Below are 230,686 nucleotides of genomic sequence, written 5' to 3'. Positions count from 1 at the left end.
TTCACAGGTCAGCTTTGTGCTCCGGCGCGGCTAGCAGGATATGAATTCGCAATTGAGCAGTAAGACGCCTCCAGCATACCATGCCGAACCAGCTTCGCTGGCGACTCAATATGCCTCGAAGCCGCAAGGCCTATCGTGGACCAAAACGCCAAAATCCAGCGCTACTTGCTTGGATGCGCCGATTGCCGAGTGACATTTGCTCCGCGATCGGCGCTGCGGCCGTCCAGCTGAGGCGCGGCTTATCGAGGCCCGGCAAAGCCCTACAGCTCTCACTCTGACCATGTTTCGTCCTCACTTCGGCGCGTCTGCCACTCTTGGGCACGCCGTGCCAGCTTATCGTACTCGATCGCAACGTTAAGAAGCCTGTCTCTGGGTTTACCATAAGCGAGTCCTTCCGCCTTTTTTCGCGTTGCTTCCGCGCGGCTTCGCCAGTGGTCGGGCTGGTAGAGTTTACTTTTCGGATTCATGCCGTGAGCATGCAATTTGGACATCAAAGAAATGCGACACCGGCGCTCCGTATAATCACCTAAGGGCCGGCGGTCACCAAAGCGCCATTTGCCACCGTAAGAGGATACTCAGTCGATTTGATCCAAGAAGGGACTTGAATCGCACGCAGCGTCAGATTGTACGATCCTGGACAGATTGGGACCGCCTCCGACAATCCAGACGCTACCTGCAGGCAATGAGAATAGCGAATGTATCAAACATCTAAACTCAGCTGGCGAGAGTCGCTCGGGATCATACGCTTCTGCAGATACGTGCCTGTTCACACCTTATCCGAGGCTACCTCGGCCAGCAGCGGAAGAGATCGAGCCCTTCGATATTTCTACAGAAGGCGCTCTCATCCCAATCGCCGTCTCCACATTAATGTGGAGCGCAGGCCGACTACACTGAACATGACCTGGAGGAGCCTCATCAGGGCTCGTTACGCAGGATCAATTCCGTCATCAGCTATGGCTTGAGTACACCTGGCTTTTGCTCATCTCTCTGCCTCGATAAGCTCGGCTCCAGGCCGCAGGTCTTGTTCGATTCCGTATCGCGCCAGCCATGGCGGCAACTATCGGCCGTGAGGTGGGCTGTGCTCGAGCACCTCAAGACGTGCCACGCCGAATACTTCAGGACATCCAGGCATACCAGAGTCGGCGAAACGAAACTCGCAGGCATTGCACCTGGCGCTACACGTCGACTGGCCGACGGAGATGCCATTTTGCGCTTCGCTCAAGACATCGCAGACCTACCAACCTTAAGGAATGACATGACTCAAGACCAAGGGGCCGGTTCGGCTTCGCTCCTCAAATCCTGCCGCGCCATCGCTCTAGCTGCCGCAGTGACTGGTGTAATCCCGTGGCAGGTAAACGCGCGAGACCAAGCTCCGACTCCCGAGGAGAGACAGGCGTGTATGGAGGACGTGTTCCGCCTTTGCAGCAATCACATACCGAGCCACGTCGCTATCCTTGCTTGCCTCAGATCCAAGCACGCCAGCCTCAGCCAGCAATGCCGTTACGTGATCTCCTCACGAGATACGGGCAAGAACGGCGGCAGCTCGAAGTAGAGGATCGGGTGGCCTGTTCGCCAGCCTGGCGTTCCGAGATAGCCCGCCTAGCACGCAGGACGTTCACGCGACGTCGGCTGGAGGCAACGAGCCCGGCCACTCACGACGGTTTGGTCCCTTCATGCTTAATTGGATAGGCCAATGCAACAATTGCCCTTCGATACCGTACTGATCGCCAACAGGGGCGAGATAGCCGCCCGCATCGTCAAAACGTTACGTAAACTTGGACTCCGTTCTGCAATTGCGTACCACGAAATAGACGCGAGAACCCCCGCCGTTTCCATGGCCGACCTGGCGATTCAGATCAGCGGCAGCACGCCGATCGCAAGTTATCTCGATACTGGGCAGATCATCGCAGCCGCCGAGCAGGCGCGCGCCGGCGCGCTGCATCCCGGTTATGGGCTGCTTTCCGAAAATGCGGAGTTCGCCAGAGCCGTGACAAACGCCGGCGTTGCGTTCATCGGTCCTCTTCCTGACACTATCGAACTGATGGGGGACAAGATCCGCGCACGCAATTTCGTTCACTCCAACGGCTTTCCGGTCGCCCCCTGCGTCATCGAAGAAGATGATCCGGCGACGTTTGCCTCCAGAGCGCAGGCCATGGGAGCTCCTCTGCTCGTGAAGCCATCGGCTGGTGGCGGCGGTAAGGGCATGCGGATTGTACGCGACCTTAATACCTTGGAGGCAGCCATCGAGCAGGCGCGCAGTGAGGCGGGCCGTTACTTTGGAGATGCCCGCCTCTATGCCGAACGATATCTCGAATGCCCGCGACACATCGAAGTACAGGTACTCGGTGACTGCTTAGGGAACCTCGTGCATCTGTTCGAGCGCGAATGTTCCGTGCAGCGCCGGTTCCAGAAGATTATCGAGGAAGCGCCCTCGCCTGGGCTATCCCAAGAATTGCGGGCTCGAATTTGCGATACGGCGGTTCGCATCGCTCGTGCAGCGAACTACCGGAATGCAGGAACGGTCGAATTCATCTTCAGCGGAGATGATTTCTACTTCCTCGAAATGAATACACGACTTCAGGTCGAGCATCCGGTCACCGAGATGATTACTGGCCTCGATCTAGTGGCGGAACAGATCTATGCGGCAGCGGGCCGCGAACTTGCATTCTCCCAGTCCGATGTCGTTTCGAACGGCCATGCAATCGAGCTCCGGCTGTACGCGGAGGCTCCTGAACGCGGATACGTTCCGACCACCGGAAAAGTACTTCTTCTCGAGTATCCCAATGACGTACGGATCGACAGCGGCATCATGCAAGGCCAGCACATCACGCCGGCGTTTGATCCGATGCTCGCCAAGATCATCGTGCATTCACCAAGTCGCATGGAATCTGCTCTAAAAGCCCATCGTGCAGTTCGCGAATTGGTTTTACTGGGATGCGAGACCAATGCGAACTTGCTCGCCCGGATCGTTTCCGACGAGGCATTTCTCGGCGGTCACTTCCATGTCGGATACCTTGAACAAAACCCGCATCTCGCAGCGGGCAATTTTGCTGCCGGAATGTCTGCGTTCCTAGCATCCGCCGCTCTCCTGACGAGGCCGGTCCGCGACTCGGCAGATGCCGTGCCAGAGCTTCATTCAGCGCTCGGCAATTGGAGAAACTGAAGTGTATCACTCGTTCGAGGTTGACGGCGTAGATCATACATTGTGGCTTTCGGCCAGCCGGCATGGCTACCGCCTTCATTTGCGAGACGAGGTGATTGCCCCCGTCGCATTCACCCAGAGCAGCGACAGCAGCGGCATCCTGACCATTGCCGGGCAGAGCGAACCCGTCAGGTTCGTGATCGACGGGGAGATCATTCACCTCCATATCCGCGGCAGAACGCGTACTTTGCGCTACATCGATCCGCGACGGACCCACGCGGCTGGGAATAGCGGGACTTGTCCCCTCGTAGCCCGGGCGCCAATGCCCGGGACGGTTGTCGCGATCACAGTTTCGCCTGGTGACTCAGTCTCGGCGGGGACGGCGCTAATGATGATTGAAAGCATGAAACTGGAAACGATCATACGATCACCCCAGGACGGCATCGTCGAGCGGATTCACGTCAAGGAGAACGAGAGCTTCGAGCACGACGCCGTACTCGTAACGCTGTCTAAAGAGGGGTTCTGAAATGCAGCGGATTGGTTCTGCGGCGGATGTCGATTCGCAGGAGTTTCGTCGCAACGACCTCCACAACAGACAACTGGCTGCCGAATTGAAGGAGCGCCAACGCTTGGCCCGGTTCGACAGACCTGAGAAAGACTTCGAGCGGCTGCGTCGGCAGAATAAACTGTTTGTTCGCAACCGCCTCGAGGCCTTGCTGGATCCGGAAACTCCTTTCCTGGAGCTTTCCACGCTAGCCGCCAACAAGGCCTACAACGGAGAGGTTCCGGGCGCCGCGCAGGTGGTCGGCATCGGCATCGTTGCGGGGCGAGAAGTGATTATTCACGCTGACGATTCCAGCGTGAAGAGCGGCGCATGGTATCCACTCTCGGTTAAGAAGATCGTGCGGGCCTTGGACATAGCCATCGAAAACCGTCTGCCGGTGGTTCATCTATGCGACTGCGCCGGCGGTTTTCTGCCTTTGCAGGCGGAGTTCTTTGCTGATCGATACCATGCGGGTCGAATTCTGCGCAATCAGTCGATACTCTCGAAGATGGGAGTACCGCAGGTCGCCATCGTCATGGGCCACTGCACCGCGGCAGGGGCCTATGTCCCGGCCCTTAGCGAATACAACATTGTGGTCGAAGGCACGGGAGCAATTTTTCTTGGCGGCCCTCCGGTCGTGAAGGCTGCCACTGGCGAACAAGTCTCCGCCGAAGAGCTCGGCGGTGCCCTCATGCATACGAGCGTGTCGGGCACCAGTGACTATTCCGCAACTTCCGAGCTCCACGCAATCGCGATTGCGCGCAACGTTGTCGCGCGCTTCCACCAACCGGCGAAAACCTGCATCGATCGCGTAGCCCCCGAGCCGCCCGCCTATGATGCATCCGAACTCTACGGCATCATTCCAAAGGACGCGCGAGCGCCGTTCGACATGCGGGAGATCATCGCCCGCCTGGTCGATGGCAGTCGATTTGATGAGTACCAGCCGCGTTATGCGACATCACTCGTGTGCGGCTTTGCCCGGCTCTACGGATATCAAGTCGGGATCGTTGCCAATAACGGCGTTTTGTTCGGCGATAGTGCGCTAAAGGGTGCTCATTTCATCCAAATATGCGACAAGAACCGGACGCCCCTGCTCTTCCTGCAGAACGTCACTGGCTTTATGGTTGGTCGCGAATATGAGCGCCGTGGGATCACCAAAGACGGCGCCAAGCTGATCATGGCTGTGTCCGGCGCGTCAGTCCCGAAGTTTACGATCATTTGCAATAACTCTCATGGCGCAGGAACTTACGCCATGTCCGGACGCGCGTTTGATACTCGATTCGTGTTCAGCTGGCCGAACTCTCAGATTTCCGCGATGGGCGCCGAACAGGCCGCCGGCGTTCTCACCCACGTCAAGGCAAGACAATTGGCTCGCACCGGAGGGCGCCTCACTGAGCAGGAACTGGCAGGCATTCGCGAACCGGTTCTTGAAGAATATCGCGAACGATCAAGCGCCTATTATGCAACATCCGAACTCTGGGACGATGGCATTCTTGATCCTGTCGATACCAGGACTGCCCTTGCAATTGCATTGAGTGCTTCACTCAACGCACCGATCGACGCGCCGCAGTACGGCGTGTTCCGACTGTAAAGCAGGACCGAACACCGACGGCTCGGCCCTGACGCGAGCCGAACCGACAGCTCTCCATTGCTGTATGATGGCTTCCGGTTTCGCCTAATGCACTCTGATTTGCAGTCTGGCGGGATGGTTTGCAGAGGCAGAGGCAGATCAGCACCGCTCTGCCCAAAGCACGTGAGAAGCGACTTCAACCGACAGAACAGCGGTGCTGGCAAGCCGCACGATTTTCCAAGTTACGGCCGCTTCGGCTGAATCATCGTGATCAAGAAGCTGCCGCTAAGGTACATGCGCGGCAGTAGACCTCGCCATCTTTGCTGGCCAGCGACTGCACTGTCCTCATCGGCCGGCGATTTCTTGACGGCGTCCTGACATGGAGCGCTTGACCCTCACGTAGCGTCAGGTTGTAGCCTTTCCGGAATGACGGTGCCAAACCAACCGATACCTCAAACGTCGACGACGTTCGGCCGTGCGCCGATGGGCCGGACAGCTTCATCATGGCGGCCAGTGCCATGCTGTTCAACAAAGCCCTCCGTTGCAGCGAACCGCTTCGGATCCCGACAAAGAGCATGTAAAGTCGATGGAAGCGCTTAAATCAATTATCGGTAAAGTTGCCGCCGGCGCCACTCTGACGCGTGACGAAGCTGCGTCAGCATTCGACGGCCTGATGTCGGGTCATGCGACTCCGTCGCAGATCGGCGGCTTGTTAATGGGATTGCGAGTCAGGGGCGAAACGGTCGAAGAAGTCACCGGTGCGGTCTCCGCGGTACGCGAGCGAATGCCGCGGGTCGAGGTGGCATGCGATCCCATCGGTATCGCTAGTACGAGCGATACCGCCACGCACTCGGCCAACCTGATGACGTGCGCCTCTTTTATCGTGGCCGGAACCGACGTTCCTGTTGCCAGGCATGCCAACAGCGATAGATATTCAGGTGCAAGCACTGCAGACCTATTGGCGCATCTCGGTGTCAACGTTGACCTCAAGCCTGAGGCCGTTGCGCGCTGTGTGCAAGAAGCCGGAATCGGCTTCTCATTTGCGTCAGCTCATTATCCAGCGATGCAGCGCGTTGGCCAGATCCGGACCGCACTTGGGACCCACACCATCCTTAACCTCATCGCGCCACTGTCCAATCCGGCCAGGGTCAAGCGGCAGATCGTTGGGATATTCGCTCGCGAATGGGTTCAGCCTCTGGCTTACGTGCTGAAGAACCTCGGCTCCGAATCGGTGTGGGTGGTTCATGGCTCTAACGGGCTGGGCGAGGTTACCCTCACGGGGCCGACCTTTGTTGCCGCGCTTGAGGCCGGCACGGTGCGCACCTTCGAAGTAACACCGGAACAAGCCGGGCTTGTCCGCTGCGACAAGGAGACGCTCGAGAGCGGCGACACCAAGGCCAATGCCGTCGCCTTGCAAAGCGTGCTCGACGGCGTTCCAGGTCGATTTCGCGACGCTGCACTTTTGAATGCGGCGGCGGCATTGATCGTGGCCGGCCGCGTCGAGAGGCTGCAGGAGGGTGTCGCACTCGCACAACATGCGCTTGACCGTGGCGGCGCAGCCGCTCGATTGAAACGCTTGATTGCAGTCTCCAACGCCTAACAGCCGGGTTGGAAGATGGTTACAGAGTCCAGTTATGACAAGCGGCTATGCGAATGGGCGTCTATTCCTTCGAGATTTCGATGAGTATGTGCCGGCCTGCCTTGCGCCGATCAAAGCAATCCGCGTTAAGGACGTGTGCGAGAGCCATCCCTGTTCATCGGCGAGAGACTGCTCCAGCCCCTGTTGCCGAGGTAGAGACCCGCGGCACGCGCTGCGTTCCAAAGGAGATAGTCAGATGATGTCATCACAGAAGTTGGAAGCACTCGGATCCATCGCAATGATTGAACACATCATTCGAAAGTTTCGTGAATTGATCGATACGGATTGCTCGATCCCGCCCGAACTGCGGGGTTCTCTGCACGCGACGCTCGATGTGCATCTTCTAGATGCAAAAAAGCGCGTTCTCTTACGCGTACATTGAGCGCGCTAACCTGGGCGGCACTCTGGTCGGCAAGCGGAGGACATCAATGTCATGTTCGGTCTCATCATTGCCCTCTGGACACGCGGTTTTCCGAGACTGCGCACCCATCTGCGGCCGCGAGATGAATCCGAGCCTGCCCAAGCTAACGGAGCATCAGAAGTGGGGTATAACTTTAAAGGCAGATCATGACGCACCCCTCATCTCCTGTGGTTGGGAACATGCCGTCTATCCAGCCGGCAGATTTCCGTCAGGCTATGCGACATCTGGCAAGCGGTGTCGCCATCGTGACGACCGGAACGGCCGGCGGACGACGTGGACTGACGGTGAGTTCTGTGGCGTCCATCTGCATGGAACCGCCGTGCTTGCTCGTTGGCATCAACGCCAAATCTGAAGCGCATGACGCGATACTCGCTAGCGGCAGTTTTGCAATCAATCTTCTCCACAGTGACCAGGAGGACCTTGCCCTGCGCTTTGGCGGTCAGGAGGGAACGAAAGGTGTTGATCGCTTCGGCACGGCTTCCTGGACTCAGGGCGTGGTCGACGTTCCGCTATTGTCGAACGCACTTTGCGCGCTCGAATGCGTTTTGTATGACCACAAGATCATTGGCACACATAGGATCTTTATCGGACGAATTGTCGCAGCTCGCGCTGGCCATGGCAATCCATTGATCAACTTCCAGGGCGCGCTTCGAACCTTGCCCCTTGCCAAGTACTGCGCAGAATGCCGCTAGAATGGAATACGCGTTGACCGGACGACCGGTACTGGAGCGATCCTTATTCGAACATTCATCCGGGCAACTCGTGGACGATTTTGGTTCTTTAGGGGCTCACCTCGCGTTGAAAAGCGCGCGTACCTCGCGACTGATTAGACCATCCTACCGCACGCTGGACCGGCATAGCCCCGACGTAAACTACCAGCTTTGGTAGCTCAGTTCTCCTCGGCAGGCGCGTAGCATCAGTGTCGCGGCAGGATCACGGTTTAAAGGCACACTGCGTCACAATCTTCGTGCTCAATCCTGAAGCGAGCAAGTGGGTCGTACCATGACCTTGCGCGAGTGATGAAAGTCGAGATTCGAGGGGCATCACACAACTATGTCCAGTTACCCGTTTGAAACCTCCGCGATCCTCGATGGCATCCGTCGCTGGGTCGAGATCGAGTCCCCGACGGAACGGTCGGATCAGCTCAACAAGCTGGCTGACGTCGTCGCGGCCGGCTATCGCGACCTGCCGGCCACCATCGAGCGCATTGCGGGACGCGAGGGTTGCGGCGATCACCTGGTCACGCGCTCGTCCTGGGGACAGGGCGTGCCGGGCATTCTGGTGTTGAGCCATCTCGACACAGTTCATCCGATGGGATTCATAAGACGACTACCGTTCAAGATCAACGGTGACAGCGCGTTCGGCCCGGGTACCTACGACATGAAGGGCGGCGCCTATCTGGCCTATCATGCATTTCGGCAGATCTGCGCCGACGACGCGCGCCCGCCGCTCGGCATCACCCACCTCTACGTGTCGGATGAGGAGATCGGCAGTCCGACCTCGCGGGCGCTGATCGAGGCCGAGGGCCGCAAGGCAAAATATGTGCTGGTTACCGAACCAGCGCGCGACGGCGGCAAGATCGTCACCGGGCGGAAGGGTGTTGGCCGCTTCGATGTGTTTATCAAGGGCGCGCCGGCGCACGCCGGCGCACGCCCCGAGGACGGCCGTAGCGCGATCCGGGAGCTAGCCAATGTGATCCAGACGCTCGAGGCGATGAACGATCTTTCGCGCGGCATTACCGTCAACGTTGGCGTCGTTCGCGGCGGCACCAAGCCGAACGTAATCGCCGAACAGGCCTATGCGGAAGTCGACCTGCGCGTGCCGACTATGGCTCATGCAGACGAGTTGGTGCCGAGAATTCTCCGAATGACCTCGCGCACCGATGGCGTTCGCCTGAAAGTATCGGGCGGCTTGAACCGTCCTCCCTATGAGAAGAGTAAGGCCGGCGCTACGCTCTACGAACACGCCAGGCAACTTGCCGCTGAGATCGGTTTCGAGCTGCTCGACGCGTTCAGCGGCGGCGGCTCCGACGCCAATTTCACCGCGCTGCATACCGCAACCCTCGATGGCCTCGGCGTAGACGGCAAGGGCGCACACACGCATTATGAGCAACTCTATATTTCATCTATCGAACCTCGCGCGCGGCTGCTGTATCGCCTCTATCAGACATTGCGATAATCCACGCATCAGTAGGCGAGCGAACTTAAGCGGCGGCTGCCGCGCAATCGGCTCTTGGTAGCGAGCACTCGATCGCTGGACGTGCGAGCCTTTTCGACAAGGGCCCTGCCAGCCGCAGGACCATTCTCATGGGAGCGCGACTTTCTGACGCAGATCGTGCGCTGGAAGCTCTCCACCCGTCGCGGAGATCCGTCCCGACATACCCTTTGGCATGTTCACGCGAGGTTGTCAGAAAGGGCTTGAACCGGACGTAACGTTAAGTTGTACGATCTTGCGGTCGGCACGCATCTTCATCCGCCGCCGGGACTGGAAGGATTGACGAATGTCTGAGCTGGTCAGAACAACCCCGCACTGGTTGGTCATGATCTTCATTTCTGACGGCCTTTCGGTCGAAACAGTGACGCAGCGCGTCTTGACCGCAGCCTTACGGCTCGCGGCTAGTTGCAAATGGTTGGGCATTGCAGAACCGCGACACTGTGGCTGCCGCAAGCCTGGCCTGCAGCGAGCAGGTGACGTCGGACGAGATCAATGCAGGGTTCGGTGCAGCACCAGTGCAGGGCGCGGCCTCTTCCCGATATTGAACCCGCCCCCCTCTTCTGGCGGGACACAGCCCCAGAAGCAGTCCGCCGAACCGGCTCTTCGCTACGCTCATGCCGGCCTGCCGGCGCATTCTCGTCGCGCAGATGCGCGACAGGCCGTGAGCCTCCAGAGGTTTTCAAAGGGCCCCAGCTGCAAGTGTCACTCGGCGTGACCGGAACGGCACCGAAGAGATTGCCTGGTATCCTGGAGCAGCAAGTTGAAAGAGCCTGACGGCGTCAACAAGGTCTTGTTGATCGACCATATTGAAGGCCAATGCCGGGCCATCATCGGCTTCAAGGATGGAGATACCAGAGCTGCCTATATGTGCGGCGAGCCTGTCTGTCAAAGACCGGGCAAGAAACAGTCGTCATGGTGCGCCTACCACTACGGGCAGATGCACACGACCGCCGCCGAGCCGAACAGAACGAGTAATCAGTCGCCAGCGATTCGCCAGGCAATATCCGTTGATCGCAACCGTGACAACAATCAATAGCTGCGTTGTCCTGCCGAAGAGTGTGATTGTCGCTTGTGCAACGGGCACCGAACCATGTGGTGGGCCTCGCGAGCGCGGTCCGAGGCCTGTCCGAACCGTTGCGCGGAGCTGGATCATATGGAGATTTAGTTGGACCTCTGCACACTAGTTGAACGGAATGCAGCGTATGCTCCTGATAAAGCCGCCATCCATTTCGAGGGGCAGACTCTGAGCTACGCGAGCCTCAATCGCCGGATAGGTCGGGCGGCTTGCGCCCTCAAGAGCCAGTTCGGGGTAGAGCGAGGAGACCGGATCGCGATCCTTAGCCTGAACCGACCAGACTATCTCGTGCTGCTGTATGCGTGCGCGCGGCTCGGCGCAATTCTCGTACCCTTAAATTGGCGCCTCGCGCCCGCCGAGCAGCTGTTCATTCTGTCCGACTCAGGAGCAAACGTGTTGCTGGTTGAGCAGTCCTTCGACGCAGTCTTACCTGTCGTCGCGAGGCAACTGCCTTCTGTTTCTGTTGTCGGGCTAGACTTCGCACCTATCGGCGGAAACAAACTGGACGATCTTCTGGACGCAGACTGTAGTGACGGACGCAATCCGGGTGCGGACCTGTCTTGCCCGCTTTTGATCGTCTACACTTCGGGCACGACAGGACGACCGAAAGGCGCCGTACTGCGTCAGGAAGCGCTGCTCTGGAACGGCGTCATGAGTCAGCACATGCATGACCTCACCTCGGCCGATCATGCCTTGACTGTCCTGCCACTGTTTCATGTCGGTGGACTAAACATCCAGACGACGCCCAGTTTGCATCACGGCGCGACGGTTACTATCCACAGCCGCTTCACACCGGAGACCACTCTCGACGCGTTCGAGCGCGATCGACCCACGCTGGCAGTTTTGGTGCCAGCCATGATGCGAGCGCTGACCGAGAATGCCCGATGGGATAGCACCGACCTCTCCGCGCTCAGGGCGATCTGTACCGGATCTACTATGGTGCCCCACGATCTTGTCGAGCTCTTTGTCGCGCGCGGGGTGCCGGTCCTGCAGGTTTACGGTTCGACGGAGACCTGCCCGATCGCTGTGTATACTAAGCTCGGCGGGGGTCTCGTGCCCGATGGATCGAGCGGCCTCGCAGGTCTGTGTTGCGAAGCTTCGATCATAGATGATGCTGGGCACACGCTGCCGGCCGGTGGCGCAGGCGAGATCGCAGTACGTGGGCCCAACGTCTTCTGCGGATACTGGGAGGATCAAGAGACAACCCGCAAGGCTCTGGACGATGGCTGGTATCGCACCGGCGACATTGGTAGTCGCGACGCCGACGGATATTTTTGGGTGCATGACCGCAAGAAGAACCTGATCATTTCCGGTGGAGAGAACATCTATCCGGCCGAAGTTGAACGTGTGCTTGTTGGTCATCCGGATGTTGCAGATTGCGCCGTCATCGGTCGACCGCATCCGCGTTGGGAAGAAGTACCGGTCGCCTATGTAATCAGGCGACCGGGCGCGCGGATCGAAGCAGAAGCGCTGATGGCGCATGTCCGGTCGCAGCTCGCCCGTTTCAAGGTACCGCACGAGATCATTTTCACGCCAGAGCTACCGAAAACTGCGTTGGGCAAGGTCCAGCATTTCATGCTGAAGAAGGCTGGCGCGGGATCAAGCTGCAAAGGGAATGGCAATTGAGTTCGGCGGATTGCACGCAAGCTGTACTTCTCAGCGACCCCGCAGGTGACATCGTGACGGCACAAAATGAGATTTTCCGCCTGGTCATCTACAGGCTGTGCTGCAGCGACTTCGCCATTGTTGACCGTCTCTCGCTCTGATCACATCCCAATGCGCAAAGGTCACTGATGCCGCGGATCATAATCATGAATGCCGGCACGGCGCAAATGTCGGGCTCCGATCTGGTAGCAGCTCAACTTTCGCTTGCCGGCAACTCGGTTTACCGTTCGGCGTGGTTTGCTCAGGAGGGCGATCTGATAGTGTCCCCCCTATCTATCCCGACGGATCTGCTCTCCTACGTTGGCGCGACGCTTAATTTCGACGCCTCCAGTCTTTCATTGCTTGTACCTGGAGGCGGCCGCGAAGCGCCGATCCTCAACGATTACGCACTGCTGTCCAACGGCATGGTTGAGCAAATCAACAGGCATATTCGTCAGAAATCATCCTGGAGCATGTATCCCTGCTACTCCAGCGAAGGCGTGGCGCGGCTGGCGTCCGTGCTGGGTATACAGCAGACTGGCGACGAATTCGCTCTGCAGCGTGGACCTGATCTATTGAACCGCAAGAGCCACTTCCGTCAACTGTCGACAAGTGTCGCACTTCCGTTGCCCAATGGTTCCATAACGACGAATTCGAACGAACTGTTCCGAGCGGTCAACTCGCTCCGGCACGAAACCGGCAGGGTCATTGTGAAGCTGGACAATGGGGCCGGCGGGGTCGGAAATGTCATTCTGAGCAGCAATGAAGACGGTCCGCTACCCGGGGCGAGAGAGACCCGACAGATTGCCTGGCCCTCGTTCGATCCGGACGCACTTTGGTCTGAGATGACAACTGCGTCATGCAAGACGCTGGTGGTCGAATCGTACCACTTGGCGCGAACTCCGTTCTATCTCGAGTATGAAATCGAGCGCGATGGCTCAATCACTTTCATCAACAGTGGGAATATTCGACTACGCCGGAGCACCGATCGATCTGAACGGGCTCTGATCTGGACAGGGCTTGAGCTTCCGAGCGATCTGGGGAATGAGCAATGGTTGACTGCGCAGGCGCATGCCTACCGATTCGTATCCCTTGTCCGCAATCTGGGATATCGCGGACCAATTAATATTGACGCCATTTTCGCGAACGACGGACGGCTGCTATTCAACGAAGCGAACGGCCGCTGGGGTGGCGGCTCGGTGTTGCACAGCATTGCCGTCCGGCTCCTGGGCTTCGACTACTCCGGCTCCTACGTTATTTCATCCGTGAGGAACGTTCGATCGAGTTCGCTCCGGGCTGCACATGAACGTTTCGCCAAGGAGGGTTTTCTCTTCGATGGCACACGCAAGCAGGGCGTGATCCCGCTTGCCGTTGACGAGGAGGCTGGCACAGTGGAGTGCCTCGTGATTGCGTACGACCGGGCCGCCGCCGGCGATCTGAAACAACGGCTCCTCACACTGGCTTGATTGGAATCACAGTAACCACATCTATCCTGCCACTCCATTCATTCGAACTTGCCCCTGCTTCCGGTAGCGTGCTGGAGAACGGTACCTGGGAGGTGATCCGAAATCCGCGTCCGTCTCGCCTGATGCGGATATCCGTTGCCGGCTGCGCTGTTCAACCGAGAGACTGATCCGGGCGAAAACCGGCGGTCCGATGGAGTCCGTCAGCGCAAGCCGCGACCAGTCCTGAGGCGATCCCGAAGTGCCGGTCGATCGGCGATGAGGCGATCGAGGTGCAGCGGCTCACGGTCCGGCCGCTCTCCTTGCGCTAATCGTCCGACCAGCGCTCGCGTCGCGTCCACCACGAAGACTCCGCATTCATAACCGTTCTGCTGCTGGGCCATCCGTGCCCCTTGAAAGCGGGAGCCGAGACGTGCTGCGAGCTGTTCTGCAACGGCACTGTTGCGAAGCCCGGCAGAGTCATAGTGATAGGACCAGCTCGAGGTGGATCCAGCTGTTGCCGGCCGTGCTACTTGCTCTGCCTCTCGCGCGCGCTCGGGGCTGGCTAAACCGGACCACGCCGGAAGGCCTTCCACGCCCCCCAAAGCTGATCCTGATCGTAAGCCGTCGGCAGAAGCAATTGGCCAGCTGACAGGTCCCTGCGGTGGTCCTTGCTGCGAAGCGTCGTCCACAACGTCCCCAAAGGCAGCTTGTGGCGCCGTCCCGTAGCCTTGTCCACTCTGTTCCTGTGAGACGGAAGCATCCGGCTGATTGGCTGGAGGCTGCGCCAACGCTTCGGCTTCTGAAACGCTGATCTGGCTCGACTGCCGCTCGAACGCGCCGTTTTGCGGAGCATTGTCGATCCTCTGCCTCTTCGCCGGTCTGGCGCCCGCCACCTCGTGCACATCATCACCAAGAACGTGCTCGGTGGAGAGGAAATCGCCCCAATGACCAGCCCGTCTGCGGCAATCGCATTCACGTAGTTCTCGCTCAAGGGGTCCAGGTGCTCACCGGGATCTGGAGCCTCGTGAGGGTGCGGACTCCGCGCGAGCGGCGAGAGGGTGCTGGCTGCAGGCGGTACCGCCGAGAGATGATCGTACTCTTCCGTGGCAACATCCACAGGCGGATTGGCGGCTCCTAGTGGTGCATTGTCCGGCGCAGCTTATCAGCTGTGCGCCTGAGTTCCATGGCGCGAACACCTGCGGCCGATTTGGCCAGATGTGCCAGTGCCGCACTGGTCTTTGCATGACCGCCGGATCTCTTGTAGGTCTCGACATCCTCGTCCAGCGACTCGTCGGATAGTCGGGCGGTGATGCTCTGCTTGCGGTTTTGGCGCAAGTAATTGCTGAAACCGATAAGGAAAGATGCATAGTTTCTGGCAGTCGGCCGGGATTCTGCGGCTTTGTAGTCTTTGATCAGGTCCGCATCTTCGGGATAAGGGCTGAGCTCAGCACGAGGCTTCCTCGGCGCAATCCCGGCAGCCGACTGAGAGGCCCGCAGATGAGCCAGTGACGCCGCGATCTGCCGCTCGCCTCCATTCGCCTTAAATGACGCGGCATCTTTATCAAGCGACTCCTCGCCAGTCCGGGCGGCAATCGCCGGTTTGTTATTTGCTAACAGCCACTGGCTCAATTTGCGAATATGACGGGCAATCGCCTGGGCGCTTGCCTGTTCGTACCTGGCTGCGACGAGTGCCTTCTCGAGCGCCGAAACAAGCTGCGCGTCTTCGGGATGGAAGAGGTTCGCGACCGTTTTGGCGCGACTTGCATTGGGCGCAATTCCGTCTGCCGACCGCGAGGCCCGCAGATGTCCCAGTGCCGTGAGAGCGCGCCGTTTGCCACTCTTGTCAAAAGCTGCTGCATCCTCATCCAGCGACTTATCGTAAAGCCTGGCAGCAATGGCCAGCTTTTCATTTGCAACAAGCCATCGGCTGAATCTTCGGAGAATCCGTACATTGGTTTGGGCGGTGATCTTCTCGAACTTCGCCTTGATGAGTGAGTTCTCAAGCCCGGAAATGAGCGGCGCATCCTCAGCATGCAGAGATGCAGGTTTTCTTGCACCGGTCCGCAAATGCTTTAGCGCGGCACGGATCGCCCTGAAGCCACCGGACTGCCTATAGAGATCCATATCTTTGATGAGCGACTCATCCTTATCCAGCCCGTTCTCGTCAAGGCGAGCGACAATGCTCTGCCTGTTGTATTCGCGCAGGTAGTGACTGAAATCGGTCACAACACTTGCGTAGGTCCTGGCAATCTTTGATGAGCCGGCGGCCGCCGCGTCTTCCTTGTACTGCTTGATGAGTGCTGCGTCGCCCAGATGTGCCTTTGGGTCAGGTTGGCCTGCGACCAGCGCAACTCCTCCCGCTGCCTGAGAGGTCCGCAGATGAGCCAGTGCCGTACGCACGTTCGTGGCACCGCCCGTTGCTATGAATTCCTCGATCTCTTCATCCAGCATCTCGTGGTCGAGCCGTTCAGCTATTCCCGACCTGTCGTTGGCAAAGAGCCAGCGGTCGAAGCCTAAAAGATAATCGACATTGCTCCTGGCCGTGCTCTCGGCGGCCCCGCCCCTGAGGAGCGCTTCCCTGAGGCCGAGAATAAGGGGAATATCCTCAGAATAAAGAAGATCGGCGCTGCGTCCGACCAGGCCTGCTCGCCGCGTCAGGTAAGCCGAGGGGCTCGGTTGATCCATGACGCTCGAGGGCGTATCCTGCTCGTGACCTTGCGCAGGCAGCATCTCTGGCCAGCTGACCGTTCGCTGCCACACGCTGTCGGGTGCAACGGCGTCTGCCGACCGCATCTCACCCGTTACGGCCAAGGCTTCCGAATCGGGACGACTACCGCCATCAAGCTCGACCGCGTCATCACCAGCCAGTGTCTTTCGCAAGTCGGCCAGTGCAGCTCGAACCTTGGGGTGATAACCAGGGGTGGCCTCATAGCGCACGAGGTCTTCATCCAGCGACATGTCGTGAAGCCGGGCAGCGATGGCGGGCTTGCCATTGTTACGCAGGTACTTACTGAATCGGCCTAGGGCAGTTCCATACTTGTATGCCGTCGCTGCTTCCTTCTTGCGCTCGTTAATGACAGTCGATTTGTACTCCTTGATGAGCTCGGCGTCCTGAGCAAAAGGGCTAGGCCGCGACGGGAGCAGCTCCACTCCGCCCGCCACCTGAAAGGTCCGCAGTTGGCCGAGCGCAGTGAGGATACCCCGCTCGCCACTCTCTTTGAAAGCCGCTGCATCGCTGTTCAGCGTACTGTCGTGAAGCCGCTCGGCAATTCCCTGCTTGCTGTGTTTGACGAGCCAGCGTCCAAATCTGAGAAGCGAATCGATGTGCCCCCTTGCCGTACGCATCTTGACTCTGCGCTTGATGAGTGCCTCTCCCAGTCCCTCTACGAGATGCACATCTTCAGAATAAAGGGGCTCACTGCTACGGCCTGCGAAAGCCCACACTGCCTGGCTCGGCTGCTGCACGGAGAGCACCAGCATCGCCCGCGAGCTTCCGCCATGCGATAGCGTTGAATATTCATGCTCATCGCTCTCCGTGAGGGGCAGCCCCTCGCGTCGCGATGCGCCGACCCGCTGGGCGGAGGTCTGCTCCGGCACGCCACTACCCGCATTGGCGATGTCTCTCAGCTGTTGTTCGAACGCCGCCGCGTCCGCCGAGGGGGAGATCGAGGAGTTGTCTTGCGCGCCCGCGCTACCCGACTGCTGACGCGCGCGACCAGGAGAGGGAAAGTTCATACGCTGTCACTTTCGACGGTGAAATATCCGAGCCTCGGCTACAGCATGGGACAATCGGGCAATCGAGCGAGTGCGATTAGAGCATCAGCTAAACGCATTTATTCGTCTGCCCTTTGCAATAAACTCTGGTTTCGCATACACCGTCCCAAAGGGTCCCAGCGTCCAACTGTTTTGCTAGGTCGGATAGCTGTCGAGAACCTGACGACCCCGTAACTTTCTACGAGCGGCGCGGCAACACCATCGCGCACGCGCCGGCCCCGCGTCCGAAAACAGTGACGAGGTCCTGCCGCAATGTTGTCCCCCGCTATTCTTACGAGGCAGGTTGCGCGATTCTGTCGATCGTGGCTTCCATGGCCCCAATCAGCATTTTGGCAGCCGCGGCGAAAGGCAGCCTGTCGCGCGGATGTTTGCGCCGATTCCCTTAAGCCAGCGCAATTTCGGTCGCCGAATTCCACCATCCGCCGCCACGCTCATTCCAGCAAGCGGATCAGGTGACGATGAGCGCCAACGAACGCATCTCCGCGCTGGCCCTCCAAGCAAATGGACCCAGCAAAAACGTGTTTACTGCTCGAAGCACCTGGTTTCCGCTTTGACCAACGTCTTGGCGAACCTCGCTCCGGTGGAATCTGGAACCGCCGACGCCCCCTTTTGTGCGCACGAACTCGCTGCAAGGATCCTGACCGGTCACCACGTCATTCCCTGCCGAATGGCTCTCGACGACCTTCAACAGATCTGAGTTGACAGCGCGTGTCGCAGCGATGGACCACCTTGCAGGACGGATTTTCTGCAAGATGGGTGCGACTGTCGATTTCATGGCCTGAAAGCTCTTCCGCCACTAAAACTTATTCGCAAGTATTCGAGCTATTTGCTTCATGGCCGCTAGTAGAGCTTTCGATGACGCGCCGGTTTGTGCCGCTGCGCTTCGAACAGAAGTAGACCAGCGACCGGCGCTCCCCGGCGGATACAGGCTTCACCTCATGGCGCAGCCTACATGTTGTGACAAGCACCGCACCAAACGGTGGTCGAAACACCTGCTGCTCGTACGCGCTCGGATATACGACGAATTCGCCACCCTCAAAATCTTGCGCGAGCTGCACAATTACGGAGTACTCAAAGTCCGGATCGCTCTCGGCATCCAGATGGATGCCAACAAACGAACCAGGAGGCATACGATGCAACTGACATCTGCGAATCACATATTCCGACGATGCTCCCAAGATCGTTTTTAATGCGAAGCCGCGGTCCTTCCTTTCAAGCAGATCGATGATTTGCCCCGGCGCCGCGCCGTCCACATTGCTGGGATTGCGGCCGGGCGGGTCCACCCTCACGCGTTTGACAAAGACGTTGTGCGAGTCGCCAGCATCTCCCAACCGCACCTCTTCTTCGGGAATCTCAACCTGCAGCTGATTGATCCTCGCCAGTTCATCTTGTGTAAATAACGTCTGGGGGCCGATCACGATCGTACCCTTCACCAGCAGCTCTATGCGGAATTTCGTCAGAGCCTCTTCTGAAAGTAGGCCCTTTTTGTCATTTGCTGAACGCGCCATTGGGTTCACTCCGGGGTTTGTTCTTCAATGCAGAGCCTCGGTCCTGTTTGCATCGAGCGGAATGCTTGTTCCCAATGCTCGCCATCGAACTCGTCTATTCTGATGCCGTCGATCGTTGTTTTATCCAGGCATCGAACATTGATGCTGAATCCGGAGGGGTTCGACCGCGGCCGATAGAATGGCTTGACGCCGCAAATCCGACAAAACGTATGCCGGGCGATGTTCTTGTTGAACTGGTAAGTGGTGAGGAACTCTTTGCCACATTCAACCGTGAGCCTATCGCCAGGTACCAGCAAGTGCACAAATCCAGACATCTGACAGATCGAGCAATTGCATCGAACTGCCGAGAGCCGCCGCGGCGCCCGGACGCGGAATTTGACAGAACCACAGTGACAATGGCCACGATGTTCGATTTCAGCTCGGTCATTTTGCTCAAGTGAGACAATGCGGAGCAGATCGTGGCACCACTGCAAGTTCAGTCGATAGGCTCGATCGAACTCGGCCAGAAAGATACCATTGCGATCAGCCGGGACAAGTTCGCCAATGAGGCGGCCTGTCATTTCTCCATGATACTGCTCGGCTGGATCGTTTCCACCGACGTGGCTGCGGAAGTACTCAAGATCGTCGGGCCTCGCATCAAAGGTTTTGACCGTGGTGGTCCACAGCGCCTGGATCATCTCCGCAGCGTGCAGCTCAAAGGCGACCATGTAGGCGCAACGCACCACGGGGTCTTTTGCTGATAATCCGTCATAGAGGGAATGCAGGTACCGGCTCGTCGTCGTGCTATAGTTGGGACGTATTGCTCTGCCGAGCAGTCGCGATGCATCCCTTCTGAACAGGTTTGAGTGAAACTTTTCGGTCAGCAGAATGTCGGGTAGCGCCGCCTTGCCACCCTGGAGAATTCGGCCATAGCCGCCCGTCTCATCCCAGCAAATGAAGTTAGCGACGACGCTGGTCAGCTCAATATCCCTAGGAATATCCCGATTATGATGCATTGCACCGAATATGAGATCCTTTTGCGATCCTGCCTGCAGGTAGGGAAACGCCTGCGACATCGCCAGGTATTCAGGCAGCAGGCTAGCAAACTGCTCTTCGGACAGCTCCTCAGCAAAGGGATGTGCGCCAAACAGAGCTCGCGCGCGCTCGGTCAAATGCGCGCAGAACATCTGCGCAGGCTGATCCGGCGAAAATCGAGAAGCTTGAGAAGACGTCATTTGGACGATAGCCTTGAGGGGAGAACAAGCCTTGAAGAAGCGAATTATCGTCGTGACTGGCCAGTCGAGAAAGAGCTCGTTGGCGCGATGGCGCTTATGATCGCCGTCGCCCTCCAGGCGAACTCTGCTCTTTGTGTCCTCGCGGCCACCCTTAGCCGGGCGTCTTGAGCCCAATCCTGTTCACACATGGAGCACGCCCACTGATTGAAGCGGCGATAACCCTGTCTGATTACGATCCAGATCAGTCCAATTCCACGCATGGTTGGCGCCTCCAGGCATCACGCGCAGAGACATGGTGAGTTATTGGCCCGCGCAAACGCATCGGGATTTTGCGTCACAGGAAGGGGCATCTGTTTGCGCGTTCGTGCCTCCCTTGACGTCTGTCGTAAGATGCATCGAATCCTCGCGGTTTCTGCACATTGGTATTTCTGACTGGCTACGCGCTTGGGACAGCGCTGCCGGAAGGAGGCGCACCTACCGCGCTCTTGAGAGCTTCGGCCGCGATCTGCACGAGATGACGGCAGTTCGGCCGCCACGAGCATCTGAGAAAACACCGCCGCTGGTTCTTACCCGTTCCGCCTGCACTCGTCCGCTCCCGTTGTCTTGCACGTTTTCAGCAATCGCCGTGCCAAACCTGGTCTCACGCCATAAGTTTCGGAATTGTTTGGGAAAACGTTCATACCGGCTCGTCAGGGCAGGTGTCTTGAGTCTGACACGGTTTGCATGGCTGTCGGAAATCGAGCAGCGAACAAGTGCCAGCCTCTACCCGCGAGGGGCATGCTCCTTGACCGCCGAGATCGCCCCGACAAGCCTCATGGCTGCCGTGAGCCGGCAAACGAAATACCTCATGTATTTGTCAATTTTGGTTTGAAATGAAGTTAGCTTGAGGCAATTGACGTTGAGATCTGCTGGTGCTCCGCAAACCGGCGGCGAAATATGTGCACCAATCTAATTATCGCCGAAAATACGCCGAAAAGATCAGGCGCCTTCCGCGCGGCCGGTAATGTCACCGATGACAAAGTCACGGCCTGATGCAATTGGGCTGGCGTGAGGTTTTCCGAACCGGCCATTTTTGACGGGAAGGAAACTCGCGTGTCACAAACACTTATTCAGCACGGGACGGTTAAATCGCGCGTCAATGCGATCCTGCGCGCAACCAGCGGCAATTTCCTCGAGCAATTCGACTTTTTCCTGTTTGGCTTTTACGCCAGCGCTATCGGACGAGCCTTCTTCCCATCCGAAAGTGAAACAGCCTCGCTGCTCAACACCTTCGGCGTGTTCTGGCTGGGTGCCTTAATGCGTCCAGTAGGCGCAATCGTCCTCGGCGCCTATATCGACCAGATCGGCCGTCGAAAAGGCCTGATCATCACGCTATCGATCATGGCGATCGGCACTGTCATCATCGCCTTCTGTCCTAGTTACGCGACCATTGGCATTGCTGCCCCGATTATCGTTTTGGCCGGACGGCTGCTCCAGGGTTTTTCCGCCGGCGTCGAGGTCGGCGGTGTTTCAGTCTACCTGGCGGAGATCGCAACCCCAGGCAATCGCGGCTTCTATACATCCTTTCAATCATCCAGCCAGCAGGTCGCGATCTTTGTCGCGGCGAGCGTGGGCTACCTGCTGAACGAGTCGATGCCGGCCGAAACCGTCGCCTCCTGGGGGTGGCGCATTCCGTTTTTTCTCGGCTGCCTTATCATCCCGCTTATCTTCCTTCTTCGTCGAACACTGGAGGAAACGCCGGAATTTCTGGCGATGAAGAAGCATCCGAAAGCCCGCGAGATCTTTGCCTCGGCGCTGGTCGGCTGGCGCATAGTCGTTCTCGGAATGATGATGGCGATCCTGAGCACAACGACCTTCTATTTCGTCACCGTTTACACGCCCACTTTCGGCAAGGCAGTCTTGAAGCTGTCCGCTCAGGACGCTCTCCTGGTGACGCTCCTGGTCGCCATGACCAATTTCATCTGGAATCCAATTGGCGGCGCCGTCTCCGACCGTATCGGCCGAAAGCCAGTTCTGCTCGCCATCGCCGGCCTTGCATTGATGACAGCGTATCCGGCTTTGCACTGGCTGGTAAGCGCTCCCACCTTCGGCAAGATGTTGGCGGTCGCGATGATGTTCTCGTTCTATTTTGGCACCTACAGCGGAACTATGTTGGGCGCGCTCGTTGAGATCGTGCCCGCGCATGTGCGCACAACTTGCTTTTCTCTGGCCTTTGCACTCGCGGCCGCCTTGTTTGGCACCTTCACACCATTGGCCTCGACCTGGCTCATTGAGCAAACCAACGACAAGGCTTCACCTGGGTATTGGCTGATGTTTTCAGCCGCGCTCGGCATCATCGCCGCACTGACGATCTATCGGGGTACCTCCAAACCGTCGAGAATCGCCGACCATTCACACCCTGAACCAAATGACAGCACTTTGAGCGTGCAGACGGCATCGCCCTAGCATGATGCTCCTGGATGCAGACGAGTTTCGTCGTCGCCACCGCCACGTCGAAGCTCGCCTTGTGTTATGGTCTGGCTGGCCTTCTATCCAGATCAAGCATCGCGGGCTGATGCCGCAAGATCGACTTCGAGTTTCGGCTGACGCTTGAAAATGGCTTCTATCAGCGCCTGCGCCGGTTGCTCTGCGGCCTCAACCAAGGCCGCCTTCTCAGCGCGTGCAGATGGCGCGAATACTCGCTTGACGACGGTCGGCGAGCCCTTGAGACCGCATTTGGAGATGTCCTCGACGCCGGCGTCGTGCGCGCTCCATCTCACGATCGGCGCCCGTGCGGCACGTAGAGCATCCGCCATCGCGCCACGCCGAATCTGGTTTGTCGCCTCCAGCATGGTGACGAGACAGGGAAGCCGAGTGTGCAGCACCTGGACGCCACCTTCGGAGCGTCGTTCCGCTTCGATTGTGTGCGCGGCGAGATCCAGGGATCTGACTTTGGCGACGTAGGTAAGCTGCAGCACGCCCAACCGTTTTGCGATGCCGGGCCCAACCTGCGCGGTATCGCCGTCGATGGTCTGCTTGCCCGTGAAGATGAGGTTTACCGGGCCATATTCCTTACCAATCTTCCGGATGGCTGTTGCCAGCGCATAAGTCGTGGCAAGGGTGTCGGAGCCCGCAAAGCATCGATCGGTGAGCAGTACGGCGCGATCGGCGCCATAGGTCAGCGTCTTCCTCAAAGAGTCTTCCGCCGACGGCGGGCCCATTGTAAGCACGGTTATTTCGCCGCCGAATCGATCGCGCAGTTCCAGCGCGGCCTCAAGCGCAAAGAGGTCATATGGGTTGATGATTGTCGGCACGCCCTGACGCATGATTGTATTGGTAACGGGGTGCACGCGGATCTGCGCAGAGTCAGGAACCTGTTTGATGCAGACGACATTGTGCACGGAGTTGCTCCAAAAGTTGCGACAGCTGCGAAGAGGACAGCAAGTCTCGTACCATCACGACACTCCTTGGACTTTGCTCGCTATTTCAAAGGCCTGGACCGAACCGATCGAGCGACCTGACCCGGCTTTGCGAGGGACGAATACCGACATGCGTCCAGGCCGCGACATCCCCGTGCCGCCGCCGGGCACGTCAGGTAAATGACGCCAAGATCCTTGCGGTCAAAACCGCTTGATCTCGATTCCGTATTTCCTCAACGCGTAACCAATCTGACGCGGCGTTAGCCCCAGCAGGCGCGCTGCTTTTGCCTGCACCCATCCAGATTTCTCCATGGCCGCAATGACTCGCTCGCGATCGGCGATCTTCGCGCCGCTTACGAGGACAGTGCCGGGAGGGGCAACCAGCGAGGCCAACTCGCTGCCGCCTGGCGGAGCCGGCGCGGTCGCTTCCGATGGCGGCGCGATCGACTTAGCCAGCACCGGCGTGCTCGGCACCGGTGGCATGATCATCTGCTCCGATGTACTTTTCCACAGCATCGCGGAAAGACATTGGCCGTGGCAACAAGCGAAATCATTTCTCACGATCGCTGGCCCAGCGGACAGCGTCGCCGTGCGCTGAATGCAGTTTTCGAGCTCTCGGACATTTCCGGGAAATCCGCAGTTCATGAGCACATCAATCGCGCTCGCCTCCAAGGTCAGCGTACGCCCGTTCTCGTTGTTGAAGTTCCTGAGAAACTCGCTGGCCAACAGCGGAATATCACTGCGCCGCTCGCGCAGCGGCGGCAAGAGCAAGGGAACGACGCTGATCCGATAGTAAAGGTCAGCACGAAACTCGCTCTTTGCCACGGCCTCTTCCAAATTCCTGTTAGTCGCTGCTATGACACGAACATCGACCTTGATGGTCTGGTTGCTGCCGACGCGCTCGAACTCTTGCTCTTGCAGAACTCGCAGCAACTTCGCCTGGAACGGCGCCGAAATCTCGCCGATCTCGTCAAGAAATAGTGTCCCTTTGTCAGCAAGCTCGAAGCGCCCCTTGCGCGAGCTGAACGCGCCGGTGAAGGCACCTTTTTCATGGCCAAACAATTCGGACTCCAAGACCGTCTCGGGCAGCGCCGCGCAATTCAGTTTGACGAAGGGCCGCTTGGCGCGAGATGACGACTCGTGAATAGCCTTGGCTACCAGCTCCTTTCCGGTCCCGGATTCACCGCGCAGTAGAACCGTGCTGTTCGATTTGGCTACGATCGCGATCTTCTCGAGAAGCCCACGGAGCGCCGGGCTGTCGCCAATGATGCCATGGGCGTGGACCTTCTTGCGATCCCGTGCAGGTTGCCTAAGCTCAAACAATTGCTTTTGTAGCCGGTCCTTCTCCACCATCAGCCGTTCGCGATCGCAAGCGAACAAGCGATGCAGCTTCACTGTCTGTCCCACCAGGTTAGCGATCATGGCGAGCAGCCGTGTATCGTGATCGAGCCGCAGACTCGACCTGTCGTCCCAGATACGGTCAATTGTCAGCGTACCGACGACCTTGGGATCGATGCGAATTGGAACTCCGATGAACGACACGGGCGCACTATCCGAGGCGCCCAGCACCTCCAGATCGGCAGCGCTGAATGCCGGCTCGGCTGCCACATTTTCGGCGACGAGAGGTCGGTCCGCCGCGACGATTTGGTCGATCGCCTTCCGGGGCAAGCGCATCCGGTAGCGTTCGTCGCTGCCTTCGCTCCAACCGGCACCCACGGTGATGTCTGGCGTCCCGTCATCGTCGAACAGTGAGACGATGCCGTGTCGCATCTGCACAAACGATTGCAGAAGTTCGAGGACGTTGGCCAATGTGACTTCAAGGCGGCAAGGAGCGTTCAGTATCTTCGATATTTCGAAAATGCCAGTCAGCGCGCTCTCGCGCAACGGCTCGACGGAAAGCTCACGTTCCGGCTCCACTAGTGAGGCGGGTCTTTCGCGTGCGGAAGCGATATGCAGCATGGGACGGTCTCCGATGTTTTGATCATTCTCCCTGGCGCCTTCTTCTGGTTTGCGAGCTTCGTTCTGCATGTCATTCTCGATCTAGCGCCAAGCGGTGACGAGATGACATAGAAGCGTAACAGCTTTTCGTGGCACGACGATAAACTTTCAGTGCGTTTTGTTTTGCGGAATGGGTGACCGACGCCAGCGTAGAACGCACGTTCCACTGCTGCAGCTCACGTCAGCTGCGTTGCCAGGCGAGGCCAATCACAGATGTTGCCCACCGTTGATCGGCAGCTCGGCACCCGTGACGTAGCTCGCAGCATCTGAGCACAGGAAGAAGATGACCTTGGCCACCTCGTCGGGCGTTCCCACTCTGCGCAGCGGGATGGTTGGCACAAGACGCGCTTCGGTGTCGGGCGACAACATGTCTGTCCCGATTTCGCCGGGAGCGATCGCATTCACACGAATGCCGTGCGGCGCATAATCATGCGCCATTTCGCGTGTGAGACTTGCAAGCGCCGCCTTCGATGTCGCATAGGCACTTCCAGCAAACGGATGCACCTTCGATCCGGCTATCGAAGTGACATTGACGATCGATCCTGACCCAGCTCTCAACTCGTCAAACAAGCCCTGCGCCAGCAGGATCGGAGCCACGAGATTGAGGTGGAAGACCCTCATCCATGTCTCGGTGGATGTCGTCAAGGACGTTAGCCGGTCCCCATTAGGTGTTTTGGGCGAAATCCCGGCATTATTCACCAGCGCATGCAACACTCCGCCGCTCAGGCGTTTCTTCACCTCGCTCACCGCGCGCGGCAGCATTCGATGGTCGCTTAGGTCGATCTGGACATGATCCTCGTTCCCTGATTCCCACGGGCAGCGCTCGCCGTCAAACGGTTGGCGCGCGCAAGAAATGATACGCCAGCCAGCTTCTGAAAATAGTTTGGCGGTAGCGTGACCAATTCCGCGCGACGCTCCCGTTAGCAGCATCGCCTTCCGTTCTCCTCGATGCACGCCAGCTCTATCGACATGAAAAGGACAAGTCGAGTGCATCGCCGATGGTGCGGCTGGGATCAGATCGTCATTTGGCAGATCGAGACCCACGCCCACCTCCTCTCCTGTTGCGTGCTCGCGCACTCCAAGCAGGAATTGGGCCACCATAACCGAGGCGACGCCGCTCCGGCTTTGCGACCTGGTGTCGCGCACGCAGAACGGTCTGGCGGTGGTTGCGAGGCGTAGCGTTGTCTTTGCGACAATAGTGGCGCGCTACCGACAAAATGTCAGGAGTCAGCTCTCGTTTGTGTCGCGCGCAAGACAGGTCACGAGGCGAACGCTCACTCCTGAACGCACAATCGAAGGCGCTAACCGCGGGCAGAGTTTGCGCAGCGCACCGATCGGTCAACGGAGTCCGGCCCGTCGCCGTAGCTCGAGCGATCCAAAGCTAACGTAATCATCATCGTACGTCCGATTTTCCTGCGTGGCTCTAACCTGCAGTTCACCGCCAATGATGGTCAGATTAGCCCCACCTCCGGGCTGTCTGTGGACAAGCATGCTCCCTGGCTGCGCCAGAACACCTTCAGAAGATCGCCCCAGCGAGGCACGGAAGACGAACTGACTGAGTGGATCTTTGCCCGGGACGTCCTTCGTCTGCATGGTCTGCGTTCCGTCGACGATCTCGCCCAGCTGAAGCCCATTTTTTCGCTGAAGGGGACATCGCGGCCCGCGAACAAAATTTGGGGCATCAGGGCCTAAAGGATCATGTCGGCTCCAGTGAACTGGACCCGCGGAGCATGACCAATTGAACCGGCTTGTTAAACTCACCGCTCCTGATCCCTCTCTTCACGCTGCCAGAGTCTCGCTCTGCTGCAGTTACTGTGGGCATGTGGTCAACGCATCAGCGTTGCCCTGCACCATGTCCGCAGCCTTCGCGGCCTGCATCCGTTCGCGCCAGACCGCCATCGCCGTGCGAAAGCCGTGCGCCTGATGAAGGCGACGACCGTTGTAGAAGGCGATCCAGCTCGCGACCTTTGCCTTGGCATCGTGGCAGCCGGCATAGCCCTTGAGATAGGTGTCCTCATGCCTCATGGTTGTGCGACCGCCACAACCGCTCGCGGAAGAACCTTATCTATCCAACGACCGCGGCCGTCCGTGGAGATCTTACCCCCTGCGTTCGCTAACGCGCCGGTGAAGGCCGGACTGGTGAATTGGCTGCTCTGATCGGTGGTGAGATCTCCGGAGTGTCATACTTCGCCAGCGCCTCGTCCAGAGCCGCTCCGAAAAACGAGACGTCCATCGTGTTCGACAACCGCCACGCCAGAACCGCACGGCTCGCCCAGTCGCTGATGGCGACGAGGTGAAGAAAGCCGCGGCCGATGGGCAGATACGTGATGTCGGCCGCCCATAGCTGGTTTGGCCGTCGATCGTCGTGTTGCGGAAAAAATAGGGATATGTCTTGTGGTCCGCACCGACCTCGTCGTGATCGGACTTGGTCCCAGTGCCGCGATGGCCATCTTCCGCATTAAGCGCTGCACCGCTTGCGATTGACCTGAAGCCCCTCACCCTTCAGCATCGCGGTCATTCGCCGCGAGCTCAGGAACTGCCAGGCGCTGAACAGCTCGTCGAGACGCCGCATGGGGGTAAGGTCGTTGTCGTTGGCCGGCCGTGGCGGCCGGCAGACCCCAGAGCGCGCGATACCAAGCAACATGCATTTCCGCCGAGTCGACAGCGCCATGTCGGCGCGATCGAGCATTTCTCGACGGTCCGGCGCGCTCACCTTCCGGTCCTTCCCGCTAACCAATCGCGCTCGACTGTCAGTTGTCCAATCTTGGCGTGCAGCTTCTCGATCCTGCGTTCGCGAACGTCCCCGCTCTCTCGCCCGACACCCGCGTCAAAGGCCTGGGCCGCCTGGTCCAGCAGTTGCTTCTTCCAGGTATAGATCTGGTTCGGTGAACCTCATAGCGCTGGGCCAGATCGGCCGCCGTCGCCTGCTCCCGCATCGCTTCCAGCGCGATCTTTGCCTTCAGTACCGCGTCGATCTTGCGTCTCGTCTTCCATCATGCTTGCGTCTATCAACGGAGCAGCCTCTTCCAACCAAGCATGCGGTCCCAACAATCGGGGTCCATTTCACCACCATGCCGCAACGAATTTCGGAAACGGTGAGCGAGGTGATGGACAAAGGGTTTTCGAGCTGCGCCGCCATCCAAGCCGGGGGCGATTCCGACAGGTGCCGCGTGAGGACATGGCTGATGATGTTGTTGGCGAGAGCAAAGCCCATCCCGGTCGCCATTGCTCCCTCCTTCGCGATGCTGTCACGTCCAGATCAACGGCGCCGGATGCCCAACTTCCAACCCTTCCTCGTTCCACTTACGCGCAAGCGCTGTGGCGAGGTCGTGCTCCGTCTCCAGGCCTTGAGGCTCGAACTGCACGGCGTCCGCTTTTGTTAGCGTAGGTCAGCAATTTTCGATTCCCCGCTTGCGCAGCGTAATAGCGCCGACTGTGTCGACTGTCCCCAGTAACGCCGGCGGCGAGAATATGGGTGACCCTTCTCCGACGCCAGGATCAACGAGATTGACGAGGCTCGCGCGAGGCGATGACGAAGATCGCACGCTTTTGAGCGCGGCGGAGCAACTCTTCACGGATTTCGAGTGCCGCGGGCGCCAATTAGCTGTTGGCGGGTGGCATCCTTTGATGGAACCTCGCCGCCAGGAGCTGCTTTGGCAACAATTCTGCGCGCGGAGAAAAAGCGACAGTACTTCTCGATGCAAAGAGCGGCCAACAGATCAATCAGGCGAACAACAACTTTCATAGCGTCACAAGCTCTTGGGACGCTTCTTCAATCAAGATTAGCCGGCCCGGATCGTTCAGGTCGAATTCTACCACGCGTGGCGCAAACAGGCGGGCATAGCGCGTGAATGCGCTCGTCGGGGGAAAACGAATTGCAGTGTCGCACCTCGCAAGAAGATACATTTCGATAAGAGCGGAAAAGCCGCCCGCGGCTCCGAGCGCGCCACTGTGCAATGGTCCGGCTTGAGGCGCCTGGAAACTCTTTGGAACCGTGAAGACATCAGGAAATATCGCCGAGATCTCTTCGAGGACGACCGCACTGTCCGTGCAAAGGAACACTCTCGCAGGTTTTGCGTGCGGCAACGCTTTGGCCATTTCGACGGCATTGCAGACCTGTCGCAGGGCCCGCTCCGGATCGGTCCAATACGGGGTATGCCCCATAATGTCCTCGCCGTTGCCATGTCGAACATGCACGCCGATCATGCTGTATGGCTCAAACTGCTCGCGGTAGATCGCATCAATCCTGGCCTGAATCTCAGATCGTGGTTTGATGGTCCGAAAAATTTCCCGTTCTGCTTCTTGATCGCAGCGCCACATCAGGCAGGCGTCACACACAACAGTGTTCGCATCACTGTCTTGCTCGCTTTGAAACAATTGATCGAGTTCGTCGCGCTCTTTGAAAATTTGCTCGTCCGGCCGATAGACGCAGTCGATCGATGGCTTATTCCACCAACTCGGGAAGAATGGTCCTGGAAACGAGCGCTGATTGATCTGGTCGTCGCAAATCACCCGTACGCCGGCAATGTCTTGCACTGGTTCAAAGAACACTGGAAAGGCATTGATGAAGGGTTGGTCGAGATAACAGGATCCTCGCCAATCGATGACCAGGTTTCGCCCGGTCCGCTGTGCAAAACGCCAAGCTGCCGCCAGCGACCACAGGCAGTCACCGAATCCCGTACGTCGTCGGGAAACTACGAACCTATCATTCCTCGAACCGCTCTGCATGGCCTCCTCCCGGGCTCCTGGTTGGACAAGTGACGCCATTGTAGACATCTCATGTATCATCTCGTCCGACGTCACGACCTGAAATCGCGGTGCCGGCGAGCTGCGTCTGTAGAACTTCATAGCAGCGCTATCCGTGATGGGCCGCGTTCTCGCAACACTTTCCGTCTTGTCTTGAGTGGTGTTGCGGCGACGCGCCGATTTCAGCCGGATGCCCGATGCCCCTCGTGCGTCGGATGGCCTGGCCTCCTCCATGCAGGCATCGGCATGGCCATGCTCACGAGTTCCGGCTATGTTTCCCTTTACACTGTGTTGCGGCCGCAAGCTGCGCGCGGCGGATGCAGACGGATGCCTCGCAGCTCCCACACGAGGCGCAATTCCTTCACGAGATCTTCACGCCTGGCCTGGCCCAGCATGGTTGCGTCGAGCAGCCCGCCGAGCGACGCCTCGCCCTCGACCCGCATCAAGATCTCGAAAAGCTCCTGTGAGATGCGCATACTATCGCGGGTGGAAGGTCCCGTGCGGATCTCGCAGACCGTCTCCTGCCGATCGACCGCTACGTGAGAGCGGACACGATGTAGCGATGCATAGGGTGGCAATGAAACGCCCAGTGCACTCCAATCCTGCAATGTTGCCGTCCGCTTCTTGACCAGGAACGGCCCGACCACAAGTCCGTCTAAATCGGTTGTCAAGAACGTAACGATTGCGTCTGACACCGAATCAACGATCGGCTCGGCATTGTTGTTAAACGACGTGTTTAGAAGGATCGGTATTCCAGTTCGCTTCTTGAACGCGTTGATTAAATCCCAATAAGCGGGGTTGGTCTCGCGCGACACCGTTTGCAGCCGAGCGGTCCCGTCAACGTGCGTAATCGCACCGAGCACGCTACGCTGGGCTTCACGCACGCGAACCACAAAGTTCATGAACGGCAGCTCCCTCGTGCCGCCTGGAAGCTCGAAAAACTCGCTCGCATCCTCAACCAGTACAGACGGCGCAAACGGACGATAACTCTCGCGCTTTTTGACCATCTCGTTAATTCGGTTCTTGTTATCGGTTGGCCGCGGGTCCGCAAGAATGCTGCGGTTACCAAGCGCACGTGGGCCGAACTCAGAGCGGCCCTGAACCCAGCCGATTACAGCGCCATTTGCCATCCAGTCTGCCGCACTGGATGCTATGTCATCACTTCGTTGAATGTCGAGGTGGCCTGACCATGCGTTGAGCTCACGCTCTATGGCTTGCTCGTTGCCGAGATCGGGCCCCCAATAGACGCCCGACAGTCGCTCACGCGGCGCCGGCCTGCCCAGCTCGTTTGACACGATCAATGCAGCGCCCAGCGCACAACCGGCATCGTGCGCCGCGGGTTGAACAAAGATGTCGTCAAATAGCCCGGAATAAAGCAGCTTACCGTTCAGCGTGCAATTATGGGCTACCCCTCCAGCCAGGCACAAGCGTGTCATGCCTGTCGCTTCACGATGGTGCCGCAGGATGTGAAACACAATCCGCTCCAGCGCCTCCTGCAGCGAAGCGCTGACATCTCGATGTTGTTGGGTGAATGGCATTCCTTTTCGCCGAACCTCGATGTGGCGGACCAGGGCCGGAGCGATCCGATCCAGGTGAACGCGATAGCCACCCTTGTCCAACAACTCGTAGAACTGCGCGAAGAGTTCGCGATAGGGAGCGGGATCACCATACGGGGCAAGCCCCATCACTTTGTACTCGTCGAACAATCCGTAGCCGAGATATCGGATCGTCTCGAGATAGAACAGCCCCAAGGAGTTACGTTCCGGGAAGCTTGCAAGTTGCGCAATTTCGATGCCAGACCCCACCGCCAATAAGCCGGAGAGAAAATCTCCACTACCGTCGATCGTAAAAATGAGACTTTTTTCGAACCCGGACATGGCAAACGCGCTCATGGCATGCGCTTCGTGGTGATTTACGAAGGAAAGCCGCGACGGATCGATGTCGGCGTCAAACTCCCGTGCCAGCAGCTGGCGCATCAACAGTTTGGCGTCCAACGGAACGGGCTTGGAAACAGAAAGACGCTCGAGCATTGTATTGCAGTAGGCTTCAGTCGCGTAGAACGCGATACGGTCGATCTCGCCGAGTTCAACTCCTGCGGTAGAAAGGCAGTATCGGATGGAGTTGCTCGGCAACTTGTTGGAGTGCTTGACGCGGTTGAGGCGCTCCTCTTCGACGGCAGCAATCACGCGGCCATCCTGCACAAGGACCGCAGCGCCATCGTGAAGAAATGTACTCGGCAGCTCCGGCGATCTTTCATAGATTCTGTCAAGACCACCACTTAGTCCCAGGCACAACATCCAACTCTCCATTTGATCATGGCGGGAACGACAACTGCGTTCCACCTATCCAATCTGTGCGGTCACGCTCCGTCGGGTGCGCGGGCCAGACAACACAATACAACTTTTGCAATTCCGTCTCGGCGCCTAGCGACAGGCGCTCAGAAAGTCACGGTGCCGCCGTCCGCACCGATCGACCGAACAGACGGCCGGAGACGTTGCTCGATCGCGGCCTCTCAAGTCCATTGCAGCGGCCGCTGCGACAGACCAGGTCATCCCGAGCTACCGCACGACGCATCGTGACTGTGAATTTCTCCATTCTCGCTGAACTCACGTCAACGCAGCAGACGGCGCCGAAATACTGCTATCGACGCAAAAAAGGGCACGACCGTGTAAACGCAAAGCGCAGCGACATGCAGGGCAGCACTGTCGACACCGCGTTCGAGCATCGCTGGGCGAATAAGGTCGACCGAATGTGCGAGAGGCAACAAGCCGACGAAATGCTGAAATGAGCCGGGCAGTTGGCTCGTCGGAAAGACCACGCCACACAAAAACACCATAGGACTGAGGACAAGCGTCTGGTAAAACACGAAGTAATCGTAACTTGGCGCAAGAGATATGACGACCATGGCCAGGCTGCCGAAGACAAGGCCAGTAAGGGCGATTGCTGGCATCGCATACAGAACGGATAGCCAGGATGCATAACCCAGCGTGACAGCGACGATCCCGATCGCTGTTCCGGCCAGAACGGACTTACTGGCCGCCCACACCAGTTCACCCAAAACGATATCGCCAAGCGTGAGCTCAGTGAAGAGGATTGCTTCCCAGGTACGCTTGGCGTCCATGCGTGCAAAGGCTGCATACATGGTTTCAAAGGTCGCGGACGTCATGGCACTGGTCGCGACCATGCCTGCCGCAAGGAACGCGATGTACGACGTCCCCTCAACGCGCCCCACGATCAGCCCAAGGCCAAAGCCGAGGCCAAACAGATTGGTCAAGGGATCTGCGAGGTTTCCGAGAATCGATGCAAGCGCAACTTTCTTCCATGCGAGGAAGTTCCGACGCCATACCGCGATCCAGTTGTACGCGTTAGTGGGCATCACCGCCGCATAACTTTCACCCATCAGTCACTTCTCCATCTCGCGCCCGGTCAGCCGCAAAAACACGTCTTCGAGATTTGGGGAGCGCTGCAGAACACGAAGTCCCGCTCGCCCCCGCAGTTCCACGCGGACCTGCTCCGGATATGGCGCATAACAGAAGAGCGTCTCTCCACTCACTTCTATGTGCCGCGCATGGGGCCTGATCAGCTCGCGGAGCTGATGTGGATCACCTCCATAGATTTCGACCACGTTGCAGCCGATATGCTCGTCGATTAGCACATCTGGCTTGCCTTCGGCGATCTTGCGTCCACCCTCGAGGACACACAGCCGATCGCACAGGCGTTCGGCCTCTTCCATAAAGTGAGTAGTCAAGAAAATCGTCTTGCCCCGCGCAAGTAGAACTCGCAGACGCTCCCAAATCAGGTGGCGGGCGTGCGGATCCAAACCAGTCGTCGGCTCGTCCATCACGAGCAGATGCGGGTCATTTATTAGCGCGCGTGCCAAGGTCAGTCGCCGCTTCATGCCACCCGACAGTTCTGAGACCCGTGCGTCTGCCTTGGTTTCGAGCCGCGCGAACTCGAGCAACGATGGTACGACGGCTTCGATCTTGCGGGCGCTCATGCCGAAATAGCGACCAAACACCAGCAGATTCTCGCGTACGGTAAACTCAAGCTCAAGGTTGTCGAACTGTGGTACGACACCGACCCGCATGCGCGCGACACGCGCGCGCGCCGGTACAGGTTCATTGAGTATCATTATCTTGCCTGCGTCCGGCGAGATCATGCCGAGGAGCATACGGGCGATCGTGCTCTTGCCGGCTCCATTTGGCCCGAGTAGACCAAAGCACTCTCCGCGGGCAACCGAGAACGACAGTTCATCGACGATAATTCTGCCGCCAAATGACTTTCTGACGCCGGCAAGGTCGATTGCTACCGTGGACATATTCATCTTAGGCCGACTGGAGCCGTTTAGCCGGCGGTTGCTTCCTTACGACCGGCTTGGTCCAGAGCTGGCCATCACACCACACATGCTCAACGCGCCCCCATTGACAGGCCGCCGCGGCGTCCGGAAAGAATCCGCGCCCGTTCAGGTTCGCGCTCGTGTTGCAGAGCAACGGAAGCCCCGTAAGGCGCTCGAATTCGATGAGAAGCTCAGCGACTTTGTGTGGAGAGCTGCGGGAGATTGTCTGCAGTCGCGCCGAACCGTCCAGATGAATGACAGCGGGGATCTTGTCGCACCATTCCGCCCTGGTCTGATGATCGAACAGCATGTAGGGGTCCGGCGCACCTGGGTTGAATATCTCTGGCGCGCGATCCTCCAAGCAGATCGGCGCCACCGGTCGGAAGTGCTCACGACACTTAATGTCGTTGAGATGATCCTTCATCGCCGGTGACGTCGGAGCCGCCAGAATACTTCTGCCGCCCAACGCTCGCGGACCCAGCTCGGCGCGCCCGGACAGGAACACTACCGGCTTGTTGTCGGCGAGAATGGCGGCAAGCTCACGCAGACTGCACGGCTCGGCCTCCCATTCCGGCAACCCCTCGGAGGCCTGCAGAGCCGGACCGCTGTAAACAGACCATTCCAACGGTCCAAACCCATTTCGCGCCGCCATCGCCGCGCAAGCAGCACCTATTGCCGAGCCACTGTCATTCGGGAAAGGCGGTACCCACACCTCATCGAACAGGCCCGTCGCGCGAAGCGCACTATTCCACTTGATGTTGAGACCGCACCCACCTGCCACACATAGATTTCGTGCGCCCGGGAGAGAGGAGTGCTGCAACAGAACCATCGCGATTTCCCGAACCAGAAGACGTTCCAGGAACATATGGAACGAGGCAAGGATGTCCTCCGCTCGTTTGCCCGTAAGGCGCAATGCGCTTGTCTCGAAAAACTCGTGCGTGGCCGCAAGTAATGCTTCCGGATTGTGGATGTCTGCGCGGTAGCGACGAGCCTGCTCCGTGTCCGCGGCGAAGCGCTTCTCGTAGAGCTCTTGAAACACTGCGACAACGCCTTCGTCGACAGAGCCGAGCGCGATGTACGCCATCAGCTTGCCGGCGATGCCCAAATCCCAGCTGGTGCGGTTCGGCTGCCTGTATGGCCCGAAGTGAAGGCCGGCGGCAGCATAGAGCTGACCAATCATGGGAAACAGGGATCCCACGAGCCGCGCGCCGCGAGGCTCGACATAGTAAAGCCGGGGAAAGATGGAGCCGTCCCATACCAGACAGAACGCGGGTTTTCCAGTACTGGCAAAGGGGCTGGTGCTATAGGCCGACGCAACGTGGCCCGTGACGTGCGGGTAACTTTTATAGGGAAAGACCTTGTCGCCGAGGATCAGGCCAAAGCCTTCGACGGAATCAAGAAGGCCCTCAGCATGACGCTCGACATATGGCCCCCCTTTCAGCGTGATCGGCACCGCCCCACTAAGGACCTGGAACCGCGACTCGATCTCTCCATCCCAGCCATCGATGACGAACTGATCAATGTCTCGCGGATCAAGACCATGCTCCGCTAACGCACGCACGACATCATCGAGGTTGTCGATGGATTGATAGCGCGGGTTGTTGCCGCGCTTTTCCTGCTCGGTGCAAAAGACGAGCCGCCCGTCCTCGACGAGAGCAATTGCGCCGTCATGTGTTAATTTGATGCCGCAGATGCGCATACGACCCCCTGATCTAATGACCGACAATTGAGTGTTTTAACGACTGCCCCGACTTCCGGAACAGGACGAGCAAGCAGTCTTCGTTGACCGACGTGGTTTGGCAGTGCAGACGCTCCACCTCCAACAGGCTCTCTTTGAAGAGAGAGATCACCGTCTCGGCACCAGCGGCATGACCCCAGTGTCGACAGGTGGCATCACGCGCGGACCCGAACACCAGAGCGCCGTCTGGGGCAAGCATGCTCACCAGGTTGCGGACCGCCGCGTGCATCTCGGAAACGTCATTGAGATAGTAGAGAACCTCGGCGACGATGATCAGATCGAACTTCTCTGTGGTCGAAAACTGCTGAATATTGCACGCAATCCAATTTATGTGTGACCGATGCCCGGTCCGCAGGCGCGCTCGTTCGATCGCCTGCGGCATGACATCGACCACCGTTAGGCGTTGGCAACGCGGTGCAAGCATTTCCGTGAATGCCCCGGCTGCGCATCCGACTTCGAGGGCATGCTCGACACCCCCATTGCATGACGACATCCGGAGCATTTGCGCGTACCGTTCCTGCTCGAACGCATTGCTGTCGAGATGCCATGGATCATCCACAGCGAGTTCGCGTTCCAGTAATTGATGGTTCTTGTACACAGTCATGCGCCGATCGACCTACTTATACGCGCTCGATCGTTTCCGACCGCAAATGCTCTCCGGCGCCGCCAAGCGCGATGGACGGTGAGGAACCGCCGGCTTCGGAATTGTGCCAGAAGCCACTCCTGTAGCCACAGGACCTGCTGCGCTGTTCGGCACCGGCATGACCGCCTGCTCATCTCCTTCAGTTGGCTCGTTGACGATCGTGCGCGACAGCCAATCGCTGTTGCTCAATGTACAAAGGGCATACGCTTTGAGTGGCAGTAGAAGAAAGATGTTTATCGGTGTGTGGAGCGAGAAGCCGAGAAATCGCAATTCCCCCGCCCGAAGTGCAGCTACACTGCACCGAACCATCGTCATCGCCGCAATTGTCAAGCCTGTCCACCAGGGTACAGATCCGCCGACTGCAAGCTCGGCAAGCGCAGCCAGTGCTGAAAGGGCGAGTAGCAGTGGGCCAAGATTCTGCCCGACAACGTCCAGTGTGAGGTAGCCATCGAGCTCCGGCAGCAGACGCAATGCGAGAAACGTATCGCGAAAGGTGCTGCGCGCCCAGCGCAGCTGCTGACGCAGGTATGGCCCGAGAGTGTCAGGGACAACTGTTGCCGCAATCGCGTCCGGAACATACTCGGTTCGAAATCCCGCCTTGAGCATGAGAATCGTCAGATGGCGATCTTCGCCGAAATCACTCGGCTTGCCGCGAAAGAATTGCGTTTCGTATTGATCAAGCAGCAGGGCAAGAGCAGAGCGACGATACATCGCACATGGACCGCAACAGCACATGACCGCACCGAACCGAGCTTGCGCCGCGCGCTCTTCGTTGCACGCCAACCAGTATTCCATGTCGATCAGACTGGTCAGCCATGTATCGTTGCGATTGCTCGCTACCAGCTGGCCCATCGCGGCACCAATGTCGGGGTCCCGCATCTTCGCCGCTAGCTTGGCGACCACGTCGGCGGCCAGTATCGTATCCGAATCGACGTTAAGCACCAAGTCACCGGACGAGCCGCGTATTGCGGCGATCTGCGCTTTCCGCTTGCCAACATTCCTGGCAAGCAAGATGATGCTGAAGCGCGCATCGTTGGCATAGATCTTATGTACAGGTCCCACAACGTCGCGATTTGCCGAGCCATCGTCGACCACATAGACCCGCAGCTCTCCTTCGTAGTCTTGCCTGGCGAGCGACTCCAAACACTGCGCGAGCGTGTCCGGTTTCTCGTTGAAGCAAGGCACGATAATATCCACACTTGGCAGAGCCAGCGCGGATTGTCCCACATCGTTCCGCAACGATGGGGCATTCCCCCGCCGCGCATACAGCGCCTGCGCGCTTTTGTAGATGGTCGAGAGCAGCGCGTAAGACGAAACCGCGACGGCGCTGGTTGTAGCGAGCAGGTCCATAGGGTGCCAGTTGTTGTTCAGTGAAGCTGAGGGAGCGGGCGGATCACGAAGCCGCGGCGTTGTAGTGCTGGAACTAGGTAAGAGAGCGCTCTAACCGTCTGGTCTCGCCGAGTTGCATCAGCGCACGGCCCGTCCTCATCAGGAGGATATCCGTCGTGCAGGAGAACAATTGAACCCGGTCGAACGGCTCCGAGTACCGAAGTTACAATTCTGTCCACCCCGGGCTGGGACCAATCTCTCGGATCGACCGACCAGTGCACAGCCTTAAGGCCAGCCTGCGCCGACGTAGCGAGCACCTCTTCGGTCCATTTACCGTAGGGGGCCCGCATGTGCCTGGGCGCAGCCTGCCGACATGCCGAACGAATCGCCTCGCTGGCCATTAGCACCTCACCGCGCACCTGAGCCGGCCCGCATCTGGACAGGTCCGGATGCGTCATCGTGTGGTTCGCCACCTCGTGGCCTTGCGCGATCATCCGCCGAATGAGCTCGGGCTGCTCGGCTGCGTAGGTACCGATCACAAAGAACGTTGCTGGCACCCGATGTTGCGTCAACACATCGAGAACCTCTGGCGTGCAGAACGGATTTGGCCCATCGTCAAAGGTCAAATAGACAGGGAAGCTTCCGCTTACATCAGCGTAGTCGCAAGGAACGGCAGACACGGGGACAAGTTCTTTCACAGCTCGGGCCCGTTCCGATCGATCATTGCGCCGGCGGGCCACTCGCTGATCGCGCTTTGAACCGGGAACACCACCACGATCACCTCTTCGATGCGGATCGGCGACAGATTGGGATAGACATCCGGATGCGTGGAGCGGACGCGAAGGCCCGACATGAGGGTCGCGAGGCCCTGTCTTTGCACCAGTCGGGTAAGATGCTTCTCAAGCGCGGGCCGGACCGTCCCGAAGCCGAACGGGACTCCAAGTTCGTGCAGCATAGGATACATCACCCGCATCGCGTGGCTGATTCCCAGTCCCTCGAGATCCGGCCGCACGGCATACAGCCCAAGTTCAGCCACGAGTAGATCGACAGCACCAATCTTGATGAAGCGGCGCAGTAGTCCGACGTGAGCAGCTACACCATGGGCGTCGCGACCAATCACGCGGACCTCAGGCCTGGCGCCGGCCCAACTTCTGTTGCCTTCAAACGGCTGCGCATTGAAAGCACCGGTCGGCCCGTAACTCTTGCGAAAAAATTCGGCGAGCTCGGCATGCTCGGTAAGCCGCAGGTCGTTTTCCCAGCGAACGCTCCAATGAACTTGAGTGCGCGCAGAAGGAGCTTCCGCGGTCCGAGATGCGACAATGTCCATGGCAGGCTTTCCTACGCGAGTCATTTCGAGAGCGGGCTCAGTCACGCGAACTCACTCACCGGACGCAGATCGATCGAGAAATGCGCCGTCGCGTTTTGTTGGATGCCAGTTCTCCTTTGCGCGCCCGCGCCGGAGCAGATCGCTTGGGGTGACGCCTCTGTGAGCGATCAGCTGATCGCTCCGTTGAGGCTTGTCATTCCGACCGAATGCTGTGCCGAAGGCGTACGGATGGGGCGATTTGATCGTGCAGATGTTATCTGCACCATGGAGCCCTTCTGCCTCGTCTATGGCGGCCATCGGCGCTTTGCCGCTAGTAACCGGACCATCGATGCGGACCACCTCGTTGAGGGAGCGTCCCAATGACACCAGATCAACTTGGTTCTCATGCATCTTTGACACGCCCCGAATGCGATTGACAGTCGAGCCAATGGACTGTCGCCAGATCTATTTGGCATTCGCGATCTGCGCCTGCCGCTGTATCGCGACACTAGGGCGATGCTGATCCGGCCCTCAAGTGTACGCGGGTAAACCGCCGATATGGAAAGGGTTGGAATACACATACGAAGGTTTACCGAGCGCTTCGCGTTGCGACGGATACGCGGGTTGCGCTGGTCACGACCGACGCCACTCGTACGCCTTCGCGTTGAATAGCCGCCCAAGAAGCCGACAGCAGCCGCTCGCGTTCAAGGTTGTCCAGAGCCCGCGCACGACCCACAGCCATCCTGGTGTTCCGACCATTTTCTAAACTGATGTTTGCTATCCAACATCCCGCAGTTTGGTAAAATCGATTGTTTCGATGGAATGCATCCACACGATGGATAGACTCAAAAGATGCGATTCAAAGGACTCGATCTAAACCTGCTCGTTGCGCTCGATGCTCTGATGACCGAGCGCAACCTCACCGCCGCGGCGCGTAAAATTAACCTGAGCCAGCCCGCTATGAGCGCGGCAATCGCGCGGCTGCGCACCTACTTCGGCGATGAACTTTTCACGATGCGCGGTCGAGAGCTCGTCCCGACACCGGGCGCTGAAGCGCTCGCGGGTCCCGTTCGAGAGGCCCTCTTGCACATTCAAATTTCGATTATTTCGCGAGATTCGTTCGACCCTGCTCAGTCCAGCCGTCGCTTCAGGGTCATTCTCTCCGATTTCATGACAATCGTTTTTTTTCGACGAATTATGGACCGTATCGCACAGGAAGCCCCGGCTGTGCGCTTTGAATTGCTGCCCTTTTCGGATGAGCCCGACGAGTTGCTCCGCCGGGGGCAGGTCGACTTTCTCATTCTGCCGGAGTTATTTATGTCGAGCGCTCATCCCAAGGCGACGCTGTTCGACGAGACTCTCGTATGCGTGGGATGCCGCACGAACAGGCAACTGTCACGCCAACTGACATTCGAAAAATACCTTTCGATGGGTCACGTTACGGCCAAATTCGGACGGGCGCTGAGGCCCAACCTGGAAGAATGGTTTTTGCTTGAACACGGCCTAAAGAGACGGATCGAGGTGGTAGTGCAAGGCTTTAGCCTTATCCCACCCATAATATTGGACACCCGCCGTATCGGAACGATGCCTTTGCGACTCGCTAGGCACTTCGAAAAGCGGATGCCCGTGCGGATTGTCGCACCACCCTTGCCTCTGCCCACATTCACCGAAGCATTGCAATGGCCTGCGTTCCACAACACCGACCCAGCGAGCGTTTGGATGAGGCGGATATTGTTGGAAGAGGCGTCCAACATCGCATCGGGGAATTTCGAGACATCTACTCGCAGGCGATGTTAGGTTCAGCATAAGGCGATTCCGGCCGCGTCTCGCGTATGGCGGCACGCCATTAATTCTTCGCCGACGCTTTACATTTCTCGACGCGCGATGTTGCAGACGCCGGACGTTAGATGACGAAGCGCCCCGATGGCTTGGCAGGTTGAGCGCCTAATAATGTTCCGGCTGAGATTGGGATACCTGCGGTACAGGTCAACGGACGTCCAGCGTTGCTGCGGTACATAATCCTTATTGGTGCGCAAATGTCCGACACGTTCAATTATTCGCTTGAATCCCACGCTGCGTGAGGTTGTAGGCTGCGCGCCTTGGCTCGCGCTGCGTTAAGCGGCGGTCGACCGGGCGCACAGCCGAACTCACGGCTTTGGCGGAGCAACTTGGACTGGTGCCAACAGTTAGCGACCGGGTCTTGTTACGAAGCGCGCCGAAGCGGCGAGCCTATTAGCTTCGGGCTTGTAACGGTTTCCGGCCTCTGATGTCCGTCAACGGCCGAACTGTCCTTTGTTGCGATCTCGCGATCGCAAGGTGGGACGAAACCGATTCGGACGAGCCGGTGAGACCGCCCCAGACGTAGCCGCGGCCGGTCGTTTATGCACCGCAAGCACGTTTGCGCCGGACAAGAAGATATGCGCTTCAAAGGACTGGATCTAAACCTTCTCGTCGCGCTCGATGCTCTAATGACCGAGCGCAGCCTGACTGCAGCGGCACGTAAGATCAGCCTTAGCCAGCCCGCTATGAGTGCAGCTGTCGCCCGACTGCGCGCCTATTTTCGCGACGAGTTGTTTGTGATGAGAGGACGAGAACTTGTCCTGACCCCACGCGCGGAGGGACTCGCCGCTCCGGTTCGTGAGGCGCTGATGCACATTCAGCACTCGATCATCGCCCGGGAGGCCTTCGACCCTGCCCGATCGAACCGGCGGTTCAGGATCTGCCTTTCAGATTTCATAACCGTCGTATTCTTCCGCCACGTCGTGGAGCGCGTCGCGCGAGAAGCACCCAATGTCAGGTTCGAGCTGGTGACGCTCACCGATGAGCACGATGAGCTACTTCGGCGCGGCGAGGTCGATTTTGTCATCCTGCCGGAATTGTTCATGTCAGGTACGCACCCCAGAGCGGCCTTGTTCGAGGAGAGCCTCGTTTGCGTGGGCTGTCACACAAATAGTCACCTACTGAGGCGGTTGACATTTGATCGGTATTTGTCGATGGGCCACGTTGCGGTCAAGCTCGGAGGCACACGCAAGACCTTCGTCGAGGATTCCTTGTTGCACGATCTCGGGCTTAATCGGCGCATCGATATTCTTGTGCAGAGCTTCAGCATGATCCCGCCCCTGCTAGCGGGCACAGACCGCATAGGGACCATACCCTTAAGGCTCGCAAAGCATTTTCAAAGAGCCGCGCCGCTTCGGATTGCCGCCCTTCCCCAGCCATTCCCCACCTTCACCGAGGCAGTCCAATGGACTGTCCTTAATAACAGCGACCCAGAAAGCATCTGGCTGCGAGAAATATTGCTGCAGGAAGCAGCTCGCATGGTAACTGCGCGTGAAGAGACATTCGGCATTAGCGCTTCGGAACGAGCGGATGATGCCGGCCCCTTCGCACGATCGGTTTCGCCGTTAACGTAAGGACGTTGGCAAAGGTGAGCGAACCCGGCACTCGGACCGTGTCCCAGCGCGTGCACTTTCGGATCGTCTCGCTCGAACTCGTTGTCTCTCGTCAAAGCTCCACATAGTTGGCGACCGTCACAAGCCCGAGGCCGTCCTTCTCGCACCGGCGACGGGCTCGACGTAAAGCAGTCGCTCGAGCATTAGCCCGGCTTTGAGAGACAGAGAGGTCGCTACGTGCTCGCGCCAAAGCTACGCTGGCGCATTGCAAGCCCGGCTTGCGGCCGCGCCGCTCTCGAGACAGCAGGATCGGCTCGGCGGCTAATCGCATCAACACGGCGAATCGGTCGTGGCGCTCGCAATGAGCGGACGGTTCGGACTCGTCGGAGACCCCACACTACGAACAGCGAGCGCAATGCCGATTGATTGTGCATATGAAAATTGGACTCGCTCCGTCCGAGCAAGGCATCGCACGTGCGTGTTGCTCTGTCGCATCACCCGAGAGCGCATCGCATCTTCGTCTCTATGCGCCGCCGGTCTGACTTCTTTTGGCCGCACCTCGGCCAAACGTCTTGACGAGGTGCGCTATGCCGACGCAATGACGAACAAGGAGCCCTACGTTGGAGCAATACAGTGGAGTATTCGATCCCGAAGAGCTTTCTGTCTTAGGAAGGCTTTTTGACAGGGCAGTCTCCGCGCTGCCGCCATCAATGCGAACTCCGGAAAATCGAACGGCGATCGCCAAACTCATCTTGGAGCGTACAGCGGCCGGCAATACCCAGCTGACATGCTTAACGAACCTGTTGATCACCATTTCCCCTCAGGGTTGATCCCGCGCCGTTCTAAGGATAGTCACCACACCTGCGCTGGAATGGAAGACGATCCAGCTAGAGCTTTGAAATGGCTTGAACCCAACGTGACGTCAGGTTGTAGGCTTTGAAATTGAACAACATGAGCAAAGCTACACCAAGACGGCGTCGATGGCGCATTGGCGAACTTGCGGAAGCGACCGGAGTGACGGTACGCACGCTGCATCATTATGAACACACCGGCCTGTTAGCCGCTTCAGAGCGTACGGACGGCGGCCATCGGATGTACGATCGCGAAAGCGTCCAGCGGGTTCATCAGATCCGGGCGCTACGTGAGCTCGGCTTCTCCCTTTACGAGATCCGTAAAGCTATGGAGGGAACGACTTCACTGACCGACCTATTGCGCAAGCATTTGGAGCGTATAGAGCTTCAAGTTGCTCGAGCAACGCTGTTGCGAGATCGATTGCGCAACATGACGACCGACAGTGACGCTCAGGTCAGCGTGGATGAGCTACCTGCCACCTTGGACGCCATGTCGCGGGTTGAGACACGTAGTCAAGCATCCCGATGCACATGCAAGTTGGCTGCAGAACGCGAGGAGCGATGGCGACGCATTCGGGACGACCTCCGCGATTGTATGGATAGAGGCGAACACCCTTGCGGCGAGCGCGCGAAAGCCGTCGCGATTGCCGCGCGCCTGCTGATCGGCGAAATCGCTGGAGCGGATTCTCGGGTTTCGACGATCCTTAAGGTCCTCGCACGCCTAAGCGCCCCACGCAGTTTGGCTGGTTGGGATCCCTGCCTCATGCAATATCTCGATCTTGCCCTCACCGGCCTGGAGGATCAGCCATACTGAGATCACAAGGCGGCTTCGGACGGCTTGACCAGTCCGCTTGGCCGGTTCGATCGTCATGGCGGTTCGGCGTGATCCGCCGGCTTTGATGCCCGGCGGCAGCTTTACCAATCACCGGTCAGATTTTCTGCGAGGGTCTTGGCGATCCGCCGCTTTCTCTGATGCATTGAGCGAAGCTCCCGTTCAAGAAAGGCTTGAATCGCACGTAACGTCAAATTGTAGGCTCCGCCATGGTCGTTGCCCGAGCTGACGCATGCTTCGCTTGGCGATCCTTCGACCGGCGGGCCCGTGCTGGCCGCAGACAGTTGGGGTTAGATCGAGGTGAGCACTAGGAGTTCTGCAGTGTTGAATAGGCGTTACACTCCAGCTGCAGGTGCAGCCTTCCTTTTCTGTGCCCTCGCCTCGACTGCGTGGGCTTCGGACGTTCATATTGCCGTGGCCGGCCCAATGAGCGGAAGCAGCGCGGCGTTCGGCGTGCAGATGCGCAACGGCGCTGCCGCGGCTGTCGAGGCATTGAACGCTTCGGGCCTGCTTCCCAACACCAAGGTGATACTGAGTGTCGCTGATGACGCCTGCGACCCGAAGCAAGCGGTCGCCGTTGCAAATAAGCTCGCAATGGCTCAGGTGCGTCTGGTTGTCGGCCATTTTTGCTCGTCTTCGTCCATCCCAGCCTCCGACGTCTATGCCGAAGCAGGTATCATCCAATTGTCACCTGGTTCGACAAATCCTCAGCTAACGGAACGCGGCATCCAGACCGTGTTTCGGATCTGCGGCCGCGACGACCAGCAGGGCACCGTTGCGGCTGAATACATTCACCGACAACACCATAGCGACAAGATCGCAGTGCTCGACGACAAGAGCACCGCCGGCAAAGGTATCGCCGATGCGGTTGAGGCACAGCTTCAGGGATTCGGCGAACACGTCATTCGGCAGAGCTATATAGCCGGTGAAAAGGATTATACGGCGCTGATCTCTAGATTGAAGAAGGACGGGGTACGCCTCGCCTATATCGGCGGTTATCACACCGAGATCGGGCTGATCATCCGTCAGGCATCAGAAGCAGAGGCCGGCCTTACCGTCATGGCCAACGACCCGTTGATGACCTCCGAATTCTGGGGCATCACCAGCAGCGCGGGAAACGGTACGCTATTTACCTTTATGCCCGACGTGGCAACGAATGCCAATGCGGCCGACGCCGTGGCCAAACTCAAGGCTTCCGAGCTGTCCTCTGAAGGCTACACACTTTACGCCTATGCCGCAGTTCAGGCGTGGGCAGAGGCGGTGAAGCGGGCCGGTTCCCTCAATGCTGCGCGGGTCGCAACCGAACTCCGTTCACGGCCGATCGAAACAGCCGTTGGTCCGGTCAGGTTTGATACCAAGGGAGACAATGCAGGCCCAGGCTTTGTGGTTTACCGCTGGCTCGACGGGCGCGTTGAAGCGCTGGACCAGAACTGATCGACGCGACCACAGCCCTTCTCCGCCAACCCAGCCACCGACACAGATGATGAAACGACGTCAGGATCTTGCTGCCGTTATACTCGCGAGCTCTCTTGTGCTCGCGGCTTTCGGAGCGCTTGTCGCCCTCGCTGCAGCGCTCGCAGAATTACCGGACGTCGACGTAGAGGAGGAGCTACGTCCGATGGTAGACAAATAGCATTTCGATTAAGGCCAGTTCTTGCGACGCTTCACTGCCAAACACCCGCAACAGTCTGATTGTGAATGCTGCGTCGTTCCGCTCATGCGACAGCAGCCATGACAACCAAACCGCCGCGGCAATCTCTCCGTCGACCGCGCATGCTGACAAATGCAACCGTACTTCGCAACTTCCGGCGACCTCACATTGCGCGAAACGCGATTGCGATCCAATCGCTGTTTCGCCAGCGCGTTCCTTGTCAATTCTGCCAGCGCCTCGACCGATCCCAGCGACTTACGTCAAACATAAGGTCTGTGTGAACGCGATCCCACAGCCGGCCAGTTTGACGCGACGCCGCTCGTTGCGAAGCGAATTGCCGATAACAACCTCACATTGATTCCGGCAGCCGGCAATGGCGCCTCGACAATCGGGCAGAGTTACAACGTTGAGAATGTTATCGACATGACTTCGATCAGCTCTCCTATCCGACTGCGCATCCTGGGACGTTGTTCTACTTTCGGGCACAGCCGCCGATCCATTTGGCAAGAAGGATGGAACGCTCCATCTGACATCGCGAAAACTCGGAATATCTACTGCGTGTTTTTGAGCCAAGCTTCGTAAGGGCGCCGACGACAGATGATGTCACATTGCATATTGCCTGCACTTCGAGTGCAAGTGCTGTGCAAAAGCGGAACGGACAGATGAAACGACCGAGATTCACAGAAGAGCAAATTATCGCGATACTGAACGAGCAAGGGGCTGGTGCGAAACCGGCTGATCTAGCTCACAGACACAATATCTCCGAAGCGACGATCTACGACTGGAAGGCCAAGTTCGGCGGCATGGACGTTTCGGCCGCCAAGCGGTTGAACGCCCTGGAAGAGGAGAACGCGAAGCTAAAGAAGCTTCTGGTCGAGCACATGCTTGGCGTGGATGCACTTCGCGAACTCCTATCAAAGTAGTCGCAACCAATATGCAGGTTCTCACGCCCACGCTGCATGGCGCAAGGCCAGAGCGGTAGCTCCCGCAGAATAGCCCGATCGGCCAAGTGATGCACGCCACGTCTTTGAGGCCGAAGGCACAAAGCAACCAGGACTCCCATTCCAGAATCGGAGATGATCGAGTGAAACACGGCCTTCCCTCAAGACTGACATGCGCAATCTTTGACCACTTGGACGACGACGGCCGCGACATTGCGCGACAGTATGAAGATCGTCTCAAGTTGGCGGAGGCGTGTGATTCTCTGGGCTTTTACGCTTATCACCTAGCGGAGCACCACTGCACCCCTCATGGCAGAGGGCCCTCGCCGAACCTGTTTCTAGCAAGTCTCGCGCAGCGCACCCGGAGGCTTCGCTTTGGTCCGCTTGTTTTGTTGCTCAACCTTTATCATCCATTGCGCGCGTTCGAAGAGATCTGCATGCTTGATCAATTGAGCGGCGGCAGGCTCGAGCTCGGTATCGGGCGCGGCGCCCAGCCGATCGAATGGGGCTATTTCGGCATCAGCGCAGGCGCGGCGCCAAGCCGCTATATGGAAGCCAGCGAAATCTTAAATGTTGCGCTGAAGAGCGATACGTTATCCTACCAAGGAAACCATTTTGAGCTGAACAATGTACCCTTAACTTTGAGGCCTCATCAGCGCCCTTATCCACCGACCTGGATCGCCAGCAATCGGACCGAATCGGCGGAATGGGCCGCGGCAAATGGTGCAAATCTGGCGTGTGTCGGCCCCGCCTCTGCTGTCCGAAGCATTACGGATGCTTTTCGTTGGCGTCGAGCGCGCTGCACAGCCGCGGACGATCGAGAGCCATTCCTAGGGTTGGCCCGTATGATCGTGATTGCGAGATCTGAGGGAGACGCTCATGCGGCTGCCGAAACCGCTTATGGACAATGGCTGGATAGCTTTAAGTTCCTTTACGAGTTGAACACCACTCCGACACCGCCGACCCTGCCGCTGTCGTTTGATGCAGCGCTGGAGAGCCAATTGTGCGTCGTCGGAACGCCAGCTTCCGCCCGACAGCAGCTTCTTAACCAGATGGAAGAGGCAGGTACCAACTACCTACTCTGCCAGCTTGCATTCGGGAACCTTCCGCTCGACATGTCACTATACACCGCGAGCGCGATCAGAGCCGAAATCATCGATAGCTTTGGCTGACAATGTCTATTCAACTTCGCTACTGCGGGATGCCCGGCCCCTACTTGGCATGCCGTACGTGCCATTGGCGTACGATCAAGGCGTTCTTTCTCGCTCGACGGCAGATCCCAAACCCATAAGGATATAGGCGCGACCTCAAGCATCACTTTGCCGGCCGGGTAGCCGATGTCGTCGGCGGCGACATGACAGGTTGAATAGCGTTGGCATGACAAACCGGCTCAGCCCGTATGCGGGCTTGTCCTATGCGTCGTCCAGAGCAGGTCAAGGATAGTCGCGTGCACTATCCGCGGACTGGATGCATCCCATCAAAACTTTAGATTTTACGGATTTCAGCCAAATGCACCATAGTCGCTCACCGGTTTCCGGAAAGCACCTTTGACGAAGCTCGTGTAACCATGGACCCCCTTTGCCTTCTGCCCAGTCGCAAGCCGGCTCAAGCCTTTCGCGCCAACATCACCAACGATATCCCTCGACCTTTGAAACCGCGCTACCAGCGGCCTAGCTTCAGCCGGATGGCTCGCCGAACCGTATGGCCCTCATTCGAAGTCGCCGACAGCAATTTCGTCATCCTAAAGGCGTCTCCGACGATTAGGTGCTTCTCACGCGCATTGGCCGGGTTGCATGCGTGCGTCGCATAGAAGCCAGGCAGGCGCACTGCCTCTTGTGCCAGCCTCGGCAAGGCTTGTCGGCCTGACCAAGTGGACAGCCCCGTTACGTCCGCGATGTTGCGATTCTCAAGTAATGCGACGTCAGCCATCTGACCTCCTTAAACACAAAAAGGACGTGCAGGTATCAGCGGCGCGTACTGACGTCGATTTCGGCGACGCGAAAGGCTATGCGACAACACTAGCCGCCCACTTGCGCTCTTTGATCGCGGGGCTCTCATGCCGCCCATTCGCTCCACGCTGCTTGGTGGGCTCCGCCTATGCCAACGGCGTTCCTGCGAGCTCCGCTAGCTTGGAGTGCGCCGGCTCGATAGCTCACTCAAGGACGAGCGTTCTACCACGCAGCGCACAGCGCTCTATAGCGACCATACCTCCTTCGGGTCTTTCTGCGAGACCAGCCTGTCCCTTTCTTTGGTTGCACATGCGCGAGTTGTGTTCTGCAGCGGCAATTCGGTCACGCACCGCATCGGCTGCCTCGCACACCGGAACGCACACAAAAACTACACGTCAATCTCGTTTAATTGGTCTGGAGCAACACTGTGGAACTTGACCCTTCGAATTCGCGCATGCAGGACCTTGAGGATCGCATCGACCTACAACTCGATATCGTGGCAACTCTCGTACGCGAAGGAAGCAACGAGCTCGAGGCAATCCAGCTGCTCAACGCACTCACGAACGAAATGATATCAGCGGAACTGGAGCTCGGCCAGCTCGGCGATACGAGCACCGGTGGCCATCCTGGCGGCGGGCGAGCAGCGCGAATAAGACGGGACCATGGCGTCTACAATCCAGAAGAGCTTCAAATCTTGGGGCGCCTTCTCGATCAGGCAGTGGCCGCCTTACCGCCTGCACTGCGCACTCCGGCCAACCAGATGCGGATTGCCAGATTGATTCTGGCACGTGCAGCGGGTTGAGAGCCGCTTTGCCTTCTGCGATTGACGGCCGCTCAGCGAGAGCTTCATCGCTGGGCTGACCGTGGCTGTGCTCTCCTACCCACGGATAAGGCCGCTTCGAGACCGCGGCTCACCGCTACGTGCATGAGCCGCTCCCACGTGCTGATCATTTCGCTTCGGGGGCGAGACATCCATCCGATTTCCACTGGACTGCACCTCAAACGCTTGGTCATGGCATCTTACACACTCGCCGTTTACTCCATTCGTGCGAGACACCGCACGGTTGACCGAGCCTTCCGATATTCGGATCTTGGCAGCATAAGCTGCCCCCTGATCGCGGCAGCCGTATTCTAAAGTTGCGGACCACCTGATATTTCGCTGCCAGAACGAGCTCCTGGCAGATCAACGCAATTGTCGCGATAGCTTGTCCTGTTTTTTTGGTGCGACCCATCCGGAGCAGAATCGTATCGCAAACGTGGTGCCATACGAAGAAACCGGCGGATGTGGCCAGGCTGTTGACGCATGTCGGGAACCACGCGAACGGATTGTCGAGAATGAGCCACACAGCTGGCCGCGACATAAAGGGCGCATACGACATCTCCCAGAACACTTCTTAGCCTTGAACGTTTAGAAGGTAGCGAACGACCTGCTCTGTAAGACGGCTCTAGTTCGACTGACTCTTGGGAGTGCGGGCCCGGTGAAGGGCGAACGCCGGGCAACAAGATGCGGGGCGCAAAGAGACAAATGTCAACGCAGGGTCTCTTCGGCCAATTCAGAATCGTTCGACTCGCGCCGGCACTTCGACATTCGGTCATCCGGACTTCAACAAGCGGCATTATAAAGTTCGCTGTAGCGCCGCAAGCAGCGCGACACACATTTTGGCTGTGGCTCCGACTTCTTGACGGACAGGACAGGCCGCAGCTCGTCGGTACGCTTCGGACAAATCTTTTACCTTGTGCCAGGAGTCGAGGAGGTTCGAGATGGATCAGGTCATATCCGACCAGGTGCAAGCGCCAGACGCTATCGTAAGTATAGCATTTGAAAAAGCGTGGCGCTTTGTCGAGAAGGACCCAGTTCTAGCGCACCATCTCAAGACGTTTCTTCACAGCCGCTTGAGAGCATTACTGGAGTGTTCGATCAGGACCGGCGAACGGAATACCCTGTATCTGGCGAACGAAGCGATACGTAATTTGCGAGCGGAACTGGCGTTGCAGAGCAAACAGTAGGTGGTTCGTTCCTCTAGCTAGCCGCCACCCTTGTTACCGGCAGGAACGGGACGGTTTCGTCAACTTCCGAAGGGGCAGGTCGTGGTCGAGCTGAGTTTTCCCTGCTCATCTTCTCTATACTGACGACTGCGTCAGAGAGCCCTGCTCGTGCAGCTCTCGTGGTCCCCATAGCAGTAGGATAGAAACGGGAGCACACCGGCAACGAAGGCGGGACCAGCACGCATTGTCCCGACGTGACACAATGCGCACCGTATGTGGCAGCTTGGCATGCGTCTCAGCAATTTCGATGCGGGCTTCATCCAGCGCGGTGACCAACATTCTGCAGCAGACGATCTTGGCGGTGCACCGGCTCGATTGGCTTTCCTGTCGCGGCAAAGAGCAGTTACAGCTCGCGAGATACCGCTCCGGACGTTCAGGATGTCCTTAGATCGATCAATGCCTCTGATGGGTCATTTCCGACGTTACCACAATCTTAAGTAGCCACACGAACTCCTGACCCAAGATAAACCCAAATCCCATCCCGATAAGGACGCCTTCATCTGTGCGGCTCATGACGAGACCCGCTGAACGACGCGCAGCTGGACGTATCGCCAGGAACCTGGTTGTGGCGGCGCTTCAGCAAATGCGCTCGCAGCATTGCGTCGCACAGTGCCATCACGATCGCATCGCCTTCAGGTAAAGGCGCCACGAGGCGCCCTATCAATGTCGCTGCATTTTCGTCGAGGCGTGGCAAGTTAGGCGCCTCACAACCTGACGCACCGTGCGTTTAGGCTCATTTCTTGCGGAGGAATGTTGTGCATCAGTTACAGCAATTCGCAATCATGTTGTTAAGACGCACGGCGCCGGGGGCATCAAAAGGAATGACACTGGAATGAAGAATTTGCTTATTCTGACCGCAGCCATCGCACTCAGCGCTGCAACTCCCACATTCGGCGCTGACCTCGCTGGGCAGCCTGTCAACATCAAGGCGCCCACGTTGCCGGTGGTAGCCCCGATCAACGACTGGAGCGGCTACTATATCGGTCTCAATGGCGGCTGGGGCTCGAGTCACAATTGCTGGAATTTCAACGGCATCACTTCCGAGGGCTGCCATAATTCGACCGGCGGCACCGTCGGCGGCCAGATCGGCTATCGCTGGCAGATCTTCAGAACGGTGTACGGCATCGAAGGTCAGGGCAACTGGGCCGACTTCAGCGGCTCCAATGTCAGCACCGCCTTCCCAGCGGACACCGTTGGCACCAAGACAGATGCATTTGGATTGCTCACCGGCCATATCGGCTACGCGTTCAATGCCGTGCTGCTTTACGCCAAGGGCGGTGCGGCGGTGACCAGCAACACCTATCACGTCAACTCAGCGGCTGCTGGCACCGCGCTTGGCAGGAATAACGATGTTCGCTGGGGTGGCGCGCTCGGCGCTGGCGCCGAAGTCGGCCTGACCCCGAACTGGTCGGCTAGCCTCGAGTATAATCACTTGTTCATGCAGGGCAGCAACGTAAGCTTCGCCACGTCCGTTGGCTTCGATCGCGTTCACCAGGACATCGACCTTGTCACGGCACGGATCAACTACAAATTCGGCCCAGCGTTTGCAAAATAGCGAATGCCACGCGCGCAAGCGTTAAATCGAGAGCCCCGACCAACGGTCGGGGTTCTTTCTCGAAATGCTGCCCTACCGCCTCGCAACCAGCCAGCGGAACGGGCTCGAGCTCGTCTAGGCTTAGATCACTGGCTGGCGGAGCAGACCGCAGGCACACCCGAGGACATCAAGCCAGTCGGCTTGACATGCGTCGTCGAACTCCAGAACCTCACGCAACGTGAGTTTCCCGTCGCCTGTCTCAACGAAGCACTGTTCGAACGACATGAGCCTTGCCAGGGCTTGGCCGTCAATGGCACTTCCTGGCAGTGAGGATGGAATCTCAAAGAATATTGAGGCGAATGGCTATCGCGGTCGCCTGGATCCGGCTGGTCGCACCCAGCTTTCGCATTGCATTCTTGATATGAAAATTGACCGTATTTTCGCTAATTTTTAGGATCTTCCCAATTTCCCAGGACGATTTCCCCTCTGCCACCCACCGCATGCAACTGATCTCCCGTTGCGACAATGCAATTTGTTTCCCGCAGCCGCCATTAGAGGGTCGAGCAATCTCGCCATAGGCGCTGTGAAAGAGCGAAGCCAAGGCATTGAGATGACCGATGCGATTCTGAGGATCAGCATCGTCGGACGGAGACGCAAAGGACACCACAGATACTTGGCCCAACGGGCCAAATAGAGGCACGCTCATGCCATGCTTCAGCCCGGCCTCCCTAGCCTCATCTAATACGCGTCTCTCGTCCGGTTGAAGCTGACAATGGTCAGCGAGTTGGTCCCACAGAAACGGACGCGAATGCATCGGCGTCCGCCGGACCACCGGATCGATGGTGTGGTACTTGCGTTTGAAGTATCGATCGCACCAGGCCGGCGGCCAATTCACAGCGACAGTCGGCGGTGGATACTCAGCCAACCGAAGCGGCTCGACGAAGTTGAGGGCTCCGTAAGCCACTTCACTGAATCCTTCCTCGGTGGCACGGTTTACAAGAAGATCGAACAACGCTCTCAGCGAATGCGTCTGGTTTGCGCATTCGGTGAAGCTAAAGAGATCCACGATGGGCGCTTCGGCACGCCGATCCGGCTCGCCGTCGCTGCGTTCGATTGCATTTGTTTCAGGCCGAGCCAAATTCCATTCCATGAGCTGAACTCTCAGGTTTGCGCTTCGTGAAGTCTGGAGCGCGCGCTGCGTCAGACGCCATTCCCGAATTTTTCGCCTTCCGCCAGCTTGTTCCGTCAAACGCCAGGATCCAGCTGCTATCCTCGTCGGACACCCGACGGCACGCCACAACCGAAGCGCCGTCAAATTCCGTCCGATCGGTCCTGCTCGCCGATGACGCGCTGGCCAAGCAGGCGATCACCGCATTGTCGTTCGTCTGATGGTCTGTGCCCTCGATGCTCCCTTAATAGTGCGGCCAAAGCAGCCATGAATGACAAGATCGGCTCTCCTCAGATTAAATGGTAAGGAGCGACTGTCCTGCCCGAAAGACGCCTGGCTTTGCCTCAAGGTTGAGCGCGATGATACCCTGAACGTTGACCTTCGCGATTCAAGCGAGATGGAGCACGTTGGCCAACTTGGCGGTGCCGGGCTCGACCTTCGCAGTTCGGACATCGGCCTTCTGCTTCCTGCTGACAGGAAGGTCATTTTTTCTTCCTCATCCTGCGAATTGCTGTCGCGGATTCTTCGCTCATCTTCCGTCCTTCGACGGCGTCGGGAATGCGGTCTGCGAGCAACGCGGAAGAGCCGCACCAGCAGGTGACCGCGTGATATAACGGTCCGGCGCCTGATCAGGCGCGTTGAAGAGGTCCAGCGCACCTGAATTGAAGGCACAGATGATCCGTGCGCCGGGAGCGCAATGGGAGATGCGCGCAGAAACGACACCTGCCGGCCGCAGAGGACACCTTGCATGCGCATCTCCATAAGGGAGAGGACCTGGGCGCGGATCAGCAAGTGTCGTACCAACTGGCGCCCTCACAAAAATCAATCCTCGATACCAGGGATTCAAGGCAAGAGCCCGGTTTCGGCGCACGAGCGCTTGAAGCAATGGCGACACTGGAGGAAACGCGACAGCGCCACTTGCGCTGGGCTCCCACGGCCTGGAAAGAGCGCTGCTCGGCGCGGCGGCTCCCAAGCGCCTTTCAAACAGCCGGGCGCTGGCGTACCACTTTCACACCTTGGTCAAGTACCAATGCTGGCAATCGAAGAAGCCGATCCACAAATGGCAATCGTGCGGGAACCTTAGCCGGTGCAACTGCGGCGCGCTGCCGCGCGGCATCCGAGTAAGCGCTCGCTTGGACTTCTTCCCTCGCGAAACGACAATTGGGACTGCGTGCAGTTAGTGCAAGGCAAGCGAAAAACTTTTCGCAGGGTTGGTGAAGTATGCTTTCTCTGTTCTTCGCGATTATCTCACTGCTCTATGCAATGGTTGGCCAAGCCGGTGGAACCGCGTTCCTTGCGCTTATGGCGTTTTCTAGCTTGCCCTCCACAGAGATGCGCCCGACGGCGCTTGGCCTCAACATAGTTGTCGCGAGTTATTCCACGTGGTTCTTAAACCGCAACAAATTCATCGACTGGATGGCGCTCCGGCCGCTTCTATTGTCATCGATGCCGGCGGCACTTGCCGGCAGCTTGCTGGTGCTCGGGGAGCACGTTTACAGGACGTTGACTGGTCTTGTCCTCCTTTTGGCAAGCGCTGTGATGGTTGTTCGGCGCGGCCGCGTTGCCCATCGTATTTTCGACACTCCGCTCTGGGGAAGCGTGGGCATTGGAGCGGTCGTCGGGTTTGTTTCGGGTCTGACCGGCGTGGGCGGTGGAGTATTCCTGGCGCCTGCGCTCATGACACTGAAGTGGGCGTCAGCCAGGCAAGTCACCCTGCTGTCGCCTCCGTTCATCCTGGCGAATTCCACAGTGGGCTTCGTCGGAGTTCTTTTCACCGGCCAGTTTCCGTGTTCGGATTCGGCCATTTACGCAATCGCCGCACTGGGAGGAGCCGTCGCAGGAACGGTTATCGGCCTGAAATGGCTGAGCCAGACAGCTATTAGGTTCATCCTCGTAGCGGTTTTGCTCATTGCCGGCGTGCAGTTGGTTCGCACCTAGATGCGGTTCGATCTGCCTTTGCTGCGGCTGTCGTTGCGGTCATCGTGCTCCACCAACGGGGGCCATGACAATAGCCGGAACGATTCCAAAACGAATGACCTGAGGCCGTGAAGCAGAACAGACGCGTATCGTCTGACTTGGACGTGCCGGGGAGTACAGAAGCTGACAATGCCCGCGCTTTGCGATTCCGGCACAGCCTGGGGCTTGGTTGGGAATTGGTGAACTCGCAGCGCTCACAATGGCGCGGCCGAATTAAAGCGCCCCGACGCACCTGCCGGGGTTTGAAGTGCGCCGGGACAGCCCCAACATCATCAGTACATCCGTGACGATGCTTGGCGCAATGAGACAAGCGGCGTGGCGGAATTGAGGCTCATCCATACTTATGAGGTGCAATGCAAAAAAGTTTTTCAGCCGGTTCGACGGCTATTGAAACTCACGTTACGTCACGTTGTACGATCTCGTGCCCTGAGTTTCATCGACCGAGACTCCTTATCTGACAATCCCAGCTTGAAGAGCATTCTGCTCGTTGCATCCGGAGACGCCGCGCTAAATACTATCCCTACCCTCGTTCGCCTATACCATTTTATCCTGCACAACCTAGGCAGCCCGGAACGCAAATCGGAACACGACATCGCTTCCGAAGCGTTTCCCACCCAAGTCGCTGAATGCAAATGGGCTCAAATCCCGTCTGCGCAGGTTTGAAAATGCGCGACTGACAACGATGCGGCAGATTGTAGCTTCAATAGAAGCGCCGACTATCGCTCCTCGACGAGCCCTTCTACCGTAAGAAAAACAACATCGACGCCGAGACCCGCCGGCGCTTTCTCGCCATTACGTGCAACGTGCGGCAAAGGGGCTATTGCGCGAGGGGGACGTGCCAGGCGCGAGCCGAACGGTAGCATGCCCACCTGTCAGTTCGCACAGGATGTATGAAATCGAAGCTGAAAGAAGCTCAACTGCGCGTCGCTTTTGATTATGACGCTTTGCGCTCCGATTGGGCCGAGCATTCCAGCAGCGGTGCATCGAGGCTCGGGATTTCCGGCATCGCCTTGCCGGCGATCGCCTGAAGGTCACCGACTATGCCAACGGTAGATTCGATGACAGAGAGGATCTGCGTCTCGCGCTTGGCCCATTATCGGCCCATGAACTGAACTTGCGCTCCTTGTCGAGATCTTCTCGCATGTCGTTGAATTTTTCAACGACAGCTTCTACCCGCTGGCGGAACCTGGTGCCGGTCAGATACCGGTACACCTGCTCCATTTTGGTTTGCTGGCCTTGCTGCACCAGGCGCGAGCTGCTCAAATCAATCAGCCCCTGACGGAGCGCGATCGCGACCGCAACAGCACAGCGGGGATGAGCAACCCATATTCCGTCGATCAGATCGAAACATTCGACGTGCTTCGGCAGCGCCTGTGAAATGATGAGGGCCACATCTGCGCCACACCGCCTTTGGTCGTCGCGCAGTTTCCCGAGCCAGCCGTCGCTCCATGCCTTCGTACGCTTGGATTCCCAAAGGATGAGGCCCGCAGGATGACCGATTGAACCGTTGACCTGCTGGACGACGTCCGCACCCAGCTCTCCCTTGCCGATCGGCTCGATTGTACCAGTGGGAAAACGGCTGCGAAGCAGCTCTTCGAGCTCGGGCTCAAGGACTTCGCCCTGGGATTGCTGCGAGCCCTGCTCAACCTTGCGCTTCAACTCTTCGATCGTCCGCGCCATGGATTCGATTGTTTGATCCTTCTCGAGCACTCGAAAGCGGGCGGCTTCGTCCGCTTCCTGCCTGGCTTTGGCCCGGATATCCGCGATTGAGGCCTGCACGCGCTTTTCGATGGTCAGATCGAGTTCACGTTTCTCTTCGTCAAGGGCACGTTGCCTGCGGATCAGTTCGGCCTGCGCCTGCTGTGCCTCAGCAAGTTTGGCATTGTTGGCTCCAGGCTTTGACGAAGCTCGGCCGCTTCGGCAGCTCTTGCCAGCAGCTCGGCCGCCGCGGCCTGCCGAGCCTTCTTCGCTTCCATGGCGACGAGTTCGGTGCGCTCGGCCGCCAGGCGCGCGGCGACCTGATCCTCGATCTGTTCGCGTTGTCTCGGCCGGTTGCTCCTGCTCATGGCGCGAGGCCTCGGCCTTGCGGGCGACCTCGGCATCCTTGTCCGCCAATTGTCGCTGAAAACGTCGGCGAGTTTCCTCGATCAGGGGAGCAGCAAGAGATTCGGTGAGGTGAATTTCATGATTGCAGTTCGGGCAATGGAGAATAGGCTGATGCGCTGCGCCCACCGCCGGTGCTTTCAGGTTCATGAGCCCTCCTGGCCGATTGGCCCTGTGCTGCCGGCCCAGCGTGGCACGGACTACCAATCGGATTTAGCGTGATTTCCTGGCTCGATCGAACGCCTGGGGCATCCACATCAGCTTTTTCACCGAAAACACCTTGAAAGGCTGAGGCCGACTGGTTCGCCGCCGGCAACGCCTTGGATCCTGTCTTTGTCGCAAAAGCCCCTGCGTTCGAGAATGCAGACGCAATGTGCGCTCCGATGAATGATTGTTCCTGCGCACAATGATTGGGCGGATCGAGCCCGGGCCGCCGAGCTCATGTGAGACATGTGTTCTCTTACCGGGTGCAAATGATGGCTAACGCCCGACTTTCTCACCGCTCCCAGTTCGCAGGCTGTCCTGGCAGCTACATCGAAGAAGGGTCTCGAGCTTCAAGATCAAGGGCAGTGCCTTTTTGACTTAACGCAAAGACAGAGCAGAGGATATCCGTCAGCCTCATAGCCTATCAGCGCGGAAAGGTAAGCGTTGCAGACCTCACTCCTAAACAAGTATTGCGATGCTCGCCTGCCCTGGTACACCATCTACCCAACGGTACCGGATTTCTCTGCTGCGGTCGGCGCCACGACCTGTGAGGCGTGGTTGCGGCGGCTGCCGCCTGACGAATCCGTATCGCTCTACCTTCACGTTCCGTTCTGTCGGTCGATCTGCTGGTATTGCGGCTTCCCAACAAGCCTCACTCACAGCGAGCGGCCGATTCGCAATTACCTGCTGACGGTACGTGAGGAAATTCGTCTGGTCACAGAGCAAACGCCTCACGGTCTTCCGGTGCGCGACCTGCATTTCGGCGGCGGCACGCCGACTACTATCCCACCGGCCGATTTCTTGGCTCTGATGGAGCTTTTGCGCCGCTGCTTCGCGTTCAGCAAATCGACCGCGCTCGCCGTCGAGATCGACCCCCGCGCGTTCACGGCCGAGATGGCGGAAACCTTGGGATTAGCGGGCGTCAGCCGCGCGAGCATCGGCGTGCAAAGCTTCGATCCCGTAGTTCAAAGGGCGGTCAACCGTCTCCAAAGCGAAGCGCAGGTCGCTTTTGCGGTCGAACGCCTTCGCCAACATGGAATAAGCCGTATCAATTTCGACCTGCTCTTCGGATTGCCGCATCAGACCGTGCAATCCTGCGTGAACTCAGCGCAGACGGCTTTGACCATGCGGCCCGACCGCCTTGCTGTGTTCGGCTATGCCCATGTTCCCTCTTACATGAAACGTCAGCGCCAGATCGACGAGACAGCGCTGCCCGACAATGTAGCGCGCGCCGAGCAAGCTGCAGCCATGGCAGATACGCTGGTCTCCGCCGGATATCGCCAAATCGGGCTCGACCATTTTGCCCTCCCGGACGACGAGCTCGCGCACACGCAGAAAACCGGCCGGCTGCGCCGCAACTCGCTGGGCTATTCGGCCGATACGTGTAACACAGTGATCGGCTTTGGTCCGTCAGCCATCGGCCGTCTGCGCGATGGTTACGTGCAGAACGAGACGGCAACCAGTTCCTATGGCCGACAGATTAGTGCTGGCCATCTGGCAACTTCGAAGGGCCACTGCCTCACCGCCGAAGATCGCCTTCGGGCCGCAATCATCGAGCGGCTGATGTGTGACTTGCAGGCCGACGTGCCGGCAATCTGCGCCGCCCACGGATTTGCTCCGATGCCCTTTCTCGGTTCAGCTGACCGTCTGGGAATGCTTGCCGAAGACGGGATACTGGACATCGAAGAGGGTTTCCTCCGAGTCAAACCAGAGCACCGTTTTGTCATTCGCGCTGTTGCTGCCGCGTTCGACGCTTACCTCGACCGCGCCCCCTATTAGCAGGCCACGGATATGCGCATCGCGAAGGAGCGCACGGCTTAATCAAAGCGGGAGGGTTGGTCCGATTGACTGCGCTATAGCTGGCGCGGAACAACAGGTATGGTGGCAAAAACGCGGCCTTTCGACGTCAAGGCGCGCTTGCCTTTGGTGCTGCGATCACCGGCGCCCCTCCAACGGAAACAGGTCCTTGTGGTGTGGACTGCCCGAGCCGTTTCTTGGCCCGGCTCGAAGCAGCCTGGGCGGACGGCGGGGCGGAAACGGAAGGCGTAGAAGTGACAGGCGCTGAATTCTGCAGGGAATCAAACCTCGAAGTCAGCGCGGTGATCTGATCTAAGATCTCTTTGAGCTCCTCCCGCTGAGCATCGATCCGGCGGTTCAGTTCTGCGATCTCGTCGCTAGCCTTCTGCTGTGCCCATTTTATCTCGGACAGGGAAGCCCTGTCATCCAGTGACGTGCTCATCGTTGAAGCGATTTGGTGGGCTTCCGGCGTCCCGACAAATTCTTCGGAGTCGGCCCAAAGCCAAGCGCCAGCCGCACTGGAGCTGACGAGGACAAGGAGAAGCACCAAAACTCGGAAAATGCCTCGCGACGGCCCTCGCAAGAGCGGTCGTAAATCCAAAGCAACCGCATCGTCAATCATCACCATCGCGCCTCGTCCAGCATTCCTCTTTCGACCGGTTTGCTTCGCCGATCCGAGGGCTTGCGGTGTTCGCGCGCTCCAGAGGTCCCGACTGTCGATATTGTCATATTCGCGGTCCTCCTCGACCGCTTGCCCATTTGCTTCCTGCGCGCCTTGAAGGACCTGCAGCTTCACTCAAGACGCGCCGCTTAAGCGACGGCTGAGCCTCAATTCCTCTTAGGGAGGGCAACCATTGCGCACGATCAACTACCAATCTCAGCAGGTTGATTGAGATCACGGGCACATGCCAAGCGGGACCAATGAAAGCCGCGCACGGGAAGGACCCATAATGCAAGACAGATTCGGCGGTGCCAGCGGCCCTTACCGAGCGAGCTGCTCGCCCGCCTCCACCAAAGCCGCTCGAAGGCTCTTTCGTCCATTCATCTGGGACCACCAGGATGGACGTCGTCGTGCGATCTGCGAGCGCAGACATTCCAGAGGCAGCTGGTCGCAGATCCAGTCGATTGTCTGGCGCATCACAAAACTCCATGAACCCGTGCCTCGTGCACCACGAGATTTGCTTCCTGGTGCTTACCCCTTCGTCAGTAAAGGGATCTTCCCGCAAGGTACCCGCCAACGCCGGCCTGCTCTGTCCCGGGGCGAGCAGCCTGGCTGTGTTCATAAAGTGAGGGCGGGGGTAAAGGCACTCGTCCTCAACCTCTTGCCGCACCGGCGCGCACTGCTCTCTTTCGGCGCTCCGGCCTGATGCGCAAGTTAATTGCAGAGCAGATCATCTGCTGCCTCTTCGGAAGTGAAAGTGTTGGGATGCCACTCTCGGCCAATCAGGCGACAGTTCTTTCCAATCATAACCGGCTGACACGGACCTGAAGTACGCTATGCGTGATTGGTTTCTTGCGGCGACGTCGCTTCGAACGTCTTCGGCCGCCTTGGCATCTGTTTTCACGTTTCGGCCAATCGGCAAGCGATGCAGACGTGCTGTCGCAGTTTCGCTGGCGGCTTGCCTGTTCGGCAACGCCGCGCGGGCACAAACCGGTGACGAGTTCGATCCCGGGAACGACGCTGTAGATCAAGCCAGCGAAAGGAGACAAGCTTCCGGTCCGGCGACAAAGTTGCGGACAGAGATGATGCGTCAAGCAATCCAGCCTCGGCGCCCATCGTCTGCGGCACGTGCCGATAAGTCTTTTGAAAAGCGCAGCGGTGTCGATAGATTTGCTCAGACGCGAGCGCAAAAGCCCATCGATCCCTTCGCCAGGTACGACAATCTGCGTGAAAAAGGGCTGTGGCTCGCCATTCCTGGTCCTGCAGATACGATTGATCAGGAGAACGGCGGCGTTCGGTCCGCGCTGGCAGATGTCGGCATTGGCTATATCGGTTGGACACACAACGCTTTTGTAGATAATCAGCTGCCGAATGCAGCGAGAAGCCCAATCGCAAACCAGCTTTACATGGGCCAGAACCCGACCTTCGCTTCGGCGAACTTCTTGATCGTCACTTACGATCTCAGCCGATTTGGCATTCCCGATGGCCAGATTGTCGTCGGAGCCGAACAGCAATACTGGACGTGGGATCGCCCGGGGCCTGACAGAGTGGGGCTCAACACACTCGCCTACTACCAGACTTTCCTCGATAGGAAACTCGAACTCAAACTTGGTTACCTGAGAAACCAGAATGAGTTTACCGGCACATTGTTCGGAGGGATGACCGGATCGAACATGTTCGCCTTGATCCAGGCAGGGGTGAGCACCAATGCTGCGCCCACGCCGGCGGTCAACCTGAAGTACAATTTTGACGATCGCTTCTACAACAAGATTTCACTCCAGCGCTCAATCAGTCCGGATGGTCCCTATACCGAGATCAAGGAGAACCCCGCCGGCTTGAACTGGAGTACGGCCAATGCGGGGACGCTTCTTGTCGACGAGATCGGCTACAGGAGCAAGGCCGCTCCTGGATCACCCGACACATGGCTGCGTGCCGGCACTGGTTTCAACACCAGCCGCTACAAAAATTTGGCGGACCCGGATCAACAGCGAGTGAGCGGCAACAATTTTCAGTACATCGCTGCGGACCGGCAATTTTGGCAAACTGATGCCACTGGGTCGCCGTCTCGCGGACTCTATGGCGGATTCTCTGTCATGGCAGCTCCGCCTGACCTCAACAGGATCAGCCAGTATTACGAGCTTCGTCTTTATACGAAAGGGCCGTTTGATAGTCGCCCCAAGGATCTGGTTGCGCTCGTCGCCGGCAACACGACCTGGAGCAAGTTTGCCGTGGATGCTGCCTTGGCTAAAGGCCAGCTTGCGCATCGCGATACACTAGCGATCACGGGCACATATACTGCCCATCTCGCCCCGGGCATCTATGCAAGCGCCGGACTGTCATACATCCACAACCCGACAAGCGTCACACATACTCTTCACACCGAGCACGCCCTCAATCTGCTGGTGTCTACGCTGGTTTTCTTCTGATTATGGCAAGCGCCGTTCTGCTGCCACCTTCGCGTGCCCCCGGAAAGCGGAACTCTGCGATCTGCTTGCAGGATCGGTCCTGCATCTGCGTTTGATGAGCCGGTTACACCGGATGTAAAGGGACACCAGCTGTAAGTGATTGCGCAAAATGGACGACGTTAGGTCTGTAGGGACGATCGAGGGGATTGCCGAGAAGAGGCTGATATCGAACGCCGTCATTTCCGGGATTGGCCAACGCCAATAACCTCCAGTACGGCACCTTAACTACGTCAGGTTCTCGAAAGCTTGCCCGACTAGGCAGACCTGTTCAGGTGATCCTGGAGGAGAGGTTAGCGTGGACCCGCAAGATTTCGACCCGTCTAACGTGCCAGCTTGGCCGCAGGTGCAGCACGACGTCTCGAAAGAGCTGCAGACGAGCCAAGCCGGACAAGAAGGCTTTGAGCAGCACTTGGCTGAGACAAGGCAGTCCGAACCTGCGTCCGTCGGCGCTGGAGGCTCCTATCCCCATCTATCTGCTGAAGACCGCGACCTTATCGACAGAGCGATTGCTCAATATAAGGCTCAGAAGGACCTACAACCGAACACGGTCAAGCTTTATACTCAGGCACTTTGTCGACTGGCGAATGATCTCCGCCGCCGTGGCCAAACGACTAACCTAAGGGACCACCAGTCCCTGGTTATTCACCTAGATACTTACTTTCCGAAAGACGCCCTCATGAAGACAGGCGTAGGCGTGCTTCGTGCATCTCATGATTCCGGTCATTCGGTTTCTCGCGGGCGACCGCGCCCGCTCCCCCCAGCGAACGACGCATCTAACGATGGCCAGCAATCCCCGGATGAAGCGATGGATCCACGTGCCCGGAGCAATCTCCTGGCAAGCGAGGAGGCCGCCATCAATCATGAACCTGACACAGCTCAATCGAGAGCAGCGAAAAGACGGAGGACGCTGAACGATCTGGAAGAAGTTCAAGTATATCGGAAACCGAGCGCAAGCACCACTTCCGGAGGAAGTGGCGGAGCAATGCCGGTCGCCTCAACGGGCGTCATAATCCGGGGTCAGTGGGACAGACGGCCTCTCTATCCCGAGGATGCTACCGATATCTTCAGGCTTGAGGAGGCGCTTATTGAGGGCGGGATGGCTGCCGTTACGGCGAAGCAGCATGCAGGTTCTCTTATTGGCTATAGCCGTTGGCTCTTCGCAAAAAACAAACCAAGCATTGTTGCTCGGCTAGACGGCAAATCGCTGAGCGATGGCAGTGACATGCGCGAGTTCAGCGGTGCCTCTAATAGCGACAGACTTGCTAGAGCATTAGAGCATCTGCGGACCTTTCGGTCGACGGGGGCCGTCGTGCCCATCGTGCGTCCAGGGCGTACTCGCGCTAAGCTCAATCCTTCCCCTCAGAACGTGCCGCTCATCAATCCCGAAGGCGCTTTACTGACAGAACCGACACGCATCGACATCGCCGCTGCGCAGCACCGCGCGTCGTACGAAGCTGATCGGCAAGAGGAGCATCAGGAGGGACACGACAATCAACCTGTCCCGTCGGCTCTCCTCGAAGGACAGGTCGCGGTCGAGCCGGAGCAGCTTCCTCAGGAGCAGCAGCTTCGGCGCTTGTGGGACGATCTTGATGACCAAGCTATCCCCTTGCCAGTTTCCCTACCTTCAGAGGAGCTTCAGCAACTGGAAATGGAATTGGGTAACGAGCTTCAGCGGCAATCGGAGGATCCCCCCGCCCCCTCGTTTTCCTTTGATCCAGTAGAGTTTATCATTGATCCAGACCAGTTCTCTCCAGCGGAGTTTCGGCGACTGCTCGAAGATGAAGACGCACAGGAGCTTACCGAGGGGCGAGATGATCAACCCGCCATCTCGGCTTTCATCCAGGAGCAAGTCGCATCCGATTCGGAGCGGCTCCCTCAGGCAGATCTTCGGCGAGTACTGGATCATCTCGATGATCAACCCAGCGACTCGCCAGTCTCCGTCCCTCCAGAGGAGCTGCGGCAACTGGAAAAGGACTTGCATGACGACCTTCACGGACCACGAGGCGATCACTTCGTCCCTTCGATGTCGATTGACCCGCCGGATGGTCAAGCCGTGCCGCGGGTTTTCGTCCAACAGTTCGTTGGGTTCGATCAAGCATCGACTCCTCCGGAGGAGCTTCGGCGACTGGAAAAGCAATTGTATGACGAGCTCCACGGACTAACAGACGATCATCCTGCCCTGCCGTTCTCGATCGATCCGGAAGAATTTGCTCTTGATCGAGAGCCGTTCTCTCCAGGGATGCTTCAGGGACTGCTCGGCGATCAATACGTACGGGAGCATACCGACGGGCGAGATGATCAACCCGCCGGGTCTGCTTTTACTCAGGAGCAAGTCGCATTGGATTCAGAGCAGCCGCGGGGGGGGAGCTTCGACTGGCCTTTGATCATCTCGATGATCAACCCACCCGCTCCAAAGGAGCTTCAGTAAATGGAAAAGGACTTGCATGACGACCTTCATGGACTACGAGGCGATCACTTCGCCCTTCGGTCTCGATTGATCCAGAAGGGTTTTTGGCGCAGTCCACTCCAGGGGAGCTTCGGCAACTGCATGATGATGAGTAAGTAGTGGAAAAGGCGAGATGGTCAGACCTCCCGTCCTCATTCGTCCAGGTGCACGTCTCATTGAATGCAAGGCGGAGCTCTCAGGCGAGGACCTGCGGCAAGTGCTGGAAGATCGGGATAACAAATCATCTCGGCCAGTCTGCGGCTAGCGCAACGAACTCGTCAGCGACACGATGCTCGCTAACCTGGAGCTAAGCGAGTCCCGCAAAGTGCTATAGTCGTTTATTCGATCGACCGGCAGCAACTGATAGGCGCTCGGATACGTAAAGAAGCAATCGGACATAATCGATGCGCAGGCTGCGGAATACGAAAGCGGACGACGAAAAATCCCCGCAGCCGCTCCGCCAAGCGATATCCCAAAGAAGCCGAGTCCTACAGGAACTGACGATGGTTTCCGGACCGAAGCACATGTCCTCGTTCGGCAATCGCTGGAAGACATTAATACCCTGACCGCTCCCAAGCCGACCAAGGATGTCACCGGAGCGCAGTTCTCCTACAACCGTGACAACGTGTCATTCAACACCGCTTGGTCGGCTCGCGGGGTTGTCGTCGTACCAATCTACGGCCACTACGGTCCTCTAAAGGAAGAAGATCGATACTCAGTTCGTCCGGCTTTCGCCTTAGCGCCCTATATCTCTTTCGACAAGGTATCGAATTCAAACGCTTCCCAAGTATCGTCCAACGTCAACAATCTTTCCTTCGGCTTGGTATCTGAGACTGTGCTCGCGAACGTCGGCAAGGAAAAACCGACGGATCATTATTTTCGGCTCAAAGGGGGCGTAAACACCGACTTTGAAGGGGCGCTGAAGTCGACTTACTTGCGAGGGGAATGGGAGCCAGTCAGCACAGCGAACTTCATCAACGCGCCTTATCCGCTATTTAACTTCAACGTGGCGCCGTTGTACAAATTGCGCGCCGACTATATGAGCCAGGCTGGCAAGATCACGCAGCCGGTTTTTACTGATCACAGCCAAGCCCTTCGCGTTGGCCCTCGAGTTGGACTTGAGATCCAGCCGGTCTCTGGGCTTGGCCTGTGGCCATCGTGGTTTGAGAATTTCAACCTGGTCGCCAGCTACAGCTTCCTTCAGGACGCTCTGTCGCCACGGAATTACTATCTTTTCGATTCCACGGTGACTTACAATATCGACAAGGATGGAAACTACGCTGTTTCTGGCAACTACCGGCGAGGTCGCCTCGACGAAACTGGCGCGAGAGTCGACCAAATCATGCTAGGTTTCGCCATCAAACTAAACGATCTCCCTTCCGTTACGGGCCAATAGCTGTTGCGCTCGAATTCACATGGAGTAGTGAATGATCGCCGAAGTACTCGACAGAGATTTCGTGCTGAAACAACTCGAGATCGTGCGAGATTTTCTCGGCGGTGGTGGCAGGCGTGGCGGTGACGTCGACACACCTCCAGTCCAAGTCTCAGACGACGACTTGAAAGCGGCAGCCGCTGAGATTGACCGATCATTGGCAGCTGAGGCGGCGGCTCCTTCCGGCCCTCGAGCCTCGGATATCCCACCTTCTGGTAGGCGTGGTGACGATCCATCGCCATTGGCCAATCGGGCATTTATCAGCAGCGATCCCGTTTTGAGCATCACGCAGAGCGCACTTGAGCGATACATTGCACACAAGAATGCCTCCACCGTCGACCAACCGGGTACAGGGCGTCGAGGCGATGGTGGCGACCAGACTGATCCTGTGACCGGGACCCGGATCAACCGGCGCATCTTCGATCAGTTCTCGGTTACGGACCCAGGCTGGGTTAGCTCATTGATCGCAATGGGCATCCAGAAGTTCAAAAATCCACGTGCATTCAATGCAACGTCGGCTCCAGCCCTTGAGATGAAGGATCGTTGTCGCCTGGTAATCGTTGGAGACTGGGGAAGCGGTCTTCCTCGCGCACAAGCCACAGCTGTCGCCATGCGCAAGTACGTTGACGAATGCCTGGCCAGCGACATCGATTGCCATGTCATACACCTTGGCGATGTGTATTACTCGGGCTGGGACTTCGAATATCAAGAGCGATTTCTTCCCTATTGGCCCGTCCACAAATCAGAGCAGACCCGGATTGGCTCGTGGAGCCTCAACGGCAACCACGACATGTACTCCGGAGGCTATGGCTACTACGATACCCTGCTTGCCGATCCCCGCTTTGCCAAACAAGCCAAATCGAGCTTCTTCAGGCTCTATAACAAGAACTGGCAGATCCTCGGCCTAGACACGGCTTACGATGACAACGGGCTGCGCGATCCTCAGGCTAAATGGGTTGAAGACACCGTCGGAGCAAACCAGCAGAAGACGATGCTGCTTTCGCATCACCAGTTCTTCAGCGCTTACGAGCCATCTGACACCGTTGGGGCCGTGCTGAGAACCAAATTGAAGCGAGTGCTGGATTCTGGCCGGATCGACGCGGCTCTCTGGGGACATGAGCACCGCTGCATCGCCTACTCTTCACACGGCAAAGTGAGATACCCTCGTTTGATCGGGCATGGCGGCGTTCCCGTCTACATGACGCACGCGGAGGCAGATCCCTACGTTGAGCCGGCGACCTTCGAGGACCGACGCTTCATCGGCAATTGGCCGGAAAAGTGGGCTTACATGGGGTTCGCGGTCTTGGACTTCGATGGGCCCGCACTGACCACAAGGTATATCGACGAAACAGGCTTTCAAACCAAGCAAGAGCAGTTCAGTTAAACATGATGCAACCCATGGCACAGGCGCCCGCCATCACCGAATTGCGTTTTTCGGAAGCGGTCGCGACTTTTAGTTCAGGGGCTTTCCAGTCGGCACTGGCGGTGTTCGAGCCATTTGAAGCCGCCGACGACTGGTTCGTGAAGGCGTACCCCTACCTGCACGAGCTGCGCCTACACTTAATGACGGAACTCCCACCGGACGAACGTGCAAAAGTCAAAGAGGCCGATAGTGCGGCCCTGCTTCGCTTCAATAGGCTTCAAAACGATCCACCAATACCGGTTATACCGGACGGCGGTGTGGTTCGAGGCGGTCGATACGACCCCGGGTTTGATCCCCACAGCGGCGAACTCGAGGTGGACTTCGACACTGATAGTGTGCCTCGCCCCGGAGGCATACCCGACGGTGGTGCAAGCAGGTGGAGGGGCGCCTGGTACCACCATTTTGATCAGGGTGGCGGACAGGACGGCGGAGGTATTGGCGGCCGTAGTCCGCGCACTGAAAGACGCGACGATGGGCCGACAGCGGTTGAAGAAGCCAGCCCAACAGCTCCACAACCGGTCATCACAGTCAAGAGAACGCCTCATGTTGGCGTCGACAAGGATCTTCCATTACAGCCCGGCACCGAATTCAACATCGACGTCTACCTTGATTCGTCCGCCCCCTTGGCCGGCGAAACTTCTCGCGCCGTCGAGGCCGCGGCGGGGTGGCGGGAAGATCTCCGTATTGCTCTTCCGCCGATCGAAGCGATCGTCGAGCCCATGGAATCCTGGACAGATGGGATCGCCTTCATTGGGGTCAACTTCTTTGTGGACGCCAGATCCGTCGGCCAAGTCACGCGAACGATTGAAGTTGCAGGACACACCATCCCGGAGTCGCCGCCCGCCAACGACACCCTTGTCGTTCCGATGAACGGCGCTCCCGTTGCCGATTTGACGGTGACAATCACGGCTGACCCGAGCCGAGATGGGCGATCGTTCTGGTGCTTCGTAAGCACTCCGCATCTGGAGAAGTATCGGGCGCCAATTACCGGACCCTGGAATCTTCAGAGCACTACTCAGCAACTCGTCAACGGCTTTATGGGGCGCTTCACGGCAGCCGGTACGCCGCGAGTGCAACTGATCGCCGAGCTGAAGGGCGTTGGCGCCATTCTGTTTGACTCCTCACCGGAAATCTTCCGCGAGGTGTTCTGGGCATTGATCGACGCGAAGGCGCCGCTGAGGACGATCGCGATCGTCAGCGCTGAGCCTTTCATTCCTTGGGAACTCATGATTCCCAACAGGGCGGTTCCGACTTTCTCAAGACGGCTCCCACTCGGAGTTGAGTTCGAGATCGGTCGATGGACGGACGAGAAGACGGTCGCCCCCGCCTGGTCCCTGCGCTTAACGGATTCCTCCATCATAGCGCCCGCCTATACGGGCACGATGATCCTCAAGAACTCCCTGAATGAAGCAAATATGGTCGTCGAGCAGTATCCCGGCGACATCATTCGCCCTGCTTCGTTCGAGAGCGTCGGAAAGGAGTTAGGGACTGTTTCCCGCTCCCTTATCCATTTTATCTGCCACGGCAAGGATACTGCCACGGGCATCCAGTGTATTCGGCTGGACAACAACGAAGAACTCAGCTCGTCCAACATCCTCGGCATTGACGGATTAGGGGAGCTCTTCGCTCAGACCCGCCCCGTCATCTTTCTGAACGCTTGTGAGATCGGACGCATCATACCTTCTCTGGTCGGATTGGGAGGCTTTGTCGCGTCCTTCATCAAGCTCGGCGCAACTGCGGTTATTGCACCGCTATGGAGCGTCGAAGACACGATCGCGCACGAGATCGCCACTTTATTTTACCAGGAAATCAAACAGAATCCGGGCCAGACCGTCGCCCAGATTTTTAGGAAAGTGCGCGCGAAGGGATACGATCCAGCTTCGGGGCGCGACACGTACGTGGCCTACTGCTTTTACGGCGACCCCAGCGCTAGAGTTGCAATTGCCGGCATGTAGTCGTCGAGAAGACACAGCATGAAACCATGGAGATTTAGTCTCGCTCGCAGGTCACGATGACGGTTCTGGATGAGTATCCATTCCCTGCCGGTGACATGCGCGCGCAGGAGTCAATGAGGTGATGATCTCACTGTATCCGAGCAATTTGGATAGCAACTTGCGTGCCGATTGACACCCTTGTTCCCGGAAGTCTCTTTCGATGGTGATGTTACCGAAGAGAAAGCGTTCCTAGGTGCCCAAACGATGGCAATCCAATCTGTTCAAGGGTTGCGGACAGCTCCAATCAACGCGATTTCCAAAGCCTCGATCTTCATCTTGAACTCGGCAAGTCGAACTACCAGCGTATTCAGTTCGCGGGAGGTGTACGCGAACTTTGGATACCCCTGAGCATCGAAGTCCTTGAGCGAATAGTACGGCGGCGCCAGAGCCCATCTCCCGTCGAAGCCTCCGAGCCGATCCTCGATGAATGAAGGGAGGAAAATGCTCGGAAACACCACGGAGTGCGCGACCTCGTTCCGTCGCTTGGCGAAGCCTTCGGCCGCGACGCAGATTGCCCGAAATTCGGCTTCTAGCTCCGCAAGATTCCTCGCCGAGAAGAAAGCAGTCGCTGCGGACCGCAGACGATCAAGCCGTTTCCTGAAGGTCACCCCGGTCCCGAATTCCCTGACCATTTCAGCATGTCGTGGACGGCCGAGGCAGACGGAGAACAGCAGGGCCAGCTGAAACTCGACATGCACCCATTGCCCAATTGCTCTACCGAACCATTCGTGAGTGGTGCTCGCGGAGTTATCGCCTCGGCGAGGCAGCGGAAATGGGTCCCACGGATTTGACATCGTTCGCCTTCAAAACCAGACCGCGTTCGCTCGCCAGGTATCGACTAGCTCGGCTTCCACAGGTGCCCACGCGAACCCTGCTTCAACAGCGGCTCGAGTCCGAGCTCCTTGATCACTTCGAGCGACTTTACCCAAGACTTTCCCGGCAGGTGCGGAACCAGCGCGTTGAGGACGCTGCAAATGGCCTTCTTGCCCGCCTCCTCCGTGATGAGATGCCGCTGAGAGGCCGGGACGAGTGCGCGCATGTCATCGAGCATCGTCATCGTCCGCACCTTAGCGAACAGACGCTCCTCGGCGGCCGAGCGATAGATCATCGTGCCCGACATGCCGAGGTAATGCGTCAGCCCCTTCACTACGGCTTCAGGGTCCATCCCATCGAAGTTCTCGAGGGCATGACCGATGTCGAACACGTCCCTGCCCTTGTCTCGCTGAAGCAGCGCACGCAGTTTGGTCGAGAGTATCTCGTCGATCAGAAACGTCCGGATATCTGCCTTGCCCGAAAACCATGCGCTCTCGATCGCGAACGGCTTGTCGGCGTGATCGAAGTAGGACGCGTGTTCGCGGGTGTTGATCTCAACCTTAAGACGGATGCTCCCGCCGTCGTTCGCGGCAACCTTGTAGATCATCTTGGGCGAATGCATCTTGGGCTGGTAGGAGCCACGACCCAGCCACCCGTCCAGCACGCTGCGCAGCGCGTCGATCGTCGGACCTATCGGCTCCGCCGTCGTCTGCACCAGATCGATATCCTCCGAGTAGCGGTAGGCGCCGCTGAAGAAGAGCTTGTTGAGGGCCGTGCCGCCGCGGAATGCCAGCCGCGGGCGAAGGAAGTCATCGGAAAAGATCGCGACGAGCGCTCGGCAGATAATCAGATCCTGCTCGACCTGCCGCTCCTCGGGCCAAGGCGTCTTGGCCGCCCATTCAAGGATGTGGGCCTTCGGAATCATAGTCGGTCTCCAGCGGCTTGTGGATTTTTAGCTTCCATCGTCTGTCGATCTGCACCTGCTCCGGATCGCTGCCGGGAGGATCAAAATCGCTCAGTCTGAAGTCCGACTTCATCGCGTGCAGAATACGCTCGGCCAGGTGCGGCTGTCCGACGTGATCGAGAATGTATCCAAGACGTTGCGCCACCGGACGCTCAACGTTTGCGAGCGCGGTGTCGATCTGCTTCTCGTTCATCTGCTCGGCGAGTTCGGCGATCACGGTCGCCGCCGCATCTAGCGTTCCGGCCGCGGCCGGATACCGACATAGATCGAAAGCCGTCAGGGTTGCTCCGGAGACGAGGTACGTCCCTGTATCCGTCGTCCTGATCTCGATCAGCCCGGCATCGGGCCATTCCTTCCGGAAGAACGACCGGATGACGGATCGACCGATCTCGATCTCGGGAAGGCGCTTGTCGCAGACGACCTGGAATTCCATCACCGCCTGATGCGCGGCGCCATGCAGCTCGGCGGCCTTAAGCAGCCCAACGTAGTAGCGGGCGCCCTCGAACTTCATCAGTGGATCGATGATCTGGTTGACCGGCGGTGCGCCGAACACCCGGGCCTGTGGCGGGACGATCACGAAGAAGCCCCGGCGGGGGTGCAGCAGGATGCCGGCGGATTGCGCCCGCCGTGCCGCCGCGAGCACCGCATCCGGAGCCACGCCGAGCGCGGTGACGACCTCGTCCCGGTCAAACGAAAGGCGCCCTTTCGCAAGCATCGATTCTATAAATGCCTTGAGCTTCATGTTTTGCGATCCATGTATGAAAATATACGTTTTTCATCGTTTTTCAACAACGGATCGCAAAATTAGTTCCAAACAGTACTGGGACTTCGCATTTTGCGTATGGAAACGGACGATTTTCGCCACTTTATGTAAACGGATTGCATACAATTAGCATTTCCAGCGCTGTCCCGCGAACGCAACAAGCACGGCCAACTACCAGATCGCGAGATTGGCGGGTCCCAAGGGATCCGGCGGTCCCTGAAACTTGATGGACGGTTGCCGGTCGCCTGGCGAGGTGAGAACCGCAATATGTCAGTGGATGCGTCCTGTTCCATCCTTGCAACCCGTTGGCTGTGCCCTATTTCCCCCGCACGCGCCCTTCTAGGCGGGCGAACCATTTCGGCGAGAGAATCTCGCCACTTGGCCCAGGAGGGCAAGGATGGCGTTGAAGGCTGTCTTCGTCGGCATCGACCGGCATCAGAGTCCGAAGGTGCCGGAGCTTGGCGGAGCGAAGCGCGATGCCACCGCCCTATGGGCGCTGTTTACGGATTCCGTACCCGGTCTCGCGGCACGCCTCCTTGTCGATGAACAGGCGACGCTTTCCGACGTGCGGGACGCGGTCGTCGGTACCTTAAGCGCCGCGACCCCCGACGACATCGTAGTGCTGAGTTTCGCTGGTCATGGCTCTCCCGACGGCAGCCTGATCTTGTATGACACCGAACCGTCCGATCTCCCCGGCACGGCGCTATCGATGACCGTGCTGGCCGAGGCCTTCCGAACCACGAAAGCCAAGATCGTCCTTTGCATCCTCGATTGCTGCTTCAGCGGTCATGCGCCCGCCCGAGTGCTGGAGACGGCCGCCAAGCCACGCAGCGCCTTCGCGCTGACAGGCATCTTCGGTGAGGGCCGGATCCTCCTCGCGGCCTGCGCGCCGACCGAAGCCGCGTGGGAGCAGCCCGGCACTGGTCACGGCCTTCTGACGTACGCGACTATCGAGGCGATGAGCGGCACCGCTGGAGCTCCCATCAGCTTCCCGGAGGTCGCCGGCGAGATCATCCGCTTGGCGCGCGTCGAGGCGACGCGGATCGGTGTGACGCAAACGCCCGTCTTCCTCGGCACAGTGCAGGGCGGACTGGTCTTCCCGGCTCTGACGCGCGGCGCGAACTATGCTGCGGCTTTCCCCGCCATTCCGGTGCGCCAGATCACAGGCTCCTTCTCTGAACTAGCCGACGCAGGCCTGCCGCAGGAGATCGTCGACCAGTGGAAAGTGACGTTCCCGGGCGGCCTGAACGCATTGCAGCTCAAGGCCGTGAACGAGTTCGGCGTGCTCAACGGCAATTCGCTCCTCGTCGTGGCGCCGACCAGCAGCGGCAAGACTCTCGTCGGCGAGCTCGCGGCCATCCGCGCGGTCGCCGCCGGCAAGAAGGCCGTCTTCCTGCTGCCCTACCGCGCGCTGGTGAACGAGAAGTTCGAGGACTTCAGCGCTCGCTTCTCGCCTGCCGGCCTGCGCGTCGTCCGTTGCAGTGGCGATGCCTCCGACGGCATCGGTCCCGTATTGAGCGGACGGTACGACCTTGGTTTTTTCACGTATGAGATGTTCCTCAATCTGGCACTCTCCTCGCCGCGTCTGCTCAATCAGCTCGGTCTGGTCGTGCTGGACGAAGGCCAGTTCATCACCGATCCAAGCCGTGGCATCACCGTCGAATTGATTTTCGCGCTTCTGCTGCGCGCCCGCCAGCGCGGCATCGATCCTCAGCTCGTTGTCCTGTCTGCCGTGATCGGTAACCTCAACAGTTTCGACCGATGGCTCGACCTGCCGTTGCTGACATCGCGCGACCGTCCCGTCCCGCTCATCGAGGGCGTGCTCGACCGGCGCGGCACCTTCCAGTTCGTCGACATCGACGGAACGACAAAGACGGAGACCCTGGTCCCGCCCAGCCACATCGTTCAGCGCCGCGACAAACCGAGCTCGCAGGACGTGATCGTGCCGCTCGCCAAGCAGCTGGTCGGGCAAGGCGAGAAGATCATCGTCTTCCGCAACACGCGCGGCCCCGCACAAGGCTGCGCGCGCTATCTGGCGAATGAGCTGGGACTAGGCCCCGCCACCGACGTTCTCGCCGTCCTACCGACACAGGACCTGACGGCGGCATCCCAGGTCTTGCGCCTTTGCCTCCAAGGGGGCACTGCCTTTCACAACACCAATCTGCTCCGCGCTGAACGCGAGGCCGTCGAGCGCGGATACCGCGCGCAGGGCGGATACCGCGCGGAGGGCGGACAGATCCACGCCCTCGCGGCCACCACCACGCTCGCCGCCGGCATCAACAGCCCGGCCTCGACGGTTATCCTCGCGGAGAACGAGTTCCTTGGGGAGGACGGCCGCCCCTTCACAATCGCCGAGTACAAGAATATGGCCGGCCGCGCCGGCCGGCTCGGCTTCAACGAGACCGGCAAGGCCATCATCCTGGCGGAGACACCGGTCGAACGGGCCCAGCTGTTCCAGAAGTACGTCCTCGGAAGGCCCGAGGACGTCACGTCCTCGTTCAAGCAGCGCGATCTGCCGACCTGGATCCTTCGCCTGCTCAGCCAGGTCCGCGGCGTGCGGGCCGAGGATATCCCAGGACTGCTCGCCAACACCTTCGGCGGTTATTCGGCGTCTCTGGCAAATCCCCACTGGATCCGCCAGACCGAAGGCGACATCGCCGCGCTTGTCGACCGCCTGCTGCAGGCCGGCCTCGCCGAACGCGACGGCGACCTCGTCCGCCTGACGCTGCTCGGTCGCGCCTGCGGATCGTCGTCCCTCGCGTTTGAATCGAGCCTGCGCCTAATCGAGCTGATGCGTCAGCTGGACATCTCGCGCACCGCCCCGGTCACGGTGCTGGGCATCGTCCAGGTGCTCGCCGAGATGGACGCGATCTACACGCCGGTGATGAAGAAGGGCCGCGCCGAGTCCGTCCGCGCCAGCCAGGTCGGACAACGCTACGGGGCCGACATGGCACACTTCCTGCAACGCTACTGCGATGGCGATTTCGAATTCGTTGCGCGGTGCAAGCGCGCAGCCATCCTTTACGACTGGATCGAGGGCGTTCCCGTCGACGAGATCGAGCGACGCTACACAACAAACCTCCGCCAAGGCGTCATCAATTACGGCGACATCGCCCGCATCGCGGACGGCGCGCGCTTCCATCTCCGATCGGCGCACCAGATCCTGTCCGCTCTGTTCCCCGCGCAGCCCGACTTCCTGCTCGCGCTCGACGGGCTCCTCCGCCGCCTCGAGTTCGGTCTTCCTGCCGAGGCATTGGAGCTGATCGGGTTGCCCATTGCCTTGTCTCGCGGTCAGTATCTCGCCCTGTTCTCTGCCGGAGCACGGACCGTCGACGCAGCGCTTTCCTTGAGCCCCGAGACGTTGGAGCGGTGCGTCGGGAAAGCGCCAGCGAAGGCACTCGGCGAGATCGCGCAGGAAAGAGCATCCGCCGCGTAGTCTAAAACCGGGCTGAGCAGGTGTTGCGTGTCTTCAATCGCGAGCCAGCTCCGAACAACAGGGTCGCGAGCCGATCGCACGACTCTGAATGGCTAAAACGGGCCACCGCGTTTACACCGCCCAGAATGAACAACCTCTAGTAAATTCTGGAGATGCGGAGCAATTCACCTGCCATGACATTGAAATAACTAGCGTATTTCTGCTTGACAAACTTAGCATTGATTGCCACGCTAAGCAAATGGGTGATTCTACAAAAAGGCTGGCCGATTTTCTAGCGTCCGCCCGGACTGTGACCGGCAAGACACTCCGTGCCGTGCAAACCGAGACAGGCATCTCGAACGCTTACTTAAGTCAGTTGGAAACTGGGAAGATCAAGATGCCGGCTCCCCAGAATCTACATAAGCTCGCAGTCGCGTACGAAGTGCCCTACGAGCTCCTGTTGGAGCTGGCCGGATTCCCCGTTCCGAATTCTTCTGACATCGATGCGCCAAGCAAAGCCGCCGCGCGTATCGGATCGATTCCGATAACCGAAGAGGAGCAAAACGCCTTGGTCGAGTACCTGCAGTTCATCCGGTCCAGAAAACGGAGAGGGTGATGCGCTGGTCGTACTCTGCAAGCCGCACTTTTCGAAAATGCCAGCGGCAGTGGTACTTCAAAAGCATTGTTGCGAATGGTCGTGCAAAAGATCCGCTCCGACGGCGCGCTCACCTCCTATCGAAGTTGCAGACCTTGAGCGCATGGCGTGGGCAGATTGTCGACGACATCATCTCGAAAGTAATCGTGCCCGGGGTTAATCGCGGGACGCCAGTGATGCTCAGCAGCGTGAAGGTTCTCGCAAGAGAGCTTTACGAGCGTCAACTGAACTTTGCGCTCGAACATCCCATAAACGATCCCAATCTCCGCGTCGGAGAGGAAGGAGACGATTTTTGCCTACTCTACACGATGGAGTACGGCCCCCGGCCGTCTGATGGAGAGCTCGATCATGCTTGGGACGAGATAGAGCAAGCTCTCGTAAATCTCTATGAGATGGACGCAATCCGAACAGCCTTGAAGACGTCGAGTTTTGTCGCCGCGCAGAGGCCACTAAACGTCCCGTTGATCGACGGAGTAACCGCCTCCGCCAGGCCAGACGTGATCGCTTTCCAACGCGGCGCGCCGCCTATCATCATCGACTGGAAAGTTCACGCCCTTGCCGAGAACGACGCGTGGCTGCAGCTAGCGACCTACGCGATCGTCCTCAGTCGGTGCAAGCACAAGGATTTTCCGGAGGACTTTGAGTGCCGGCCGGAGCACATCCGTCTATTGGAAGTACAACTTTTGACGGGCTTGGTGCGTGAGCACGCTTTGGACATCGACCTGATTGAGGAAGCGGAGGATTATGCTGTTGAGTCCGCGTACGAAATGCATTGCCTCGTCGATGAACGAAAAAGCGTCGATGTAGAGATTGAGGATTTCCTTCCCGCTAGCTCCGCCGAGACGTGTCAGGCCTGCCAATTCCGCTCTCTTTGCTGGGAGAAGGTGAATGCCCACTGAAACGAACAGCTTCAAGATCGAAGGCCTGGAAACCCTCAAAGCCGAATACCGGCTTTTCCAGGTCGGCGGCTTGCGGCGCGATAGCATGGACTACTACGGCAACCTTCAGAAAATCCGCCGACGATTGAGCTCGCTGATGAGGGCACCGGTCGCGATGTATGAACGCGATGACGTCACGTTTGCTCTTATCCCCAAAGGCTACGGCGAACCGCCCAGCGAGGTGCTCCTCGTTGGCGGAGTTGCCATGCTTCGCGACACAATGGAAGTGATCGAGCTTACCTTCTGCCCGTATGGCTCTGCGCTCGACGCTGTGCGCATGCGCTTCCTCCAGTTTGCGGTTGAAGCCCCCCTCCTTCGGGATCCTAGGCTCTGGCGGCCGGGATCGGGTCTGCCATTCTATTTCAGAAGGCCCACCAAATCTCTCGGCGAGCTCGATCTGTATGACGGGTTCACGGTGCGCATCGTGCCGCACACGGACGGCGGCTATGGGATCGTTGTCGATCTGCGCCGCAAGCTTATCGCTCGATCACCGTTATCGACCTCAATCACGCGCGATGCCGTCGCTCGATTAAAGGGACGGTCCTGCCTCTACAAGATGGGAGACACCTGGTTCTCAGTCAAATTGTCCGGGTTGTCCGATGCAAAGGTGGGAGCGAGATCGATCCCACTCTCCGGCAGGGCCGTGAGCCTGATCGAGTACCTCCACGCCAGCATGCCGACACCCGTTCCACCGGCAGTGGCCAACCTGTCACCTGAAGGAGCTGCGATCTACTTCCGTACAAGTGGTCCAGAGCAAAAATCCGCCCCGGCAGCGTTGTGCTATCTGATTGAGGACACCCATGCGGCCTCGGGAGCGCAACATCAATCGGAGACGACTGCTGAACCTGCGGACCGACGCACCCAAATCGATCGCATCGTCCGGACATTCCTCGCATCACTCCAAGTGTCCGGGGCCGAGTTGAAGGTGGCTGACAAGCCTGGCGCGGCTGATGCCGAGCTCTTCCCGCTGCCGACGCTTCTGTTCGGTAACAACCGACGGCTGAAGCTGGGCGAGCAAGGGGACGACCTTACCCTCGTGCGAGACTACAGCAAAAACCGCCTCAAACTCCTTGAGGATCCCAACGCCGGTTTCTTCGAGCAGTCCGTGCTCTCGCGACAATACTTCATTGTTCCCAAAAGCATTCATAACAGTTCGGGCACACAATTTCTCTCTGATCTCAAAACGCAATTGAAGTCGCTCTACTCCTGCGGCGGAGAGTACGAGCCGGAGGTTATTGTATACGACGACCTCAATGGTTCGCGTGACTTCGCGGGGCAGTCGCGCGCCATTAGAGCAGCAATGGAGGCCGCCGAGGTGCGGCCCGGCTTTGCATTGGTCATGGTCCATCGCGCCGATCGACGCCCGCGTTCCGCGGACAAGCTAGCGGCGTGGGTCGTAAAGGAACTTGGCCAGAAATTCGAGCTGACGGCCTCTGTGATTCATACCGATATGGTCCGGCGGGCTTATACGATGCAGCGGCGGAACAACGAACTGCGATATGTTGCAAAGGACACAGAACAACGGCGCTTGCGCGGCTATGTCCGCAATGTCGTCTTGAACAAGATCCTTCTTACAAATGCCAAGTGGCCATTCGTGCTTAGTTCGAAGCTGAACGCTGACATTGTCATAGGCATCGACGTCAAGAATAGCACATCGGCCTTCACGTTGATCGCCGGCGGGGGTCGCATCATACGTTTCTTGACCAAACCGTCCCGCCAGAAGGAGCGGCTGCTCAAAAACCAGGTAGCACAATACGTCGTCGACCTTGTAAGCAAAGAGAAAACGAATTTAGGAAGCACGCCGATCGAAATCGTGGTTCATCGTGACGGACGAGCCTGGGACTCCGAGGTCGAGGGTCTCAAGGAGGCGTGCCGGAAGCTCGCGCTGGACGGCGTAATTTCGGACGATTGGCGGCTCACGGTCCTTGAGATCGCAAAGTCGGCGCCCGCCGCCATGCGTCTCTTCGATGTGACGCCAGGCCGGGACGGCGGCGCTCCGATCGTAAGCAATCCTCCGGTAGGTAGTTTTGTACGGATCGGGGACGCTGAGGGTTTCGTGTGCACCACTGGAGAGCCGTTCGCTATCCCCGGTACTGCCAAGCCCCTTCATGTCAAGCGCCGGCACGGCTCGATGGCAATCGACCTGTGCCTTGCCGATGTCTTCGATCTAAGTTGCCTGACATGGGGACGACCTGAAGGCGCAATGAGACTTCCGATCTCGATTAAGCTCTGCGATCGCAGATTGTTCGAGGAGGCAGAAGATGTAAACGAAGACGAAGTCGACTTTGGTATCGATGATGATGTGGCGGATGCATCATGAGCGACCTCAGCCTGCTGAATGGCATTTATGCAAATGTCGATTTCTTTGCGTCGTTGATCGATACCGTCATCGAGCATATGAGAACCGACGGCACAGCGAAGCCGGGCTCAGAGCAGATGCGACTTGGGCAACTTCTCGTCGACGCGAGGGATCACGGACAGTCCTCGCATTCCTACGAAGCCCTTATGTTGGACAGCCTCCTGCGATCGCCTACTGGCGAGCCTCTCGTTAACTTCGAACGCCTTGGGCGCCGCTTGCTCTCTGGGCAGGTCGACGCATCCGACCAGAAACAGCTGGAAAAATTGGCGACAGAACTGGAAAATGAACGCTCCGAGGTCGCTAACCGCCTCCGAGGACGTGCATGATCGAAGAGTATCTTGTTGGCTCGATCCAACAATCTCTCGAGCGCATTCGACAGCTAAAGAACATCATTCAAAATCGCTACCCGCGCGAATATGACGGCCTCCGGCAGAATTGTCTCAACAGGCTTGACCGCGCATCCGACGAACTCAACGCTCTAAGAAGGGAACGGATAGTCGACAGCAGGCTCCAAACGCCGCGGCGGGTGCGCGCGTTCAAGCGCGTTGTAGAGCGCGTACATGATGTCGAGAGTATTGGTGTATTCGCTCTCAATCGCGCAGGCACCGACGACAATTTCCTTAACCGTTTGATCACCGGCATCTGTGATGAGATCAAGTATCCACTTCTAACACCGGTGATCAGCCAGACGTCGCAGGACTATTTTCACGTCTACTCCGATTTCAACCTCCTTTGTCTGCCTCTCATCGAAAGCCGGTTTCTGCTTCATTTGCCCGATATCTACCACGAATTATGCCACACCCCATTCATCGCAGCCTCGACCTAACGCAGTTGTCTGGATATGAAGCCGCATTCTCGGATGCCGCCTTTGCGATGGTCCGCCACTTCCAAGCAGACGCGGATGCAGCTGATCGACTCGGCAACCAAGATGGGCGTCTTTTTCAAATCCAACTCTGGCGCACCTGCTGGAGCAAGAGCTGGCTGGAAGAGATGTTCTGCGATCTGTTTGGCTTGACCGCATCGGATCCTGCCTATGCCTGGTCTCACTATCATCTTTGCGTAAAGCGGGGCAGTGACCCGTTCCAAACGCCGCTCACCATCGGCACTACCCATCCAGCCGACGATGCGCGAATGCGGGCTCTTGTACTAATGCTCCGCAAAACTGAGGCTCATCGGAAGGATGCCGCGATGATCGAGCGTGCTTGGCGGGAGTTTTGTCATGTGATGAACTATCGGCCCTCCGCCGAATATCGCCAATGCTACGCAGAAGGCCTGCTTGTCCAAATCGTCGACGCGGCTCATCGGGGAATTCGAGCTATCGAAGTCATCCCGGCCGCTGACAATCCTACAGCGCCAATTATTGGGCTGCTTAATCAAGCATGGACTACTTTTTGGAATGCCCCCATCGATTACCAACAATGGGAGACGGATCGCGTCAAGGGGCTTAGGGACTCGCTTAACACGAGGCCCTGAACTTCCTTTTACAATCGCTTTTTGTCATCCCGGCCGTTTGGCCACGCCCCGAAGCCACAGCCACCGTTATTTTCTGTAGCCTATCGTTCAGCGCGTGCATTTCCAAGCGCCGCGGAGACACTAGCGCGGATTGGTGAGAAAAATTGAATGCTGAAGAACACTTGGCGACAGCTGCGACATAACTGGCATCTGACACTGCGCGACGTCTATCGGCGCGCAAGACAAAATCCGTCGATGGCTACCGGTTGGTTGATCTCGACAGCATGTCTGGTCATTGGTCTTTCGCTGTTCGTCGGTACCGGTCCAGAGATCCAGACCTACCTCTACGCGTTGATCCGGAGCGACTCGCCTTCGATTTACGGCTCCGCATATCAAGAAGGTTTGGCGAGGTTTCCAAGTCTTCGACAGTGGCTGATGGCCGGTCTTCAACCGCAATTTCTGCTAATCTCCACCTTCATCGTCGCATTCTCGTTCAACCGAAAGGGCGCGCGGAGCACTTTTGTAGCGACTGCATTGTCTGCTTTCCTAGCATTAATTGTCACCGACCTGGCTTTCGCAGCCCACTACAGCACGCTGTCCTTCGATTACGCACTAGAGAATGTGATCGCTGATGCATTCGGCTCGCTAGTCATCGCATTCCTTTTTGCCATAGTCCTGATCGCGGCAAATACTTGCTTCGTTCAGCTGCGAGCACCGCTCTTCTTCCGAGGACTTGCAGCTGGTTTCGTGGCTGTGCTCCTTGGAATCGTCATGAGCGCCGCCGCCTACTACACCACCGAATTTTTCTATCGACCAATACCGGTGAGGTTGGATGCCGTTCTCGACGCACCAGTGAACGGCTCGATCGGATTGGACATCCCAGCACACAAAAAAGACAGTGCAAACTCGAAGGAGCAAACAGTCGACGGGCCATTCCAGCTCCTGCCGCGGGATATCGAAGATGGTTCTCTTCGTTGGAATAGCCCTGCAGACGACCATAAATTTGTCGTTGGGTGGAATAGACTCGCGGACTTAACTAGCTTCGACGCAACCATCGAGTTCTTTGCGGATTGCTTCTCGGAGGCCATAAACAAAGCGACTTCGGTAGAAGACCATCAAATTAAGATTCGCGATATACGCCAGCTAGATGTTTCGTTCGACCAGGGCGCCGTTGAGTTCGGTACACTCGACCGGGCAAAGACGTCTGGCAAGATGATTACTCGCATCGGAAAGATCTCCGTTTTCTCTATCGATTTGGATCCTGGCTCGAAGAAAGCCAAAACCACGCAATTTGTGTCGGAGGACTCATCAATAACGGTGAAAAGCGATGGCGGCGATCTCGGCTACTATCTTAGCGCTCCTTTGTTTAAGGCCGTTGGCGCCGACTCGGGCGCGTCCAGCCGCTCGATGTCCATCAAAGCCAACGGAAACACCTCGGTGATCGAGATCGCGAAACCCCGAGCGCAACGCAAAATCGGAGAACTCAAGTGTCGGTCGGTTGAGCTTTCCGAAGCCATGAGGCGCGATCGAGTCGCGGTCGGGGGCGCAGAGGCCGTTTTCGGCGCGATGATCAGCATCAAGGAGAGATCAACATTGGGCTACGGCCAGGAGAAAAGCTCCCTCCATATCGATGGAGGGAATGGATGGATCTCGTTCCTCCGAAATGCCGATCAGGCAAGGAGCAATGATCATTTGGGGCACGTTGAGTTTCTTGCATTCAAGGGCAATATTCCCGCCATCGATATTGACGGTTCGGCGACCACGGCTCGGTCGATCGACGAATATTTTGCTTTCGGCGATTTTGTCGGCAGTTTTGAAGAATCGTCCAAGGTGCGTTTTGCGGGCGGCGCCAAGGCACTTTGGAAAAATGGCCAGCGCGCGAACCCGACAAAGTGGGAGAAGCTGAGTTGGGAGCAGCGGACAGCCATGATGACGGTACTTTTCAGCTTGATCGCGTCGGTCATCGGCTATGTCACTCTACAGATACGCGGTGACATCGATACAAACTGGCGTAACCGGTTGTAGCCAGGGAATCGTATTGGGTCGCTAGCGAGAACGACTGATGCCCGCCAGTTCAGTCCCTTCCTGCAGAGGTCAACTTCGCCGGTGGTCGCCCCGGATCGGGGCGGTCGAGCCGGGATTCGAAGGCGCCGATGGCCTCGGACTAGGACCTTGTGAATAGCGACGGACTTATCGACGGGTTGTCCGGCAAAAACAACCGCCAGAGGGCCGACCGCGAAACCGACTCCTCGAGATCACTCTGCAGACTACGATGACCATGATTGCGAACGCCGGCCGATAGCCCTTGCGACAGGTGCGCAGCAGCTCGGCGATGGTAGCATCCAATCTGAGGCCCTTGCCTCCCAACAAGAACAGATCCGCGCAGCCAGAAGCGGGTCCATCCTTCTGGAAGCACTCCGACAGCCCGTCGTCATTCGCACTGGCGGGTCCGACAAGTCCTGCGGGGGGCGCCCGACCCGCCGGAACAAGGCTCGCTGCAAGGCCGCCTCGCTCTCGTAAATCGGCGGCAGCGGCCAGCTCAAACCCGCTTCACGCGCTCGCAGCAGGTAGGTGGCAACCGAACTCTTGCTGATCTGCAGCCGTTCCGAGATCTCCCGAACCGACAGGTCCTGCTCGTACGTCAGCCTCAGGATCGATCGTAGGTCCTTCACAGTGGTTCGTTTCGCTTGCTTCCGTCTCGGCATTGCCCCTCTCAAACTCAGCTTGAAAGAGAACATTGCCTGAACGGCGCTCCCGAAAACCAACCTCCCGCAACTGTCCGCGATTTAGCGGAATCCCTGTCCCGGAATTACTGAAATCGCTGTCCGCGAATTAGCGAAATTGCTGTCCGGAAATTGCCGAAACACGCAGTCAGCGTCGACAAGACACCAACTGGACACTCGATGCGGGGGGTCTCGGCGTCGATCAGCTCCTGCATCTCATGCGCCATTTAGCGCCTTCGTTGGAGCCGCAGATGCCGCGCAGATGTTGCAGGGTCCCGAGAATCTCGGCCAATCGCTGCAGCTCGCCATCGAAGGGTGCAACCACGCGCTGCGCCCGGGCGGGCGTCGCAAGGGATGTCGAGATTAAGATCGCAACGGCGAGAGAGGCTTTGATCATCAGGAGTTTCAGAAGCTGCTGATTCCGCTCGATGTCGCCCACGATTCCGGAATGATCTCGCCCACCGTTCCGATTTGATGTCGCCCGCCATTCCGGGATGATGTCGCCCGGGGTATCGCAAGGGCGAACCCGGGGTGACGAGGCCTCTTCTGGCTCCGATACGGTCCCGCCTTTCGGCTTTGCGAAGGGGGACCTGGATGCCGACGGAGAGGTTTGCGATGCGCCATGTGCGCGATGTGATCAGATTGAAGTCGGCCGGGATGCCGACCCGCGAGATTGCGCGGCGGGTGGGGACAGCCCCTTCGACGGTGCGGTTGACGATCCACCGGTTCGAGGCGGCGGGGCTGACCTGGCCATTGCCCGACGACATCACCGACGCTGCGCTGGAAGCCCGGCTGTTCGCCAGCGCGGGAGCCGGTCCCGGCACCCGGCGGGGCCATCGCCGGCAGGCCGAGCCGGACTGGACGGCGGTACACCGCGAACTCCGGCGCAAGCATGTGACGCTGTCGATCCTGTGGGACGAGTACATCGCGGGCGAACCCGGCGGGTATCGTTATTCGCGGTTCTGCGAGCTCTACCGCGCCTGGGAAGGCCGCCTGTCGGTGACGATGCGCCAGTCGCATATGGCCGGCGACAAGCTGTTCGTCGACTATGCCGGCGACGGCGTGCCGGTGGTAATCGACCGGTTCACCGGCGAGCGACGCGCCGCGCAGATCTTCGTCGCGGTGCTCGGCGCATCGAGCTTCACCTACGCGCAGGCGACCTGGACGCAGGGGCTCGCCGACTGGATCAGCGGCCACGTCGGCGCCTTCGAGGCGATCGGCGGCGTGCCGGCGCTGCTGGTGCCGGACAATACCAAGGTCGCAGTGATCAAGGCCTGCCTCTACGACCCGCAGATCAACGCAGCTACGCCGACATGGCGGCGCATTACGGCACCGCCATTCTGCCGGCCAGGCCGCGACGGCCACGGGACAAGGCGAAGGTCGAACAGGCGGTCCTCATGGTCGAGCGCTGGCTGCTCGGGCGGCTGCGCCACCGCACCTTCCACAGCCTCGCCGAGGTCAACGCGGCGATCACCGAGCTAATGACCCGGCTCGGCGCTCGGCAACAAGGCCTGCCGCGACAATCGCTCCGTGCTCTATCAGCGTGTCCCGCGGCTGTTCACCGATCTCGCTTTGGCGCGCGGCGACGGCCGCCACCCGCGGCTCCTGCGGGCGCTCGGCCGCATCGATCTGCTCATCCTCGACGACTGGGGCCTCGAGCCGCTCGACGCCGCAGCCCGCCACGACCTCCTCGAGATCCTCGAGGACCGCTACGGCCGCCGCTCCACCACTGTCACCAGCCAGTTCCCCGTCGATCAATGGCACGCGCTGATCGGCGATCCCACCTACGCCGATGCCGTCCTCGACCGCCTGGTCCCCAACGCCCACCGGATCGATCTCAACGGCGAGAGCCTGCGGCGAACCCGCAAACCCGATCGAAAGGCCTGAGCCAGTGGCGCTGTGGACATGCCCCTGCGCTTGGACAACGCAAAGAGCGTTGCCCACATGCCCACAGCAGACCAACAGCAGACGAAGAAGGGCCTCAAGCCGCGATTCAAGGTTGCCCCCGCGGCTTCACCGAAGCCAGAAACCAAACAGCCAGAATGCCTCGCGCCCCGGGCGACATCAAATCGGAATGGTGGGCGAGATCATCTCGGAATCCTGGGCGAGATCAAATCGGTACACCCGGGCGAGATCATCGGAATCCGCAGGAATCTCCTAGTATGGCCCCTCAATGCGACATCGCCAAGGCGGACGAAGCGCGATTCATCCGATGCCGATGTCGGTGATCCTGGCCGCAGGTGATGCTTTTTGTCGATTTCAACCAGCTTGTGGGCGATCGAAGAGAAGAACGCGACCGCCGGGCAGGTTTCGGCCGCAGGGCTCACCATGAATCAAGAAACGTGGCGCGGCGGCTGGTGCTGGAAAGGCGGCTGCCGGCACAGAATGGGCACCTGCACGACGGTTTGTCCATCGTAAGCTGCCGACGCGGTGCATGCTTGGACTCCACCACTTGATTGCCAAAATGTAACTCGCGGGAAGCACCTGAAGTCAAATGGACCTGCCGAACAGTTGGCTGCCTCGTCAAACCGAGCTTGTCGGCTGGGGCAGCGCCTGCGGAACTAATGATTTCACCGCTGCGCGCCTTGGTCTCTCAACAACTTTTCCACCGATGGAGCTCTCGTCCCATAGCGGCTTTCGGCCGTACGCCCTCCCTCGCCTCGCGCGCGGGATTTTCGTCGCTCGGCAAGACCGAAAGGCCCAGATCGACGGCAGCGCACTTTCCAAAGCGCAAAAGCACGTTGGCAGCGATGGGCGAGGCCTCACGATCGATCTTTACGTACCGCCGCAGAGCAATGATAGACATCTCTGTGGCGGTTGGGAGCCTCATAGTTCGAGGCCACGCTCTGCGAGCACACGGTCCATGACCTCGCGTTTGATCTCGCCAGCGATCTCGTTTCGGACCTGGGCTCCAAGCACCCGCTCGGCATCCGCGTCGCCCAGCAGACCATGCTCGGCCAATCGCTGACCGAGGCGGTTTTGAAACTCCTCGCCCATGGCTTCGTGCACCCGGTCTTGCATCGCGGTATGTTCGTCCGGAGCGATGCGCTCCAGCACGGTCTCCCAGGGTTGCCAGCGGCTTGCCATGTACTCGGTGAACTGGCTTGCTTCCAGCTCCCGGACCAGGTCCAACGCCTTCGTCGCATCATCCTCGCTTACGTCAGAGACCGCCAAGAAGTGCATGTCGGGGGCGACGTGACTGAGCTCCAGCGGCTCGCGCAGCCGATGTTGATAGGCCAGGTAGACTTCGACGTCGTCTACGTTCGGGTTGCCGCGAGCAAGCGAGTTGACCTTGTCGCGCGCGATCTCATCCAGCGCCTCCAGGCGAAACGCGAGACGGCCGCACTGGATCAGTTCGCCAAGCCGGTTGTCATATAGCCCCTTCTTGACGTCAGCGTTGAGGCGCGCCGTCTGCATACCGTTCCAGTGCAACGTAACACGATCCTCGCAGCTGGTGTTGGCCTCGGAAGCCTGTGCAAAATACTGCTCGCGCAATTCCGCATTGGCAGCCGCCTGCCGCAGATCATTAGCGACCGCCTGCCGAAACGCGTCAATGCTGTAGTTCACAGTGCCTCGTAGCCTCTCGAGGAACTGTGCATAGTCCTGGGCGCCTGGCTCATCCGCAAAGTGCTGCCATTCGGCCAGCGCGGCCGGGTCGTCTGCAAGCCAGTGTGCCGCAGCCTCATGCAGGGATTGCTGCGCAAGCTGCGGTGGTGGCGCTTCAGCCGCCGCCAGATGAGCGAGTACGTCGTCCGGCAGCGGGTTATCCCCAAACTCGGGGCTCTCCAGATGCGGGTAGTAAAGGCTATTCATCGGCACGAGAGCATCTAAAAGCCCTTCAGGCAGGCTGGTCAGCTGGTTACCGCTGACGTTGAGCGACTGGAGCGTGCTCGGAAGTGGGTCGGGAAGGCTGGCCAATTGATTGCTGCTGACATTGAGTTCAATGAGCCGCGACGGGAGCGACTCGGGCAGATCGGTCAACTGATTGCCGCCGACCGCAAGCGAGGTGAGCCCGCTCGGGAGAGCGTCCGGCAGGCTGGTTAGCCGGTTGTCGTTGGCGTTCAGGATTTCGAGCGCGGCCGGAAGGTTGGCCGGCAGACTGATCAATCTATTGTCGGCGACCTCCAGCATAGAGAGGGTCGCCGGAAGATCGTCCGGTAAACTGGTCAAGCGATTATGGCTGATGAAAAGACGCTGGAGACCGGGTGGGAACATGGCAGGCAGGCTGCTTAGCTCGTTATGCCTGGCGCGCAGTTCCAGCATTCTTGGCGGCAGGGCGGTAGGCAAAGCGGTCAGCGAGAGTGAGGATAAGTCCAGCGCGCGCGCGCCTGTGTTCTCCGTATTCCTGATTCGTGTGCGCCCCTGCCGCCGATTCTCGGCCTCGCCCTGCCCCACTTCGGCAACCCAGTTGTCGATGACCCGCGCGCGCGCGGAAGCCGGGGTCCGATAGCCCGTCAAGGTTTCGACCAAATTCGCCACGGTGCGGTTGAAGCCGCCGAGGTAGCTTTCCTGGTCCGCCTCTTCGGAAGGCGCCGAGGAAGAAGAACCTGCGTTCCACTGTGCCCGTCCCGCGTCCATCAATTTCTCCATCATCACAAACAACAATACCCCACCCCCTGCTTCTCGAACTTGCGAAGCAGGCGGTTGCACAGCGCGAATGTCACTCGATAACCGCTAGAAGTGCTCTACGGCCCGGTCGGAGTGGGTACGGGTTCACACGAGTCCAAGCGCGGCAAATGGATCGATGCTGCTGCGAATTTTGCTGCCATTTCGTTGACCAGATAAGTCCGGTAGGACCGTTCCCGGGGCAGCGATCTGCCGTTAACAGGCCTACCTGTCGATCAGCTGACAAGTGTCGCTGCAGAACCTCAGGGGCGCTCGTTTGCCACGGGTGAGCGAAATAATCCAGCTTGGAGTGAACCGGTCAAGCTTCGCAAAGACCGGCTCGACACTGACTGCCTTGGGGCATCTGAGAGGGGCGCCTTGAACTTGCCCCGTTCGGACCGCCTGCCGCCCGTCGTTTCCGGCTACGCGGCCGAAAATGCTCCGGTGGCCGCCGTTGAGCTAAAGCGCCCTCGCGGCTCTGGGGCTCTATACTGAAGCCGCTGCCGCCTTGGTATCCCCAGAAACGTGTAGGCTGGAGATGACTACCCTCGGCCGGGATCGAGTCACTGTTCCAAAATCGTCGCACCGACAGTCATTCCGGCTTCGATGCCATCGTTGCCACCTTCCGGTGATAGTCTGTCAGCTTATCGAAAGCTAAGTGTCTTAGGTCCTAGAGCAGGTCACCATGGGTTGAGTCTACTCAGCTTCGTAGGGAGGGTGAGATGGATCCTTTTGAGGCAGGACAGATTCAGCGCGGCGGAGGCATCCCTTCTGCATCTTCCGGACAAGAGGGCGGGCAAAACGGAGCGGCGGCGCAGTGGAACGCAGTCGTGACCGGCTACGCAGCAAACTCCGGGCACTCAGCCCATGCAGAGGAGGACGAAGAGGAGGTACTTGAGAATTGGGCTGCTGAACCGGAGGTAGGCCCGCTCGAGGATCGGGAGGAAGCGGTACGCCGAGTGAATGCTATCGGTGAGGCCCTTACACTGGATCTTGAATCGCTGTCCCTTACAAGCCTGCCTAGGCTTCCGAGCGCCATCGTTGTGCTTGATCTGCCGTTCAACCGGCTGACCACTCTGCCCGAAAGCCTCCCTGCTTCGCTCCGGCGTCTTGACGTCAGGGGCAATCAGCTGACCAGCCTGCCCGCACTTCCAAGCGAGCTCAGAGGCCTGGACGCGAGCTCCAACCGGCTGAGAAGCTTGCCTGAGGTTCTACCTGCTGCGCTGGAGTTTCTCGACCTCAGCCACAATCAGTTGCTAGATCTGCCCGAAGTCCTCCCTGCTTCTCTCCAGTCTCTCTACGCGAGCCACAATCAGTTGACGAATCTGCCAGCGGTCCTTCCTGCCGCGCTCCAGTTTCTCGACGTCAGCGAAAACCAACTCACGCGTTTGCCGGAGGCCCTCCCTGCTTCACTGGAATTTCTCGACGCCAGCCAAAACCAGTTGACGAGTTTGCCCGAGGACCTGCTGATGCGGTTTGGCGCTGATGGCAGGATCGTTCTGACTGAAAATCCGTTGCCCGAGCAGGTGTTAGCGAATCTGGATACAATACTTAACGCCGATGACTATGTTGGTCCGACCGTCTACCTTTCGCGCGATGACGAGAGTGAGTCGTCCGGGACGGACGATGGGCCGGCCGATGCTCTCATCGAAAAGGTCGCAGACTGGCTCCGCGGCAATCCACAGGAGGCTGATCGAGAGGTGCTGGCAGCTTGGCAGGGCCTTGCTGAAGAGCCGGGCGCCCGGGAATACACGCTCTTCCTTGGCAAACTGTTTGACTCCGTGAACTCTGGTAATGAAGAATTCCGCCAGTCGGTCGCCGATGATCTGCGGCAGGCGGCGAAAGACCCGCAATTGTGCAAGCGCTACTTCCAACTGGCCCTGGATGCCAACCAGAGCTGCGAGGATCGCCGAACTTTGACTTGGAACGGCATGCAGACCGCACGGCTCATCGCAGACGTCGAGAACGGCGCCTATAACAACAAGGCTCGGCTTCCCGATCTCATCGATCTAGGGCGGGTCATGTTTCGCCTGGACGCGCTGGAGAGAATTGCGCGCGAGAAGGTTCACTCGCTAGGCTCGGGCAACAACGTCGAAGACATCGACGCCATTGAGGTCTTTCTTGCTTATCAAAATAAGCTCCGCGAGCGACTGGGATTGCAACACGTCGCGCCGAACATGCGCTTCTTTGAAGTCTCCGGCGTCACCGACGCTGACGTTGATAGCGCAGAGGCATCCGTGCGGGAGAGGGAGGCGACGGAATTCGCCGACTATTTGGCGGTGGACTGGCAACCTTGGGACGACGTTGTGCGTCACATCGCCCCCAAAGACCATGCCACGGCGCACGACGAGCTCATTGCTGCAATGGGGCCGGAGTTCGCCAGGCGGCTGCAGCAACAGCTCACCGACAAAAGTTTGATCGGGGTCGAAGCTGACCTTGTCGAGGATGCCAAGCTAGCGTTGGGTGCCGCAGTTCGTAGGGAAATCGCCCGTGAGATCAAGGGCGCCCTCAGAGACAAGGTGCTCAATGATCACGGCCTCAAACTGTAAATCGGCTTTTGCTGCAGAAAGCTGCTAAGTCCTGTTGCAGTCTCCCTCTGGTGCGGCGGTGGGTCGCCGAGAGATTCGCGTGATGCGCAGCGAGTGCTGAGGAACGCCGATCTAAGCACCGGCGTTGCTCGATTCATCCATCGGTGTCCGCTTAAAGCGACGATGGCCGATCTCGCGATGATGCGGATGTCCTCGGCCGCTACCCCCGAGGGCCGCATGGATAGAGCGAATTGCCGAAATCATGGAGAAGATACGCGTCTTTGTATGGCTCCCGATCCAGGGTGGAAGAACGTCGGACTCCACCGTAGTTGCCTCGCGGTATCGACTGACCGAGCCGACCGCTACTGGCTAAGCTACGATGGCCCTGAACATCACCGGCCGAGCGAAGATAGCCGCGCAGCATCAGCTCACTTCGTTGTCCGCAGATGTGCGCAGGGAGAAGAACAAGCAAATCAGCCATTTCGAGCAATGACGACGGCGCTGACGTGACGGTCCGTAGCGCTTGCCGACACTGAGCCGCCAAAAGGAACGGATGATCTGCGAGCTGGCGCGGACGCATGTGGGCGCACCGCGAACCGATGAGATCGTCGCGCCGGCCCCTTTCTATCGGTTTGACCGCGGCACCAGTGGGTTGCTGTACAAGACTCTCCGCGACAATTAGGCTTTCCTCCCGTCATTCATCCGAGGATCACCGTCGAAGCCCTTCGCCCTGAACGCTGCTCTGTGTTCCATCGTGATGGTTCGTTGGCAGCCAATCTGTGGCGCCTCCGAAGAACACGCTTAGCGACCATCTCGCAGCTGCGGCATCTGTCAATTGATGGGAGTGAGGCTCGCGGCCTGAGGGGTTGGCCCCGACGCCGAAGGATCTGTATTCAGCATAATAGCTTGTCCTCAACGTATTGGTCTTACCGGGCGTCCATTCGCGCCATCCTTCCGCGATCACGGGGGCATCTATCTTCGCGGACAGGAAAACCACTGTGGCGTAGGGGCGCCAAGGGCGGCCAAGTGCGATATAGCCCGCAATAGGGTCGGCAGTTAGCCTGCAATGATCAAAAACATAGCCACTGTCCTCATCCGGCGCTGCCTTGCTCTGAGCGGTATAGATGACCGCTTGATTGGCGATGCCGTGCAACTCACATTGCCGGAACCAGGCCTTGGCGTTGCCGAATATAAAATCGACATGCCCCTCGATGTAGCACTTCGAGAAGTATTGTCGTGACATTCGGCCGTTCGGTCCCTTGCCGGCAAACAGGGTGTCCTGGGCGCCGAGCAGGCGAACGCGCGTAATGACGTCCCGGTCTCCGGTAACTGACAGCGCTACTGCTTGCGAGGGGGGATTGGCCGGATTGAGGGCGTAGTCATTCTGGATGGTCAGATTTTCGAGCCGGAAGTCATCGCCAGCGGCATCCAGTGTGGCCGAACGCGCGGTTCCTCCCGCATTGATCGCGCCGTCGCCATACACAATGACAGTATCCTCCGGTTTGTCGCCAGTCCCCACGATATGAATACCGGATTTTGAGGTCTTGACCTTCTCGCGATAGGTCCCCGGCGCGATCCGAATATCCCCGCCTTGCGCCGGCGACGCGTCGATGGCTTCCTGCAGGGAGTGATAGTCTGCATTTGCGGCATGCGACACCAATAATGCCTCGGCGTATGCTGCCGGGAGACAGAAATATCCAGCCAGAAGCGCGGCGGCCATCAGGAATATTTGCATTTGATCTTACCCTTGGTCGCGTTTGCGGCGCGGACGCACTCGATGCACCGACGCGGACAGCCCGCGGATCGTCGATACTTTCCTCGCCGAACCAGAACCTGCGGGCAACTCTCGCGATGTCCGCCCTTGCAAACCAGTCGCGTACCGGGCGCGGGCCATGAGGCTCGTCTTCCGCCAATATTGGCAATTCCCACCTATCGATGCGGGACTCTCTGCTCCGATGTCCGGCGCCGTCGGAGTGCTTACCGGTCGGCGTCTCGGAATGCCCTGGAACAAGCGTCGGATCCGCGCGACAGCGGTTGTGTTGTTCCCCCCGGCAGCGGCGGCGATACGTTAGAATGATCGGCGGTCACCTTTGCATGTTCGAGCTGCCAGGTCGCGGAACTGGCAAATCGGACATCCTCGAGTGTCACGTCAAGGGCATGCCGCTCGTCTACGCCCCGCATCATCAGCGCGCCATTGTCGCCACGCACATGGCGCAAAACAATCTGCCGATAGACCGGAATCCGCGAGCCCTGTGCACGCGGATCGTATTTCGCATCGAACGCCAGCGGCCACCGATTGCCCCTCAGGCAGATGTTTTCATAAGTCACGCGCTCGACCAGACCGCCTCGACTGACATCGCTCTTGATGCGCAGACCAGACGTCGTGCCGTCCAGCGTCAGATTACGTACCAGTATGTCGCTGGCCCCCGAATTCACCTCGCTGCCGATCGACATGCCGTGCCCCCAGCCGAAATAATTATCGATGATGGAGATATGGCTGCTTGAGCCATTATCGCCGGCCTTGATTGCGACGTTGTCGTCTCCCGTTCGGATGAAGCTGCGGGTGATCGTTACATCCTGGCTCGCGCCTGGGTCGATGCCGTCGGTATTGCGGGCTTCCGCCGGTGCATCAATCGTGAGGCCCCAAAACGTGGCACCTTCGACCCGGTTCATCGCGATATGAAAATTGGGCGCATTGCGCAAGGTGACACCCGTGAACGTGATGTCTTGCGCATGATCGATCTGGATCAAGCGCGGGGCGTTTTGGTTGCCGCCTTCGGCTTGGGCGCGGCGGGCCAGTTGCCACCAAGTTTCGGCACCGCCTACCATGGTTGCACCGCCCTGACCATCGATGATGCCGTCCCCGTAGATACCGCCGCCACGGGTTTTGGAAAAGCTGATGAATGGCCGGCAACCATCGCCCTTACCCGAGATACGACCACACTGTCCGCGGCCCTTGTCGTAAGCGGCTGGTTCGGCGATGGCGATGAGCTTGGCGCCTCGTCCGATCCATAACGTCACGCCCGATTTCATCTCGAGAGGACCTGACCGGAACTCGCCCCGCCCTAAATATACTGCGGTCCCCGACGGGCATTGGTCGATGGCATCTTGCAAGGTGACCGTATCTTGCTTGCCGGACGGCATGGGCCGGTCGCACACCGTCTGAGGTGCAATAGGCTCGGTAACGATGCGACGATCTTGTGCGTTGACGGCCGGACAGAGAATGATGCAGGCAATGATGGATAACAGGCTGCATGCTCGAAAAGGCTTTGTCATCGACCTCGTCTCTTCGCCGCGTGGATCTATGCGGCCTAATTGTCTCACGTGCGCGAACTGACCGGTCGCGGCTCGCCTCACTCGCCGCGCAAGATGACATTTATAAGACGCAGACGGTGCATAGGCTTTTACGAGCTCGCAGCAGCATTGCTGCAAGGGGCGAAGAATGGCCCTGCAACTGGGCACACGATTTCACCGAACACCGCATACCTGAGGAGAGGCTTGCGCGCGGGTCACACCTGCGGCTTAGGTCGGAAGACTTACAAAGTCAGCCTGCAATCCGCCGTCGATGTTTTCAGTCGCTGAAAGTGCAGCACCAGATGTGTCGAAATTGTGCGAGTCCGTGCCAACCTCACCTCGAAGCCTACCCGCGTTAGTTCGTATTCGTACAAGCTTTCGAGAAGCTGACGAAATCGTTGTCCGCATATGAATTTGGATGGGCCTCGAACCCTCTTTTTCTGGCATCCGCGAACTCAGGCGATCGCCATTATCACCCCCTGCTCGAGAACGCACCCGGAGGAACATAGTCATTCTCATCGACATCCAGGCGATGCCAAATGAGGCTGGTCGTCTTGCCCGATCACTGCCCGGGGCGTGGCGTGCCTTGATCTTACCGAGCGATCACGACCGATTGAGCACTGTGGCTTAGCTCTCTAACAAAAGAGATCGAGACCTCTGCGTGAGCGGCCCAATCCGGAAACATAGTGTCCGGTCGGACTCGCGGACGATACGCCCCCGTCAGCGTTACCAATCAAACGCGCGTCCGCTGGCCGCCGCAAGCAACAAAAAAAGCGGAGCCATAGAAGTATCGCATCTTGACGTTCATTTCGGTTGTCGGTTCGCAACACGATAGATATTGAAGGCTTTGCTTTACTACGCCTGAAGGACCTCCGGGTTCACGAGCGTCCGTCACGCTTACCGGTCCCAGGATTGACTCGTGAACGTGGCAGCCAGCGGGTCGACAGGATCATTGACGCTCTGAGATTTGCGCGGCCGTGCCTTACGCGCCGAGGTGTCTGCCGCAGATTTCTGCTGGCGTTCATCGATCGGCGCCGAGACTGATCGACACTCAAGCCTCCGCTCGAGCTCCGCCAATTCTGTCTTACATTCTGCTACAACCGATTGGGCTCGAAGCAACTTGACCCTGAGCTCGTCCCGTTGCCTGAATAATTGCTCGGGATTCCAATCGTCCTGCTTCAGCTCATTCATCATCCGCCGGCGCAAGCCCCTCTACCTGGCGTCGCTCAGCAGCAAGAGAAACGGCTCGGCATCTCGCCGCTGATCGATGCTCGCGCCTGAGGTGCCGATGAAAAGTCCGGCGATAGAGCGCCTTCGGGTGAAACGCCTTCAATCTGGTATCCACAGTCGTGCCGTGCTCCTTGGAAGGAGATTTGTGGCCACCGTCAAATCGCACCGCGATCTGAAGGTGACAAAACGTCGCCACGCAGGCGCGTGCTATGGAGCGCGATTGATGAGACCTCTGGAATCGGACGGATCCGGCAATCTTCATTTGAAGACCCACATGGATTACTGGAGAAACATCATGGCCGCATAAATCATCTTCTCACATCTTTCAAGCAATCGACATACCAATGGTGCTTGAGAACTTTGCATTGAAGAATGATGCGCCTCTCGCCGACACTGACTCGCTGCAAACGTCCTGTTGTCGTGCTTGAGACAGCCGGCGTATGAAGCGAGACAGCCGAAGTCGCAAGCACGACGATCATACGGCGACTGCTTTCCTTGGCAGCCAAACGCTCTCACCATTTTTGAGCGGAGCGTCATCGATTGAGAACATGCTATCAGCAATGACAGCGCCGATGACGCGACCGTGATTGCAGCGCGAATGTCGCGTCAGCAGGGCAATTGGCTGAAGCGCGGAATCCGGAACGGCGGCATTGAATGAGTAAGATAGGGGACGACACGCACCGATCATCCTGGCGTCGCCAGTTGGCCAAATGGTTGGCTCGTCATCACCTCAGTGACGAACTCGCCGCAACCGCGACACTCGCGACCCCGATCGCGCTCACGCAACTTGCGCAGATCGCGATGATGGCGACGGATCTGGCATGGATCGGCCACATCGGCACCGACGCCCTCGCGGCAGCCGCGCTTGCCGGCATGATCTTATCGGTTGGCATTACCTTCGCAGCTGGCGTGATCTCGGCAGTAGGGCCGCTCGCGGCGCAAGCGCGGGGCGCGGCAAACACAGCCCTGGTACGGAGCTCGCTGCGCATGGGGCTATGGATTGCACTCGTGCTATGGGCGCCGATCATGGTTTTGCCGGTGCAAGGCGAGCAAATTGTGCTTGCGCTTGGCCAGGAGCCAGCTATTGCGCGCTTAGCTCAGCAGTATCTGCTCGGGCTCGCCTGGGGCATCTTGCCGGCGCTGTGGTTTTTGGCGATCCGCAGTTTCATGGCAGCGGTCGATCGCCCGGCGCCGGCCTTGTGGATCACGCTCGCCGCCATTCCGACCAACGCACTGCTGGCCTATCTGTTGATCAGCGGAAAATTCGGCTTGCCGCGACTTGACTTGTTCGGGGCCGGCCTTGCGACCAGTCTGGTGAACAGTGGCACCTTTCTGGCCGGTATTTGGTTCGTTACATACTGCCGTCCTTTTCGCGACTACCAGGTGCTCCGATATCTTTGGCGGTTCGATTGGCCATTGATGCGGGAGCTCCTCGTGGTCGGCACTCCGATTTCGGTCGCTATTTTCATGGAATCGGGTCTCTTTTCTGCGACGGCCCTCCTGATGGGTGTGATCAGCACCACCGCGGTGGCCGCCCATCAGATCGCATTCCAGGTTGCAGCCGCCCTGTTCATGATCCCGTTTTGCATCGGAATGGCGGTGAGCGTGCGAATCGGACACGCACTCGGCCGCAACGATCTATCAGGTATCAGACAAGCTGGTTTTGCCGCCATGCTGCTTGGAGTCCTGATCGCGGCGATCGCTACGATTGCGGTGGTCGGCACGCGCTTTGAAATCGCCGAGCTGTTCGTCGACCAATCGGCCAGCAATGCGGACGCCACGATCAAGCTGACTGCAGCTCTCATCCTTGTCGGAGCGAGCTTCTTCATTACTGATGCACTTCAGAGCATTGCCGCTGGCGGCCTGCGCGGCTTAAGGGACACGCGTGTGCCGCTGCTCTTCGCAGGCATCGCTTACTGGCTGATCGGCCTTTCGGTCAGTTACGTGCTCGGCTTGAAAACTGGCCTCGGTGCCATCGGCATCTGGATCGGCTTGTCCATCGGAAAGGCCGTTTACGCGGCCCTCCTTGTGATGCGTTTGCGTCTTTTGGCGAACAGACCTCCCGTAGCAGCCATGAGCCAGACTTCGGCTCAAGCGGTGTGCCGGCCATGAGTCGAAGCTATAGCGCGATACCAGAAAATGCGCCTGAAGGACAGGCTCCGCAGTGGAGCGCGACGGGACGGTTCCTCATTCTCTTCGGACCACACGGGCAGCCAGCTCCTAGCCTAGCCTGTGGTCAAGTTGGCTTCAGTATCCGAACCTCCGGCAAACCTTGTTCCTGAACGTAGAAGAGCCCCCGCCGGCTACGGGGCCCCTCGAGGAGGAGAAGCTCCAGCCCTATGGCGCCGGCGGCTGAAGCCCGGCCGAGGAGACCCAATCGTCGATGTCTGCAATTTCAGCGGTGCGGGCCCGCTTCAGCAGACTATCTCGCTCCGCGTCCGCAGGCATGATCGCCGCCATTTCAGCAAGACCCCTTGCAAATACGGCCAGGCGATCCTGCAGTGATGTTGTTTGCCTCGCATGATTTCGCTTTTTCCTCATTGAGGCGCTTCCTTGTTTCGCGCGTCAGCGTCGTCGCTCTGCGAATCTTCGAACAGCATAGCTTCCGACGACATTTTGCCGCGACAACCTGGGTTTAGTTGCGAGATAGCTCTCGAGGGTTCGCGTGCAGCAAGCCATCGGACGCGACGTCGCTACCGTTTTTGTTGCACAAAACAGGCCACTCCAATTGGCTCTTTCTAAGTGGCGAGCTTACTCCATTTGCTTCTTGCACCACAACCGTAGGCGTCGGCTCAGGAATGAAAGCGATTTGATTACTATATTGCGCCTGCGAGCATAACCCTTTGCTCGACGGTCATTCCCTTTAGACGGGATGAAGCAGCTGTGCTGTGATTCTCAGCATGCACTCGCGGTCAACGAAAATCCATCCACGGCGAATGCGAAGCGCCGCTGGCCCCTGCGGCATTCAGGACTCCCGGGCTGCACGTCGCACAATCTACCGTGCTGGCGCGGGCGATCGCAGTACCGCACCCACGGAAACCAAATTCAAGGATCGGTGCGCCACTTTCGTAGTCGGGCGGAAGGCCCGCTGGCTTCTCGCACGCTTGCCGGCGTAGCTGTGCTGCCACCGTCTGCGGAGTGAGAAGAGCGTGGACAATCCTTTCTCATCCGATCCGGCAGCTTCGATGCAGGTGCAATGGTTCGGAAGATCGTGAGGCAGACGAGGAGCAGGAGGCCTTCGAGCAGCAGCTGGCAAGCGCCGACGAGCCTCACGAGGAGACCGGCACTGTACGCCGGACCAGTCAATTTCAACCAGCAAAACGGTTCAAGGTGACCGTCCTATGAGTATTTCGTCCAGATGGACTGGTCCGGCCTGAGCAGCAGTCTCGAGTCCGATGCTGCGAATTGGAATGGAAATATTTGAGCAACTGCGCGACAGCGCAGGATCCTCACCGAGTGAACGAAGAGTAGCTTTGCAACCGCTTCATGGCGGATGACCTGACGCTCGTCAGCTTATCGACAGCTGAGCTTCCTACCATCCGAACGTCTCGATTTAGCCGATAGTGCCGCCTAATCGGCTGAGTCCAAGCATGTCATGGAGTTCAATGAATACAGAACGGACCCAGCCTCGCGTTGGCATACCTTCCGAATCCGAAAGCACCGAGCCAACGTCTGGTGCCGCCGGGCAGTCTCCCTCATGCCTGACCCAGTGGGCGTCAGCCCTGACGCGGTGGGTCACGGGAGCGGCCGCCGCCGACCTCGTCTCGTCGCAGGACAACGCCCTGGCGAGCTGGGCAGCAGAAGAGGGGCAGGGCCAAAATGAGAATCGGCAAGAGGGGGTCAACCGGACGAGGGCATGGCGGGACGAGGGTAATGTCAGAGACGAGCTGGATTTGTCGTCGTTGTCCCTGACCAGCTTGCCAGCCTCACTCCCGCCCAGGCTCCGGACCGTCATCGTCATCGGTAACCAGTTGAGCAGCCTGCCGGCCCAGCTTCCGGGCGGACTCCGGGACCTCTACGCCTCTGACAACCGGCTGACTAGCCTGCCCCCCCTTCCGAGCAGGCTGCGGAACCTCCACCTCATGGCCAACGAGCTGACCAGCCTGCCGGCAGAGCTACCATCCAGGCTCCGCAGCTTGATGGTCGATGGCAACCAGCTGACCGATCTGCCCGCCCTTCCCGCCACTATCGAGGAGTTCTCCGCCAGCAATAACCAGCTGACCAGTCTGCCCGACCTTCCAGCCAGGCTCCGCCGCCTGGACGTCAGCGAAAATCAGCTGACGAGCCTGCCCGATCTTCCAGCCAGACTGCGCTACATGGACGCAAGCGACAACCAGCTGACAAGCCTGCCCGAGATTCCGGCTCGAGTTGGATACCTGGACGTCAGCGAAAATCAGCTGACCAATCTGCCCGAGACGCTCCCGATCAGCCTTGAAATGCTCGGCGCCAGCAATAACCGGCTGACCGGCCTGCCCGCGACGTTGCTGACGCAGCTCGGCAGCGCGTCCAGCATCGACCTGCGGTCGAATCCGATACCGGCCCCGGTGCTGGCCGATTTGGCGTCAGCCACGAGTGGTGCGGATTATGCCGGCCCGCGGGTCTTACTGTCGATCCCGCTACAATCGGTGGAACATCAGCCGCCATTACTCCACGAGGTTGTGGCAGATTGGCTCGCGGACGAGCCCGGCGCAGTGGACGCGTGGCATGGCTTCGCCGAAGAGCCGGGTGCGCAGGACTTCGCAATGTTTCTCGAAAGACTCGCGGGCACCGTGAACTATGGTCATCAGGCGTTCCGCGACCAAGTGGCCGAGAACCTGCTACAGGCCGCGATGAGGCCGCAGCTGCGCGAGCAGTTTTTCGGGCTCGCCAATGGAGCGACTGCATCCTGCGAGGACCGCATTACTTTGACCTGGAACAGCATGCAGACCGCACGTCTGAACGCTGATGTTAAGGAAGGGCTCTATGACAATCGGCTCGACCAATTGCTCCAACACGGCCGAGTGATGTTTCGTTTGGAGGCGCTTGACGACATCGCACGCGAGACGGTCAGCTCCCTCCGCCGTGCCGATCCGGAGGCCGATATCGACGAGATCGAGGTCTATCTTGCCTATCAGACCCAGCTACGGGATCGGCTTGAACTGCGCCACATTGCCCCCGATATGCGCTTCTTGAATCTCGCTGAGGTCACGGCGGACGACGTTGCCAGGGCTGAGACGTCGGTGCGGCAACAGGAAGCGACGGGTTTTGCGGATTTTCTCGCAACGCGCTGGGAGCCCTGGGATGCGGCGGTGAGGCGGATCGCCCCCGATGATCATGCCGCGGCGCGGGACCGGATTGCCGATGCGCTCGAAGATGAGTTTCCGGCGCGCTTGAACGAGCGACTCGCGGAGCATGGCCTGACGGATGATGTCGATGCCCAGCGCGTCGTCGGAGCCCAGATCCTCAGCGAAATCGCCCGCGAGATCAAAGGCGAGCTGATGCATAAGGTTCTCCGGGAGCACGGCCTCGAGCCCTGATCGATGCGATAGCCGCCCTGCAGTACTCGTTTGGTCGTTACGGGACGAGCGATTGTTGAGGTTGAATGGATACGCGCAGTTGCCGTCTGCTGACTACATCCGTCCAGTCCGGCGTGTTGTTCGCGCGCCGGCCGTGCCCAGAAACCCGCAATTCTCAACTTGTAAGCGCCGCCAGAAGGTCATTGCTCGCCTGGATTTCGACGAACAGACCATGTCCGACGGGTCCAAATACAAGGCTGTGCCAGGACACGACTGGCATTGCCTGGTCGAACTTGATCACGCGCAGGATACTTCGGCAGCGCGGGCCAATGAATCTCCGTTCCCATCGGCGCAAGGTTTCATAGCTCAACGCCCAGGGCGATCGTCTGGCATCGGCTTCGCGGCACAGAGCGCCTCGCCGTAGGTCTGCGAGCAGGATAGCTAGGGTGCCCGCCCCACAGCTACCGGGCCGGAAGGCAGCCCCTGCTGACCATCCGAGGGCGTCACGCGGCTCACCTTCAGAACGTCGATGATCCAAAGTCACTTCGGCGCGCTCGGCTCGACGTCATGCCGAGGGGAGGCCGATGACGTAAGCGTGACGGAATATATCGGTGCCAATTTCGAGCCGCCCGATCGCGAGCAGCTACGCTGCGGCTTCGTCAGCTTTTCGAAAGCTTGCTCTGGTAGGATGTCTGCTCAGGTGATCTTGGACGTGAGGCTACGTGGACCCGCACAATTGTGACCCATCCAACGTAACAGTTTGGTCGCAGGTGCAGCATGCCACCTCGGAAGAGCAGCAAGAGGTCGGCGAGGCACCAGGCGTTTGAGCCGTCCTTGGCGACGGCGCTCCCAGCCAGCAGCGGTACATGCCATCATCAGTCTGAAGAAGACCGGCGCCGAATTGATGACGCGACGAATAATGCGGCGGCTCGGACTCGTTAAAAGGCGCACATTAAGCCTGCATACTACCGAACTTGGCCGATTGCGGGCATGTTCTCCGCTTTCGACGTCGAGCGTTTGATCTGAGCAATCAGCAATCCTATCGCTCACGTCAACGAATTCTAATAGCCGAAGGATGAAGGCGCCGCTGAGCAATCTTCGCGATTGCTGCGAGCCCGACACTCGCCGTGCGATTCCACCCAGGCCCTCAGAAAACGACGAGAGTTTCATTGAAATGATGACGCGTGCCAATCGGCGCAGCGAGGCCGCCCTTGACCCGTATCGCCCTGCTCTTCGTAGATTCTCCGAGGCGCTTCTTTTAGAGGGCCAGACGATATCTGGACTGGACCATGACGCGCGGGTTAAGTCCGCTCGGAGGCTGTTCCCGCACGACAAGACTCTCATCTCCGCGTTGAATTTGTTTCGTGCTGCGGAGCTCCGCGATAAATTTGGGTCGTGATGCGGAGCCCGCCTCCGGTCCAGGCGCCTCGAGCGGGCAGCTGAGCGTTGCAGCTTGGCGGAGTAGTCCTGCGTAGCAGAATTGGCGCCTGCTATTCACGGACAAGATCTGTCCGGTCCCGTCCTGATAAATTATCATCGTCGGGGAACATCACTGACATTACCGCTGTATTGTATGGTTTTGTGAACAACGACGACTTTGGCTCTCGAGATAAGAAATCAAGCGGATCACGGTGGATCATTCAACTGCCGCACGGCCTGTCATCACAATGCCGAGCCGACGATCGGGAAAGTGACGTCGATTTTCCGCTCTCGATCTCATTCAACGTGCATAGCGCAGGGGCCGCGGAGCCTGAAGCAATCCCTATCATTGCGCTTGACATACTGCCCCCCGCTCCTAACGACCTCGTCTTGAGGCCAAGATAGCGGGCATGTCGCCGCAATCTCACTACGCGAACGCCCTCTACGAAGCCGTCGGATTATTTTTCTGCTCGGGCAGCCGTTGGACCAAATGTGCGAGCCAGGCGAGCGTCCGCCATAAACTTTCGTATCGTCAGGTGCTCCCCTTGAGGTGCCCAATCTTTACCAAGGTTCGATTGAGCCGCTGATCACGATCCTCTTAGCTGCATGTGCGGCTGGCCACAACGACAACTCATTCGTCTTCGCCGGCTTCGTCAACTGATAGCTGATCAGGAGGTCGCAAATTCTATTTTTCGTCGGAGTGGCAGCCTTTGCCGAAATGTGGATAGAGATACTGATGGAACCATTCGAGCTTGCGTGGTGCGAGTTCGAATACCGACAGGCTCTCAGATTCCTTGAAAAGATGGAGAACAGGGCGGACGACGTCTAGTCCCAGAGCGCGGAGATTCAGCCGTTCTGATTCGTCATGCGGAAGGGCCTGTGGGCCAAACACTCTATGACAGCGCACGGCCACGCACGCCAGCAATGTCCTTCAGCGCGCCAGCGAACCGGCCACGCACAAACCCGTGCCGCTCGATGAGATGGCGGGCAAAGGTAGTCTGGCCGGACCCAATAAAGCCCTTGAGGCCGATGATGATCATGAAAGGAAGCTCCCGATTGGAACCATACGGTCTCAATCGGCATTGTTTCAACACTTGGGTCCTGCCAAGGCCCTTCCCCATGCGGGTGACGCGCGACCGCCCGATCTGGCTAGATGCAAAATTTCGAAATGCACTTTCTGTTCTCTGAGTGGCTGCGGCGTCAAGGCACCCGGGCGGTCCGCAAAAACATCAGATTGGCGACGCGAACGAACCACCTACGATGAAGAGAAGAGCTTCCCATTCGAAGTTAAGAACCCCTGGTTCAATGGGAAAGCGGATATTGCGTCGTTCAGCCGAGAAGAACTCCTAGCGACGAAACTCCGTGCACTTCTCCAACGCGATAAAGGCCGAGATCTCGTTGATCTTGCGAAGGCCGTTGCGCTGTTTGACGGGCTCGACGCTGCACGTGTCGTCGAGCTGTTTGGCAAACATCTGAGTGCGTCCGGCCAAACCATTTCTCGAGCCGAGGCCGAGGAGCGCATGTGGGCTAAGCTGGAAGATCCCTCATTCTTGGCCGACGTGCGCCCGCTGATGGCTCCCGATGACGCGGAAGAATTTGACTCCGACGCGGAGCGGACCGCGTTCGTGACCGTCTTTACTGAATTCGTAAAGCGTCTACCGAGCCAAGCTTGGTTGGATACGCCTGCCATGGCGAAAAAGAACGAAATGCCTGAATTGGCTAAAGCCTAGCGCCATGACTCGCCCGAACGCTCCGATCCCATTGCGACGCCAACCACCTACGAACTGCATTCGTTGGGTTGGAAGGCATTTCAGCAATTACGCGTGTCTGTAGCCTCAGAGATCTGGGGGCAGACCGTTCAGGGCTTTTTCGACTCGCATGACGGAGGCCGCGACGGCGCGTTCTACGGCACCTGGGCTTCCAACAAGGGGGAGACGTTCACAGGCAACTTCACGGTTCAACGCAAGTTTTCGCAGAAGCCGCACCGGCACCTGAGACTGACTTTCCTGAAGGATGAACTCGCCAAAGCTGCTCGTCTCGGGGGCTTGCGGACAACTACTTTCTCTTTACGAATATGCGACTGACTGCCACGACCGATGAAACCGTTCGTGCCGCTTTGAAGCCATTCCAGGGCTGAACACTGCCGCATCTACGGCGCAGATCAAATTTCCCAATTCATCCAGGAGTCTGCACGCCTCTGGATGCTGATCCCTCATAATTATAGTCTTGGAGATCTCAGTCAAATCCTCGGCCACCGCGCCTATGACCAGGCGCAGGAAATTCTCAGCGCGCTCGGTGATGACGACATGAACAAGTTTGTCATGACCGATGCACTCCGTGCCGCAGCTCGTGTCATTGTCGAACGTAGCTTCGTTCTTTTTCTCGGCGAACCGGCATGTGGAAAATCTGCGATCGCAGCGGCGCTCGCTCTCGGCGCTCTGGACGAATGGAACTGCTTTACAGTGAAGTTACGCGACCCGTCCGAATTTGTGGCTGCGTCGAACCCACATGAAAGGCAGTTTTTCTGGATGGATGACGCCTTTGGAGCCACCCAGCTTGATTGGCAAATGACGTCAGAGTGGAATGCCAACTTTTCCCCATATTCGGGCAGCAATTCGACGCGGAGCCAAATTTGTCTTCACATCCCGGGATTACATTTACAAAAACGCCAGACATTTTCTGAAGGAATCCGCTCTACCGGTAATCCAGGATTCACAGGTCGTCATTCGCGTGGAGCAGCTGTCAAAAGATGAGCGGGAACAACTCCTCTACAATCATATTCGCCTCGGTGCTCAGTCCGCCTTCAAGCGTCAGCTAAAACCGCATCTCGACACGGTCGCTGTTCACCAGCGTTTCAGCCCGAGATCGCACGGCGTCTTGGAAATCCGCCTTCACGAACAGCTTTTGATTTCTTCAAGCGCACTGAATGATTTCGTCGGCGCCCCGTACAATTGCTGCATTGTCGCCTGTGCGCCGTAGCCACGCGATTTCAAACAATTCTCTGTCGCCGCACGGACCGAGGCGTCGTTGTCAACAACGGAAATCACAGGCGCGGACAAGACGAGCCCTCCTGAAGAGGGAATAGGGGCTGCAAGTATTAGCCGCCTTCGGCGAAAGATGGGCTCGACTGATGAAATTGTAAAATCAGACTCGTGTTTGTTCAGGACGATTGGCGCGAATTCCCAACGCCTCAGTCATTCTGATCAAGTCGGCCAGCGACCGTGCACGCATCTTCTTCATTACGTGTCCCCGGTAGATCTTGACCGTAATCTCGGCGAGCCCAAGCTCGGCGGCTACCTGCTTGTTCATCAGGCCGCCAACGACCAGTTTCATCACCGCCTGCTCGCGCGGGCTTAAGCTCTCAAATCGACACTGTAGGTTCGCGACGATGTGCTGAGCCTCCCGTCTTTTGCGATCGCGTTCGATCGCCGCAACCACGGCATCAAGCAGTTCCTGATCGGGAAACGGTTTGCTGAGAAAATCGACCGCTCCTTCCTTCATGGCCCTGACGGTCATGGGGATGTCGCCATGGCCGGTAGTGAAAATGATCGGAATATGTATGTTCAACCTCGCTAGCTCGGTCTGGTAGTCAAGGCCGCTCAAGCCTGGCAGCCGGACATCAAGAACTAGACAGCTAATAACGTCCGGGATTGTGCTCTGCAGCATTTCGTGCGCCGATCCGAATGCGATGACGCCTAACCCTACCGATTGAAAAAGATTCGTAAGCGAGCGACGCATGGAGATGTCATCCTCGACGACGAAGACAACCGCCCTTGTCGAGGACCCGGCGTTGCTGACTTCACTTGGCGAGTCAAATCGTCCTGTCACGAGACGGCCTCCTTATGCAGCGGTAGGGCAACCTGGAACGTCGCGCCCGGTCCACTTTTGTGGACCATTGACAGCCGTCCTCCGTGAGCTTCCACAATCGACCGGCAGATCGAAAGACCCATTCCAAGGCCACTCGACTTGGTGGTGAAGAAAGGATCCAAGACGCGGTCCGCGTCGTTCTCGGCGATGCCGACGCCGCAATCGGTCACGGCAAGTTGGATGTGCCCCACATCGTCCTTTGATGATTGAATCAGCAGTTCGCACGTCCGGTCGGTAACTGCCTCCATGGCTTCGATTCCGTTCATCACCAGATTGATGATCACCTGTTGTAGCTGAATCCGATCGCCAAGGATCGGAGGCAGCCCTGCCGTCAACTCGGTTCGTAACGTCACTCGGTGGCTCACCAGCTCTCGTGTTACCAGCGCAATGACCTCCTTAACGACCCCATTGATGTCGAGCGGCACCATCTCAATGTCGCCTTTCTTCGCGAGCGCGCGAATACGACGGATCACGTCGCTTGCCCGGGTTGCGTCTTCGATGATCCACTCCACCGAAGAGCGCGCAGCGGAAAGATTAGGAGCTTCCCGCCCCATCCAACCGAGGCACGCATCGGCGTTGCTGATAATAGCGGCGAGTGGCTGGTTTATTTCATGGGCGATGGAAGTTGTCAGCTCTCCTAAGGTCGTTACACGCGTCACATGCGCAAGCTCCGCTTGTGCCTTTCGTAGTTCTTGTTCGGCTTGATCGGCGCGAATGGTCGCGGTGATGTCAGTGCTCACGCCACGGTAGCCGAGAAAGTGCCCCTTTCCATCGAAAACGGGCTTGCCACTCGTGCGGACGTAGGTCGGAGAACCTGTCCGATTCACGGTGCGGTAGACAAGATCCCGAAACGGAAGATGGGCCTCCAACGTCGCCCGATGCTGCCGCCACTTCTCCGGCTCCTCCTCGAGGTCGCACGCAATGTCCCAGCGAAGCAGGCCGATCAATCCTGTCGCCAAAATTCCCGCAGCGCTGGTGTGCTCGGATAAGCGAGTGACCTGATGATCCGGCCCAGTCTCCCAGAGCCAGTCGGAAGCTGTTTCGGTGTAGTCGCGAAAGCGCTGTTCGCTTTCGCGCAGCGCGGCAAGTGTGTTTTCCAGGCGTTCCCTAGCTGCGTGTTGCTCGGTGACATCCATATGTGTTCCGATCAGCTCGCTGACGTTACCATCGCTGCCGACCACCACCTGCGCAACGGAGTGTATGCGTCGTATCCCGCCATCTGGTAGAAGGATACGAAAATCATATTCGAACCGCCCCTCCTTGTGTTCAATCGCCTGGCGCTGCACCTCCTCCAGCCGCGGCAAGTCGTCCGGATGGATGCGCGATCGAATGGCCTCGATTGATACCGGCTCTTGTGGGCGAAAGCCGAACAGACGATCGATCTCGGCGGAGCGATACACGAAATCTAGACCGTCGACGTCCCAGGACCAGCTGCCCGTGTGACTGAGATGCTGGGCTTCGGCCAGATAGGCCTCGCTGCGGCGCAGCTGTCGTTCTGCTCGCCTGACCGCCGTAATATCCGTAGCTGCCCCAACAAACTCGGTCTCACCAGAGGCCGTTCTCGTCGCTCGTGCCTGCGCATGGATGTGCTTTACCGAGCCGTCTGGTAGCAGAAGCCGGTATTCGTGCTCGAAATCGCTCGGGTCTCGCATCGCGCGCTCGATAATTTCTTGAACCGAAGCCCTATCATCTGGATGAGTGCGCTCAACGACGAGCTGCGGCCCCGGCAGCGTCTGGGGATCTAATCGGAAAATCCGAAATGTCTCCTTTGACCAGAAGGCCTCGCCCGTGGTGGGGTTCCAGCTGAAGCTGCCTGTGTGACTCAACTCCTGCGCCTGGGCCAAATGTGCTTCGCTCCGCTGCAGGGCAAGTTCGGTCCGCCTTCGCTCCGTGATATCTTCGCAGGCGATAAGGACAATGGGCTGCTCATCCGCCCAGAGCATGGCTTTGGCGCTTTCACGTACCCACAAGACCGAGCCGTCCTTCCTGACCTTCTGGACGTTCCAAGTGCGCGTTTGTCCGACATCCTCCAGGCACGTCCGGACGCATTCCCGAACGAACGCGCGATCCTCCTCGAAAAATACCTCCAGCACGGATTGACCGATCAGTTCAGCACGAGCATAGCCGAGTTGTGTCGCGCCGAATGTATTGACGTTGAGAACAGTGCCGGCTTCATCGACCATGAAGTACATGGCCGGATTGTGCTCGAAGATGGCGCGCCACTGCTTTTCGCGATCCTGCAAATCGGCCGCACTCCGCTGAAGCTTGGCCGCAATCACACGCGCAGCCTCTCTTTCCTGGCGGAGCTTACCGATCAGGTGCGCTCCCACAATCGAGGCAATAAAGAATGCAACAATCACCGGCAGACCTTGGGGGGCATCGATTCGTAGGCTGAATGCTGGCGGCGCTAAGCAGTAAGCGAGAGCAGCGATGGTTACGATGCAAAGCGCCGACGACGCGATCAAGCTGCCCATCAGCGAAAACAGCATGATCACTAACAAATGCGCGAACGCCGTCGTGGCGAAATGCGCATGAAGGTACAAGCAGGCCAGTGTTACCAAGGTCAGCGTTATGCTGCCGAAGGTAAACTGAAGGGCCGAACGTTCTACTGCTGATTTGGCTACGTATTCTGATGCCATCCGGCCTGTTCTCCGGCGGGAGAGCTATAACATTTCAGGGCGCGCACTCATAAAGCCACGACAATACCGGGCGTCACGTCAGTTGTCCGCGCAGTTCCGGTTCAAGCGGGTTTGCGGCGCAACCATCCCTTCATTTTGAGACCGTCCCGCACGTTGAGAGCAAGAAGTGTAATGTTTATTGCGCCCGCGACGAGCTCGATCGCCTGCACAGCATAGAACGTGGCATCGAATTCTGCCGCCTGAGCCTTGGACGCAAGGAAGAGCGCAGACGGAATAAGAAACAGGATGCCGTTTCCTGCAATGAATGGCATGCGATTGAATTTGGCCCCGATCAGTCCGGCCCGGCGCGCCTTTGCCAAGATGACACCTGTACCACCGGTCGCAGCGAGCGCCGGGATCAGCAAGAAGAAACCCCACGGTATGGTGCTCTTGACCGCTGCAACTGTGGCATGGGACGCGAACAGCTCGCTGAGTACCGTCGATAGCCAAAATGTGCCGATCGTTGCGATAGCCAAGGCGCCAGCGACAGGATGGATCAACTTGATCATGAGTATCTTCCCTTCCTAAAAGCAGCAGGGCTAGGCAACGCAGATGCCGGGCACGGCAACTTTCTGGAACAGATGAGGGGAAGCTATCGCCGAGGCCGGATAGCTTGAGATTTTTGCGAGAAAGTCAGGATGGGTGAAGGCCGCGCGGAAGTGTGCGGTGGATTCCCACACGGCGTAGTTCAGATAGGTCGGGCTATCTCCGAGAGCTCTGTGCAGCTGAGTGGAAATGAAGCCCGGCTGTCGCTTCATGAACGCTGCGTCGTCCTGCCAGGCCTTGAGAAAAGCCGCCTCATCGGCTTTGTCGAGAGTGAATGGGTTCACGAGGACGACAGAATTTGCCTCAATAGCGATCTGGCGGTCGATCGGGAAGGACGGGTCAAGTGGGCGTAGCAGCGACATGAGTGCCTCCATCGGTTTTTAATATATGATGACTAATTGGTACTATGGGTACATAGATCGATTGACATCATGATGTCAATATAAAATAATGGTGACAAATGAAAAGAGCCACGCGAACCCCGGAGGGCGACGCCCTGACCGACCTTGTTCTCGATCTATTCAGGCTCGACAGCCTACTTCTGACGGTCGGCGACCGTCTGGTCGCCCCGCTTGGCCTAACAAGCGCACGCTGGCAGGTGCTTGGCGCCATTGTGTCCGCCGAACGTCCCCAACCGGTCGCTTGGCTCGCTCGCGACCTCGGCGGCAATCGTCAAAACGTGCAGCGGATTATCAATGATCTGCACAGGGAGGGCCTCGTATCTTTTGAGGTCAACCCGCATCACCGACGGGCGCAGCTCGTCGTGCTCACTGAGAATGGACACCGCGCCTTCGAAGCCGCAATGGAATTGCAGGCTCCCTGGATCAACGATCTTTCAAAAGGGCTGTCGGTCAAGGATATACGGACTGTCCATCGCGTGATCACGGCCTTGCGAGATAAACTTGAGGGCAGCCGTGAGGACAAGTCGGCCTGACATGCACGAGGACAGCGGCTGCAGTGCAGTCAAGACGTTGAGCCGGAACAATCAGGCGTGCCTCGCCGAACCAGAAAGAACAAAGACAAGTTGCCGCCGGATCGGTCATGCGGGAAGAAAGCGCAATGGTACTGTGGCAAGATACGAAGGCGAAGTTACGCGACTGCTTTGTATGCCGTAGGGCCATCACGCCCTTAGGCTGTCAATGGGTGTGGCCGACGCCGCATGAATGCGCATTCCTTTTGTGGCTTGGCGCTGAGCGCGTCCAGGCGCCAGCGAATTCGCTGCAATGAACTTAAAACCACTCCGGGAACCGGATAATTGAAAGTCGAGCGCGATCGATCATCGCTTGGTCTTGTGATCAAGTGAACAATTGTCCTTCCTGCGCCACGCGCTGCCCGAGATGGCCAGATACAGCGGCGTTGAGACCCCTGCAAAGGTGGCATCACCACGGACGAGATCAAACGTCGATCGGTGATGCGATCATCGCTGCGCGCTTAGGGAGGCGGCATGAGCCGACCGCTGCCCTCTGCGAAATCAGCTGCCGCCCTGGCATGCAGCCTCGCCGAATCGAATACCGGCAATTGTGTATGTTCGGGACCGATGAGAAGACCAATCTCCGTGCAGCCAAGGATGAGCGCGTCGGCGCCCCGTGCGCGACCTCGCGCAATGATGTCGATAACTTCTTGGCGCGAGTGGTCGGAAACCGTGCCGCAGCACAGCTCATCGAAAATGACTTCGTGGATGCGGTTCCGCTCGTCCTCCGCCGGTAAGACCGGCGAAAGGCCGAACCGCTGCCGCATGCGATCACAATAGAACGGCTGCGCCATCGTATAGCGCGTCCCAAGCAAGAGTGGTCGCTTGACGAAAGCGGCGAGCAGAGCCGCAGCGGTCACATCGACGATGTGGATGAGGGGCACACTGAGCTCGGCAGCAACAATGTCGGCAATCACATGCATCGTATTGGTGCAGATCAGGATGCAGCTGGCGCCTGCATCGACCAACTGCCGGGCGATCCTCGCCAGATAAGCAGCGGCTTGCCTCCATTCTTCCGCCTCCTGAAGGGCGACGATATCGGCGAAGTCAACAGAGCGAAGCAAGATGTCTGCCGAGGCGAGGCCGCCGCGGCGCTGACGGACGATTTCATTGATTTCCTTGTAGTAGATGGCCGTGCTTTCCCAGCTCATCCCTCCGATCAGCCCAATGGTTCGCTGCACTTTACGATCTCCACTTGATGCGAAGGCGACACTGGCGTACCGGGCCTTCGGCGACAATTCTCGGCGTTGTTTGGCGCAATCTCTCTGGAAAGTGCAAATCAAAGGCCTTATCTCTGTGATGGCAAACTCTTCTTACCCGAGCTACGAAGCCGGCTGGAAACGATTCTCCGTGACGGCGCTTGCCGGATCGATCGATCTTTCGGTGTCCGGGGCGGCGCATCAAGCACAGTGGAGGACAGCGCTCTGATCGGCGCGTCGCCCTGGTTGACCGACGCAAAACAAACGTACCGATGACTGTGTTCATGGGTGCGCCATCGCGTCACTCGATGGCTGGCTTGAGGATTTTCGTCGTGCCATTGCAGATACTCCGGAAATTCTCGAAGCCTCTCGCTTAACCGGCGAAACCGATTGTCTGCTTACGCCTCATGGTGCCGGTCTATGATGCAGTTTACAAGAAGCCGATCGCCGGTCTCGACCTTGCTGACCTCAGCTCGTTCATCAGCATGGAAGAGCTGAGGTTCACGACCACAGTGCCGTCGATCCAAGCTTAGGGTGCGGCTCCTGGTGGCTCGGGGGAAAGCCGCCTGGATGCGTATGTATATTCCAGAGCCAGCCGGCGCGCATGTTCGATGAGATTGGCCGCGGCGCTGTGGCCCCCATCGAAGTTCTCAAAGTAAAAGTAAGGTTGGCCAAGCGCAGCAAGCTTTGCGGCGGCCTTGCGACCGTGCGCAGGATGCACGCGATCGTCCTTGGTGGAGGTGAAAATGAAAGGCTCCGGGTAGCTCTTGCCCGGTACCAGCTTTTGATAGGGCGAGTAGCCTTCGATCCACTCTCGTTGTTCGGGAATGGCCGGATCGCCATACTCGGCGGTCCAGGACGCGCCGGCGCCCAAGTGGGTGAATCGGAGCATGTCGAACAACGGCACCCGTATGATCGCCGCGTTGAAAAGGTCGGGGCGCTGGGTCATTGCGGCGCCGACCAGCAGGCCCCCTTGACTGCTGCCGATCACGCCGAGCCGGCGCGGACTTGTGACTTTCCGGCGGATCAGATCGTCGGCGACCGCGATGAAATCATCCCATGTCTTTTGCTTCGTTGCCCCCTGGCCAGCCTCGTGCCATGGTGGACCGAACTCGCCGCCTCCGCGCAGGTTGGCAACAACATACGCATTCCCCTGCTCGAGCCATAGCCGACCTACAGTTCCTGCGTAGGAAGGGAGAAGCGGAACCTGAAACCCGCCATAACCATAGAGCAACGTCGGGATTGACCCGTCGAATCTTGCGCTCCTTGGTCGCACCAGGAAGTACGGAATCCGCGTACCATCGCGCGAAGTTGCCTTGAACTGCTCGACGACATGCTTCGATGCGTCGAACGCCGCAGGTGCTGTCTTCAAGAGCTCGAGCCGTTTGCTTTCGGCATCAAAGTACCAAAGCGACGTTGGCGCGAGATAGTCAGAGACGCTAAACATCATCTCGTCCGCTTGCTGGGAAACGGCTGCTAGGCTAACGCTCGCATTCTCCGGCAGCGGGATCGGCTTGGCATGCCATCTGCCCTGATCGTACCTGTATAGGAATGCCTTGCTTTGAACATTGTCCAAAATCGTCAGCACCAGGAAATTCCTGCTGCTGCCAAATCCGCGGAGTGCCTGGCGGCAATTGGGCTGGAAAACGACAGATGGTTTGGCCCGCAGCGGATCCTGCTTCCATTCGGCCAAGTCATACGAGATCATTGAGCCGGCCTTGAAGCTGGTCTCGCCGCGGCGCATCCAGTCTTCGTCCAGTTTCACAAGCAGGCGGCCACTCGCGATGCCGACGATCGCCGACTTCTTCGGCAGATCGAGCTCGATCGGCCCCGCGGGCCCGAACAGCACATACTGGCGCTCGAATCCGTTGATCCGACGGGCGACGCCGGTCACATGGATCCGCCCTTCACCAAGCACCAATGGCACGATTTCGAAGTCGGTGCGCTGGCCACGAAAGACTTCGCGCGCCTGATCGAGCGGCTGAGCGCGCTTGAGTTCCTTCAATACGAAAGCGTAGCCAGCCTCGGTCGTGGTCCCCTCGCCCCAATCACGTGCAACAAGGACAGTGTCACGATCGAGCCAGCTGACGCTCTGCTTGCCCTCTGGCAGCTCGAATCCACCTGTAACAAAGCTTTTGGCGTCACGATCGAACTCGCGTATGGACACGGCGTCCTTGCCACCATCGGAAAGTTTGACGAGGCAGCGGCTCCCAAAGCAGCTGCGTCCCTTGTAGACCCAGTTCTTGTTCTCGGCGGCAGCGAGCGCATCGATGTCCAGGATGGTCTCCCATCGGGGATCCTCCCTGCGATAGCTCTCAAGGGTGGTGCGCCGCCAGATGCCACGCACATGGCTCTCGTCCCGCCAGAAATTTTCTAGACCTTGTCTTCCCAGCGAAACGTACGGAATCCGGTGTTTTTCCTGGAGGATGGTTAGGGCGTCCCGATAAAAGCGATCATAGCGAGGATCCGACTGCAGCGAGCCGATCGTCTTTTCGTTCTCGGCCTGCGCCCAGGCCAATGCGCGCGGTCCCTCGGACTCTTCGAGCCAGAGGAACGGATCGTCCGCCGGCGCCGCACCGGACTGCCCGTGGAGCAGCGCGACTGTCAGACATATGATCGAGAACAACCCGGCGTGCAGAACGGACTTTTTCATTGTCTTATCCTCGGACGGGCACGCACAAGGCGAGCCCGCAGGTTCTTGCGACTGGGTGACAGTCGCGAAATTCGTGTTGCGAGCGTGCACGCACTATGTCGCGCCGCCGGACCTCGACTGTGCAAGCAGCATGCCGTCTGGAAAACAGCGGTTTCTGACGCGTCGTACCGCATCGCCAGGTCAGCTTCCCGACATTGGGTCTGGAGCTGACAATCAGGTGTCCGCCGGGCAACGATTCGGAATCAGAAAGCCTTTCCTGCCCTTTGTGGCCGCTGGTTCGACCACGGAAACCACATCGGAAGTGCGATATCGCGGCGGGGCCGCTTCTCGCTTGCGTTCGGATAGACGAGGCAAGCTGTTAGCCGCCGGAGTGTTGGCGCGTTCGGGACCCCGCCTTTGCTGAGTTGAACGCGCCATAGTTCGGCCTGCCGCGAAGCGATGCGCTGGCGCCAGTAAGAGGATCTCCTGGAAAATGGAAGCGAGCCCGCCTTTTCGCTCGTCTTATTGATCCAGACGCAATTCGTTCTTGAACTGCCATCCCTACGTTCAGCGGTCGCCACGTATGCGCAAGGCCGGTGTCCGATATCGCAAAGCGCATTCTGACTTTGGCGACATCAGCCAGACGCTCACCTGCCTGTCGACACAACGCTAGCCATTGGCGGTCATCGCATCGATATAGGGTTGCATCGGTTTCCACACCCCGGCCTTCCGCGCGAAGGCCGCGATCTCGGCAGGCTTGGCCTTGCGGGTACGCAGCACTTCGCGCAGGCCGTCGAGCGCGAGATTGAGCCCGGTGCTGTGACGATAGCGTGTCCCGGCGCTCCGCCGATAGCGGAAAAGATCGACGACGGTCTTGGCCGGGCTGAAGATCTTCACCGGGCCCCCCTCGATGATATGTGTCTCGACGCGTTCCTGAAGCCGCTCCGGACTGAAGCGAACGAACTGCATGGGCGGATGGGTCAGACGCGGTTGCCGATCCTTGGGGCCGATGGCGAGCCAGACCATAGAGGGGATGGTATCGGTCAGATCGTGAAAAGCGAGCGCGGAAATCAGAGCGACGATCCCCTTTAGGTACGCGCTTGGCCGCCTCGGCGAGCGAGTGATGCGTATCTGTGGAAGGGTCCGCCAGTTGGTAGAGCCCACGTCCAAGTTGAACGACAAGGCCCTTTTGCTTCATGCGGGCAATTGTCGCCGCCGTGACGCCTGCCGTGGCAAGCTCGGAAGGGCGCGCAATACCGCATCGTTCAACTGCTGTATGTGCTTGGTTCAAAGTCCGGCCAAAAGAACCAGACGTTTATTACAACACACTCTCCCGTTGTCGTTCGGGAGCTATCAGCAGAGCAGATTGTCGTTATTCGACGTCCTGATGGTTCCTATACTCGTTGATGAATACCAAGACTGCGACCTCCTCCAGCACCAGCTTGTCACGGCGATCGACCTGCGGCTGCCCGTTCGGATTTATGGCGATCATCTGCAGGCCATCTTTGAGTTTGGGGAGGAGCTGGTCGACTGGTCTCTTGTCGAAAAGGCATTTTCACCCTTAGACCGACTAACCAAACCGGAGAAGTGGGAGAGAGCTGGCTGCCGGAAACTCGGAGAATGGCTGCATGAAATCAGGCAAGCCATCGAAAATGGTCAGTCGGTCAATTTTGATGGATGCCCAAAAGCGCATGTTACGCTGAAAACGCACACAGACGATCAAATCGAGGGGGAATAAGACGCTTTGTCCCACATGAGATTAGCAAGAGGCGAAAAGTTATTCATCATTGAGAATTCGCCTGCGATGGCCGTGCGACGCGATTTCGCTCGGCGGCATCCGGGAGTCACGATGGTGGAAAGATCTGATCTGCCGGACCTTCAACAGTTCTGCAATGAGGTGGTGGACGCGTCTGATGATCCCAAAAAGATCGTGAATTTAGCCATCCAGCACGCGGAAGCGGTCATGACGTCGGTTCGTGGGACCGTTCTGTCACAACGAGTGGAAAGCCTGCTGAGTGGCCGTGCTAGGAACGATCCTGACCAGGCAGAGCAAGCTGCCCTTTCTTTCTTATCAGACCCCTCGCCGAATGGCCTAATACAAGTCCTAATGTCCCTGCGAGCAAGAAGAGGTACGCGGCTGTTTCGGCCGGAGCTTTTCGAGGCTACCACTCAAACGCTGTCTCGCTGTCAAGCATTCAGCGAAATTCAAGCTAGCGCCGATATCATCAGAACCAGACGTCGCTTTGTGCCCCGAGCTCTTTACCAAAAATCTATCGGAAGCACCTTGCTGCTAAAGGGCTTGCAGTCACACTCAGCGATCGTACTCGATCACGGAGCCTTGCCTACACGCCATCTCTATGTTGCCCTGACAAGGGCTTCCAACAAACTTCTTGTATTATCCTCGCGCTAGAGAAGCGGCGTTGGACGAGATAAAATCGTACGCGCCGAACCGTGAAGTCTGCGTCAGATGGCGCGCCTCACTCGGCGGCTTCAGCGGCCTGGTTTTTAAGCTCCGCGAACTTCGCGGCCATCGTCGGGTTAGACCGGGTCAGCTTCTTAATCGTCACGTCTTGCGCCTTGTCGTTCGCAAGGCGCAAGTTGCGGTCCGCGCCGATCAGCGCATCCTTTGTTTTCTGGAGATGATCGATGGACTTATCGATCTCAGTGATCGCCGTCTGGAAGTGCCTGGAGGCAAGATCGTAGTTCTTGGCGAACCCGTTCTTGAACGTCTCAAGCTGGTTTTCAAACTGTGTGATGTCGATGTTCTGCGCCTTAACGAGCGCCAGCTCCGTCCTGTACTTCAGTGAGTTGAGAGAAGCATTCCGCAGAAGCGTGATCATGGGTAGAAAGAACTGCGGCCGGATGACATACATCTTCGGATAGCGATGGAAGACGTCGACGATGCCCGCGTTGTAGAGTTCGCTGTCAGGTTCGAGCAGTGAGACCAGGATAGCATATTCGCAGCCCTTCTCATTGCGATCCCGGTCGAGCTCCTTCAGAAAATCTTCATTCTTGCTCTTCGTCGCGGTTTTATCGCTCTCGTTCTTCATCTCGAACATGATCGAGATGATTTCGCTGCCGGCCTCGTCCGAGTCCCGAAAGATGTAATCACCCTTGCTGCCGGTCCGCGCGTCGTTGTCTTTCTCGAAATACGCTCGTGGAAAGGCCATCGATCGCACCCGGTTGAACTCGGTCTCGCAGTGCTGTTCGAGGGCCTCGCCAACCATCTTGGTCGACAGGCGGGCCTTCATATCCTTTAGCCGTTCGATCGCGTCATCGCGATCCTTGAGCTGCGTTTCGTACTTGTCCTTGAGCGACTGTTCAGAGAGCTGCTTTTCAAGCTGTACCTGCTTGATGCCGTTTTTCAGCTCATCGCGCTCCTTTTCGATCGTGCCGACGGCCTCGGTCATGGCGAGCTTTTTCTCAAGCTCGACGCCTTGGAGCTTGGCCTTCAGCTCTCGGATTTCCTCTTCCTTGGCGGCGGAGACTTTGTGCAGCTCGCTGGCCAAAAGGGCCTCAGCAAGCTCTGAGGAAGCTTTCTTCTCGCGTTCAGCTTGCGCGAGCGCGTTCGCTAGCGTGTCACGCTCTTTTTCCACTGCACTAAGGGCTTCGGTGACGGCGAGCTTCTGAGTAACCTCACTTGCCTCAAGCTTGGACTTCAGCTCCTGGATTTCGGCATCCTTGGCGGCCGCGGTCTTCTGCAAATCGCTGCTGACCTTGGCCTTGGCCAATTCCACAGCGTTCTGCTTTTCCCGCTCGGCCAACTCCAGCCGTTCGTGCAGTTGTTTCTCAAAATCGCCGTCACGGACCTGCTTCAGAATCTCGGCATAGCCGGATTCGTCGACTTTGAAGGCCTTTTCACAGTGGGGACAGATGATCTCGTGCATTTTTCCTGTCCGAAGGGTTGGCGCGGCTGCTGTTGTCTAGAAAGCTTGGGGGGAACCCGGCCCAACCTGGCTGATCGGCTTTCTGATAGGCTCCCTTGCGCATGAGAAAAAAATTAGAACTTGCCGCTTTGGACGGTCAAGCAATGCGCAACGTTTCCGGGCATTTTCCCCGGTTTTCCGATCGGGCGAGTTGGTTTGGCGGGCGTAGGGGAGAAAAGCTGCCCGAACGGAGGGCTCCGTCCTACCTAAGGAAAGGAAAACCAATTATCCTTTACTTACACGAATCGTAAGGAAAGGATAGCTTTCTTGGCTAATGCGACCGGAACCCTTGGCTAATGCGACCGGAACCCGCCTGGGTACTTTCATCGAAAGCGCCGTAGGGGGCGAGGTCGTGCGCGCCTTCATGCCGCCCCCTCTCCCGCCGGTTCCGCCCATTGACCTGGTCAAGATCGTCGAGCTGCTGGATCGGGCGACGGCTGCCTTAGGCCGCCTGGACGGCGTGACACCGTTCTACCAGCCCCGCCACTTTTCATCTACATGTACGTTCAGAAGGAAGCGGTCCTGTCGTCCCGATCGAAGATGTCGAGGAAGTGTCGAGCTACGTGGCCGCCCTCAACCACGGCCTACGCCGCCTGCGCACAGATAATTTTCCTCTGTCGCTGCGGCTGATCAGAGAGATTCACGGCGTACTGCTCCGCAACGGACGCGGAAGCACCAAACAGCCAGGCGAGTTTCGGCAATCCCAGAACTGGATCGGTGGAACGCGACCCGGCAACGCAACGTTTGTGCCCCCTCCCCCACATCTCGTCATGCAATGACTTGATGAGCTGGAGCGCTTCCTTCATGCGGAGCATCAGGGCATTCCTCTTCTCATTAAAGCCGCTTTGGCGCACGTTCAATTTGAAACCATTCACCCATTCCTGGACGGCAACGGCCGTCTCGGCCGCCTGCTCATCACATTCCTTCTTTGTGAAGCGGGTGCCCTCAAAGAGCCTGTGCTCTATCTCAGCCTCTATTTCAAAACTCATCGAAAACGCTATTACGAGCTGCTTCAACGAGTCCGCGAGACCGGCGATTGGGAAAGCTGGATATCCTTCTTCCTTGAAGGCGTGATTGAAACCGCGACCCAGGCAACCGAAACCCCGCGCCAGCTATTGGAGCTGTTTGAAAAGGACCGGCGCGCCATATCCGCGCTTGGCCGGCCTGCGGCATCGACGCTGCGTGTGCATCAGCTTCTGCAGAAGCGCCCACTTCTATCGGTGCCGGCGACGACAAAAGAACTTGGTCTTTCGAGGCCTACTGTCGCCAAGGCGATGGAGCATCTGGAAAAACTCGGCATCGTCCGCGAAATCACCGCCAAGCAGAGGCGGCGGATATACGCCTACGTCCGCTACCTCGACATTCTCAATCAAGGCACCGAAGCGCCAGCATGAGACCATAACCACCAGCACGTCACCTTGGTCCAGCGCGGCGAAGGCACGGGCGAGCTGTGGCCGATCGGCCCTCATACCGCTCATCTTTTCACTGAAGGCCTTGACGGCGCCGGCAGCCTTTAGAGCGTCGACTTGCCCAGAATGATCCTGCTCGGAGGTCGATACGCGGGCGTAGCCGTGTTTCACTGTCTGTAATTTGCAGCAGACTGATGCAACAGTCAAAGCGGTTACGAAGACTGATGACTACCAGTGTTGCAAGTTTTTGACTTGTGCAACAAGCTCGCCAGTGACTCACACATCATTCATCATCGTCCGAGTCATCCTGATCCGATTCCAACTCCTCCTCGAGTGTTGGGATGAGCTCATCGTTCTCGCGAAGCGCTGAACGCTCGTTGGCATCTATAAACTTCACGGCCGTTACGGACTTGGCGGCTTCGAGTGCTTTGGACTGCAAAGCGCCATGCGGCCCGAAGCCAGTTCGAAAAGAATCCAATCGTGATCGGCCATCCGGCAGCGCCTGCGCGACGCCGAGGCCATCCACAAAGGCAACAAAGGGAGACCGATGATGAGCACAAAGAAGAAGCTGCCCGCCCATAGCCGGGGCTCCGGCAACATTTTCGCTGATCTCGGCTTAGCCAACGCCGAGGAGGATCAGCTCAAGGCCGCTCTCGTTATTCAGCTGAAACGGCTGATGGCTGAGCGGGAGATCACCCAGACCGAAGCCGCCAAGCTGGTCGAGAGGTGACGTTATGGCCCTTAAAGGTCATTGGCAGGTGCCCAGGCAGGAGGTCGAACAGACGACAAGCTTGGCCGATTCGCTCGTAATATGGTTCAATGATCTGGCTGGCGACGACTTCACTAATCCAAGCTGCCTATAGGGAGTGAAAGATGATTCCCACTAGGAAGCCCATAATGCTCGTCCATTCGTGCGACCAACTCTCGACAAACGGTCGTGCGAGACCGAGCCAAAACAAGAGGCTGGCGATGCCCACGATCATGGTGAGCAGGATGCTACCACGGATGAGCATCCGCTCCCGTGTCGTTCGCAGCAAAGCTGCCGCATCGTCATGAAGGGCCAACATGGCGACCCCGGTTTTGGCAGAAACCAGTACTATCGCCAGGATGACTGCTGACCAGAACCGGCCGTTTAGTGGAGTGAGGTGAGAGATCAGCCCCCCGCCGGTAAAACGAAAACTGACTTAAACAGGCCGTCCGCTGCTCCGTCGAACTTACTGGTCCACCATCGAAGCAGCGCATTGGGAACCTCTTCGGGGCTTCGCTTAAATTGGGTCAGAAAGCAGCCACCTATTGCGGAGCCAAATGCGAAAGAGCCGAAGAATGCGGCTGCTATAGAGTATTCTCGTGCTTCAGAAATAAGTGCGATCGCAAATAGGACCATCGTGTAAAATGCGCTGACCGTCGCCATGCCCCACGATGGACCGTCTTCGATCCTGTGTGGGTTCATCTCGGTCCACTTCTTGGCAGGGATGAGGAAAGCGGCAAGTATGCCCAGGAATAAGAGGTTATTGGCAAAAGGACTCATAGATTGCAGGCCCCGCGAGCCTTCGTAATAGGCAAAGCTGTATCAACTATAGCGAGTATGTCCGCCCTACTATTACTCGCAAGAACATTCTGGCGATAGCCGCGCTTAAGGGTCAATGCCATGGCGATGTCCGTCGTGCCCCGGCTCTGATACGCTTCCGATACCGACGATGAGGATGGCCGCGACGATCGCCTGCCATCCCTTGGCGTCGAAGTCGAAGCCGGGACCTTTGAATTTCAGTTGATGGTCGGACATACAGCTCTCCATTGAAAACCTTGAGAGCCGGTGGGATTCCTTATGTCGGGGTTTCGGAGCTGATCCGCAACGCACATAATCGGTTATGCACGTTTCCCACAGGCAGCTGTGCGAATCCCGGTTTTCGTCAGTTCTTCCAGTGGGTTGTGAAACTTTATCCCCGCTATATACAAGATTTTCCAACACCGGCCGCTGAACACGTCAGCGAGCACCGGCTCGCACATTCCGCACGTGCTGCATCGTCAGCATCTCGTGGGCTTTCCCGTCTTCCCAGCTCATCGTAAGCCAGTTGGTGGAGGTCGGATACGATATGACAATTCTGGCTGGTCGGTACTTTGCCCCCTGTAAGAAGGGATGCTTGCCGACATCGAGCGGTTCGAGCAGCAACACAAAAACCAAGCCCATGATGCTGAGCGCCAGAGCTTCGATATCGTCTTGCGCATTGGTGAGTGGCTGCAACTGAAAGCGCGACTGGTTCAGCAGCGTATCGCCCGTGTTCATTACACAATAGAGCCCGGCCCCGTCGGGCCAGTGACGCGGGTCGTCGAGCATGTCCAGTATCGCCGCGTCCCGCGAGAACGTGCCGGAAAGCCGCTCCCGCCCCCTTGCAAGATTCTTCGAGACGGCAACCGCTTTGGCCGTTTTCAACAGCCAGCGCTCAATGTCGTACCCCGACACCAGGGCATGCCTCTTTACCGCGTCGTGCTCAAGATACGATTTCAGCGACGCAAAGAAATACTGTGCCGCATCGTCGAGCGGATGCAGCGCGCTGTTGTGCTTGGTGCAAAGGCAGTTGGTCCGCAGGCTTTGGGACGCCAGTATCTTGGTCTCGTCCGGCGTAAGCCGTGGCAGGCCGGCAACCGAGAATTCACCGTCCCCTTTTAACACCCGGATGACCGACTCGGAGATGATGTGTTCGCCGGATATTGGGGCAACACAAGACCCTAATTCCTTCATGGAACACTTGGCGACACTCGATGACGGCGGAAGCGACCTTAGCCCGAGAGTGGCGGCGGGCTTGTGCCAGTCTTTGCCGTTAAAGCAGCAATGGCGGGCGGTCTTCTGCGAACCGCACGGACAGGGGCCGTTTAAAACCGCTTCTCGCCTTCGCTTCCGCTCGCCTATCACGTACCCGCATGTTACGCCGCCTCAAACTTGTTTGTCGCATCTCCTCAGCACTACGGGTCAGATGCCGCACCCATCTTGGGTAGGGGACGGGTGATCGTTGGCGTCAAGCCACTTCATGCTGTACGCCGATCAGACCGGGCCTTCCTGCGGCGCCGCCGCGACCTGCGACGGCGATCGCAGGGAGCAGTATGTGGCTTAGCGGCATCCAACGCATGCGCATGGAGTTCGTTGGACGAGGGATCGATGGTTGATTGGCGCCGCTCTCTTTGATCGGCGACCGCTTTTTCGAGCGCAGACAGGAATTGCCGCCCCTCTTGCGTGATTTCCCAGCCGAGAGCGTCACGAATGACAAACTTCGCCGAAAAGATATTCAGATCCGGGGCATGTTCGGCCAATCGCTTCATGCGATCGGTCCAGTCGCGGCCGCTGTTCATCAGGATCTCCACGGCGCGTCGGACTTCGGCAACAGAGGCCCGCCCGGTGGGCTGACCGGCCAGCACTTTCAGGACGGTCAGCTGGAAGGACACTTGCCGTGTCTCCGATGGGCTGTGTGCGCAGTTCCCGTCCAATGGTTCAAGATCAGGGAAACGTCGTCAACAGCATGGCGCCGTTAACCTCAACTATATTGGCTAACCCGGCGCCGGCGTCCTGAAATCGCTCGCCGGCTCATGCGCGAGCGGTCCTCGAGCGGGCACGCTATCAGCACGCCGCAGGCTCGCATCGTCCATAACGGACGAACTCGCCTCGGTGAGCTCGTTTTAGAATCGACAGCACAAGCTTTGCGTCGGCCGGTGCAGCAAGTTGCTACAAGGACATGCGCGGCGTACACCTCCTGGCCCGCTGGGCAGGAGTGTACGGTTCGGACCATTCATGGCACCGAGGATATTGTGTCAGGTCCACACTGCTCCAGGGCGGGCAGAATCCGGAACTGCTGTGGCACCGGCGAGCAATGCCTTGATTGAAGCCGCCACGGGGCTTGCGGCAAAGCCTCAGTTGGAAGCGACGGTCGTAAAGGACCGCCCGGCGCACCAGATCAAGGCATCGCCGGACAGGCGCGAGATCACAAGTTGCAGAGGGCAGCCTGCAGGTGCACTTCAATCAGCCAACCCGAAGATCCTCAGCTGACGTCTTGCCCGAGCGCCCGGCCTTGAGCTCGTAACTGACCCGAGCCCCCTCCTCAAGGGTGGTGTAACCGGCCTTTTCCACGGCACTGATGTGTACGAACACATCGGCACTTCCGTCCTCCGGCCGAATGAAGCCATAACCTTTGCTGGAATTGAACCACTTCACAATACCCATTGCCACGGCGGCATCTCCATCAGTGAACCTTCGTGATCTAGCGAAGAGTCTCGCAGCCATCAAGGTGGGCGGCAAAACGACGCTCGTCCGCCGCGGCAATCACGCCCTCAACTTTTTGCCCGATGACCAAAGTGCTGACTGTTTTGTGCGACGGCCGGCAGCAAGACCCTGACGTCGCAAATCTTCGTTTCAGGGGCGAGATCCGGATGGGCGTTCAGCCCGCGGCTCAATCATCGCGCGCCACCTTGTTACAGGATAGTTGCAGAGCCGACGACGTCGCATGCGCATCCGGAGCCGAGCTTGCGCGAATGCTGCGGTCTCCCTTGCAGAACCAGGCGACGGCAAACTCCTTTGCGCAACCCGGAGCAGGATCAGCAATCCGTGTCATCTCTGTACGAAACGTACACTCACTCCTACCATTACACGCTTCTGCAAGCGCATCCGTGGTGTTGCCGCGCGCTGACATCCAGCGGCAATTGCCCCCATATGTGCCGGAAACGACCGAAATACCCGATTGCGTGATGGCATCTCCGGTCGCATCCCGCAGTGCATACGCGGCCGCCGCACCAACAAGAGCGGCAAAGCCGACAGTTCCCCATCGCACCAGGAGCCTGCGCTGTTCCGCCGAGGCCGCCTGATAGGCGCCGCGAATTCGCCTGCGGGCCGGTACCTCGAAGCCGAAATGCAACAAGATCGCGGCGCAAGTCGCCAAGGCGAAAGCAAGAGCGAACGCACCGAGATGGCCAAGCAGTTGGATCGACGTTTCCCAACGCACCACCGGAAAACGCCGGAAGATGATGATGTGTATCAGATAAAGGGCAAAGCTGGCCTCGCCCAGAAAGACAAGCCATCTTGCTGACAACAGCCGTCCTGCAGTGCTGCTGGGCTGAGCCGCCGCGACAAGGATGAGCGCCACCGGCGCCGCCAGGGCGATATTGTTGCGTGCAATATCGAACAGGCTCATGGAAGCCCCAAATGGCGGCTTGTGGGCGGTAAACCAGAACACCCAGCTAATCGCTCCGACGCCAACAATTGTTGCGATGTCGAGCAGAGCGCGCGACGGTCTAAAATCCTGCGCCGACCACACTTCATGGAGCCTTGCCAAGCAACAGCCGAGAACGAACTCCCACACCCTGCAAAACGGCGAAAAGTAGACGATCCAGAGGATGAGCGTGTTCTTCCAGTTCGGCAGAGCCGCCTCCGTGCCATAGGCATGAAGCGCAAACAGGTTGATGCGGCCCTGCAGCATGAGCACGGCAAGGTCGATGCCAAGCTCGATTGCGACGGCTCCAATGGCGCACAAAACCGCGGCGGGCACAGTTCTGATCCGCGCAAGGAGCGGACAAACGAGCGGAAAAACGAGATAGAAGAACCACTCGGTGCTCACCGACCAGGAGACGATGCCGACCTCCTCGTACTGCCAGACGGGAGCTGCACCGGCGATATTCGCAAAAAACCAGGTTTGAACCATCCCGAGTTGAAACGGGATGAGGTGCGTTGAGAATCCCTCGGCCGGCGCCTTGGTTCCGAGGAGCCACGGCCAGACAAACGGTCCGGTCAGCAATTCGACGAGAAAGAGAACAACAAACAGAGGATAGATTCGCGCTATGCGCGCCACGAGAAAGTCCGGGATCGCTTTCCGCGGGCTGCTCACAATCGAGCGGCCATAGTTATATTGAATGACAAAGCCACTCAGCGTGAAGAAGACCGACATTCCGAGCAGGCCGAGTGTCCCGACGCTGATATCAAGCGCGAGACTGGGTCCCTGCAGGAACAGGCTGCCGCCGTGAGACAATGCGACCGCTGCCGCCGCGACAAACCGGATACCGGTCAGCGCGGGTATCTGCTTATCCATCGATGTCGCTCGTCATTTGCGAGGTGGGTACAAATCCTGGCGGTCGATGGCACCAAAGGCACGCAGCTGGACACGTGCTAAAGGCAGGGAAGACTGATCGCATCGCGCGAGCGTGCCATGCGATCAGCCAAACTCCCGCGGTTGCTCAAATCCGTAATCGGAGCGCCCTCGCACCTTATTGGGAAGTCGGCTAGCGCTGAAACTCTGCCTTCTGGTAGGGCTACTCCGGATCGAGGTCCATATTCCGACCGGCTCTGGCCCACGCTACGTCCCCTGACCTGTCAAACTTGAACCGCGCCATTGTCTCACCGGAAGCCTTCCTGAATGGGTTGGCGCCAGCCAATTTGCTCCCTCTGCGAAGGGAGCTTGGACGCAAGGTACTCGATGAAAGCCCAGGTCAGAGCAACGCGCTGTCGCCAAGGGCAGCCTCACAACGGATACATGCACCAATTCACGTCCTACGGAAGCACGCGAAGGCTATCATCAGCCAGCCACCAGGAGGTTCATGTGCAGAAGCGGAGCGCACAACGTGCCTATCCTCGTGACACTCCTTGCGACGAGGTTCATCCTTACGCCCCCGCCGCCAGCCGGCCCAAGGCTGCTGAGCCTGAGATGGCGATACCTGAACGCATCGCAAAAGGAAGGGCGCAGCTATTGCTGCCGGCTCGGGCAGCCGATCCGAATCGCGCGTTCAATCTTTTTGACAACGTCTGCCAAGGAATCTCGCTGCGGATTGGTGCAGCAATTTACTATTCTTGTTCTGCACGACCGGACGCGCTTTCGCTTGGATCTGGCGTGCCAGAGAAGGAAAGGAACACGTGATGAAAAAGAAGATCGCCGAGATCAAGACCACGATCCGCACCACCACTCCGTACACGGGTACGCTCTAGGTTGGTGCGACGGATGCCTTGGATGCATCTACCTGATGAGAGCATAGCGGCATCGGAGGGTGGTCGTTTCGACCACCCTCTTTTGTGACGGTTCGGGAGAGTAAAATGGTTGATTTGATCCAGCAGCGCGTGCTTTCAGCCATATCAGCATCCGTCGAGCTCAGTGCGATCACGATTTTGAAGGCGGAAGCGGGCATGGCGCCGCTGCCGACGATCAAATCGGCACTCGCGAGCTCCCATTATAACTTCTCTATCACCGACGGCGACTGGCGGACCGGCGGCTATCTTGCCGGGCTGCAAACGCTCATTGACGCCGAACTAAGGTGGGCCAAAGAAAATAGGCCCAAACTGGTTGAGGCGGCACAACAATCCTTGAAGCGGCTATTCCCCCTCCTAAACAGCGACGCCTTTACCGTGCCGAAGGATCTCACCAATACCTCGAGCAAGGAGGAGCGTACCCGGTTCTATCATCATGAATATCAAAACAAGCTCCTGGTCGGACTAGCCGAATTCCTGATCAACTGCGCCCAACGGCTCAACGAGCGTCACATTATCGTCATCGATCGGGCGGCGGCCCTGTCCGGCTCGGCCAAGAACCTGATCAAACTGCTCGTCAGGCTGGACGACGATGCGCGGCTGTTTCGCTTCGTTCTGATTGACTATGAGCAACGCCTCTATTTCCCGGACGCCAGCGAGGTTCATTTCGGCAGATATAGCTCGCAAGAGCTGGGACCAACCTTTGATCCGGATCTCGCCGCGGAGAAGCATCGGCAGATCTATGAGGCAAGCGGCGGCAATCCGTTGATTGCGGAGGCTTTGAGCAAATGCGCTGCGGCAGGATTACCAGTCGTCGGCTATCTCGACCCGACCGCGACCGTGGATCTCTATCTGGCCAGCCTCAACACGGGGGAACGGCATAGCCTTCTCAAATCTTACATTGAATCCGATTGCACCACGCCCGATCTGATCGCGCAGCGAAACTATGCAATTTTCGAACCGGCGACCGCAGATCATCTGCACGAGCAGCTGCACCACGCATGCCTGGAGCGTTATCTAGCGGGCAAGGCGCCTCTCGTCATGCTGCATGCGCTATCGGTGCGGGACAAGTACAAGCGTCTGGAGCTGCTTGCAGAACCAAGTCAGATTCTCCAGAGCATTGGCCTGTACGATCTCTGGTTTGGCTATTTCGGGGAAATTTTCGCCGACCCTGCGCTTCGCACCTACGGCTCCGGGGATGCTAGCGTGAATGCCGCCTTCATCAACGCGGCTTTCGTGCTGTACTCACTCGGCTGCGGGCGGGTATCGGTTCCCTATCTGGATGAATTTGACAAAACGTTCCCAAAGAGCCGATACACGCCAACGGTTCTCTATGCCCAATCAATGACGTATGGACGCTATCAGCAGCCGGTCAACCTCACGCTGGCCGAGGAGTACGCGTTAAGGAACCTGGAGACCATCGAGCGGGATTTCAGGGGGCACGACAAGTACGACTACATCAAGGTATTTGCAGAGAACGCCTATGCTTACATCAAGGCCAAACAGCAGAAGTACGACGAAGCCCTCGCGCTTTGCGCCGAAGGCCTTGGCAAGATGCTTAAGGCCTATGGCGACGAGCGCTTCAAGCTTCACCAATCGATTCTGATCTACAACACCAGTCAGGTCTATGAACTCATCGACGAACTTTCTCGGGCTGAGAAGCAGTTGCGTGAGGCCATTGCCTATGATCCCTACTATGGAGAGTATCACAACGACCTGGGGAACCTGCTTTCGAAAGTGGCTGGGAGGGAAGCCGAGGCGCTGGAGGCCTATGCACGCGCCATTGAACTTTGTCCACCCTATTATGAGGCTCACCTGAACAGGGCCGCACTTCGCAGCAGAATGGGAGATGCCACTGGCGCACTCGCCGATCTCGACAGGACACTTGTCATCAAGCCAAATGAATGGCGAGCTCACTTCGAGAAGGGCAACATCTTGATGCGGCAGGACAGGCCGAAGGCTGCCCTGGAGTCCTATCTGGCGGCCGCCGAGATCAATTCCAAAAACCCCGACCTGCAGAGCAATATCGGCCTTGCCTATTCCGAGCTTGGCAAGGCGCACGAGAGCATCGCGCACTATGTTCGAGCTCTTGACCTTAACCCTCGACATGCGCTCACCCACAACAATCTCGCCATCGAGTACTTCAACGAAGGCCGGCCAGATATGTCACTGAACCACGCGACAGTCGCTGTCGAGATAGGAGGAGACCCAGACTACGTCCTCACCCGTGAGCACATTGAGAAAAGCCTGCAAGCTGACCAGGCTTCGCGGCGGGAGCGAGCTTCTACATCTTCCGCGAAGCCGCGGTGAGCTTGCGGCTCATAGCACTCTTGCCATCGAGCCCGAGCGGCGTGAGACAGGATCGCTAAGAACATGAGTGTTGCACATCAAAGCTCCGGCGGGTCTAGCGGATGCTGTCGCGGCAAGCGCTGCAACTCAGGCTGACCGGAAAAGCAAGCGCCTGGGCCGGCATAGCCGGGAATGACCGAACGCCGACATGGAAGTAGATAGGTAAATGCGGTGCCTTTTGCCAAGCCGTCCTATTGCGAGAGCGTTCATCGTTGGCTTGCGGGCTCATCGCACCGATGTCGCGTCAAAAAGCCAGTGCCATCCGTCTGTCCTTCCGCGTCAAGCGATCAGATGATCCTCGATGAGCTAAGTCAACAATGAGCGGCGCGAACACACGGCAGTTCATCTATCTCTCACATTTGATCATTCAGATCGGCGGCTGGGCGTTCCGTATTGGCATCCTGATCGGCCTTCTGCAATCCGGCATGAGCGCCGCGGGTCTCGGCGTTGCGATTACTTTTGCGCCTATCATGCTCGGGAGCCTCTTCCTGTCGCCGTTGGTCGACCGAGGCGATCCGATCTCGGCCATGATGATCGTCAATGCTGTTCGCATATGCGCGCTGCTCGCCATCTTCGGCAGCGACGGAGCCGATTCCTTTCAGAGCTATACCGCAATGGCCGTCCTGAGCCTGGTCCAGCCGGTCTATTTGTCTGCAGAGGTTGCTTTCTTCCGTCGTATTACATCGGAAGACGGCATGATCTCGGTGCTACGCAATATCGCCAATATCGACTGGCTCACCTATCTTTTGGGAATGTTTGCAGGTGCCATGCTGTCCGATCAATTGCACTTGCCCGGCGTTTTGGCCTTCAACATATCGGCGATCATGCTGTCCTTGATTGTGCTCCTTGGCATCAAGCAGCAGTTCAGAAGAACGCCAGCAGTCCTTGAGGCGCGGCCTTCGGGAACCGTCCTGGACTTGGCACCGCTCTATCCCGCATTCTTGGCTGTTTTTCTGCTCAACCTCGGCGCCGGCATCATCAATGTCTATCCTGCGATACATGCCACAGCTGACGGGGTTCTCGACAAAAGCGTTCTACTGACGATTGTCATGACGAACGGCGTTTTTGCCTTGCTGGGCGCGCTAGCCGTCAAGCCAATTTACGATCTGCTGGGCGCTTTGCCAACCATTGCCGGGGCTGCAATCCTGCTTGCGGCATGCCTTGCGCTGATGTCACTCGATGCCGGCCTGCCCGTGGTCATCGCGTCCAGCAGCGCAATGCTTGGTTTCGGCCAGATCTTTGCGGCTGCCGCTCACGCGCACATGGTGTCTTCAGTGGTTCCCGACCGGGCCGGTCGCCTTTCCGGGTTATTTCAATGCTGCACATACAGCGGCGTTGCGGGAAATGGCATTGCTTTGTCGCTTCTAGGTGATTGGCTTGCTCTCGGCACGATCGTTCTCTTATGCGCGGCGAGCGCATTTGTTGCCTTCGCTGTTGCGACCTTCGCGGTGGTCAGATCACGGGATTCTCAAGCTTCATGTCCTGCCGATCGCTAGATCAGGGATCCACACCATGCCATGGGATCAGCTGTTCATTTTAGAACGCCCTTTTTCGGATCCGGCCTTGCCGGGACGACAATTCTATTGTTGGCACTGCTTGCTATTAGACGGTTTGCTGTCCGCGTTTCCAAGCCGCGCTGCGAGGCTCGACGTTCGTCGGATTCCCTGGGCGAGGCCACGAGCCGCGCTCATCGAGAGGCTTGGGCAGGATCATCAGTCCGCGCCCGTTCTGATTTTGGAGAAGGAAAGCCCTTTACCAGTGAATGCGAAGTACGCGAACGGGCTCGCCTATGTCGACGATATGTTTGCAATCCTTGATCTTCTGGCTGCGCGCCACGGATTTCCTGCGTCTTACCGTCGAACAGTCCGCAGCTGGTAGGTCCATGATGGCCATCAACGACTTGACGCCTGCAGGGACCCATCCGGGAGGCCCTTCGATTGAGCGGCTTGCTTGATCTGCCGGGTTGGGGCCTCGAAAGGCGATGGCTGATGATTCGGCATCAGTATTTCTGACAGCGCCCAGCGCTCAAACTGTTTGACAGCCGCGCTATTGCGGGCTTGCCCATTGACAAACATGTAGATTGAGCGATTGACCGGCACGAAGCCGAATGGAGCTACGAGCTCTCCTTTCTCAAGGTTGCTTTTGACCAGAATTTGCGAGGATATTGCGGCTCCCAGCCCACTTTTGGCCGCCTCCATAGTCAAGGAAAATGTATCGAACACGACCTTGCGCGATGCTTGCAAGCATATTGCAGCTGCGCTGGCCCATTCGCTCCAGGCGTCCAGCCTGTCAGCCTCGTGCAACAGAGAGATAGACAGAATATCTTCCGGGCTTTTGATCGCCTCGAGCGTAGCTGGCGCACAGACTGGGCCAATCATCTCATTTGAAGCATGCACCTCGCCAACGGAAAGCGGCCGCTTCAGCGGGCCGGCGACAAACAATACGTCCAACGCACCAACGGCGAGCGCGTCAAGATCGGCCTCCGTTTCAAAGACAAGATCAATGTCCGGATAGAGTTTGCGGAACCGACCGATACGGGGCAACAGGCCGTGCGACAAAAACGTGGTTGAGCACCCGACCACCACAGAACGTCCTGCATGGCGCCTTCGCAGCTCGTAGCATCCCTTCTCGAGCATGGTGAATGCGCTTGCACAGTTGCGCTTGAGCTGTTCGCCATCGGATGTCAGCCGCACGCCCGAACTGTGCCGCACGAATAGTCTCCTGCCGAACCAATCCTCAAGCAGGCGCATCTGGTAGCTTACTGCGCCGGTCGTCATGTTTAGCCGCTCGGCCGCCCTCGAGAAACTTGGAAACTCGCTGACTGCCTCAAACAGATGGAGGCTCTTCAGGATCGGTAGCTTGCGCATCTTCTTTCCTGCCTCTCACTGGGATGGCTATTGTGGAGCCGTGCAGCGCACCGATCTTCTCCAGCGCCAACAACCGCCATCGCTGACTGCCGGGACCGCGCACGACTGAGACTTCTTTCGGGTCGGCCTGTCATGGCGAACTCAACGACCTGGCTCCCTACCCCACCCGCAGGACCAGATATCGATGAGGTACACAAACCTTCGAATCTTGGGTTCCCTGAGGCACAGTCGGATTTGAGACCATTCGGTGCAGGGTTCATCGCTACGCGATTTCTCCAGAAACGCCAGGACGGAGCTTTCAGGTTTGGAATAGCTACTCATGGGCCAATCCGGCTCAGCAAAACTAGGCCAGCCATATTGCATGACGAACAGGACATTGCGGGCTTGTGTTCGAACACCTGTAGCGCTGTCGGGATTCGTCCAATTCCCCTTAATCTGCAGCATTTTGCCTGTCGATTGGCTGGTTCTGTGTATCGCCTCGCGTCTCGCCTCAATGATTCAGCTGGCGGACGTGGTGACCAAGGATCATGAATGGTCTGGAGCCTGGTTCGATTGACCCGTCCGCCGGCTCATTCAGAACAAGAGCCGCCTCGATGCATAGGTGTATTCAAGGGCAAGTCGACGCGCCGTTTCGATGAGGTTGGCCGCCGCGCTGTGCCCCCCATCGATGTTCTCGTAATAGAAGTAAGGTTGGCCCAGGGCGGCGAGCTTTGCTGCAGCCTTGCGGCCGTGCGCGGGATGCACGCGATCGTCCTTGGTGGAGGTCAAAATTAAAGGCGCGGGGTATGGCTTGCCCGGCACCAGTTTTTGATAGGGCGAGTAGCCTTCGATCCACGCGCGCTGCTCGGGAAAAGCGGGATCGCCGTACTCGCCGATCCAGGAGGCGCCGGCACCCAATTTGGTGTATCGAAGCATGTCAAACAGCGGCACCTGAATGATCGCCGCGTTGAAGAGCTCGGGACGTTGGGTGATTGCGGTGCCAACGAGTAGCCCGCCCTGGCTGCCGCCAATGACGCCGAGCCGGCGCGGACTTGTGATCTTGCGGCGGATCAGGTCCTCGGCAACGGCGATGAAATCATCCCACGTCGTCTGCTTCGCCGCCCGCTGGGCTGCTTGATGCCATTGCGGGCCAAACTCGCCGCCCCCTCGCAGATTTGCAACGACATAGGCATTGCCCTGTTCGAGCCAGAGCCGCCCCACAGGGCCGAGATAAGAGGGCAGAAGCGACGCCTGGAATCCGCCATAGCCATAAAGAAGTGTCGGAATGGCGCCGTCAAACCTTGCGTTCTTCGGTCGCACCAAGGAATAGGGAATTGACGTGCCATCACGCGAAGTCGCTTCGAACTGCTCTACGACATGCTTGGACGCATCGAAGGCAGTAGGTGTTGTCTTCAACTCCTCGAGTTTTTGAGTTTTGGCATCAAAATACCAGACGGACGTTGGCCTGAGATAGCTTGAGACGGCGAACATGGCCTGGTCCGCCTCGTCGGAAGCGGCTGTCACGCCGACATTGGTATGTTCCGGCAGCAGGATCGGCGTCGCCGACCAGGCTCCCTTATCGTACGTGTAAACGAACGCTTTGCTTTGAACGTTGTCCAGGATCGTCAGGATCAACAGGTTCTTCGTGAAGCTAAGCCCGCTCAGCGCCTGACGAGGCCCAGGCTTGAAGACAAGCGAGGCTTTGGCGAGCAGCGGATCCGCTTTCCATTCGGTCAGGTCATACGAAATCAGCGAGCCGGCAATAAAGTTGACATCACCCGACGGCGTCCACTCCTCGTCAAGTTTCACAAGCAGGCGGCCCCTCACGAGGCCCACGATCTCCGCCTTCTTCGGCAGATTGAGTTTGACGGGCCCATCGGGGCGGAAGAGCACGTACTCATGCTCGAAAAACCCGATCGCACGAATGGCCCCCGTCGCATGAACATGACCTTCACTGTCTCGAATTACCAAAGGCACCGCCCGAACATCGCCAGGTTCGCCGCGAAAGACCTCGCGCGCCTCGCTGAGCGGCTGAGCGCGTTTGAGCTCCTTGACCACAAAGGGGTAGCCGGCCTGCGTCAAAGTGCCCTCGCCCCAGTCCCTTGCAACAAGGAGCGTGTCACGATCGACCCAACTGACGCTCTGCTTGCCCTCTGGAAGATAAAAGCCGTCCGCAACGAAGGTCTTGGCCTTGCAGTCGAACTCGCGTATGGACGCAGCATCCTTGCCGCCGTCGGAAAGGCTGATCAGGCAAAGGCGCTCTTCAGGCTCTAGGCAGCTCGCGCCTTGAAAGATCCAGTTCTTGTTCTCGGCAACAGCCAAAGCGTCCACGTCAAGGATGGTTTCCCACTGTGGGTCCTGGCGACGGTAGCTTTCAAGCGTGGTGCGCCGCCAGATGCCGCGCACATGGTCCTCGTCTTTCCAAAAGTTCTGCAACCCGCGACGTCCCAGGGAAACGTATGGAATTCGATCCTTGGCCTGCAAGATGGTGAGCGCTTGTTCGTAGAAACGCTGATAGCGGGGATCTGCCTGAAGCACCCCGAGTGTCTTCTCGTTCTCGGCGCGGGCCCAAGCCAATGCGCCTTGTCCTTCGATCTCCTCGAGCCAGAGGAATGGATCGTCAGTGATCGTGGCAGCCTTTCGCTCCTGTGAAAGCGAACGCTCCTGTGAAAGCGCAATGGCGGTGAAGCAGGCAATCGAAAGCATTGCTGCGGAGAGGACTGACGTGTTCATGGACTTGCTCCGGCTGAGATCGAGCGGCCATGCAGGCCTGCGCGTCAAGCGGAAGCCGCAGAAAATACGCAATACATGACATGGCTCGGCTCGCGCTATCTCGCGAACCGTTCACTGCAAGCTGCATGCCGACCACGGCGCCGCAAGTTTCAGCCGCTCAGGGCTACACGATCATGTCCGCTTGCCGACATTGGTCGCCAAGCAGACAGGGCAATGTCGGCACGACATAAGTCTCAGACAGCACCAGTACTATGGATCTTCAGCGGCCAAGAATCGGAACAGCGGGACGCCCCCGACCTGCCATCGGAACGCTTATTCCAAATATGAGGTACGCTCTTCTGATCCGGATCATCGGGCAGACTTGTCGCTGCGCGTCAGCATGACATAGAACAGCGCGTTGATCAGCAGCCAGATCGCGATCAAGCTGATGGCAGTGCGCATGGCGATCTCCAATTCGTGACTGTAAGTATTTGCTGCGACGTTCCGCTCATCATGTGGGCCACCACGGATCGAAAGAACCGCGCCAGCCGCCAAACCTGTATTGTGCCTCTCTCCTGCTGCAGAAGCGCAATCCGCCGTGTGCTGTTCGCTCCGTCAGTCCTCCCCGGCACTGGACTGCTATGCGACCAGAACTAGGCGAAGCTGTCCGGTGCCGGCAGGACCCAGAGTCTGTCCTGCGTATGCATCAGTGGAGCCGCTAGCGCCTCGAATCTTGATTTAACATCTGCATAGGCAGCCTCCTTCAAGGCGACATCAGCGGGGTCGACCTCGTTGAAAGCAGTCAAAGCCGTGGCATAATTCTGGTACAGTGGCATTTGAGCTTCGTTGGTCCAGCCGAGACCGAGATGGTGGAACTGATCAGCCGGAACGGTGACGCGGCTTTTGTCCAGTTCGCTAACGTAGTCCGCCGCCCAATCGTGGATGGTATAGGATTCAATCTTGTCCATCATCGAGCGCCAGCGGTCGACACGCTCATCAGGCGGCATGCGGGTCGCCCTCGAAATAGCGGCTGCGATCTCTTCAGGGTGGTTCGGATCCACCAGAAGCGCTTCGTTCTCGTTGAAATCTTCAGCTGCGCCCGCAAACTTGGATAGGATCAGCACGCCGGGATCCTTCGGGTTTTGTGCGGCAACATATTCTTTCGCCACAAGATTCATGCCGTCGCGCAACGGGGTCACGACGCCAACATCGGCGGCGCGGTAAAGCCGCGCGAGTGCAGCCTGGCTGAACGGCTCATTCTTGAAGTGGATAGGCTTCCACTCTCTTGTGCCATGCTCGGCATTGACGTGGTCGATAGCGCTCACCACGTCAGCTCTGTAGTTTTGATACTCCTCGACGTCGTCGCGTGAGGGCGGCGCGATCTGCAATAGCGAGATGCTGTGGGGCTCTGTCCTTAGATGCTGATTGAGCCCTTCGACCCGCTTGTCGATACCCTTGGTGTAATCGAGCCGGTCCACGCCGATCGCAAACTTGGATCCCTCGACGCTTTGCAATATTGACGAGACTCTCTCTTGCTCTCCAGGAGAGAGGTCCGCAGCGAGATACTCTGCGAACTGCCTCGGATCGATCCCTATTGGAAATTTTTGAAGTCGCGTCTGGCCTCGCGCCGTAGTCACGACACCATCCCTGCTCTCCAGCCCGAAATGGGTTCGCAGGCAGGCCGCGAAATTGTTCTGGTCCCGATTCGTCTGAAAGCCCAGCAGATCGTATTCCAGCATCGATTTCATCAGCTCGCGATGGTTGGCTACCCGCGCTATCATGTCGGGCTCCGGCCACGGCGTATGCAGGAAAAAGCCGGTTGGCCGCTCAATGCCAAGGTTGTGCAGCTCGGCTCCGAGCGGAAATAAATGATAATCATGCACCCAGAATACATCCCGATCCCGCAGGTTGAACGCCGCGCGCGCGATGAAATCGTTCGTCTGCCGATAGCTGTCGTAACCCTCTTCGGTGCGCGCCATCCGGTCGGACAAGGAGTGCAATACCGGCCACAACGTTGAATTCGAATAATCCCGATAGTAGCCGGCAAAATGCGCCGCCGGTAGATCGAGCCTGGCGATCTGACCCGTACCAATATCCTCGAGTGGCAGGGGCCGGTCACTCCCGTCGCCGCGGACGTTCGATGAGAATATCCAGGCCGCGCCGGAGCGTTCAACGACCGGCTCGAGGGCAGCAGCAAGCCCGCCGGCTTGGGGTTTATTAGGATCGAACTCGGCGCCGCGGTTCGAAATGACGACCAGCTTCAAATCAGGTTGCTGGTTGACCACATCCGCGACCTCGTTCGAGGCCATAGAATGGGCAGGACCTCCACTGCCTGATTCATCCGCGTCCTGCGATATCTCGTCCAGCTGCTGGTCAAAAGCGTGCTGGTTCAGGGTTTCATCTTGCTGGGTAGCGCCCGATGTACTGCCGTAAGCCAACGTGGCCGTGTCGCGCGCATCATGAATTCGAACCATCTCAAAACTCCGTTTGACGATGTTTACGTTTGATTCCGTCGCAGATCAGCCCCGAGAGATATTCCCACGAGCCTACGATGGCAGGGCTAGCTTTCCGCAAGCTGACTAGTCGCGAGCCAGATAGCCGCACCGATGCTCTCATCCAGGACTTCGGCGCGATGGTTGCGCATGAGGCACCGGCATCGAAGTGGGATGAAGACGTTCAGCTTCATTGCATTGATAAGCGTACGCAGGGTCTGCCCGCCAACTTGTCCCCACATGGTCGCTCTCAAAGCCACGATGTGCTCAGGTGCTGTGCCTGCGAACACATTCGCTCCCTTCAGGCTGCTGGTTTGGGGCATGGCACGCAGCTGACCAATCATCCAGAGCTCAGGTGGTATCATCACTGCCTTTGCCCTTTTGACGAAGCAAGTCTCGATAGCCGCCGCGAATGAGGCGCAGTCCCATCTGGACCAGGCGAATGGTTCGGCTGCGCAGATCATGTGTCTTCCAGCCTCGATCCGGCATGCGAGGCTTGCCGAACAGGCCTTCAGCGATCATGCGGTAGCTGTTGCCTTCGAGCCATCCATCCACGGCACGCAGGCCAAGTATGTGCCTGTCCCGGGTGTCACCCGACTGGGCGAGAGGGGGCCATCCGACACGGCGATGTTCCAGCGCCAGCCAAAATCGATGAGCAGCCCGCAAACGGACATCGAAGTTGCGGTCGAGCGGCAAGTCGATGGCAACCGGCGATCTACCTGGCGAAAGCTCACTTAGCCACAGCCGATGTTTCGCTCCTCCGAGCGACACGATGGCATGCCAACCATCCACCGCTTGCCGGAGCTCGCTGCCGGCCAGTTCGGCGAAATCCAGTCTGTATCGAACCGAGTCGGCCGAACCGCTCGCCGTGCGGATGGTCAGCACTGTCGCCAAGGCCTCAGGGGCCCAGAAAACGGCCTGTTCGTCGAACGGCTTTCTCGGATCAGCTGCGAAACGTCAGTCCCCACTTCCGTCGGAAGTGATCCGCACCGGACCGCCCCTTCCTGCTCAAGGCTTTGAAGTCCTTTTGATACTCGCGATCGCGCCGCAGCCACTCCCAGGCTATGTCGGCAGCTTCTGCTTTCCTCAGATCCTGATATGCGCTTTCTGATCTCCAGTCGGCACCTGACATCACTGTTCCCCGCAAGCTCTGGAATGCGAAGGCAAGGAAACGGCCTGGTTGTGACGATTTGTAGTTGCACGCGCTCAGCCGCTCGACGTTTTCCGCATTTAGGTGATGGAACGATCAACTTTTGCGATCACATGAGCACTAGTCCGCCCCCGATACCGTCGCTCTCCGTTTTGGAGCGTTCGGGCGATCGTGCTCGCCACGACGTGTTTACCGGCCATGCGCTATCAAAACTCTGCACGTGGGAATGCCGGTTGCCGGTGATGGGAACGCCATGGACAATCGGTCGACAGTACTCGCCCAATACTCGGAAGGCCTGTCCGGTAGCATGAGCAGCTGTGCATCAGGCCGCCAGCGTTGCTTCCAAGGCGCAGTCTCGATCTGCCCTTTGTTCAGAACGTTCACCCGCCTACGGGGCGACCCCGATGCTAATCGGTTCGATGGCTCGGGTCGCGTTTTCAGCCGCTGTCGCGATCACCACGGTAGCTCGCTCATTGTACGGTTGCAGCGAACGCGACAAAACGTTCAGCGCGACCTGTCCGTGGGCCAGCTTCGCCCTGAGTTCACGAGCGAGCCCCTCCAGAGCATCGCAGGCTGCGACCACTGCTGAAGCATCGGCGTCGGTCGGCTCGATCTCGGCCAATGCCGGCGCAAGGTGAAGAAGCCATTCCAGCGCTCCGGCGCGCGCTTTTTCCTGCTTGCTCGGCGGAAATAACGCGTCCCAGTGCGACTCCACCATCATTCGCAACATGCCGAGACCGACGGCAAGACCCTCATATCCCTCCGCCCGAAACAAGCCATAGGAGAGCCAGGAGGCAACCAGGATATCCTTTGACCGCTTCGACAGAATATCGAGGGCCAGTATATTGGCCTTGCTCCAGTCGACGGCGGCTGGCCCCTCCAGGTCCATGCGCCGGATCTCGGCTTCGAGCCGTCTAAAGATGGCTGTCCCACGAATATTATGGCCTGCAGGTACAGGCGCTGCGCCGCTGCGTGAACGCGCAGCGATATTATCGCGGGCTGCGATCCAGTAATCGATCATGCTGACAAGGTCGCATTGATGGCACGATCGCTCGCCTCATCGAAACGGCCGACGTCGTGACCGGCCCAGACAATCCGCAAATGGTCGACTGTTTTGCGAGTCACCACTGCCGCTCCTTTAGCCGATGCTGCTGCTGACGTGTTTCAATCAAGGATCATGCCAACAGGCCTGGCCCGATCGTAAACGCGCTTAACGACGATGTGAGGAATCTCACGTCGCACATTCGACATCGGAAGCTCCGCCAGCGCTCCGGGGTGCGCTTCGTCGTTTCGCTTCAGGCGCACCATGTCCACGCTCTTGCCAGAAGGCGCGACGTACGAGGACTGGAGCCGAACTCCTGCGGCATGAAGTGAAACAAGTTCGCACGCAGACGCGCTCTCTTTGAATGCCTTACAAGGCTTCACATTTCACTGGGCCTGATCGAACGCGCCAGCATCGGCCGGCACCTCTATTTTCGAGATCAGTCAACTACCAACACTCGTCATTGATCCAGATGACGCCCACATGTCACCGTCGATAGCGAGCGTCGGCTGGTCAGGCGCACCCGGCCGTTCAGATGCACAAGGGTTCGCATGCAGGTCCGAGCACGTACCGTCTCCACAAATCGCCCTATTCCGTCCGCAAGAGAGTCGTTCGCGGACATGATGCGCGTCCAGATCTGCTGCAGCAGCGAAATATCGTTTCTCATGGAGGCGCACGATGGGCTCTCCGCGGCGATCGCCGGACGCGCAGGTTTCAAGGGACTTTGGGCATCCGGCCTGTCGATCGCATCCTGCCTTGGCTATCGCGACGCAAATGAAGCGTCCTGGAGTCAGCTTGTCGGGGTCGTCGAGCGGATCGTGGACTCGAGCCAGCTGCCGGTTCTGGTCGACGGCGACGGCGGCTTCGGCAACTTCAACAATGCTCGCCTGCTGGCCCGGAAGCTCCGTCAATGCGGCGCTGCCGGCGTCACGCTGGAAGACAGCTGTTTTCCCAAAACCAACTCGCTCATCGGCGATCGACACCCGCTCGCCGACATTAACGAGTTTTCCGGGCGGTTGCGCGCTGTAAAGGACGCGGTCGCGGACGATCTGGTCCTCGTTGCCCGTATCGAATCGTTCATCGCGGGGCATGCAGTCGAGGAAGCAATTTCGCGCGCCCACGCCTATGCAGACGCCGGATCCGACGCGATCCTCATTCACTCCCGCAGAAGCGCCGCCGACGAGATCCTCGCGTTCACGCGAGCGTGGCAGAACAAATTGCCGGTCGTGATCGTGCCAACGAAGTACTATCGAACACCGGTCTCGGTGTACCGCAGAGCGGGCATTTCCACCGTGATCTGGGCCAACCACTCCATGCGAGCCGCGATGGCCGCGATGCGCCAGGTCTGCAGCCGCATCGTCGCGGAGGAGAATACCGCCAGCGTCGAGCCCAATATCGCGACACTCGACGAAGTTTTCGAACTGCTCGGGTATGACGAGCTCGCCCGCGCCGAAGCGAACTACCTTCATCCTCAGCACCATGAGCAATGAGCCCATCCATGCGGGCTCAAGGTCGTTTCGAGCGGCACCACGAGAGCAGCGTCGCACGATGTTGCAGGGCCTGGCGTCCCCGATCAGAACGGATTCCCGGACCCTACGAGGGAAGAAGTTCCGCGCTTCACGACGGCCGCGGTCGGCCAAGCCTAAAAGCCCGCGAGCATCCGACATACTGAAGGGAGATTCCGGATGACTGACGTTGCTCCGAAAAATGCGGTCATACTTGCCGCTGGGTCCGGCTCCCGCCTGCGACCACTCACGGATCTGCGACCGAAGCCACTTGTCGAAGTCAATGGAACACCGATCATCCTAAACGCCTTGCGACGTCTGGAGGCGGTCGGGGTGGAAAGCGTCACGATCGTCGTCGGCTACCGCAAAGACGACATCCAGTACGTTTGCGGGGCCCGGTTTGGCTCTGTCCGAATTGACTACATCGAGTCCTCTCTTTTCGACCAGACCGGCAGCGCGTATTCGCTTTGGCTGGCGCGCGATGTCCTGCTCGGCGGCGATCATTATCTGCTGGAGGGGGACGTCTTTTTCGAGCAAGCCGTCCTCGATCGTTTCGATCAAAGCGAGGCATCCGCGGTCGCGGCCGTCGCGCCATTTGATGCGAGGATGCAGGGCTCGGCAGTTCTGCTCTCCGAAGCTGGCTTTATTTCCGGCTTTCGTCTGAAACAGTCTGGCGCCGACCCTTCGCGCAATCCAGCGCTTTTCAAGACGCTGAATCTGTTTCGCTTCTCGGCGTCCACTCTGCGGGCAACGATCGTTCCGGGCCTGGACGACATTATCAGATCAGGGGCCACCAGGTCCTACACGGAAGAACTTCTCGCATATCTGATCGAACGACGGGGCCTGCAACTCGCGGCAGCGCGATGTGACCATGAGCGCTGGTGGGAGATCGACACGGCTGACGATCTTCGAATAGCGAACGAGCTGTTCGGGGAACAGCATTCGACGCCTCGGCACGACAGCCCTCGAACTTGAATTGACCAGCGAGCGAAGACGATGCTCCGCTATTTGCTTGACCCGGCCAATGCGATAACGGCGTTTGGAGTGATATTGTCGGGCGTAGCCTTGTCTCTTGCGATCGACCGTCGCATAGAACTCGCTGTCGCGATAGCCCTCTGGGCGATGCTCGCAGATCACCTCGACGGGATTGTCGCACGCCGGCTTCGCAATCGTTCGGAAACGGCCGGGAAGATGGGCAAAAATCTGGACGGCTTCTCCGATCTTATTTACGGCGCCGTATTTCCGTCGGTCACGTTGTTGCAGTTGTACGGCGTGAGCCCCCTGTCTGCCGCTCTTGGCACGATGCTGCTTGTCGCAGGCGCGCTCCGTCTAAGCTATTTTGGGGTGTTCGGCCTGTCGGCAGATCGATACTTTTCGGGTCTGCCCCTGTCTTACGACGTTCCACTGCTTGCACTGCTTGTACTGGCCGAGCCGTTCGTGCTGCAGCCGGTCTTCTCATGGCTGCTGCTTGGGACGTTTGCCGCACTCGCCGTGTTGCACGTCTCGCCCATTCCTGTTCCGGCCCCGAGCAGACCGATGTACATCGCAATTCTTCTGTTCAGCGTCGCAGCGTCGGCGGCTCTGTCTATCCGCGCCATGATTTCCATCTAACGGCTCCCCTCGCGCGCCAGGAGGCATCCATGCGAAAGGACGTTATCGACCTGTCACGAGCGGTCCCGCCGATCGTTGCGAACCTGGAAGCGTCACTGGCAAGCAGCATGGACGAACGAATTCACCGCAAGGACGCCGGTGGGCTTCTAAGAACGAACCGGCCACGGGGAACCGAAGAAGATCGGCGAGCCGGCGCCGAATGGATTTCCCGGCGGCTGGCTTTCGTGCCCGACATCGATCGGATGATCGTTACCAACGGCACGCTGAACGTACTCTTCCTGCTGCTAAATCAACTCGTGAGCAAAAGCGGCACGTTACTCACCGAAGAGATGACGTACCCCAACATGCAGGCTCTCTCCCGGATCCTCGGCTTTAATATCAGAGGGATACCGATGGATCCGGGAGGATTGAAGCCGGACGCGTTCGAGGACGCCTGCCGCACGATCAACACGAACAAGGTTCTCTACACGATTCCAACCGTTCAGAATCCGACAGCGACCGTGATGTCAGCCGAACGACGTATCGCGATCGCCACGATCGCGCGACGGTATAACGTCCTGATCATCGAGGATGAAGCACAAGCGCTGATGGTCGAAAATTCGCCCCCGCCAATCGCAACTCTTGCTCCGGAGCTGACATGGTATGTAATGGGGCTGGCCAAGACGGTCGTGATGGGAATGCGAGTGGCGTTTCTGATGGCTCCGCGAGCACAGGATGCCGACGCTTTGATGGAGAAGTACGGCAAGATGTCGATGTGGTTCGTGGCCGCACTACAGGCCGAACTTGCCCAGGCCTTTATCGCGAACGGAACCGCGCACGACGCGACGACCAGGATCCGGCAGATCGCGGCGTCACGGCGGGCGATCGCGGCAGACATCCTGCAAAGGCCTGATCTCGCCAAGGGACCGCTGGGACTGCACGTCTGGGTCCCGACGCGATCGAACGCCAGCGACCTCGCGTCCGAGGCTCTCGCTGCAGGCGTGCTCGTCCGACCAGGTATCCAGTTCGCGGCAGAGCCGGTAGTGACCGAAGCGATGCAGGGACTGCGGATATCATACTGCGAAACGCGTAATGAGGACGACCTGCGACGCGGCCTGACCATCCTGGCCAGGATCATATCTGCCTGAGGAATTCCGGTGATGCCACTTCATCGGTCGAAGACGAGGAAAAGAATACGGCATGACGGAAGCCAGTGAACTGTTTCGCGGCGCGGCGCCCTACTACGCACGACACAGGCTCGGTTATCCCGCGGATCTATTCCGGTCATTGCTTCGCGTCTGCCACCTCGATGACAAGAGTCGCGCGATCGACCTCGGCTCGGGGACCGGGCAGATCGGCATTCCACTGGCCCGTTCGATCGGGGGTGTCGTGTCCGTCGATCCGAACGATGAAATGATCGCGGAGGGACGTCGGAGAGCGGGGGAAGATGGGCTCATGAATATCGAGTTTGTCGTGTCACGGTCCGAAGATCTGCCCGAGCCGGCGTCGACCTTCCGCATCGCAACGATCGCAAGTTCGTTTCATTGGATGGAGCGAGAGATCGTGCTGGCAAAGCTGTGCCGGATGCTCGAGCGGGACGGGTGCGTCGCCGTCATAGACCGGGAGCGGTCCGGTTCCAGACCTGATGGATGGACCATCGCGATGTGGAAAGAGATGCAGGAGTTCTGGGGAGGGAGCTTTCCGGCAGGTCCAGGTACGTTACGGCAGATGGCCGTGTCACACCGCCAGGTGCTCGATGCCTCCGCGTTCACAGAGATCACGGAACTACGTCACTACTACGAACACGAATGGCACATCGATGATCTTCTGGGGTATCTTTATTCGACGTCTGCAGGCGCTCCCGGCACCCTCGGACATCGTCGTGAGGAATTTACAAAGCGTATGCGCAGGTCGTTGCTGTCTTGTTCGCCGTCAGGCTCGTTCTTAGAACAAGGGTATATCACGACCTTGCTCGGATACAGACCCTGATCGCAGGCGGGACTTATTCCCAGCTGGCGCTTCAACTGAAAACAACCGGGACGCTGACGGGACCGCGCCTGAAGACCTCAGTCGCGCTCAGAACGTCCGCGTCCACTTTGCACGCACGTAGCCGTTGGGCGGCCGCTTCAAGCCGATATTCTCCCTGAGCGTCGGACCGGAATAGCCGGACCTGATTCTTCCCCGTCTGCGCAATTCGGGAACGACAAGCTCGACAAAGTCCCTGAGTCCGCCAGGAACGGTCGCGGGCATCACGTTGAAGCCATCGGCCGCATCCTGATCCAGGAACTCTATCATGACGTCTGCAATTTCGTCCGGCGTTCCCAACACCATCAGGTGGCCTTTGCCGTCGGATATGAAGCTGATCAGCTGTCGCCAGGTCATATTCCGCCTTGCCGCGACCTCGAGGAGCAACTCCTGTCGACTTTGGACCAGATTTGTCCGCGGCAAAACATCTGGCACTCTGGCATCGAGATCTATCGTACGCAGGTCCATGACCGAACCCAGGACGCGGTGGGCCAGCCCCATCCGGGCATCGATGTGCGTATATTCCTGCAATCGTCTGAGGATTTCTGCGGCATCCTGCGTTGTCTTTCCGACGATCGGGAGAAGTCCCGGCATGATCAACACCTCATCATCGTCCCGGCCGAGCGCACGAGCCTTCTCTCGGAGCGTCGCGTAGAATTCCTTTCCTCCTTCCAGCAATGGCTGCGCGGTAAATACGACCTCGGCGAACTCTGCCGCAAACGATATTCCGGCGTCTGACGCGCCGGCCTGGACCAGCACGGGATAACCTTGCGGCGGCCTTGCGACGTTCAATGGTCCCCTGACCGAGAGAAATGGGCCGCGGTGATTCAACTGGTGCAGCCTGGTCGTATCGACGTAAATGCCGGTTTTCTTGTCGCGAACGAAAGCGTCGTCCTCCCACGTATCCCAAAGCCCCTTGACCACCTCGACGAACTCTCTTGCGCGCGCGTAGCGGGTTTCATGATCCGGAAGGTCCTCCTGGCCGAAATTGCCCGCCTCGAACTCGTGGCCCGAGGTAACGATGTTCCAGGCGGCGCGTCCCGCCGACAGGTGGTCGAGCGAGGCGAGCATGCGCGCAAGATGATAAGGCTGTTGGTACGTGGTTGTCGCAGTCGCGACGAGACCGATATTGCGGGTTCTTGACGAGAGTGACGACAGCAACGTGATCGGCTCGAAACTGTCGTTCCGGCCGGCACGGGCTATCGCCGCCTGATCCGGCTCCATTACGCTCGGCGTATCGGCGAGGAATATGAAGTGAAACGCGGCATCTTCCGCGATCCGGGCCAGATGTGCGTAGTGGTCGATGTCGACCCCGCCATTTGCAGGCACGTCCGGGTCGCGCCATGCGCCCTCGTGATATCCCGCCTGATTCAGAAACAGCCCCAGCTTCATTTCGCTGTTGCGCGGCATGCTCGTCTCCACTTTGAGGCAGACACCGTCGGCGGCGCCTGTCCGCTTTCATTCGAACCGCAGGCCGGCGCCGGCCGCGGTCATCCGGATTCACTTTCGAGTCCGGACGTGGCCCCGGACCGATCGTGAAAATTGAAGGCAAATAGGGAAATCGCCACCCGCCAAAACTGGCAGGCGTGACCGTTCGCTCGGGCGAAGCCAACAGCACTCTCCTGGCCATTGCTCTCTGGCGGCTGCGGACTTCTGACCAGGCGATCTGAGACCGCGTGCCCTCCGCCCCGAACAGCGAAGCCAGCGATTGCGGTCCCGAAAAGCCGCGGCGAACCGAACGAGCGTCGCGGTAAGTAAAAGTGGCATTCAGTCCGGCTGCCGGAAGATTCGGCCGGCGGTCAACTGCCGGCATTGAGCGATTGATGCGGCTCGCAAGGCTTGGCAAGTCTCGATGGATCCAGGCGGATCAAGGAAGCTCCGCACGCCTTCAACACTCAGCTCCCAGAAACGCGATCCCCCGTGTAACCTGCAGGATGAGCCTGTGTGGGCCCGATTTCGGTCGCAGCCGCCGGGGTCGCGGGGAGCTGATCTGGCATTTTTCAGGGGACGGGGCTGGGATCATCAGCAGCGAACCTCTCCCCACGGCCGCGCTTTTCGGAAAACGCGTGATGTCGACATGGAGAATTTCGGTACAGAACTTCACTCCGGTCGGCACACCGCCCCCGGCTGACCACGGGGGCAACGTGTGAACGGCGAGGGGCAAAGGTGCGGGGGCAGTCATGCTTGTAGCAAGTGGGATATTCAGCGGTGCGGCGCCGTACTACGCGCGGCACGCCGTCCCCTACCCGGAGGATGTTTTCAGATCACTGGTCCGGCTTTGCCGGCTCACGACCAGCAGCCGCGTGCTCGATCTTGGTGCCGGCACTGGACAGATTGGCCTTCCCCTGGCGCAATCCGTAGCGCACGTGTTTTCCGTCGATCCCAGCAGCGAGATGGTCGAGGAAGGCAAGCGAATGGCGGCGACGCTCGGAGTCAGCAATCTGGACTTCGTCGTATCGACGTCCGAAAATCTGCAACTGCCGGCCTCGACGTTCGACCTGACAACCGTCGCTCTCGCATTCCACTGGATGGATCGGGCTGCGGTACTGACCAAGCTGTCGCGAATCCTCAAACCCGATGGATGCGTCGCGATCGTCGATCGCGTGCGAGAGCATTCCGAACCATCAGAATGGTACGACGCGATGGTGAAGGACATTACGGACTTCTGGGGCGGAAGCCTGCCCGCGGGCCCTGGAGGCGTGCGGCCGTTGCTGAAGCAATCTCACCGGGAAGTCCTTGCCGCTTCCGACTTCAATGAAATCACCGAACTTCGGCACTACTACCGATATCACTGGACTATCGATGACCTTCTTGGCTGGCTCTCCTCCACGGCGATGGGTGCGCCAGGTACGCTGGGGCCGCGTCGGGAAGGTTTTTTGACGCGCATTCGTCAGTTGCTGCTGTCGTACTCGCCGGCGGGCTCTTTTATGGACCGGGGCCACATCACGACGTTGATCGGTTACCGAGGCAAAGGGACAGGTCTTTGAACTGCGGCGGTCGCTTCAACCAGCGTGGCGTAAGGCTCGAGATGCGCTTCCGCGCGGGTAAGCGAGATTGTCTGGAGCTTCAATCGGCATCAGCGCCAGCATCGATATCACGCCGTTCCAACGCCCGTCCTGACCAGTTGCAAATCATCATGGCGACGCTGGCAGTCGGCATTGACGCGATCCTGCCGGCCCGGTCGCCTAGCCGGAAACAAAAGCGGATTCGCGATGAAATCTAGCTGCTCGCTGGCGGAGTTTTGGTCCAGAGCAGCCCTTCACTCCAGATGTGTTCGACCCGTCCCCACTCACAGGCAGCCGCGACGTCGGGAAAGAAGCCACATCCCCGATGATTGGCACTCGTATTGCAGAGCAGTGGAAGGCCGGTAAGCCGTTCATACGCGACGAGAAGCCGGGCGACGTCGTGCCTGGAGTCTCGCGGCACCGTCTGCAATCGAGCTGACCCGTCGAGATGCACGACGGCAGGGATTCTGTTCCGCTGTTCATCCCGCGTATGGTGCTCGAAAAGCATGTAGCGGTCCGGCATTCCGGGGCTGAAGAATTCCGGCGCCCGATCTTCGAGGCAGATCGGTGCCACAGGCCGGAAGTGTTCCCGATGCTTGATGCCATTGAGATGATCCTTCATGCCCGCGGAGGTCGCGGCAGCAAAGATACTTCTTCCCCCCAGCGCCCTCGGTCCAAGCTCCGCACGGCCGGTGAGGAAGACCACCGGGTGATTGTCTGCCAGGACCATCGCAAGTTCATGCATGCTGCACGGCGAGGCCTCCCATCCAGGCGGCGTATCGCCGTGCTGCAGATCCGGGCCGCTATAGACGGACCACTCAATCGGGATGAACCCCTTGTCCGCTGCCCATGCGGAACAGGCACTGCCGATTGCAGAGCCGCTGTCGTTCGGAAACGGCGGCACCCAGACAGTATCGAGCAGCGCTGACCCGCGGAGCGCCGTGTTCCATTTGATGTTAAGGCCGCAGCCGCCGGCGATACACAGATTCCGTGTTCCTGCCAGATACGAATGTCGCTGCAGGGCAGCGTCCATCTCCCGCACCAGCATACGCTCGAGGAAAACATGAAAGGATGCGAGCACGTCTTCAGGCGAGCGATCCTTCAGCCTTGCCATGGATGCTTCGAAAAAATCATGCAAACCTGCAAGCGCGTGGTCGATGCTCTTGACGTCGCCGGGGTAGTTGCGGCCGAGCTTCCCGTCCATCGCAAGACGCTCCTCGTAGAGCTCCTGGAATACCGCGACGACAGCTTCATCGACGGACCCGAGTGCGATGTAGGCCATGACCTTGCCGGCGATGCTCCGGTCCCCTCCTCCGGAGCGGTTCGGCCTCTTGTACGGACCAAACTTGTGGCCCGCCACCACATAGGCATGACCGATCACCGGAAACAGGGATTCAATAAAGCGGGCCTGTCCGCGCTCCACATGATAAAGCCGTGGAGGTATCCCGCCGTCCCACAGAAGGCAGAGCGCGGCTTGTTCCGCCTTCGCAAAGGGGCTCGTGCAGTATGCTGAGGCCAGATGCCCCGTTACGTGTGGATAGCTCCTGTAAGGCAGGGCTTTGCCCCCGAGCATCAGGCCTGAGCCATCGTACCCAGCGAGCAAACCGCTGGCGTGCGGCTCGAGATAGGGCGCCCCTTTGAGAGTTACAGGCTTGCCACGACTGACGACGTCGAAGCGCGTCTCAATGTCTCCTGGCCAACCGTCGATCACGAATTCATCGACATCCTTCGGACCAAGACCCTGCCCGGCCAGAGCGACGACGATGTCATCCAGATCGACAATATGCTGATAGCGAGGATTGTTGTTCCGCTTTTCCTGTTCGATACAAAAGACAAGGCGCCCGTCCTCTATGAGGGCGATCGCTCCGTCATGGGTCAACTTGATGCCGCAGATGCGCATCGTATCTCCATCCTGTTGCTGCACTCATCGTGGAAACTCGAAATCGACGATCAGGCAGGTCCCGTTTGTTGGCGCGGCCATGCACCGCATGCTGGCGCCTGTCCCTGGTTGAGCACGGTTCGATCGCTGCGGATCATTTCACGTCCTTTCCGGTGGCAATTCACGTCCGATCTCATGAGCTGCTCGCGAAGCTGCGGAGGCATCGTTCTTCAAACGGGGTCGGCCCCTTGGAGCGGGGATGCAGTATGCAGGCCATCTGCGGGCCAGCAGAATTGCCACCAGTTACATGGCTCCCCGCTGCCGCGCCGAGATATCTTGGCGGACTTCAGACATGAGGAAGGTCGATTTCGAACAGCAGTGGGCGAGGTCTGACGGCTATTCCGACGCTCCGCTGTCGAGTGCTGTTGGTCAAAGCCATCATCGCCGACGGTGCACGCCCAGTGCGTCACGAACAATCTTGAGCAAATCCGTTCCGCGAAGCGGCCCATCGAGCGATCGGAGACCTCCCCTGCTTGAGTTTTTGTGCGTCGAGGAATTGCGACCCGAATATGGAGGCAAGAGCCGCGGCTCGGCCAGAATCAGATCCTGCCACCTTCTTCTATGGTCCAAGAGCTCGCAAGGCGGCCCGTGTGCACCGGCTTGCCTGCGCCTCGCGGACTGCTCTCAAGCGAGGGCTTCCACTTCTTTCGTCTTTGCTCGCGGCGGGGCTCGACAGACAAGCGGCGAGCTTCGCCACGATTAATGACGGAGTGGCGCTAGAACCGGTGTGTCGGCTCCACGAGGGACCAAACGCACCCTCGCATACTCCCTAAATATCAACCGGTGAATACCAGACGACATGCAGGCTTTCAGCGAAAGCCTGTTTGCCGAACTCAAGATCGCACTCAGGTCCGGACGTCGAAAAGCTCGCATCAGCACGGGTGCCCGCGGTCAGTTATCATGAGCGCTCCGAGCCATCGCATCTTCCAGAGTTCGCATCTAATTAGTCGATTATAGTCATCCATTTGTATCGCTCCGGATGCGATGGATCCCGCGCCAGGGATCCATCCTGTTCGGGGGTATTATGCGAGTTGAGATCAAAAGCCGTGCCGGGGGCACATGTGTTGGGCACGGGTATCGCAGCGAGCCGCTGTACGTGGCCGCAGACGATGTCCTGCTTCGGGCAATCACAAGACAGGGCGGGCTTGTCGTAGCGCTGTCGACAGCGGCATGGATTGCCGGCACCGTGTTGCCGGCACACGCAGCCGGTGTTCAGGACACAAGAAACACTCCTCGGGATGAGGCCGGGACAGGAAGTCTTCAGCAGAAACGGGCGTCAGTTCCAGCAGCAGACCAACGCCAGAAGAAGGTAAAGGCACGGCACGCAGACATCGCGGCGCGATCGCAGACACCCGTCAAAAAGCGGGAGGCAAACGAAGCTGCCGCTTACATGATTCAAAAAAAGCCTAACCCGTTCGCAAAATTCGAAAACCTTCGCGAAAAGGGACTGGTCGTCAGCATACCCGGTCCGGCCGATACGGTCGTCCAGGATGCGGGAGGCGTGAGATCTGCGCTGGCTGAAGTCGGTATCGGGTATCTCTTGTGGTCACAGGTCACCTACACAAACAATCTGCTGCCAAATGCAGCCAAGAGCACCATCGCCAACCAGCTCTACAATGGACAAAACCCGACGTTCAACACCGTCAACTACATGTGGGTGACCTACGATCTCAGCCGATATGGCATTCCGGATGGACAGATCGTCGTCGGTGCCGAGGAGCAATCCTGGACGTGGCAACCCGGCGGGCCGGATCGACTGGGCATCAATACGATGTCCTACTATCAGACTTTCTGGGACCGAAAGCTCGAACTCAAGGTCGGCTACCTCAGGAATTCACACGAATTCGCCGGCACCGTGGTCGGCGGGAATGCCGGCTCGAATGTTTTCGGTCCATCGTCGAGCATACTCTTCCAGGGGGGTCTGAGCGCGGCTCCGGCGCCGACCCCGGCTCTCAACCTGAAGTACAATTTCGATGATCACCTGTACACGAAGGTGTCTTTCCAGCGTGCCGACAGTCCCGACGGCCTGTTCACCCAGATCACCGAAAACCCCACGGGCCTGAACTGGAGCACGATGCATGCCGGCGTTCTCTACCTCGATGAGACCGGCTATCTGAACAAGGCCGCTCCGGGGTCGCCGCAGACCTGGCTGAGGGCGGGTGCTGGTTACAACACCAGCAGCTACAAAAGTCTGGCGCTTCCAAATCAGCAGAGAACCAATCCGAACACCTTCTATTACATCGCCGCGGACAGGCAGTTTTGGCAGACCAATGTCCAGGACTCGCCATCACGTGGGATCTACGGCGGATTCTCGGTCATGGGAGCCCCGCCCGATCTGAATACGGTCAGCCAGTACTACGAGCTCCGCTTTTATGTAAACGGACCTTTCGATTGGCGGCCGACCGACCAGGTTTCCATCGTCGCGACCGATACGGTGTGGAGCAACCTGGCCGTGGACGCGGCGCTGGCGAAAGGCAAGCTCGTTCATTGGGACAGCAAGGCGATCGCGGCCACCTACACCGCACATCTTGCGCCGGGAATTTATACAAGCGTAGGACTGACATACATAAACAATCCAACCAGCATTACCTACACCCCGCAGATCGGACATGCCCTGAATTTCTCCGTGTCTACGAACATCTTCTTCTAGGCAACTGCCGCTAAGACGGGGCGCGGCCAATCAAGAGGATCGCGCGGCAGCGCCCCGTTCAAGGATGCGCTGCCGACTCCATGTGGTGAGTGCGGGAATACGAAGGACAGCGGCGATGCCGGAACGGAATCGAGGAGCTCAGGTGACAATGAGCTGCAATGCAACGTCGCTTATCGCGGTTTCCGACGTGTCGGTCGGAGCGGGTCTGAAAACGCAGCGCCTCCCGCAACATGGTGATCGCTGCTGATGCGCGTGGCCTTCCCTCGTTACCCGAGCTATCGCGGTCTATCGAGTCAATTGCGCCCGATACGTTCGGAGCACAGGCAAGATGAAGCTGCAATCCGCTTGGGGCGTTTGCCGGCGAGGATTATGGAGACGCTTCGATCCAGGCGATGGCTCGCGTAATTGCAGCTATTCCGCGGATTGCAACCAAGCGTTCTACCTAACCCGATAAACCGCCGAGGATGCCTCCCGGAGCGATTTAGTATGCGAGGCAATTGCCGACCAATCGGTGGTGGTAAGCGCCCATAGTGTTTCACTACCATCGGCGTATCTTGAATTGCGTAGCTCGCCTGCTCGTGCGAGCCTTCAGGAAGCCGTAGTTTGCCTCGTCGAAAGCCGGGACGATGCCGTTAGCTTTACACCGCGCTTCGTAATCATGACGCCGCGATCCAAGCCGCTTCGCCCAGCCGAAACCACCGCGACCGCCGCCAGTCGGAAGCTTCTCTTGCACAATGGAGGATCCACCGGACCCATGACCGAGGTTGCCGACAACGCCCGCTGCCTGCTCTCTCAGGTGGCGATCTGCCCGATCAGGTCACCAGGGCACAAACTCCAGCAAAGTTACGACTTGGCCTATGCAAGGCTGTCCGCACCGCATGATCCTGTCCGCGAAACCCGTGCACATTTGTTCGGTAAGTTGCCGGTGACGGAAATGATCGAGCGGGGCAAGAGCAGCCGACCAGTTTCCAGTCGGCATCAATCGCGGTCCACGTCCAGATGTCGCCAGCATCAGCCGGTGCTGGCTTGACGAACTTCGTCCTTGGCGGAAGTGCCTGTGAATTAAAACGGGGACGCTACCGGGCTTCAAACCCGGATCGCTGTGGCAAGGGCGCCACTTGGGCGGCTCATTTCGTTGACGTTTTTCCGGTAGTGTCTCAGTTTGAATTTGAGGCGGCAAAGCTAGCCTTAGCCTCGGCCAAACATGCGTCCAGTAGAGCTTTTATGTGGGCAACTTGATTTTCGAGGGCCTGATATGAAGTTTCTTCGGACCTTATTTTAATTCGCCCATCCATATCGCTGCCAAACGTCCGAGCGCGATGTAGGCGCTCGGCGGGATAGGAAGGCCGTCCTTCAGGACGCCCCGACCAGAGCTAAAAACCAGCTCAATCTTTCTCGGCGCCTCATTAGCCTCTGACTGGTGGTCGAATGGCATTTGACGTGTCTCTCCCTCGCGAGGCTGAAACGCTAGGCAATCCAAGTGCGATGCCGCTTTTCTGCGTCCACGGAAAAGGAAAGCTTTGTTGGCTCGCATTCAGCGACTTCGCCGTGGACGAATTTCAGGCAGAAATCGAGCTTGTCTAGTAACTCTTCGGCGGCCGCAACTACATCGGACATGCCGGAAAGCGAGCGATGGTGATAGACCGCATTCCGTGCTTCACGGACCTTGTCAAATTTGGCGGTAAAATCAGCGACGCTAAGCGGGTGAAACTTGGGCGAGAATATAGTCCAGTGCTCCTCGATAAGCTGGCGGATATGGCCAAGATTGCAATCGTGCATGAACTCATAGCCATTCATCATCGCGGCGACCGGCCCATTAGGAAACTGCTTCCCTTCCATATCTTGGATGATCGTACCGATTCTAAAGGCGGCATGGCGGGCCAGCGGAACGCCCCCGATCTGAGAAATGTTTTTGGCCTTGCCGCCCTTTTTCAACTCCTCGTAAATGGCTCGCCACCAGCGCGCGTGCTTGTAGTGCTGCTCTAAAGTTACCGCCACAGTTGAGCGAAGAGCATTTTCGAAAGAATGGAAAACCGGGAAAAGCTGAGCATGCTCAGCCACTTTTCGATTGTAGACTGAGAAAATGGCGGGCCGCCAATCGTTGGGGCGGTATTTGAGGATTTGACCCTTGGTTCCCTCCTTGACTTCGATTAGGGAGGCCTCAACTAGGAAAGGACTTACAAGGGTCAAATCGGACTGGAAAACCTCAACCTGGCTCGGGGTTGGGGAAAATGGCAGATAGTCGGTAAAGAATTTTGTTAAAAATTCGTAAGAGATATCTGGCATTTAGGGTACGACCGAGTATTTTTTAAGGAACTTGACAGGCGGCTGCTAGTTAGCGATAAACCTGACCACTCCGGGAGTGATGGCGCGTTGCGACATTTGCCTTTGGGCCGCTACCTGAGTCTAAACATCTTTGAAAGAGGCTCCCGAAAAGGGGGCCTCTTTCGCCTTTTAGGCCCGCATAAACTCCTCCCTCAAGCCCCATCCTGACTTCTCGCGCCGCTGTTGAAAATTCGCGAAGACGCCGTGACCCTGATTGACAAGGGGACGGCACCGGCCCGCGCGGTCCCTATCAGAAGCGGGAACCGGAAGAAATTTCAAACTGGGACAATACCGTTTTTCTCCCGCCATGTCGATATATTTCCATTATCAGAAATATGAATTGATAAGAATCAATCATACTTGAATTCGGCATGATGCATTATTATTATCTATTCGGCGCCTTGATTAGGATAGTAAATCATGTCGTATTCGAGCGAAGAGCTTGTCCGGACAGTTCGGGCCAAACGCACGCAAGAACACATGAGCCAGCGCGCTCTGGCCGTCCGATCGGGTTTGACCCAGGCGCATATCTCCCAGATTGAGACCGGCCGCCTCGAACCAGGCCTCTCGAGCTTCATCCAGATGGTTCGGGCACTCGACCTCGAAATCGTGCTCGTACCGAAGAAGCTGCTCCCGGCGGTAGAGGGCATACTGCGCTCGAACGCGAACGATTTCTCCCTTGAGGAGGGACTGTCGGACCTCTTCGCGAAGGCCGAACGCCTCGTTGCTAGGCAGAAGAAGCGCCACGGTAGCTCCGTGCCACTCGACCGCATTGCTGAATACTTTCGTTTCTTGAAGCAGGTCCATCTTTCAAAGAAGGACCTCGCCCTCATCAGCGACGTCGTCGACACATTGCGAAGCTATCACTCCGAACCGATACCCAAGCCTGTGTTGGAAAATTCCGCAGGAGTATTGCAGGACCTGCGCAACCGGATCGCACACAAGGTAGAGGCCCCCCGCCCTGCCTACGCTCTCGACGACGAGGATGACGATGCCTGACGTATCGGTCCTGGACGTACGCCTATACGACATCCCCGTCGCAACACTCACGCTCGTGCAGGGCGACCGGTCGTTGCTCGCGTTCAATCAGAACTACATCGACGACCCCGCCCGTCCAACTTTAAGTCTGTCCTTCAAGGATTCATTTGGAAACCTGCTCACCTCATTCAAACCTTATCAGCAAGTCCTTCCACCCTTCTTCTCCAATCTTTTGCCGGAAGGCTCGCTGCGTCGCTACCTCGCTGAGCGTGCGGGGGTGAAGGAAAAGCGCGAGTTCTTTCTCCTATGGATGCTGGGCCGTGACCTTCCGGGTGCCCTGTCGGTCCATCCAGCGGAGGGGGAGGCATTGCCTCCCCAAGTCGAGGATGATCTCACGCCGGACGAACGGCAGAACATGCTGCGCTTCTCACTCGCGGGCGTGCAGCTGAAATTCTCCGCGCTCAAGAATGATTCGAAGAACGGCGGACTAACCATTCCAGTCGAGGGCGTCGGCGGTTCGTGGATCGTCAAACTGCCGTCCCATCAGCACCCGGGCGTGCCCGAGAACGAATACTCGATGATGAGCTTGGCGAAGGACATGGGTATGGAAGTGCCCGAGCTCCAACTTATCGATGTCGGGGCGATCAAGGGACTTCCGGACGGTATCGGTGAGCTGAAAGGACGGGCGCTCGCGATCAAGCGGTTCGACCGCACTGCCGACGGGCCGGTCCACATGGAGGACTTTGCGCAGGTATTCGGCGTGTTCCCGGACGAAAAGTACGACAAGGCTAACTATCGGAGCATCGCGCGTGTCCTGGGCATCGAGACCGGCGAGGCCGGCATCGCCGAGTTTGTCCGACGCCTCGTGTTCAGCACGTTGATCGGCAACGCCGACATGCATTTGAAGAATTGGTCGCTGATCTATCCCGACCGCCGGATGCCGGTTCTGTCGCCCGCCTACGATCTGCTGTCGACCATACCGTACATCGCCGAGGACAAGATGGCGTTGAATTATTCGCGCACGAAGAAGATGGCGGAATTCTCCGTAGACGAGCTGAAACATCTGGCGGCGAAGGCAAAGATCTCGGAGAAGCTCGCCATCGATACAGCTGCGGAAACCGTCCAACGCTTCAAGAAGATGTGGGCCGAGCGCAAGGCAGATCTCCCCTTGGAGAAGAAAGTCGTCGAAGTCGTCGACGCGCACGCCGCTTCGATCCCGATTTACAACGAGCTTTGAGTCGTGGCCTACGATTTCGGAAACCTTTCGCCGGCGGACTTCGAGGATCTGGTTCGGGATCTCGTTGGACGGGAATTCGGCGTTAGATTCGAGGCCTTCGCGGCCGGTCCCGACGGAGGCATGGATGGACGCCATGCGCGAGGCGGCGCTGCCACGATCCTACAGGCGAAGCACTACGGAAGATCCTCCTACGCTTCGCTCAAGTCGCAGATGAAGCGTGAGCGAAGCGCCATCGAAGGCTTGGCTTCCGGCCGCTACATTCTGGCGACATCATGCCCCCTCACGCCGAAGAACAAATCCGAACTCACGGAGGCGATAGGCCCATCGCTGTCGGGCGAGGGCGACATTCTGGGGCCGGGTGATCTGAACGCCCTGCTCCGCAAATATCCCGACATCGTTAAGTCTCACATCAAGCTCTGGCTGTCCGACGCCGCCGTGCTCGACCGGGTCGTCCGGTCGGCGGCCCATGCCTACAACAGGATCACAAAGGAGGAGATCGAATCCAAGGTCCGGATCTATGCTTCGAATCCGAGTTTCGACGGAGCGCGCGACACGCTGGAAGCGAACCATGTGGTCATCATATCCGGGCCCCCCGGCGTCGGCAAAACCACCCTGGCGGAAATGCTATGCTATGCGTACCTGGCCGAGGGCTGGGAACTCATCGCCATCAGGAGCCTCGAAGACGGATTGGCCGCAATCGAAGACAAGGGAAAGCAGATATTTCTCTTCGACGACTTCCTGGGCAAGGTGGCGTTGGATCGTCATGCGCTGGCCCATAAGGACTCCGAACTCGCCAGATTCATCAAGCGGGTCCGTAAGTCGCCGAACGCCCGGTTCATCCTCACGACGAGGGCATACATACTCGCAGAGGCACGCCAGGTCTCAGAATATCTCGCGGACCGGCGCCTGGACGTAAGCCGGTACGTCCTCGACGTGGGCGCGTACACGCGGCGCATCAAAGCGCGCATCATCTACAACCATCTTCTGGCCGCGGAAACGCCCGCAGGTCACATTGCGGCACTCGTCGCAGGCGACATCGCAAAGATCGTCGACCACAAGAACTACAATCCTCGCATCGTAGAATGGATGACCGACACCAGCCGCATCGAAGAGATCGCAGCCGAGGACTATCCGGTCTCTTTCCTGCACGCCCTCGATCATCCAGGTCAATTGTGGGACATCGCCTTCCGCAGTCACATCTCGAAGACCCGGCAGCATCTGCTCATCGCACTCTTCTTCGGCTCGCAATACGGCGTCAGCATCGATGAGCTGCGGGAGTCCTACGACGGAATGCATCCGATACTCTGCGCCAAGTACGGCGAGAGCCACGGACCAAAGGATTTTGAAGAATCCCTGCGGGTGCTCGAGGGGGACTTCGTCACGATACGAGGCACGCAGGTCGGTTTCGTGAATCCTTCCCTGCGGGACTATCTGACAGGATATCTCGAGGACGAGACCCTCCTGCTCGAGATTGCCCGCGGCGCGCGTCAGACCGACTGGGCGGAGGCCGTCTGGAGATTCGGCGCGCGTCTAAGTCGGTCGGAGACTTTCCAAAGGAAGCTCGGCGTTTGGTTCGTCGACGCGGCGGAACGATTCGCTGCGGAACCGACATGGACGGTCGTTCCTGGACATTACGGCCCCACGCGCCATCCTCGGGGGCTGTCGAATACCGATCGCATCCGGTTACTGATCGATTGGTGGTTGGCAACTGAAAATACCCGCTTCTCGGACATCGCGCTCGTCCTGGCGCGTTCGCCAGTCGACGGCTTGGACTCATGGCGCGACGGCGGTGAGGCAATCGAACTGATCGCGAAGCTGAGAGACGGAGACTATTTCGGTGACGTTCCGGGCGCCATCGAAATGGCCGACTATCTCGAGACGGCAGCCATCTCGATGCTCGAATCGCCCATTACCCCTGACGAATTGGAGAAGATATCCGATGCCGTCGACGAATGGCGGCACCTTCTTACCGACCGCCTCTTCTGCGCGCATGATGATGCGATAAGAAACGAGATCGAGAACGTTGGATCGGTCGTCGAGGAGATGGATTCGGAATCGACCCTCAACGAACATATTGATACGATCCGCAAGCTCTCGGAGCGCGTCAATATGTCCTCCCAAGTGGTATCGATCGCCTTGAAGAAGGTCGAGGAGCGCATTGTCAAGCTCGGGGAAGAAACCGATGTCTCAAGTTCACCGTCGTTTGGTGGCAGCAAGCCACAGGAAGGCGACGTATTCGACGACAAGGCACTGAGAAGCCTTTTTCTTCCGCTGCTACACAGGTAGCGAACGCTTCTTGCTGACTCGGCTCTCCTTTGATCCCGAATATCCTACTTTGGCCGCTTTCATCATCGGCTTCCGGCACGCGGTAGACTTGAATCGAATGCCGGCTGATGCCGCTTGTGGCGTGTAGCAGGCCTGAGATGGCCCTCTGACGAACCGCTTTTAAGCCGGAAAACCAACGTGACGACCTCGCGCCAAAAGTGGTAATTTCTCGTAGCGCAGCGCCGCTCAATGCGACTGCTCGATCACGTCGTGGTCAAAACGAGCTGGAGACTTGCGAGCGGCCAGGAGCATACCGGAGAGTGACTTACATCGGTACGGTGCCCATTATTCGTGCCAGGCGAGCAAGACCTTCCTCTAACGATTGACGCGAAACATCGGCAAGAGAGACTCGGATTCCGTCCAAACGGTTCGGCTTTTCGACGGAGAATTCAGAGCCACTTCGCACCAGTATGCCCTCAATTCGGGCGCGCTCGACCAGTTCATCCCCTGAAAGGACATCGCTCTTCAACCAGACATGCAGTGCGCCAACGCAGGACGGAGAGATGCCGGGCATCAACTTCGCCGCGAGATCCCGTCGCCATGTCGCTTCGAGGCGTATCGCTTGGAGCAGATCGTCGGCTGCGCCCTCCAGAATGGCGCGGGTCGCGATAGCCGCAGAAGGAACGGAGGCGTACCACATCGCCATCGCGCCGAATCGCGACATGACCTGCTCGATGGCGGCCCTGTCGGGTGCGACGACATACGCGATCCGCGTACCGACGAAGAAGCACTTCGACAATCCCATCACGGTCCATGAAATATCGGGCGCAATATCGGAAAAGCCCGGTGGGAAATCCTCGCGAACGAGGCCCTGCGGATCGTCCTCGAGGATCACGACGTCATGCCGGCGCGCGATTTCCGCGATCTGTGCGCGCCTGCCCGCTGGAATTGTGCACGCGGTCGGATTCTGGGCATTCGGCACACAATAGAGGAGCCTCGGCCGGTGAACATGGCAGGCCTTGTCGAACGCTTCGGGAATCAGCCCGTGGACGTCCAGCGGGATCGGGACAAGGCCAATTCCGAGGATCTGCGCCGCGTCGCGTACCTGGGAGTAGGTAGAGGCCTCGACCGCAATCGAGTTGCCCCGACCGACCAGGGTCTCGAGAAGGATCAGCAATACATTCCAAGTGCCGTTCGCCAGAAATAGCCTGTCGATCGGAATGCGCCCCCTGTTGCCCCGTGCGAGGAATTTTTGCGCCGCAATCAGATCGTCCGTGCTGCCGAGACGTCGATGTTGACGCATTTCGTCCGCACCGTCCCATCGGCTTGCCAGCGACAGCAGCGTTCTTCTCAGGTATTCATCCGCTCCTGGTACTTTGGGAGAGGTAATTCGCCGAAGATCAATCATAATTCATGTTTCTCACGCTTGAATTGCGACCGCGACGATGACCCGCGGTATTGACGAATGAGGCGCAAACAGTGCCGGAGTCACCCGGCAGGCGGTCAGCCCTTTAGGAGCGGACCACGTAGCTCGAAGCAGCAATGAACACGCTATCTGCCGACCGTTTCAGCCGAGGTCAGCCATCCCGGTCCTCCGCTGCTGGCAACGGCTCAAGATCCTTGAAGGCCCGCAGTTCGTCCGTCACGGCTGTCAGTTGCCGGTTGATATCCGCCAGCGCGCTGGCCGTTGCGCGTGCGCCCGTTTCGCCGACAAAGAAAAAGTGCCCTCCCTCGACGGTACGGTTCATGACCGTCGGCCATTGCCCGGCCAGGGCACGCAGCCGCCCCCAGCTCTCCGGCGGCAGCCGCGTGAGATCAGTTCCTGCGAGATGGTTGCGCAGCAGCCCCATTAGACCAATCGCGCTCCATATCGCAGCATCCGCCAAAGCGTGCTCAGCGTCGGAGGATGCCGTCGGCGAAATCGTCGCGCACAACGGTGCCTGTTCGAAGGTGAAGGCCTGCGAGTCTGCCAGGGCGGCTTCAAGGCTGGTGAACCGGCCATCCACATCGAGGCGATCGATCTCGCCGCGAAGCATGAGCGGGCCCTCGCCGTGATAGTGGATGCCTTGTGTTTCCAAACTGATGACCGTGCGGCCGGCCAGCCGGTTCACCTCTTCCAGGCCCGCAATCGTGCTGCAGTGGTAGAGGCTGGAATCCCACAGACCATCTGCCGTGACCGGCTCGCCTTCCGCGAGGCGTGGCGAGAGGCCCGGCCAGGGCGGACGCGCGCAAAGCGACACAAAGCCGATCATAAGGACCCCGCGCTCCTTCAGGGCACGGTTGAGGCGCAACACGCCCTTGCCGGCCATGCTCCAGCCGGCCACCAGCACGGGCCGCCTGCCGACCATGTTCGCCGTGACGTCCGCCACCCCCGCCGCCCACCTCGACAGCGTCATGAAGGGATCGGGCTTGGAAAACACCGGATGACTGCTCGGATAGGAGATGGCGAGCAGCGCCAATCCAAAGGCCTGAAGATGGTAGTCCAGAAAATCTTCGCGCCGCGCTTCGGGATGACCATAGGCCACGCGCGCCAGGTGGGCTCCTCCTGGCAGGAACAGCACGACGGGCGCACCGGGTTCGAGACGAGCGTGCACCAGAAACTCGCCCGCGGCATTCGCGACGAGCTCCTCCCGGTCGAAGGGCCGCGACCGCCCCCGGGCGTTTTGTTCAGGGCCGGACAGGATCATGAATCCGTCCCCAAGGGTGCAGCAGAGCACGAGCCGACGAAACCCCGATCCTTGTGCAAAATTGGTGTGATCGCGCTCGAGGCATCAGTCACCAGCCTTTTGGCCGGCCGCGGTTATCCAGTTCGGACGTGCCGTCGGGTGATCGCGCAGGATCGCCTGCCGCCCCTCGTCCAGGCGCGCAAGATGACGTCGGCGCTGGTGATCGCTGCGCCAAACGGCAAGCTTCTCCAGGTAGGCTGCGCCTCCTTCCAACAGCGTGAGCAACTCGCTTGCATCCCTCGTCGAGCTTTGACGGCGGTTGCCGACGACGACGTAGACAGCTGACGTATGGGCACCGATGTCGATGGGGTGCTGTGTGTGCAACCTGCCGCGGCCGAAACAACGCGCCGCGAGCCATGAGCTGTGGTCGATGGTGACCGTTGCATCCAGGCTAGCCGCCAGCCCGTCAGCACCTGCCTTCGCGCTGGCGATGACCTGACCATTCTGTACGAGGTCGATGACTTCAAAGGGCTGGGACGAGCGGGCTTCCGCCCTGATACGCAGTTGCCCGCCCCCCTCAGCCAGCTGAATCTCTTCCCCAGGCATCCTCCCGTCGACGCACAGTTCCAGCATCGGGCCTGTGGAGACAAACGTATGTCCGTGCGCGATGGCGGTACACCATCTGCCGTAATCGAATTGCCCGTCATCGCCGAGGAAGGCGTAGGTGCGCAGCGCGCCAAGCGCGGTGCCGTTGGACATCTTGTCGGTGCCCCCGACAGCAGGCAAGCGATAGCCCGCATTGAGGTAGGTGTACCATTGCCCGACGCCAGGACAGTCAAACGGCGTCTCTCCCCAATGACCGTCGATGTGGAGATGGGCCGTGAAATCGAAGTTGAACCATCTGACTTCCACAGCGTCGATCAGGCCCAGCGCAATGGCTGCAGTCGCCTCCGCATGCGGCGTGGGAGTGAGCTGGTTGAACACGAGGCCGCCTTGCATCTTGCAGGCCGCGCACCAGTCAACCAGGCTGACGTCCTCCCAACCGCCGATCTCGTCCCGTTCCGCCCCGCCACTCGATAGCGGCAGGACCGGTTCCTTGAGGTTCAGCAAAAAGACGTCACCCATCATGTGATGACGGTTTTCGCTGTCGACGCGTACTGTTCGATCGCGTGAGCCATTGTCGTGTTCGCGGGCAATGCCGTGGCTAACACCTGTAAAGGCGCGGCCCCATTGAGCGGCCAGCAGGTTGGTGACGTTGACGTCTTCCGCCGCGCTTTCCAGCCCGGCTGTCACGGGATCGAGAAAATGGACATGGACATCGCCGCAATACCAGCCGCGCCGGCGGATATCGCTCCACCGCTCGAGTTCGAAGAGCAGTTCGGTTCGCCCTTTTTGAATCTCGAGAGCTGTGCGGATGACCTTGTATTCGAAGCCGTGAACGATTTCGGCGGCGATTTTTCCAACGGGCAGCATGATTTCGAAACGGCCAGGAACGTAGGCATAATTCATGCTGCCGAGCCTGAGGTCGCCCCCGACGTTCTGGCCCCAGGCATCGTCGACAAATGCCGCATGAGCGAGCGGTGGCAAATACTCGCCGTGCTCGCCGCGGAAATGAACACGTGAAGGCAGCTCCTTGCTGTCGGCGGCATCGACCACCCGCACCGAGATCCGGACCCAATCGTGAGCGGCCAGCTTGATCGGCGACCTGTTCTCGAGAATATCCTGCCAGCGAAACCTGAGAAGTGAATTTCCCTTGCGCAGGAGCAAGTGGGCCTGTTGCGCAGCCGTGATCTGCGCATAGATCGCGGTAGCCGGCCCTTGAGGCAGCGGCGCTCCCCACCCCTTGACCGAAGCAGCCAGCCACTCCTCGGTCGATTCCCGCGGCAAGACCGAACATTGGGTAATCGCCCCGAGGTCGATGGCCAGAGCGAGCTCTCCGGGCGCAACACCGCTGACCGGGACAAATCCTGGATCCGGCCCGTAGTCATCCGGACAAACCTCGCTGATCTTGCTGCCGGCCAGGGCGGCGAGGTCGATGATCACGCCTTCCCTAGGCCCGCGGCGCAGCGGATTGGCTGAATCGACCGAGAGGGTAATTCCCGCGATCAGCACCAGATCGGCATGGTGAGCCGTCAACTCGATCGCGACGATCTCTTTCATCGGCGAGGGATTTTCGAGCGCCATCAGCCAGTAGGTCTGGCGGCTGCCTGCCGGGACGGTCGTGATGCCGGTAAAGCGCGCACGGCTGTCGACCGGCAGGTCCTGGCTCTCGAGGCTCGGGTGCAATGGCTGATAGTGCGTGTGAGGTAGTGCAGCATACCCTTGCGTGCCGATTGTCCCTTGCCGCCCTGCAATTTCGAATCGCCGCCGGACGGGAACGCGCACACGTCCACCATCAGCAAACACAATTGTGTAGGTCGCCAGCAGTTCGCCGCTCTTCGCGTTCCGCTGTTCGAGATCGGTAAAGTGAGCAGCCAGAATGCCGGCAGCGCGCTGCGGCTTCTGCAATCGGACCGTCTCTCGCCGCACGAACGAACCTGCCCGGTCGGTCAATGCAAGCCAGCAACGCCCATTATTGCCTGCGGGATCAACAAGGTTGAACGGGATGCCATGAAAAAACTGGCGGCCTGCGAGGAAGCCTTCCAGAGCAGCGCCGCCGCCGGAGGGCCATTGCCGCACTGCCGGTCCCCTCTCGCTCCAGCGCCACTCGCCGTCGGCGGCCTGATGCGGTCCCGCATTGGCATACGGCGCGAGATCGATCGAAATAAAGCGAGGGCCGCCTTGCGTCGCAGAGGAGTCAAGATCAGGCTGGATAGGCTTCATTTCGCTCCCGGTCGAAGTCGGCGACAAGTGCCTTCGGTTTGCAGCATGGATGAAAGGGGTCTTGCTCAGTGTGGCAGCAGCGCATCGACGTCCTTCCTGAGGCTTGAAAGGGCCGCGGCCGGATCCTGCTTCTGCGAGACCACGAGGTAGCAGTGATCCTCGATGGTCTTGATGATCCTGGAGTTGTTCTCGCCCGGAAACGAGAACCACCCGGTCATCATCGAAATGCGCTGACTTGCGATGCGATGTTCGGGGTGCCGGTCGAAGAACCTGCCGAGCCCGCCAGGATCGTTGATGGCCGCCTGGTTCACCGGCACGTAGCCGGTCGCCTCGACCATGATGGTCTGACCGGCCGGTCCTGCCGCGAACTTGATATAGTCCCAGCACGCCTTCTGCTTGTCGGGATCATCAGTCAGGATGGCCATGCCATTGCCGCCTGCCGGAAGCCTTGCGGTCTGTGAAGCGACCGGCAATGATCCGACCTTCAGCTTGAAATTGCCGGCCGCCGATTGCTGAAAACCTGTCAACAAGCTGCTTGCAGTGAACAGGATGCCGAGCGTTCCTGCCCGGAATGCTTGCCGGGCCTGCTCGGTGTTGAGCGCCGGCTGACCTTCCCTTGCAAGACGCTGCAGCAATTGCAGCGCCTGAAGACCGGCGGGGCCATCGAACGCGATCCTTGTTTCGTCTTCGCTCATCATGCGGCCGCCAAAGGCGCCCACTAACGTCTGGAACGACCAACCGTTGTTGGTGTATTCGACATAGAGGCCGCTGGTGCCCTCGCCCAGGCCAGCGATCTTGCTGCCAAGCGCGATCACCCCCTCCCAGTCCTGGGGCAGGTTGTCGGGGTCACCACCGGCCCTCCTGACGAGATCGATGTTGTAGAAGAGCACGGGAACGGAAATCGCGAACGGGAGCGCATAGGTTTTCCCGCTGTAACGCGCGAACGACGTCACGGCATCCGGGACGCCGATCGTGTTCCAGGCCGGATCGCCCGCGATAAACCCATCGAGTGGCACCGCGATCCCGCGATCGGCCAGGGGGCGGATCTGGTTCAGCCCCTGATGCGTGATGTCAGGCAGCTGCTTCGTTATGTTCTGCCGCAATGTCTGCTGGACGAGACCGTCGTAGTCGACGGCGGGACTATCAAGAACGACGTTGATATCGGGGCGCGCATCCATGAAACCCTGCGCGAGCGACTGGTACAGCCCCCGCGCGGGGGCTGACGCATAGGAAAGGCGGATCGTGAGCCGCGAACCCGCACGGGCGTTCAGGATCGGCGTCGCGGCGGCAGCAGTCGCAGTCGACAGGAAAGCCCTGCGTGAAAGAAACATCGATCGGCTCCATTGGTCTATTGTTTGACGGCCCCGCCGGTCAGGCCCTCGACGAACCAGCGCTGGGCAGCGAGAAAGGCGATGACAAGGGGCAGCACGACGAGGGTGGATGCCGCCATGAGAGGACCGTAGTCGTTGCCGGCCTCCCCGTTTTTGAAGGCCATGATGCCAAGCGGCGGCGGCATCAGCGATTGGTCGCGCACCGCGATCAGCGGCCAAAAAAGATCGTTCCAGTGACCGACGACCGAAAAGATCGAGAAGGCGACGATCGCCGGCAGAGCCATCGGCAGCATGATCCGCCAGACGATCGCGAGCTCGGAAAGGCCGTCGAGACGTGCGGCGTGGACCACGTCGTCAGGAACGGTCCTGAAAAACTGCCGGAACAGAAAGATGCCGAAGGGCGAGACAACGTAGGGGAAGACGAGCGCCGCGTAGGTGTTGAGGATCCCGAGCTGGTAGCCGAGGATGAAGAGCGGCAGGGAAAGCACCTGTTTCGGGAGCAGCAGACCGATCATAACCATGCCGAACAGCAGGTCGCGACCGGGAAAGCGGAGCTTGGCGAGCGCATATGCGCAAGGGGCGCAGACAATGATCTGGAGCGACAGGATAAGGGTGCAGACGATGAGGCCGTTGCCCAAATAGCGCGGCAGCGGCGACTCGGTGAGCGCCTTGGTGTAATTCTCGACGCCGTGGAATTGCGTGGGCCAGAAGGAAGCGCGGAAGATCTCGCCCGGCGGCTTGATCGACAGCAGCACCATCCACACGAAAGGAGCGAGCATCAAAGTGGTGGTGACAAGCAGCACGGCATGCCGAACCATCGCGGCAGCTGGCGACAGGCGGCTCGGAGGGGCGATGCTGTTCATTGGCAGCGCACCGCGCCGTCCATGGCGCGGACCTGGCGCGTGGTGAGTGTCATGACCACGGCGGAAACCACAGCTGCGGCCTCCGCCAGTTCTGATGCTCTCAATAGATGCACGTCCATGGCCACTACCCATCGAACCGTTGCGAAGCACAGCTGCAGCGCCTGTGATCGAACGCGTCGCCGTTACGGGAGAGCAAACACACCCACATTGCTACGAGTGGATGACGCGCATCGAATAATTCGATCTATTGCTGCGCAGAATGCGATGCCTCACAGGCCAGCGTTCGCTCCTCAGAGATCGAATGAGTTTCAGGCGACAAATCCAGCGTTCGTCTGTCCACGGACGGCGCTCGGCTTATGAGCACTCCCAATCCAGACGAAAAGGAACCCAGTGCCGGATCACGCACATGATGATCTCGCGCGCGCATTGCGGATCGCAGTCTTGAACGCGTCCGCTATCGCGGCGATTCAGGAAGGCTTGCCTCAGGTGCTTTATGGACTCCTGGTCGTGCAGAATTTCATTCCAGCAGCGCATTGATTTCGGCGCGAAGCTTGCGCACCTCGGAAGACAAATCGGTGATATGACGAGCTGTTTGCTCAGCCCCGCGTGCGCCTACGAAGAAGAAATGCCCGCCAACGACGTCTCTGGATAAACGCGAGGGAAGCGTCTGGGTCAAGGCACGTAGTTCCCTCCACCGTGCGGCATCGAAATCGAGCGCGTGGGCTTGCGCGCGGATCTTCTGTATATTGAAGAAATTCCAGTTGCTCCGGTCACCCAGCGCGTGCCCGTCGTCGGAGCGATCCGTGGGACTGATCGTCGCGGTCAACGGAAAATCGGAAAAGGAAGAGGCCTTCATGTCGTCATGAGCGTGCTCGAAATTCCAGAACGAACCCCCACCCGAGAAACGTTGGGCAGTGCCCCGGAGCATGACGGGCGTGTTGCAGAGATAATTCTCAAGATACGATTGTTCGTCGAGAATCCTGTGACCATTGATCTGGTTTTGATACGAGAGGCTTGGCAGGAACCCATCGATATACACGCCTCCTGTCCAGAGGCCGTCCGGCGTCAGCGGATCGCCACCCCGTTGTACGAAATTGAGCCCGGCGATCGGCGGCGAAGCGGCCAGCGACAGAAAGCAGGCGGCATCGATACCGCGGGCCTTCAGTGCCGTGTTGACGGCGGCGACAGAACGACCGGCCATGCTCCACATGGCGACCACGACAGGACGGTCCGGCGTTTCGCGCAGGACCTCGGAGGTCACGGAAGCGATCCAGCTCGCCCAGCCCGCGATGGTCAGGTCAGGGACGATCGCGCCAATGCAAGGGTGATCGGTCGGATACGACAGGGCAAGGAGCCCTAGACCGTCTTGCTCCAGCCAGTGGTCCAGGAAATCGGTCCGATCGGAACATGGATCGCCGTAACAAATGCGAGCCAGATGCACCCCGCCGGGCAAAAATATCACAAGCGGACGGTCGCGGCTGCCATCTCTGAAGTACCTCAGGCCAGCTATTTCAGCGAACTCCACACGCTGTTCGCCTGCGAACAGCCGTCCGGTTTCCGGTCGTGTCATGATCGTTTTCTCTGTTTGAAGCGTGTTTAGTGAATCGGTGGCAATCGGAGGTGCCAGTCGGTGACGCCTTGATAGGCGTGGGCGACGGCCAGGAGCGTGACTTCGTCGAATGGCCGGCCGACGAGCTGGCAGGCGACCGGCATGCCGTCCGGGGTGAAACCGCAAGGCACCGTCAGTGCGGGCAGTCCCAGATAGTTGAAAGGCCTCGTGTAAATGTTGACGACGCGGCTGCGGTTGAAGTCTTCGGCGAAGCGCCGGTCGCGCATCTCCTCGATCGTCGGCGGCGAAACTGGCAAGGCCGGCGTTACAAGGACATCCGCATCTGCGAATACCTGCTCACAGAATTCACGCAGGTAGCGGCCCCGCAACGCCAGCGCCTCGAGATAACGCGTCGCCGGAATGAAATTGCCGCGTTGCAGCTGATCGCGATTGGGCTGCGTGATTTCGGCGCCGTGCTGGCGCAGATGGTGGCCGAACACGGTCGCGGTTTCGCAATCGCTGAGCACCGAGGCGAGGTCCCAAAGCAGGTGCCCGTCGGGAAGATCCTTTGGCTCGATGGTGGCGCCTTTGCGCGCCAAAGCTTCCTGGAAGCTCGCCAATGCATCGGCCACATGGTCATCCACCGTGGACCAGAACCGCCGCTGGACGGCAACGCGGATCCCGACGAGCCTTATGGAAAGGCCAGCCTCATAATCCGGAACCGCTTCATCGCTGGAGGTCGGATCACGCGCGTCAAAGCCACTGATGCAGCCGAGCATTCTGGCCACATCACGTGCCGTGCGCGCCATCGGCCCGATCGTGTCGAGAGACCAGGAGCGAGTGAGTGCGCCATGCCGGCTAACCCGGCCACAGGTCGGCTTCAGCCCCACCACACCGCATGCGGCAGCGGGAATGCGGATCGATCCTCCCGTGCAGGATCCAAGAGAGCCGAAGGTCAGGCGGGCGGCCAGCGCGGAAGCCGGTCCGTACGATGAGCCTGGATTGAATCGTCGCGTGTTCCACGGGTTGTGACATGCCCCCAACGGCTCTTCGCCCGGCGTATCGAAGCCCGCGAGCTCGGTCATGTTGAGGGTCCCGATCTCGATAGCGCCGGCGGCGTCCAGCCGCTGCAGCACGGTCGCGGTTCCGCTCGCGATCTCGCCCGAAAAAATCCGCGTGCCGCAGCTCGGGACCCGGCCGGCTCTCGAGAACATGTCCTTGTGCGCAAGCGGCACGCCATGCAGGGCACCGAGGATGCGACCCTCAGCAAGGCTGCGATCGGCTTCCCGGGCCGACGCCAGCGCTTCTTCCCGACTGATCGCGACAAAAGCGTTTATGCGCGGTTGCCACGCATCGATCCGGTCGAGACAGGCCGTGACCGCCTGGTAGGACGATATGCGGCCTTGTTTGATCGCGTCCGCCAGCTCGCACAGGCCCAACGACGTGATATCCCCCGTCACGACGAAGCCCTCGGGCGCTTCAGCAGTGCCAGCATCCGGGCAAACTGCGCCGGCTCATCACCTCTTGCCAGCTGCGATGCGCTCGCCCGGACAAGCGAGTTCAGGCGGACGACATGATCAGCCAGCGCTGCCGCACGTAGGTCCTCCAACGGCAAACCGTGCAACTCGTTCGCCAGATCGGATATGGTTTCCTTTTTCAGCATGCCAATGCGCTCAACGCCCCCCTGCTACGGTCTATCAGGCAACGATGCTCGTGCGATCCGCGCGGAATTTTTCCCTCCAGTCATGCCAGCAAAAGTCAGCAGCATCTTCGCGATCGGTCGTGACGAACCGGGATGAGCGGTGCGAGATGCAGAACACTTGCGAAAGTCCGTAAGGCGCAGCGCCGCGGTTCTGCCCGAAAGCGACGTTGTCGCCGCATGATGGGCCGCGAGCTCGCGATTGTGGATGGCGCGCTGCGGCCCGCGATCCGCGATCGCATCTGCGCAAACGGAGCATCGGCCCGCTAGCCCTGTTCGTCCAGGACGGCGACCGCGCGGATCGGGCTCGCAGTACCGCCCCGAATCCTGAGCGGAAATCCGATGAAGCGAAATCGGCCTTTGCCGACGAGCCTGTCGAGATTCCACATGCACTCGATATGCGTGATGCCGCGGGCCGCACAGGCGAGGTGCGCCTTGTAATTGGCCTCGCCTTCCGGTGCCGGGCTGATCGCCTCGACGCCGAACATCAGAATCTTGCGGTCGGCGAGCCAATGCACGGCATCGACATGAAGGCCAGGAAAGTCGTGCAGATAGCCGGGCGTCCCCCACAGGCGTCGGTTCACGCCCATCTCGATGAGCACAGTGTCGCGCGGCCTGATCTGCTGGCCTGATCGCACGAGAGCCTCTTCCATCTCGGCAGCCGTGATTTCGTGCCTCAACGGCGCATGCGATAGATCGAGGCAGATCGCCTCGGTATAGAAATCCTCCAGGGGAATCTGGTCGATCGATGGCGCTTGAGGATCCGGGTTAAAATGGCAAGGCGCGTCGACATGGGTTCCTGAATGGTCGCTGAGCGACAGCGCCCAGGATTTCGAGGTGAAGCGCGTCGCGCCGGCCTGCTTGATCTCGTCGTGATCGTTCCAGACTCCCATGATGATCGGCGGATGCAAATGGGGCGCCGGGGCGCGATGGTGTAGTTCGCGGCTTAGATCGATCAGTGGCATGCCTGACATCTCCTGGTAACTTCATCTTTGGGGGTCTCCTGGCGCGCCGATCACGCCACGGGCCCTTTTGGAACTGGATTCCAGCCGATCATGCTCGCCGCGAACGTCGAGCCCCGGCTTCGCCACGAGGAGCTTCCTTCTCTCGCCTGCACTTCGTTTTGAGCCGGGACATCAGGACCGTCGGCGCTCGCGGACGAGATCTCTGCGCGTCCGCATCGAGCGGTCCTCCCGCTCGATGCGAACCGTCGCCCGGCAGTCCGCAAGACCGCTTGTCGATCCAATGCACTCCACGATAGTTTCCAGGAAACGACGCCCTGGCAGCTCGCCCCGGGGCGATCGGATGGCCGCCATCCTGTCCGACTCGTCATGGATCGCGGGCGCGTCGATCGAGAGGGATAAAGCGAACATCCCGGTTCTCCGGATGCGAGCGTATTCGAGCGGGATTCATCGCGTTCTCGGTTCGTCCTTCCCGCGAAGCAGGAAAGATTGGCAGCGGCGACGGACGACGGATTGTGGGCGCTCGCAGACGAGCTTTGCTCAGCGTGGCAGCAGCGCATCAACGTCCACTCTGAGGCTTGAAAGGGCTGCGGCCGGATCCTGCTTCTGCGAGACCACGAGGTAGCAATGATCCTCGATGGTCTTGATGATCCTGGAGTTGTTCTCGCCTGGAAACGAGAACCAACCGGTCATCATCGAAATGCGCTGATTGGCGATGCGATGTTCGGGGTGCTGGTCGAAGAACCTGCCGAGTCCGCCAGGATCGTTGATCGCCGCCTGGTTCACCGGCACGTAGCCGGTCACCTCGACCATGATGGTCTGACCGGCCGGCCCTGCCGCGAATTTGATATAGTCCCAGCATGCCCTCTGCTTGTCGGGGTCGTCAGTCAGCACGACGATGCCGTTGCCGGCGGCTGGAAGTTTGTCCGTCTCCGCGGAGACCGGGATCGATCCGACCTTGAGCTCGAAATTGCCGGCGGCGGACTGCTGGTAACCGTTCAGGGCGCTGCTTGCGCCAAAGAGTATACCGAGCGTTCCGGCCCGGAACGCCTGCCGCGCCTGGTCCCTTTCAAAAGCAGGCTGACCTTCCATTCCGAGGCGGTGCAACAATTGCAGCGCCTGAAGACCGGCGGGGCCGTCGAACGCGATCCTTGTTTCGTCCTCGCTCATCATGCGGCCGCCAAATGCGCCCACCAGCGTCTGGAACGACCAGCCGTTGTTGGTGTATTCGACATAGTGGCCGCTGGTGCCCTCGCCGAGGCCAACGATCTTCCTGCTAAGCGCGATCACGCCATCCCAGTCCTGGGGCAGGTTGTCGGGATCGCCGCCGGCCCTCCTGACGAGATCCGTGTTGTAAAAGAGCACGGGAACGGAAATCGCGAACGGGAGCGCATAGGTTTTCCCGTCGTAGCGCGCGAACGACGTCATGGCATCTGGAACGCCGATCGTGTTCCAGGCCGGATCGCCCGCGATGAAGCGGTCAAGCGGCACCGCGATTCCGCGATCGGCCAGAGGGCGGATCTGGTTCAGCCCCTGGTGCGTGATGTCAGGCAGCTGCTTCGTTATGTTCTGCCGCAACGTCTGCTGGACAAGACTGTCGTAGTCGACCGCGGGACCATCAAGAATGATCCTGATATCAGGACGCGCCTCCATGAAACGCCGCGCGAGCGTCTCGTAAAGGCCTTTGAGCGAGGCCGGAGCATAGCAGACCCTGATCGTTGTCTGTGGTCGCGCGTGGGCTTTGAGCACCGGCGCTGCGGCCGCAGCAGATGCCATCGACAGGAACGACCTGCGCGAAGGAAACATCGATCGTCTCCCTTGATCCGTCGTGTGCCTGGCTTCGCCGCCCATCCCGACGAACCGTCCGAGAGCCCCGAAAAGTTTTCGCGCGGCGACCTTGGCGAAAGCGATCCGATCAGCGGAGATCGACGGGACCAGGCGTCCGGCCGACGGACAGCACGGCATGTCGACGAAACGCGGCAAGCGGCGACAGCTGCCGACCGACATCATGACGCTCATTGATAATGCACCGATCTGTCCATGGCGCGGACCTGAATCAGCGTGAGCGTCACGACGATGGCGAGAAAGACGACAGCGACCGCCGCGCCATATCCGGTGTGCAGATACTCGAAACTCTCCCGATACAGCGTGTAGAGCAGGACCTCGGACGCGTGACCGGGCCCTCCCTGCGTAAGCACTTTGACGGTGTCGAACGTCTCGAACGCCCTCAGCGCCACGACGATGACGACGAACATGGATACCGGACCAAGCATGGGGAGCGTGACGGTACGCAGCCGGTCGAGCCCAAGATCCGCGCCGTCGATGTCGGCCGCGTCGTAAAGGTCCTGCGGGATGCTTTTGAGGCCGGCGAGAAACAGCACCATGGCGTAGCCGAGGTTCTGCCAGATACCGATGACGGCGAGCACCGGCAGCGCGGTATTCTCGTCACGCAACCAGTTGGCGACCGGAAGGCCGAAGGCGGCGAGCGTCTGGTTGATGAGACCGATCGTTGGATGCAGCAGCGCGTCCCAGGCGATCGCCGTGGCGGTGATCGTCGCCATGAACGGCAGAAAGTGGACGGCGCGGTAAAAAGACCGGCAGGATTTGCCGCTTTCGACAAGAAGCGCGACCAGAAGACCGACCACGACAGTGCCCGGCACGACGATCAGGACGTAGAGGATCGTATTGAGGAGCGAGGCCTTGAATCCCGGGTCGGCTAGCACCTGTCGGAAGTTGGCGAGGCCGACGAACGAAAGAGATCGGGACCCGAACTGCCAGTCTGTGAGAGCGATGACGAAGACCGCCGTCACAGGCAGAAAAAACAGCACGACCAGAAAGAAAGTGGCAGGCGCGGCAAGCGTCCAGGCAGCCAGCGCTTGCGCAAGACTTCCCCTGCGCTCCGCGCCGGACGACGTCCGATCGCCAGCGATCGGGCAAGGCTCGTCGGCGGCGCCGGAAAGCGCGACGGTCCTGTTCATCAGGCGATCTCCCGGATCGCCGGGAGCGATTCCCGGCCCTGCCGCACGTCTTGGCGCAACCGCCGTCCGTCGCGAGCAAAGAGCAGCAGCCGATCCGCCCGCACGCCGAGATGCAGGGTCTGGCCAGATGCGATCTGGGGCGCGCGTTCGGCCCGCAATCTCGCGAGCACAGGCTGATCGACGCCAGGCAGGCTAAGATGCACGAAGAGATCCGATCCCATATGCTCGACGAGCCGCACGGAGCCAGTTAGCGTGTCCGGTCCGCCATGTTCGGCAAGCTCAAGGGCCTCGGGGCGGATGCCGAGGGTGAGAGGTGCGCTGGCAGCCGCATCGGCCTTGATCCTGAGCGTCGACCCGGCAACATCGATCAGGCCGCGTTCACGCACCACGCCATCGAGCAAGTTGATCCTCGGCGAACCGATGAATTCGGCAACACGTCTGTCATCGGGGTTCGCATAAATGTCTTGCGGACGCGAGACCTGCAGCAGCTCGCCGTCAAGCATCACGGCGACCCGGTCCGACAGGGTCATGGCCTCCGCCTGATCATGGGTGACATAGACGAAAGTGGCGCCGAGCCGCCGATGCAGTTCCTTGATCTCGGCGCGCATCTGCACTCGCAAAGCGGCGTCGAGGTTGGACAGCGGCTCGTCCATCAGGAAAACGGCGGGATGGCGCACCATCGCCCGGCCCACGGCCACGCGCTGCCGCTGGCCGCCGGAGAGCTGTCCCGGTTTGCGGCCCAGCAGATGTGCGATGCCGAGCGAGCGGGCCACTCTCGTCACCTCCGCTTCGATTTCCGCGGTGATCCGCGCGTGCCCCGGCACCAGACGACCGAGGAGAGATAGCCTCTGGATCGCCGACAGACGGCGCATCCGGAGCGGCAGCGCCATGTTGGAGGCGACCGTCATATGGGGATAGAGCGCGTAGGACTGGAACACCATCGCGACGTCCCGCGACTTTGGCCGTAGCCCATCCACTGCACGCCCGCCGATCGAAATCGAACCCGCGTCCTGCACCTCGAGCCCGGCCACGATGCGCAGCAGCGTCGACTTTCCGCAGCCCGATGGCCCCAACAGCGTCAGGAACTCGCCGTCCGCGATCGACAGTGACACCCCCCGCAGCACGGATGTCGGGCCATAGTTCTTCCGAACGCCGTCAACCTGCAGGGATGCCATAGCTTCGCTTCCAGACCATCATGAAACCTGACGTGTTCGCCAGTTCGCGACCGGTTCAAGACGCGTTTCGCTACGATTGAATGACAATCATCGAATAACTCGATGTGAAATTGCAAACATACGATGCGAGCTCTGAGCAGCTCCCAAGACACAGCGCTGACGTTGATCACGTCGCTGCGAACAGCGACGCACTAAGGACAAGCGAACGCGTGGCATTTCAAGCAGCTGACTTCCGTTGCGCTTTACATCTGCCGCTGCCTTCCGATCGGGATTGGCGGTCGCGGTGCGCGACGGCGAGCCGGGAGTAAATGCATCGGGCGCCCTTTGCCGCCATGCTTCGTGTTTGACGCCCTTGTCGCATCGAGCAACGCCGTCATGAATATCAGCTGCTCGCCCCGCCGTCGTTTTGGCCGACCGCCAGCTCCGACGTGGCCCGATCGCGGTCGAGCTCGCACGATCAGAAGCGGATTTTTGCGCGCGTTGGAGCGAATGACCCGCGCTGGACGAAGGGTAGGACATCCGAGGTCGCTGCCATCGACCAGTACCCGGAACGGGAACGCGCAGGACGGACGGGATGGTCACACCCGAGCATGATCGGTCGGATGCGCGTAGAATCTCGTCGCGTGTACCCCGACGACCTTCATGCTATCGGTCGCCAGCGAAACACGCCGATAAGTTTGGGCAGACCGGGCCCTTGAGCGCATCCAGGCTGACGGACCTCGTCGCACAGGAGAGCTAGCCGGCGAATTGGTGACAGCCATCTGCGGCACCACCGGCGGGACAGCGGGACGCAGACGCTGGAGATGGAGGCGGGCCGCCGCGACTTACGATCGATATATCAAAAAATTCGATTGCATGATTGGTTGACCGATTCACGAGCGGCTAGAAATCACCGAACGTTCGCTTTCACGTTTGGACCCTCTTTTGTCTTTCGTCCCAACATCGCTCGATCCCCTCCGCGGCTCGAGAACCATGCAAATCGGAGCTGTTGGACACGGCGCCGACTGCACATGGTCAGCGCGCCATCGATTCCAAATAGCGACCCGCGTCCTGGAAGCGGAAACCTGGACCATTCGCCATCGGTTCATAAAGGCCCGGGCCCGCTGTGACGACCATCACCCCGCCGCACAGGGTGATCCAAGAAACGGCGGCGGCGCGCAGCCGAGATCGTGCCGCGCAGCTCGTCAGTGCATAGCCGCGAGGAAGCGGTGTCGCCGCCCGTGTGTCGAGCATGACGAAGCGGCCATCGTCCGGCGTCATCGTCTTAGGTCGGAATTCGTTCCATCCGCCCGCGCGTTAGCCGAACGCCGCGGCCTCACGAACAGGTATCCACGCCGGCAATCGGCGCCATGGACGAGCTTCATGGCCGCGCTGTGCCGCGTCGCGACGGCGTGCTCGCCGCGATCGCGGCACCGCTCGCATGCGCACTCTCCTGAAGGATTCATCATGCCACAAGCCAAAAGCCTTCGCGTTCGCATGGCCGAGAACGGTCTTCTGCAGATCATGGCTGTCCACAGCCCGCTCTCGGCAATCCTCGCTGAAGAGGCGGGATTCGACGGTCTATGGGCCTCCGGGTTCGAACTGGCGGCACTTTACGGGCTCGCGGACATGAGTTTGCTCTCGATGACGCAACATCTCGACATGTTGCGGGCGATCGCCGGACGCACGAGGCTGCCGATCGTCGCCGACATCGATACGGGATATGGCAACGCGATCAACGTGATCCACGCCATCGGCGAATACGAGCGGGCCGGCGCGAGCGCGGTCGTCATCGAGGACAAGACCTTTCCCAAGGTGACGAGCCTTGTTGCCGGTGGTCGTCAGGAACTGCTGCGCGTCGAGGAATTCCAAGGCAAGATCGAGGCCGCCATCGCGACAAGAGGGACGCCCGATTTTCTCGTCATTGCCCGCACCGAAGCCTTGATCGCAGGTCGCGGCGAACAGGAAGCTCTCGATCGAGCGCGAGCATATGTCGAGGCGGGCGCGGACATGATTCTGGTCCATTCGAAGAAGAAGGATCCTTCCGAGATCGAAAGCTTTTCGCGCACTTGGAGCGGATCGGCGCCGCTGGTTATCGTGCCGAATGCCTATCCCGATCTCGACGCCAGGCGAGCCAAGGCGCTGGGCAACATCCGGATGATGATTTACGGCAACTGCGGGATCCGCGCCGCGGCAATCGGCATGCAGGAGGCCTTCCGCCGGGTGATAGCCGACGGCGGCGCCCAAAACGTCCATAAGGACATTCTACCGGTCGAGGAGATTTTCAGGCTTCAGAAGATGCACGAGATCAAGGCGGCTGAAGCTCGCTTCCTTCGCTGAACGCGACCTTTAGTATCCTCCTTAATCAACGAGATCCTGAAACGATACTCAGCGCTCGAGCTCCGCTCCAGCGCTAGCCTGACGCTGGGAACGCATGGGCAATCGGTTTTGTCCTCTGGAAGTTGCGGGCTCTCTCGATGGCAGGATCTGTCATCGCGCCGACAATCCTCCATGGCCGTTTGAAGATCCAGTCCTGGAGAAAGCCGTCGACAGCGATCGAAGTTAGCGAGCCAAAGTGTACGTATCGTACCATGGGGCCGATTTTGTGCGCGAGATATCGCTGATAAGCAGTAATCCGGCCATACAATCGAATAATGTGATGGAGCATTCATTCTTGGCAATGGCCTGCCGTCGCAATCAGCGGGCATTCCAGAAGCTACCGGAGCAGAAGATGGCTGCCGAACACGATGAAGTGCCCCTCAATGCAATCCGGGCATTTGTGACCATTGCGCGCGAAGGAAGCGTAACGCGCGCGGCTGACGCATTGGGAACGACCCAGAGCTCGGTCAGCCGCTACCTGGCTGTGTTACAGGACTATCTCGGTACTGACCTCGTGGAACGGCGAGGTCGGCGGAGCCAGTTGACAGAGTTTGGGAGACTTTTCGCGAACACCGTCGCCGAACCGCTTGATACGATCTGCTTCACCGCCAAGAGAATGCAGCGCCGGAACCGATCGGACCCCAACCGGATTGTGGTCCGTACGTCGCTTTCTACCTTTGCTCACTCCTTTCTGATTCCGAATCTCCAAGCTTTCTCTGCTGAGATGGATGGCGTGATCGTAGACGTGATCAGTTCGTTGTCTCCACCGACATCATCTGACAATTTCGACATCTTGATTACGCGCGATCTGTCCCTCATTGAGCCGGCCGACGATTGGGAAATCCACAATGAGATACTCGTATGCGTAGGGTCTCCAAATCACGTAGCCGGCAAAACGCTCTCGGTTGTTCGTTCGATGCCAATTTTGAACATCACATCCCGGCCGGATATCCTACCCACATGGCTGAGGGCGATGAATCTCACCACAAAAGATATAAAGTCGGGAGCGCGATACGATCACAATTACCTTGCTCTACCGGCTGCGATCACGGGAAACTGCCTGCTGGTAGCGCCGGAAATCATTGTCAGCGATCTCGTGCGCGGGGGCGTGCTGCATGCGATACCAGGATCGCGGGCTCCCAGTGGCATGCAGTATCGAGCCTACGCGGTCGACCGTAGTGACAATCTCGAAATCGCCCGTGCCTTTTGCCGATGGGTCGCTCGGCTCTGCAAGAAGGCTGCAATCCCGGAAGCCGCCTAATATCGCATCAAGCGATACCAAATCAGCTCACACGGACACAGACACGGTAGCCCAACGTGGCCGAAGCTGATCGTTCAAACGGCGACGAATGATCCAAACCAGCCTGCTTTTTTTCATTCACCTCTGGTTCTTCCGCGGTCGCGAAAAACGAACCGAAGTGATGCCCAGAGGATACCAAGCGCAATAATGACATCACTTAGCTTACCTGCGAGGGGTTATTTTCGGGACCACGGCTACAACTAACCGATCGGAGCTTAGGGCTCATCGTACTTGTCTTTGCGCTTGTGACGCAGCAAGGCGCGATAACCGACCCGGGTGAGACGCAGCCCCTTCTTGACCAGGCGAACGATCAGGCTGCGAACATCGCTTGTTTTCCATCCTCGATCGGGAATGCGACGCGCGCCGAACAGGCCTTCCGCGATTTCGCGATAGCTGTTTCCTTCCAGCCACCCATCTGCGGCACGCAAAGCAAGGATGAGCCGATGCCGGGTCTGGATCGGCAGAGCACGTGGGGACGGCCCGAGCGGACGCTTTTCGAGCGCTCGCCAAAAGCGCTGTGCCGCTCGCAAACGAATGTCGAATTCGCGGTCGAGCGGGAGATCGACGACAATCACTGAGCGTCTCGAGGGCAGTTCTCTCAGCCAAAGGCGGTGCTTCGCTCCTCCGAGCGGTACGATGGCATGCCATCCATCTGGCGCCCGACGAAGCTCGCTGCCCGTTAGTTTGCCGAGATCCAGGTCGTACCGTCTGGACGACCTCAAACCGATAATTGGGTGGACCGGCAGCACGGTCGACAGCGCCTCGGGCGCCCAGAAAATGGCTTGTTTGTCGAACGGTGTTCGCGGATCCGAGGCGAAACGAAAGCCCCCACTTTCCTCGGAAGTGATCCGTCGTCGCGTCGGATCGTTCGCTGCTGGTCAGGATCTCATAGTCTCTTTCATACTCAAGGTCGCGACGTAGACATTCCCAGGCAATGTCCTCCGTCTCTACCGTCCTGGCATCAGGATATGCTTGCTTCGATCTCCAGTCAGCGGCTGCCATCGTACTTCTCTTCCCCGCACGTTCATGCAAGGAAATTGCAGCCCACGATTGTGACGATTTCTGGTTGTGCCAATGCGTTTGTTCAATACTGATGCGCTCCGTCGATGGAACAATCAATTTTTGTGATTAGAGCTGGACAAGAAATCAGTCCGCTTCCAGTGCATCCATTATTCACCCTTCGGCCAACCGCGTCGCAGGAGATGACGATAGCCGTGACGCGCCATCCATTTGGCGCGAGCCAAATGAGTGTCGAAAGCACGGCGCGCGCGATCCGGCTCAAGGACAGGATCAACACCGAGCACAATGCGCGCGACTTCGCGCCAATCTGCATTATCGGCCTGTGCATCGAGAAGGCGCAGGTAGGTAACGACGTGCTGCTCATCGTATGGCATAAGTTCAGGCGCGCTGGGCGCCACATCTGCGATCTTCGGATCGGCCGACACTGCCTGGAACTCCTAGCAAACTGAAAAACTCTATAGAAATCTGAGCGACGGTAGCCCGCTTCACGGCATCTTGGTACCGGATTGATTGCCGCAGCCTACAAAATGTTTCCTCGCAGAAACATCGATTGGAGGCGGCTATCGGATATCTCGGGGCCTCGTTCCGTCGCCTGTCTCGATTTCGCTCGCTCCGACCCTTCGCCGGTGTTGATTTGACCGCGTCCATATCGCTCGGAGCGCGATCAGCAGATTTGCGTCCTGCAAGCCCCTGCTCGCTTGTTGCCTGCAAGTAGAAATCGACGCGTCTGGTTTGGCTGACGCACCTGTTGCCTCCACTCGCTGACCGATGATGGCTGCTCGGTTTGGTCGGCTGGCGAGAACATTGTTCTCGATTCCGAGCTCCACGGGAGAAAGTTTGCTGTTTGGTCGCGGCGCCGTGAAGAAAGCCTCGGTAATCCCGGTTAGCCATCCATTTTGCGGCCGCCAAACGGCTGACGAACGGTTCGCGAGTGCGCACTGGCCGAGATCTGGATCGATATGCAGCACGGTCCGATCAACCTCTTTCCGGTCGGCGTCGGCGGCTTCCGGATCGAGAAGTCGCCAGCAGGTCACCACATGCCGCGCGCCACGGGCAACAGCACTGAACAATCCGGACGAGGATCAGCCACGGTTCAGTGGTGGGGTCCGGATGATCTTACGCGCGCGCAGCAGAGCGACGCAGTTCCGGTTCACAACGAGCGTGAGACGTCATTTTGTCAAGTATATCGAGGTGCAGTATATCGAGCAAGCGGCATCCTTTCCCGCATGGACTTGCGGGAAACATTCGCCACCAATTTGCGCCGTCTGCGCAAAGCGAGGGGATGGTCGCAGGACGAGCTTGCCTTCGAGGCAAAGATAAGCCGGGGCTATTTGAGCGAGCTTGAAACGGGCGAGTACTATGTCAGCATCAAGATCATAGGTCGCCTTGCCGACAAGCTCGACGTGGAGCCTGCTGAGTTCCTGAAACGGCCTTCAAAGAGAGGGCGCTAGGTGTCTGGTCCCGGAGTGTGGGGGAATCAGCCAAACTGGTCCTTCATTCCGGGAGGACCTATGGGCCAGATACTCCATGGCAGCGCCACGACCACGCACGCGATCCGAGCGGCAATACAGCGATCGAAGGCTCCGCTCAAAGAGCTAGCCGCCCAGCACGGGCTCAACCAAAAGACGGTCGCCAAGTGGCGTAAGCGCACCTTTGTCCACGATGCGCCGATGGGGCCAAAGACCGTGCGCTCGACCGTGCTTTCTGCCGAGGAAGAGGCGATGGTCGTCGCCTTCCGCAAGCACACGCTCCTGCCTTTGGATGACTGTCTCTATGCGCTGCAGGCGACGATCCCGCATCTCACGCGCTCGTCCTTGCACCGCTGCCTGCAACGTCACGGGATCAGCCGCTTACCCGAGATCGCCGGCGACAAGCCCGCCAGGCACCCCTTCAAGCGCTACGCCATTGGCTACTTCCACATCGATATCGCTGAGGTCCGCACCGAGGAAGGCAAACTCTATCTCTTCGTGGCGGTGGACCGGACCGCCAAATACGCCTTCGCCCGGCTGGTGAAGAAGGCCACGGGTGCAGCAGCCAGGGCCTTCCTCGAAGAACTGGTGGCGGCCGTCCCTTTCCGGATCCACACTGTACTGACCGACAACGGTATCCAGTTCGCCGACCTGCCTAAGAATCGTGATGGCGCCACTGCAAGCTGGCGCGGCCATCCCTTCGACCGGGCCTGCCTGGGACACGGCATCGAGCATCGCCTGACCAAGCCCAATCATCCTTGGACTAACGGTCAGGTCGAGAGAATGAACCGCACGCTCAAGGAGGCAACCGTCCGGCGATACCACTACGAGACCCACGAGCAATTGGAAGATCACCTCGCTGCCTTCCTTGATGCTTACAACTTCGCCAGACGCCTTAAGACCCTGCGTGGTCTCACGCCCTATGAAGCTATCTGCAAAGCATGGGCCGACGAACCAAACCGCTTCAGGATCGATCCCATCCACTTGACCTCGGGACTGAACACCTAGCTCGACCCATCTGAATTCAGGCCTTGCTCTCAATCCATTTCTTCTGGCTACCGTTGCCGTTGAATGCTGGCCCAGGAGGTCATTCCGCAGGATGACCTGGCGCATGTGCAGCAGACCAAACAGCTCTGGTTCAAAATGTGCACAATACGACATTTTGTGAAGTATATCGAGGTGCAGTATGTCGGGCAAACGGCTTTCTGTCCCGCATGGATTTGCGGGAGACATTTGCCACTAATTTGCGCCGTCTGCGCAATAAGAGGAGATGGTCCCAGGACGAACTTGCCTTCGAGGCCGAGATAAGCCGGAGCTATTTGAGTAAGCTTGAAAAGGGCGTGTACTACGTCAGTATCAAAATCATAGGTCGTCTTGCCGAAAAGCTCGAGGTTGAGCCTGCCGAGTTCTTGAAACGGCCCGCGAAGAGGGACCGCTAGAACGCCCCAATACACCTCTTACTCTCAATCCATTTCTTCTCGTATGTTCGGTACCCCTTGAATGCTGGTCTAGTGATTTCCGGCGTCCGGGAATGGGCTTCGGCGGCCCCATGGATTCGGGAAGGGCGCGACGCACGACCGCGTCGATGTGGCCGTCGGAATGCACGCGACGATCTCCGTGGCGACACATCAGCCTGGCGAAATGTCCGTGATGCTTGATGCTCGCCCAACGGGGGCCGCCCCGCGCACCGGGCGGGACCTTACTCACTCGCCATTCCTGCGAGGCGCATCTGGAGCTGAATACAACCATCGTCACCTCATCCTCGAACAGATTCGCGTAGATCGGCGCGTTCAAGGAGGTTTTGTCGGAGTCGAGCGAGAGAGACCCACCGCCGTTGGATCGCCGACCAGGCCGGCCCGATCGCCGCCCTACCCGCACAAATGCGAAGGCTTGGCGCATTGTTGCTTGCGCGGTCGTGGCTGCAATCGTGAAGCCCCTTGGCGAGCCTTCGCAGAGGTTGACGATGTCTTCCAACGCGCGGATCACGAATGGACTTAATGGACTTAACGAACCTGGTCCCTCGCTCCGTGCAAACCGATAGTCCAAGTATCCGAGCGTGCCCGCATGCGCATGTAGACACTGCGGTTTTGATCTGCTTGAAGCCTGTCGCCAAAGCCGAGGCGCGCGCCGAACCTTTCGGCGCAGAAGACGCGGGCAAGAAAGCCGCGATCGATTCCGCAAGGCTCGAGGCTGACATCAAAAGCTCCCGATATCGGCGTAGGTTCGCAGATCATGGCGCGACTCAGTTCAGGCTGCACCCAATGGTCAGGTAGTCGGCCGAGGCCACATCGGGCGGGCTGATCAGTCGACGCGCGTCGAACACCGTCATGCCATCGACTGCCAACGAGGTGAGTTCACCATAATCCTTCGTCCGAGTCGCGATGATGATGATCTCAGCCCACTCGACCTCGCGCGGCTAAAGCGGGATGGCTTTAGTCTGAATCGATTTGGGGATCCCAAATCAGTGTGTTTTTGATTCACCATGCTGGCTGGATAGGAGGCCAGCGTGGATGGGCAAGCCTTATTCTCTGGATCTCCGTAAGCGTGTGGTGGCTGCGATCGAGGGCGGGATGTCGCGCAATCGAGCCGCCAAGCAGTTTGGGGTGGCGATCAGCACGGCCATCGGCTGGATGAAGCGGGTCGATGAGACCGGCAGCGTTGAGCCTGGCCAGATCGGCGGCTACAAGCCGAAGGCAATTTCGGGCAAGCACGCGGTCTGGGTGTCACAACGGATCAAGGACGGCGATTTCACCATACGCGGTCTCGTTGCCGAGCTTGCCGGACGTGGCCTGAAGGTCCGCCCGGACCGATCAATCCCGCAACATACAGAGGACACATCCGCTGCCGGGTCTTATGACCCAGCCGGTCGTCGCAGATGACTTCGAAGGCGTCGACACCTCTTGTCGCAGTGCAGAGGTTTGCCGCCTCGTTCGAGATGGATATCTTGCTGCTCAGAAGGTGTTGTCATCCTTGGCGCGCTCTCGAACTTATCGAATTCCTGAAGAGTGAATCGTCTATACTTGACGAAGCTCGCACGTCACTTTCGTCCGAAACGTACGAACGATTTGAGCTGCCTTCTCGGGCCAGCATTGTCCCCGCATCTGGTTCGCGCTAAGTGGAACAAGCTAGGGATAGAGAAATCAGCTGATGATCAATGAGAATCTACTGCGGGCCCCGGTACTGCAATGGCGCGCCAGCATTCCACCCTGCAACGCGGCTCCATTTGAAGGCGGCGCCACGAGATCTGGCTGCGCAGCGGGACGTCGCTGACTGCGCGCTCATGAAGGCGGCAAGTGTCAACGGCTGCCGGACAGCCGTCGACGCGCTAGTGAACTGCGGCCAAGCCGGCGCTCTGCCGATTGCGGTCTGCTGCGAGGACGCGTCATGAGAATAGACTGCGAGGTCCCCGCCTTCCGCCAAGAGGCTCGCTTGGCAGCGCCCGTCATCGACCGCTCCCTGGAACGACTGGAGAGTACTGCGCAGGGCTGCGCGAGGCTGGTACTGGTCCAGCCCACCTTCCAGCACGGCGATCCGACGGAGCTCTTCGCACAGGCCAGTCAGGCCCGAATGCCGGCGCGGCTCATTCCATCCCTCGTGCAACCGACGGGCAGTGACGTCCTGAAGGAATGGGGTCGATCAGGCACCATCGGTTTGGCGCCGACCCTCGACGATCCCGATCCGCTGACCGAGACCCTCGAAACTGCCCTCCAACTGGGCTTCCACTTGGAGGTGTCCGGCGGAGTGGAAGGACGAGAGCGCCTCGCTGAACTACTTTGGCCGACGGCCATCGTCTTGTGTTCCGGGATTTCGGACTCGCGGGCAGCGCCCGCGATCCAATCTGGGATCCGTGTATGGACCGGCTTCTGGCACTCGCTGAAGGCGCCGAGGTATGGGTGAAGCTTTCGGGAATCGGACGAGTTCCGGATGCTTGGGCCACGGCAGCGGCAGGGCGGACCTGGCGCGGCGCCTGTAAGCTCTCCAGGACGATCTTGAGCTTCTCATCCTCGGACCAGCGCCGCCGCCGGCCCGTGTCCACCACCTCAAGCCGTTCGACTTGGGCACTGCGCCTATCACTGTCCATAAGGACAGTCTCAACAATACGCCTCATTCGGCAAGGCGGCCTTCACCGGACGGATACCCATCTCCCTCCGGTGAGGGCCGCCTTGCCGGGTTAAAGGGAGTGGTGTGTAACAGCGCTTATGGACAGCCATAAGTTCAGTGCTCAGGTCGAACGGTTCGAGGTTGTCGAGACTGGCCGTCGCCGTCGCTGGACCGATGATGAGAAACTCAAGATCGTTCTGGAGAGCTTGCAGGCGCCGCGCGCCGTTTCATCGACAGCACGACGATACGGCATCTCGCGCTCGCTCCTGTTGACTTGGCGACGATCGTTTGGAACGCGGACGAGCGACATTGAACAACCTCAGCTAGCCTTTGTGCCGGCGATGGTGATTCCGGACCAAACGGCGACGTCGCCAGTAGCTTCGGCGGGGCCAGCGAGCGGACGCATGGAAATTGTCGTCGGCAAGGCTTGTCGGGTGATCGTGGACGCCGACGTGGATATGACACGCATTGTCTCGCGTGTTGGATCTGCTGGAGCGGCGATGATCCCGATCGCAGCAGGGGCGAGAATCTGGATCGCAACCGGCCACACTGACATGCGCAAAGGCATGCAGGGTCTGGCATTGCTGGTGCAGGAGGGGCTGGGGCGAGATCCTTTTGCCGGCGATGTCTTTGTGTTCCGTGGTCGTGCTGGCACCCTGATCAAGCCCTTTGGCACGACGGGGTCGGGCTGTCGCTTTACGCCAAGCGACTGGACCGTGGCCGCTTCATCTGGCCGGCGACGGTGGACGGCGTGGTATCGCTGACCGCAGCTCAGTTGGGCTATTTGCTGGAGGCGATCGACTGGCGCAACCCCCAACACAGCTGGCGGCCGCAGAGCGCAGGATAGGTTGCCCAATAGTCCCGCGAGATTGCAAAAAGCGCGCGCCAAATCGCGGTTTTTGTGATTCCATCGGTGGATGGGTGACGGTCCCGAGAAGCTGCCGGAGGACATTGAGGCGCTACAAGCGGCGTTGCTGGCGACGCGCGCTGAACTCGCCAGCATTCGCGCCCAGCAGTCCGACGACCATGCGCTGATCGCTCACCTGAAGCTGCAGATCGAAAAGCTGAATCGTGATCGTTATGGCCCTCGCTCGGAGCGTACCGCAAGGCTGCTGGATCAGCTCGAATTGACGCTGGAGGAGCTTGAGGCCTCAGCGACTGAGGACGAACTCGCTGCCGAAATGGCTGCAACTAAAGCCACGAAGGTGGCCTCGTTCACGCGCAAGCGACCATCGCGCCAGCCGTTCCCGGAGCATCTGCCTCGCGAGCGGGTAATCGTGCCGGGACCTGTGGCGTGCGCCTGCTGCGGCGGCTCGCGATTGTCCAAGCTCGGCGAAGACATCACCGAGACGCTGGAGGTGATCCCGAAATCCTGGAAGGTGATCCAGCACGTCCGGGAGAAGTTCAGCTGCCGTGATTGCGAGAAGATCAGCCAGGCCCCGGCGCCCTTCCACGTCATCGCCCGTGGTTGGGCCGGCCCCAGCTTGCTGGCGATGGTGCTGTTCGAGAAGTTCGGCCAGCACCAGCCGCTGAACCGGCAGGCCGAACGCTATGCCAAGGAAGGCGTGCCGATCAGCCTGTCGACCCTCGCGGACCAGGTTGGTGGCTGCACAGTTGCGCTGACGCCCTTGTTCCGGCGCCTCGAGGCCCATGTGCTGAGTGCCGAGCGATTGCACGGGGATGACACGACGGTGCCGGTCCTGGCAAAAGGCAAGACCGACACCGGCCGCATCTGGGTCTATGTACGCGATGACAAGCCTTTTGGCGGGCAGGCCCCGCCGGGGGCTGTGTTTTATTACTCGCGCGATCGCGCCGGCGAGCATCCTCAAGCCCATCTGGCCGGCTATAGCGGCATCTTCCAGGCTGATGCCTATGGCGGCTATGGCAAGCTTTACGACCCGGGCCGCAACGCAGGTCCGATCCTGGAAGCGGCGTGTTGGGTCCATGCCAGACGGCCGTTCTTCGTGATGGCTGATTTGGCAGAGAATGCGCGCCGCAAGGTGCACGGCAAAAAGCCAGCGGTGATCTCGCCGCTGGCGCTGGAAGAAGTCCGCCGGATCGACGCCTTGTTCGAGATCGAGCGCGGCATCAACGGCGAGACGCCCGAGCGGCGCCGGGCCGTGCGCCAGGAGCGCAGTGTCCCGCTGGTCGCTGATCTGAGGGTCTGGATGCGCGAACAACGCGCCAAGCTCTCACGGCGCAACGATGTTGCGAAGGCGATGGACTACATGCTCAAGCGCTGGGACGCGTTTACCCGCTTCCTCGACGATGGTCGCATCTGCCTGTCGAACAACGCCGCCGAAAGAGCTCTGCGCGGTATCGCCCTGGGGCGGAAGTCTTGGCTGTTCTGTGGCTCCGACCGCGGCGGCGACCGTGCCGCGATGATGTACAGCCTGATCGTCACAGCCAAAATGAACGACGTGGATCCACAAGCCTGGCTCGCCGACGTCCTGGCACGCATCGCCGCGCATCCAGCTCAAAGGCTCGACGAACTCCTACCCTGGAATTGGCGCGACCAGAACAATCAAGCCAATCAGGCTGCCTGAGTGACCATTACGCGGTCCTCACCGGATGCTTACAGTTCAACTTGCGATCTCTTTATATAAGAATCAACAAGCCCTCCATCAGAACGAATTCCAAATATTCAGTGCAAGGCGAATGCACTCCCGCACTGTTTAGGTTTTCCAAAACATTGCAGAACTTACTGTCGCGGCATCTCCGCAGCAAGCAAGGCCCTGATATCGTCATCAGAGATGAGTTTCTTTCGATCCGCCAAAGCTTTAAATTGCACGAACGCGCGTGCTAGGCTAGACTCTGAATGTTGGCAACCGAGTTCTTGCACCTTGCGGGCGAACGCATGACGACCGGAGTGTTTTCCCATTACGAGTGACGTATGTTCTACACCAACGCTCTCAGGTTTCATGATCTCGTATGTCTGCGCATTCTTCAAAATACCATCTTGATGGATGCCCGCTTCGTGCGCGAACGCATTCCGACCAACGATAGCTTTGTTGTACGGTATAGGAAATGAAGTCGCCTCACTTACCAGCCTGGACGCGCGAGCGAGCATCTTGGTTTCAATATTGGTCCAATAAGGTAGCACATCATGGCGAACTTTAATGGCCATAACGATTTCCTCCAAAGACGCGTTGCCTGCGCGTTCACCGATTCCATTTATTGTGCACTCAACCTGCCGCGCGCCAGCGCGGATTCCGGCGAGCGAGTTCGAGACGGCCATCCCAAGATCGTTATGGCAATGTGTCGAAAAAGTCACCATACTGGAGTTGGGCACGCGCTCCTTCGCCATCGTTACCATTGCAGCATACTCTTCCGGCATGGAATAACCGACAGTGTCTGGTAGGTTGATCGTGGTCGCTCCGGCGTTGATCGCAGCCTCAATACAACGACATACGAAATCGCGATCGCTGCGTGTCGCGTCTTCGCAACTCCACTCGACGTCGTCAGTATGGTTTCTCGCTCTTGTTACTTGAGCGATCACCAAGTCGTACACCTCCTTTTCTTCCATCTGAAGCTTCCACTTCATATGGATTGGCGAAGTGGAAATGAATGTATGAATGCGACCGCGCTTTGCGGACCTGACAGCCTCGCCGCAACGATCGATATCCTCGCGCTTGGCACGCGCAAGCCCACATACCACGGCATCCCTTGTCTGCTTAGCAATCGCATGTACGGCTGCGTATTCTGCTTCCGACGAGCCCGGATATCCTGCCTCTATGACATCGACTCTCATTTCCTCGAGCATCGCTGCGATTTGAAGCTTATCTTCAAGTGTCATTGTCGCGCCGGGCGACTGCTCACCGTCACGCAAGCTCGTATCGAAGACAATAATTCGTTCCTTCTCAGAAGACGAGACAACAGAAGTCATAAAATCAGCTCCTTCTATTTGCTCAATGTTCAGCGAAGACGAGCACCAGTCTGTCTCTATGGAGTCCACTTCTGCGTCACTGCCACGGAAGCATCATCGCTTGCGTATCGTAGACGGATTTGAGATGTCAACGCCGTCGCTGGATGTTCCAAAGAGTCTATTAGTGCTGAAATTTTGCTTACGTCGAGGCTTTCCTGGAGGCGAAGGGACTCTACTGCCTCAACGTCTACCAGTTTGCGCAACGCGACGCATACTACCAACTTTTCTAGTGTTAGTGTGGAAGTTGCTACATTGCCTTTTCGAAGGACGTATACCACATCCATGCAGCTAGTAGCACGACAGCCAAATCACCGGATTAACGCCTACAGCGGGGTACGTTGATCTTCCTTTTCACTCGCACCGTGCCCAGGTCGGGGTAGAATCCTGCGCCGCGCCTCGCCATTGGCGCACGCGCGATCGGCGACTTTTAACACGATCCGATAGTGAATCCCGCCGATCTACATTGTATCTTCGGCGAGGACCTAAGAACGACGCCGCTGAGCGGCCGCGATCCACCAAGTGGTCTCGAAGATGCGGCGCGTCCCAGAGCCTCCGGAACCAACGCTTCATCGCGCAAGCGGTCTTGTTGGACCGCTAGGTAGCCATAGCCGGCTGCGCTAGCCGCTCCGGCGAATGCGCGGTCCGCCATCTCAATGGTTATCGCGGCATCCTGCAGGTGGATGGCTATGCCGCCTATAACAAGCTCGCGCGATCCGATCGCGGCAATGATGGCATCACATTGGCTGGCTGCCGAGTAGGCGGGGATGTTGCCATCCCCGCACCGGGTCACCGGAGGCGGTCGCCCGCCCCCGGTTCCCACAGAACGTGGCGTGCGGATTTCCCGCACCGACGCTCTTCGACAGTTGGTTCACAGCACTGCAAGCGCTTGCAGCTCCCGATAAGGGAGGCGCAGCTTAGGCTTCAGCAACGGTGTCCGTTCTTTGATTTGGTTGAAGGCGTCCCAAGTGAGGCGTCGGCCTGCCCAGCTGCGGCTGCGCAGCATTCCGCGCCAGTAACGCTCCACGGCCCGATAGACTTTTACGAGGCTCCGGAGATTTCCGGCGACGCCGTAATAGCCATAGTGGCCGCGCAGGACGAGGTTGATTTCATCGGCCTGGTCACTGATCTTGTAATGCCGTATTTGCCGCATCAGCTCCTGCAGAGACATAAGGCTGCGCTTTAGCCGAGATTTCTCGGTGCGCATCCCAACCTTGAAGTTGCCTTTTTGGTTTCGCGTGCAATAGAGCGTCAGCCCCAGAAAGTAGATTGTTTCCGGGCGGTTTCTGCCGCGTTTGCCCGCATGTCTTTGCGCGAACCGACCAAACTCGACCAACTTGGTCTTGGTCGGCTCTAGAGTGAGGCCGAACTTCCCCAACCGAAGACGCAAGGCCTCCTGTACGCGGGTGGCGTCCGATCGATATTGGAAGCAGATCACAAAGTCGTCGATATAGCGCACCAGTCGGGCTTCGCCCCGCAACCGACCCTTCACCACGCGTTCGAACCAGAGGTCGAGAACGTAATGAAGGTAGAGGTTGCTCAAAAGCACACTGATCGATCCGCCTTGTGGCGTTCCTTGTTCGCTCGGGTGCACCGCTCCGTCTTCCAGGATGCCCGCTTTCAACCAGCGCCGGATCAAGCTGATCAGGCGCGGATCACCGACTCGATGTTCGACAAACCGGAGGACCCGATCATGATCGAGACTCCCGAAGAAGTTCTTCAAATCCGCCTCCAACACCCAGCTGATCATGCCGCCGGCGATCACCTCATTGAGGGTCGCCAAGGCATGATGGGCGCTGAGCTTCGGCCTGCCGCCGAACGAGCAGGGTAAGAAGTCCTGCTCGTAAATAGCGGCCAGCACCTCAGCCGTGCTGCGCTGGAGCGCCCGGTCGGCGACAGTTGGAACCCCGAGGGGGCGCTTCTCCGTCTTACCGGGCTTGGGGATATAGACCCGCCGAATGTTCGGCGCCCGATATCCCTGGCGATGGATGGATTGGAGCATTGGCCCTATCCAGTCCTCGAAGCTCTCCTTCGCCGCCTCCACCGTCTGTCCGTCCACCCCGGCGGCGGAGCGCTTCGGAATCTGTAATAGATTCTTTTGCACTCGGTCGCGCGTGATGTGATGGGTTAACGAGGTGAAGCGAAGATTTGTCTCGCGCCGAGCTTTCACTGCTATTTGTTCAAGTTTCGTTTCCATGGTCAGCTGATCTTCTCTTTGCATAGAAGGCCGTAACTCCCGTTGAATGGAGCCCATGTCGCCCAAGAACAATTCAACTACCGCTGACCGCTTCCCCATGTGGCCGGCTCTCCCGTCCTCGGAGTACTATCGGTCAGTCTGACTTCCACCCGGTCGTCAGACCCTTCTCACCTCAGCGGCTTGGCAGGTCTTACAAGCTTGCGCTTGAACCGGATGGATCTCCCTTGTTCACGCTGCTTCCTTTGATTGCATGCTGGCGGTACGAACCCCGGGAGCACCTCTGACCGCTCGCGTTGTCGCGGCCTGCGGTTCCGCCTTCCCCTTTGAGAGACAGGGTCGGCTACTCCGATCACGTTCGATTTCGGGGCTATTTTCCCGTTCACTTCATTCCGGCCTACAACCTCCCTGTCTACGCTTCGCAACGGCCGTTACCGGACGCCACGCAAGACTCGGTTCGCGGCTGCTCGCTAGGCTTTGCCGCGGCCGTCATCTCAGACGGCAGACTTCAACGCGCTTGCAAGGCGCAACCCTCACAGACCCGGACGAGCGGATTACCCGCATCCGGTTCTTCACGCGTAAGCTTCGCTCACGAGACGGCATATTGGTGGACGATCTTGGCTGTCGGCAGAGGGTGTCGCGCGAGCATGGCTCGGAAGCGCGACCACGGCAGATTGCTGTGGCGACCACGCCGCGCGAGCCATTTCTTCCATATCCGCGTGAGCTGGTGGTGATACCATCTGATCCGTCGGCCGTTGCCGGAGATGCCGTAGTAGGCGCAGTGCCCCCGGATAACCCGCGACAAGTGCGCGTGCTGTTCCCGGAACGGGCGATGCAGGTTGAGCCGACACCATTCCGTCACGGAAGCCAGCGCGCGGGCATAACGGTCTTTTGCCGTTATCTGTCGGACGACATTCTTACCCTTCCTCGATTGACCCCATACATGGGTGAAGCCAAGGAAGTTGAATGTGGTCCCCGCCGTCGCGGGATGACGCCCACCGGGGCGTTTGAACCGGAAGTCTACGAAGCGGGTCTTGGTCGGATGGAGTTGAAGCCCGTACCGACCGAGCCGCTTACCCAGCACATTCAGCAATCGCTTGCCGGACAGATGGTCCTCGAAGGCGATCACCGCGTCATCAGCGTATCGGACCAGTTGGCATCGCCCCTTGAGCCGCGGTCGCGCCCCCTGCTCGAACCATTCATCCAGCACATAATGCAGGTAGATGTTTGCAAGCAGTGGCGAGATCACGCCGCCTTGGGGCGTTCCACCAGTCGTGCGGCGCAGGACGCTCTTTTCGAGCACCCCCGCCTTCAGCCATTTATCAATCATCCTCCGGACGATGCCGTCCGCGACTCGCTGATCGAGGAATCGGCGCAGGTGCGTGTGGTCGATGGTGTCGAAGTATTTCGAGATATCGACGTCCACCACCCAACGCAGCCCTTGCTCCATGAACCCATTGCGCAGAGCGTGTAGGGCATCATGGGCCGATCGTCCCGGTCGGAAGCCATACGAGCACGACAAGAAGTCGGTCTCGTAAATCGGCTCCAGCAGCAGGAGAATCGCCCGCTGTGCCACCTTGTCTTCCAATGTCGGGATGCCGAGTGGCCGTTCGGTCCCATCCGCCTTCGGGATGTAGTGCCGTCGCACCGGCGGCGCGATGTAACGTCCGGATTTGATGCGCGCCAGGAGATCACAAAGATTCGCCTCCAGGTTCGCTTCATAGTCCGTCGCCATCATGCCATCGATACCGGGCGCGCCATCCTTGCGCGTCAGGCGATAGGCCTCGAGCATCCATTCACGGTCGATCAGGTGATGCAGCGAGGTCAGCACCCGCTTGGGATTCTTCCTCGCCAGATCGGCTATCCATTGTCGTTTCGTGGACAGGTTCGTGGGACTCAGCGTTCCCTCCCGTGTTTCTCGTCAATGGGTCTTAACGCGTGGCGGCTCCCTTCCCTCGAGCGGGTCCCGGTGAGCCCAGTTCCCCGCCTTCCTCGGTACTATGAAGCCGCTACGACTTCCCGCCGCGCGTGTCCGTCGGCTTATGTCTTCACCTCGGGATTCCACATGCCTTGGTGTTTTCGTGTTCGCGTGCGCGCTCCCGATGCTCGCCAAGTCGGTCATCAGGCCTGGAGCGTTGCTGTGGCCGGTGCTCCGTGCCGGCTTTCCCATGTGGGCACAAACGGGACCTCTCAGGTTTCCTGGTGTCCCATCCCGTACCTTTGCCCTGCTCAGAGACCCCGGCCGAACCGGTCAGCCTGGCCATAGCGGCTTTCCCAGTGCTGCCCCCGGATCCAACACGACGAAGGCTTCAGCACGACCGTGATTTCGAGGCTGGTCACAGGGCTTCAGTACCCGCTGTCTACGCTTCACGAGTGACGTTGCCGTCACCCATGCAAGACTCGCTTCCGGCTGGCGGGCTCCGCCTTTGCCGGGAGGGCGTCGAACCCTCTGGGGCACGTTGAAAGGTTTCAGATTACATTCTTCCTCCTTTCCAGGACTTGTCCTGACGCAAGCTGGTCACACTACAGACGCAAGTTCTACGAGCTGCATGTTGCGGGGAGCTCAGAGGTGGCAACGGCGACGGTCGAGCGGATGGCGAAGCTCTGGCAGGTCGAGAAAACCGTGCGCGGTCAAAGCCCCGACGCACGCGTCGCCGCGCGCCAGCAAGCCTCCGCGGCGATCGTCGCAGATCTCTTCGACCTCTGGCAGCAGACCTTGCGGCGGATCTCCGGCAAATCAAAACTGGCTGAGGCGATCCGCTATGCCGTCTCGCGCCGCGCCATCTTCGAGCGCTTCCTGGCCGACGGCCGCATCGAGCTCGACTCCAACATCGTCGAACGCGCCATCAGGCCACAAACAATTACGAGAAAGAATAGTCTCTTCGCTGGCAGCGACGGCGGCGGACAAACCTGGGCGACTATCGCAACACTGCTGCAGACGGCGAAGATGAACAACGTCGATCCGTTCGCCTGGCTCGCCGTAACGCTTCAGCGTATCGCCAACGGTTGGCCGAGCAGCAAACTCGACGCGCTTATGCCGTGGAACCACGCCGCCTAACGGCCTCAGCTTGCCGCTTACCCTCCATCACGACTTGGGCCTTAAACTCGTCCGACCAGCGTCGGCGAAGCTGCCGCGGCGCTCCCTCAAGACGGTCGGCAACCGCTTCGATCATATGGAAGGTTCTAGTTCCAGAACTAGGCACAGACATAGAAGCGCACATCGGCTCACAAACTCAGCAGCCGATAGCCGATTGCTCACCTCCTGCGCCAGACGGGGTCTCTTTGCCGTGAGCAAGGTCGATGTAGCTTCTCAAGGATTGCGTCTGCCGCAGCAGTCCAGCGGAAGTGCGGGCAGGTGGCGTTGTATGCCGAGACGAAGTGATCGATTTTCCGAACGAGTTGCTTAACGTCGGAGAAGACTCCGCGGCGGATCGCCTTGTCGGTGATCAATGCAAAAAAGCGCTCCGCCTGGTTAAGCCAGGAACTGTGTCGGAATGAAGTGCATGTGCCAACGAGGTCTGATCGCGAGCAGGCCTTGATCTTCGGGTGATTGTGGGTCGCGTAATTGTCGATGATACAGTCGATATCCAGTCCCGTGGGAACCGCTTTATCAATCTCGCGCAGGAACGACAGGAATTCCTGACGTCGATGACGCGGCTTGCATCTGGCGAGTACCGTCCCATCAATCACATTCAGCGCTGCGAACAACGTGGTGCTCCCGTGGCGCTTGTAGTCGTGAATAATCCCTTCGACGTAACCGAAGCCCATCGGCAGCATTGGCTGCGTACGCTCTAGAGCCTGACATTGACTCTTCTCATCCACGCAGATCACCAAAGCATTGTCGGGCGGGCTCAGGTACAGCCTGACGACGTCGCGCAGCTTCTCGATGAAGAACGGATCCTTGGACAGCTCTAAGCCTTCGGAGCGATACTGTTGCAAGCCGAACGTCTGGAAATAGCGCTGTACGCTGGTCTTGGAGATGCCAGTTTCGGCAGCCGCGGAGCGAACGCTCCAATGTGTGGAACCATCAGATGGCCTGGTGTGCAGCGTCGTCCTAATCAGCTGAGCTACGCGTTCGTCATCGATCGTTCGCGGCGCACCTGGGCGAGCACCATCGTACAGGCCGGCCACGCGCCGTCTGATGAAGCACGATCGCTACTTCCCGGCCGTAGCACTATTGGTCAGCTGCATCCGCAGCGCGATCGCATTATTGGGCTCACCATCTGCGCTACTTTGCGCGCTCGACTGCTGAGCGCCGCGGGGAGCGAGCAGCTACGCGCAAACGCTTGAAGCTGCGAACGCTCCTGATCCGACAACACAAGCTCTGCCTTCGGTCTACCTATCGTCATCGGCATCTCCATCGAAGAGACCGCGAAAACCATGCAGCATTAATGCCATTTATTTGCGGGACAGGACACTAGACCAATGGGATGGTCCGGCCGTGATCCCGCCCCGCCAGTAAACGAAGCTGAAAAGGGGCGCCAAAGACAAGGAGCCACACCATGTCTACACCAAACACTGTGATCGCCGTGATTGGCATCGATATCGGCAAAGACTCGTACCACGTCGTGGGTCACGACGCGTGGCGCCATCGTGCTGCGGCAAAAGTGGTCGCGCGGCCAAGTGGAAGCGCTGCTCGCCAATATGTCGCATCGCCTCATCGGCATGGAGGCCTGCGTCGGTGCACATGACCTGAGCCGCAAACTCGAATCGCTTAGTCACGATGCCAGACTAATGCCGGCCAAATCCGTCCGCCCCTACAGTAAGGGACAGAAGAACTACTTCAATGATACCGAAGCGATTGCCGAGGCCGTGCAGCACCCGACGATGAAGTTTGTCGCGACCAAGACCGCCGAGCAGCTGGGCATTACATTGGGTGCGCGAGCGACTGGTGTCGCAACGCACGGCATCAACCAGATTTGCGCCTTCATGCTGGAACGCGGGATCGCCATGCGACAGGGCATCGGCTTGCTACGCACAGAACTACTCACCATTCTTGCGACGCGCACCTGGCAGTCGATTGGCGCCGGTTGGATCAGCGCATCAATGACCTATCCGAAGAGATCGAAGCTGTTGCCCGTCAAGATCAAGCCTGTTCGCGCCTGATGACAGTTCCTCGCATCGGGCCGATTATTTCGAGCGCCATGGCGGCTGCGATCGGCACTGGAGACGTATTCTCCAAAGGCCGCCGCGACTTGGCGCCTGGCTTGGACTGGTGCCCAAACAGATCTCGACTGGAGACCACACGATCCTTGGCAAAGTCTCGAGGCGTGGCAATCGCTACCTGCGCGTTCTATTCGTGCAGGCGGCATGGGTGGCGCTGTCAGGATAAAGAGTTGGGAACGTTACGGCTTTGCCTCCTGGATCGAAGCCGCCAAAGCTACTACACCACAATGTGCTCGCTATCGTGCTCGCCAACAAACTTGCCCGCATCGCCTGGGCTGTGCTTACCAAAGGACGCGCCTTCGAGATAACCAGGATCGGCGATGCAGACACCCGACCCGCTTGACGCCGCAGTCAATGTTGTCGAGTCGGCAGAAAGTCCGCATTTGCGCAATCTTCGTTTCGGGTCAGCAATGCCTGTCACTATGGGATACTGAACGGCTCAGTTGAATTAATTGCTTGGAGGTAGTATGGACTAGGTTTACTGACGTGAAACAATTGGACCTATTCGTGACACGCAACGATCTTGACGCGAGAATTGGCGAGCGCATTCGAAGCCAGCGAAAGCGGATCGGCCTCAGTCAGAAGGGGCTCGCGAGTCGACTGGATATAGTATTTCAGCAGTTACAGAAGCACGAGAATGGCACGAGTAGAGTGCCAGCGAGTCGACTTTACGAAATTGCTCGTGCACTGAACACGCCCATCTCACATTTCTTCGAGGTCAGCGCAAGTGAAACGCCCCGACGGGAGTCGGCCCTCTCGGAGGTTTCCGAAATAGTCGCCGCGCGGAAAGGCAAGTTGGGAAAGCAGGTCCTTGAGCTCGTCAGGGCCTTCATGAAAATCGACGAAGGTGCTCGAGCGGACATTGTTTCGCTGGTCGCAAGGCTATCGAAGTCGAAGGGTAGGCGATAGAGGCAGCATGCATCCGAAACAGGCTAAAATGGTTAGAGCTTAACCGTTAGTGCTTCGGTTTATCATCCAGGACGCGCATAATGTGTTGGTCGGCGGCCCGACTCCCAAAGCCGGCAACATGTGCTTCCTTCGTGTCTAGCGCGATCTCGCGCAGACCGGCGATGAAGCGTTGATTGAACAACTCCTTTGTTCGCCGAAATGTAATTTCGGGAAACTCACTGAGGGTTTTCGCTCGCGCGATGGCACTGTCCACTAAGCTCTTCGAATCTACCACCTCATTAAGCAATTTGTGGTCCGCTGCCCACGAAATCGGAATGGCCTCGCACCCATAGATAATATCGGACATCGCCGCTCGACCCAAAAAGCTCTCAAGCATATAGCCGCCAATCGTGCAGGCGAAACCATGCTTTAATTCCCACATAAGCAACTTGGTCTCTAGCGATCCGACGCGCCAATCGCAAGATAACGCGACCTGGAAGCCGATCCCTATTGCGTATCCGCCGATTGCAGCGACGGTCGGCTTGGTGACGTTCAGTATGGTAGAGTAGAAATCGATCATCCTATCGATAAATCCCTCAACCTCCGCGCGTTCGGAAAGTCGAATCACCTCGTTAAAATCACCGCCAACGCAAAAGGAGCGGTCGTTTCCTCCAGTCAATACTAAAGCCCGTATCGCTGAATTATCCTCCGTCTCATGGCATATTGATCGCACGGCCTTCTCGAGTTCCAGACTCATCGGATTGTTAGCGTTGCCGTGATTGAACCGCGCGACCAAGACCGCGCCTCGATCTTCCGTTTTCAGGATCGTCATAGCGTCTCCGCCTGATTGTATCAGCTATGTCGCAACTCGCTCACGAAGAATTCGAGCGTTGCTCTTACATCTATAGTGGGCATTTGTCCAACTTTTATGTACATCTATGGTAAGAATTATCTTCTTGGCACAGCAGCGACGACGCGGCAAGATGCTTCCTTCAAGCGCTCCAACTTGAAAGGAGAGTCCGATGCCCCTTCCGGCTCCAGTCGAACGAGAATTCCTACATCGCCGGACAATAGAGGCGTGCGGGTACCGCCGATGCGATCAGCTGTGGGACATCGAGGCCCGCCTGATTGATTCAAAAGCCAACATGTATAGGAATCCTTGGCGTGGAGAAGTGCCTCCGGGTGAGCCCATGCATGACATGTGGCTGCGGCTGACGGTTGATTCCAGCTTTAGAATCCATGCCCTCGCTCTCGCGAGCGACAAGAATCCTTATCCGGCGTGCTCCGAGGCAGTGAGCGCGTTCGCGCCGCTCGTAGGTCTCAAGATAGAGCCCGGTTGGAAAAAGCAGTTCAGAGAGCAACTCGGCGGAGTTGCAAGCTGCGTTCACCTTACCGAACTCCTAGGTGCTATCGCCTCAGCAGCATTCCAGACCATTTTGCCCGTCCTGTATGATGAAGGAGCATTCAGCACGCAACCTCGACCGGGATTGATCGATAGTTGCGTCGCATATCGCCGCAATGGCGAGGTCGTGCGGCAACTTTGGCCAAACTTGCCGGCGGAGTAATAGTGCAACTCGGGAATTTCAGCTTCGTGTTAACAACACGCGGCGAGGCTGACTGGCGTTTTAAGTCGCATGGACCGTTCAATGCAGGGGCTCGGAGCTCGCCCGGCACCTCGATGCAACTCGTTGGGTACGGATAGCTCAGATCGCATTTGGCCGGCTGGAATGTTTGAACCTCCTCCGAATGGCTGGACACCTGTAGTAGTAGGCTGCTCTGAGAGCCCGGAGGTGTCGGATGCAAGAGCATCAACGTCGGTCGTTTACCGAGGAGGACAGCGGCAGGCCTGAGCTGGTGGTATCGAGTGGCCGGTCGATCACGGCGGTCGGCAAGGAACTCGGCTGCGCGATTCGGTGCTGCGGCGCTGGGTGGAGAAGCTCCGGCAGGAGCCGGCATCGGCGACGCGGCGCCCCATTACGCAGGCGGCGCCGATGCCGGCGGACCACGCTGCCGAGATCGCCCGGCTGCGCGAGGAGAACGAGCGGCTGCGCATGGAACGGGACATTTTAAAAAAGTCGATCGCGATCTTTGCCAGAACTCGGACAAGAGGTTCCGCTTCATCGAGGATCATCGCGATGCCTACCCGGTAAGGCTGACGTGCGCCGTCCTCCAGGTCTCGGCGGCCAGGGATCTTCCCACGAGAAAGTGGACGGCGTTAGGCGGGTTTTTAGCTCCATCTCGATCGAGGCGATATACGCCAAGGCGGAATGGAGCCTTGTTCGGTTGTAGAAGCCCTCGATTGAAGGGGAAGAGATCACGCTGGGCATCGCCACGGATCCTTGTAGTTGCGCTGATACCCTCCACGATCGGGATGCAGGTGATATCGGCGAGCCAGACCCGGTTTGGAGCTGGAGCCGTGAAATCGTGCACGATCAGGTTCGGAGCGACCGGCAGGTCGTGGGAATGAGTGAATGAGTGGCTATGCCGCCTATAACAAGCTCGTGCGATCCGATCGCGGCCGGCCACAAACAATTACGAGAAGGAATAGCCTCTTCGCTGGCCGCGCCCGGCGGCGGACAAACCTAGGCGACCATCGCAACGCTGCTGCAGACGCAAAAATGAACAACGTCGACTCCCTCGCCTGGCTCGCCCTAACACTGCAGCGTATCGCCAACGGTTGACGGAGCGGCGAAATCGACGCGCATATGCCATGGAACCACGCCGCCTGACGGCCTCGGCTTGTCGCTTACGCTCATTCGGAGGAGATTCAGTGAGCGTTCGGCTATCGGCTGCTGAGTTTGTGAGCCGATGTGAGCAATCGATCTTCTTTTTGTTTTTCGGCGTGCTACGCTTTTCGGCATGGATCACTGTCGGGGTCAGGGCGGGGTAGCGCTTCTACTTTCCGGTCGGCGGCAGGATGCGAATCTTGCGTACATAATCTCAAGAACAGCCTCGTCAGGATTGCCATCGCAGTCTCAGACTTCGATGCGATGAAACCCACTGACGGCAACCTCGTCCATTTCGTCAGTGATCCTGTGACCCACGTCTCCAGCCAAGCTGGTCGACGCAAGTCCTGATCAGGAGAATGAGTTCCGATCTCCTATGCTGCGCAAAATAGCTCGTAGTGCCCTCTCGCGATCACCGAGATGCATCGCCCCCAATGATCCAAGCGTTGCGTAGACTACTTGAGATTTTCTAAACCGACGCACATTTCCCTCTTTCGATCGGATCCGTATTCTCTTAAACGCCGCCGTCCCGTTGAATTTTTTCCGGGCCAGGACCTAGTGGCCGCCACCCAGCGCGCCCCTCGATTGTAATGGCGAGGCTCGAATGCATCAGGATGCCGCAAACCACGTGCGACCTGAGGCGACGCGCCCGCCCACTGTTTATGCTCTTAGTGATGCCGATCGCTTCTGACTTTTCGCGTCGATAGCTGAACTCGGTTGTATCGTGCAGCACAAAAACGATGCCTCCGGTATCGGCGAGACGTGTCGATTGGAAATCGATCGGCGAGAACGTCCGCTTCGCTGCCCCGGTCGTTAGAGAAGAAGCCATCTTCGAAAACGTGCCGGACATAGACGTATCCTAGGACTAGGCGCCGCTGCTCCGGCTAGCTAATGCCCGTGTCCGGTCAAAACGGGGGCAGTTCACCTTGGTACAGTTCACCTTGGTATTTGCCCAATCCTGGCAGACGAGTGTATGCTTTGTCCCACGGCGCTTCCAATCCGCGTAAGCCGCTTGCGGAATCTGCCGTTGGGGGCGCGCGTCCCTAAATTCGCGGGCCAGGTGCTCAGAAGGGAGTCACAAGTGATTCTTTGGACTGAGATTTCACCGATCAGCCCGAGTGGTCAAAGTTATAGGTGGTGAAAGTGTCCTCGGAGCCTTGTGTCGCGCCTGCAGACGAAACTATGTTAAGTGTTGAGTGATATCGGCGATCGTAGCTGCCAAAAGTGCGACCGATGTCTCAATATCCAACTCTGCTACCTCGGCCTCTGCATAGCGAAGGAGATCGAGAATGCTAAGGAGTTGCGTCTGCCGTGGATTGCTGACCATGGATTGACCGCGGTCCCGCGCGTCCCCTTCTTTAACACATTGCTCCTCTAGCCAATAAGGGAACTTGACAGTGGTCGCTCGAGGAGCTGAAGGACTTCCATCGCTCAGGCTGTAGTCCACCGGTATCAAAAAAATCGGAATATTTCTCGTTGAACTACTCTCAAGAAGGCGTTGACACGTCTCCAATACATCTGCGATCGGCGGCGAGGCAATAAGGATGAGATCCGGCTGATGTTGGGCGGCCAAAGAAACGGTATGCTCGAACTCGGCCGGAACCACTTGAATCCTAGATTGATCGACTGCTTGCCACAATTCTGTTAAGTAAGGTCTTGCGGCCACTACTAGCGCCATCGGCATAGGTCGCTCCGGCAACAACGCGCGTTCAATTGAAGTTGAGCAAGTGACCGCATTGGCATTCCATTAGCGGGCGTAAAGATGTTTATCGGTCGTGTCATGTGCAGCCTCTTGAATTCGTGGATCCGAAGAGCTGTCAGTATCTCTGAGCGTTTAGAGCTCGCCGCTAGCCATTATTCTAACGATCTAATATCGAAGCGAGCGCTTCTACGATAGAAGATACAGCAAACGAGATGGGAGTCCCCTACCATTTCTGGCGGGAAGCAAAGCATGGCCCTTTTAGGCATATTACCTCGATCACTCACCCTAGGTATCACGAAACGGGACTTGGAATTGGGGCTCCTCCCGCTGCTCCGTCTCAGAGTTAGCAACGCTGCGGATTTTAAGTGTTTTCTCGACGATCTTCGTGACCTTCAAAAAAACGCGATCACGCACGATCAGGATAGGTAGATCTTAGGGCTCGCGAAGCGCAGGCCGAACTCGCACAACCGCTCGATCCCAAAGCGGGCCTTCGTTGACGAGACCGGAGCATCGATCAACTGTAAGCGTAGCTCTGAGGCCCATTTGATTGGTGCTTGACGTCTATTTTGAGCGCGTGGTGCGCCGGCGCGGATATTTCCGACAATGCGTTGACGGCGGCTTCGAGCGCCCTCCGGTCGACGACGTTGGGATCGAACTGTTATAGCCTGGCGCACCGCCGACATCTTCCGGAGGACAACGGCCGGCGGCATCAAGCAAGACGCGAAGTCCCTCCGTTGTCGTGTTGTCGAACCACTTTTCGAGCTTGATCACGTGATCCAGCTGTCGCCGAAGTCGTAGAGATAATGGATCGTCTTCGCGCCGATCTCTTGAACGATATTGGAGAGCCATGTCTTGCGAGCATCGAAGGGCCGAGAGCCAAAATCTCCATCGGGATCAGGGATACCCAACGTCCTTCGCCGGCTAGGAACTCGAAGAGATGGCTATTCGTCCAGCCAAACGCCGCCTGAAGCGGTCGGATTTCTCCGTGCCCCCCGCCCAGATCCGTACGTGCGGAACTACCGCATACGGCTCCTGCCTTGGGTCATGACGTATACCTTGGGTTGGGATGCGGATGACATGCGCGGACTTTCGGGATGTATCGCCCAATGAATCGTCGGAACCTTTCCCAGGTCATGCGAGAGCGCTGGCCGCGTCGACGAAGCGAGCGCAGCCAGGCCCGGCAAACCTCGGCGCGGAACATGCCGAGCCGCTTCAGGTTCCCCGGGATCGCGTGGTAGTTCAGGTATCCCTGCATCACGCGACGGAGCCAAACGCCGGTCTCACCGATAGGCGGTGAGCGTCATGCAGAGACCACACGCTGAGGGTTGATCTGGTCGGCTAGGAAGATCTCGCGGAATGGTTTGTCGCGAGGTCACAATGTCCAAGGATAGTCGTAAGGATAGCGATAAGGATAGGCATATGCCTATCCTCGAACACGGCGCCGACACGCTGCAGCGTGTCGAGATCATCACCGGGACGGGCCGGCGTCGGCGCTGGTCGACCGATGCAAAGGCGACGATTGTCGCGGAGAGTTTTGCGCCGGGTGCAAGCGTGTCGGCGGTGGCGCGGCGACACGACATCAGTCCAAGCCTGTTGTTTCTCTGGCGTCGCCAGAGCACGCCGGCGCAGGTCGCGGAGCACGGGGACAGAGGCATGCCACTGGCTTTATCCCGGTCGCGATCACCAGCTGTGGCGGCCAGAGGGAGGAGCCGGCGACGATCGAGATTGAGGTCGGCGCGGTTCGTATCCGTGTCAGAGGGACAGTCGACCGGCAGGTACTGTGCGAGGTGTTGGCGGCGGTCGGGACGGTTGGTCGATGATCGGGCTTCGAGCTGGGTTGTCGATCTGGATTGCGACGCAGCCGGTCGATTTCCGCCGCGGCATGGACTCGCTGGCGATGCTGGTGAGCGAGGCCTTTGAAGCCAATCCGTTCGACGGCGGACTTTATGTCTTCCGCTCCAAGCGCCGAGATCGCGTGAAGATCCTGACCTGGGATGGAAGCGGCCTTGTCCTTTACTACAAAAGAATCGAGGGGCAGTTCACCTGGCCGCCGATCAAGGAAGGCGTCATGTCGCTATCCCATGCTCAGCTCTCGGTCCTGCTCGATGGCTCGGACTGGAAGCATGTGCCGATGCGAGCTGTGGATCAGCCGGTACGAGCAGGTTGATCATTATCAAGAGGCGTTCGTCACTCACGCAGAGTTGTTGTAGAATCACTCTGCATGAGTGATTTGCCTTCCGATCCAGCATTGCTCCGACAAACCGTGATGGCGCTTTCGTCACGGCTTGCGGCGTTGTCGGAGGAATGCAGCACGCTGGCGACCGCGCGTGATGCAGCGATCGCCCAACGCGACGCTGCGATCCAGGAGAACGACAAGCTCCTGATGATCCTGTCCCAGTACAAGCGCACGATCTTCGGTCCGCGCTCCGAGACACTGGATATCGGACAGCTGTCTCTCTTCAGCATCAGGGCACAGGCGGCTCATGCCGCCGCCAACGACGACGTGACCGGAGGCAGGCTGCCTGACGGAGCGGAGGGCCGTGGAAAGCGGCCGGCACGACGCAACCGGGGGAAGCTTCCGGAGCATTTGCCGCGCATCGATGTCGTGATCGATATCGAGGGCCACATCTGCCCCTGCTGCGGCGAGCAGCTGCACAAGATCGGGGAGACCGTCAAGGAAGCGTTCGACATCATTCCGATGCAGTACCGGGTCAAGCGCACCGTGCGTCCGCGGTACGGCTGCCGGGGCTGCCGCCAGGGTGTGGTACAGGCACCCGCGCCGGCCCAGGCGATCGACGGTGGAATGGTGACGGAAGCTTTGCTGGCCCACGTCGCGGTCATGAAATACGGCTACCAGCTGCCGCGGTATCGCCAGGAACAGATGTTTGCCGCCCAAGGCATCACGCTCGACCGGCAAACGCTAGCCTCGTGGATGGGCCGCGTCGCCTGGTGGCTGAAGCCGCTTCACACGCTGTTGCGCCACTCGGTGATGTCCTACCCGCGGCTGTTTGCCGACGAGACGCCGCTGCCAGTTCTCGATCCCGGCCGTGGCAGAACCAAAGTCTGCCAGCTCTGGGCGATCGCCACCGATGACCGCCCATGGGGCGGCCCTGCGCCGCCAGCGGTGGTCTACGTGTTCGCCGAGGATCGCAAGGCGATCCGCGCCAAGCAGCTGTTTAGAGATTATAACGGCATCCTGCAGGTTGACGGTTACGCCGCTTACAAGGGGCTGATCAAGAACGGCGGCCGTCTGGTACAACTAGCGTTCTGCTTCGCGCATGCGCGGCGGAAGTTCTGGGACGTCCACGTCGGGACGAAATCGCCGATTGCCGCGGAAGCGCTGCAGCGGATCGCGATGTTTTACGCCGTTGAGGATCGCATTCGCGGTTTGCCGGCGACGCGGCGAGCTGCGGTGCGACAATCCGACATCAGACCGCTGATCGAGGACTTCAAGCCCTGGCTCGAGGCGCGGCTGTTGGAAGTCTCGAAGAAGTCCGGTTTGGGCAAGGCCATCCGCTACACCCTCAACCATTGGGACGGCCTGACGCGCTTTATCGATGACGGACGCATTGAAATAGACAACAATACGGTCGAGCGCAGCATCAAGCCGATAGGGCTTGGAAAGAAGAACTATTTGTTCGCGGGCAGCGAAGGCGGCGCCGAGACATGGGCCATTCTCGCGTCGCTCATCAACTCGGCAAAGCTACAAGATATCGACCCACGGCACTATCTGACCGACGTTCTCGAGTCGTCCGTGAACAAGCCTCTAAGCGATTGAGCGGGAGTCTGTTTTTCGGATGCGGAGGCATCTGAGATTGCAGGGATTGGGGGCTTGAGAAGCCCAAACCCTGCAATTTCGTTTTATGGATTTCCCTTCGCTGCGGACCATGATTCTGTGTTGCATCGGAGGGGGACGATGCGGCCGAAGAAGCATAAGACGACGGGATCGAACGATCTGTTCCGGGCACGGCTGGACCAGATCATCAACATGAAGCACGAGCTGGTTCTGCTCGCTGGCAAGGTCGATTGGGAGTGGATCGACGGCGAGATCGCGCCGCTCTACAGCGAGAACGGCCGGCCCGGGATCGAGACCCGCTTAGGGCTGTCGATGTCAAGTCAACCGTAAGCAAGAGTGACGGCCGGCCTTGACCGCCCCTGCGCGCGACGCGATCGACGTCCTGCGGGCCTGGACGAAGGAACGGCCCCCTGGTCCGAACAAAGGAACTACGCAATATCAGGAGCAAGCGATGACATAGCCGCATCAACCGTCTCCAGCCGAGGTCTGCGAGAAGACAAGACAAAATGGAGGATCGGTCTTCCGAGCGTGTGCGGTCACTGGTGACCTAAATGGCCCGTTCGAGGCCTGTAGACTAATCAGAACGCACGCGTGCTGATATCCATGATGGCCCGGAGCGCAAACGCTCCAACCAGACGCCGGTTACATTGATGCAAGACCGCCGCCGCCAATTCGACGAATCTTCTCGCAACGCACGGCCGGACCATACATTAAGGTCACACGCTTCGCGAATTACTTCGCGTCACGCGAGACGGCGCCCGTCGGATGCGTACTATCCAGTAGCGGCGAGACAGTTTTGACATTCCTCGGGTGAGAAGCGTTCAATAGCATTAGCTTGCAAGATATCAGGCATGGTGCGCGCGGCAGCGGCGCGCAACAGCGCCTTCAATTTGGAGAAGGTCCATCTCGATCGGGTTGAAGTCCGGATTGTAGGGCGGGTGATAGAGCAGGCTTGCTCCGACGGTCTGAATGGCCTCTCGAACGCCATGGACCTTGTGGGCGGGCAGATTGTCCATGACGGCGGTGTCGCGCGGGCCGCAGCGATGGGGCGAGTTGCTCGACATAGGCCAGGAAAGCGTCGCCATCCATCGGACCGTCCAGAACAAGCGGCGCAATCAACCGTCGAAGCGCAATCCAGCGGTGAATGTCGTCGTCTTCCAATGTCCGTGTGGGACGGCCGCACGACATCGCTCGCCGCGTGGCGAGCGCCCGTAAAGCCGCCATTTTAGTGTTGGCGCTGGTTTCGTCGATAAGGACGAGGCGCCTAGGGTCAAGATCGATAGCCTATCAGCGACACAACACCACAAGCTCGTGCTGCCCACTGAATTGCGCGGCGGGCCACGAATTGTCTCCGCCGACAGAACCGTTCTCAAGCGTGACGGAGCGCTGACGCAATCGCCTCAACGTTTGGCTGCGTCTCGATATCCAATACGAACTGGATGAGTTCGTCCGCGCGTACGCTCGATAGCCCGCTGACAGCACGAAACTTTTCTATTACGCGTTCGTCATCGTATGCTGTATCAGCCGTCCACGGATCGCCAAGCGCGAATTCCGTTTCCGCTTCAAAGCGTGAGCCGTCGCGCATCATGATCGCAGCGCGCGCGGGCATATTCCGCCACTGTCCGCGTACCAGGTGGGTTGAGAACGCATTTGCGGGGCCCCAATGTTCGATGCTTACTTTTTCTCGTAGCGTTCTAACATTTTGATCATCGTCTTGCGCCGGGTCTAACCATGCCGAGCCAACGGGAATTCCGAGTAGTATCATTGCCACAGCGTGCGGAATGCTCCACTGACGCGAACAAAACGTGCGCGGGGCAGGATTTCTGAAACGCGGAGTGCATACCAAGACGTTAGTGCCGATAACGACCCGTTCAATTTTCTGAACGTCAATATTCGCCTCGCTGATGGCTTTAACGAGCGCAGTCAGCGGATGATGCGTCCAACGACACATCGGCCATGGTTTGTAAGTAATATCGGCCAGCATCCAGCGCGCACCAAAGCCGCCGACCAGGGCATCCGGATCGAAATGGTCTGTACCGCACATTTTGATCAGGCCGCGATCGCCATCAAAGATACTGGAAAAGCCGGTCGCGCCAAGCGCTGCGGACCGCGCCGCAAAGACGCCGGCAAGTGCCGCCCAACCCGCGTCAGCGTATTTGCAGTCCGGCAAATCTATTGTCGAAGCTCCCCACATTCCCGTCGTCGGTAGTGGGGTATTCGAACCGGCTATGCCAAGCGTTTGCCGGGCCAAAGTGTCGTCCTGTGACTCCAGTTGGATCGCCACACCTGCTGCCGCGAATACAACCGACGCAGAGCAACTGTAAAGGAGCGGAAAGCCGGTCAGGCAGCCCTCCGTGAAGAGCATAGGCGGTCCTAATGCACTCGCCACACGCCCACCCAATTCATATCCCGTGATCATAGCCTGCAGGAAACGCGAACCCGTCACTTTATGTGACTCCGCTAGCGCAAGAGCAGAAACGACGGCAGTTGCGCCAAAGTGATGGCCCGCCGGAAATGTCTCATCAAGATCCATACAGTTCGCGAGACGGCCGTTGGCATATAGCGCGCCCGCAAGGCTCGCCCGCTCTTTGCGCCCCACCACAGAGGCGACGTTACCGTTTCCCAAGAACTCAGCCGAGCCGTATACGATCGGCGCCATACGCGTTCGGGTCCCGGCCATCATGCAGCCGATCGAATCGAGCAGAAGAAGACGAGCGCTGGCCTTTATGCTAGCTGGCACATCGCCAAGATCGAGAGTCGAGGCAAATCGAGCAAGAGCGCCGGTCAGATCGAGAGAGGTATCTAGCATCAAAGACTCCTAAGTGAGCGGCTAAAGCGTCGCGCTGATGCAGCATCGCTGCTTTGGACCCCGCGTAGTGTATCGATGGGAGCGCATCGTCACGTCATGATCCAGGCTCGTGATACTACCAATTTCGAGAGCGACCTTACGGCCTGGTAGACCGAGTGTACGACGCCCGACGATCGTCCATCGGGATCGTCTGGAGGTTCGAAGAGTAGAATAGTTCGTTCCAAACGATCCCTGTTCTCCGTGGCGACTCACGATCGACGTATCGGCGCAGGGTGATTGATGACGTACCGGTCTCACCGCTTCTGGGGTTCATCCGTGACCTGGCCCCGCGGCCAACTCGCTCGACGCGCCCTGCACCCATCAAAGTTGTCCATGAGCAAAGACGCAAGAGATTCTCTTCGGTCAATCAAGCGGCTCTCAGCTATGGCTTTAATCCGTTAGACGTTCTGTCGCCATGCAGTAACATGCGCCTCAGATAGGCAGAAACCCGAGCGCAGAGCGGAAGCGGTTCTTGATGTACGCCCCGTCGCGCGATGGCAGAACGAGCGTGGGTTTGTTGGCTGCGATCTTGATGGCAGCGAACTTCACCCCATATCGGCTAGCGATCTTTGCGCGCAAATCGTCAACGCCGTCGAGAGTAGTGATCTTGTCAGCCGACGCGAAGCCGCAGGCCTTGGCGACTTGCTCGAGCTCTAGCCCACGACCGGTATGGGTCTCCTGCATCCCAGTCTGACCGAAGTGGCCATTGTCAAGAATGGCGACCGTCAGATTGGAGGGTTTACGGATGGCGATAGTTGCAAGCGCCCCGAAAGCCATCAGCATGTCTCCATCGCCGGTGAGCACAAGCACCGAGTGATCAGGTCGCGCCGTTGCAAGGCCGAGACCAATCGTGGCGGCGCTGCCCATCGCCCCCCAGAGATAATAATTGTTGTCATGGTCGCCCGCGGCCATGACATCGCACGCGGCCCAACCGATACCGCCTACGACCAATAGTCTCTCCCGACCGGCAAGTAGCCGAGCTACGACCTCACGGCGATCGAGGGCACCGTCATGCGTCACTTCACTCATTTCTTTTCTCCGAAAAGTCGCTGTCCAACCAGCACGGCGCACGCACGGTCCCCATCGAATGCCATGGTGGCAGCGCCGTGCAGAAGCGGCGCGACATCTCCGGGATCGACCGCATGCCAGGTAAGGACGTTCATTAGCTCCAGCGCCTTTTGAGTCGCCCGTCCCATGGGGTTCTGCCACGGATTGTACTCAGCCCAATCGCCGCGCATGGTAACGACCATCAGAAGCGGAAAGTGCGTATTGGACTGGAGCGCCAGCATGTTGATGCAGTTGCCGACGCCGCTTGACTGCATGAGCAGCGCGCCGCGTTCGCCGCCCAGCCACGCTCCGGCCAAGTAGCCGATGCCTTCCTCTTCCGTCGTCAGAACCACTGCGTTTATCTCATCGTCCGCCTCGGCCAAGCGGATCGTCATAGAATGCGGAGTGTCCGGAACGTAGACAATGTGCTTCACGCTATGCCGCTTTAGTACACGGAAGATATCTTCTTGCCACGTTTCATGTCCGACCACTGCTGCACCCATAAGTATTGCTCCTCCGGATCGAAGTTGACTTTCTTCGAGAGACGTCGCTGTCGCGCCAGCATTTGGTTCTGCTTTCCTAATAACGTCACTTCAACCATGCCAAGACGAGCTATTCGCCCCACGTCGGACAATGCGCGTCTCGGCGCCTGGCGACTCTTGGCGATCTTTCGAAGCAGATCGACAAATGCCCTTGTCTCTTCTTCGAACTCAGACATGTGTTGCTGTTTGCAATACTAGGCTACGTTTGGGAAGCGCGCCGCGCAAGCTGGTGCTCCTAGGACCGTACTGTGTGATCGAAGTCCGGCCAACTACCGGAATTGAGAGCGCCAATGGCTGCGCCAAAATGTCAATAGCACCATTTGGTTCGGGCGAACCGCAAAGGCATTATGAATCATAACGGAGCGCTGGAGAAAGTGCGACAGTCGCTGTCCGCCGCTCAATCGCCTGTGAGCGCTAATTGCCCTTCGGGGCTTCAGGTTTGCCTTGCCCGGTTTGTGCGGCCGCGCGTTGTCATGGCGTAGCCGCGCTTACCACCTTAGGCCCATACAGGGCAGCACTCATTTTCGGGCGAGCAACCTACCAACGTTGGTGATTGGTCGTGCGGTCGTCAACTATTAGCATCTCTCCAATCGCAAGGAGGCCCGGATGCAACATCAATCACAATTTCTCTCGCGAACGGCCCCGATAGACTCGCCGGCGGGTTGTCTGTCGAAGTGCAGTGTTCTGAACTCTACTCCATGAAAAACGCTCCTGCACATGGTATCTATTGCCGGCTCTCAGGTACAAGCCAACGCCGAAAGCACACTCGCTGGGTGTTCGACGCATGATAACGTCTTCGTTGGATAGCGCCAGTTCTTACGTCCATTGCGGCGTCGATTCGGCGGAGGATGCTGTTCGCCGTGAAGCACAGCAGCTCATCTAGGAATACTCCATGATGCTCAGTATGCCCGCGACCTAGTGCGGATTGTGAGTAACGAGCAATTCCAATAATGACGTATTGCCTGGACGACTTTCAGTCGACCAGCCGATCTGGACGCAGACGAAACTGCTTGGAAGGAGGAAATATGAATCAGATCGTACCGAGCTATCGTTGGGCGAAACGGGCACACGATTCTGTCGCCCCTAGCGCGACGGCGCGCGGCACTCTCATTGAGCTTGGTGGCGGTTATGATTTTCCCGACACGCTGCCAGACATTGTGTCCGAAGCAATGGCGGCAGCTGAGTTGAAGAGTGAGACACTGCAATATGGTCCGCTCTACGGGCTGGACGACCTGCGTGACGCGATTATCGAGCATCTCCACCGGGATGGGGTCGCGTCGACTCGAGAGAACCTCCTGATCGTCAATGGCGCCAAACAGGGGCTGGAGCTGGCCTGCCGGGCTTTCCTTGATCCAGGCGATTCTGTGATCGTAGCCGCTCCCACCTACCTGAATGCCGTCAAAATCCTCAACAATGCCGAGGCACACTTCGTTTCCATACCGCAGGATGGAGAGGGTATGGACACGGAGATCCTGCGGAACCGGCTGCAAGCACGGTTCGATGCCAGCGAGCGAATGCCCAAGCTGCTGTTCGATATGCCGGACTTCCACAATCCAACCGGTATCGCAATGTCGGCTGCTCGCCGTCAAAGGTTAATCGAGCTGGCCACAGAGTATGCCTTCGTCATCATTGAAGACGATCCCTACCGCCGGATCCGGTTCGAGGGGGAGCCGGTGCCCCCGATCAAGGCCTTCGACACGGGCGGCCGAGTGATCGGGCTAGGCACCGTCTCAAAAATACTAGCGCCTGGGCTGCGCATCGGCTGGGTGAACGCCGACCCCGCCATCATCCGCCGCATGGCTTCGCACAAAGCCGACGGCGGCACCTGCCCGTTGCTGCAACGAATCGTTGTCCAGCTTCTTCGCAACGGCAAGATGGACCAGCACATCGCAAGACTCTCAAGCGTTCTTCGTGTGCATCGTGACAAGATGATCGACGCGATTCGCGAGCATCTTCCCGGTACATCGGTCTGCACGCCGAGCGGCGGCTATTTCCTTTGGGTGCGGCTACCCGCCGAGATTGATGCGGACGAATTGGTGCGGCGCGCTACGAAGATGGGCGTAGCCACCCTCTCGGGTCGATTATGCTTCGCCGAACAACCGCCAGGCTCATTCCTGCGTCTCGCCTACAGTTTCAGCACGCCCGCCCAGATTACAGAAGGCATTCAACGGTTGGGTCAAGCCTACACCGCGATGCGGTGCGAGGTTGATGCAATACCAACCGGGTTCTCCGATCATGAGCGGCTTCGCTGACCATCGTCACCACGTCTCCGAAATTGCGGGACACAATATCGAGCCTCTCAAACACAATTGTGACGTAAATATCCATGGCGGACGAAGTGACCAGCCAGACTTCAGATTCCGCGACGGTCTGGTCCGACGATGAGGCTTGGCATCTAAACGGTGACTGTGCTGCGGAGCCAGAAATGTTCCGCCTTCGCGCTATCACCGATGAAGTTGGACACGACCAGATTTCGTCCGCATCTTGATAAGAGATCGTGCACGTACAGGAATAACTTCGCTTAAACGATGAACGAAAGAAGTGGGAATTACGACATGCGTGCCGTACCAAAAGTCTCGTTTCTGCTCCTGCTGCTCGCATCATCTGGTCATTCGCATCCGATGTTTGCACGAACCACGGAATCCCTCCTCGAGTCTATGCGTAAAGCCGGAGAAGCAAAAGCGGTAATCAATTCAGCCCCACCTTTTGCGTTCGCTTCGCCTTCTGGCGAGCTGCAAGGCTATCTTATTGAGGTGACGACACTCGCTCTCAAAGGCATGGGCGTACCGAAGCTCACCGCTGTTCTGATGACGTGGGATGCCGCCATACCTGCCTTGCAAGCACACCGCTTCGACTTAGCGCCCGGCGGCCTTCTGATCAATGAGGCGCGCTGCAGAATGGTGTCGTTTTCGGCTCCTGTCACCGCGCAGCAGGATGCGCTGTATGTGTTGCCAGGAAACCCGAAGCGACTTACTGGGTACGTTCAGTTTGCACGAAGCTCCGATATTGAGCTCGCGGTCATTACCGGCTCAGCGCAAGAGGCATACGCGGTCAAGCAAGGAATCCGGTCAGATCAGCTCGTTCGTGTTCCGGATATTCAGGCGGGAATTGCCACCGTCATAGGGGGGCGGGCCGATGCCTTCGCTGCCGGGCAATTCAGTGTACCAAATCCGCAGCAAAAAGGTGTCGATGGTGTTATCGACAACACGTCGCCGGTTAGTAGCATCGGTATTGCCATCCGCAAGGAGGATGCTGATTTCCGCGATGCATTCAACAACCAACTTGACCGCCTAAGGAACAGCGGCGCGATGAAGGAGCTGTACGTTGTAAAGTACGGATTCCCGAATTGGGATACACTTGCTAAACTCACCAGGGCTAGCGACGCCGAGCCAACCTGCGAGTAAGGGGCGTCGAATGGTTGCTGTGCTTGAGTACTGGCCTTCAGTCGTGCAGGGCTTGTGGGTCACTGTTTGGGTCGCATTTTGCACTATCCTTGGTGCCGCACTTGGCGCGCTCGTGCTCGGCCCGCTGAGGCTCTCGAAAACGACAGTGATACGAATAACCGCGATGCTCCTCATCGAATGCATCCGTGGCCCGTCAGCTCTGGTCTGGCTATTCTGGGCATTTTATGTGCTGCCGCTTCTGCCGTTGCTACCACCCCTGAGTCCCATCACGGCGTCGATAACAGTATTATCGCTCGTTGGAGCCTCATACGGTGCCGAGATCGTTCGGTCCGGGATTGAAACAGTGAATCCCGGGCAAACCGACGCTTGCAATGCGCTTGGACTGAGCAAAATTCAATGTTTCACGAAGGTAGTGCTGCCCCAGGCTCTTTCACAGATCGTACCCGCTTTTGGCGGCCTGGCGAGGGATATGATCAGGTGGACCTCGATCGTGAGCTTCGTTGGCGTGCAAGATGTGCTCTATGTCGCAAACAACATTCGCACACAAACATTTGAGACCGCCACCGTCTTTTGCCTCCTTGGCGCACTTTATTGGATGCTGTGCCTTCTTTGTGCTGCCGCTTTTCGTGCGATCGAGCACATGCTCCCGCTGAATCGAGCAGCGCGAGCTGCGCGCCTCACGCTGCTAGTCGCGTGTGAGGCGAAGTCCGTTGCAGAGGTGACCCAATGACGTGGGACTGGCGCTATGCCCTGCAAATTCTTCCACACCTCATGCTAGGCGCTTGGTACACCGTCCTGGTGACGCTCGCCAGCTCAGCCCTCGCGTTGACGGCGGGACTCCTGCTTGCGATCTTGGAAAGTGCGAGTACCAAGCTCGGTCGGGCATTGCTGCATTTTCTGCTTGAACTCTTCCGGGGGGTCCCGATCCTTGTTCTACTCTACTTTGCGTTTTATGTCCTACCGGAAGCGGGGCTTACGCTTCCGGCGATGCCCATTGGCATCGGCGTGCTAGGTGTCGTCTATGCCGCGCTCTGCGCGGAGGTGTATCGAGGCAGCCTGATCACAATCCCAGCCGAGCTGCGCGACGCGTGCGTCGCGCTCAATTTGAGCCCTTATGTCACATGGCGACACGCACTCGTTCCGTTGATGATTAAACGAGCTAGCCCAGCCCTGCTCAATCACGTGTTAGCGTTGTTCCGGAATTCCGCGTTCCTGTTTGCGATCGGAGTGCCAGTGTTGATGGGCCAGGCCAACACGGCCAGTTACGAAAGCTTTCGCTATCTTGAACCCTTCACGCTTGCCGGTCTGTTCTACATGATCATGAACGTGCCGTTCCTCTATCTCCTTTCTCGGTTCAAGGATAAGCAAGCCTAACACCGCTGAACCTACTAGCGTCCTCCTTTATGACAGCTGCCGTCGCAGCCTTCTATATGGTAGACGCAGATGCATCCGCTCCCAAAAAGCAGCCAGCAATGTACGCTATCGAATTCAACAAGGTTTCGAAATCCTTCGGTGCACACCGCGTCCTGCTCGATCTCGACCTGCAAGTGCGGCCCGGCGAAAAAGTAACGCTGATCGGTCCGAGCGGTTCAGGAAAGACGACTGTACTCCGCCTGGTAATGGCTCTGGAAAAGCCCACGAGCGGCGATATCCGAGTCTTTGGCGAAAGCATCCTCTTCGATCGAGCCGGCAATCCGCTATCGAGCTCGCAGAAGGCGCGAATTCGCCGCCGCTGTGGCATGGTCTTCCAACAATTCAATCTTTTCCCACATCTGACCGTGCTGCAAAACCTGGCCTTAGCGCCCAGGACAGTATTACGACAAACTAGGGAGCAAGCCGAGAAGAGTGCGCGTGAATATCTTCGGATAGTGGGCCTTGAAGAAAAGATTCATGCGTACCCCCCCGAACTTTCCGGAGGTCAGCAGCAGCGCATCGCGATCGCGCGGACGCTCATTCTAAAGCCTAAGATACTCCTCTTGGATGAAATTACATCGGCTCTGGATCCTGAGCTCGCCGGAGAAGTCCTCACCGTAGTGCGCACTATCGCGCACGAGCTAAAGGTAACGCTACTGATCGTCACGCACGCTATGCGTTTTGCACGCGAAATCTCCGACCGAATCGCGGTCTTCCACGACGGCCGCATTATCGAGCAAGGCCCGCCCGATAAGATATTCAGCAATGCCAACTCAGCTCGCACGCGCTCCTTCCTGAAATCCGTCCTGAGTCACTGAACTCCCGACCTTCCCACGCAGACAATCCGAGGCTCTTCTTGCGCCCCGCGGGATTCGCATTTAACAACGCTACAAGCCCCACCTGGCATGCGAGCTCTTGAAACTCCTGAAAGCCAACGATGGTCAGGTCCTTGGAGGGCTGGACGTTCAGATCGTCATGGATAACGACGCGAAACCACAAAATACTCAAGATCAAACTTTGGTTCGCTCAACGCCCGCATTAGCATGTCCACTCTCACCGACTTCCGCGTTATGAATCAGTCAGGTCGAATGCTGGTTCGCTGAACTCACCGGAAAGCAGATCCAGCGAAGCAGGCAACTCGAAGCCGACATTCCGTGCCTTCATCGAGCCGATTATAAGAAGCCGAAGGCTTTCAAATGGACCAAACCGCATATCGGACCTTGGCTCCCGTCAAACGCTTGTGCCACAAAGCCAAGTTTGGTCGCGGGACTCTATATTACACACCCAGACCGTGCGCGCAAATTAGAAAACGGAATCGAACATTATCATCTTGAGCATATTCTTCGGGTGCATCTTGCAGATCAGAAAAATCTCCGAGAATTAAGTTTACCGATTAAAGGCGAACAAGCATTCGACAGGATATTCGCGGTCAAAAGACCTGTAACTGCGCCCAGTGTCAATCCGCCGTGGCCGTGGCCCGTATTGATAGCTATATTATCAAGACCTCTGATCTTTTCTATGATCGGAAGTGAATCCGGCGTCGTAGGCCGCTCACCGCTCCAGACATTGCAGTCAGTCCGCGAGGATATACCCGGAAACAATTTTTCCAGGCGTTGAAGCAAGGCATCCATGAGAGCAAGCTTTGCTTCCCGGCCCGGCTTGCAGAAATGACTTAGACCCGCAAGCCGGAGTCCCCTCTCGCTCGGGGTCAAAACAGCACCTAGAGATGCGACAATAACCGGGCGCGTGACAAAGTCGGGCGCGACATCCAGTTCCCAATGATACCCCCTCTCCGAGATCAAAGGAATTCTATGCCCAAGCGGCTCGGTCAAGGAGTTTACTTGCGCGCCAGCAGCGACGATCGCGTAATTGGACAAATAGCCTGCGCTCTCGCCCTTGACCTTCACTCTACCTGAAGGGTCGGTCGAAAGCTCAAGCACGAAATCACGAATGATTTCTCCACCCCGCCGCTGGAAACGCTCTGCAAGCATTTTAACGAACGCATGTGGGTTCCTGATATGACCAGCCTCCTCCATCAGGCTTCCGCCCTGGGCTATGCCTGAAAGGCGTGGCTCCAGTGCAGCAACTTGCTCCGCATCAAGTTCGCGTATTGCCACCCCGAGTTCGCGCATGCGCTTGTTTGTCGCATGGGCAGCAACGGCATCGGCCTCGTCGAGAAATATCGAGAGACAACCGTTCTTTGGTATGGAGATAAATTCGTCACCAACCAGCTTGCGATAGGAGGCGTAAGCCGTGCGGCAAAGCTCGTGGAGCGTTTCGGTGTTCTGCCGCGACAATGATGATCGCGTCGCCAGAGCATACCGAAGCCCCCAAGAGGTCAAGGCCGGAAGCGAAGGTAAGTCAATTGTCGCAGGCGAATTCTTGTTAAGCAACATTTGCGGCAGCTTTTTCAAGCCGTAGCTCGCACTTAACGGAAAGATGCTTGGCGCGATGACGCCAGCATTGCCAAAGCTGCAACCGTGCGCAACCGGCATCGGATCAATCAGCGAGACGGCGAGGCCCCCTATTTGTAGAGCTAGCGCGCTGCATAGGCCGACGACCCCACCGCCGATTACAATTGCGCTTTCGGCACTCATCTTGGTGTTTCCTACCTTGTCAATCGAAGGCCCGGTTGCCCGCACTTCGGCACTCGCCAATGCGCGCGCCCAGCGCCATATCAGCTTCTCTCGGTTCTCTCCAGGTAATCAGGAGCACGCTTTGCAGCAACTATCGCGGCGTCAACCCCTTCAGGGAAGTCGGGACAACGCATAACCAACACCTCGCGGTCGTCAAGCGCAATCCATGAGGTGAGCATCCCCTCGTAGTCGAGAGCCCACATCGAGGGAGCTCACGACAGCGTCGGGCATGAGCCAGTCGGTTTTCACAGCCGCACAGAAGTGAACAAGGGCACAACCACGGCTTCTGGCCAGGCAGACCTCTATGTGGTGGGAGCTCGAACCGAGCATCAGTTCCTCGGCCGTGCCAGGCTGAAACGTCAACGTTCGACTACCAACATCGGTGGCTCCATTTTGCTGGCCAGCGTGTTCTAATCGATCGTCGTCAAATTATCTCGGAGACCAACGAAAATGCAGCTCGTACGTAAACAAATAGAGGCCTATCATCGGGACGGATTTCTCGAGGTCCTTGACATGTTCTCGACTGATGAGGTCGAGACGCTACGGGCAGCATATGCTCGCGACTGCCAGAACGAGGGACCGTATGTCATAAGAGAGTCGGACGGCAGCAGAATCCGCGCAATCTATGCATCCAATCTTCGTCAGCCCGAGTTTGATATTCTGATCAAAAGCGGAAGGTTCCTTGGATGTGCAAAACAACTTGTCGACTACGATCTCTATCTTTATCAGTTCAAGATAAACTCGAAATCACCTTTGGGAGGCGAGTCCTGGGTTTGGCACTACGATTTTTCGGTCTGGCATGCGGTCGACCAGTTGCCGAAGCCAAATCAGGTCAATATTGCGCTTTGCCTCGATGACCTCACAGAGTTCAACGGCCCGCTCATTTTCATCTCTGGCTCCCACTTGGCCTTCGGTTCTTCGATCGACGTCGACGGCAGCAAGGAAAGCGCGCACGTCGATCCACTCGCCTATGCGCCGGCGACCGGTGAGATGCAGAGACTTCTCAACGATCATAAGATGGTCAGCCCGAAGTGTCCGGCAGGGAGCGTCATCTTCTTCAATTCCAAAGTGATCCACGGCTCTTCGATCAATATGTCGCCGTTCCCGCGCCGCCTGCTGATTGTCACCTACAACGATGTCGACAATGTACCGAAGAGGGACAAGCCCCGTTCGGAATATATCATTCGACCTGCTACGCCTCCGCTGGCAGTCGACGATAGGCCCCTAGTCTAGGAGTTCGCATGGTATCCGATGCAGTCCGAACGGATGTCACCGGTCGCGCCGCCGTCCTGACGGAGTTCGGTAAGGATGTCGCCATCAAGACGTTCGTGGTACCAGCACCGCCGGTAAACGGAGCCATCGTCGAGATTCTTTACGCGGGCATCTGCGGCACCGATCTACACCTGCAACAAGGGCACCTGCCTATCATCACCCCCCTAGTGCTCGGCCATGAGGGATTAGGCAGGATCCACCGGATCCATCAGTCCCTTAAAACGGATTCGAAAGGCACTCAGATCAGGTCAGGTGATTTAGTGATGTGGGCGTCCTCGATCAGTTGCGGCCACTGCGAAGCCTGTTCCATCTGGAGAGAACCGACGCTGTGCGACCATAGAAAGACCTATGGCATCAACCGCAGCACTGCCACGGACGAGCCGCTTTCCGGCGCCTGGGCGGACTTCATCTGCCTCCAGAGCGGCACGACCATCGTCAGAATCCCGGAGGGCACAGACGAGATCGCGGCGATGGCTCTGGCTTGCGCCGGACCGACGATGGTGCACGCATTTCAGCGGCGTCCGGTGCGGCTTGGTGAGACCGTGATCGTGCAAGGCGCCGGTCCCGTCGGCCTTGCAGCGGCCGCCATAGCCAAGCTCGCAGGAGCAGGGCAGCTAATTCTCGTCGGGGCACCGGCAAGCCGGCTGAGGCTGGCATCGGAGTGTGGACTTGCGGATCTATGTATTGACATCGTCGGTCGCCCCATCGAAACCGCGCTCTCGGAGGTCCTCAGCTTCACGCCGAAGCGCAAGGGGGCGGACTTGGTCATTGAGTGCACCGGCGTCCCCGCCGCGGTCTCTCAGGGCGTAAATCTAGCCCGCCGCGGAGGATCCTATCTTGTCGTAGGTCAATACACAGACAGCGGCAACACCGATCTCAACCCGCACCAGATCGTGCGCCGACAGCTCGACGTGGTTGGCTCATGGGCCTTTAGCGGCGAACATCTCATGCGTTACGTGGACATGCTTCCGCGGCTCACCGCCGCCTTTCCACTGGCGAGGCTTGTCAAGCTCTTCGATCTTGCCGATGTCAACTGCGCCATGCAAGCCGTTGCTGCAGGCACCGTCGTGAAAGCGGTGCTGAAGTGCGGAACGTTTTGTCGCTAACCGAAAACCGAGACCACATGGCTATGACTATCGGATTTGTGGCGCCGGCACGTCGCAGTAGCTAATGATAAAAGCTCTAAGTTGCTAGTGTTCTGCCCCCCGAAATTCGCCGACAAAGTCGCGCTAGTTCCTGAAGTGCGGATTCCGGTCGATGTCGCCCGGGATTCCGAGATGATCTCGCCCACCATTCCGATTTGAAGTTTTGAAGTCGCCCACCTATTCCGAGATGATGTCGCCCACCGTTCCGGGATGATGTCGCCCGGGTGACGAGGCCTCTTTTGGCTCCCATAGGGTCAACCCTTTCGGCTTTGCGAAGGGGACCCTGGATGCCGACGGAGAGGCTTGCGATGCGCCGTGTGCGCGATGTGATCAGGATGAAGGCGGCCGGGTTGCCGAGCCGCGAGATTGCGCGACGGGAGGGCGCCGCGCCTTCGACGGTGCGACTGGCGATCCGGCGGTTCGAGGCTGCGGGTCTGACCTGGCCGTTGCCGGACGACGTTACCGACACGGTTCTGGAACTCCGCCTGTTCGCGAAGACCGGCAATGGCAACCGGCAGGGTCACCGCCGCATCGCCGAGCCGGACTGGGCGACCGTGCACCGCGAGCTCAAACGCAAGCACGGACGCTGTCGATCCTGTGGAAGGAGTATATCGCCGCCGAGCCTGGCGGATATCGGTACTCGCGTTATGTTGCGGCCAGATTTATGTTGTCGCTGCTGGAGTGAGCCATGGATTTCGCCGACCTCCTTGGCTCGCTCCGCAACATAAGAGTGTGGACCTTTCGACCTACAGGGCCTTCAGGAATGCCATCAACGACGGGAGAGAGGGTTGCCGAGGCGGCGGCCTCAGGCTGCTGATATCGACCCTGGCTAACGCCTCTGCTTTCATCTCCAGGTCGACTTCAGCATAGATGTGCGTGGTATCTAATGACACGTGGCCCAGCCAAGCACGGATCGTGTTGATGTCGACGCCGGCGCGCAGCAGGTGCACGGCCGTTGTGTGCCGAACAGTATGTGGACTCACGCGCTTCGTCGCCAACGTCGGCACCGTTTCGCCCGCCATAGCGGCATATTGCGTCACGAGACGATGTATTCCGAAGCGCGTCAAAGGCTGGTTCGTCCGCCCGAGAAAGACCGCTTCACTTTTGTTCCGGTCGGCCACAAGACGAGTCAACGAGGTTGCCGTCGTTGACCACAATGGACAGATTCTGACCTTGTTTCCCTTGCCGTGAAGTCGCACTGACGGGGACGCACCCAGTTGGAGATTGCCGACCATCAATTTTGCTGCCTCATCGGCGCGAGCACCGCTGTTGTATAGGAAAAGCAGCAGAACATGGTCGCGCACCCCAAGACTCGTGCGTCTGTTAGGTTGGCTTAGCAACGCGTCCATCTCGGCCTTTTCGAGATATCCGATCACGGTCTTAGCCGTCTTCTTGAACGGCACTGCCCGTATCTCGGAACACCAGGCCAGGTGGATCGGCGATCGCGTCCCGATAAAGCGCGCTAGTGAATGGATGGTCGCCAGCCGTTGGTTACGGGTAACCTCGCTGCACTGGCGATCGCGCTCCAGGTGGTCCAGGAACTTGCGGACGACTTCCGGCGTCAGCTCTTCCACGGTCATGCGATCGATGGCGCAGCCTCCCTACTTGCTGGCAAACGGCAGCAACAATGTCAGCGTGTCGCGGTAGCTGGCTTGGGTGTTGCGGGAAAGATTGCGCTCGGCGACCATATGTTCCAGCAAGAACCGCCGGATCCACGGACCAAGCAGGCTCTTATCCTTCATGGCCGGCCTCCATCGCGTACCGAGCAAAGCGCTCGCTGGCCGCCTGGAGGAGATCCGGCGTCATCTGCAAATAGCGCTGGGTTGAACGGATATCGATGTGACCAAGGTAGGTTGCGAGTTGCGGAAGCAGTCGCTGCACCTCCTGGCCGGAGCGATACCATGCGATCACCCTGTGCACCGCGGCTGTGTGGCGAATATCGTGCAGCCGTGGAGGTCGAGGCTCGCCGACAGGGCAACTGATTCCGGCGGCTCGGCGGACATGCTGAAACCAGGAGATGACGCGCACATAGTGCCACGGTCGACTGCCGCGCGTAGTGAATAATGGAGATTCTTGCCCGCGCGGCAGAGGGAGCCGGCGACGGCGCTCGACGTACTCGACCAGTTCCTGGTTGAGCTTTGGTCCGATTGGCACGAGGCGCGTTTCGAAGAACTTCGTGTCACGGATGGTGATGATCTGATCAGTCAGATCCACGTCTTGCAAGACCAAATGAAGCGCCTCGCCAATACGCATGCCGCTTCCGTACAGCAACAAGAGGAGCGTACGGTACATAGCCGGCACGTGAGGGCGATGCCCACCCTTCAGGATCGAGGTCGCGTCCAACAGGCGGCGCAGTTCTTCCGTGGAATAAACATAGGACGTTTGTTGCGGCGGCAGCTTTGGAGACGTTGTCGGCAGTGGGGAGGATCTCGCGTACCCGCGACTGATGGGAAATCTATAAAGGCCGCTCAAAACCCTATATCGCAGCATCCAGGCGGCACTGAGCGATCCTTTGCCTTGGAGGAACTCGGCCACCGCCTCTGGGGTTACTTCGCCGATATCTCGATTGCCCATCGCTCGGCAGAACCTGCGGAGCAGAACCTCAGCGGACTCGAAACACGTCCCCAGTGATCGCCGCTTGGCCAGATAGGCGTCGACAACATGGGTCAGCATCATTGGAGGCCTCCCAGGTCGAACGCTCCGACCTCGCGAAGCGCTTGCATGTTCACCTTGGCGTAGATGCTGGTTGACGCCACGCTGCGATGTCCCAAATGGTCTCCGATCTCCTTTATCGACAGACCTTCGGCGAGAAGCCGAGAGGCGCAGGCGTGGCGCAACGCATGGCCGCCGCGGTGGGCAGCGTCGATTCCAAGTGCAACAAATCTGCGGTTAGCGACATCATAGATGCTCCCTGCCTTCAACGGCCGACGGGGCGCATGCATGCAGAGGAATACTTCCGGGCATGATGACGGCGGCCGCACCGTGTCGATGTAGCGGGCGAGCGCCTCAGCCACAGAGGAAACCAGCGGGTAACTCTGCGGCTGGCGGCGCTTCAGGCGGTAAAGCCGGAGCGTCCTACCTTCCCAATCGATCTGATCGAGGCGCAATGCCGCCCCCTCGCCGCTGCGCATCCCATAGACCGCAAGTAGCAGCAGGATCCCACGATCACGGATGTCCCGAGGCTCGTCGGTCTCGGCATCGGCCAACATGCGCTGCACGGCGCACCACTCTGGGTCATACGGCAGCGATTCCTGTCGATAGAGCCGAGGCCGGCAAATCGAGGCCGCTAAGCGGTCCGTACACATTCCCCGCTTTGCCGCGTAGCGCAGAAATGCCCGCAAGGTCGAGGCTGTGTTGGTTTTGTCGCACCAGCGCAGGAATCTGCCGACTATCCGGCTCCATTGCTCCACCGTCGATGGCGTGAACCCGCGCTCATTGCGCATCCATGTCACACCGTCACCAGCAAGCACGAGCACCGAGTAGTCTGGGCGCGCCGTCGCTAAGCCGAGGCCGACGGTTGCAGCGCTACCCATAGCAGCCTACAGATAATAGTTGTTATAATGATCGCCCGCGACCATGACATCCTACGAGGCAGACCCAAATCCGGTGACGACCAACAGCTTGGTTCGTCCAGTCAGCAGACGCGCGACTGCCTCTCGTCGATCGAGCAAACCCTGGTTCGTCACTTCACCCATTCCTTCTCTCCGATCAGCCGCTGCCAAGGAGCAGTGCGCGAGCGCGATCGCCGTTGAACGCCATCGTCGCGGCACCACGCAAGAGCGGCGCGACGTCCTGCGGCACGTCGGCTCGCCAAGTTAAGATGTTCACGAGCTTAAGGCCTGCTCAGTAATGCAAGCGTATTGATGCAATTTCCCACGCCGCTCAACTGCATTAGTAGGGCGCCTCGCTCGCCGCCGAGCCAAGTGCCGGCCAAGTATCAGATCCCTTCTTCCTACGTCATAAGAACAATGGAGTTAATTTCCGAATCGGCTTCAGCCATTCGAATGGCGGTCGAGTGATCCGCGTCAGGCACGTACGCGATGTGCTTGACGTTATGTTGCTTCAGCACACTAAATACCTCGTGCTGCCCACTCTGCATTTCGGATGCCTCCGCATGCATGGCCATGCTCATCACTGAGTTATTCCTGTCGGCGCACCCGAGACGAGGACGATGTCCGAATGTCCGACAAGCATTCGAGCTTTTGCTAGCACAGCACGTTTAGGAGCTCGCTCGCATTCTGCCACGTTATATCGAATTATTTGCAACGCGCCACGTAGTGGCAACAGACATTGAATAGCCCGCTCTTTGAAACTCGACAGGCATCGAGCTTAAATGTCTCCAACTCATGTGCGCGCTTGTTCATGAACCGAACCACAAGAGTGCCGTATCGTCGAGGAGTGCCGAGCGACGACCGCCTGGAATGGCGAGGAATTTGCCTACAATAGGATCGTGATGGGAGTCCTAAGCTAGGCGGAAACCTTTGGTGCAGCGTTTTGTGTTCTTACCGCGACGCCAAAGATCGAGTCGCTAATTTAGAGCATAGCCAACCCCACGCGCAGGGAGCGAAAGCCAGTCAAGTGTTGCGGAGCGTCCTTGCTCGCCAACACATCACGGTAGCTTCTTGCGGCTGTGGCTTGCACTCAGCAAGACGATGCTCAGCGCGAAGCCCCCGCGCGACTAATACTGCCACCGTGTACAACCGCGACTGGATCAATCGGCGAACCCTTTGCCTCGCGGGCTGGCATGCTGCACCGACCGACTACCTGCTACCGATCAAACTAGCACTTATGTAATTCAGCTTGATCTTTTTCACTTTGCCAGTTGAATGCCCTTCGCCCGCAACTCGGCATTCCGCAGTGCACGCGCGCCTAAGGCGACGTCAATAACTCCAAGGCCGCCAATAATCAGGAACACGCGGCCGATCTTCGGCACAGCCACTCTTCCCCCAACGATGTCGCAAAGCTTTGCAGCCCCCCTCGCAGCGCCCACTCCACCTTCGCGGAAGTCGGGGCGACGCATGGCAACTCCGTCAGGATCATCGAGCGCAATCCATGCGGTACGGATCAGGTCGTGATCGACCTCGCGCCGGGAGCCCAGCGAACAAACGACAGCGTCCGGCTTCAACCAAGCCGCCCGCACGAGGTCGCTGTCGACAGGAACAGCCGTCGCGGTGAAAACGACGTCGGCGCCGTGTACAGCGTCCTCTGCGTTAGTGCATGGCTCGAGAACGCAGGCGCTCCGAACCGAACGTCGCACATACGCGCAAGCGTCGCGCGCGGCGCTTTCCTGACGTGCGACTATCCTGATGCGCTCGACACGCGCCTGTTGGGCCAACAAACGTAGGAGCGAGAAGCCAATGGCCCCCGCACCAATAATTGTTACAGTTTGTGGCCTGGCTCGGCAGGCATTGACCCCCACAAGCGCCATAGCGGCAGTGCGAACAGGTGTAAGGCGCGTCCCATCTAGCACGCCCTTTAAGAGACCAGTTTGAGCGTCAGTAAGTAGAATATATGCTGGAACACGTGGGAAGCCGAGCGAGGGATTGTTATCCGCAACTGTGAACCACTTCACGCCCGCTGCGCCGCCAGGCTCGCTGAGGCCCGACACGCTGCCAAAGTGGAGGCGACCTCCTTCAACGTCAAGACCGAAGCCAGCCTTGGGACCGTTCTGCGCTCCGCTGCCGCCAGCGCCCCGCATCGTTTCTTCGACGATCTCAAGTATCTCGCGATCGTTGAGACAATCCTCAACGTCGTCCGCGTCGAGATATAGCATTCCAGTGATCCTTATCCATTCGAAGGCGTCGTTGCGGCCGATCCATGGCGTTCATAGAACTGCGCGATTTCCTCTTGTGGCGCGCCCTCGTCGAAAGCATCCTCGTACGATCTGAGCGCCATGGCACATGCCTTGTCATAACGAGCCTGATCCAGAAGACGAATTGCAACTTTCGATAGATGATAGGCTTGGCGCGGCTGCTTCGCGAGACGCCTTGCAGCCGCTACTGTCGCGTCTAGGACCTCCTCCTGCGAGACGATTTCGTTAATGAAGCCCAGCTGCTTGGCTTCGTCCGCGTCCATTAGGCGCCCCTCCAGCGAGAGCCCGTAGGCACGACTACCGATCCGCTCACTCATCAGCCAAGTGCCGAATATGCTCGGAAGGCCGGAGTTCACCTCCGTTTGGCCCATCCGCGCGCCAGGGTAGCTCACGACATAGTCGCACAACTGAGCCAGCTGGAATCCAGAGCCGGCGGCAACACCATTCACTGCAGCGAGAAGCGGCTTGCTAAACGATCGGATAGCGTCATAGCAAACGAAGAAGCGCTCAAGCAAATGGGTCGCTGCAGGCCCTTCCGGTATACATTCCAGTTCCGCCAGATCTTGACCTGAACAAAACGCATTGACGCCAGACCCGGTAAATACAATGGCCTCGATGCTTTCGTCAGTCTCAGCGACCTCAAATATCTTCGTCAACTCCTCGCGCAGGGCCATTGTCCACGCGTTGTAGGCGGATGGACGATTGAGCGTGAGTATCAGCACTCCATCGCGCAATTCGCGAAGAAGATCATTGTCCTTGTGATCGAAATCCGTCGTCTTTGCCATGTCGTTGACCTTAAATGCTCCGACCAGGTTTGAAGTCGAACCCCTCCGCATCCGTGGCGGAGCAAAGATCGGCTCGAATTTTGTCTTTCTCGATGAGCTGCGCGCCGCGCTCCGCAAGAACTCGTCGACGACTCGGCCTAATGCCAAGTGGCGCGGCCCGTCCCGCGAGAGAAACTGGATCACCCGATGCGCCTGCGCACATGTTATCCGAAATCCCAACTAGGGCGGCCACCTCATGCAGGAGCGGCCATTGACGTCCTTCGGCCAGCGTCGCGATCCAGGACCTCGAAATGCAAGCGCATGCCAAAGTGGGTCCGACATCGAAGAACGCATTCATCGATTCCCAACAGCTCAGCGTTGCGCTGCCGTAGTCTGCTCACTCAGGAGTTTTCGCTTAGTCGCCTTCCTAGGACCAATACCAATTTCAAAATGATCAATATCGGGTCGGAATTAATAGGCTAACGCGGACAATTTTCCCCGAATGCAGCGTTTCCACGCTAGGGCGAGTTGACGGCCGCATCGAGTTCTACGAAAGCGCGCCCATCGCGACAATGCCAGCTCGTTGGATGCAGAATACTACTTGCAATGAATGACCATGTTCTGGCGGAGGCCTGAGCGAGCTTCCCGCCAGCGCCGCGACTTTCCCAATAGCGAAAGCACCGGTCGTCACAACATCACGACGATCCTGCCAATGTGATTGTTATTTCTCTGTTCGAAGGAGACTGCCAGTCCTTTGGGACCGGCGGCCAAGTCAAGGGAGAAAACGCCCAAGTGGGCGACGGTAGCAGAGCTACCTCAAGTTCGAGTAGCTGAAAGGATGTCGCGATAAAAGAGACACTTCCGTACGCAATGCACCAATCTAGGGACGTCTCTGTGCGAGCAAGATGCCGCTCTGCATGACCACTTCTTTTGAAGCGCCAATTTGCGCAGTTGCTCCCAAAGGCAGACTTCGGGCGAATTGATATTTTACTTGTATGTTGGTAAGGAATCTAGATTCTTCGTTCGCATCATACAACCGACTTACCTAGCGCACATTCGAGCTCTCAGAGTGAGCTTACCTATTCACCGGCGTCTGACACTGACTCAATGCGAGTCGGCATCAAAGGCGGCGCATTCATTGTAGACTAACTGCATCCGATTTCGTGTTACTCTTGAAACAATGCTTTAGCAGGCCGTTGAAGAAGTCTTTGAACGGCGCGCGATGAATGGAATGTTGTCGCCGTTGAAGAGGCAGATCTGCTCTTCGAGTGAGCCGTCATCCTTTAGTTCGGTCTGACCTGCCCCTGAGTATTTCCTCCAGATGGAGTTAGAGTCCGACCCGAGCAAGGACGGACAGATGAAGCGAGCAAGGTTCACGGAAGAGCAGATTATCGCAGTGTTGAAGGAGCATGGGGCTGGGGCGACGACAGCTGACCTGGCTCGCAAACACGGAGTCTCCGAAGCGACGATCTACAATTGGAAGGCCAAATTCGGCGGCATGGAAGCTTCCGAAGCCAAGCGGCTGAAGTCGCTCGCGGATGAGAACGCGAAGCTGAAGAAGCTTTTGGCCGAGCAGATGCTCGACGCGGCCGCCCTTCGCGAGCTTCTGTCAAAAAAATGGTAGGGCCCGCCGCCAAGCGCGCCGCTGTGGCGCACCTGAAGGCCGTGATGGGTCTGTCGGAGCGACGGGCCTGCATGATCGTCGGCGCGGATCGGAGGATGATCCGCTACCGATCTCGCCGCGCTGCGGATACGGAGCTTCGTGTTCGGCTGCGCGACCTCGCCCACGAGCGCCGACGGTTCGGCTACCGTCGGCTGTTCATTCTGCTGCGCGAGAGGGCGAGCCATCAGGGCTCAACCGCATTCACCGGATCTATCGGGAAGAAGGACTGACGGTCCGCAAGCGGCGGGCTCGCCGCAAGGCCATGGGGTGTCGGGCGCCGATCCCGATGGAAGCGAAGCCGAATGCGCGCTGGTCGCTGGACATCGTCCACGACCAGTTCGCCAACGGGCGTCGCTTCCGCATCCTCAACATCGTCGACGATGTCACCAAGGAATGTCTGGGCGCCATTCCTGACACATCGATCTCGGGCCGGCGTGTGGCGCGGGAACTGACGACGGTTGTCGCGCGGCGCGGCAAACCCGGCCTGATCATCTCCGACAACGGCACCGAACTCACCTGTAACGCCATGCTGGCCTAGTGCAAGGAAACCGGCATCGACTGGCACTTCATCGCACCGGGCAAACCAATGCAGAACGGCTTCGTCGAGAGCTTTAACGGCCGGATGCGTGACGAGCTCCTGAATGAGACGCTGTTCTTCGGTCTCGACGATGCCAGGGCCAAACTCGCGGCATGGGTCGCCGACTACAATGGCGAACGCCCCCATTCCTCGCTGCAATACCTCACGCCCGCGGCCTACGCCGCCTCTCTCACCGCAACGGGCGCTCGGCTGCGCAACCCCGACCAGCTCCGCCGATCGCCCGTTGCTTCCACCGCGCCGCAAGGCGTACAACCTCCCGAGACTCTAACTGCCGCTGGATGCAAATTCAGGGGCAGGTCACGCTCATCTGTCACCTCAATCCGAATATCAGATGGGCCACAACTCTCTTGCACCGCCAAGGCGTTGCCATTGACGCTGTTCTCTCAGCCGTTTCAAGCTTAGCTTTCTCAACTGGCTTCGGCTCTTCTCATGTCAAATCCTCGTCGCGATCTGCTCTTCCAGAGTTCGATTCCGCATTCCCAGGCTCGACCATCCTGCTCCGAGTGGGCCGATTCCAAGGGAGACATGGCGCTACCCGAAACCGGTAGAACCGATTCTTCTCAGAGTTGCTACTTCGCGAGATATTCGAGCCTCTCGAGAGGACAATACCCACTTGGCGTCCAACGGCGGAGATCAGCCCACCAGGAAAGATAGGTGCGCCGAGGATACAGACGTGTGACAGTACCCGCCGGCGAACGCGACATAAAGCGCGATGGAACAGGAGGCGGTATGGAGGAGGCTACAACGGTCGACGGACGGACAGCGATAGGTGCTGATCTTGATGCCCGCTCAAAAACTATACGCCGGAGAATCTTGGAAGCGCTCGCGACGCGGCAAGTGGGTGGACATATCAGTTCCGCATTCTCAATAATTGAAATTCTTCTTGTTTTATACGACTGTCTCCAGTTACCCGGAGATGCCGCCAGAGCCGACGATCGCGACCGATTCATTCTAAGCAAAGGGCACGGATGCCTTGCTCTTTATGCTGTCCTTGAGCACAAGGGCCTGATCGCAGCTGAAGAGCTGGACCGCTTTTGCGCAGTGGGCGCACCACTAGGCTGTCTTCCGGAACGGAACGTCTCCCTTGGCATCGAAGCCACCACGGGGACGCTCGGCCATGGCCTCCCAATAGCCGTCGGTATGGCGCTAGCTGCGCGGATGACTAGGAAGCATTCTCACGTTTATGTGCTGGTCGGCGATGGAGAGCTAAATGAGGGTGCAAATTGGGAGGCGGCATTCCACGCTGTGAAGCATCGGCTGTCAAATCTTACCGTATTAGTTGATCGAAACCGTCAGCAATGTAACGGACCAGCTGAGAGTGTG

Annotated in this window: 173 protein-coding genes and 20 pseudogenes (1 of these 193 cut by a window edge); 93 read left to right on the top strand and 100 right to left on the bottom strand. The window is 58.7% G+C overall.

What is annotated here, in order from left to right; translation table 11 throughout:
* The first annotated feature begins 1,693 nt into the window (after window positions 1-1,693).
* From ACVI1L_RS25090 to ACVI1L_RS25045, 10 genes are all read left to right on the top strand, one after another.
* Window positions 1,694-3,163, top strand: a complete 1,470-nt coding sequence (locus ACVI1L_RS25090) for an acetyl-CoA carboxylase biotin carboxylase subunit (RefSeq protein WP_253640586.1) — start codon at window positions 1,694-1,696, stop codon at window positions 3,161-3,163.
* 1 nt (window position 3,164) lies between these two features.
* Window positions 3,165-3,668 carry an acetyl-CoA carboxylase biotin carboxyl carrier protein subunit gene (locus ACVI1L_RS25085; RefSeq protein WP_253640587.1) on the top strand — a complete coding sequence of 168 codons (504 nt, stop codon included), beginning with the start codon at window positions 3,165-3,167 and terminating at the stop codon, window positions 3,666-3,668.
* Between the two features lies 1 nt (window position 3,669).
* On the top strand, window positions 3,670-5,277 hold the full coding sequence (locus tag ACVI1L_RS25080) for an acyl-CoA carboxylase subunit beta (RefSeq protein WP_253640588.1): 1,608 nt from the start codon (window positions 3,670-3,672) through the stop codon (window positions 5,275-5,277).
* A gap of 565 nt (window positions 5,278-5,842) precedes the next feature.
* Window positions 5,843-6,856 (top strand): anthranilate phosphoribosyltransferase, encoded by a 1,014-nt coding sequence (gene trpD, locus ACVI1L_RS25075; protein ID WP_253641080.1) that lies wholly within the window; start codon window positions 5,843-5,845, stop codon window positions 6,854-6,856.
* Window positions 6,857-7,091: 235 nt separating this feature from the next.
* Entirely contained in the window at window positions 7,092-7,277 is a 186-nt protein-coding gene (locus ACVI1L_RS25070; RefSeq protein WP_050404901.1) for a hypothetical protein, read from the top strand.
* A 218-nt stretch (window positions 7,278-7,495) separates the two neighbouring features.
* Window positions 7,496-8,008, top strand: coding sequence for a flavin reductase family protein (locus ACVI1L_RS25065; RefSeq protein WP_253640589.1), 513 nt, complete (start codon window positions 7,496-7,498; stop codon window positions 8,006-8,008).
* 421 nt (window positions 8,009-8,429) lie between these two features.
* Window positions 8,430-9,494, top strand: coding sequence for a M20 family metallopeptidase (locus ACVI1L_RS25060; RefSeq protein ID WP_456785608.1), 1,065 nt, complete (start codon window positions 8,430-8,432; stop codon window positions 9,492-9,494).
* A gap of 796 nt (window positions 9,495-10,290) precedes the next feature.
* The gene (locus ACVI1L_RS25055; protein WP_253640591.1) at window positions 10,291-10,566 is read left to right on the top strand and encodes a hypothetical protein; all 276 of its coding nucleotides are present in this window, start codon (window positions 10,291-10,293) and stop codon (window positions 10,564-10,566) included.
* Between the two features lie 129 nt (window positions 10,567-10,695).
* The gene (locus ACVI1L_RS25050; protein ID WP_456784109.1) at window positions 10,696-12,231 is read left to right on the top strand and encodes a class I adenylate-forming enzyme family protein; all 1,536 of its coding nucleotides are present in this window, start codon (window positions 10,696-10,698) and stop codon (window positions 12,229-12,231) included.
* 185 nt (window positions 12,232-12,416) lie between these two features.
* A complete protein-coding gene (locus ACVI1L_RS25045) occupies window positions 12,417-13,715 on the top strand; it encodes a preATP grasp domain-containing protein (protein ID WP_253640593.1) in 1,299 nt (432 codons plus the stop codon).
* Window positions 13,716-14,828: 1,113 nt separating this feature from the next.
* Here the strand turns inward: ACVI1L_RS25045 and ACVI1L_RS25040 are convergent.
* Window positions 14,829-17,429, bottom strand: a complete 2,601-nt coding sequence (locus ACVI1L_RS25040) for a hypothetical protein (RefSeq protein ID WP_456784108.1) — start codon at window positions 17,427-17,429, stop codon at window positions 14,829-14,831.
* 322 nt (window positions 17,430-17,751) lie between these two features.
* On the opposite strand from ACVI1L_RS25040, the gene ACVI1L_RS25035 reads away from it, so the two are divergent.
* A complete protein-coding gene (locus ACVI1L_RS25035; protein WP_456784107.1) occupies window positions 17,752-18,165 on the top strand; it encodes a hypothetical protein in 414 nt (137 codons plus the stop codon).
* 106 nt (window positions 18,166-18,271) lie between these two features.
* Here ACVI1L_RS25035 and ACVI1L_RS25030 read toward each other — a convergent pair whose 3' ends face one another.
* Both ACVI1L_RS25030 and ACVI1L_RS25025 read right to left on the bottom strand, forming a co-directional pair.
* Window positions 18,272-18,976 (bottom strand): 2OG-Fe(II) oxygenase, encoded by a 705-nt coding sequence (locus tag ACVI1L_RS25030; protein ID WP_253640595.1) that lies wholly within the window; start codon window positions 18,974-18,976, stop codon window positions 18,272-18,274.
* Window positions 18,977-18,981: 5 nt separating this feature from the next.
* Window positions 18,982-20,364, bottom strand: a complete 1,383-nt coding sequence (locus ACVI1L_RS25025) for a GFA family protein (RefSeq protein ID WP_253640596.1) — start codon at window positions 20,362-20,364, stop codon at window positions 18,982-18,984.
* A gap of 918 nt (window positions 20,365-21,282) precedes the next feature.
* Here ACVI1L_RS25025 and tcuC point away from each other — a divergent pair.
* Window positions 21,283-22,635, top strand: a complete 1,353-nt coding sequence (gene tcuC, locus ACVI1L_RS25020; protein ID WP_253640597.1) for an MFS transporter — start codon at window positions 21,283-21,285, stop codon at window positions 22,633-22,635.
* A gap of 92 nt (window positions 22,636-22,727) precedes the next feature.
* Here tcuC and ACVI1L_RS25015 read toward each other — a convergent pair whose 3' ends face one another.
* From ACVI1L_RS25015 to ACVI1L_RS24930, 18 genes are all read right to left on the bottom strand, one after another.
* Complete coding sequence (locus ACVI1L_RS25015) at window positions 22,728-23,570, bottom strand: electron transfer flavoprotein subunit beta/FixA family protein (RefSeq protein WP_253640598.1); 843 nt, start codon at window positions 23,568-23,570, stop codon at window positions 22,728-22,730.
* Window positions 23,571-23,789: 219 nt separating this feature from the next.
* Window positions 23,790-25,616 carry a nif-specific transcriptional activator NifA gene (gene nifA, locus ACVI1L_RS25010; protein ID WP_456784106.1) on the bottom strand — a complete coding sequence of 609 codons (1,827 nt, stop codon included), beginning with the start codon at window positions 25,614-25,616 and terminating at the stop codon, window positions 23,790-23,792.
* Window positions 25,617-25,793: 177 nt separating this feature from the next.
* Window positions 25,794-26,630, bottom strand: a complete 837-nt coding sequence (locus ACVI1L_RS25005; protein ID WP_375162632.1) for an SDR family NAD(P)-dependent oxidoreductase — start codon at window positions 26,628-26,630, stop codon at window positions 25,794-25,796.
* A 765-nt stretch (window positions 26,631-27,395) separates the two neighbouring features.
* A complete protein-coding gene (locus ACVI1L_RS25000) occupies window positions 27,396-27,611 on the bottom strand; it encodes a hypothetical protein (protein WP_456784105.1) in 216 nt (71 codons plus the stop codon).
* Between the two features lie 88 nt (window positions 27,612-27,699).
* Entirely contained in the window at window positions 27,700-27,900 is a 201-nt protein-coding gene (locus ACVI1L_RS24995; protein ID WP_456785607.1) for a hypothetical protein, read from the bottom strand.
* Between the two features lie 144 nt (window positions 27,901-28,044).
* The gene (locus ACVI1L_RS24990) at window positions 28,045-28,299 is read right to left on the bottom strand and encodes a hypothetical protein (RefSeq protein WP_456784104.1); all 255 of its coding nucleotides are present in this window, start codon (window positions 28,297-28,299) and stop codon (window positions 28,045-28,047) included.
* 246 nt (window positions 28,300-28,545) lie between these two features.
* Window positions 28,546-28,812, bottom strand: coding sequence for a hypothetical protein (locus tag ACVI1L_RS24985; protein ID WP_456784103.1), 267 nt, complete (start codon window positions 28,810-28,812; stop codon window positions 28,546-28,548).
* A gap of 345 nt (window positions 28,813-29,157) precedes the next feature.
* Window positions 29,158-29,331, bottom strand: coding sequence for a hypothetical protein (locus ACVI1L_RS24980; protein ID WP_253640603.1), 174 nt, complete (start codon window positions 29,329-29,331; stop codon window positions 29,158-29,160).
* Window positions 29,328-30,434, bottom strand: coding sequence for a nodulation protein NodZ (locus ACVI1L_RS24975; protein ID WP_305884584.1), 1,107 nt, complete (start codon window positions 30,432-30,434; stop codon window positions 29,328-29,330). The genes ACVI1L_RS24980 and ACVI1L_RS24975 overlap by 4 nt, the downstream gene beginning before the upstream one ends.
* Before the next feature lie 179 nt (window positions 30,435-30,613).
* Window positions 30,614-32,629, bottom strand: coding sequence for a carbamoyltransferase family protein (locus ACVI1L_RS24970; RefSeq protein ID WP_456784102.1), 2,016 nt, complete (start codon window positions 32,627-32,629; stop codon window positions 30,614-30,616).
* Between the two features lie 314 nt (window positions 32,630-32,943).
* Window positions 32,944-33,732, bottom strand: a complete 789-nt coding sequence (locus ACVI1L_RS24965; RefSeq protein WP_253640606.1) for an ABC transporter permease — start codon at window positions 33,730-33,732, stop codon at window positions 32,944-32,946.
* A gap of 3 nt (window positions 33,733-33,735) precedes the next feature.
* A complete protein-coding gene (nodI, locus tag ACVI1L_RS24960; RefSeq protein WP_253640607.1) occupies window positions 33,736-34,656 on the bottom strand; it encodes a nodulation factor ABC transporter ATP-binding protein NodI in 921 nt (306 codons plus the stop codon).
* Window position 34,657: 1 nt separating this feature from the next.
* Window positions 34,658-36,367, bottom strand: coding sequence for a nodulation protein NodU (nodU, locus tag ACVI1L_RS24955; RefSeq protein WP_456784101.1), 1,710 nt, complete (start codon window positions 36,365-36,367; stop codon window positions 34,658-34,660).
* A 13-nt stretch (window positions 36,368-36,380) separates the two neighbouring features.
* Window positions 36,381-37,010, bottom strand: a complete 630-nt coding sequence (gene nodS / locus ACVI1L_RS24950; protein ID WP_253640609.1) for a nodulation methyltransferase NodS — start codon at window positions 37,008-37,010, stop codon at window positions 36,381-36,383.
* A 12-nt stretch (window positions 37,011-37,022) separates the two neighbouring features.
* Window positions 37,023-38,399 carry a chitooligosaccharide synthase NodC gene (gene nodC, locus ACVI1L_RS24945; protein ID WP_456784100.1) on the bottom strand — a complete coding sequence of 459 codons (1,377 nt, stop codon included), beginning with the start codon at window positions 38,397-38,399 and terminating at the stop codon, window positions 37,023-37,025.
* A 17-nt stretch (window positions 38,400-38,416) separates the two neighbouring features.
* Window positions 38,417-39,076 carry a chitooligosaccharide deacetylase NodB gene (gene nodB / locus ACVI1L_RS24940; protein ID WP_375162633.1) on the bottom strand — a complete coding sequence of 220 codons (660 nt, stop codon included), beginning with the start codon at window positions 39,074-39,076 and terminating at the stop codon, window positions 38,417-38,419.
* Window positions 39,073-39,705, bottom strand: coding sequence for a NodA family N-acyltransferase (locus ACVI1L_RS24935; RefSeq protein ID WP_253640611.1), 633 nt, complete (start codon window positions 39,703-39,705; stop codon window positions 39,073-39,075). The genes nodB and ACVI1L_RS24935 overlap by 4 nt, the downstream gene beginning before the upstream one ends.
* Before the next feature lie 51 nt (window positions 39,706-39,756).
* Complete coding sequence (locus tag ACVI1L_RS24930; RefSeq protein WP_253640612.1) at window positions 39,757-40,095, bottom strand: hypothetical protein; 339 nt, start codon at window positions 40,093-40,095, stop codon at window positions 39,757-39,759.
* A 441-nt stretch (window positions 40,096-40,536) separates the two neighbouring features.
* Between ACVI1L_RS24930 and nodD1 the strand changes: the two genes are divergently transcribed.
* From nodD1 to ACVI1L_RS24885, 9 genes and pseudogenes are all read left to right on the top strand, one after another.
* Entirely contained in the window at window positions 40,537-41,481 is a 945-nt protein-coding gene (gene nodD1 / locus ACVI1L_RS24925; RefSeq protein ID WP_456784099.1) for a transcriptional regulator NodD1, read from the top strand.
* A 620-nt stretch (window positions 41,482-42,101) separates the two neighbouring features.
* Entirely contained in the window at window positions 42,102-43,097 is a 996-nt protein-coding gene (locus ACVI1L_RS24920) for a LysR family transcriptional regulator (protein WP_456784098.1), read from the top strand.
* Between the two features lie 930 nt (window positions 43,098-44,027).
* Window positions 44,028-44,741 (top strand): MerR family transcriptional regulator, encoded by a 714-nt coding sequence (locus tag ACVI1L_RS24915; RefSeq protein WP_456785606.1) that lies wholly within the window; start codon window positions 44,028-44,030, stop codon window positions 44,739-44,741.
* Between the two features lie 444 nt (window positions 44,742-45,185).
* Entirely contained in the window at window positions 45,186-46,193 is a 1,008-nt protein-coding gene (locus ACVI1L_RS24910) for a branched-chain amino acid ABC transporter substrate-binding protein (protein ID WP_456784097.1), read from the top strand.
* 879 nt (window positions 46,194-47,072) lie between these two features.
* Window positions 47,073-47,330, top strand: a pseudogene (locus tag ACVI1L_RS24905) (transposase); the annotation flags it as partial.
* A 164-nt stretch (window positions 47,331-47,494) separates the two neighbouring features.
* Window positions 47,495-48,523, top strand: coding sequence for an LLM class flavin-dependent oxidoreductase (locus ACVI1L_RS24900; RefSeq protein ID WP_456784096.1), 1,029 nt, complete (start codon window positions 47,495-47,497; stop codon window positions 48,521-48,523).
* A 1,231-nt stretch (window positions 48,524-49,754) separates the two neighbouring features.
* Complete coding sequence (locus ACVI1L_RS24895) at window positions 49,755-50,102, top strand: NolY (protein WP_456784095.1); 348 nt, start codon at window positions 49,755-49,757, stop codon at window positions 50,100-50,102.
* Window positions 50,103-51,061: 959 nt separating this feature from the next.
* The gene (locus ACVI1L_RS24890; protein ID WP_253640619.1) at window positions 51,062-51,307 is read left to right on the top strand and encodes a hypothetical protein; all 246 of its coding nucleotides are present in this window, start codon (window positions 51,062-51,064) and stop codon (window positions 51,305-51,307) included.
* An 871-nt stretch (window positions 51,308-52,178) separates the two neighbouring features.
* Window positions 52,179-52,901, top strand: a complete 723-nt coding sequence (locus tag ACVI1L_RS24885; RefSeq protein ID WP_456784094.1) for an outer membrane protein — start codon at window positions 52,179-52,181, stop codon at window positions 52,899-52,901.
* A 319-nt stretch (window positions 52,902-53,220) separates the two neighbouring features.
* Here the strand turns inward: ACVI1L_RS24885 and ACVI1L_RS24880 are convergent, their stop codons facing one another.
* Window positions 53,221-53,946: a helix-turn-helix transcriptional regulator gene (locus ACVI1L_RS24880; RefSeq protein WP_253641083.1), complete on the bottom strand. Its 726-nt coding sequence runs from the start codon at window positions 53,944-53,946 to the stop codon at window positions 53,221-53,223.
* A 1,323-nt stretch (window positions 53,947-55,269) separates the two neighbouring features.
* Between ACVI1L_RS24880 and ACVI1L_RS24875 the strand changes: the two genes are divergently transcribed.
* Window positions 55,270-55,986, top strand: a complete 717-nt coding sequence (locus ACVI1L_RS24875) for a sulfite exporter TauE/SafE family protein (protein WP_456784092.1) — start codon at window positions 55,270-55,272, stop codon at window positions 55,984-55,986.
* A 973-nt stretch (window positions 55,987-56,959) separates the two neighbouring features.
* On the opposite strand, the pseudogene ACVI1L_RS24870 reads toward ACVI1L_RS24875, so the two are convergent.
* Window positions 56,960-58,278, bottom strand: a pseudogene (locus tag ACVI1L_RS24870) (DUF2130 domain-containing protein).
* A 498-nt stretch (window positions 58,279-58,776) separates the two neighbouring features.
* Between ACVI1L_RS24870 and hemN the strand changes: the two are divergent.
* Window positions 58,777-60,111, top strand: a complete 1,335-nt coding sequence (gene hemN, locus ACVI1L_RS24865) for an oxygen-independent coproporphyrinogen III oxidase (RefSeq protein ID WP_456784091.1) — start codon at window positions 58,777-58,779, stop codon at window positions 60,109-60,111.
* Window positions 60,112-60,238: 127 nt separating this feature from the next.
* On the opposite strand, the gene ACVI1L_RS24860 is transcribed toward hemN, so the two are convergent.
* Complete coding sequence (locus ACVI1L_RS24860; protein WP_253640623.1) at window positions 60,239-60,925, bottom strand: hypothetical protein; 687 nt, start codon at window positions 60,923-60,925, stop codon at window positions 60,239-60,241.
* Between the two features lie 701 nt (window positions 60,926-61,626).
* Between ACVI1L_RS24860 and ACVI1L_RS24855 the strand changes: the two genes are divergently transcribed.
* The 5 genes from ACVI1L_RS24855 to ACVI1L_RS24835 all read left to right on the top strand — a co-directional run bounded on the left by ACVI1L_RS24855 (window position 61,627) and on the right by ACVI1L_RS24835 (window position 70,511).
* A complete protein-coding gene (locus ACVI1L_RS24855) occupies window positions 61,627-63,216 on the top strand; it encodes a carbohydrate porin (RefSeq protein ID WP_456784090.1) in 1,590 nt (529 codons plus the stop codon).
* A gap of 334 nt (window positions 63,217-63,550) precedes the next feature.
* Window positions 63,551-65,683, top strand: a complete 2,133-nt coding sequence (locus tag ACVI1L_RS24850; protein WP_456784089.1) for a hypothetical protein — start codon at window positions 63,551-63,553, stop codon at window positions 65,681-65,683.
* Window positions 65,684-66,326: 643 nt separating this feature from the next.
* Entirely contained in the window at window positions 66,327-67,097 is a 771-nt protein-coding gene (locus ACVI1L_RS24845; RefSeq protein ID WP_456784088.1) for a hypothetical protein, read from the top strand.
* 31 nt (window positions 67,098-67,128) lie between these two features.
* A complete protein-coding gene (locus ACVI1L_RS24840; protein WP_253640627.1) occupies window positions 67,129-68,517 on the top strand; it encodes a metallophosphoesterase family protein in 1,389 nt (462 codons plus the stop codon).
* 14 nt (window positions 68,518-68,531) lie between these two features.
* Window positions 68,532-70,511 carry a CHAT domain-containing protein gene (locus ACVI1L_RS24835; RefSeq protein ID WP_456784087.1) on the top strand — a complete coding sequence of 660 codons (1,980 nt, stop codon included), beginning with the start codon at window positions 68,532-68,534 and terminating at the stop codon, window positions 70,509-70,511.
* Window positions 70,512-70,771: 260 nt separating this feature from the next.
* On the opposite strand, the gene ACVI1L_RS24830 is transcribed toward ACVI1L_RS24835, so the two are convergent.
* The 3 genes from ACVI1L_RS24830 to ACVI1L_RS24820 all read right to left on the bottom strand — a co-directional run bounded on the left by ACVI1L_RS24830 (window position 70,772) and on the right by ACVI1L_RS24820 (window position 73,069).
* The gene (locus ACVI1L_RS24830; RefSeq protein ID WP_253640629.1) at window positions 70,772-71,248 is read right to left on the bottom strand and encodes a hypothetical protein; all 477 of its coding nucleotides are present in this window, start codon (window positions 71,246-71,248) and stop codon (window positions 70,772-70,774) included.
* Between the two features lie 140 nt (window positions 71,249-71,388).
* Complete coding sequence (locus tag ACVI1L_RS24825) at window positions 71,389-72,288, bottom strand: nucleotidyl transferase AbiEii/AbiGii toxin family protein (protein WP_456784086.1); 900 nt, start codon at window positions 72,286-72,288, stop codon at window positions 71,389-71,391.
* Window positions 72,263-73,069, bottom strand: coding sequence for a type IV toxin-antitoxin system AbiEi family antitoxin domain-containing protein (locus ACVI1L_RS24820; protein ID WP_253640631.1), 807 nt, complete (start codon window positions 73,067-73,069; stop codon window positions 72,263-72,265). The genes ACVI1L_RS24825 and ACVI1L_RS24820 overlap by 26 nt, the downstream gene beginning before the upstream one ends.
* A 418-nt stretch (window positions 73,070-73,487) precedes the next feature.
* On the opposite strand from ACVI1L_RS24820, the gene ACVI1L_RS24815 reads away from it, so the two are divergent.
* The 8 genes from ACVI1L_RS24815 (at window position 73,488) to ACVI1L_RS24780 (ending at window position 83,934) form a co-directional block, all read left to right on the top strand.
* On the top strand, window positions 73,488-76,526 hold the full coding sequence (locus tag ACVI1L_RS24815) for a DEAD/DEAH box helicase (protein ID WP_253640632.1): 3,039 nt from the start codon (window positions 73,488-73,490) through the stop codon (window positions 76,524-76,526).
* An 88-nt stretch (window positions 76,527-76,614) separates the two neighbouring features.
* Window positions 76,615-77,121 carry a helix-turn-helix domain-containing protein gene (locus ACVI1L_RS24810; RefSeq protein ID WP_456784085.1) on the top strand — a complete coding sequence of 169 codons (507 nt, stop codon included), beginning with the start codon at window positions 76,615-76,617 and terminating at the stop codon, window positions 77,119-77,121.
* Window positions 77,121-78,059 (top strand): PD-(D/E)XK nuclease family protein, encoded by a 939-nt coding sequence (locus tag ACVI1L_RS24805; protein WP_253640634.1) that lies wholly within the window; start codon window positions 77,121-77,123, stop codon window positions 78,057-78,059. Before ACVI1L_RS24810 ends, ACVI1L_RS24805 begins: the two co-directional genes overlap by 1 nt.
* Window positions 78,049-80,418 (top strand): hypothetical protein, encoded by a 2,370-nt coding sequence (locus tag ACVI1L_RS24800; RefSeq protein ID WP_456784084.1) that lies wholly within the window; start codon window positions 78,049-78,051, stop codon window positions 80,416-80,418. Before ACVI1L_RS24805 ends, ACVI1L_RS24800 begins: the two co-directional genes overlap by 11 nt.
* Window positions 80,415-80,783 carry a hypothetical protein gene (locus ACVI1L_RS24795; RefSeq protein WP_253640636.1) on the top strand — a complete coding sequence of 123 codons (369 nt, stop codon included), beginning with the start codon at window positions 80,415-80,417 and terminating at the stop codon, window positions 80,781-80,783. The genes ACVI1L_RS24800 and ACVI1L_RS24795 overlap by 4 nt, the downstream gene beginning before the upstream one ends.
* On the top strand, window positions 80,780-81,283 hold the full coding sequence (locus tag ACVI1L_RS24790; RefSeq protein WP_456784083.1) for a hypothetical protein: 504 nt from the start codon (window positions 80,780-80,782) through the stop codon (window positions 81,281-81,283). The genes ACVI1L_RS24795 and ACVI1L_RS24790 overlap by 4 nt, the downstream gene beginning before the upstream one ends.
* Window positions 81,284-81,288: 5 nt before the next feature.
* Window positions 81,289-81,930 carry a hypothetical protein gene (locus ACVI1L_RS24785; protein WP_456784082.1) on the top strand — a complete coding sequence of 214 codons (642 nt, stop codon included), beginning with the start codon at window positions 81,289-81,291 and terminating at the stop codon, window positions 81,928-81,930.
* A 147-nt stretch (window positions 81,931-82,077) separates the two neighbouring features.
* On the top strand, window positions 82,078-83,934 hold the full coding sequence (locus tag ACVI1L_RS24780; protein WP_456784081.1) for a hypothetical protein: 1,857 nt from the start codon (window positions 82,078-82,080) through the stop codon (window positions 83,932-83,934).
* A 419-nt stretch (window positions 83,935-84,353) separates the two neighbouring features.
* On the opposite strand, the pseudogene ACVI1L_RS24775 reads toward ACVI1L_RS24780, so the two are convergent.
* Both ACVI1L_RS24775 and ACVI1L_RS24770 read right to left on the bottom strand, forming a co-directional pair.
* A pseudogene (locus ACVI1L_RS24775) lies at window positions 84,354-84,614 on the bottom strand (sigma factor-like helix-turn-helix DNA-binding protein); the annotation flags it as partial.
* 220 nt (window positions 84,615-84,834) lie between these two features.
* Entirely contained in the window at window positions 84,835-85,071 is a 237-nt protein-coding gene (locus ACVI1L_RS24770) for a TIGR02301 family protein (protein WP_456784080.1), read from the bottom strand.
* Between the two features lie 176 nt (window positions 85,072-85,247).
* On the opposite strand from ACVI1L_RS24770, the pseudogene istA reads away from it, so the two are divergent.
* Both istA and ACVI1L_RS24760 read left to right on the top strand, forming a co-directional pair.
* Window positions 85,248-86,161, top strand: a pseudogene (gene istA / locus ACVI1L_RS24765) (IS21 family transposase); the annotation flags it as partial.
* Window positions 86,127-86,519: pseudogene (locus ACVI1L_RS24760) on the top strand (ATP-binding protein); the annotation flags it as partial. The pseudogenes istA and ACVI1L_RS24760, both read left to right, overlap by 35 nt.
* A 939-nt stretch (window positions 86,520-87,458) precedes the next feature.
* Here ACVI1L_RS24760 and nopM read toward each other — a convergent pair.
* Complete coding sequence (gene nopM / locus ACVI1L_RS24755) at window positions 87,459-89,210, bottom strand: T3SS effector NEL-type E3 ubiquitin ligase NopM (protein WP_456784079.1); 1,752 nt, start codon at window positions 89,208-89,210, stop codon at window positions 87,459-87,461.
* Window positions 89,211-89,959: 749 nt separating this feature from the next.
* On the opposite strand from nopM, the gene ACVI1L_RS24750 reads away from it, so the two are divergent.
* Window positions 89,960-91,786 (top strand): NEL-type E3 ubiquitin ligase domain-containing protein, encoded by a 1,827-nt coding sequence (locus ACVI1L_RS24750; protein ID WP_456784078.1) that lies wholly within the window; start codon window positions 89,960-89,962, stop codon window positions 91,784-91,786.
* Between the two features lie 688 nt (window positions 91,787-92,474).
* Here ACVI1L_RS24750 and ACVI1L_RS24745 read toward each other — a convergent pair.
* Entirely contained in the window at window positions 92,475-93,500 is a 1,026-nt protein-coding gene (locus ACVI1L_RS24745; RefSeq protein WP_456784077.1) for a pectinesterase family protein, read from the bottom strand.
* Window positions 93,501-93,742: 242 nt separating this feature from the next.
* On the bottom strand, window positions 93,743-95,041 hold the full coding sequence (locus ACVI1L_RS24740) for a glycoside hydrolase family 28 protein (RefSeq protein WP_456784076.1): 1,299 nt from the start codon (window positions 95,039-95,041) through the stop codon (window positions 93,743-93,745).
* Window positions 95,042-96,991: 1,950 nt separating this feature from the next.
* Here ACVI1L_RS24740 and ACVI1L_RS24735 point away from each other — a divergent pair.
* Window positions 96,992-98,401 carry an MATE family efflux transporter gene (locus ACVI1L_RS24735; RefSeq protein WP_253640644.1) on the top strand — a complete coding sequence of 470 codons (1,410 nt, stop codon included), beginning with the start codon at window positions 96,992-96,994 and terminating at the stop codon, window positions 98,399-98,401.
* Between the two features lie 225 nt (window positions 98,402-98,626).
* On the opposite strand, the gene ACVI1L_RS24730 is transcribed toward ACVI1L_RS24735, so the two are convergent.
* Window positions 98,627-98,830, bottom strand: a complete 204-nt coding sequence (locus ACVI1L_RS24730) for a hypothetical protein (RefSeq protein WP_253640645.1) — start codon at window positions 98,828-98,830, stop codon at window positions 98,627-98,629.
* A gap of 1,541 nt (window positions 98,831-100,371) precedes the next feature.
* Between ACVI1L_RS24730 and ACVI1L_RS24725 the strand changes: the two genes are divergently transcribed.
* Window positions 100,372-101,805 carry an NEL-type E3 ubiquitin ligase domain-containing protein gene (locus ACVI1L_RS24725; RefSeq protein WP_253640646.1) on the top strand — a complete coding sequence of 478 codons (1,434 nt, stop codon included), beginning with the start codon at window positions 100,372-100,374 and terminating at the stop codon, window positions 101,803-101,805.
* Between the two features lie 2,291 nt (window positions 101,806-104,096).
* On the opposite strand, the gene ACVI1L_RS24720 is transcribed toward ACVI1L_RS24725, so the two are convergent.
* Window positions 104,097-104,243 carry a hypothetical protein gene (locus ACVI1L_RS24720; protein WP_253640647.1) on the bottom strand — a complete coding sequence of 49 codons (147 nt, stop codon included), beginning with the start codon at window positions 104,241-104,243 and terminating at the stop codon, window positions 104,097-104,099.
* Window positions 104,244-104,297: 54 nt separating this feature from the next.
* On the opposite strand from ACVI1L_RS24720, the gene ACVI1L_RS24715 reads away from it, so the two are divergent.
* The 3 genes from ACVI1L_RS24715 (at window position 104,298) to ACVI1L_RS24705 (ending at window position 106,182) form a co-directional block, all read left to right on the top strand.
* A complete protein-coding gene (locus tag ACVI1L_RS24715) occupies window positions 104,298-104,933 on the top strand; it encodes a nucleotidyl transferase AbiEii/AbiGii toxin family protein (protein ID WP_456784075.1) in 636 nt (211 codons plus the stop codon).
* Between the two features lie 471 nt (window positions 104,934-105,404).
* Window positions 105,405-105,956 (top strand): nSTAND3 domain-containing NTPase, encoded by a 552-nt coding sequence (locus ACVI1L_RS24710; RefSeq protein WP_456784074.1) that lies wholly within the window; start codon window positions 105,405-105,407, stop codon window positions 105,954-105,956.
* Complete coding sequence (locus tag ACVI1L_RS24705) at window positions 105,859-106,182, top strand: hypothetical protein (RefSeq protein WP_456785605.1); 324 nt, start codon at window positions 105,859-105,861, stop codon at window positions 106,180-106,182. Before ACVI1L_RS24710 ends, ACVI1L_RS24705 begins: the two co-directional genes overlap by 98 nt.
* A 165-nt stretch (window positions 106,183-106,347) precedes the next feature.
* Here ACVI1L_RS24705 and ACVI1L_RS24700 read toward each other — a convergent pair whose 3' ends face one another.
* From ACVI1L_RS24700 to ACVI1L_RS24685, 4 genes are all read right to left on the bottom strand, one after another.
* Window positions 106,348-107,031, bottom strand: a complete 684-nt coding sequence (locus ACVI1L_RS24700; protein ID WP_456784073.1) for a response regulator transcription factor — start codon at window positions 107,029-107,031, stop codon at window positions 106,348-106,350.
* Entirely contained in the window at window positions 107,028-109,709 is a 2,682-nt protein-coding gene (locus ACVI1L_RS24695) for a PAS domain S-box protein (protein WP_456784072.1), read from the bottom strand. The genes ACVI1L_RS24700 and ACVI1L_RS24695 overlap by 4 nt, the downstream gene beginning before the upstream one ends.
* Window positions 109,710-109,810: 101 nt before the next feature.
* Entirely contained in the window at window positions 109,811-110,257 is a 447-nt protein-coding gene (locus tag ACVI1L_RS24690; RefSeq protein WP_456784071.1) for a hypothetical protein, read from the bottom strand.
* A gap of 30 nt (window positions 110,258-110,287) precedes the next feature.
* Window positions 110,288-110,656 carry an antibiotic biosynthesis monooxygenase family protein gene (locus ACVI1L_RS24685; RefSeq protein ID WP_456784070.1) on the bottom strand — a complete coding sequence of 123 codons (369 nt, stop codon included), beginning with the start codon at window positions 110,654-110,656 and terminating at the stop codon, window positions 110,288-110,290.
* A 98-nt stretch (window positions 110,657-110,754) separates the two neighbouring features.
* Here ACVI1L_RS24685 and ACVI1L_RS24680 point away from each other — a divergent pair, with 98 nt between their 5' ends.
* Complete coding sequence (locus ACVI1L_RS24680) at window positions 110,755-111,228, top strand: MarR family winged helix-turn-helix transcriptional regulator (RefSeq protein WP_253640654.1); 474 nt, start codon at window positions 110,755-110,757, stop codon at window positions 111,226-111,228.
* 497 nt (window positions 111,229-111,725) lie between these two features.
* Here the strand turns inward: ACVI1L_RS24680 and ACVI1L_RS24675 are convergent, their stop codons facing one another.
* A complete protein-coding gene (locus ACVI1L_RS24675) occupies window positions 111,726-112,445 on the bottom strand; it encodes an aspartate/glutamate racemase family protein (protein ID WP_456784069.1) in 720 nt (239 codons plus the stop codon).
* Between the two features lie 313 nt (window positions 112,446-112,758).
* On the opposite strand from ACVI1L_RS24675, the gene ACVI1L_RS24670 reads away from it, so the two are divergent.
* Complete coding sequence (locus tag ACVI1L_RS24670) at window positions 112,759-112,887, top strand: Lrp/AsnC ligand binding domain-containing protein (protein ID WP_456785604.1); 129 nt, start codon at window positions 112,759-112,761, stop codon at window positions 112,885-112,887.
* A gap of 105 nt (window positions 112,888-112,992) precedes the next feature.
* Here the strand turns inward: ACVI1L_RS24670 and ACVI1L_RS24665 are convergent, their stop codons facing one another.
* A complete protein-coding gene (locus ACVI1L_RS24665; protein WP_456784068.1) occupies window positions 112,993-115,116 on the bottom strand; it encodes a prolyl oligopeptidase family serine peptidase in 2,124 nt (707 codons plus the stop codon).
* Between the two features lie 358 nt (window positions 115,117-115,474).
* Entirely contained in the window at window positions 115,475-116,386 is a 912-nt protein-coding gene (locus tag ACVI1L_RS24660; RefSeq protein ID WP_456784067.1) for a type IV toxin-antitoxin system AbiEi family antitoxin domain-containing protein, read from the bottom strand.
* On the opposite strand from ACVI1L_RS24660, the gene ACVI1L_RS24655 reads away from it, so the two are divergent.
* Window positions 116,267-116,833: a hypothetical protein gene (locus tag ACVI1L_RS24655; protein ID WP_456785690.1), complete on the top strand. Its 567-nt coding sequence runs from the start codon at window positions 116,267-116,269 to the stop codon at window positions 116,831-116,833. The genes ACVI1L_RS24660 and ACVI1L_RS24655 overlap by 120 nt on opposite strands.
* Before the next feature lie 739 nt (window positions 116,834-117,572).
* On the opposite strand, the gene ACVI1L_RS24650 is transcribed toward ACVI1L_RS24655, so the two are convergent.
* Window positions 117,573-118,982: a DUF2130 domain-containing protein gene (locus ACVI1L_RS24650; protein ID WP_456784066.1), complete on the bottom strand. Its 1,410-nt coding sequence runs from the start codon at window positions 118,980-118,982 to the stop codon at window positions 117,573-117,575.
* Between the two features lie 313 nt (window positions 118,983-119,295).
* Between ACVI1L_RS24650 and ACVI1L_RS24645 the strand changes: the two are divergent.
* Window positions 119,296-120,415: pseudogene (locus ACVI1L_RS24645) on the top strand (Fic family protein).
* Between the two features lie 18 nt (window positions 120,416-120,433).
* Here the strand turns inward: ACVI1L_RS24645 and ACVI1L_RS24640 are convergent.
* Window positions 120,434-120,601: pseudogene (locus ACVI1L_RS24640) on the bottom strand (recombinase family protein); the annotation flags it as partial.
* A 112-nt stretch (window positions 120,602-120,713) separates the two neighbouring features.
* Window positions 120,714-121,010 (bottom strand): hypothetical protein, encoded by a 297-nt coding sequence (locus ACVI1L_RS24635; RefSeq protein WP_456784065.1) that lies wholly within the window; start codon window positions 121,008-121,010, stop codon window positions 120,714-120,716.
* On the opposite strand from ACVI1L_RS24635, the gene ACVI1L_RS24630 reads away from it, so the two are divergent.
* A complete protein-coding gene (locus tag ACVI1L_RS24630; protein WP_456784064.1) occupies window positions 120,981-121,160 on the top strand; it encodes an XRE family transcriptional regulator in 180 nt (59 codons plus the stop codon). The two genes, ACVI1L_RS24635 and ACVI1L_RS24630, sit on opposite strands and share 30 nt — an antisense overlap.
* Window positions 121,161-121,583: 423 nt before the next feature.
* Here the strand turns inward: ACVI1L_RS24630 and ACVI1L_RS24625 are convergent, their stop codons facing one another.
* From ACVI1L_RS24625 to ACVI1L_RS24600, 6 genes are all read right to left on the bottom strand, one after another.
* The gene (locus tag ACVI1L_RS24625) at window positions 121,584-121,958 is read right to left on the bottom strand and encodes a hypothetical protein (protein WP_456784063.1); all 375 of its coding nucleotides are present in this window, start codon (window positions 121,956-121,958) and stop codon (window positions 121,584-121,586) included.
* Window positions 121,959-122,063: 105 nt separating this feature from the next.
* Window positions 122,064-122,213, bottom strand: coding sequence for a hypothetical protein (locus tag ACVI1L_RS24620; RefSeq protein WP_456784062.1), 150 nt, complete (start codon window positions 122,211-122,213; stop codon window positions 122,064-122,066).
* Window positions 122,214-122,414: 201 nt separating this feature from the next.
* Window positions 122,415-123,170 carry a hypothetical protein gene (locus ACVI1L_RS24615; protein WP_456784061.1) on the bottom strand — a complete coding sequence of 252 codons (756 nt, stop codon included), beginning with the start codon at window positions 123,168-123,170 and terminating at the stop codon, window positions 122,415-122,417.
* 284 nt (window positions 123,171-123,454) lie between these two features.
* On the bottom strand, window positions 123,455-123,868 hold the full coding sequence (locus ACVI1L_RS24610; RefSeq protein WP_456784060.1) for a hypothetical protein: 414 nt from the start codon (window positions 123,866-123,868) through the stop codon (window positions 123,455-123,457).
* Between the two features lie 571 nt (window positions 123,869-124,439).
* Window positions 124,440-124,646 carry a cold-shock protein gene (locus ACVI1L_RS24605; protein WP_050424578.1) on the bottom strand — a complete coding sequence of 69 codons (207 nt, stop codon included), beginning with the start codon at window positions 124,644-124,646 and terminating at the stop codon, window positions 124,440-124,442.
* 220 nt (window positions 124,647-124,866) lie between these two features.
* Window positions 124,867-126,495: an acyltransferase family protein gene (locus ACVI1L_RS24600; RefSeq protein WP_456784059.1), complete on the bottom strand. Its 1,629-nt coding sequence runs from the start codon at window positions 126,493-126,495 to the stop codon at window positions 124,867-124,869.
* Window positions 126,496-127,002: 507 nt separating this feature from the next.
* On the opposite strand from ACVI1L_RS24600, the gene ACVI1L_RS24595 reads away from it, so the two are divergent.
* From ACVI1L_RS24595 to ACVI1L_RS24580, 4 genes are all read left to right on the top strand, one after another.
* Window positions 127,003-127,317: a hypothetical protein gene (locus ACVI1L_RS24595; protein ID WP_456784058.1), complete on the top strand. Its 315-nt coding sequence runs from the start codon at window positions 127,003-127,005 to the stop codon at window positions 127,315-127,317.
* A gap of 173 nt (window positions 127,318-127,490) precedes the next feature.
* A complete protein-coding gene (locus ACVI1L_RS24590) occupies window positions 127,491-129,731 on the top strand; it encodes a tetratricopeptide repeat protein (protein WP_456784057.1) in 2,241 nt (746 codons plus the stop codon).
* Between the two features lie 356 nt (window positions 129,732-130,087).
* Window positions 130,088-131,266, top strand: coding sequence for an MFS transporter (locus tag ACVI1L_RS24585; protein ID WP_456784056.1), 1,179 nt, complete (start codon window positions 130,088-130,090; stop codon window positions 131,264-131,266).
* A 16-nt stretch (window positions 131,267-131,282) separates the two neighbouring features.
* Complete coding sequence (locus ACVI1L_RS24580) at window positions 131,283-131,648, top strand: DUF3088 domain-containing protein (RefSeq protein WP_456784055.1); 366 nt, start codon at window positions 131,283-131,285, stop codon at window positions 131,646-131,648.
* A gap of 14 nt (window positions 131,649-131,662) precedes the next feature.
* On the opposite strand, the gene ACVI1L_RS24575 is transcribed toward ACVI1L_RS24580, so the two are convergent.
* The 7 genes from ACVI1L_RS24575 to ACVI1L_RS24545 all read right to left on the bottom strand — a co-directional run bounded on the left by ACVI1L_RS24575 (window position 131,663) and on the right by ACVI1L_RS24545 (window position 139,991).
* Window positions 131,663-132,637 carry a LysR substrate-binding domain-containing protein gene (locus ACVI1L_RS24575; protein WP_456784054.1) on the bottom strand — a complete coding sequence of 325 codons (975 nt, stop codon included), beginning with the start codon at window positions 132,635-132,637 and terminating at the stop codon, window positions 131,663-131,665.
* A 573-nt stretch (window positions 132,638-133,210) separates the two neighbouring features.
* Window positions 133,211-135,349, bottom strand: a complete 2,139-nt coding sequence (locus tag ACVI1L_RS24570; protein ID WP_456784053.1) for a prolyl oligopeptidase family serine peptidase — start codon at window positions 135,347-135,349, stop codon at window positions 133,211-133,213.
* A gap of 632 nt (window positions 135,350-135,981) precedes the next feature.
* Window positions 135,982-137,802 (bottom strand): alpha,alpha-trehalose-phosphate synthase (UDP-forming), encoded by a 1,821-nt coding sequence (locus ACVI1L_RS24565; protein WP_456784052.1) that lies wholly within the window; start codon window positions 137,800-137,802, stop codon window positions 135,982-135,984.
* 86 nt (window positions 137,803-137,888) lie between these two features.
* Window positions 137,889-138,164, bottom strand: a complete 276-nt coding sequence (locus ACVI1L_RS24560) for a hypothetical protein (protein ID WP_456784051.1) — start codon at window positions 138,162-138,164, stop codon at window positions 137,889-137,891.
* Window positions 138,165-138,171: 7 nt separating this feature from the next.
* Window positions 138,172-138,705 carry a DUF2285 domain-containing protein gene (locus tag ACVI1L_RS24555; protein WP_456785603.1) on the bottom strand — a complete coding sequence of 178 codons (534 nt, stop codon included), beginning with the start codon at window positions 138,703-138,705 and terminating at the stop codon, window positions 138,172-138,174.
* Window positions 138,706-138,763: 58 nt separating this feature from the next.
* On the bottom strand, window positions 138,764-138,952 hold the full coding sequence (locus tag ACVI1L_RS24550; protein ID WP_375162636.1) for a transcriptional regulator domain-containing protein: 189 nt from the start codon (window positions 138,950-138,952) through the stop codon (window positions 138,764-138,766).
* 406 nt (window positions 138,953-139,358) lie between these two features.
* Window positions 139,359-139,991 (bottom strand): type VI secretion system ImpA family N-terminal domain-containing protein, encoded by a 633-nt coding sequence (locus ACVI1L_RS24545; protein WP_456784050.1) that lies wholly within the window; start codon window positions 139,989-139,991, stop codon window positions 139,359-139,361.
* A 641-nt stretch (window positions 139,992-140,632) separates the two neighbouring features.
* On the opposite strand from ACVI1L_RS24545, the gene aepX reads away from it, so the two are divergent.
* From aepX to ACVI1L_RS24520, 5 genes are all read left to right on the top strand, one after another.
* Complete coding sequence (gene aepX, locus ACVI1L_RS24540) at window positions 140,633-141,502, top strand: phosphoenolpyruvate mutase (RefSeq protein WP_253640677.1); 870 nt, start codon at window positions 140,633-140,635, stop codon at window positions 141,500-141,502.
* Window positions 141,503-141,697: 195 nt separating this feature from the next.
* Window positions 141,698-142,492 carry a phosphocholine cytidylyltransferase family protein gene (locus ACVI1L_RS24535; RefSeq protein ID WP_456784049.1) on the top strand — a complete coding sequence of 265 codons (795 nt, stop codon included), beginning with the start codon at window positions 141,698-141,700 and terminating at the stop codon, window positions 142,490-142,492.
* Window positions 142,493-142,513: 21 nt separating this feature from the next.
* A complete protein-coding gene (locus tag ACVI1L_RS24530; RefSeq protein ID WP_456784048.1) occupies window positions 142,514-143,128 on the top strand; it encodes a CDP-alcohol phosphatidyltransferase family protein in 615 nt (204 codons plus the stop codon).
* A 29-nt stretch (window positions 143,129-143,157) separates the two neighbouring features.
* The gene (locus ACVI1L_RS24525) at window positions 143,158-144,255 is read left to right on the top strand and encodes an aminotransferase-like domain-containing protein (RefSeq protein ID WP_456784047.1); all 1,098 of its coding nucleotides are present in this window, start codon (window positions 143,158-143,160) and stop codon (window positions 144,253-144,255) included.
* A gap of 52 nt (window positions 144,256-144,307) precedes the next feature.
* Window positions 144,308-145,096, top strand: coding sequence for a class I SAM-dependent methyltransferase (locus ACVI1L_RS24520; protein ID WP_456784046.1), 789 nt, complete (start codon window positions 144,308-144,310; stop codon window positions 145,094-145,096).
* 87 nt (window positions 145,097-145,183) lie between these two features.
* Here ACVI1L_RS24520 and ACVI1L_RS24515 read toward each other — a convergent pair whose 3' ends face one another.
* Window positions 145,184-146,542, bottom strand: a complete 1,359-nt coding sequence (locus ACVI1L_RS24515) for an LLM class flavin-dependent oxidoreductase (protein ID WP_456784045.1) — start codon at window positions 146,540-146,542, stop codon at window positions 145,184-145,186.
* A gap of 770 nt (window positions 146,543-147,312) precedes the next feature.
* Between ACVI1L_RS24515 and ACVI1L_RS24510 the strand changes: the two genes are divergently transcribed.
* The gene (locus tag ACVI1L_RS24510) at window positions 147,313-148,119 is read left to right on the top strand and encodes a class I SAM-dependent methyltransferase (protein WP_456784044.1); all 807 of its coding nucleotides are present in this window, start codon (window positions 147,313-147,315) and stop codon (window positions 148,117-148,119) included.
* A gap of 232 nt (window positions 148,120-148,351) precedes the next feature.
* Here ACVI1L_RS24510 and nodU (ACVI1L_RS24505) read toward each other — a convergent pair whose 3' ends face one another.
* Window positions 148,352-150,037 (bottom strand): nodulation protein NodU, encoded by a 1,686-nt coding sequence (gene nodU, locus ACVI1L_RS24505; RefSeq protein ID WP_456785602.1) that lies wholly within the window; start codon window positions 150,035-150,037, stop codon window positions 148,352-148,354.
* A gap of 1,135 nt (window positions 150,038-151,172) precedes the next feature.
* On the opposite strand from nodU (ACVI1L_RS24505), the gene ACVI1L_RS24500 reads away from it, so the two are divergent.
* On the top strand, window positions 151,173-152,726 hold the full coding sequence (locus ACVI1L_RS24500) for a carbohydrate porin (protein WP_456784043.1): 1,554 nt from the start codon (window positions 151,173-151,175) through the stop codon (window positions 152,724-152,726).
* Window positions 152,727-153,480: 754 nt separating this feature from the next.
* Window positions 153,481-153,756, top strand: coding sequence for a hypothetical protein (locus ACVI1L_RS24495; protein WP_456784042.1), 276 nt, complete (start codon window positions 153,481-153,483; stop codon window positions 153,754-153,756).
* Between the two features lie 437 nt (window positions 153,757-154,193).
* On the opposite strand, the gene ACVI1L_RS24490 is transcribed toward ACVI1L_RS24495, so the two are convergent.
* Complete coding sequence (locus ACVI1L_RS24490; RefSeq protein WP_456784041.1) at window positions 154,194-155,012, bottom strand: hypothetical protein; 819 nt, start codon at window positions 155,010-155,012, stop codon at window positions 154,194-154,196.
* Window positions 155,013-155,471: 459 nt separating this feature from the next.
* Here ACVI1L_RS24490 and ACVI1L_RS24485 point away from each other — a divergent pair, with 459 nt between their 5' ends.
* The 3 genes from ACVI1L_RS24485 to ACVI1L_RS24475 are packed head-to-tail and all read left to right on the top strand — an operon-like array spanning window position 155,472 to window position 159,552.
* Window positions 155,472-156,050 carry a helix-turn-helix domain-containing protein gene (locus ACVI1L_RS24485; protein ID WP_076825864.1) on the top strand — a complete coding sequence of 193 codons (579 nt, stop codon included), beginning with the start codon at window positions 155,472-155,474 and terminating at the stop codon, window positions 156,048-156,050.
* Window positions 156,043-157,266 (top strand): type II toxin-antitoxin system HipA family toxin, encoded by a 1,224-nt coding sequence (locus ACVI1L_RS24480; protein WP_456784040.1) that lies wholly within the window; start codon window positions 156,043-156,045, stop codon window positions 157,264-157,266. Before ACVI1L_RS24485 ends, ACVI1L_RS24480 begins: the two co-directional genes overlap by 8 nt.
* 3 nt (window positions 157,267-157,269) lie before the next feature.
* The gene (locus ACVI1L_RS24475; RefSeq protein WP_456784039.1) at window positions 157,270-159,552 is read left to right on the top strand and encodes an nSTAND3 domain-containing NTPase; all 2,283 of its coding nucleotides are present in this window, start codon (window positions 157,270-157,272) and stop codon (window positions 159,550-159,552) included.
* 304 nt (window positions 159,553-159,856) lie between these two features.
* Here ACVI1L_RS24475 and ACVI1L_RS24470 read toward each other — a convergent pair whose 3' ends face one another.
* The 13 genes from ACVI1L_RS24470 to ACVI1L_RS24410 form a co-directional block, all read right to left on the bottom strand.
* Window positions 159,857-160,939, bottom strand: coding sequence for an aminotransferase-like domain-containing protein (locus tag ACVI1L_RS24470; protein WP_456784038.1), 1,083 nt, complete (start codon window positions 160,937-160,939; stop codon window positions 159,857-159,859).
* Between the two features lie 169 nt (window positions 160,940-161,108).
* Entirely contained in the window at window positions 161,109-162,218 is a 1,110-nt protein-coding gene (locus tag ACVI1L_RS24465) for a hypothetical protein (protein ID WP_456784037.1), read from the bottom strand.
* Window positions 162,219-162,302: 84 nt separating this feature from the next.
* Window positions 162,303-165,020: a CehA/McbA family metallohydrolase gene (locus ACVI1L_RS24460; protein WP_456784036.1), complete on the bottom strand. Its 2,718-nt coding sequence runs from the start codon at window positions 165,018-165,020 to the stop codon at window positions 162,303-162,305.
* A gap of 65 nt (window positions 165,021-165,085) precedes the next feature.
* Window positions 165,086-166,351 carry an extracellular solute-binding protein gene (locus ACVI1L_RS24455; RefSeq protein ID WP_456784035.1) on the bottom strand — a complete coding sequence of 422 codons (1,266 nt, stop codon included), beginning with the start codon at window positions 166,349-166,351 and terminating at the stop codon, window positions 165,086-165,088.
* A 17-nt stretch (window positions 166,352-166,368) separates the two neighbouring features.
* Window positions 166,369-167,214 carry a carbohydrate ABC transporter permease gene (locus ACVI1L_RS24450; protein ID WP_456784034.1) on the bottom strand — a complete coding sequence of 282 codons (846 nt, stop codon included), beginning with the start codon at window positions 167,212-167,214 and terminating at the stop codon, window positions 166,369-166,371.
* A gap of 517 nt (window positions 167,215-167,731) precedes the next feature.
* Window positions 167,732-168,784: a hypothetical protein gene (locus ACVI1L_RS24445; protein WP_456784033.1), complete on the bottom strand. Its 1,053-nt coding sequence runs from the start codon at window positions 168,782-168,784 to the stop codon at window positions 167,732-167,734.
* A gap of 26 nt (window positions 168,785-168,810) precedes the next feature.
* A complete protein-coding gene (locus tag ACVI1L_RS24440) occupies window positions 168,811-170,223 on the bottom strand; it encodes an amidase (protein WP_456784032.1) in 1,413 nt (470 codons plus the stop codon).
* Entirely contained in the window at window positions 170,220-170,426 is a 207-nt protein-coding gene (locus ACVI1L_RS24435) for a hypothetical protein (protein ID WP_456784031.1), read from the bottom strand. The genes ACVI1L_RS24440 and ACVI1L_RS24435 overlap by 4 nt, the downstream gene beginning before the upstream one ends.
* Window positions 170,427-170,728: 302 nt before the next feature.
* Window positions 170,729-171,427 carry a cyclase family protein gene (locus ACVI1L_RS24430; protein WP_456784030.1) on the bottom strand — a complete coding sequence of 233 codons (699 nt, stop codon included), beginning with the start codon at window positions 171,425-171,427 and terminating at the stop codon, window positions 170,729-170,731.
* Between the two features lie 537 nt (window positions 171,428-171,964).
* Window positions 171,965-173,275 carry an ABC transporter substrate-binding protein gene (locus ACVI1L_RS24425; protein ID WP_456784029.1) on the bottom strand — a complete coding sequence of 437 codons (1,311 nt, stop codon included), beginning with the start codon at window positions 173,273-173,275 and terminating at the stop codon, window positions 171,965-171,967.
* A 164-nt stretch (window positions 173,276-173,439) separates the two neighbouring features.
* The gene (locus ACVI1L_RS24420) at window positions 173,440-174,402 is read right to left on the bottom strand and encodes a carbohydrate ABC transporter permease (RefSeq protein WP_456784028.1); all 963 of its coding nucleotides are present in this window, start codon (window positions 174,400-174,402) and stop codon (window positions 173,440-173,442) included.
* Complete coding sequence (locus tag ACVI1L_RS24415; RefSeq protein WP_456784027.1) at window positions 174,402-175,577, bottom strand: ABC transporter ATP-binding protein; 1,176 nt, start codon at window positions 175,575-175,577, stop codon at window positions 174,402-174,404. The genes ACVI1L_RS24420 and ACVI1L_RS24415 overlap by 1 nt, the downstream gene beginning before the upstream one ends.
* Before the next feature lie 1,014 nt (window positions 175,578-176,591).
* On the bottom strand, window positions 176,592-176,837 hold the full coding sequence (locus tag ACVI1L_RS24410; RefSeq protein ID WP_456784026.1) for a hypothetical protein: 246 nt from the start codon (window positions 176,835-176,837) through the stop codon (window positions 176,592-176,594).
* 102 nt (window positions 176,838-176,939) lie between these two features.
* On the opposite strand from ACVI1L_RS24410, the gene ACVI1L_RS24405 reads away from it, so the two are divergent.
* Together ACVI1L_RS24405 and ACVI1L_RS24400 are read left to right on the top strand one after the other, a co-directional pair.
* Window positions 176,940-177,896, top strand: coding sequence for an isocitrate lyase/phosphoenolpyruvate mutase family protein (locus ACVI1L_RS24405; RefSeq protein ID WP_456784025.1), 957 nt, complete (start codon window positions 176,940-176,942; stop codon window positions 177,894-177,896).
* Window positions 177,897-178,287: 391 nt separating this feature from the next.
* Entirely contained in the window at window positions 178,288-179,196 is a 909-nt protein-coding gene (locus ACVI1L_RS24400; RefSeq protein ID WP_456785601.1) for a LysR family transcriptional regulator, read from the top strand.
* A gap of 254 nt (window positions 179,197-179,450) precedes the next feature.
* Here ACVI1L_RS24400 and ACVI1L_RS24395 read toward each other — a convergent pair whose 3' ends face one another.
* The 3 genes and pseudogenes from ACVI1L_RS24395 to ACVI1L_RS24385 all read right to left on the bottom strand — a co-directional run bounded on the left by ACVI1L_RS24395 (window position 179,451) and on the right by ACVI1L_RS24385 (window position 180,680).
* Window positions 179,451-179,810 (bottom strand): DUF2285 domain-containing protein, encoded by a 360-nt coding sequence (locus tag ACVI1L_RS24395; RefSeq protein WP_456784024.1) that lies wholly within the window; start codon window positions 179,808-179,810, stop codon window positions 179,451-179,453.
* 250 nt (window positions 179,811-180,060) lie between these two features.
* Window positions 180,061-180,237 (bottom strand): annotated as a pseudogene (locus tag ACVI1L_RS24390) (transcriptional regulator domain-containing protein); the annotation flags it as partial.
* 167 nt (window positions 180,238-180,404) lie between these two features.
* Window positions 180,405-180,680: a DNA -binding domain-containing protein gene (locus tag ACVI1L_RS24385; protein WP_456784023.1), complete on the bottom strand. Its 276-nt coding sequence runs from the start codon at window positions 180,678-180,680 to the stop codon at window positions 180,405-180,407.
* Window positions 180,681-181,214: 534 nt separating this feature from the next.
* Between ACVI1L_RS24385 and ACVI1L_RS24380 the strand changes: the two genes are divergently transcribed.
* The 5 genes and pseudogenes from ACVI1L_RS24380 (at window position 181,215) to ACVI1L_RS24360 (ending at window position 185,621) form a co-directional block, all read left to right on the top strand.
* Window positions 181,215-181,706: a helix-turn-helix domain-containing protein gene (locus ACVI1L_RS24380; RefSeq protein WP_456784022.1), complete on the top strand. Its 492-nt coding sequence runs from the start codon at window positions 181,215-181,217 to the stop codon at window positions 181,704-181,706.
* Between the two features lie 60 nt (window positions 181,707-181,766).
* Window positions 181,767-182,732 (top strand): IS481 family transposase, encoded by a 966-nt coding sequence (locus ACVI1L_RS24375; protein WP_069280608.1) that lies wholly within the window; start codon window positions 181,767-181,769, stop codon window positions 182,730-182,732.
* A 206-nt stretch (window positions 182,733-182,938) separates the two neighbouring features.
* Window positions 182,939-183,163, top strand: a complete 225-nt coding sequence (locus ACVI1L_RS24370) for a helix-turn-helix domain-containing protein (protein WP_456784021.1) — start codon at window positions 182,939-182,941, stop codon at window positions 183,161-183,163.
* A 1,071-nt stretch (window positions 183,164-184,234) separates the two neighbouring features.
* Window positions 184,235-184,522 (top strand): annotated as a pseudogene (locus ACVI1L_RS24365) (IS630 transposase-related protein); the annotation flags it as partial.
* 631 nt (window positions 184,523-185,153) lie between these two features.
* The gene (locus ACVI1L_RS24360; protein WP_456785689.1) at window positions 185,154-185,621 is read left to right on the top strand and encodes a hypothetical protein; all 468 of its coding nucleotides are present in this window, start codon (window positions 185,154-185,156) and stop codon (window positions 185,619-185,621) included.
* A 76-nt stretch (window positions 185,622-185,697) separates the two neighbouring features.
* Here the strand turns inward: ACVI1L_RS24360 and ACVI1L_RS24355 are convergent.
* Window positions 185,698-185,805: pseudogene (locus tag ACVI1L_RS24355) on the bottom strand (IS66-like element accessory protein TnpA); the annotation flags it as partial.
* A 118-nt stretch (window positions 185,806-185,923) separates the two neighbouring features.
* On the opposite strand from ACVI1L_RS24355, the pseudogene tnpB (ACVI1L_RS24350) reads away from it, so the two are divergent.
* Both tnpB (ACVI1L_RS24350) and tnpC (ACVI1L_RS24345) read left to right on the top strand, forming a co-directional pair.
* Window positions 185,924-186,672 (top strand): annotated as a pseudogene (gene tnpB, locus ACVI1L_RS24350) (IS66 family insertion sequence element accessory protein TnpB).
* A gap of 70 nt (window positions 186,673-186,742) precedes the next feature.
* Window positions 186,743-188,371: an IS66 family transposase gene (tnpC, locus tag ACVI1L_RS24345; RefSeq protein ID WP_456784020.1), complete on the top strand. Its 1,629-nt coding sequence runs from the start codon at window positions 186,743-186,745 to the stop codon at window positions 188,369-188,371.
* Window positions 188,372-188,538: 167 nt separating this feature from the next.
* Here the strand turns inward: tnpC (ACVI1L_RS24345) and ACVI1L_RS24340 are convergent.
* A pseudogene (locus ACVI1L_RS24340) lies at window positions 188,539-189,711 on the bottom strand (2-isopropylmalate synthase); the annotation flags it as partial.
* A gap of 658 nt (window positions 189,712-190,369) precedes the next feature.
* Between ACVI1L_RS24340 and ACVI1L_RS24335 the strand changes: the two are divergent.
* Window positions 190,370-190,501 (top strand): annotated as a pseudogene (locus ACVI1L_RS24335) (IS66 family transposase); the annotation flags it as partial.
* Between the two features lie 117 nt (window positions 190,502-190,618).
* Here the strand turns inward: ACVI1L_RS24335 and ltrA (ACVI1L_RS24330) are convergent.
* Both ltrA (ACVI1L_RS24330) and ltrA (ACVI1L_RS24325) read right to left on the bottom strand, forming a co-directional pair.
* Window positions 190,619-191,944, bottom strand: a complete 1,326-nt coding sequence (gene ltrA / locus ACVI1L_RS24330) for a group II intron reverse transcriptase/maturase (RefSeq protein WP_456784019.1) — start codon at window positions 191,942-191,944, stop codon at window positions 190,619-190,621.
* A 586-nt stretch (window positions 191,945-192,530) separates the two neighbouring features.
* On the bottom strand, window positions 192,531-193,772 hold the full coding sequence (ltrA, locus tag ACVI1L_RS24325; protein ID WP_456784018.1) for a group II intron reverse transcriptase/maturase: 1,242 nt from the start codon (window positions 193,770-193,772) through the stop codon (window positions 192,531-192,533).
* 684 nt (window positions 193,773-194,456) lie between these two features.
* On the opposite strand from ltrA (ACVI1L_RS24325), the pseudogene ACVI1L_RS24320 reads away from it, so the two are divergent.
* Window positions 194,457-194,999 (top strand): annotated as a pseudogene (locus ACVI1L_RS24320) (IS66 family transposase); the annotation flags it as partial.
* 197 nt (window positions 195,000-195,196) lie between these two features.
* Here the strand turns inward: ACVI1L_RS24320 and ACVI1L_RS24315 are convergent.
* Window positions 195,197-196,072, bottom strand: a complete 876-nt coding sequence (locus tag ACVI1L_RS24315) for an IS630 family transposase (protein WP_456784017.1) — start codon at window positions 196,070-196,072, stop codon at window positions 195,197-195,199.
* Between the two features lie 371 nt (window positions 196,073-196,443).
* Here ACVI1L_RS24315 and ACVI1L_RS24310 point away from each other — a divergent pair.
* Window positions 196,444-197,450 (top strand): annotated as a pseudogene (locus ACVI1L_RS24310) (IS110 family RNA-guided transposase).
* Between the two features lie 143 nt (window positions 197,451-197,593).
* Window positions 197,594-198,016, top strand: a complete 423-nt coding sequence (locus ACVI1L_RS24305) for a helix-turn-helix domain-containing protein (protein WP_456784016.1) — start codon at window positions 197,594-197,596, stop codon at window positions 198,014-198,016.
* 46 nt (window positions 198,017-198,062) lie between these two features.
* Here ACVI1L_RS24305 and ACVI1L_RS24300 read toward each other — a convergent pair whose 3' ends face one another.
* Window positions 198,063-198,827 (bottom strand): enoyl-CoA hydratase/isomerase family protein, encoded by a 765-nt coding sequence (locus ACVI1L_RS24300; RefSeq protein ID WP_456784015.1) that lies wholly within the window; start codon window positions 198,825-198,827, stop codon window positions 198,063-198,065.
* A gap of 190 nt (window positions 198,828-199,017) precedes the next feature.
* Here ACVI1L_RS24300 and ACVI1L_RS24295 point away from each other — a divergent pair, with 190 nt between their 5' ends.
* Entirely contained in the window at window positions 199,018-199,560 is a 543-nt protein-coding gene (locus ACVI1L_RS24295) for a DUF2889 domain-containing protein (RefSeq protein WP_456784014.1), read from the top strand.
* A 311-nt stretch (window positions 199,561-199,871) separates the two neighbouring features.
* Here ACVI1L_RS24295 and ACVI1L_RS24290 read toward each other — a convergent pair whose 3' ends face one another.
* Window positions 199,872-200,126, bottom strand: coding sequence for a hypothetical protein (locus ACVI1L_RS24290; protein ID WP_456784012.1), 255 nt, complete (start codon window positions 200,124-200,126; stop codon window positions 199,872-199,874).
* A 388-nt stretch (window positions 200,127-200,514) separates the two neighbouring features.
* On the opposite strand from ACVI1L_RS24290, the pseudogene ACVI1L_RS24285 reads away from it, so the two are divergent.
* Window positions 200,515-200,676, top strand: a pseudogene (locus tag ACVI1L_RS24285) (IS66 family transposase); the annotation flags it as partial.
* Window positions 200,677-201,235: 559 nt separating this feature from the next.
* Here ACVI1L_RS24285 and ACVI1L_RS24280 read toward each other — a convergent pair.
* From ACVI1L_RS24280 to ACVI1L_RS24265, 4 genes are all read right to left on the bottom strand, one after another.
* Window positions 201,236-201,571, bottom strand: a complete 336-nt coding sequence (locus tag ACVI1L_RS24280; RefSeq protein ID WP_456784010.1) for a hypothetical protein — start codon at window positions 201,569-201,571, stop codon at window positions 201,236-201,238.
* 330 nt (window positions 201,572-201,901) lie between these two features.
* Window positions 201,902-202,405, bottom strand: a complete 504-nt coding sequence (locus ACVI1L_RS24275) for a hypothetical protein (protein WP_456784009.1) — start codon at window positions 202,403-202,405, stop codon at window positions 201,902-201,904.
* A gap of 579 nt (window positions 202,406-202,984) precedes the next feature.
* On the bottom strand, window positions 202,985-203,194 hold the full coding sequence (locus tag ACVI1L_RS24270; RefSeq protein WP_456784008.1) for an IS1096 element passenger TnpR family protein: 210 nt from the start codon (window positions 203,192-203,194) through the stop codon (window positions 202,985-202,987).
* A complete protein-coding gene (locus ACVI1L_RS24265) occupies window positions 203,191-203,331 on the bottom strand; it encodes a hypothetical protein (RefSeq protein WP_456784007.1) in 141 nt (46 codons plus the stop codon). Before ACVI1L_RS24265 ends, ACVI1L_RS24270 begins: the two co-directional genes overlap by 4 nt.
* Before the next feature lie 448 nt (window positions 203,332-203,779).
* Between ACVI1L_RS24265 and ACVI1L_RS24260 the strand changes: the two genes are divergently transcribed.
* The 4 genes and pseudogenes from ACVI1L_RS24260 to ACVI1L_RS24245 all read left to right on the top strand — a co-directional run.
* Window positions 203,780-204,343 (top strand): transposase, encoded by a 564-nt coding sequence (locus ACVI1L_RS24260; RefSeq protein WP_456784006.1) that lies wholly within the window; start codon window positions 203,780-203,782, stop codon window positions 204,341-204,343.
* Complete coding sequence (tnpB, locus tag ACVI1L_RS24255) at window positions 204,240-204,590, top strand: IS66 family insertion sequence element accessory protein TnpB (RefSeq protein WP_456784005.1); 351 nt, start codon at window positions 204,240-204,242, stop codon at window positions 204,588-204,590. Before ACVI1L_RS24260 ends, tnpB (ACVI1L_RS24255) begins: the two co-directional genes overlap by 104 nt.
* A 54-nt stretch (window positions 204,591-204,644) precedes the next feature.
* Entirely contained in the window at window positions 204,645-206,201 is a 1,557-nt protein-coding gene (gene tnpC, locus ACVI1L_RS24250) for an IS66 family transposase (protein ID WP_456784004.1), read from the top strand.
* Between the two features lie 138 nt (window positions 206,202-206,339).
* Window positions 206,340-206,534 (top strand): annotated as a pseudogene (locus tag ACVI1L_RS24245) (IS5/IS1182 family transposase); the annotation flags it as partial.
* A 457-nt stretch (window positions 206,535-206,991) separates the two neighbouring features.
* Here the strand turns inward: ACVI1L_RS24245 and ACVI1L_RS24240 are convergent.
* The 5 genes and pseudogenes from ACVI1L_RS24240 to ACVI1L_RS24220 form a co-directional block, all read right to left on the bottom strand.
* Window positions 206,992-207,500: pseudogene (locus ACVI1L_RS24240) on the bottom strand (IS630 family transposase); the annotation flags it as partial.
* 88 nt (window positions 207,501-207,588) lie between these two features.
* Complete coding sequence (locus ACVI1L_RS24235; RefSeq protein ID WP_456784002.1) at window positions 207,589-209,028, bottom strand: MmgE/PrpD family protein; 1,440 nt, start codon at window positions 209,026-209,028, stop codon at window positions 207,589-207,591.
* A gap of 471 nt (window positions 209,029-209,499) precedes the next feature.
* Window positions 209,500-210,096 carry a thiamine pyrophosphate-dependent enzyme gene (locus tag ACVI1L_RS24230; RefSeq protein ID WP_456784001.1) on the bottom strand — a complete coding sequence of 199 codons (597 nt, stop codon included), beginning with the start codon at window positions 210,094-210,096 and terminating at the stop codon, window positions 209,500-209,502.
* Window positions 210,093-210,617: a thiamine pyrophosphate-binding protein gene (locus ACVI1L_RS24225; RefSeq protein ID WP_456784000.1), complete on the bottom strand. Its 525-nt coding sequence runs from the start codon at window positions 210,615-210,617 to the stop codon at window positions 210,093-210,095. The genes ACVI1L_RS24230 and ACVI1L_RS24225 overlap by 4 nt, the downstream gene beginning before the upstream one ends.
* Window positions 210,560-210,832, bottom strand: a complete 273-nt coding sequence (locus ACVI1L_RS24220) for a hypothetical protein (protein ID WP_456783999.1) — start codon at window positions 210,830-210,832, stop codon at window positions 210,560-210,562. Before ACVI1L_RS24220 ends, ACVI1L_RS24225 begins: the two co-directional genes overlap by 58 nt.
* 849 nt (window positions 210,833-211,681) lie before the next feature.
* On the opposite strand from ACVI1L_RS24220, the gene ACVI1L_RS24215 reads away from it, so the two are divergent.
* The 5 genes from ACVI1L_RS24215 (at window position 211,682) to ACVI1L_RS24195 (ending at window position 216,291) form a co-directional block, all read left to right on the top strand.
* Window positions 211,682-212,908 (top strand): aminotransferase-like domain-containing protein, encoded by a 1,227-nt coding sequence (locus ACVI1L_RS24215; protein WP_456783998.1) that lies wholly within the window; start codon window positions 211,682-211,684, stop codon window positions 212,906-212,908.
* Between the two features lie 303 nt (window positions 212,909-213,211).
* On the top strand, window positions 213,212-214,060 hold the full coding sequence (locus ACVI1L_RS24210; RefSeq protein WP_456783997.1) for a transporter substrate-binding domain-containing protein: 849 nt from the start codon (window positions 213,212-213,214) through the stop codon (window positions 214,058-214,060).
* 10 nt (window positions 214,061-214,070) lie between these two features.
* Complete coding sequence (locus tag ACVI1L_RS24205) at window positions 214,071-214,790, top strand: amino acid ABC transporter permease (protein ID WP_456783996.1); 720 nt, start codon at window positions 214,071-214,073, stop codon at window positions 214,788-214,790.
* Entirely contained in the window at window positions 214,787-215,434 is a 648-nt protein-coding gene (locus ACVI1L_RS24200) for an ABC transporter permease subunit (RefSeq protein ID WP_456783995.1), read from the top strand. Before ACVI1L_RS24205 ends, ACVI1L_RS24200 begins: the two co-directional genes overlap by 4 nt.
* Before the next feature lie 98 nt (window positions 215,435-215,532).
* Complete coding sequence (locus tag ACVI1L_RS24195) at window positions 215,533-216,291, top strand: amino acid ABC transporter ATP-binding protein (protein WP_456785600.1); 759 nt, start codon at window positions 215,533-215,535, stop codon at window positions 216,289-216,291.
* A gap of 543 nt (window positions 216,292-216,834) precedes the next feature.
* Here ACVI1L_RS24195 and ACVI1L_RS24190 read toward each other — a convergent pair.
* Window positions 216,835-218,070, bottom strand: a complete 1,236-nt coding sequence (locus ACVI1L_RS24190) for an NAD(P)/FAD-dependent oxidoreductase (protein WP_456783994.1) — start codon at window positions 218,068-218,070, stop codon at window positions 216,835-216,837.
* A gap of 489 nt (window positions 218,071-218,559) precedes the next feature.
* Here ACVI1L_RS24190 and ACVI1L_RS24185 point away from each other — a divergent pair, with 489 nt between their 5' ends.
* The 3 genes and pseudogenes from ACVI1L_RS24185 to ACVI1L_RS24175 all read left to right on the top strand — a co-directional run.
* Window positions 218,560-219,342: a phytanoyl-CoA dioxygenase family protein gene (locus ACVI1L_RS24185; RefSeq protein ID WP_456783993.1), complete on the top strand. Its 783-nt coding sequence runs from the start codon at window positions 218,560-218,562 to the stop codon at window positions 219,340-219,342.
* An 8-nt stretch (window positions 219,343-219,350) separates the two neighbouring features.
* Window positions 219,351-220,487: a zinc-binding dehydrogenase gene (locus ACVI1L_RS24180; protein ID WP_456783992.1), complete on the top strand. Its 1,137-nt coding sequence runs from the start codon at window positions 219,351-219,353 to the stop codon at window positions 220,485-220,487.
* Window positions 220,488-220,834: 347 nt separating this feature from the next.
* A pseudogene (locus tag ACVI1L_RS24175) lies at window positions 220,835-221,175 on the top strand (helix-turn-helix domain-containing protein); the annotation flags it as partial.
* Between the two features lie 97 nt (window positions 221,176-221,272).
* Here ACVI1L_RS24175 and ACVI1L_RS24170 read toward each other — a convergent pair.
* The 7 genes from ACVI1L_RS24170 to ACVI1L_RS24140 form a co-directional block, all read right to left on the bottom strand.
* Complete coding sequence (locus tag ACVI1L_RS24170) at window positions 221,273-222,106, bottom strand: tyrosine-type recombinase/integrase (protein WP_456783991.1); 834 nt, start codon at window positions 222,104-222,106, stop codon at window positions 221,273-221,275.
* 21 nt (window positions 222,107-222,127) lie between these two features.
* Window positions 222,128-222,268 carry a hypothetical protein gene (locus tag ACVI1L_RS24165; protein WP_456783990.1) on the bottom strand — a complete coding sequence of 47 codons (141 nt, stop codon included), beginning with the start codon at window positions 222,266-222,268 and terminating at the stop codon, window positions 222,128-222,130.
* Window positions 222,258-223,202, bottom strand: coding sequence for a tyrosine-type recombinase/integrase (locus ACVI1L_RS24160; protein WP_456783989.1), 945 nt, complete (start codon window positions 223,200-223,202; stop codon window positions 222,258-222,260). Before ACVI1L_RS24160 ends, ACVI1L_RS24165 begins: the two co-directional genes overlap by 11 nt.
* Complete coding sequence (locus ACVI1L_RS24155) at window positions 223,199-224,059, bottom strand: tyrosine-type recombinase/integrase (RefSeq protein ID WP_456783988.1); 861 nt, start codon at window positions 224,057-224,059, stop codon at window positions 223,199-223,201. Before ACVI1L_RS24155 ends, ACVI1L_RS24160 begins: the two co-directional genes overlap by 4 nt.
* A 419-nt stretch (window positions 224,060-224,478) precedes the next feature.
* Window positions 224,479-224,658 (bottom strand): hypothetical protein, encoded by a 180-nt coding sequence (locus tag ACVI1L_RS24150; protein WP_456783987.1) that lies wholly within the window; start codon window positions 224,656-224,658, stop codon window positions 224,479-224,481.
* 678 nt (window positions 224,659-225,336) lie between these two features.
* Window positions 225,337-226,299, bottom strand: coding sequence for an NAD(P)-binding domain-containing protein (locus tag ACVI1L_RS24145; RefSeq protein WP_456783986.1), 963 nt, complete (start codon window positions 226,297-226,299; stop codon window positions 225,337-225,339).
* 11 nt (window positions 226,300-226,310) lie between these two features.
* The gene (locus ACVI1L_RS24140) at window positions 226,311-227,123 is read right to left on the bottom strand and encodes an enoyl-CoA hydratase/isomerase family protein (protein WP_456783985.1); all 813 of its coding nucleotides are present in this window, start codon (window positions 227,121-227,123) and stop codon (window positions 226,311-226,313) included.
* A 1,336-nt stretch (window positions 227,124-228,459) separates the two neighbouring features.
* On the opposite strand from ACVI1L_RS24140, the pseudogene ACVI1L_RS24135 reads away from it, so the two are divergent.
* Together ACVI1L_RS24135 and ACVI1L_RS24130 are read left to right on the top strand one after the other, a co-directional pair.
* Window positions 228,460-229,642, top strand: a pseudogene (locus ACVI1L_RS24135) (IS3 family transposase); the annotation flags it as partial.
* A gap of 396 nt (window positions 229,643-230,038) precedes the next feature.
* Window positions 230,039-230,686, top strand: the 5' portion of a protein-coding gene (locus ACVI1L_RS24130; RefSeq protein ID WP_456783984.1) for a 1-deoxy-D-xylulose-5-phosphate synthase N-terminal domain-containing protein. It continues 237 nt past the right edge of the window; the window shows 648 of its 885 coding nt (coding positions 1-648); it begins with the start codon at window positions 230,039-230,041; the stop codon falls past the right edge of the window.

This window comes from Bradyrhizobium sp. USDA 4516 (assembly GCF_054055915.1).
This window is presented reverse-complemented; position numbering and strand designations above follow the sequence as displayed.

Coding starts and splice junctions, on each gene's coding strand:
- ACVI1L_RS24930 (WP_253640612.1), bottom strand. CDS start 40,095: ATGCATGAGAACCAAGTTGATCTGGTGTCATTGGGACGCTCCCTCAAC.
- ACVI1L_RS24400 (WP_456785601.1), top strand. CDS start 178,288: ATGGCTGCCGAACACGATGAAGTGCCCCTCAATGCAATCCGGGCATTT.
- ACVI1L_RS24630 (WP_456784064.1), top strand. CDS start 120,981: ATGAGCACAAAGAAGAAGCTGCCCGCCCATAGCCGGGGCTCCGGCAAC.
- ACVI1L_RS24415 (WP_456784027.1), bottom strand. CDS start 175,577: ATGGCATCCCTGCAGGTTGACGGCGTTCGGAAGAACTATGGCCCGACA.
- ACVI1L_RS24780 (WP_456784081.1), top strand. CDS start 82,078: ATGCTGAAGAACACTTGGCGACAGCTGCGACATAACTGGCATCTGACA.
- ACVI1L_RS24205 (WP_456783996.1), top strand. CDS start 214,071: ATGGTTGCTGTGCTTGAGTACTGGCCTTCAGTCGTGCAGGGCTTGTGG.
- ACVI1L_RS24140 (WP_456783985.1), bottom strand. CDS start 227,123: ATGGCAAAGACGACGGATTTCGATCACAAGGACAATGATCTTCTTCGC.
- ACVI1L_RS24665 (WP_456784068.1), bottom strand. CDS start 115,116: ATGAAAAAGTCCGTTCTGCACGCCGGGTTGTTCTCGATCATATGTCTG.
- ACVI1L_RS24525 (WP_456784047.1), top strand. CDS start 143,158: ATGCGAAAGGACGTTATCGACCTGTCACGAGCGGTCCCGCCGATCGTT.
- ACVI1L_RS24445 (WP_456784033.1), bottom strand. CDS start 168,784: ATGACACGACCGGAAACCGGACGGCTGTTCGCAGGCGAACAGCGTGTG.
- ACVI1L_RS25090 (WP_253640586.1), top strand. CDS start 1,694: ATGCAACAATTGCCCTTCGATACCGTACTGATCGCCAACAGGGGCGAG.
- ACVI1L_RS24820 (WP_253640631.1), bottom strand. CDS start 73,069: ATGAAGCTCAAGGCATTTATAGAATCGATGCTTGCGAAAGGGCGCCTT.
- ACVI1L_RS24560 (WP_456784051.1), bottom strand. CDS start 138,164: ATGATTGGTCAGCTGCGTGCCATGCCCCAAACCAGCAGCCTGAAGGGA.
- ACVI1L_RS24840 (WP_253640627.1), top strand. CDS start 67,129: ATGATCGCCGAAGTACTCGACAGAGATTTCGTGCTGAAACAACTCGAG.
- ACVI1L_RS24565 (WP_456784052.1), bottom strand. CDS start 137,802: ATGGTTCGAATTCATGATGCGCGCGACACGGCCACGTTGGCTTACGGC.
- ACVI1L_RS25040 (WP_456784108.1), bottom strand. CDS start 17,429: ATGAACTTTCCCTCTCCTGGTCGCGCGCGTCAGCAGTCGGGTAGCGCG.
- ACVI1L_RS24680 (WP_253640654.1), top strand. CDS start 110,755: ATGAAAAGAGCCACGCGAACCCCGGAGGGCGACGCCCTGACCGACCTT.
- ACVI1L_RS24570 (WP_456784053.1), bottom strand. CDS start 135,349: ATGAACACGTCAGTCCTCTCCGCAGCAATGCTTTCGATTGCCTGCTTC.
- ACVI1L_RS24575 (WP_456784054.1), bottom strand. CDS start 132,637: ATGCGCAAGCTACCGATCCTGAAGAGCCTCCATCTGTTTGAGGCAGTC.
- ACVI1L_RS24600 (WP_456784059.1), bottom strand. CDS start 126,495: ATGGATAAGCAGATACCCGCGCTGACCGGTATCCGGTTTGTCGCGGCG.
- ACVI1L_RS24465 (WP_456784037.1), bottom strand. CDS start 162,218: ATGATCCTGTCCGGCCCTGAACAAAACGCCCGGGGGCGGTCGCGGCCC.
- ACVI1L_RS24455 (WP_456784035.1), bottom strand. CDS start 166,351: ATGTTTCTTTCACGCAGGGCTTTCCTGTCGACTGCGACTGCTGCCGCC.
- ACVI1L_RS24420 (WP_456784028.1), bottom strand. CDS start 174,402: ATGAACAGGACCGTCGCGCTTTCCGGCGCCGCCGACGAGCCTTGCCCG.
- tnpC (WP_456784004.1), top strand. CDS start 204,645: ATGAGTGATTTGCCTTCCGATCCAGCATTGCTCCGACAAACCGTGATG.
- ACVI1L_RS24835 (WP_456784087.1), top strand. CDS start 68,532: ATGGCACAGGCGCCCGCCATCACCGAATTGCGTTTTTCGGAAGCGGTC.
- ACVI1L_RS24685 (WP_456784070.1), bottom strand. CDS start 110,656: ATGTCGCTGCTACGCCCACTTGACCCGTCCTTCCCGATCGACCGCCAG.
- ACVI1L_RS24635 (WP_456784065.1), bottom strand. CDS start 121,010: ATGGGCGGGCAGCTTCTTCTTTGTGCTCATCATCGGTCTCCCTTTGTT.
- ACVI1L_RS24470 (WP_456784038.1), bottom strand. CDS start 160,939: ATGATTGATCTTCGGCGAATTACCTCTCCCAAAGTACCAGGAGCGGAT.
- aepX (WP_253640677.1), top strand. CDS start 140,633: ATGATGCGCGTCCAGATCTGCTGCAGCAGCGAAATATCGTTTCTCATG.
- ACVI1L_RS25000 (WP_456784105.1), bottom strand. CDS start 27,611: ATGAGGCATGAGGACACCTATCTCAAGGGCTATGCCGGCTGCCACGAT.
- ACVI1L_RS24545 (WP_456784050.1), bottom strand. CDS start 139,991: ATGATCGATTACTGGATCGCAGCCCGCGATAATATCGCTGCGCGTTCA.
- nodC (WP_456784100.1), bottom strand. CDS start 38,399: ATGGACCTGCTCGCTACAACCAGCGCCGTCGCGGTTTCGTCTTACGCG.
- ACVI1L_RS24790 (WP_456784083.1), top strand. CDS start 80,780: ATGATCGAAGAGTATCTTGTTGGCTCGATCCAACAATCTCTCGAGCGC.
- ACVI1L_RS24810 (WP_456784085.1), top strand. CDS start 76,615: ATGGCTAAAACGGGCCACCGCGTTTACACCGCCCAGAATGAACAACCT.
- tnpB (WP_456784005.1), top strand. CDS start 204,240: ATGATCGGGCTTCGAGCTGGGTTGTCGATCTGGATTGCGACGCAGCCG.
- ACVI1L_RS24145 (WP_456783986.1), bottom strand. CDS start 226,299: ATGCTATATCTCGACGCGGACGACGTTGAGGATTGTCTCAACGATCGC.
- ACVI1L_RS24535 (WP_456784049.1), top strand. CDS start 141,698: ATGACTGACGTTGCTCCGAAAAATGCGGTCATACTTGCCGCTGGGTCC.
- ACVI1L_RS24150 (WP_456783987.1), bottom strand. CDS start 224,658: ATGAGCATGGCCATGCATGCGGAGGCATCCGAAATGCAGAGTGGGCAG.
- ACVI1L_RS24815 (WP_253640632.1), top strand. CDS start 73,488: ATGGCGTTGAAGGCTGTCTTCGTCGGCATCGACCGGCATCAGAGTCCG.
- ACVI1L_RS24380 (WP_456784022.1), top strand. CDS start 181,215: ATGCAGCACGGTCCGATCAACCTCTTTCCGGTCGGCGTCGGCGGCTTC.
- ACVI1L_RS24180 (WP_456783992.1), top strand. CDS start 219,351: ATGGTATCCGATGCAGTCCGAACGGATGTCACCGGTCGCGCCGCCGTC.
- ACVI1L_RS24300 (WP_456784015.1), bottom strand. CDS start 198,827: ATGACGATCCTGAAAACGGAAGATCGAGGCGCGGTCTTGGTCGCGCGG.
- ACVI1L_RS24585 (WP_456784056.1), top strand. CDS start 130,088: ATGAGCGGCGCGAACACACGGCAGTTCATCTATCTCTCACATTTGATC.
- ACVI1L_RS24890 (WP_253640619.1), top strand. CDS start 51,062: ATGGATCAGGTCATATCCGACCAGGTGCAAGCGCCAGACGCTATCGTA.
- nodD1 (WP_456784099.1), top strand. CDS start 40,537: ATGCGATTCAAAGGACTCGATCTAAACCTGCTCGTTGCGCTCGATGCT.
- ACVI1L_RS24225 (WP_456784000.1), bottom strand. CDS start 210,617: ATGGGTGCAGCAGTGGTCGGACATGAAACGTGGCAAGAAGATATCTTC.
- ACVI1L_RS24935 (WP_253640611.1), bottom strand. CDS start 39,705: ATGGACATTGTCGCATCTCGGACCGCGGAAGCTCCTTCTGCGCGCACT.
- ACVI1L_RS24620 (WP_456784062.1), bottom strand. CDS start 122,213: ATGTCCGACCATCAACTGAAATTCAAAGGTCCCGGCTTCGACTTCGAC.
- ACVI1L_RS24710 (WP_456784074.1), top strand. CDS start 105,405: ATGCTGATCCCTCATAATTATAGTCTTGGAGATCTCAGTCAAATCCTC.
- ACVI1L_RS24895 (WP_456784095.1), top strand. CDS start 49,755: ATGCAGGACCTTGAGGATCGCATCGACCTACAACTCGATATCGTGGCA.
- ACVI1L_RS24290 (WP_456784012.1), bottom strand. CDS start 200,126: ATGATCCTCGATGAAGCGGAACCTCTTGTCCGAGTTCTGGCAAAGATC.
- ACVI1L_RS24230 (WP_456784001.1), bottom strand. CDS start 210,096: ATGAGTGAAGTGACGCATGACGGTGCCCTCGATCGCCGTGAGGTCGTA.
- ACVI1L_RS24450 (WP_456784034.1), bottom strand. CDS start 167,214: ATGAACAGCATCGCCCCTCCGAGCCGCCTGTCGCCAGCTGCCGCGATG.
- ACVI1L_RS24195 (WP_456785600.1), top strand. CDS start 215,533: ATGTACGCTATCGAATTCAACAAGGTTTCGAAATCCTTCGGTGCACAC.
- ACVI1L_RS24965 (WP_253640606.1), bottom strand. CDS start 33,732: ATGGGTGAAAGTTATGCGGCGGTGATGCCCACTAACGCGTACAACTGG.
- ACVI1L_RS24295 (WP_456784014.1), top strand. CDS start 199,018: ATGCCCCTTCCGGCTCCAGTCGAACGAGAATTCCTACATCGCCGGACA.
- ACVI1L_RS24410 (WP_456784026.1), bottom strand. CDS start 176,837: ATGACGCCGGACGATGGCCGCTTCGTCATGCTCGACACACGGGCGGCG.
- ACVI1L_RS24275 (WP_456784009.1), bottom strand. CDS start 202,405: ATGCCGATGGCGCTAGTAGTGGCCGCAAGACCTTACTTAACAGAATTG.
- ACVI1L_RS24885 (WP_456784094.1), top strand. CDS start 52,179: ATGAAGAATTTGCTTATTCTGACCGCAGCCATCGCACTCAGCGCTGCA.
- ACVI1L_RS24920 (WP_456784098.1), top strand. CDS start 42,102: ATGCGCTTCAAAGGACTGGATCTAAACCTTCTCGTCGCGCTCGATGCT.
- ACVI1L_RS24975 (WP_305884584.1), bottom strand. CDS start 30,434: ATGAAGTTCTACAGACGCAGCTCGCCGGCACCGCGATTTCAGGTCGTG.
- ACVI1L_RS24515 (WP_456784045.1), bottom strand. CDS start 146,542: ATGCCGCGCAACAGCGAAATGAAGCTGGGGCTGTTTCTGAATCAGGCG.
- nodI (WP_253640607.1), bottom strand. CDS start 34,656: ATGAATATGTCCACGGTAGCAATCGACCTTGCCGGCGTCAGAAAGTCA.
- ACVI1L_RS24690 (WP_456784071.1), bottom strand. CDS start 110,257: ATGATCAAGTTGATCCATCCTGTCGCTGGCGCCTTGGCTATCGCAACG.
- ACVI1L_RS24260 (WP_456784006.1), top strand. CDS start 203,780: ATGGTTTGTCGCGAGGTCACAATGTCCAAGGATAGTCGTAAGGATAGC.
- trpD (WP_253641080.1), top strand. CDS start 5,843: ATGGAAGCGCTTAAATCAATTATCGGTAAAGTTGCCGCCGGCGCCACT.
- tnpC (WP_456784020.1), top strand. CDS start 186,743: ATGGGTGACGGTCCCGAGAAGCTGCCGGAGGACATTGAGGCGCTACAA.
- nodS (WP_253640609.1), bottom strand. CDS start 37,010: ATGACTGTGTACAAGAACCATCAATTACTGGAACGCGAACTCGCTGTG.
- ACVI1L_RS24695 (WP_456784072.1), bottom strand. CDS start 109,709: ATGGCATCAGAATACGTAGCCAAATCAGCAGTAGAACGTTCGGCCCTT.
- ltrA (WP_456784019.1), bottom strand. CDS start 191,944: ATGGAAACGAAACTTGAACAAATAGCAGTGAAAGCTCGGCGCGAGACA.
- nodU (WP_456785602.1), bottom strand. CDS start 150,037: ATGCGCATCTGCGGCATCAAGTTGACCCATGACGGAGCGATCGCCCTC.
- ACVI1L_RS24165 (WP_456783990.1), bottom strand. CDS start 222,268: ATGAAGGATAAGAGCCTGCTTGGTCCGTGGATCCGGCGGTTCTTGCTG.
- ACVI1L_RS24910 (WP_456784097.1), top strand. CDS start 45,186: ATGAGCGGAAGCAGCGCGGCGTTCGGCGTGCAGATGCGCAACGGCGCT.
- ACVI1L_RS24155 (WP_456783988.1), bottom strand. CDS start 224,059: ATGGGTAGCGCTGCAACCGTCGGCCTCGGCTTAGCGACGGCGCGCCCA.
- ACVI1L_RS25080 (WP_253640588.1), top strand. CDS start 3,670: ATGCAGCGGATTGGTTCTGCGGCGGATGTCGATTCGCAGGAGTTTCGT.
- ACVI1L_RS24510 (WP_456784044.1), top strand. CDS start 147,313: ATGCTTGTAGCAAGTGGGATATTCAGCGGTGCGGCGCCGTACTACGCG.
- nifA (WP_456784106.1), bottom strand. CDS start 25,616: ATGCAGAACGAAGCTCGCAAACCAGAAGAAGGCGCCAGGGAGAATGAT.
- ACVI1L_RS24210 (WP_456783997.1), top strand. CDS start 213,212: ATGCGTGCCGTACCAAAAGTCTCGTTTCTGCTCCTGCTGCTCGCATCA.
- nodU (WP_456784101.1), bottom strand. CDS start 36,367: ATGCGCATCTGCGGCATCAAATTAACACATGACGGCGCAATTGCTCTC.
- ACVI1L_RS24160 (WP_456783989.1), bottom strand. CDS start 223,202: ATGATGCTGACCCATGTTGTCGACGCCTATCTGGCCAAGCGGCGATCA.
- ACVI1L_RS24745 (WP_456784077.1), bottom strand. CDS start 93,500: ATGCAAATATTCCTGATGGCCGCCGCGCTTCTGGCTGGATATTTCTGT.
- ACVI1L_RS24970 (WP_456784102.1), bottom strand. CDS start 32,629: ATGTTGTGCCTGGGACTAAGTGGTGGTCTTGACAGAATCTATGAAAGA.
- ACVI1L_RS24170 (WP_456783991.1), bottom strand. CDS start 222,106: ATGACCGTGGAAGAGCTGACGCCGGAAGTCGTCCGCAAGTTCCTGGAC.
- ACVI1L_RS24185 (WP_456783993.1), top strand. CDS start 218,560: ATGCAGCTCGTACGTAAACAAATAGAGGCCTATCATCGGGACGGATTT.
- ACVI1L_RS24825 (WP_456784086.1), bottom strand. CDS start 72,288: ATGATTCCGAAGGCCCACATCCTTGAATGGGCGGCCAAGACGCCTTGG.
- ACVI1L_RS24425 (WP_456784029.1), bottom strand. CDS start 173,275: ATGGGCGGCGAAGCCAGGCACACGACGGATCAAGGGAGACGATCGATG.
- ACVI1L_RS24495 (WP_456784042.1), top strand. CDS start 153,481: ATGACCGAGGTTGCCGACAACGCCCGCTGCCTGCTCTCTCAGGTGGCG.
- ACVI1L_RS24805 (WP_253640634.1), top strand. CDS start 77,121: ATGCGCTGGTCGTACTCTGCAAGCCGCACTTTTCGAAAATGCCAGCGG.
- ACVI1L_RS24280 (WP_456784010.1), bottom strand. CDS start 201,571: ATGTCCGGCACGTTTTCGAAGATGGCTTCTTCTCTAACGACCGGGGCA.
- ACVI1L_RS24375 (WP_069280608.1), top strand. CDS start 181,767: ATGGGCCAGATACTCCATGGCAGCGCCACGACCACGCACGCGATCCGA.
- ACVI1L_RS24485 (WP_076825864.1), top strand. CDS start 155,472: ATGTCGTATTCGAGCGAAGAGCTTGTCCGGACAGTTCGGGCCAAACGC.
- ACVI1L_RS25045 (WP_253640593.1), top strand. CDS start 12,417: ATGAATGCCGGCACGGCGCAAATGTCGGGCTCCGATCTGGTAGCAGCT.
- ACVI1L_RS24190 (WP_456783994.1), bottom strand. CDS start 218,070: ATGAGTGCCGAAAGCGCAATTGTAATCGGCGGTGGGGTCGTCGGCCTA.
- ACVI1L_RS24480 (WP_456784040.1), top strand. CDS start 156,043: ATGCCTGACGTATCGGTCCTGGACGTACGCCTATACGACATCCCCGTC.
- ACVI1L_RS24730 (WP_253640645.1), bottom strand. CDS start 98,830: ATGAGGAAAAAGCGAAATCATGCGAGGCAAACAACATCACTGCAGGAT.
- ACVI1L_RS24520 (WP_456784046.1), top strand. CDS start 144,308: ATGACGGAAGCCAGTGAACTGTTTCGCGGCGCGGCGCCCTACTACGCA.
- ACVI1L_RS24750 (WP_456784078.1), top strand. CDS start 89,960: ATGGATCCTTTTGAGGCAGGACAGATTCAGCGCGGCGGAGGCATCCCT.
- ACVI1L_RS24875 (WP_456784092.1), top strand. CDS start 55,270: ATGCTTTCTCTGTTCTTCGCGATTATCTCACTGCTCTATGCAATGGTT.
- ACVI1L_RS25030 (WP_253640595.1), bottom strand. CDS start 18,976: ATGGCGCGTTCAGCAAATGACAAAAAGGGCCTACTTTCAGAAGAGGCT.
- ACVI1L_RS24490 (WP_456784041.1), bottom strand. CDS start 155,012: ATGCCAGATATCTCTTACGAATTTTTAACAAAATTCTTTACCGACTAT.
- ACVI1L_RS24460 (WP_456784036.1), bottom strand. CDS start 165,020: ATGAAGCCTATCCAGCCTGATCTTGACTCCTCTGCGACGCAAGGCGGC.
- ACVI1L_RS25065 (WP_253640589.1), top strand. CDS start 7,496: ATGCCGTCTATCCAGCCGGCAGATTTCCGTCAGGCTATGCGACATCTG.
- ACVI1L_RS24795 (WP_253640636.1), top strand. CDS start 80,415: ATGAGCGACCTCAGCCTGCTGAATGGCATTTATGCAAATGTCGATTTC.
- ACVI1L_RS24435 (WP_456784031.1), bottom strand. CDS start 170,426: ATGCTGAAAAAGGAAACCATATCCGATCTGGCGAACGAGTTGCACGGT.
- ACVI1L_RS24200 (WP_456783995.1), top strand. CDS start 214,787: ATGACGTGGGACTGGCGCTATGCCCTGCAAATTCTTCCACACCTCATG.
- ACVI1L_RS24235 (WP_456784002.1), bottom strand. CDS start 209,028: ATGCTAGATACCTCTCTCGATCTGACCGGCGCTCTTGCTCGATTTGCC.
- ACVI1L_RS24650 (WP_456784066.1), bottom strand. CDS start 118,982: ATGCACGAGATCATCTGTCCCCACTGTGAAAAGGCCTTCAAAGTCGAC.
- ACVI1L_RS24725 (WP_253640646.1), top strand. CDS start 100,372: ATGGCCAACGAGCTGACCAGCCTGCCGGCAGAGCTACCATCCAGGCTC.
- ACVI1L_RS24980 (WP_253640603.1), bottom strand. CDS start 29,331: ATGAAAGTTGTTGTTCGCCTGATTGATCTGTTGGCCGCTCTTTGCATC.
- ACVI1L_RS24550 (WP_375162636.1), bottom strand. CDS start 138,952: ATGTCAGGTGCCGACTGGAGATCAGAAAGCGCATATCAGGATCTGAGG.
- ACVI1L_RS24800 (WP_456784084.1), top strand. CDS start 78,049: ATGCCCACTGAAACGAACAGCTTCAAGATCGAAGGCCTGGAAACCCTC.
- nopM (WP_456784079.1), bottom strand. CDS start 89,210: ATGGACGCGGGACGGGCACAGTGGAACGCAGGTTCTTCTTCCTCGGCG.
- ACVI1L_RS24405 (WP_456784025.1), top strand. CDS start 176,940: ATGGCCGCGCTGTGCCGCGTCGCGACGGCGTGCTCGCCGCGATCGCGG.
- ACVI1L_RS24740 (WP_456784076.1), bottom strand. CDS start 95,041: ATGACAAAGCCTTTTCGAGCATGCAGCCTGTTATCCATCATTGCCTGC.
- ACVI1L_RS24720 (WP_253640647.1), bottom strand. CDS start 104,243: ATGATCATCATCGGCCTCAAGGGCTTTATTGGGTCCGGCCAGACTACC.
- ACVI1L_RS24430 (WP_456784030.1), bottom strand. CDS start 171,427: ATGCCACTGATCGATCTAAGCCGCGAACTACACCATCGCGCCCCGGCG.
- ACVI1L_RS24215 (WP_456783998.1), top strand. CDS start 211,682: ATGAATCAGATCGTACCGAGCTATCGTTGGGCGAAACGGGCACACGAT.
- ACVI1L_RS24625 (WP_456784063.1), bottom strand. CDS start 121,958: ATGAGTCCTTTTGCCAATAACCTCTTATTCCTGGGCATACTTGCCGCT.
- ACVI1L_RS24915 (WP_456785606.1), top strand. CDS start 44,028: ATGAGCAAAGCTACACCAAGACGGCGTCGATGGCGCATTGGCGAACTT.
- ACVI1L_RS24580 (WP_456784055.1), top strand. CDS start 131,283: ATGCCATGGGATCAGCTGTTCATTTTAGAACGCCCTTTTTCGGATCCG.
- ACVI1L_RS24530 (WP_456784048.1), top strand. CDS start 142,514: ATGCTCCGCTATTTGCTTGACCCGGCCAATGCGATAACGGCGTTTGGA.
- ACVI1L_RS24855 (WP_456784090.1), top strand. CDS start 61,627: ATGCGTGATTGGTTTCTTGCGGCGACGTCGCTTCGAACGTCTTCGGCC.
- ACVI1L_RS24985 (WP_456784103.1), bottom strand. CDS start 28,812: ATGGCGACCGGGATGGGCTTTGCTCTCGCCAACAACATCATCAGCCAT.
- ACVI1L_RS24590 (WP_456784057.1), top strand. CDS start 127,491: ATGGTTGATTTGATCCAGCAGCGCGTGCTTTCAGCCATATCAGCATCC.
- ACVI1L_RS24220 (WP_456783999.1), bottom strand. CDS start 210,832: ATGTCTGAGTTCGAAGAAGAGACAAGGGCATTTGTCGATCTGCTTCGA.
- ACVI1L_RS24615 (WP_456784061.1), bottom strand. CDS start 123,170: ATGAAGGAATTAGGGTCTTGTGTTGCCCCAATATCCGGCGAACACATC.
- ACVI1L_RS24370 (WP_456784021.1), top strand. CDS start 182,939: ATGGATTTGCGGGAGACATTTGCCACTAATTTGCGCCGTCTGCGCAAT.
- ACVI1L_RS25070 (WP_050404901.1), top strand. CDS start 7,092: ATGATGTCATCACAGAAGTTGGAAGCACTCGGATCCATCGCAATGATT.